This window comes from Pseudomonas urmiensis (assembly GCF_014268815.2).
GTDB lineage: Bacteria > Pseudomonadota > Gammaproteobacteria > Pseudomonadales > Pseudomonadaceae > Aquipseudomonas > Aquipseudomonas urmiensis.
Genome location: NZ_JABWRE020000001.1, coordinates 687,413 through 918,098, shown reverse-complemented (window position 1 = coordinate 918,098; position 230,686 = coordinate 687,413). Strand labels below are relative to the sequence as shown.

205 protein-coding genes, 5 tRNA genes and 1 pseudogene (1 of these 211 only partly in view) are annotated in these 230,686 nt (G+C 61.9%); 78 read left to right on the top strand and 133 right to left on the bottom strand.

The features are described 5' to 3' along the window. Positions 1–104: 104 nt before the first annotated feature. From HU737_RS04190 to flgB, 40 genes are all read right to left on the bottom strand, one after another. A complete protein-coding gene (locus HU737_RS04190; RefSeq protein ID WP_186555980.1) occupies positions 105–1,406 on the bottom strand; it encodes a flagellar hook-length control protein FliK in 1,302 nt (433 codons plus the stop codon). Positions 1,407–1,478: 72 nt separating this feature from the next. Then, complete coding sequence (locus tag HU737_RS04185; RefSeq protein WP_186555979.1) at positions 1,479–1,826, bottom strand: Hpt domain-containing protein; 348 nt, start codon at positions 1,824–1,826, stop codon at positions 1,479–1,481. Positions 1,827–1,884: 58 nt separating this feature from the next. Further along, positions 1,885–3,576, bottom strand: a complete 1,692-nt coding sequence (locus HU737_RS04180) for an ATP-binding SpoIIE family protein phosphatase (protein WP_186555978.1) — start codon at positions 3,574–3,576, stop codon at positions 1,885–1,887. A gap of 8 nt (positions 3,577–3,584) precedes the next feature. Then, positions 3,585–3,890, bottom strand: coding sequence for an STAS domain-containing protein (locus HU737_RS04175; protein ID WP_186555977.1), 306 nt, complete (start codon positions 3,888–3,890; stop codon positions 3,585–3,587). Between the two features lie 360 nt (positions 3,891–4,250). Beyond that, the gene (gene fliJ, locus HU737_RS04170) at positions 4,251–4,703 is read right to left on the bottom strand and encodes a flagellar export protein FliJ (RefSeq protein ID WP_186555976.1); all 453 of its coding nucleotides are present in this window, start codon (positions 4,701–4,703) and stop codon (positions 4,251–4,253) included. Between the two features lie 6 nt (positions 4,704–4,709). After that, the gene (gene fliI / locus HU737_RS04165) at positions 4,710–6,068 is read right to left on the bottom strand and encodes a flagellar protein export ATPase FliI (protein ID WP_186555975.1); all 1,359 of its coding nucleotides are present in this window, start codon (positions 6,066–6,068) and stop codon (positions 4,710–4,712) included. Then, positions 6,058–6,831, bottom strand: a complete 774-nt coding sequence (gene fliH, locus HU737_RS04160) for a flagellar assembly protein FliH (RefSeq protein ID WP_186555974.1) — start codon at positions 6,829–6,831, stop codon at positions 6,058–6,060. The genes fliI and fliH overlap by 11 nt, the downstream gene beginning before the upstream one ends. Before the next feature lie 144 nt (positions 6,832–6,975). Then, a complete protein-coding gene (gene fliG, locus HU737_RS04155) occupies positions 6,976–7,995 on the bottom strand; it encodes a flagellar motor switch protein FliG (protein WP_186555973.1) in 1,020 nt (339 codons plus the stop codon). Continuing rightward, positions 7,988–9,766 (bottom strand): flagellar basal-body MS-ring/collar protein FliF, encoded by a 1,779-nt coding sequence (gene fliF / locus HU737_RS04150; protein WP_186555972.1) that lies wholly within the window; start codon positions 9,764–9,766, stop codon positions 7,988–7,990. The genes fliG and fliF overlap by 8 nt, the downstream gene beginning before the upstream one ends. Before the next feature lie 14 nt (positions 9,767–9,780). Further along, positions 9,781–10,113, bottom strand: a complete 333-nt coding sequence (fliE, locus tag HU737_RS04145; protein WP_186555971.1) for a flagellar hook-basal body complex protein FliE — start codon at positions 10,111–10,113, stop codon at positions 9,781–9,783. 108 nt (positions 10,114–10,221) lie between these two features. After that, positions 10,222–11,598, bottom strand: coding sequence for a sigma-54-dependent transcriptional regulator (locus HU737_RS04140; protein ID WP_186555970.1), 1,377 nt, complete (start codon positions 11,596–11,598; stop codon positions 10,222–10,224). After that, the gene (locus HU737_RS04135) at positions 11,598–12,815 is read right to left on the bottom strand and encodes a sensor histidine kinase (protein ID WP_186555969.1); all 1,218 of its coding nucleotides are present in this window, start codon (positions 12,813–12,815) and stop codon (positions 11,598–11,600) included. The genes HU737_RS04140 and HU737_RS04135 overlap by 1 nt, the downstream gene beginning before the upstream one ends. Positions 12,816–13,018: 203 nt before the next feature. Continuing rightward, positions 13,019–14,494, bottom strand: coding sequence for a transcriptional regulator FleQ (fleQ, locus tag HU737_RS04130; RefSeq protein ID WP_186555968.1), 1,476 nt, complete (start codon positions 14,492–14,494; stop codon positions 13,019–13,021). Positions 14,495–14,660: 166 nt separating this feature from the next. Then, the gene (locus HU737_RS04125) at positions 14,661–14,957 is read right to left on the bottom strand and encodes a flagellar protein FliT (protein ID WP_186555967.1); all 297 of its coding nucleotides are present in this window, start codon (positions 14,955–14,957) and stop codon (positions 14,661–14,663) included. A 15-nt stretch (positions 14,958–14,972) separates the two neighbouring features. Then, positions 14,973–15,368 carry a flagellar export chaperone FliS gene (fliS, locus tag HU737_RS04120; protein WP_186555966.1) on the bottom strand — a complete coding sequence of 132 codons (396 nt, stop codon included), beginning with the start codon at positions 15,366–15,368 and terminating at the stop codon, positions 14,973–14,975. Between the two features lie 133 nt (positions 15,369–15,501). After that, on the bottom strand, positions 15,502–16,902 hold the full coding sequence (gene fliD, locus HU737_RS04115; RefSeq protein WP_186555965.1) for a flagellar filament capping protein FliD: 1,401 nt from the start codon (positions 16,900–16,902) through the stop codon (positions 15,502–15,504). 78 nt (positions 16,903–16,980) lie between these two features. Then, positions 16,981–17,367, bottom strand: coding sequence for a flagellar protein FlaG (locus HU737_RS04110; protein WP_186555964.1), 387 nt, complete (start codon positions 17,365–17,367; stop codon positions 16,981–16,983). A gap of 71 nt (positions 17,368–17,438) precedes the next feature. Beyond that, on the bottom strand, positions 17,439–18,299 hold the full coding sequence (locus HU737_RS04105) for a flagellin domain-containing protein (RefSeq protein ID WP_186555963.1): 861 nt from the start codon (positions 18,297–18,299) through the stop codon (positions 17,439–17,441). Between the two features lie 355 nt (positions 18,300–18,654). Next, positions 18,655–19,590: a ketoacyl-ACP synthase III gene (locus HU737_RS04100; protein WP_186555962.1), complete on the bottom strand. Its 936-nt coding sequence runs from the start codon at positions 19,588–19,590 to the stop codon at positions 18,655–18,657. Positions 19,591–19,808: 218 nt separating this feature from the next. Continuing rightward, entirely contained in the window at positions 19,809–20,954 is a 1,146-nt protein-coding gene (gene rffA / locus HU737_RS04095; protein WP_186555961.1) for a dTDP-4-amino-4,6-dideoxygalactose transaminase, read from the bottom strand. Positions 20,955–21,004: 50 nt separating this feature from the next. Next, the gene (locus HU737_RS04090; protein ID WP_186555960.1) at positions 21,005–21,691 is read right to left on the bottom strand and encodes a metallophosphoesterase family protein; all 687 of its coding nucleotides are present in this window, start codon (positions 21,689–21,691) and stop codon (positions 21,005–21,007) included. Then, positions 21,672–22,649, bottom strand: a complete 978-nt coding sequence (locus HU737_RS04085) for an ATP-grasp domain-containing protein (RefSeq protein ID WP_186555959.1) — start codon at positions 22,647–22,649, stop codon at positions 21,672–21,674. The genes HU737_RS04090 and HU737_RS04085 overlap by 20 nt, the downstream gene beginning before the upstream one ends. Next, a complete protein-coding gene (locus tag HU737_RS04080; protein ID WP_186555958.1) occupies positions 22,646–23,494 on the bottom strand; it encodes an NAD-dependent epimerase/dehydratase family protein in 849 nt (282 codons plus the stop codon). Before HU737_RS04080 ends, HU737_RS04085 begins: the two co-directional genes overlap by 4 nt. Then, positions 23,491–24,219: a class I SAM-dependent methyltransferase gene (locus HU737_RS04075; RefSeq protein WP_186555957.1), complete on the bottom strand. Its 729-nt coding sequence runs from the start codon at positions 24,217–24,219 to the stop codon at positions 23,491–23,493. Before HU737_RS04075 ends, HU737_RS04080 begins: the two co-directional genes overlap by 4 nt. A gap of 59 nt (positions 24,220–24,278) precedes the next feature. Then, positions 24,279–27,824, bottom strand: coding sequence for a glycosyltransferase (locus tag HU737_RS04070; protein WP_186555956.1), 3,546 nt, complete (start codon positions 27,822–27,824; stop codon positions 24,279–24,281). Between the two features lie 55 nt (positions 27,825–27,879). Continuing rightward, entirely contained in the window at positions 27,880–28,581 is a 702-nt protein-coding gene (locus tag HU737_RS04065; protein WP_186555955.1) for a WbqC family protein, read from the bottom strand. A 134-nt stretch (positions 28,582–28,715) separates the two neighbouring features. Then, entirely contained in the window at positions 28,716–31,457 is a 2,742-nt protein-coding gene (locus HU737_RS04060) for a glycosyltransferase (RefSeq protein ID WP_186555954.1), read from the bottom strand. A 54-nt stretch (positions 31,458–31,511) separates the two neighbouring features. Next, a complete protein-coding gene (locus HU737_RS04055; RefSeq protein ID WP_186555953.1) occupies positions 31,512–35,087 on the bottom strand; it encodes a glycosyltransferase in 3,576 nt (1,191 codons plus the stop codon). A 178-nt stretch (positions 35,088–35,265) separates the two neighbouring features. Next, positions 35,266–36,864 (bottom strand): flagellar hook-associated protein 3, encoded by a 1,599-nt coding sequence (locus HU737_RS04050; protein WP_186555952.1) that lies wholly within the window; start codon positions 36,862–36,864, stop codon positions 35,266–35,268. Between the two features lie 13 nt (positions 36,865–36,877). Continuing rightward, positions 36,878–38,911, bottom strand: a complete 2,034-nt coding sequence (flgK, locus tag HU737_RS04045) for a flagellar hook-associated protein FlgK (protein WP_186555951.1) — start codon at positions 38,909–38,911, stop codon at positions 36,878–36,880. A gap of 12 nt (positions 38,912–38,923) precedes the next feature. After that, positions 38,924–40,120, bottom strand: a complete 1,197-nt coding sequence (gene flgJ / locus HU737_RS04040; RefSeq protein ID WP_186555950.1) for a flagellar assembly peptidoglycan hydrolase FlgJ — start codon at positions 40,118–40,120, stop codon at positions 38,924–38,926. A gap of 9 nt (positions 40,121–40,129) precedes the next feature. Beyond that, complete coding sequence (locus HU737_RS04035) at positions 40,130–41,239, bottom strand: flagellar basal body P-ring protein FlgI (RefSeq protein WP_186555949.1); 1,110 nt, start codon at positions 41,237–41,239, stop codon at positions 40,130–40,132. Positions 41,240–41,251: 12 nt separating this feature from the next. Then, positions 41,252–41,947 (bottom strand): flagellar basal body L-ring protein FlgH, encoded by a 696-nt coding sequence (gene flgH / locus HU737_RS04030; RefSeq protein WP_186555948.1) that lies wholly within the window; start codon positions 41,945–41,947, stop codon positions 41,252–41,254. Positions 41,948–41,994: 47 nt separating this feature from the next. After that, the gene (gene flgG, locus HU737_RS04025) at positions 41,995–42,780 is read right to left on the bottom strand and encodes a flagellar basal-body rod protein FlgG (protein WP_186555947.1); all 786 of its coding nucleotides are present in this window, start codon (positions 42,778–42,780) and stop codon (positions 41,995–41,997) included. A gap of 48 nt (positions 42,781–42,828) precedes the next feature. Then, the gene (locus HU737_RS04020; protein WP_186555946.1) at positions 42,829–43,569 is read right to left on the bottom strand and encodes a flagellar basal body rod protein FlgF; all 741 of its coding nucleotides are present in this window, start codon (positions 43,567–43,569) and stop codon (positions 42,829–42,831) included. Between the two features lie 181 nt (positions 43,570–43,750). Beyond that, positions 43,751–43,936 (bottom strand): hypothetical protein, encoded by a 186-nt coding sequence (locus HU737_RS04015; RefSeq protein WP_186555945.1) that lies wholly within the window; start codon positions 43,934–43,936, stop codon positions 43,751–43,753. 61 nt (positions 43,937–43,997) lie between these two features. Further along, positions 43,998–45,365, bottom strand: a complete 1,368-nt coding sequence (flgE, locus tag HU737_RS04010) for a flagellar hook protein FlgE (protein WP_186555944.1) — start codon at positions 45,363–45,365, stop codon at positions 43,998–44,000. A 31-nt stretch (positions 45,366–45,396) separates the two neighbouring features. Then, positions 45,397–46,107 carry a flagellar hook assembly protein FlgD gene (gene flgD, locus HU737_RS04005; protein ID WP_186555943.1) on the bottom strand — a complete coding sequence of 237 codons (711 nt, stop codon included), beginning with the start codon at positions 46,105–46,107 and terminating at the stop codon, positions 45,397–45,399. Positions 46,108–46,122: 15 nt separating this feature from the next. Then, positions 46,123–46,566, bottom strand: coding sequence for a flagellar basal body rod protein FlgC (gene flgC / locus HU737_RS04000; protein ID WP_186555942.1), 444 nt, complete (start codon positions 46,564–46,566; stop codon positions 46,123–46,125). Positions 46,567–46,568: 2 nt separating this feature from the next. Continuing rightward, positions 46,569–46,976, bottom strand: a complete 408-nt coding sequence (gene flgB / locus HU737_RS03995) for a flagellar basal body rod protein FlgB (RefSeq protein ID WP_186555941.1) — start codon at positions 46,974–46,976, stop codon at positions 46,569–46,571. A gap of 361 nt (positions 46,977–47,337) precedes the next feature. On the opposite strand from flgB, the gene HU737_RS03990 reads away from it, so the two are divergent. Beyond that, entirely contained in the window at positions 47,338–49,938 is a 2,601-nt protein-coding gene (locus HU737_RS03990) for an autotransporter family protein (protein ID WP_225915658.1), read from the top strand. A gap of 107 nt (positions 49,939–50,045) precedes the next feature. Here the strand turns inward: HU737_RS03990 and cheR are convergent, their stop codons facing one another. Next, on the bottom strand, positions 50,046–50,873 hold the full coding sequence (gene cheR, locus HU737_RS03985; RefSeq protein WP_186555939.1) for a protein-glutamate O-methyltransferase CheR: 828 nt from the start codon (positions 50,871–50,873) through the stop codon (positions 50,046–50,048). A gap of 50 nt (positions 50,874–50,923) precedes the next feature. Further along, the gene (locus HU737_RS03980) at positions 50,924–51,853 is read right to left on the bottom strand and encodes a chemotaxis protein CheV (protein WP_186555938.1); all 930 of its coding nucleotides are present in this window, start codon (positions 51,851–51,853) and stop codon (positions 50,924–50,926) included. 65 nt (positions 51,854–51,918) lie between these two features. Here HU737_RS03980 and flgA point away from each other — a divergent pair, with 65 nt between their 5' ends. From flgA to HU737_RS03960, 4 genes are all read left to right on the top strand, one after another. Then, the gene (gene flgA, locus HU737_RS03975; RefSeq protein WP_186555937.1) at positions 51,919–52,671 is read left to right on the top strand and encodes a flagellar basal body P-ring formation chaperone FlgA; all 753 of its coding nucleotides are present in this window, start codon (positions 51,919–51,921) and stop codon (positions 52,669–52,671) included. A gap of 152 nt (positions 52,672–52,823) precedes the next feature. Continuing rightward, positions 52,824–53,138 carry a flagellar biosynthesis anti-sigma factor FlgM gene (gene flgM, locus HU737_RS03970; protein ID WP_186555936.1) on the top strand — a complete coding sequence of 105 codons (315 nt, stop codon included), beginning with the start codon at positions 52,824–52,826 and terminating at the stop codon, positions 53,136–53,138. A 47-nt stretch (positions 53,139–53,185) separates the two neighbouring features. Continuing rightward, on the top strand, positions 53,186–53,653 hold the full coding sequence (locus tag HU737_RS03965; RefSeq protein WP_186555935.1) for a flagella synthesis protein FlgN: 468 nt from the start codon (positions 53,186–53,188) through the stop codon (positions 53,651–53,653). An 80-nt stretch (positions 53,654–53,733) separates the two neighbouring features. Further along, positions 53,734–54,477, top strand: a complete 744-nt coding sequence (locus tag HU737_RS03960) for a flagellar brake protein (protein ID WP_186555934.1) — start codon at positions 53,734–53,736, stop codon at positions 54,475–54,477. Positions 54,478–54,537: 60 nt separating this feature from the next. Here HU737_RS03960 and HU737_RS03955 read toward each other — a convergent pair whose 3' ends face one another. The 3 genes from HU737_RS03955 to bkdR all read right to left on the bottom strand — a co-directional run bounded on the left by HU737_RS03955 (position 54,538) and on the right by bkdR (position 57,972). Further along, positions 54,538–55,869, bottom strand: a complete 1,332-nt coding sequence (locus HU737_RS03955) for an MFS transporter (RefSeq protein WP_186555933.1) — start codon at positions 55,867–55,869, stop codon at positions 54,538–54,540. A 128-nt stretch (positions 55,870–55,997) separates the two neighbouring features. Beyond that, positions 55,998–57,239 (bottom strand): glutamine synthetase family protein, encoded by a 1,242-nt coding sequence (locus HU737_RS03950; protein WP_186556047.1) that lies wholly within the window; start codon positions 57,237–57,239, stop codon positions 55,998–56,000. A gap of 247 nt (positions 57,240–57,486) precedes the next feature. Next, a complete protein-coding gene (bkdR, locus tag HU737_RS03945; protein ID WP_027593063.1) occupies positions 57,487–57,972 on the bottom strand; it encodes a Bkd operon transcriptional regulator BkdR in 486 nt (161 codons plus the stop codon). 197 nt (positions 57,973–58,169) lie between these two features. Here bkdR and HU737_RS03940 point away from each other — a divergent pair, with 197 nt between their 5' ends. From HU737_RS03940 to lpdA, 4 genes are read left to right on the top strand one after another with little or no spacing between them, the layout of a single operon-like run. Further along, complete coding sequence (locus HU737_RS03940; protein ID WP_186555932.1) at positions 58,170–59,402, top strand: 3-methyl-2-oxobutanoate dehydrogenase (2-methylpropanoyl-transferring) subunit alpha; 1,233 nt, start codon at positions 58,170–58,172, stop codon at positions 59,400–59,402. A gap of 1 nt (position 59,403) precedes the next feature. Continuing rightward, on the top strand, positions 59,404–60,462 hold the full coding sequence (locus HU737_RS03935) for an alpha-ketoacid dehydrogenase subunit beta (RefSeq protein WP_186555931.1): 1,059 nt from the start codon (positions 59,404–59,406) through the stop codon (positions 60,460–60,462). Then, positions 60,463–61,737: a dihydrolipoamide acetyltransferase family protein gene (locus HU737_RS03930; RefSeq protein WP_186555930.1), complete on the top strand. Its 1,275-nt coding sequence runs from the start codon at positions 60,463–60,465 to the stop codon at positions 61,735–61,737. 2 nt (positions 61,738–61,739) lie between these two features. After that, on the top strand, positions 61,740–63,119 hold the full coding sequence (gene lpdA, locus HU737_RS03925) for a dihydrolipoyl dehydrogenase (RefSeq protein WP_186555929.1): 1,380 nt from the start codon (positions 61,740–61,742) through the stop codon (positions 63,117–63,119). A 58-nt stretch (positions 63,120–63,177) separates the two neighbouring features. On the opposite strand, the gene HU737_RS03920 is transcribed toward lpdA, so the two are convergent. Next, positions 63,178–64,176: a sensor domain-containing diguanylate cyclase gene (locus HU737_RS03920; RefSeq protein WP_186555928.1), complete on the bottom strand. Its 999-nt coding sequence runs from the start codon at positions 64,174–64,176 to the stop codon at positions 63,178–63,180. A gap of 371 nt (positions 64,177–64,547) precedes the next feature. Between HU737_RS03920 and HU737_RS03915 the strand changes: the two genes are divergently transcribed. Next, positions 64,548–65,111 carry a hypothetical protein gene (locus tag HU737_RS03915; RefSeq protein WP_225915575.1) on the top strand — a complete coding sequence of 188 codons (564 nt, stop codon included), beginning with the start codon at positions 64,548–64,550 and terminating at the stop codon, positions 65,109–65,111. Between the two features lie 52 nt (positions 65,112–65,163). Here the strand turns inward: HU737_RS03915 and ppk2 are convergent, their stop codons facing one another. The 6 genes from ppk2 to phnN form a co-directional block, all read right to left on the bottom strand. After that, positions 65,164–65,973, bottom strand: a complete 810-nt coding sequence (ppk2, locus tag HU737_RS03910; protein WP_186555927.1) for a polyphosphate kinase 2 — start codon at positions 65,971–65,973, stop codon at positions 65,164–65,166. Between the two features lie 48 nt (positions 65,974–66,021). Continuing rightward, complete coding sequence (locus HU737_RS03905; RefSeq protein ID WP_186555926.1) at positions 66,022–66,471, bottom strand: YMGG-like glycine zipper-containing protein; 450 nt, start codon at positions 66,469–66,471, stop codon at positions 66,022–66,024. A 121-nt stretch (positions 66,472–66,592) separates the two neighbouring features. Continuing rightward, complete coding sequence (locus HU737_RS03900; protein WP_186555925.1) at positions 66,593–67,552, bottom strand: HlyD family secretion protein; 960 nt, start codon at positions 67,550–67,552, stop codon at positions 66,593–66,595. Positions 67,553–67,555: 3 nt separating this feature from the next. Continuing rightward, a complete protein-coding gene (locus HU737_RS03895) occupies positions 67,556–67,927 on the bottom strand; it encodes a DUF3302 domain-containing protein (RefSeq protein WP_186555924.1) in 372 nt (123 codons plus the stop codon). Between the two features lie 123 nt (positions 67,928–68,050). Then, positions 68,051–68,127: transfer RNA gene (locus tag HU737_RS03890), tRNA-Arg, on the bottom strand. A gap of 113 nt (positions 68,128–68,240) precedes the next feature. Beyond that, a complete protein-coding gene (gene phnN, locus HU737_RS03885; RefSeq protein WP_186555923.1) occupies positions 68,241–68,852 on the bottom strand; it encodes a phosphonate metabolism protein/1,5-bisphosphokinase (PRPP-forming) PhnN in 612 nt (203 codons plus the stop codon). A 344-nt stretch (positions 68,853–69,196) separates the two neighbouring features. On the opposite strand from phnN, the gene HU737_RS03880 reads away from it, so the two are divergent. Beyond that, positions 69,197–69,523, top strand: a complete 327-nt coding sequence (locus HU737_RS03880; protein WP_003254499.1) for an Arc family DNA-binding protein — start codon at positions 69,197–69,199, stop codon at positions 69,521–69,523. 65 nt (positions 69,524–69,588) lie between these two features. Here the strand turns inward: HU737_RS03880 and mgtE are convergent, their stop codons facing one another. From mgtE to acs, 21 genes are all read right to left on the bottom strand, one after another. After that, entirely contained in the window at positions 69,589–71,031 is a 1,443-nt protein-coding gene (gene mgtE, locus HU737_RS03875; RefSeq protein WP_186555922.1) for a magnesium transporter, read from the bottom strand. Positions 71,032–71,441: 410 nt separating this feature from the next. Further along, positions 71,442–71,518, bottom strand: a tRNA-Arg gene (locus HU737_RS03870). 73 nt (positions 71,519–71,591) lie between these two features. After that, a tRNA-Arg gene (locus tag HU737_RS03865) sits at positions 71,592–71,668 on the bottom strand. Between the two features lie 72 nt (positions 71,669–71,740). Next, positions 71,741–71,817: transfer RNA gene (locus HU737_RS03860), tRNA-Arg, on the bottom strand. 107 nt (positions 71,818–71,924) lie between these two features. Further along, positions 71,925–72,015 (bottom strand) — tRNA-Ser (locus HU737_RS03855). A 72-nt stretch (positions 72,016–72,087) separates the two neighbouring features. Beyond that, the gene (gene csrA / locus HU737_RS03850; RefSeq protein ID WP_003254503.1) at positions 72,088–72,276 is read right to left on the bottom strand and encodes a carbon storage regulator CsrA; all 189 of its coding nucleotides are present in this window, start codon (positions 72,274–72,276) and stop codon (positions 72,088–72,090) included. A gap of 170 nt (positions 72,277–72,446) precedes the next feature. Then, positions 72,447–73,682: an aspartate kinase gene (locus tag HU737_RS03845; protein WP_186557431.1), complete on the bottom strand. Its 1,236-nt coding sequence runs from the start codon at positions 73,680–73,682 to the stop codon at positions 72,447–72,449. An 85-nt stretch (positions 73,683–73,767) separates the two neighbouring features. Continuing rightward, positions 73,768–76,392 (bottom strand): alanine--tRNA ligase, encoded by a 2,625-nt coding sequence (alaS, locus tag HU737_RS03840; protein ID WP_186557430.1) that lies wholly within the window; start codon positions 76,390–76,392, stop codon positions 73,768–73,770. A 383-nt stretch (positions 76,393–76,775) separates the two neighbouring features. Next, positions 76,776–77,783, bottom strand: a complete 1,008-nt coding sequence (gene astE, locus HU737_RS03835) for a succinylglutamate desuccinylase (RefSeq protein WP_186557429.1) — start codon at positions 77,781–77,783, stop codon at positions 76,776–76,778. A 10-nt stretch (positions 77,784–77,793) separates the two neighbouring features. Further along, positions 77,794–78,084 carry a topoisomerase II gene (locus tag HU737_RS03830; protein WP_186557428.1) on the bottom strand — a complete coding sequence of 97 codons (291 nt, stop codon included), beginning with the start codon at positions 78,082–78,084 and terminating at the stop codon, positions 77,794–77,796. Between the two features lie 13 nt (positions 78,085–78,097). Next, positions 78,098–79,447 carry an N-succinylarginine dihydrolase gene (gene astB, locus HU737_RS03825; RefSeq protein WP_186557427.1) on the bottom strand — a complete coding sequence of 450 codons (1,350 nt, stop codon included), beginning with the start codon at positions 79,445–79,447 and terminating at the stop codon, positions 78,098–78,100. 23 nt (positions 79,448–79,470) lie between these two features. Then, positions 79,471–80,934: a succinylglutamate-semialdehyde dehydrogenase gene (gene astD, locus HU737_RS03820; RefSeq protein ID WP_186557426.1), complete on the bottom strand. Its 1,464-nt coding sequence runs from the start codon at positions 80,932–80,934 to the stop codon at positions 79,471–79,473. Continuing rightward, positions 80,934–81,962 (bottom strand): arginine N-succinyltransferase, encoded by a 1,029-nt coding sequence (gene astA / locus HU737_RS03815; protein ID WP_186557425.1) that lies wholly within the window; start codon positions 81,960–81,962, stop codon positions 80,934–80,936. Before astA ends, astD begins: the two co-directional genes overlap by 1 nt. A gap of 80 nt (positions 81,963–82,042) precedes the next feature. Then, positions 82,043–83,062, bottom strand: a complete 1,020-nt coding sequence (gene aruF / locus HU737_RS03810) for an arginine/ornithine succinyltransferase subunit alpha (protein ID WP_186557424.1) — start codon at positions 83,060–83,062, stop codon at positions 82,043–82,045. A 141-nt stretch (positions 83,063–83,203) separates the two neighbouring features. Continuing rightward, a complete protein-coding gene (locus tag HU737_RS03805) occupies positions 83,204–84,412 on the bottom strand; it encodes an aspartate aminotransferase family protein (RefSeq protein ID WP_186557423.1) in 1,209 nt (402 codons plus the stop codon). A gap of 351 nt (positions 84,413–84,763) precedes the next feature. After that, positions 84,764–85,744 (bottom strand): transcriptional regulator ArgR, encoded by a 981-nt coding sequence (gene argR, locus HU737_RS03800; protein WP_186557422.1) that lies wholly within the window; start codon positions 85,742–85,744, stop codon positions 84,764–84,766. A gap of 99 nt (positions 85,745–85,843) precedes the next feature. Beyond that, the gene (locus HU737_RS03795; RefSeq protein ID WP_186557421.1) at positions 85,844–86,608 is read right to left on the bottom strand and encodes an ABC transporter ATP-binding protein; all 765 of its coding nucleotides are present in this window, start codon (positions 86,606–86,608) and stop codon (positions 85,844–85,846) included. 22 nt (positions 86,609–86,630) lie between these two features. Continuing rightward, positions 86,631–87,329 (bottom strand): ABC transporter permease, encoded by a 699-nt coding sequence (locus HU737_RS03790; RefSeq protein WP_186557420.1) that lies wholly within the window; start codon positions 87,327–87,329, stop codon positions 86,631–86,633. After that, the gene (locus tag HU737_RS03785; RefSeq protein ID WP_186557419.1) at positions 87,326–88,015 is read right to left on the bottom strand and encodes an ABC transporter permease; all 690 of its coding nucleotides are present in this window, start codon (positions 88,013–88,015) and stop codon (positions 87,326–87,328) included. Before HU737_RS03785 ends, HU737_RS03790 begins: the two co-directional genes overlap by 4 nt. A 92-nt stretch (positions 88,016–88,107) precedes the next feature. Continuing rightward, complete coding sequence (locus tag HU737_RS03780; RefSeq protein ID WP_186557418.1) at positions 88,108–88,893, bottom strand: ABC transporter substrate-binding protein; 786 nt, start codon at positions 88,891–88,893, stop codon at positions 88,108–88,110. A 689-nt stretch (positions 88,894–89,582) separates the two neighbouring features. Next, a complete protein-coding gene (acs, locus tag HU737_RS03775) occupies positions 89,583–91,544 on the bottom strand; it encodes an acetate--CoA ligase (protein WP_186557417.1) in 1,962 nt (653 codons plus the stop codon). 409 nt (positions 91,545–91,953) lie between these two features. Here acs and HU737_RS03770 point away from each other — a divergent pair, with 409 nt between their 5' ends. Then, positions 91,954–92,211 (top strand): DUF2790 domain-containing protein, encoded by a 258-nt coding sequence (locus HU737_RS03770; RefSeq protein WP_186557416.1) that lies wholly within the window; start codon positions 91,954–91,956, stop codon positions 92,209–92,211. A gap of 39 nt (positions 92,212–92,250) precedes the next feature. Here the strand turns inward: HU737_RS03770 and HU737_RS03765 are convergent, their stop codons facing one another. After that, entirely contained in the window at positions 92,251–93,810 is a 1,560-nt protein-coding gene (locus HU737_RS03765) for a sigma-54-dependent transcriptional regulator (protein WP_186557415.1), read from the bottom strand. A 260-nt stretch (positions 93,811–94,070) separates the two neighbouring features. On the opposite strand from HU737_RS03765, the gene phhA reads away from it, so the two are divergent. From phhA to HU737_RS03750, 4 genes are all read left to right on the top strand, one after another. After that, positions 94,071–94,859 (top strand): phenylalanine 4-monooxygenase, encoded by a 789-nt coding sequence (phhA, locus tag HU737_RS03760; protein WP_186557414.1) that lies wholly within the window; start codon positions 94,071–94,073, stop codon positions 94,857–94,859. A 39-nt stretch (positions 94,860–94,898) separates the two neighbouring features. Then, positions 94,899–95,255: a 4a-hydroxytetrahydrobiopterin dehydratase gene (locus HU737_RS03755; RefSeq protein ID WP_186557413.1), complete on the top strand. Its 357-nt coding sequence runs from the start codon at positions 94,899–94,901 to the stop codon at positions 95,253–95,255. 260 nt (positions 95,256–95,515) lie between these two features. Further along, on the top strand, positions 95,516–95,644 hold the full coding sequence (locus tag HU737_RS26335) for a hypothetical protein (RefSeq protein WP_264082843.1): 129 nt from the start codon (positions 95,516–95,518) through the stop codon (positions 95,642–95,644). A 93-nt stretch (positions 95,645–95,737) separates the two neighbouring features. After that, positions 95,738–96,925, top strand: coding sequence for an MFS transporter (locus HU737_RS03750; protein WP_186557412.1), 1,188 nt, complete (start codon positions 95,738–95,740; stop codon positions 96,923–96,925). 71 nt (positions 96,926–96,996) lie between these two features. Here the strand turns inward: HU737_RS03750 and ydiJ are convergent, their stop codons facing one another. Then, the gene (ydiJ, locus tag HU737_RS03745) at positions 96,997–100,017 is read right to left on the bottom strand and encodes a D-2-hydroxyglutarate dehydrogenase YdiJ (protein ID WP_186557411.1); all 3,021 of its coding nucleotides are present in this window, start codon (positions 100,015–100,017) and stop codon (positions 96,997–96,999) included. A 151-nt stretch (positions 100,018–100,168) separates the two neighbouring features. Here ydiJ and HU737_RS03740 point away from each other — a divergent pair, with 151 nt between their 5' ends. Then, positions 100,169–101,053, top strand: coding sequence for a LysR substrate-binding domain-containing protein (locus HU737_RS03740; RefSeq protein WP_186557410.1), 885 nt, complete (start codon positions 100,169–100,171; stop codon positions 101,051–101,053). Positions 101,054–101,249: 196 nt separating this feature from the next. Here HU737_RS03740 and HU737_RS03735 read toward each other — a convergent pair whose 3' ends face one another. From HU737_RS03735 to HU737_RS03710, 6 genes are all read right to left on the bottom strand, one after another. Then, positions 101,250–102,668 carry an amino acid permease gene (locus tag HU737_RS03735; RefSeq protein WP_186557409.1) on the bottom strand — a complete coding sequence of 473 codons (1,419 nt, stop codon included), beginning with the start codon at positions 102,666–102,668 and terminating at the stop codon, positions 101,250–101,252. A gap of 658 nt (positions 102,669–103,326) precedes the next feature. Further along, a complete protein-coding gene (gene rluB / locus HU737_RS03730; protein ID WP_186557408.1) occupies positions 103,327–104,409 on the bottom strand; it encodes a 23S rRNA pseudouridine(2605) synthase RluB in 1,083 nt (360 codons plus the stop codon). A 279-nt stretch (positions 104,410–104,688) separates the two neighbouring features. Further along, the gene (gene scpB, locus HU737_RS03725; RefSeq protein WP_186557407.1) at positions 104,689–105,477 is read right to left on the bottom strand and encodes an SMC-Scp complex subunit ScpB; all 789 of its coding nucleotides are present in this window, start codon (positions 105,475–105,477) and stop codon (positions 104,689–104,691) included. A gap of 21 nt (positions 105,478–105,498) precedes the next feature. Continuing rightward, complete coding sequence (locus HU737_RS03720; protein WP_496198503.1) at positions 105,499–106,317, bottom strand: segregation and condensation protein A; 819 nt, start codon at positions 106,315–106,317, stop codon at positions 105,499–105,501. A gap of 5 nt (positions 106,318–106,322) precedes the next feature. Then, positions 106,323–106,952 carry an L-threonylcarbamoyladenylate synthase gene (locus HU737_RS03715; protein ID WP_217838520.1) on the bottom strand — a complete coding sequence of 210 codons (630 nt, stop codon included), beginning with the start codon at positions 106,950–106,952 and terminating at the stop codon, positions 106,323–106,325. Between the two features lie 13 nt (positions 106,953–106,965). Further along, a complete protein-coding gene (locus HU737_RS03710; RefSeq protein WP_186557405.1) occupies positions 106,966–107,826 on the bottom strand; it encodes a PHP domain-containing protein in 861 nt (286 codons plus the stop codon). A gap of 67 nt (positions 107,827–107,893) precedes the next feature. Between HU737_RS03710 and HU737_RS03705 the strand changes: the two genes are divergently transcribed. The 6 genes from HU737_RS03705 to HU737_RS03680 all read left to right on the top strand — a co-directional run bounded on the left by HU737_RS03705 (position 107,894) and on the right by HU737_RS03680 (position 112,081). Beyond that, positions 107,894–108,490 carry a septation protein A gene (locus HU737_RS03705; protein ID WP_186557404.1) on the top strand — a complete coding sequence of 199 codons (597 nt, stop codon included), beginning with the start codon at positions 107,894–107,896 and terminating at the stop codon, positions 108,488–108,490. A 1-nt stretch (position 108,491) separates the two neighbouring features. Next, positions 108,492–108,791, top strand: coding sequence for a YciI family protein (locus HU737_RS03700; protein ID WP_085618590.1), 300 nt, complete (start codon positions 108,492–108,494; stop codon positions 108,789–108,791). Positions 108,792–109,012: 221 nt separating this feature from the next. Next, entirely contained in the window at positions 109,013–109,399 is a 387-nt protein-coding gene (locus HU737_RS03695) for an SH3 domain-containing protein (protein ID WP_186557403.1), read from the top strand. A gap of 7 nt (positions 109,400–109,406) precedes the next feature. Then, the gene (locus HU737_RS03690; RefSeq protein ID WP_186557402.1) at positions 109,407–110,084 is read left to right on the top strand and encodes a response regulator transcription factor; all 678 of its coding nucleotides are present in this window, start codon (positions 109,407–109,409) and stop codon (positions 110,082–110,084) included. Positions 110,085–110,260: 176 nt separating this feature from the next. After that, the gene (locus tag HU737_RS03685; RefSeq protein ID WP_186557401.1) at positions 110,261–110,677 is read left to right on the top strand and encodes a Spy/CpxP family protein refolding chaperone; all 417 of its coding nucleotides are present in this window, start codon (positions 110,261–110,263) and stop codon (positions 110,675–110,677) included. A gap of 69 nt (positions 110,678–110,746) precedes the next feature. Then, the gene (locus tag HU737_RS03680) at positions 110,747–112,081 is read left to right on the top strand and encodes a sensor histidine kinase (RefSeq protein WP_186557400.1); all 1,335 of its coding nucleotides are present in this window, start codon (positions 110,747–110,749) and stop codon (positions 112,079–112,081) included. Between the two features lie 31 nt (positions 112,082–112,112). Here HU737_RS03680 and HU737_RS03675 read toward each other — a convergent pair whose 3' ends face one another. Next, the gene (locus tag HU737_RS03675) at positions 112,113–112,667 is read right to left on the bottom strand and encodes a nitroreductase family protein (protein ID WP_186557399.1); all 555 of its coding nucleotides are present in this window, start codon (positions 112,665–112,667) and stop codon (positions 112,113–112,115) included. Between the two features lie 184 nt (positions 112,668–112,851). On the opposite strand from HU737_RS03675, the gene HU737_RS03670 reads away from it, so the two are divergent. Continuing rightward, the gene (locus HU737_RS03670; protein ID WP_186557398.1) at positions 112,852–114,306 is read left to right on the top strand and encodes a TrkH family potassium uptake protein; all 1,455 of its coding nucleotides are present in this window, start codon (positions 112,852–112,854) and stop codon (positions 114,304–114,306) included. Here HU737_RS03670 and HU737_RS03665 read toward each other — a convergent pair. Beyond that, on the bottom strand, positions 114,263–115,318 hold the full coding sequence (locus HU737_RS03665) for an AraC family transcriptional regulator (RefSeq protein WP_186557397.1): 1,056 nt from the start codon (positions 115,316–115,318) through the stop codon (positions 114,263–114,265). The genes HU737_RS03670 and HU737_RS03665 overlap by 44 nt on opposite strands. Positions 115,319–115,474: 156 nt before the next feature. Here HU737_RS03665 and HU737_RS03660 point away from each other — a divergent pair, with 156 nt between their 5' ends. Next, a complete protein-coding gene (locus HU737_RS03660) occupies positions 115,475–115,786 on the top strand; it encodes an Mpo1-like protein (protein ID WP_186557396.1) in 312 nt (103 codons plus the stop codon). 56 nt (positions 115,787–115,842) lie between these two features. Here the strand turns inward: HU737_RS03660 and HU737_RS03655 are convergent, their stop codons facing one another. Then, complete coding sequence (locus HU737_RS03655) at positions 115,843–116,655, bottom strand: UDP-2,3-diacylglucosamine diphosphatase (RefSeq protein ID WP_186557395.1); 813 nt, start codon at positions 116,653–116,655, stop codon at positions 115,843–115,845. Positions 116,656–116,806: 151 nt separating this feature from the next. Here HU737_RS03655 and HU737_RS03650 point away from each other — a divergent pair, with 151 nt between their 5' ends. Then, a complete protein-coding gene (locus tag HU737_RS03650) occupies positions 116,807–117,571 on the top strand; it encodes an AraC family transcriptional regulator (protein WP_186557394.1) in 765 nt (254 codons plus the stop codon). A gap of 125 nt (positions 117,572–117,696) precedes the next feature. Then, the gene (locus HU737_RS03645) at positions 117,697–118,587 is read left to right on the top strand and encodes a DMT family transporter (protein WP_186557393.1); all 891 of its coding nucleotides are present in this window, start codon (positions 117,697–117,699) and stop codon (positions 118,585–118,587) included. Here the strand turns inward: HU737_RS03645 and HU737_RS03640 are convergent, their stop codons facing one another. Beyond that, the gene (locus HU737_RS03640) at positions 118,588–118,869 is read right to left on the bottom strand and encodes an Rdx family protein (RefSeq protein WP_186557392.1); all 282 of its coding nucleotides are present in this window, start codon (positions 118,867–118,869) and stop codon (positions 118,588–118,590) included. It abuts the gene before it with no gap. 67 nt (positions 118,870–118,936) lie between these two features. Between HU737_RS03640 and HU737_RS03635 the strand changes: the two genes are divergently transcribed. Continuing rightward, a complete protein-coding gene (locus HU737_RS03635) occupies positions 118,937–121,123 on the top strand; it encodes a patatin-like phospholipase family protein (protein ID WP_186557391.1) in 2,187 nt (728 codons plus the stop codon). A gap of 987 nt (positions 121,124–122,110) precedes the next feature. On the opposite strand, the gene HU737_RS03630 is transcribed toward HU737_RS03635, so the two are convergent. Together HU737_RS03630 and recQ are read right to left on the bottom strand one after the other, a co-directional pair. Continuing rightward, a complete protein-coding gene (locus HU737_RS03630; protein WP_186557505.1) occupies positions 122,111–122,548 on the bottom strand; it encodes a MarR family transcriptional regulator in 438 nt (145 codons plus the stop codon). Between the two features lie 128 nt (positions 122,549–122,676). Next, positions 122,677–124,818, bottom strand: a complete 2,142-nt coding sequence (recQ, locus tag HU737_RS03625) for a DNA helicase RecQ (protein WP_186557504.1) — start codon at positions 124,816–124,818, stop codon at positions 122,677–122,679. 246 nt (positions 124,819–125,064) lie between these two features. Here recQ and HU737_RS03620 point away from each other — a divergent pair, with 246 nt between their 5' ends. Then, complete coding sequence (locus HU737_RS03620; RefSeq protein ID WP_186557503.1) at positions 125,065–125,652, top strand: UPF0149 family protein; 588 nt, start codon at positions 125,065–125,067, stop codon at positions 125,650–125,652. 7 nt (positions 125,653–125,659) lie between these two features. Then, complete coding sequence (locus tag HU737_RS03615; RefSeq protein WP_186557502.1) at positions 125,660–126,022, top strand: YbaN family protein; 363 nt, start codon at positions 125,660–125,662, stop codon at positions 126,020–126,022. Positions 126,023–126,094: 72 nt separating this feature from the next. On the opposite strand, the gene HU737_RS03610 is transcribed toward HU737_RS03615, so the two are convergent. Then, positions 126,095–133,216, bottom strand: a complete 7,122-nt coding sequence (locus HU737_RS03610; RefSeq protein ID WP_186557501.1) for a retention module-containing protein — start codon at positions 133,214–133,216, stop codon at positions 126,095–126,097. Positions 133,217–133,700: 484 nt separating this feature from the next. Here HU737_RS03610 and HU737_RS03605 point away from each other — a divergent pair, with 484 nt between their 5' ends. From HU737_RS03605 to HU737_RS03595, 3 genes are all read left to right on the top strand, one after another. Beyond that, positions 133,701–135,074 carry a TolC family outer membrane protein gene (locus HU737_RS03605; RefSeq protein WP_186557500.1) on the top strand — a complete coding sequence of 458 codons (1,374 nt, stop codon included), beginning with the start codon at positions 133,701–133,703 and terminating at the stop codon, positions 135,072–135,074. Between the two features lie 73 nt (positions 135,075–135,147). After that, positions 135,148–137,283 carry a type I secretion system permease/ATPase gene (locus tag HU737_RS03600; protein WP_186557508.1) on the top strand — a complete coding sequence of 712 codons (2,136 nt, stop codon included), beginning with the start codon at positions 135,148–135,150 and terminating at the stop codon, positions 137,281–137,283. Between the two features lie 21 nt (positions 137,284–137,304). Further along, positions 137,305–138,651: an HlyD family type I secretion periplasmic adaptor subunit gene (locus HU737_RS03595; RefSeq protein WP_186557499.1), complete on the top strand. Its 1,347-nt coding sequence runs from the start codon at positions 137,305–137,307 to the stop codon at positions 138,649–138,651. Between the two features lie 173 nt (positions 138,652–138,824). Here HU737_RS03595 and HU737_RS03590 read toward each other — a convergent pair whose 3' ends face one another. The 3 genes from HU737_RS03590 to HU737_RS03580 all read right to left on the bottom strand — a co-directional run bounded on the left by HU737_RS03590 (position 138,825) and on the right by HU737_RS03580 (position 142,105). After that, positions 138,825–139,427, bottom strand: a complete 603-nt coding sequence (locus HU737_RS03590) for a tRNA-uridine aminocarboxypropyltransferase (RefSeq protein ID WP_186557498.1) — start codon at positions 139,425–139,427, stop codon at positions 138,825–138,827. Positions 139,428–139,506: 79 nt separating this feature from the next. Beyond that, positions 139,507–141,072, bottom strand: a complete 1,566-nt coding sequence (locus HU737_RS03585; RefSeq protein ID WP_186557497.1) for a methyl-accepting chemotaxis protein — start codon at positions 141,070–141,072, stop codon at positions 139,507–139,509. Between the two features lie 139 nt (positions 141,073–141,211). Continuing rightward, complete coding sequence (locus HU737_RS03580; RefSeq protein ID WP_186557496.1) at positions 141,212–142,105, bottom strand: LysR family transcriptional regulator; 894 nt, start codon at positions 142,103–142,105, stop codon at positions 141,212–141,214. A 226-nt stretch (positions 142,106–142,331) separates the two neighbouring features. Between HU737_RS03580 and speB the strand changes: the two genes are divergently transcribed. Further along, positions 142,332–143,282, top strand: coding sequence for an agmatinase (gene speB / locus HU737_RS03575; RefSeq protein ID WP_186557495.1), 951 nt, complete (start codon positions 142,332–142,334; stop codon positions 143,280–143,282). A 212-nt stretch (positions 143,283–143,494) separates the two neighbouring features. After that, positions 143,495–144,874 (top strand): sodium:solute symporter family protein, encoded by a 1,380-nt coding sequence (locus HU737_RS03570; protein ID WP_186557494.1) that lies wholly within the window; start codon positions 143,495–143,497, stop codon positions 144,872–144,874. An 81-nt stretch (positions 144,875–144,955) separates the two neighbouring features. Here HU737_RS03570 and HU737_RS26330 read toward each other — a convergent pair whose 3' ends face one another. Both HU737_RS26330 and ptrR read right to left on the bottom strand, forming a co-directional pair. Beyond that, positions 144,956–145,084 (bottom strand): PA1414 family protein, encoded by a 129-nt coding sequence (locus tag HU737_RS26330; protein WP_256214945.1) that lies wholly within the window; start codon positions 145,082–145,084, stop codon positions 144,956–144,958. 125 nt (positions 145,085–145,209) lie between these two features. After that, the gene (ptrR, locus tag HU737_RS03565) at positions 145,210–146,103 is read right to left on the bottom strand and encodes a putrescine utilization regulator PtrR (protein WP_186557493.1); all 894 of its coding nucleotides are present in this window, start codon (positions 146,101–146,103) and stop codon (positions 145,210–145,212) included. A gap of 106 nt (positions 146,104–146,209) precedes the next feature. Between ptrR and HU737_RS03560 the strand changes: the two genes are divergently transcribed. Beyond that, positions 146,210–147,370 (top strand): MFS transporter, encoded by a 1,161-nt coding sequence (locus HU737_RS03560; protein ID WP_186557492.1) that lies wholly within the window; start codon positions 146,210–146,212, stop codon positions 147,368–147,370. A gap of 114 nt (positions 147,371–147,484) precedes the next feature. Here the strand turns inward: HU737_RS03560 and HU737_RS03555 are convergent, their stop codons facing one another. The 4 genes and pseudogenes from HU737_RS03555 to HU737_RS03540 all read right to left on the bottom strand — a co-directional run bounded on the left by HU737_RS03555 (position 147,485) and on the right by HU737_RS03540 (position 149,501). After that, positions 147,485–148,411 (bottom strand): DMT family transporter, encoded by a 927-nt coding sequence (locus tag HU737_RS03555; protein WP_186557491.1) that lies wholly within the window; start codon positions 148,409–148,411, stop codon positions 147,485–147,487. Positions 148,412–148,508: 97 nt separating this feature from the next. Then, positions 148,509–148,913, bottom strand: a complete 405-nt coding sequence (locus HU737_RS03550; protein WP_186557490.1) for a transcriptional regulator — start codon at positions 148,911–148,913, stop codon at positions 148,509–148,511. Between the two features lie 78 nt (positions 148,914–148,991). After that, positions 148,992–149,246, bottom strand: a complete 255-nt coding sequence (locus tag HU737_RS03545; RefSeq protein WP_186557489.1) for a BrnA antitoxin family protein — start codon at positions 149,244–149,246, stop codon at positions 148,992–148,994. After that, a pseudogene (locus HU737_RS03540) lies at positions 149,224–149,501 on the bottom strand (BrnT family toxin). The gene HU737_RS03545 and the pseudogene HU737_RS03540 overlap by 23 nt, the downstream one beginning before the upstream one ends. 216 nt (positions 149,502–149,717) lie before the next feature. Here HU737_RS03540 and HU737_RS03535 point away from each other — a divergent pair. Next, a complete protein-coding gene (locus HU737_RS03535; RefSeq protein ID WP_186557488.1) occupies positions 149,718–149,990 on the top strand; it encodes a hypothetical protein in 273 nt (90 codons plus the stop codon). A gap of 78 nt (positions 149,991–150,068) precedes the next feature. Here HU737_RS03535 and HU737_RS03530 read toward each other — a convergent pair whose 3' ends face one another. Then, positions 150,069–151,391 (bottom strand): DEAD/DEAH box helicase, encoded by a 1,323-nt coding sequence (locus HU737_RS03530; RefSeq protein ID WP_186557487.1) that lies wholly within the window; start codon positions 151,389–151,391, stop codon positions 150,069–150,071. A 143-nt stretch (positions 151,392–151,534) separates the two neighbouring features. On the opposite strand from HU737_RS03530, the gene HU737_RS03525 reads away from it, so the two are divergent. Continuing rightward, the gene (locus tag HU737_RS03525; protein ID WP_186557486.1) at positions 151,535–152,836 is read left to right on the top strand and encodes a mechanosensitive ion channel family protein; all 1,302 of its coding nucleotides are present in this window, start codon (positions 151,535–151,537) and stop codon (positions 152,834–152,836) included. Positions 152,837–152,884: 48 nt separating this feature from the next. On the opposite strand, the gene HU737_RS03520 is transcribed toward HU737_RS03525, so the two are convergent. From HU737_RS03520 to HU737_RS03510, 3 genes are all read right to left on the bottom strand, one after another. Continuing rightward, the gene (locus tag HU737_RS03520; protein ID WP_186557485.1) at positions 152,885–153,763 is read right to left on the bottom strand and encodes a carboxylate/amino acid/amine transporter; all 879 of its coding nucleotides are present in this window, start codon (positions 153,761–153,763) and stop codon (positions 152,885–152,887) included. A gap of 258 nt (positions 153,764–154,021) precedes the next feature. Then, on the bottom strand, positions 154,022–154,621 hold the full coding sequence (locus HU737_RS03515; RefSeq protein WP_186557484.1) for an FMN-dependent NADH-azoreductase: 600 nt from the start codon (positions 154,619–154,621) through the stop codon (positions 154,022–154,024). A 108-nt stretch (positions 154,622–154,729) separates the two neighbouring features. Continuing rightward, positions 154,730–155,044 (bottom strand): 3-phosphoglycerate kinase, encoded by a 315-nt coding sequence (locus tag HU737_RS03510; protein ID WP_186557483.1) that lies wholly within the window; start codon positions 155,042–155,044, stop codon positions 154,730–154,732. Between the two features lie 48 nt (positions 155,045–155,092). Here HU737_RS03510 and HU737_RS03505 point away from each other — a divergent pair, with 48 nt between their 5' ends. The 4 genes from HU737_RS03505 to HU737_RS03490 all read left to right on the top strand — a co-directional run bounded on the left by HU737_RS03505 (position 155,093) and on the right by HU737_RS03490 (position 159,286). Then, positions 155,093–156,016: a LysR family transcriptional regulator gene (locus HU737_RS03505; RefSeq protein ID WP_186557482.1), complete on the top strand. Its 924-nt coding sequence runs from the start codon at positions 155,093–155,095 to the stop codon at positions 156,014–156,016. An 11-nt stretch (positions 156,017–156,027) separates the two neighbouring features. Continuing rightward, positions 156,028–156,840: an alpha/beta fold hydrolase gene (locus HU737_RS03500; RefSeq protein ID WP_186557481.1), complete on the top strand. Its 813-nt coding sequence runs from the start codon at positions 156,028–156,030 to the stop codon at positions 156,838–156,840. Beyond that, positions 156,834–157,391 (top strand): peptidylprolyl isomerase, encoded by a 558-nt coding sequence (locus HU737_RS03495; protein ID WP_186557480.1) that lies wholly within the window; start codon positions 156,834–156,836, stop codon positions 157,389–157,391. The genes HU737_RS03500 and HU737_RS03495 overlap by 7 nt, the downstream gene beginning before the upstream one ends. A gap of 62 nt (positions 157,392–157,453) precedes the next feature. Continuing rightward, positions 157,454–159,286 carry an ABC transporter ATP-binding protein gene (locus HU737_RS03490; RefSeq protein ID WP_186557479.1) on the top strand — a complete coding sequence of 611 codons (1,833 nt, stop codon included), beginning with the start codon at positions 157,454–157,456 and terminating at the stop codon, positions 159,284–159,286. 154 nt (positions 159,287–159,440) lie between these two features. Here HU737_RS03490 and HU737_RS03485 read toward each other — a convergent pair whose 3' ends face one another. Next, complete coding sequence (locus HU737_RS03485) at positions 159,441–160,568, bottom strand: GNAT family N-acetyltransferase (RefSeq protein ID WP_186557478.1); 1,128 nt, start codon at positions 160,566–160,568, stop codon at positions 159,441–159,443. Positions 160,569–160,820: 252 nt separating this feature from the next. Between HU737_RS03485 and HU737_RS03480 the strand changes: the two genes are divergently transcribed. Continuing rightward, on the top strand, positions 160,821–162,065 hold the full coding sequence (locus HU737_RS03480) for a putative porin (protein ID WP_186557477.1): 1,245 nt from the start codon (positions 160,821–160,823) through the stop codon (positions 162,063–162,065). A gap of 429 nt (positions 162,066–162,494) precedes the next feature. Here HU737_RS03480 and HU737_RS03475 read toward each other — a convergent pair whose 3' ends face one another. From HU737_RS03475 to hrpA, 4 genes are all read right to left on the bottom strand, one after another. Beyond that, positions 162,495–163,310 carry an IS3 family transposase gene (locus HU737_RS03475; protein WP_367616058.1) on the bottom strand — a complete coding sequence of 272 codons (816 nt, stop codon included), beginning with the start codon at positions 163,308–163,310 and terminating at the stop codon, positions 162,495–162,497. Positions 163,311–163,336: 26 nt separating this feature from the next. Beyond that, positions 163,337–163,696: a transposase gene (locus HU737_RS26115; protein WP_225915574.1), complete on the bottom strand. Its 360-nt coding sequence runs from the start codon at positions 163,694–163,696 to the stop codon at positions 163,337–163,339. A gap of 589 nt (positions 163,697–164,285) precedes the next feature. Then, the gene (locus HU737_RS03470) at positions 164,286–165,407 is read right to left on the bottom strand and encodes a beta-ketoacyl-ACP synthase III (RefSeq protein WP_186557727.1); all 1,122 of its coding nucleotides are present in this window, start codon (positions 165,405–165,407) and stop codon (positions 164,286–164,288) included. A 240-nt stretch (positions 165,408–165,647) separates the two neighbouring features. Then, positions 165,648–169,553 carry an ATP-dependent RNA helicase HrpA gene (gene hrpA, locus HU737_RS03465; protein ID WP_186557726.1) on the bottom strand — a complete coding sequence of 1,302 codons (3,906 nt, stop codon included), beginning with the start codon at positions 169,551–169,553 and terminating at the stop codon, positions 165,648–165,650. 506 nt (positions 169,554–170,059) lie between these two features. Here hrpA and HU737_RS03460 point away from each other — a divergent pair. Continuing rightward, positions 170,060–171,424: a glutamine synthetase family protein gene (locus tag HU737_RS03460; RefSeq protein ID WP_186557725.1), complete on the top strand. Its 1,365-nt coding sequence runs from the start codon at positions 170,060–170,062 to the stop codon at positions 171,422–171,424. 30 nt (positions 171,425–171,454) lie between these two features. Continuing rightward, complete coding sequence (locus HU737_RS03455; protein WP_186557724.1) at positions 171,455–172,762, top strand: NAD(P)/FAD-dependent oxidoreductase; 1,308 nt, start codon at positions 171,455–171,457, stop codon at positions 172,760–172,762. Positions 172,763–172,822: 60 nt separating this feature from the next. On the opposite strand, the gene fadD1 is transcribed toward HU737_RS03455, so the two are convergent. Continuing rightward, a complete protein-coding gene (gene fadD1, locus HU737_RS03450; protein WP_186557723.1) occupies positions 172,823–174,520 on the bottom strand; it encodes a long-chain-fatty-acid--CoA ligase FadD1 in 1,698 nt (565 codons plus the stop codon). A gap of 338 nt (positions 174,521–174,858) precedes the next feature. After that, positions 174,859–176,547: a long-chain-fatty-acid--CoA ligase FadD2 gene (fadD2, locus tag HU737_RS03445; RefSeq protein WP_186557722.1), complete on the bottom strand. Its 1,689-nt coding sequence runs from the start codon at positions 176,545–176,547 to the stop codon at positions 174,859–174,861. A 203-nt stretch (positions 176,548–176,750) separates the two neighbouring features. Between fadD2 and HU737_RS03440 the strand changes: the two genes are divergently transcribed. Continuing rightward, the gene (locus tag HU737_RS03440; protein WP_186557721.1) at positions 176,751–177,695 is read left to right on the top strand and encodes an alpha/beta hydrolase; all 945 of its coding nucleotides are present in this window, start codon (positions 176,751–176,753) and stop codon (positions 177,693–177,695) included. Between the two features lie 33 nt (positions 177,696–177,728). Then, positions 177,729–178,199, top strand: a complete 471-nt coding sequence (locus tag HU737_RS03435; protein WP_186557720.1) for a MaoC family dehydratase — start codon at positions 177,729–177,731, stop codon at positions 178,197–178,199. 134 nt (positions 178,200–178,333) lie between these two features. On the opposite strand, the gene HU737_RS03430 is transcribed toward HU737_RS03435, so the two are convergent. The 4 genes from HU737_RS03430 to HU737_RS03415 are packed head-to-tail and all read right to left on the bottom strand — an operon-like array spanning position 178,334 to position 180,900. Next, a complete protein-coding gene (locus HU737_RS03430) occupies positions 178,334–179,572 on the bottom strand; it encodes an RNA polymerase sigma factor (protein ID WP_186557719.1) in 1,239 nt (412 codons plus the stop codon). Further along, complete coding sequence (locus HU737_RS03425; protein ID WP_186557718.1) at positions 179,572–180,054, bottom strand: SRPBCC family protein; 483 nt, start codon at positions 180,052–180,054, stop codon at positions 179,572–179,574. The genes HU737_RS03430 and HU737_RS03425 overlap by 1 nt, the downstream gene beginning before the upstream one ends. Before the next feature lie 18 nt (positions 180,055–180,072). Next, positions 180,073–180,417: a YciI family protein gene (locus tag HU737_RS03420; RefSeq protein WP_186557717.1), complete on the bottom strand. Its 345-nt coding sequence runs from the start codon at positions 180,415–180,417 to the stop codon at positions 180,073–180,075. 57 nt (positions 180,418–180,474) lie between these two features. Continuing rightward, positions 180,475–180,900 (bottom strand): YybH family protein, encoded by a 426-nt coding sequence (locus HU737_RS03415; protein WP_186557716.1) that lies wholly within the window; start codon positions 180,898–180,900, stop codon positions 180,475–180,477. Positions 180,901–182,048: 1,148 nt separating this feature from the next. Between HU737_RS03415 and HU737_RS03410 the strand changes: the two genes are divergently transcribed. Further along, positions 182,049–182,840: a helix-turn-helix domain-containing protein gene (locus HU737_RS03410; protein WP_186557433.1), complete on the top strand. Its 792-nt coding sequence runs from the start codon at positions 182,049–182,051 to the stop codon at positions 182,838–182,840. Here HU737_RS03410 and HU737_RS03405 read toward each other — a convergent pair. Both HU737_RS03405 and HU737_RS03400 read right to left on the bottom strand, forming a co-directional pair. Further along, positions 182,810–183,448, bottom strand: a complete 639-nt coding sequence (locus tag HU737_RS03405; protein ID WP_186557434.1) for a LysE family translocator — start codon at positions 183,446–183,448, stop codon at positions 182,810–182,812. The two genes, HU737_RS03410 and HU737_RS03405, sit on opposite strands and share 31 nt — an antisense overlap. Positions 183,449–183,569: 121 nt before the next feature. Continuing rightward, a complete protein-coding gene (locus tag HU737_RS03400) occupies positions 183,570–184,523 on the bottom strand; it encodes a threonine dehydratase (RefSeq protein ID WP_186557435.1) in 954 nt (317 codons plus the stop codon). Between the two features lie 92 nt (positions 184,524–184,615). Here HU737_RS03400 and HU737_RS03395 point away from each other — a divergent pair, with 92 nt between their 5' ends. After that, positions 184,616–185,962, top strand: a complete 1,347-nt coding sequence (locus HU737_RS03395) for an aminotransferase-like domain-containing protein (RefSeq protein WP_496198506.1) — start codon at positions 184,616–184,618, stop codon at positions 185,960–185,962. Here the strand turns inward: HU737_RS03395 and HU737_RS03390 are convergent, their stop codons facing one another. After that, positions 185,963–186,220 carry a DUF2790 domain-containing protein gene (locus tag HU737_RS03390; protein ID WP_186557437.1) on the bottom strand — a complete coding sequence of 86 codons (258 nt, stop codon included), beginning with the start codon at positions 186,218–186,220 and terminating at the stop codon, positions 185,963–185,965. It abuts the gene before it with no gap. Positions 186,221–186,541: 321 nt separating this feature from the next. Between HU737_RS03390 and HU737_RS03385 the strand changes: the two genes are divergently transcribed. Further along, positions 186,542–186,991, top strand: a complete 450-nt coding sequence (locus HU737_RS03385) for a GNAT family N-acetyltransferase (RefSeq protein WP_225915573.1) — start codon at positions 186,542–186,544, stop codon at positions 186,989–186,991. Here HU737_RS03385 and def read toward each other — a convergent pair. From def to HU737_RS03370, 3 genes are all read right to left on the bottom strand, one after another. After that, positions 186,946–187,482: a peptide deformylase gene (gene def / locus HU737_RS03380; protein WP_186557438.1), complete on the bottom strand. Its 537-nt coding sequence runs from the start codon at positions 187,480–187,482 to the stop codon at positions 186,946–186,948. The genes HU737_RS03385 and def overlap by 46 nt on opposite strands. Then, positions 187,482–188,441, bottom strand: coding sequence for a YihY/virulence factor BrkB family protein (locus HU737_RS03375; RefSeq protein WP_186557439.1), 960 nt, complete (start codon positions 188,439–188,441; stop codon positions 187,482–187,484). Before HU737_RS03375 ends, def begins: the two co-directional genes overlap by 1 nt. A gap of 166 nt (positions 188,442–188,607) precedes the next feature. Further along, positions 188,608–188,787 (bottom strand): CsbD family protein, encoded by a 180-nt coding sequence (locus HU737_RS03370; protein WP_186557440.1) that lies wholly within the window; start codon positions 188,785–188,787, stop codon positions 188,608–188,610. Positions 188,788–189,030: 243 nt separating this feature from the next. Here HU737_RS03370 and HU737_RS03365 point away from each other — a divergent pair, with 243 nt between their 5' ends. Both HU737_RS03365 and HU737_RS03360 read left to right on the top strand, forming a co-directional pair. Continuing rightward, on the top strand, positions 189,031–190,503 hold the full coding sequence (locus HU737_RS03365) for a right-handed parallel beta-helix repeat-containing protein (RefSeq protein ID WP_186557441.1): 1,473 nt from the start codon (positions 189,031–189,033) through the stop codon (positions 190,501–190,503). A 162-nt stretch (positions 190,504–190,665) separates the two neighbouring features. Beyond that, the gene (locus HU737_RS03360) at positions 190,666–191,046 is read left to right on the top strand and encodes a hypothetical protein (protein WP_186557442.1); all 381 of its coding nucleotides are present in this window, start codon (positions 190,666–190,668) and stop codon (positions 191,044–191,046) included. Here HU737_RS03360 and HU737_RS03355 read toward each other — a convergent pair whose 3' ends face one another. From HU737_RS03355 to HU737_RS03345, 3 genes are all read right to left on the bottom strand, one after another. Beyond that, complete coding sequence (locus tag HU737_RS03355; protein ID WP_186557443.1) at positions 191,047–191,883, bottom strand: CvfB family protein; 837 nt, start codon at positions 191,881–191,883, stop codon at positions 191,047–191,049. Positions 191,884–192,009: 126 nt separating this feature from the next. After that, positions 192,010–193,026, bottom strand: coding sequence for a glycosyltransferase family protein (locus tag HU737_RS03350; protein WP_186557444.1), 1,017 nt, complete (start codon positions 193,024–193,026; stop codon positions 192,010–192,012). 125 nt (positions 193,027–193,151) lie between these two features. Then, a complete protein-coding gene (locus HU737_RS03345; RefSeq protein ID WP_186557445.1) occupies positions 193,152–193,301 on the bottom strand; it encodes a hypothetical protein in 150 nt (49 codons plus the stop codon). On the opposite strand from HU737_RS03345, the gene HU737_RS03340 reads away from it, so the two are divergent. Then, positions 193,300–194,169: a DUF6279 family lipoprotein gene (locus HU737_RS03340; protein ID WP_186557446.1), complete on the top strand. Its 870-nt coding sequence runs from the start codon at positions 193,300–193,302 to the stop codon at positions 194,167–194,169. The two genes, HU737_RS03345 and HU737_RS03340, sit on opposite strands and share 2 nt — an antisense overlap. A 15-nt stretch (positions 194,170–194,184) precedes the next feature. On the opposite strand, the gene aceK is transcribed toward HU737_RS03340, so the two are convergent. After that, on the bottom strand, positions 194,185–195,903 hold the full coding sequence (gene aceK, locus HU737_RS03335) for a bifunctional isocitrate dehydrogenase kinase/phosphatase (RefSeq protein ID WP_186557447.1): 1,719 nt from the start codon (positions 195,901–195,903) through the stop codon (positions 194,185–194,187). 286 nt (positions 195,904–196,189) lie between these two features. On the opposite strand from aceK, the gene HU737_RS03330 reads away from it, so the two are divergent. From HU737_RS03330 to HU737_RS03245, 18 genes are all read left to right on the top strand, one after another. Beyond that, positions 196,190–197,074 (top strand): DMT family transporter, encoded by an 885-nt coding sequence (locus tag HU737_RS03330; protein ID WP_186557448.1) that lies wholly within the window; start codon positions 196,190–196,192, stop codon positions 197,072–197,074. 395 nt (positions 197,075–197,469) lie between these two features. After that, positions 197,470–198,306 carry an ABC transporter ATP-binding protein gene (locus HU737_RS03325; RefSeq protein WP_225915656.1) on the top strand — a complete coding sequence of 279 codons (837 nt, stop codon included), beginning with the start codon at positions 197,470–197,472 and terminating at the stop codon, positions 198,304–198,306. A 31-nt stretch (positions 198,307–198,337) separates the two neighbouring features. Further along, the gene (locus tag HU737_RS03320; RefSeq protein ID WP_186557450.1) at positions 198,338–199,339 is read left to right on the top strand and encodes an ABC transporter substrate-binding protein; all 1,002 of its coding nucleotides are present in this window, start codon (positions 198,338–198,340) and stop codon (positions 199,337–199,339) included. 30 nt (positions 199,340–199,369) lie between these two features. Continuing rightward, complete coding sequence (locus HU737_RS03315; protein ID WP_186557451.1) at positions 199,370–200,146, top strand: ABC transporter permease; 777 nt, start codon at positions 199,370–199,372, stop codon at positions 200,144–200,146. Then, a complete protein-coding gene (locus tag HU737_RS03310) occupies positions 200,143–200,910 on the top strand; it encodes an SDR family oxidoreductase (protein WP_186557452.1) in 768 nt (255 codons plus the stop codon). The genes HU737_RS03315 and HU737_RS03310 overlap by 4 nt, the downstream gene beginning before the upstream one ends. A 15-nt stretch (positions 200,911–200,925) precedes the next feature. Next, positions 200,926–201,465 (top strand): cupin domain-containing protein, encoded by a 540-nt coding sequence (locus HU737_RS03305; protein ID WP_186557453.1) that lies wholly within the window; start codon positions 200,926–200,928, stop codon positions 201,463–201,465. A 4-nt stretch (positions 201,466–201,469) separates the two neighbouring features. Then, on the top strand, positions 201,470–202,441 hold the full coding sequence (locus tag HU737_RS03300; RefSeq protein WP_186557454.1) for an alpha/beta fold hydrolase: 972 nt from the start codon (positions 201,470–201,472) through the stop codon (positions 202,439–202,441). Beyond that, positions 202,438–203,265: an IclR family transcriptional regulator gene (locus HU737_RS03295; RefSeq protein ID WP_186557455.1), complete on the top strand. Its 828-nt coding sequence runs from the start codon at positions 202,438–202,440 to the stop codon at positions 203,263–203,265. The genes HU737_RS03300 and HU737_RS03295 overlap by 4 nt, the downstream gene beginning before the upstream one ends. Position 203,266: 1 nt before the next feature. After that, the gene (locus HU737_RS03290; protein WP_186557456.1) at positions 203,267–204,064 is read left to right on the top strand and encodes an SDR family oxidoreductase; all 798 of its coding nucleotides are present in this window, start codon (positions 203,267–203,269) and stop codon (positions 204,062–204,064) included. Further along, a complete protein-coding gene (locus HU737_RS03285; protein ID WP_186557457.1) occupies positions 204,057–205,739 on the top strand; it encodes a thiamine pyrophosphate-binding protein in 1,683 nt (560 codons plus the stop codon). The genes HU737_RS03290 and HU737_RS03285 overlap by 8 nt, the downstream gene beginning before the upstream one ends. Positions 205,740–205,749: 10 nt before the next feature. Then, the gene (locus HU737_RS03280; protein WP_186557458.1) at positions 205,750–206,553 is read left to right on the top strand and encodes an aspartate dehydrogenase; all 804 of its coding nucleotides are present in this window, start codon (positions 205,750–205,752) and stop codon (positions 206,551–206,553) included. A 10-nt stretch (positions 206,554–206,563) separates the two neighbouring features. Beyond that, on the top strand, positions 206,564–208,054 hold the full coding sequence (locus HU737_RS03275; protein ID WP_186557459.1) for an aldehyde dehydrogenase: 1,491 nt from the start codon (positions 206,564–206,566) through the stop codon (positions 208,052–208,054). Continuing rightward, positions 208,051–209,019, top strand: coding sequence for a VOC family protein (locus tag HU737_RS03270; RefSeq protein WP_186557460.1), 969 nt, complete (start codon positions 208,051–208,053; stop codon positions 209,017–209,019). The genes HU737_RS03275 and HU737_RS03270 overlap by 4 nt, the downstream gene beginning before the upstream one ends. A 10-nt stretch (positions 209,020–209,029) precedes the next feature. Further along, positions 209,030–209,257, top strand: coding sequence for a recombinase-like helix-turn-helix domain-containing protein (locus HU737_RS03265; RefSeq protein ID WP_186557461.1), 228 nt, complete (start codon positions 209,030–209,032; stop codon positions 209,255–209,257). Between the two features lie 20 nt (positions 209,258–209,277). Next, entirely contained in the window at positions 209,278–210,312 is a 1,035-nt protein-coding gene (locus HU737_RS03260; RefSeq protein ID WP_186557462.1) for a Rieske 2Fe-2S domain-containing protein, read from the top strand. 22 nt (positions 210,313–210,334) lie between these two features. Then, positions 210,335–211,294: a PDR/VanB family oxidoreductase gene (locus HU737_RS03255; protein WP_186557463.1), complete on the top strand. Its 960-nt coding sequence runs from the start codon at positions 210,335–210,337 to the stop codon at positions 211,292–211,294. A 448-nt stretch (positions 211,295–211,742) separates the two neighbouring features. Then, complete coding sequence (locus HU737_RS03250) at positions 211,743–212,972, top strand: putative porin (protein ID WP_186557464.1); 1,230 nt, start codon at positions 211,743–211,745, stop codon at positions 212,970–212,972. A 148-nt stretch (positions 212,973–213,120) separates the two neighbouring features. Beyond that, positions 213,121–213,591 carry a DUF4265 domain-containing protein gene (locus tag HU737_RS03245; protein ID WP_186557476.1) on the top strand — a complete coding sequence of 157 codons (471 nt, stop codon included), beginning with the start codon at positions 213,121–213,123 and terminating at the stop codon, positions 213,589–213,591. Between the two features lie 36 nt (positions 213,592–213,627). On the opposite strand, the gene HU737_RS03240 is transcribed toward HU737_RS03245, so the two are convergent. The 4 genes from HU737_RS03240 to cysK all read right to left on the bottom strand — a co-directional run bounded on the left by HU737_RS03240 (position 213,628) and on the right by cysK (position 217,078). Continuing rightward, on the bottom strand, positions 213,628–214,521 hold the full coding sequence (locus HU737_RS03240; protein WP_186557465.1) for a DMT family transporter: 894 nt from the start codon (positions 214,519–214,521) through the stop codon (positions 213,628–213,630). Positions 214,522–214,634: 113 nt separating this feature from the next. Next, entirely contained in the window at positions 214,635–214,802 is a 168-nt protein-coding gene (locus HU737_RS26110; protein ID WP_186557466.1) for a hypothetical protein, read from the bottom strand. Between the two features lie 98 nt (positions 214,803–214,900). After that, entirely contained in the window at positions 214,901–215,836 is a 936-nt protein-coding gene (locus HU737_RS03230; RefSeq protein ID WP_186557467.1) for an aspartyl/asparaginyl beta-hydroxylase domain-containing protein, read from the bottom strand. 267 nt (positions 215,837–216,103) lie between these two features. Beyond that, positions 216,104–217,078 (bottom strand): cysteine synthase A, encoded by a 975-nt coding sequence (gene cysK / locus HU737_RS03225; protein WP_186557468.1) that lies wholly within the window; start codon positions 217,076–217,078, stop codon positions 216,104–216,106. A gap of 125 nt (positions 217,079–217,203) precedes the next feature. Here cysK and HU737_RS03220 point away from each other — a divergent pair, with 125 nt between their 5' ends. The 3 genes from HU737_RS03220 (at position 217,204) to HU737_RS03210 (ending at position 220,530) form a co-directional block, all read left to right on the top strand. After that, positions 217,204–218,277, top strand: coding sequence for a DUF748 domain-containing protein (locus HU737_RS03220; protein ID WP_186557469.1), 1,074 nt, complete (start codon positions 217,204–217,206; stop codon positions 218,275–218,277). Between the two features lie 216 nt (positions 218,278–218,493). Further along, the gene (locus tag HU737_RS03215; RefSeq protein WP_186557470.1) at positions 218,494–219,339 is read left to right on the top strand and encodes an AAA family ATPase; all 846 of its coding nucleotides are present in this window, start codon (positions 218,494–218,496) and stop codon (positions 219,337–219,339) included. A gap of 12 nt (positions 219,340–219,351) precedes the next feature. Beyond that, on the top strand, positions 219,352–220,530 hold the full coding sequence (locus HU737_RS03210) for a vWA domain-containing protein (RefSeq protein ID WP_186557471.1): 1,179 nt from the start codon (positions 219,352–219,354) through the stop codon (positions 220,528–220,530). Positions 220,531–220,633: 103 nt separating this feature from the next. Here the strand turns inward: HU737_RS03210 and HU737_RS03205 are convergent, their stop codons facing one another. The 4 genes from HU737_RS03205 to HU737_RS03190 form a co-directional block, all read right to left on the bottom strand. Beyond that, positions 220,634–221,155, bottom strand: coding sequence for a DUF2937 family protein (locus HU737_RS03205; RefSeq protein WP_186557472.1), 522 nt, complete (start codon positions 221,153–221,155; stop codon positions 220,634–220,636). Positions 221,156–221,164: 9 nt separating this feature from the next. Next, positions 221,165–221,938: a class II glutamine amidotransferase gene (locus HU737_RS03200; protein WP_186557473.1), complete on the bottom strand. Its 774-nt coding sequence runs from the start codon at positions 221,936–221,938 to the stop codon at positions 221,165–221,167. Between the two features lie 14 nt (positions 221,939–221,952). Continuing rightward, complete coding sequence (locus tag HU737_RS03195; RefSeq protein ID WP_186557474.1) at positions 221,953–222,447, bottom strand: MFS transporter; 495 nt, start codon at positions 222,445–222,447, stop codon at positions 221,953–221,955. Between the two features lie 129 nt (positions 222,448–222,576). Continuing rightward, entirely contained in the window at positions 222,577–223,533 is a 957-nt protein-coding gene (locus HU737_RS03190) for a transposase (protein ID WP_186557780.1), read from the bottom strand. 264 nt (positions 223,534–223,797) lie between these two features. Here HU737_RS03190 and HU737_RS03185 point away from each other — a divergent pair, with 264 nt between their 5' ends. Together HU737_RS03185 and HU737_RS03180 are read left to right on the top strand one after the other, a co-directional pair. Next, positions 223,798–225,849, top strand: a complete 2,052-nt coding sequence (locus tag HU737_RS03185) for a S9 family peptidase (protein WP_186555286.1) — start codon at positions 223,798–223,800, stop codon at positions 225,847–225,849. A 234-nt stretch (positions 225,850–226,083) separates the two neighbouring features. Then, positions 226,084–226,551: a cyclic nucleotide-binding domain-containing protein gene (locus HU737_RS03180; RefSeq protein WP_186555287.1), complete on the top strand. Its 468-nt coding sequence runs from the start codon at positions 226,084–226,086 to the stop codon at positions 226,549–226,551. Here the strand turns inward: HU737_RS03180 and HU737_RS03175 are convergent. Then, a complete protein-coding gene (locus HU737_RS03175; protein ID WP_186555288.1) occupies positions 226,548–226,826 on the bottom strand; it encodes a hypothetical protein in 279 nt (92 codons plus the stop codon). The two genes, HU737_RS03180 and HU737_RS03175, sit on opposite strands and share 4 nt — an antisense overlap. 132 nt (positions 226,827–226,958) lie before the next feature. Here HU737_RS03175 and HU737_RS03170 point away from each other — a divergent pair, with 132 nt between their 5' ends. Together HU737_RS03170 and HU737_RS03165 are read left to right on the top strand one after the other, a co-directional pair. Next, positions 226,959–227,324, top strand: coding sequence for a YajD family HNH nuclease (locus HU737_RS03170; protein WP_186555289.1), 366 nt, complete (start codon positions 226,959–226,961; stop codon positions 227,322–227,324). A gap of 59 nt (positions 227,325–227,383) precedes the next feature. Beyond that, complete coding sequence (locus HU737_RS03165; RefSeq protein ID WP_186555290.1) at positions 227,384–227,854, top strand: RNA methyltransferase; 471 nt, start codon at positions 227,384–227,386, stop codon at positions 227,852–227,854. 154 nt (positions 227,855–228,008) lie between these two features. Here HU737_RS03165 and HU737_RS03160 read toward each other — a convergent pair whose 3' ends face one another. After that, entirely contained in the window at positions 228,009–228,920 is a 912-nt protein-coding gene (locus HU737_RS03160) for a DMT family transporter (protein ID WP_186555291.1), read from the bottom strand. A 337-nt stretch (positions 228,921–229,257) separates the two neighbouring features. Further along, positions 229,258–230,686: the 3' portion of an aldehyde dehydrogenase gene (locus tag HU737_RS03155; protein ID WP_186555292.1), read on the bottom strand. 62 nt of this gene lie beyond the right edge of the window; the window shows 1,429 of its 1,491 coding nt (coding positions 63–1,491); its start codon lies off the right edge, out of view; it ends in the stop codon at positions 229,258–229,260.

Sequence of the window (230,686 nt, the reverse complement as noted above, 5' to 3'; positions counted from 1 at the left end):
CGCGGGCAAGCACGCTCCCACAGAGTTAGCGTCGTCTCTCTAACGCGTGGCCGGCTCGCCCCCTGCAGGAGCGGGCTTGCCCGCAAACCAGGGCGAAGCCCCGATCAGGCGTAGTAGTCGACCGCACTATCGCCGATCACCACTTGCTGCTCGAGTGGCTGGGCAGCGGCATCTGCCAGCTCGCCTTGCTCGCCGGAGGCCGCTTGTGCACGCCGTGCTGCTACTCCAGATAGCTGCGAGCTATCTTGTTGCGCCTGCTGTTGCTGACCGCGCGACTGATCGGCAACGTTGACATCAGGCTGGGCCAGGCCCTGCTGGGCAAACAGCTCGCGCAGGCGATGCAACTGACTGTCGAGGCTGTCACGCACGCCAGCATGGCCGCTGATGAAGGTGATTTGGGTCGCTTGGTCCGCCGCTACATTGACGCGAATATCCAGACGCCCCAACTCAGCCGGCTCCAGTTGAATCTCGGCAGACTTGAGGTTCTGACTGGAAAGGTACATCACCCGGTTAACCAAGCCCTCGGTCCAGGCGTTCTGATTCATCGACAGCGGCTGATGCAATGGCGCCGGGTTGACCGGCAGCGCATTGGCGGTTTTCGCCGTGGCCGCCTGGGTCAGACTGGCCAGGCGATCGGCAAAGTCGTCGACCCGAGTGTCACTGCTGGCACTCTTGATGTCCTTCAGGCCATCTTCAAGCAAACTGCCAAAGGCTTTATCGCCCGGCTCCGACTGCTCACCCTCGGTTTGCGATTTGCTGATCAGGTTCGCCAAGGTATTGACGGCTGGCTGGCCGTCGTCAGGCTGCGCCTGGGCGCTATCAGCACCATTGGCATGGGCCGAGGTGGTGCCTTTGGCCTGGGCGCTCTGCTCGAGGGCCAAGCGCAGGGTGGGCAAGCCCGCCAGGGGGTCAGCCTCCGGATCGAATGCTTCATTGGCCGCTTCGTCGCCCACAGTTGGCGCCAACGGTGCTGCTGGTTGTTGGGCCACCGCCTGGAGCACCGGCGCCACTGCCTCGGCTTGCGCCTGGATCAATTGGGCACCGGGCTGCGCATCGGTCACCTGACCTGCAACCAGGCTGGCATCCAGTGAACTGGCAGCGTCATCCTGAGCGGCTTCGCCTGCTGCAAGGGCTGCATCGGCCGCTGGCAAATTCTTGCCGTCATCGGCAACCGATGCCTTATCGCCAGCGTCTTTCTTGCCGCTGGCTGCAGCATCCGGTTTGTCTTTGGGCTTGGCCTGGGCAACCTTGTCGTCACGCACAGGGCTGTTATCACGCCCCTGCTTGGCCATGACCTGATCGAACCCTTTACCCTGCTCGGCCACCGCCGACTGGGGCTTGTCGGCCGCGCGCGACTGCTTGGCGATAGCGCTGGCTTGCAACAAAGGATTGGGTGCGACAGGCATTGAAAAGTCTCCGCGCCAGATGGCGTAAAAATCGTCTGGCCAGAAACAGGCAAAAGTCGCGCCAAGTCTTGATCAGCTGCTAGAAACGCGCGCACATTCACCGCGGTAGAAGCACTGAACCTCACGGTACTCCTGGTCGATGCGGTTGATCAGATCTTCGATGCCATACAACGGCGACTGGCGGACTCGCTCTTCAAGCTGCTGGCACAGGGCCGCCAAGCCAACAGCGCCCATGTTGCTACTGCTGCCCTTGAAGCTATGGGCAGCCATGCCGAGCTCAGCCGCATTCTTGGCACCGTGCAGTTGACTCAGGCGTCGTTCTGAATCCTCCAAAAAGGTCTCCAGCAGCTGTTGATAGCCGCTCTCCATGACGTCTTGCAGGTCGCTCAGGACCTGGTGATCGATATGCATGTCCACCACTTGCTCACTCCTTGATCAAGTCCAGTATGACGTATTGGCCGGCTGCCGGGGCCAGCACTCACCAACAGATTTGTATCCGCGCGCAGCGCCCGCCTTCCAGCCATTGCGCGTGCTGGCTCAAGCGCCGCACCAGATTCACTCCACGACCACTGAAGCCTTGCTCATGCGCAGGTCGAGCTAAAACCTGTTCGACATCAAAGCCTGCGCCACTGTCTCGCACCTCAATGGTCAGACGCCCGCCTTGGCCGTGCGGTTCAACCCTTAAATCAAAGCGCACATCGCCATCGACCTGCTGCGCCAGGCGCTCTGCGCGCTGCCGATAGTATTCGGCAAAGCCGCTGGCATCGCGCTTGAGGCCCGAATCCAAGCCCAGCACGCCATGCTCCAAGGCGTTGGAATACAGCTCACTGAGCACACTGTGCAACACCCCGCTGCTTGGCCGCAGCCCATGGACCTCTTGCAGCAACTGCAACAGGTAGGGCACGGGGTTGAAGCGCTTCAAGCTATCGCCCCGCAGCGTGAGCCCCAGCGACCAGTCCAGCGGGCTGGATCGACCACTGTCAGAGTAGAGCATTGCCGCAGGCGCCTCGAATCCCGGTTCAACCATGCGGATGTCGCACAGACTGATATCGTCGCGAGCACGCCCGCCAAAACGCTTCAGCGCCTGCAACACATCATCGAACAAACGCTCTGGGTCAAGGTTCTCGGCCATCACCGCCTGCAAGCGCTCGACACCGAACAAGCGCTCTTGCTCATCACTGGTATCAAGCACCCCGTCCGATAGCAACAGCAGCCGTTCGCCCACGCCCAGCGGCATTACCTCGGTGCTGTCATCGAATCGCTCTGGCGCCAGGATACCCAGCGGCAAATGCTTGGAGGCCAGGGTCGCCAGCAGCTCGCCACTGGCCGACAACCGATAGCCGTCGGGCATGCCGCCATTCCACACTTCCACGCAGGCTCGCTGGAAGCTCAGGTTCAGCAACAGCGCACAGCAGAACATGTCCACCGGCAGGATACGCTTGAGCTTGGCGTTCATCTCGCGCAGGGTTTCGGCCAGGCCATAGCCCTTGGCAGTCATGCCGTAGAACACTTCTGCCAGGGGCATGGCGCCGACCGCCGCAGGCAGGCCATGACCGGTGAAGTCACCCAGCAGCACATGCATGTCACCGCTAGGAGTAAAGGCTGCCAACAACAGATCGCCATTGAACAGCGCATACGGCGACTGCAAGTAACGAATATTCGGTGAGCGCAGGCAACCGCTGTGGGCCACCTTGTCGAACACAGCCTTGGCCACCCGCTGTTCATTGAGCAGGTGATGGTGGTGACGGGTTATCTGGTCGCGCTGCTCCAGCACCGTTGCTTGCAACCTGCGCAAACGGTTCATGGCGTGGATCTTGGCGCCGAGAATTACCGCACTGTAGGGCTTGGCCACGAAGTCGTCGCCGCCCGCTTCAAGGCAACGCACCAGGTCGTCGTCTTCGCTGAGCGAGGTGAGAAAGATGATCGGCACCAGCGCCTGACCGGCCAGCGCCTTGATCTGGCGGGCGGCCTCGAAACCGTCCATCACCGGCATCAGCGCATCGAGCAGAACCAGCTGCGGGCGCTTTTCGGCGAACAGGGCAACGGCTTGCTCGCCGTTTTCGGCGGTGAACACTTCGTGACCTTGGCGACGAACGATTTGCGCAAGCAATAGCCGATCTGCCGCTCCGTCTTCGGCGATCAATACGCGCAGCGCTTGGTCGGCTGGCATTGGGGCTGTCAGCTGATGTCGAAGAGCTTGTCGAAATTGGAAATGGCCAGGATCTTGCGCACGTCGGAGCTGGTGTTGATCACGCTGATGCATGAGTCATCACCGCCTTCGTGATCGCGCAACAACAGCAGCATGCCGAGGGCGGAACTGTCCAGGTAGGTGGCCTCCTTGAGGTCGACTACGACAGTATCGGGGCGTTCAGGTTGGCGCTCATAGGCGCTTCGAAACTCCTGGTGCCTGCCGAAATCGAAGCGGCCCTTGACCTTGATCGTCAGCTTTTTCTCGTCCCGTGAAAAATCAGTTTCGACTGCCATGCTAGCGATTCCTTCGATGATGGCGAATGCGACTTCAGAAGGTTTAGCAGGCCAGCGGCCATGCCGCAAGCGGACAGCGCCGCAGGCAATCTGCGGCGCCCTTTTCGCGGGCAAGCCCGCTCCCACAGGGCTCAGCGTAGGCCGCGCATTAACGCGCCCGCCCGCAGACAAAATGGCACTGACACCACAAGACTACTGCTTAGACGCAAACCCCTGGGGGAGCGGGCTTGCCACAGGGTTCAGCGCAGGCCTCGCATTAACGCGCCCGCCCGCAGACAAAATGGCACTGACACCACAAGACAACTGCTTAGACGCAAAACCCTGTGGGAGCGGGCTTGCCCGCGAAAAGGGCGCCGCGCACTACATGTAGCTCTGCCGAGGCAAGCGCTGGGACAACTCATCCAGCAGCTTCTGCTCGCGCTTGTCCTCAGCCCGGCGCGCCTCATCCAGGTAACGCTGGACCAGCTTGCGCAACCCCTCGACCCGCGCATAAGCCTGCTGCCAGGCATTGCGCGCGTTGTTCAGGTTGGTCTGGTGCCAGGTCAGGCTCTGGCGCTGCTGGGTCATGGCCGTTTCAAGTTGCGCAAGGAAGCGCTGGTAGTTGAGCAACCAGCTGCCGTTGACCCCCTGCCCGCCGCGATTGATCCACTGCGCCTGGTAATCTTCGCGAAAGCGCTCAAGCTCAGCCAACTTGGCCTGCGCCTGAGCCACCTGCTGCTGAAAATGGCCAAGCCGTTGCACGGCCTTGCGCTCGGCCTCCTCGGCCATTTCCACCACCGGCGCCAGGCGCGCGGCTCGACTGGGCATGGCCATGGCCTATCAACCGCCCGCCGGCGCAGCGAATACCGCACCCAGCTGTTCGCGGCTCTGCGCCATGCTGACGTTTTCGTCCAGGCCTTGGCGCAGGAAGCCGACCAGCTTGGCCTGCAGCGCGATGGCCAGGTCCGTCTCCGGATCGCCACCCGCCACGTAGGCACCCACGCTGATCAGGTCGCGGCTTTGTGACAGGCGCGACCACAATTGCTTGAATTTCTGCGCCTGGCGCAAGTGATCGGCATCGACCACCTGGGGCATGACCCGGCTGATCGACGCTTCGATATCGATCGCCGGATAATGCCCTTCTTCAGCCAGGCGCCGCGACAACACGAAGTGACCATCGAGCACACCCCGCGCCGAGTCGGCGATCGGATCCTGCTGGTCGTCACCTTCCGAGAGCACGGTGTAGAAGGCGGTGATCGAGCCGCCCCCAGCCTCGCCATTACCGGCGCGCTCCACCAACTTGGGCAGCTTGGCGAACACTGACGGCGGATAGCCACGGGTCGCTGGCGGCTCGCCGATGGCCAGGGCAATTTCCCGCTGAGCTTGGGCGAAACGGGTGAGCGAATCCATCAACAGCAGGACATTCTTGCCTTTGTCGCGGAAGTATTCGGCGATCCGCGTGCAGTACATGGCCGCGCGCAAGCGCATCAGCGGCGCATCGTCGGCAGGCGAAGCCACCACCACCGAACGCTTGAGGCCCTCTTCGCCAAGGATGTGCTCGATGAACTCCTTGACCTCACGACCCCGCTCGCCGATCAACCCGACCACGATGATTTCGGCTTCGGTGAAGCGGGTCATCATGCCCAGCAGCACCGACTTACCCACACCGGTACCGGCAAACAGGCCCAGGCGCTGGCCGCGACCGACCGTCAACAAACCGTTGATGCTGCGAATACCGACATCCAGCGGCTGGCTGATCGGGTCGCGGTTGAGCGGGTTGATCACCGGGCCGTCCATCGGCACCCAGTCTTCGGCCTTCATCCCGCCCTTGCCGTCCAGCGCACGGCCAGCGCCGTCGAGCACCCGCCCGAGCATGCTCATGCCCATCGGCAGGCGGCCGCTGTCATCCAGTGGCACCACGCGCGCGCCCGGGGCGATGCCGGCGATGCTGCCGACGGGCATGAGGAACACCTTACTGCCGGAAAAGCCCATCACCTCGGCCTCGACCTGGACCGGGTGATAACTGTCGTCATTGATCACCATGCAGCGGCTACCGACGGCGCCGCGCAAGCCTTCGGCCTCCAGGGTCAGGCCGACCATGCGCAGCAGACGCCCCTCCACCACGGGCTGCTCAGGCAACTTGATCGCCTCGGCGTATCCGCCCAAGCGCTTGCCGAAACTGGTGCGATCAAGGCGCATCAGTAGCTCCAGAAGGGGCATTCAGTTCGATGGACAGATCTGCCGCCGCCGGATGCAGGGCCTGGTCATGCAACTGGTCGAACAGTTGCGCCACGGCCTTCTCCATACGGGTTTCCACAGTGGCATCGATGCGGCTGTGGGCCGTCTCGATGCGGCAACCACCTGGCAGCAGCGCCTCGTCTTCAAGCAACTTCCAACTCTCCTCATGCCGTTCGCGCAGGGCCTTGGCCAGCTCGAAGTCTTGCGGATTGAGATGGATGCGAATGTTGTCGGCGCCCATGGGCAGCAGCTTGAGTGCCTCGCGCAACACGTGGGTGATATGGCTGGAGTCGTTGCGCAATTCGCGACCGATCACCTGACGGGTCACATGGGCGACCAGATGCACCAGGGATTTCTCGATCTGGGTATCCTGCTCGGCGATGGGCTCGAGCAAATGCCCCATCAGCTGTTCCAGGCTTTGCAGCTTGGCGGCCAGGGCCACTTCAGCCTCCTGGCGCACCTTCAACTGAGTGCTGTGAAAGCCCTCGCGCTCGCCAGTGGCGAAGCCTTCGTTGTAGGCCTCCTGGCGGATCGCTTCGAGCTCTTCGAGGGTCAGCGGCTGGACTTCCTCCAGCGGCACTTCCTCGACTTCTTCCTCGATCACTTCTGGCTCAGGTTCCGGCTCCGGCTCAGGTGCCGGGTCGAAGCTAGGCAGCGCCCACACATCGACGCCCTCGAGGTCGCGGGCACGGATCAGGTCGCTGGGGTGTTCAGTAGTAGACATGCTTGATGTTCCCGAAACCAATTTCAACCAGAGCAGCGTGGGTGCGGGCTTGCCCCGCGATAGCGATAGCAGTGACAACCTTGCTGCCTGTTCTGATGCTATCGCGGGGCAAGCCCGCGCCTACGCCACCACCCGGTGAATTCGTTAGATCATCTCTTCGGCGCCCTTGCCGCCAAGCACGATCTCGCCGGCATCGGCCATGCGCCGGGCGATGGTGAGGATTTCTTTCTGCGCCGTTTCCACGTCGCTGACCCGCACCGGACCCTTGGCTTCCAGATCGTCGCGCAGCAGCTCCGAGGCACGCTTGGACATGTTCTTGAAGATCTTGTCCTTGACCCGCTCGTCGGCGCCCTTGAGCGACACCACCAGCACGTCCGAGGACACTTCGCGCAGCAGCGCCTGGATGCCGCGGTCGTCGACGTCGGCCAAGTTGTTGAAGACGAACATCAAGTCTTCGATCTGCTCCGACAGGTCGTTGTCGATCTCGCGGATCGAATCCATCAGCTGACCTTCGACCGAGCTGTCGAGGAAGTTCATGATGTCGGCAGCGCGCTTGATACCACCCAAGGTGGTGCGCGCGGCGTTGGAGTTGCCGGAGAACTGCTTCTCGAGAATCTGGTTCAGCTCCTTGAGCGCCGCCGGCTGCACGGTGTTGAGCGAGGACACGCGCAAGATGATGTCCAGACGCACCTTGTGGTCGAAGTTGCCCAGCACCTCACCGGCCTGGTCAGGGTCAAGGTAGGCCACCACAATCGCCTGGATCTGCGGGTGCTCGTAGCGGATGACGTCGGCCACGGCGCGCGGCTCCATCCACTTCAGGCTGTCCAGGCCGCTGGTGTTACCACCCAGCAGGATGCGGTCGATCAGGCCGTTGGCCTTGTCCTCACCCAGCGCCTGGTTGAGCATCTTGCGGATGTAGCCGTCGGAGCCCACGCCCAGGCTGGTCTGGTCGCCGACGATCTCGACGAACTCGCTCATCACCTGCTGAACCTGCTCGCGATGGACGTTGCCCATCTGCGCCATGGCCACACCGACTCGCTGCACTTCCTTGGGGCCCATGTGCCGCAGCACCTGGGCGGCATCGGTCTCGCCCAGCGAGAGCAGGAGGATCGCCGCTTTGTCGGTGCGGCTCAGCTTGGCGGTAACGGCTCGGTTATCACTCATCGGCGTTGATCCACTCTTTCACGACCTGGGCCACGCGACCCGGGTCTTCGGCCACCAGGCCTTTGATTGCGTTCAGCTGTGCCTCGTAACCCTCGCTTGGGCTCGGCAACAGAATGCTTTGCGGGCCACCGAGGCTGACGCGGTCGTTGGCCAGTTCGCCATCCAGACCGATCATCCCGCCCAGTTCCATGTCGCTGTCGCTGGCAGCCTGCTTGCCGCCACCGGTGATGTTGTTGAGCACAGGACGCAGCACACCGAACACCAGCACCAGTATGAACACCACGCCGAGCACTTGCTTGACGATGTCCCAGAACCACGGCTGCGAGTAGAACGGAATGTCAGCGATTTCCGTGCCACGGTCGGCGGCGAACGGCACGTTGATCACCGTCACGCTGTCGCCACGGCTGGCGTCGAAGCCAACGGCGTCCTGTACCAGGCGGGTGAAGCGCGCCAGATCTTCGGCACCCCACGGCGCACGAGTCATTTCGCCCGTGGCGGCATCGAGCTTGGCCTGGTCATCGACTACCACGGCCACCGACAGGCGGCTCAGACGCCCTTGCTGCTGACGGGTGTGGCTGATCGAGCGATCCAACTCGAAGTTCTTGGTCGACTGCTTGCGCTTGTCGGCCGGGTACGGTGCGAGCATCGGCTGGCCGGTGACCGGATCCATGATCTGCGCGCCGTTGGCATCGAGCAGCGGCTGGCCAGGTTGGACTGCCCCGGCAGGCGGCGCGGCGGCAGTCGCGTTTTCCGGCGCGGCGGCACCGGCTGGCGGCTGGTTGCTCAAGGCGCCAGGCACGCCTTGCGGGCCTTGGCTGCTGGTGCGCTGCTCATCGACCGACTGCTCGCTGCGCAGCGCCGGCTGATCAGGGTTGAACTGCTCGGAGGTGGACTCGGTGGCACTGAAGTCGACGTCTGCCGAAACTTCGGCCTTGTAGCGGTCGTTGCCCAGCACCGGCTGCAGGATGTTGTGCACGCGCTGGGTGAGCATGCCTTCCATGCGGCGGCTGTAGTCGAACTGTTTGCCAGCCATGGTCAGGGCAGTGTCTTGCAACTGATCGGAGAGCAGGTTGCCCTTCTGGTCGACCACGGTGACCTGCGACTTGTCCAGCTCCGGCACACTGGTAGCGACCAGGTTGACGATCGCCATCACTTGGCCCGATTCCAGGGCACGGCCCGGATACAACTCGACCAGCACCGAGGCGCTCGGCTTGCGCTCGTCACGCACGAACACCGAGCTCTTCGGAATCGCCAGGTGCACGCGGGCGGCCTTGACGTTGTTCAGGCTGGAGACGGTGCGGGCCAGTTCGCCTTCGAGGCTGCGACGGTAGCGGGTCGCCTCCATGAACTGGCTGGTGCCCAGGCCCTGCTCTTTGTCGAGCAGCTCGAAGCCAACATTGCCGTCGCTCGGCGCCACGCCAGCGGCAGCCAGTTTCAGGCGCGCACGGGAGAGGTCGTCGGCCTTGACCAGCAATGCGCCGGAGTTGGGTTCCACGTTGTAAGGAATGTCAGCCGCGCCGAGCACTTCCATGACTTGCTTGGTATCCATGCCCGCCAGGCTGCCGTACAGCGGCCGGTAGTCCGGCTGTTGCGACCAGAGCACCACGGCAAAGCCGATTGCCACGCTGGCCGACAGACCGACCAGCAGGCCAACCTGACGCAGCATGGGCATCTGCGAGATGTTTTCCAGGAACGCCATGCCAAACAGCGGCGGCTTTGCCGCTGGCGGGCCACTTTTGGCGGGGGCGTTATCGACGACTGCTTCGGCCATGACTCAATCTGTCCTCAAACCGGCATCTGCATGATGTCCTGGTACGACTGAACAACTTTGTTGCGTACCTGGGTCAGCGCCTGGAAGGACACGGTGGCTTTTTGCGAAGCGATCATCACGTCGGTCAGGTCGACGCCGCTCTTGCCGATTTCGAAGGCATTGGCGATCTGCGACGAGGCCTGCTGGGTATTGTGCACGGCACCAATGGCACTGCCGAGCAGATCGGCGAAGCTGCTCTGCCCCGGCGCCAGCTCAGGCGCGGCAGCGACCTTGGGCAGCGACATGGCATCGGCCTGCATGGCACGCATGTCCAACATCAGACGATTGAATTCAACACCTTGGCTCATGAACTTCTCTCTCCGGCGGCCGCATTTTTTTGACACTCATGCAGCGGATAGGCTGGAGCTAGCAACAAGAGTGCCAGCCCAATCCACAATCGCGTTAAAAATCCTCGATCAGCCGAACAGGCTGGCTTCTACATCCAGCCCGGCATCACGCATCTGCGCCAGCTTGTAGCGCAACGTGCGCGGGCTGATGCCCAGGCGATCGGCAGCCTCTTTGCGTCGACCACGTTCGGCGCGCAAGGTGTCGATGATCATCTGGTATTCATGACGGCGCATGTCGTCGCCCAGGCCACTGGCTTGGCCTGCGGCTTCAGGGGATGCCGGCTCGCCACTGACCGCGACGGGTGCCGACAAGGCAATGGCGCCACTCAGACAGAAATCCGCCGCCTCGATCACGCCACCCTGCTGCAGGATCAACGCTCGCTGCAGCGCGTTGTCCAGCTCGCGCACATTGCCCGGCCACAGGTGCCCCTGCAGGCAGGCACGGGCATCAGCAGACAGGCGCACCGGGGCGTGCTTCATCTTCGCCACGTGACGCGCCAGCAGACGCTCGGCCAACGGTAAGATATCGGCACTGCGCTGGCGCAGCGGACTCCAGGCCAAGGGGAACACCGACAAACGGTAGTAGAGGTCTTCACGGAAGCGCCCTGCCGCCACTTCGCCCACCAGATCGCGGTTGGTCGTGGCCAGCACGCGAATATCCAGGGCGATCGGCTTGCGCCCACCCACCCGCTCCACTTCTCTCTCCTGCAGCACGCGCAGCAGCTTGGCCTGCAAGCCCAGCGGCATTTCCGAGATCTCGTCGAGCAACAGAGTGCCACCGTCGGCCTGTTCGAACTTGCCCGGCTGGGCGGCGATGGCGCCGGTAAATGCGCCCTTCTCATGACCGAACAAAGTGGCTTCGAGCATGTTGTCGGGGATCGCCGCGCAGTTGATCGCGACAAACGCCTGGGTCGCGCGCGACGATTGCTGATGAATGTAGCGCGCCAAGACTTCCTTGCCCGTGCCCGACTCACCAGAAATCAGTACGGTCGAATCGCTGCGCGCAACCCGCGCGGCCAGCTCCAGCAGCTGGCGACTGGCAGGCTCGCAGGCTACCGGCCCTTCTTCGTCGACGCCGCCTACCCGCCCACCGGCATGGCGCTCGACCAGGCTGAGCAGCGCCTTGGGCTCGAAAGGCTTGACCAGATAATCGGCAGCGCCCTGGCGCATGGCTTCGACCGCACGCTCGACAGCAGCGTGAGCGGTCATCAACAGCACCGGCAACTGCGGATGATGACAGCGCAACTGGGCCAGCAACTGGTGGCCATCCATGCCCGGCATGTTGACGTCACTGACCACCAGGCTGAACGCTTCGCCTGCCACGGCTTCGAGCGCCTCTTCAGCAGAACCTGCGGCGTGATAGGCAAACCCACCCAGCTCCAGGGTGTCGGCCAGGGCTTGACGCAAGACCCGATCATCTTCGACCAGCAGCACCTTGATGCCCATCACACGCCCCCCGCAGGCAGCTCGCCGATCAGCGGCAGAACAACCTGCACACAGGTGCCACGACCCACTTTCGAGTGCACCTTCAGCGTCCCTTGATGGGCCCGCACCACCGCCTGCACTACCGCCAGGCCCAGACCAGTTCCAGTGGCCTTGGTAGTCAAAAATGGCTCGCCCAGCCGCGCTAACAGCTGCGCATCAATGCCAGTGCCTGCATCACTCACGCACAGGTGCAATGACTGCCCACGGCGGAACAGGTGAACCTTGACCCGCGCCGGGCCCTGGCAGGCCTGCAACGCGTTCTCGATCAGATTGAGCAAGGCCCCCACCAAGGTGTCGCGATTGCACAGCAACTCTCCCAGGTGAATATCGCACTGCCAGCGCACCGCATGGCCCTGCACATGTGACTGCGCCGCTTGCTGCAGCGCCTGGAACAAGGCCTTTGGGCTGATCCGATCAGACACCGGCAGCTCGCCGCGAGCGAATACCAGCATGTCGCGAACCTGATGTTCCAGCTCATGCAGGCGCTCTTTCAAGTTGCCGGCAAAGCGCTGGCGCGTGTCGCGCGGGAGCTCTTGCTCGGCATCGGCCAGGTGACTGGCATAGAGCATGGCCGCCGACAACGGCGTACGGATCTGATGGGCCAGTGACGCGACCATCCGCCCCAGCGACGACAGCCGCTCATGGCGGGCCAACTGATCTTGCAGGCGGCGGGTTTCAGTCAAATCATTGAGCAGCACCAACTGGCCCGGCTCGGCATCCAGCGAACGGGTGGCGATCGACAAGCGCCGACCATCACGCAGCGACACCTCATGCCCATCGTCCTTGCGCGGGGCAAAGCTGCGGGCGATGACCTGCCGCCACAGCTGACCAATCAGCGGCTCACCGAGCAGCTCGCACGCGGCCGGATTGGCTTCGCGCACAAAGCCCTGGGCATCGATCACGATCACCCCGCCGGGCAGCAGGTCGAGCAGGTTTTGCAAACGATTGGCCAGGCGCTCCTTCTCGTCCAGCTCAGCCATGCGCTGGGCACTGACTACCGCCAGCTCGCCCTTGAGCTCACTGACTCGCGCCTCGAGCATGCCGTACGACTCGCTGAGCTGGCTGGAGACCTGGCTGAACAGCGCGAAGGCCTGTTCAAGGCCCAGTCGACTTTCCTGCTCGACCGGGGTACGCCCCTGCGGATCGGGGGCTCGGGAAATCGTGGCGACTTGGGGCATCGTGCTCTCTCGCGTGACTGACCGTCAAAAACGGTGTGTTGCCTGCGATATAGCAATAGCCGTGCCGGAGATTCGAGAGTGCATTGCGAAGAAAACCACAAGTGGGCGTGGAGCCCCTTGAATACGGGGCCTTGCGCCCCTGCAAATGGTGTGGACATTCGCTTCGGCGGGCCGTCCCTTGCCCGGACCGAAGCAAGCAGGCGTCAATCCTCCGCCTGCTCCTCGCCATCACGACGGCTCATACCGTACTTGCGCATCTTCTCGACCAGCGTGGTGCGACGAATACGCAGGCGCTCGGCGGCCCGAGCAACGATGCCATTGGCATCGTCCAGCGCCTGCTGGATCAAACCTTGCTCAAGGCTACCGAGGTAGTCCTTCAGGTCGAGGCCTTCCGGCGGCAGCATGGCGTGGGTGGAGAAGTCTGGCGCGTGGCCATTGATCGCCACCCGCTCTTCAAGGTCGCTGCGCAGGCTGTCGACCAACTGCTCGTCTTCGTCATCGACGTAGCGGAACTTCTTCGGCAGCTCCGACACCCCGATCACCCCATAGGGGTGCATGATCGCCATGCGCTCGACCAGGTTGGCCAGCTCACGCACGTTGCCCGGCCAGCCATGCCGGCACAGCGACATGATCGATGCCGAGTTGAAGCGGATCGAGCCGCGCTTTTCGTGCTCCATGCGCGAGATCAGCTCGTTCATCAGCAGCGGGATATCCTCGACGCGCTCGCGCAGCGGGGCCATCTCGATGGGGAAGACGTTCAAGCGGTAGTACAGGTCTTCGCGGAAGGTGCCGTCCTCGATCATGGTCTCGAGGTTCTTGTGCGTCGCGGCAATGATGCGCACATCGATGCTTTGGGTCTTGTTGCTGCCCACCCGCTCGAAGGTACGCTCCTGTAGCACGCGCAGCAGCTTGACCTGCATCGGCAGCGGCATGTCGCCGATCTCGTCGAGGAACAGGGTGCCGCCGTTGGCCAGCTCGAAACGCCCGGCACGGCTGGTGATCGCCCCGGTGAAGGCGCCCTTCTCGTGACCGAACAGCTCGCTTTCGAGCAACTCGGCCGGGATCGCCCCACAGTTGACCGGCACGAACGGCGCTTCGCGGCGCTTGGAGTGATAGTGCAGGTTGCGCGCCACCACTTCCTTGCCGGTGCCCGACTCACCCAGGATCAGCACGCTGGCGTCGGTATCGGCGACCTGCTGCATCATCTGGCGCACATGCTGGATGGCGCGGCTGGTCCCGACCAGGCTGCGGAACAGGTTCGGCTCGCGCTGACGACCACGCTCACGGGCCTGGTCGTACATCTCGCGATAGACCTGGGCACGGTGCAGCGAGTCGAGCAGCTGGCTGTAGCTGGGCGGCATTTCCAGGTTGGACAAGACGCGGCGGCGCAGATCTTCCGGGAACTCCGCAGAAGAAATTTCACCCAGAAGCAGAACCGGAAGGAACTCATCCCAGGCAGCCACTGTCTTAAGGAGCCCCAGCACACTGGCTGGCGCATTTACGGTTCCGATGAGTACGCAGAGCACTTCACGACTGGAAGTCAACGACTCCACCGCTTGCTGCCAATCCTGGCTGGAGCACGGGAGGTTTTCTTCGCCGAGGAAGTTCAACACCACCGCCAGATCGCGGCGGCGGGCGCTGTCGTCATCGATCAGGAGAATCTTGGTTTCACGCCACATGCAATAGCAACTTCCCTAGTCATATCGGCGCCCGAGGGCGTGCTCGACATCATTCCGACTGAATGGTCAGTGTTCGGACGTCTGAAATTCGAAAACAGCCACTAGTAAAGTCAAAAAACAGCACATAGTCAAATTTATGGCGCGCAGCTTTTTGCATCTTTCAGTGTCAGCTGAACAGATGGTATACCTTAGCCGCGTTTTTCGCCTGACGGATTTGCGTCATCTCGTCGACTATTGATTGACGCTCACCACTTGCAACCTCGATTAGGTGCCGGTAAGTCTCCAGCAATTGCTCAAGACTTGCCCGCACCGCGCCTTCGTTTTGCGATGCCTCTGCCAGCACGTCCTCGACGCACAAGCGGCATTCGAGGTCGAGCTCGCCCACCGCATCCCAATCGCGTCCGGCCAGGGCGGCCAACAACGCCTCACGGGTCTGTTCGATGCGCTCGATAACCTCGCTCATGACACTCTCCTTGAATCAGCCTTCAGGCTGCTGGTCGGCGATTGCATCCCAACCTTCCTTGACCGTGATCAGCAGGCGCGCGACTTCGTCGATGATCGCCGGATCACTGTTGACGTTGGCCTCGACCAGACGGCGGCTCATGTAGGTGTAGAGGTTGTCCAGGTCGGTCAAGCTGTCGGCGTGGTTTTCCAGGTCCAGGCCTTCGCGCAGACCGCCGATGATGTCGATGGCCTTGCCGATCAGAATACCCTTCTGGGCCACGTCCTTGCGCGCAATGGCGCCCTTTGCCTGAGCCAAGCGGTCCAGGCCACCCTGCATGAGCATCTGTACCAGACGGTGCGGGCTGGCCTCGGAGGTCTGCGCCACGCCATTGACTTTCTGGTATTGCCGAAGGGCCAACATCGGGTTCATGGATCTACCTCGTTGCAGCGAAAAAGGTTGCGTATACCCTGTGTATCGCCGTCACGTCAAAAAACTTTAGCGCCAAAGCGAAAAGCCCGGTGCGTCGATATGACGCTACCGGGCTTTGTGCCGCTGCCGCGAATCAGGATTTCTTGGCTTGCGCGTTGATCGCTTCGAAGATCGAGGTGATCTGGTCGGCCTGGGCTTTCATCTTGCCCAGGGCGGTGTCCAGCGCTACGTATTTCTTGGTCAGCGACTCGGTCAGCGACTCGGTGCGACGGTCGAGGGCAGCCTGTTGTTCCGTGAGGTTCTTGGCGACTTGGTCAAGGTTGTTCTTACGCGTGGCCAGGCTGCCGTCGGTGGCGTTGTACGGATCAATAGCCTTGTTCATGCGCTCAAAGATACCGTTGGTGCCGGTGAACAGCTCCTGCACTTCGGCGCCGAGCTTCTTGTCGTTCATCGCCGCGGTGAATTTAGTGCTATTGAACTCCAGAGTGCCATCTTTCTGGGTATTGATACCTAACTGACTCAGGGTCGTCAGGCGATCCCCAGAGCCGACCTCTGCCAGAACACCGCGGATATCCTTGAGCAGCGAACGCGTAGTCGGATCGTTGGTCAGGGACGCCAGGACCATGTTGCCATCAGCATCAGTGGTGGTCTTGGTCAGCGTTGTGATTGCGTTTTGCAGGGTATTGTAGGCATCCACAAAGCCCTGGATGGACGTCTTCAGGCCATCGTTGTTAGCTGCGACAGTCACCGTGGTTGGCGAGCCGACCACGCTTTTGCCAGTCAGCTCCAAGGTCAGGCCGCTGATCGCATCCTTGACTGTGTTCGAGGCACTGGTAACTTCCAGACCATCGACCTTCAGCACGGCATCCTTGGCAACATCATCGATATAGCCCGCGCCTTCGGTGGCCATCGACTTGGTGCCGTCAATATTCAACGCAGTAATGCCACTTACCGAAATATCGCTGCCTTTACCGGTGGTAGACGAACCCAGGACCAGGCGCGCACCATCTTTACCCGTCACGATGTTGGCAGAAATGCCGCTGGCGCTCAGTTCGCTGTTGATTTGATCACGCACCGATTGCAGCGTTGCACCATCACCGACACTGACGGTGTAGTTTTTACCGCCCTGGCTGATGAGCAGGTCGCCTTTAGGGATAGAGGTACTCGCCCCCCCCACAAAGGCCTGGCTCGCCACCTTGGAACCGGTGGCCAGATTCGCCACCTCGATGCTATAGCTGCCTGCCACCGCCGTATTACCAGCAGTGGCTTTGACGATACTGTCGCTCGCCGAGGTTGCCGCATAGGCATTGAACGACGGGGCGTCCTTTTCGTTGAGCTTGCCCATGGCAGTGGTAAATGCAGTAAGGGCACTGCGCAGCGCACCAACCCCGGATATATACGCAGTATTGTTGCTGGTCTGGCGAGTGATCTGCGCCTGCTTGGCGGCAGTATCAGCCTGGACCAGGGCAGTCACGATCTCGGTAATGTTGAGACCAGACCCAACGCCTGTACTGGGAAGAATCGGGCTTGCCATGCTATGTTCCCTCTCGTAAATACGCCAGTGCCACTCCCGTGGACCTGGCCTTCACTGCATCATGATGTTCGCCACCAATCAAACCTTAGCGTCGAACAGAATACTATTGACATCGCTCAGGCTATTGGCAATTCGCAGTGCCTCTTCTGAGGGCAGCTGGCGAATCAACTCACCGGTTTCGCTGGCGATGACTTTGACCACGATCTTGCCGGATTCTTCATCCGTGGAGAATTCCAGGTTGCGTCGAGTCGAACTGAGAAACTTTTCAATCTCGGTAACTGCGTTGCGCACCTTTTCGGCATCATCGACTACCGAAGCTGGGTGCGAACCCTTGCCACCACTGGTGTCCACCGACCGGTTAACCGCCTTTTCGGAGGCCGATTTTTCGGCGACCGATTTTTCGGCGACCTGCTCGACCGGACGTGCGGCCGGGTAGGATAGATTCAGCTTTACGCTCATGTCCATGTCCACCACCTCGCAATGAAAAGGCGGGGAAGCGCCTCAAAGTGCACTCCCCCGCCAGCTATCATCAGCTATTAGCCGAGCAGCTTCAGAACAGCGGATGGCAGCTGGTTGGCCTGAGCCAGAACCGAAGTCGAAGCTTGCTGCAGGGTCTGCTGCTTGGTCAGCTGGGCAGTTTCAGCAGCGAAGTCGGTGTCCTGTACACGGCCACGAGCAGCTTCGGCGTTTTCGTTGATGTTTTGCAGGTTGTTGATGGTGCTGGTCAGACGGTTCTGCGAAGCACCCAGGTCAGCACGCGAGCTGTTGATTGCATTCAGAGCGTCGTCGATGGCGCTGATGGCGGCGCTGAAGTTGTTCTGCGCGGTGGTGCTGTCAGCACCAGCGATGGTCTTACCAGCCAGGCCGGTCAGAGCAGCGTTGGCACCGGTGGTTTTCATCGCGCCGCTCAGGCTGATGGTGATCTGGTTGGCAGTACCGTTGTTGGAGCCGACCTGGAAGGTCATGACGCCAGCGGTGCCGTCCAGCAGGTTTTTGCCGTTGAGCTGGGTGCTGTCGGCGATACGGTCGATTTCCAGCAGCATGGACTGGAATTCTTTGTTCAGAGCGTCACGGTCGGTCGAGCTGTTCGAGTCGTTTCGCGACTGAACGGCCAGCTCACGCATACGCTGCAGAATGTTGGTCTGCTCTTGCATCGCGCCTTCAGCGGTCTGGGCGATGGAGACACCGTCGTTGGCGTTTTTGATAGCCATGGTCTGACCACGGATCTGCGAGGTCATGCGGGTAGCGATCTGCAGGCCAGCAGCGTCGTCTTTGGCGCTGTTGATTTTCAGGCCGGAGGACAGACGGGTCATCGAGGTGCTCAGTGCATCGGAAGCACGGTTCAGGTTTTTCTGAACGCCCAGAGAGGTGGTGTTGGTGTTAACAGTCAAAGCCATGACGAATTCCTCGTTGGATTGGGTACTACGGCTTCCGGCCTTGGCAATTCGCCGGGTGTGGCACAGAGAACCTTCGTAATAGTTATCGTCGTCAGGGCGGGTTGCTTTAGCGGATTTTCGAAAAAATTTACTGGCATCCTGCCAGCCCAATGAAATCAAGGAGTTGACGCCAAGATCCAGGCAACCAAATGTCCCCTTGTATGAGTCTTGTGGTAGAGCCTGAGCTGGCCTTCGGAGGATTTAGCGCAATCGGGGCGTGAGCGGTTTTACTCGCGAAGAGGCCGACAGGAATAACTCAGTAACCAAAACAAAAACGCCGCCCTGGAATCGGCGGCGTTTTTACGGGTGGCAGCTGTCAGTCACGACGCTCGACGATGGCCGAGCCCCACGACAAGCCCACGCCAAAGCCACTCAAGGCAACGCGCTTGTGCTGCGAGCCGAGCACATGCTTCTCAAGCAGGAGCGGGATGCTCGACGACACGGTATTGCCGGTCTCGACCATGTCCTTGACGAACTTCGTCTTGTGTTCACCCTCATCGAAGCGCGCCGAAACCGCATCGACGATCGCCGCGCTACCTTGATGCAGGCAGTACAGATCAATGTCCTCGGCCTGCAGCTGGCTAGCTTCAAGCAGCTGTTGCAAATGCGCCGGCACTTTGACCAGGGCGAAATTGTAGACCTGACGACCATTCATGAAGAACTTGCCATCAGTGGTACGCAGATGTTCAGCGCCCGAACCATCGCTACCGAACAGCGACTTACCAAGCTGCCAAACGGCATCCTCGCACATCCAGGTCGCCGTGGCTGCGTCACCGAACAGCATGGTGGTGTTGCGATCTTCAGGGTCGACGATCTTCGAATATGGGTCAGCGGTGAGCAGCAAGCCATTCTTCAGCCCAGCCGCCTCCATGAAGCCTTTCATGGCATAGATGCCATAGACATAGCCGGAGCAGCCCAGGGAGATATCGAAAGCAGCGATCGCGGTCGGCAGGCCAAGCTTGTGCTGAACGATAGCTGCGGTATGGGGCAGACCTTCGGCATCGCCGTTCTGGGTGACGACGATGACGATGTCGATGGATGCCGGATCAAGCGAGGGATTGGCAGCAAACAGATTTTTAGCAGCTTCGACACACAGGTCGGAGGTTTCCTGGCCATCGTCCTTGCGCGGCAAGAAGGTCGAACCGATCTTGCCGAAGATGAAATCCTGGTCTTTGCCGAATTTCGCGCCCTGGGCGTAGTTGTCCACCCCTTCGGTAGGCACGTAGCTGGCGATGCTTTTAATGCCAATCATATGGCTTCCCAATTCAATTACAGCGAAATACCCACTGCCTGCGCAACGACAAAACGCCAGGCGATACGGCGGCAACCGATCCCTGACAGCGTGTCCAGGTGCGACGCAGCGGCTCCCGGTTTTCGACAATATACAGTGAAGATGCGCGTTCTGACTCTCAAGTCACGCTCTTTTTGTCGAATAGCCGGGCACCGCCTTGCGCCTGTACCAGGTGACGTTCAAAAGCTGCTGAGGGTTTGGCCAAGAACCTGCACTACACGGTCCTGATCGGACGTGGGTAAACCCCACCACAAAGGCAGGCGCAACAGTCGCTCGCAACTGTGCTCGGTCACCTGCATGTTGCCATGGGTACGCCCATAGCGCTCACCTGCCGGCGACGAATGCAGTGGCACGTAGTGGAACACCGCATAGATCTCATGCTGCTTGAGCACATTGAGCACCTGTTGCCGATCGATACCCGGAGCCAGCAATACATAGTACATATGGGCATTGTGTTGGCAGTGGTGCGGGATGATCGGGCGGCGCAGCAGGCCTTGCTGCTCAAGCCCTGCCAAGGCGTCATGATAGTAATCCCAGCTGGCCAGGCGCTTGTCGGTGATGGCTCGTGCTTCTTCGAGCTGAGCCCAGAGAAATGCTGCGATCAGCTCGCCCGGCAAGAACGACGATCCCACTTCCTGCCACGTGTACTTGTCCACTTCACCGCGGAAGAAGCGACTCCGATCAGTACCCTTCTCACGGATGATTTCGGCGCGCTGGACTTGCTGTGGGTCATTGACCAGCAATGCCCCGCCTTCGCCAGAGATGACGTTCTTGGTCTCATGGAAGCTGAATGCCCCCAGATCGCCAATACTGCCCAACGCCCGTCCTTTATAGCTGGACATCACGCCTTGAGCGGCATCTTCGACCACCCGCAGGCCATGCTTGCGGGCAATCGCCATGATGCTGTCCATTTCGCATGCGACCCCAGCGTAGTGCACAGGCACGATAGCCTTGGTCCGAGGCGTGATTGCTGCTTCGATCAGGCGCTCATCGAGATTGAGGGTGTCGGCGCGAATATCGACGAACACCGGCACCGCGCCACGCAGCACAAAGGCGTTAGCGGTGGAGACGAAGGTGTACGAGGGCATGATGACTTCATCGCCCGGCTGGATATCCAGCATCAAGGCAGACATTTCCAGCGCGGCGGTGCACGAATGGGTCAGCAACGCCTTTTGGCACCCAGTCTGCGTCTGCAGCCATTGATGGCAGCGCTTGGTAAAAGGACCATCGCCGGCGAGCATGTTGCCGAATTTGGCTTCGGCAATGTAGAACAGCTCCTTACCGGTCATGTGCGGGCGGTTGAAGAGAATTTTTTCAGTGCTCATTGCTGAATTCCGCAGTTGGCGCCAGAGTGGGTGGGAGCACAGGTTGCTGCTCAGCACACCGGGGATGTACTGATACGTCCACCGATCTGAGTTCCCTGTTCGAGGTTTTCATAAAAGTACGAGGTGAAGCCGGCTGCAGCCATCGCCCGTTGAATCTCGCCGATGTCGTACTCCAGACGGTGCAACTCGAAGGCTTGTCCATCCCAAGTGGCGAAGCCTGCCCGCGGATCACCGTCACGCGGCTGGCCCACCGAACCTGGGTTGCAATAGACCTTGCCCCGGCCCTGCCAGAGGCACTGGACATGGGTATGCCCGGAGACAAAAACGCTGCCGGGCAACGCATCGAAATAGGCCTGGGACGGCTGCAGGTACTCGTCCAGTGGGTCGGCCCAGCCACCGTGCACCAGGCTGATGCCCAGCTGCTTGGCCTGAAGATCAAGGCCTTCGAGCCAGGCCAGGTTTTGCGCGGTGATGACCTGCGCCTGATAATCCAGGCAGCGATTGGCACTGTTGGAGCGCGGGCAGCGCTCACCCCGGGCCAGGTACCAGTCATGATTGCCCATCACTGAAAACACTTGGCGCTCGCGCAGGGCGTCGCAGCATTGATTGACCTGACAGTAGTAACCCGCGGTGTCGCCCAGGCAGATGATCCGTGACACCCCCAGCGCATCGAGCTTTGCGAGTACGGCGCGCAATGCGCTGTAGTTGCCGTGGACGTCAGAAATGATCCCGATCATGAATCACATAATCCTCTATGTAGCGTACGGCGAAGCCCTGACGCAGCGTTGGCGCCTGCGGCGTCTGCCGATCGAGATAGAACTCCAGGCACATCTTCGCCTCGTTGTAACCGAAAGCGCGGCGAATGGAACTGGTCGAGGAGATACGCGGATTGATCTCCAGCAGGTACCAGTTGCCGTCGCTGCCACGGCGAAACTGCAAATTAGTCGGACCTACCGGTTTGAACGCGCGGCACAACCGGGCGACTACCACGTCGAGGCTTGCGTGCTGGCAAACCCGCGCCTTGGCGGTCGAGCCATCGGAGGCCAGACTGCGCTGGAAGGTGATGCTCGGGCCACTGCCGCCCCGGCCATCACCGAACACTGCAACGGTGTACTCCTGAGCAGCGTTGCCGATGATCGGCTGGGCCATCAGCACTTCACCGAGTAGTGGCGCATAGGCACTGAAGTCGCGCTCCTCGCCCACCCAGACCAGGCCTTTGGAGGCATAGCTGCGGCGCGGCTTGAGCAGAAATGGCAGGCCAAAGGCTTCCTTGAGCGAGCGAAAATCGCCCTTGAGCAGGCTGGGAATCCGGCATGCCTCATCCATGCCGAGCAAGGCCTCATGCATCGCCCACTTGTCTTGCGACAGCTCGATCAGTTGCGCGGCGTTGAGCGCCAGCTGGCAGCCGGTCTGGGCGAACGCCTCACGCTGCTGCGACAGCCAGTGCACATCTTGTTCAATGCCCGGAATCAACAAGTCGACGGCATGCCGCTGGAGCACGTCCAGCAGCCATTGCTGATAGTTTTTGTCGGCAGTCAACGGCGCTTGCTCGAACACATCGCACCAGGCTTGGCCGACCGCATCATCGAAGATGTCGGCGCCAATCAGGCGCAACGACGGGTCGGCGGCACGCAGCGACTTGAGCAGGCCATAGCCCATGATCGCGCCAACCCCGGTGACCATCACGGTCCTCATGCGTTGCTCTCCCGATGAATTCGCATCAACTCGAAACCTCGCTGAATATCGATCTGCGGCACGTAGCCGATTTGCTCGAACAGATCCTGCGAGCAAACGAAGGGCGGCAGATCGGGAATATCGTCTTTGTCTGCGAGAAAGCGCACATCGCCAGGCTGGCCAAAAGCCGCGATGGCCGCCAAGGCTATCTCGGAAAGCCGTGGGTCTTGCGGATGAGCGCAGTTGTACAGGCCGCCGATACCCCCACTGGCCACGCGCGCACAAATCTCGGCCAGATCATCCAGGTGCAAGTAACTGCGCCGGGCATCGTTGCCCCCATGGAGGTTGACGGTATTGCCAGCAGCAGCGTTGTCGGCGATGGCATAGAGCAAGGGTTGGTGCGCACGGCACAGGGCCTGACTGTCATACACCTGGCTGAGGCGCAGAATGCATAGGGTTATGCCGCGGGTCGTGCAGTACAAGCTCGCGACCTCCTCTGCATGGCGCTTGGACAGTGCGTAGATACCGAAATATCGATCGCCTGGCTGATAACCGGCCGAGCGTGAGGACAGCAGGATCACCTGCCGTGCACCACAGCGTTCCGCCAGTTGACAGGCAGCCAGGGTGCCGACGCTATTAGCCTGTTCGGCGCGAATCAAGTCCTCTGGTGCATTGCCGCCAAAATCGGCAGCGGCATGCACCACCACGTCAAACGTGTCGCTGATGTCGGCTGGCGCGCCGTGAATTAGGTCGAACGCCACGTCTGCCTGCCGACGCCCAGCCATTTTCACCGGGCCATGCCGTGACAGCGCTTGAGCAATGGCCTTGCCTAGCGTCGAGGTACTGCCGATCACCAAGCTGTTCATTGGTCGGCGAGGGTCGCTTCGAGCATCAGCGCGCAGCTGAGCTCAGGGTAGTCGATAGCCACGGTACACATGGCGGTGGTGATGTTATCGCTGAGGTTCAGGCTCCTCATCTGCGAGGTCATGAATGGCTTGAGGAACAGCCCCTCTTTGCGCACGACGCGCAGCCCTGCTTGCTCCAGCTCCTCGGTCAGGGTCGCCAGCGAGTAGGCACGCAGATGCCCAAGCTGATGATCACCGGCCCCCAGCGTCATCATGTCATCAAGCAACCCGGCAGCGTGACCAAAGCGACGGTGCAGCGATTGCGCATTCGGCACAAGCACGAAGCAGCGCCCACCGGGTGCCAGGTACTGCTTGAATTTGCGCAGCACCTGCTGCGGATCTTGTACATGCTCAAGGACAAAACCCATGACGATGAGGTCAAAACGCTGCTCGGTTTCGAAGGTCTCGAAGTAGCTTTCGATAATGTGCGCCGGACAGTCCGGATACTGTTCCTGGAACTGGGCAATCACCGACGCTGAACCGTCGATCACCGTGTGCGTGCGAAAGTAACTGGAAAACCGCTGGGTCGAGAAGCCATGACCGATACCCAACTCGAGCAGGCTGAGCTGTGGCCCGCACAACTGCATGATGCGCCGCGGATACCAGTTCAGCATGATGTTGTTGTCATAGGCGTAGCCAAAGCTGTCGCTGTATGCCGCGATATAGGTATCAAGCGTGTTGTTCATCTGTGCCTCTGTTCTCGCATGAGTCGGATCGATGTGCGCAATTCAATGACTGGCCTGCCTTATCCGGGCAGCCAAGCTCGCCGCCAGGCTTGCAGTCGCTCACCCTGCAGCAACCAGTTGTGACGCACCTGGTTGCGCAGCTCTTCGCCCAGCGCCGCTGACGCCTGAGGATCCTCAAGGTGCAGACGGATCGCCCGTATCCAATCATTGGCCGTGTTGTCGACGCGGCTCAGCGGCAGTACATCGCTGCCGACCAAACCGGGGCTCCTGCTGCAGATCAGCGGATGACCACAGGCTGCATGTTGAAGCACGCGCAGGTCTGCCGAGCAGTGGTTGCTCAAGCTGTCACTCATCGGCACCAGGGCCAGGTCGAGATCCAGCGCCGCCAATGCAGGCCCCAGGTCGTTCCACTGGGGTGCCGGGTGACGCTCGGCAAGCAATGGCTGCAGTGACGCCGGGCAATCGCCAAGCACTACCCACTGCACCTCATTGGCCAGCGCCGGCAGCACCTCGCTGAGCAAACCGCTGTCCTTGCCACCCAACCAGCCCACGCGGGGCTTGTCGGCCACGCCGCGCTGCGCGCTCAAACGCCCCCAGCTTGTTGGCAGGGCGCTCTGCAACAGGCACACGTCTTCGTGCTGGCCCTGAAGCAGTTCGGCCAGCATTGGGCTTGCGACCATTACCCGGTCGGCCTGGAGCATGCCCTGCTGTAGACGCTCGAGCAGTTGCTCGGCATTCATGCCAATGGCCAGATCCATCGCCGGCAGATAGCCATCAAGGTCATATACCTTGAACGCCGTCGAGAAGGCCCGCAGCCTGCGCAAGGCCAATAGCCCGTCATCGTCGAGCGGCCGCTGCATAACCACCGTTGCCGGCGAAAAGCGCTCGATTTCAACTGCCGACAACCAACCGGTGGTGGCTGCAGCTTCGATCTGCCCGGCCCGCTCAAGGGCCGTTAGCGGCTCTAATAAGCGTGTCGCAGAGCCTGGCTGCTGCTCGCCCAGGCAAGCCAGCACTTTAGGCAAAGCATCAGCTGAGGGCGACCAGCACAGGGCGTTGTCCTGCAGAGCGAATGCCTCGCCATCGCGCAGGGAAAAATTTCGGTTATAGCCAGGATCTCGGGCTAGCAGCGGCAGCCAGCGCGCATACAAGGCATCTTCCTGCTCGGCGCTCGGCCTGCGCTGGCCGCGCGCGTCCTGTAGAAGGCGGGCATGCGGGGTCCACACGTTGACGTAACCGCCCTGGTGCAGGCGCAAGCACAAATCAGCCTCGGCCCATGGCGCCAGCAGCGGATCGACATCCAGCCCTGCCGCCTGCAGGAACAGTTCGCGCCTGATCATCAGGCATTTACCGCCCAGCGCCGCGCAGCGCTGTTCGAGGCCAAGCCGGCCCATGTAGCCGGCATCCTGGGCTGGCATGCCGCGGAACAACTGGCCAATGCTGGCGCTAGCGCCAAGCAGCAACGCGGCCTGCTGGATGCTGCCTTCGCGGTCGAACAACTTGCCACCCACCGCGCCCACTTCGGCGCGCTGGGCGTGGTTGAGCAGCGCTTGCAGCCAGTCGGGCTCAAGCACTGCGCTGGCCGCATCGAGCAACACCAGGTAGTCACCCCGCGCCTCTTGCGCCGCGGCATTGCACATGGCCGCACGCGACTGACCAGGCATGAACTGGAACACCGCAAAGCGCGCCTCATCCATCTGACTGACCATTTGCAGCCAGGCCAGCAAGTCCGGGTCATCGCTGCCAGGATCGATCAGGATCACTTCATAGGCGTTGTGGGTGGTGTGCATCAGCAGGCTTTCCAGACAGCGCTGAAACGCCAGCAAAGATCCTTCCAGGTAGATCAGTACACTGACGGTGGCGTCTTGCTGATGGCCATAATCGATGCGGTAACGACCCGGCGCGCCGGGCAAGTCGATCACCTGAGCCTGCGGATAACCGCTGGTGCGCAGATGGTCGGTGATCACCGCATGCTCATCGGCGCAGATCTGCGCCCGCACCGCGTTGGCCACCAGCAGCGCATCACTGACGTGCTCCACGGCTGCCTGGCCATGTGCTTGGATCAGACGCAGTTGAGCATGCAGCTCGAAGGCGCGCCCACCCTCAGGAGCAAAGCCATGCTGCTGTAACAGGGCCTCGCGTCGGTAGCACCAATGGCGAGACAGACTGGCTGGAAACGCCAGCAGCAAGTCCAGGTCCAGATCCGGGCGCAGGGCAATATCGACCAAACCGCCCTTCACCTGCACGGCTTCATCGGCATACATCGCCAGGCAACTGGGGTCGCCGTCCAGCAGTTTCAGGGCGGCCGCCAGCAGGCCACAGGGGGTGAACGTCTCGCCAGCATCGACAATCATCAACCACTGGCAATCACTGCGTTCGAGCAGACCGTTGATCAATGGCACAGCTTGCTCGACCCCACCCTCCAGCCAATCGACCTGAGCCTGACTTGGCCGCGAGTTGCCCAGCACATGTACCGTATAACGCTGATACAAGCTTTGCTGCAGGCTCTGCAGGGTGCGGGCCAACGCCTGCGGATCTGCCCCGTCGCGCACCACGATGGCAAGAGTCGGTGCCGCTGGACTGGCCAGGCGTTGCTGGATCAGTTGCAGCGGCGTCGGCTGCGGATAGCGCTGGCGCAGCCAGTCGAGCGCACCGCGCCGATTGCCCTGCGTCTCGCGCTCGGCAGCCGCTTGAGTCTTGGCGATGAAAACATCCAATTGCTGCCAGAACCCTGCGGTGCGCTGGACGTATTGCGTCAACGCCTGTGGCAGGGTCGAACGGGCCTGCTCAAGCGCTTGCGGTTGGTCGAGCATGGCGAAGCCGACATTGCCAAAGAACCCCAGGTTGAGGAACTGCTCGTCAATCCCGTGCCCCGGGATGAAGAGCACCGGACACCCGCAGAGCACAGCCATCACGCAGGTCATCGACCACTCATGGCTGTACAGCACCTCGGCCTTGCGCAGCAAACTGGCCAACTCGGACAGGCTCAGTGGATTGGCGACACTGAGCAGGCGAATATCGTCAGGCAATTGCGTGTAGTCGATCTGCTCCAGCGGATGGCGGTTCTGATAGAGGTAACGACCTTCACGCACCGCGCCTGCCGGCGGCGGCGAGAACAGCCCGATGTCGATCGCCGGCAGGCACAACAGGTCGAACTCGCTCAGCCCCAATCGTTCGGCCAGAGGCGCTGCATAAAAGAACAGCAGATCGTCGCTGCGCGCCTGCATGCCGCGACCAGAGATCGCCCCTTCGAAATTGAGCAAAAAGCGCGAAACCACTGCGCACCCCAAAGGATTGCCCTCGACCACTTCAGGGTAAATGGCGATCGGCGTCTTACCTTCGCTCAAATGGCGCACGGCGATAGCTGAGTCCAGCAACGGCGTCTTCAGTTCAGGATTGACTGTCTCGGTCCGGCAGATATAGGCCTCACGGCCGCTGAGGTTGAGCATGTGACAGAGGTAGTGCAGCGCCACGATACCCGAGGACGTCTCACGGTAGGCAGGTGCCATGATGTAGTAGGGATGCTCGGGCTTGGCATACATCAGACGCAGACGCGCCTTGGCCAGTTCCAGGTCCTGCCCATCCAACTGCAAGGGTGTCGACATCGAGCTGAAAACTCCAAGGTAAAGTCGTTAGTACGCCAATCACCGACTGCGGCGATCAGGCAACATGGCGCTCAAGGAAAGCCGGAGCATCGGCGCCAGTGTTGAACAACAGGTCGATCACGCTCACCGCGTGCTGAAATTCGCCAAACACTTGCCGATACTCCGGATAGCCGGCATAGCTCATATAGGAAACCGCAATACCCGATGCGGCGAATGCCGCTTGGTCTAGGTAACAACTGGCAGCTGGGCCTGAGAGATACTCACTGGCACCCAATGCCTGGCACAGGTGCACCAGGCGTTCGTTGCGTCCTTCTACCTGGCCAAGCGCTTCAGAGCGGTACAACGGCGTATGGATACCGAGCAACTGGCACAAACCGGCGATGAACAGGTGGTTGACCTGCGATAACCCGGGCAAGCTGGCCGCCTGTTCGTAGAGGGCGCGAATAGGGCCTTCCATCTGCGCAAAGCAAGGGGCACGCCGGTAGCTCTGCTCGATGGTTTTCCAATGCGCTGCGGCCCAGCCTGCATCGCTGATCTGCACTTCATTGATGAGCTGGCCCAGTCGACCCTTTTTCTGCACCGCGATGCTCAACCAGTGTTCACCCTGGGCGGTCTTGATCTTGTTGCGGTTGCGCCAATCGGAGCGGGTGTACTGCACGTCGTCGTACAGCACGAACGCATCGACACTGCGGATCAGGTCGAAATATCCCTTCCACGGGATGTAGTTCGATTGCACTATCGCCACTTTCTTTTGCATCGCCAACCTCTACCGCAAGCCGGATCTCCACGCGCCCCTGCAAGCACAAAGAGCGCGTTTTGCTACGTCAATATCCTGCCACTCAGACATAAAAAAGTCGGGCACTTGGCCCGACTTTGCAAATCCCGCGCCAGTTAACCTAGCTGGGCCAGCCACTCAGGCGCGTCAGCCACCGGCGCGACGCTGGCAAACCGCGAGCGACCCGTGAATGACCCAGGCCACCGTTGCGCCAACTCCGGCGCTTGCTCGCCCTGCTCTCCTCGCCCACTGCTCACCAGCAGTTGCGAACGCGGCGTGCCGAGCACTATCAGGCCAGCATCGCGCACTTTCAAGCTCAGCTCGATAGCAGCATCCGGCCCAGACTGCAGGCCTTCACACTGCTCGAACAGCTCCTTGCGGATCATCAGGCACTGCGCCGAAACAGCCGCACAACTGCGTACCGACTGTACCCAAGGATTATCTTGCACTTCAGTCCCCAGCAGACCCTGCCATGGGCTGTACACCTGGGCGTGTGCCAACAACTCATAACCGGCATGGACCAATGTGCCGTCCTGCGCCAGCAAGCGCGCACCTACCAGGCCAACCTCAGGACGCTGTGCTTCATTGAGCAGGCCTTCGATCCAGGCCGGAGAAATCACTTGGCTGTGCTCGGACAGCACCACCAGGAATTCGCCCTGGGCATGACTAGCCGCCAGGTTGAGCAACTGCTCGGCAGTGGCTTGCGCCGGGCCGCCCACCACCCGTACACGGTTGCCCGAAGCCTGCACAGACTCCCCACCGGTCTCGCTGGCAACTGCCACGACGACTTCGTAACGTGGATAACGGGTGCGCTGCAGTATGCCCGTCAAGCATGCCTGTAATTGGCTAGAGCCGGGCTGGCTGGCGACCAGAATACTCACCAGGGGCGTCGCCGAATGACGGAAGTCGATGACCAGCCCCGACCCGTCCTGCTCGCTAACCTGGGCACGGTAACCCAAGTTGCCCAGGTGCCGACCGAGGATGCCGCGCGCCTGCGCCGTGAGGGCTTGCGGTGCTTGCGCGGCAATCAGCAGATATTCGTCCATATGGGCCAACACGCCGGTGCCATGCGCCTCGACCAGACGCAGCAACAAGTCGTATTCCAGCGCTTCGCGCTGCTCTTCGCTGTAACCGCCAAGTTCCAGCACTGCTTCGCGGCGCACCAGCCAATGCCGCGACATCAAGCCCGGCTGGCTGCGCAACAGGTCCAGGTCACTACCTGGACGACGAACAGTGAGCAACCGCCCCGGCTCATCACGCTGCACTTCATCGGCAACGATGGCGTGGCAAGCAGGCGCTTCTCCCAGTTCCACCAACAGGCGCAGCAGGCCACCAGCAAGCAACACTTCACCCGCCTGCATCAGAAGCAGCCACTCGCTCGGCAGTTGTCGAACCGCCTGGTTCAGATGAGTCACCCAGTTGCTTTCGCTAACCTGAATGAAATGCAAGGTATCGCGCGCCGTGGTGATCGCTGGCGGCTTGCCTGCCTTGAGCACGACCAGCTTGAAGTTGCGTATACCACTGGCCAACAGACTGTCGAAGGTGGCCTGCAGGGCCGCGTCATCATTTTTCAGATCGACCACGACGAAAGCGATCGTCGCTCCCGGATTGCGCGCAAGGTGCGCCAGAACACGCTGACGGCCTGCTTCGTCCGGAGTGGCCGCGGCAATGGCCGCCAGGGCCTGACCGGAGGCTGTGGCCTGCAACCATTGCTGCGGGTTGACGCCTGGCACCTGTTCAAGACGCCCCAGCCAGTCAGCCATTTCGCGGGCACGGGCGCTGTCAGCGTCGAGCATCGGCTGCAGCAACTGACAGATCTGCGGGTTGAACAGGCCAAGCGCCAGCGCCTGCCAGTAACGCTCTTGCAGACTTTCCGGCGTATCGTTGGGATGCGTTTGCACCAGCTCACGCTGGCGTACCCACACACCTTCCAAGGCTTTGTGCTGCGCCAGGCCGGTCGGCCATGCGTGACACAGGAACTCAATCGCGCTCAGCCGAGTAAACAATGGGGCGTTGTAGTACGGCAGCTCGACGTACTGACGAGGCTCGAAATCGCGCTCGGGATCATCGATCACGCTGGTCCAGCGCGAGGTGAACAAGAGGTCGGCCTCACCTTGATCGTAAGTGCCACGCACGAACTGATTGAGCACGGCAAAGCCGGTATCATCCGCGCACGCAGCCTGCTGCTGCGCATCCCATTGGCGCAGGACGCGAACCGTCTGCGCCAACCGCTCTTCGCGCGCCGCGGCAGTCAGGGTGCAGGGGCTGAACTCACATACTACGTCGGTTTGCTCGAGGTGAGCGACGGCCCCCTGGGCGAGGATCGCGCAGGACAGGGCAACCCGGAAGCCGGCAAAGTCCAGTTCATCCGGGACACTGGCCAATGCCGCCTGCAGTACCGGTACCCGCAGCAGCGCACGCCACGCCTGCTGGCCGGCCTGGGCATACTGCTGCAGACGCGCTCGGGTGCCGCAGACCTGGCCAGCAGCGAACGCCGAACCCCGCCGGTGGTAGGCCACCTGCCCTTTGCCCGCGGCATACACCAGCGCATAGCCCTGGGCCGCTACTGCTTGCGGTTGCGCGCTTAGGGCTTTTGCAGCGCCAGCCAGCGCCGCTGGCAGGATGAAGTCGGCATCGAGCGCCAAGCTGACCAGGGGCGTGTCCAGCTGCGCCACCACCAGTTCCAGGCGCGCCTTGCAGACAGCGCCGGTGCAGGTGCTCAGCAAAGGTTCCAGGGCATGGCAAGCGATACCGGCCTGGGCATAGTAGTGAAGCGCTCGGGCGCGGTGATCTGCCTGGTCATGGCCAAGCAGGACAACGGTCACATCAGCGGGCGACCCGGTTGCGATTTCGATCATAGAGCACCTGTCGAGGTTGTCGTTGCAGCACCCGGCAGCGCCGGGTGCCAAGGTTCAGTCTGCCAGCCAGGCGTTGGCCCAGTGCTGCAGATGGTGTTCATTGAGCACGTAATCGCGCAGCACCGCTTCACGCAGCGCGTCGCCCTGGCGGTAGCTGGCCAGCGGGTCGTTCAAGTGCATGCGGATTGCCTCCAGCCACTGCTCGGTAGTGTTTTCTTGCACCCGCGTGCAGGGCAGATAGCCGGCATAGGCTTTGGTGTCAGTGCAGATTACCGGGAACCCGCAGGCGCCATATTCGAGCAAGCGCAGGTTGCTCTTGCAGTCGTTGAACAGGTTCTGCTCAAGCGGCGCCAGGGCCAGATCCAAGTTGAGGCTGGCCAGCTTTTGCGGATAGCGGGCAAACGACAGGGTGTCGTAGAACTCTTTGATGTAGGGACGCAAGCCCTCCGGGCACATGCCGAAGAATACCCAGTCGACTTCATCAGCGAGGGTCTTGACCACGTCCAGCAGCAGTTCCAGATCGCCGCGATGACTAGTGCCCCCGGCCCAGCCCACCCGTGGCCGCGCGCTACTCTGGCGCTGACTGCTCAGGCCGCTCCACAAGGAAGCGGCAAGCATGTTCGGCACGACGCGAATGTCGTGATGCAGGTGCGACAAAGCATCGGCCAGCGGCTCGGTCGAAACCACCACCCGATCACACAGGGCAATCGCGCCGCTGACCAGCTCGCGCATGTTGCTGGGCATGTTGCGGGCATGGTCGTTCTTCTTCGGTGGCTCGATGATGTAATCGTCCAACTCGTAGATCCGACGCGCACTGGAGAAGCGCTTAAACTGCGCCATGTCCTTGAGATTGGCCGGTGTGTAGCGACACTGCAGGATCACCACATCGGGTTTTTCCCGCTCAAGCTCGATTAGGTCAGAGCTGCTGTAGTCGATCCGCCCCTGAATCCAGCCCGCTCGCTCAAGCTCACTGAACGGCTGCACTACCCGATAGTGGCCGATGGCCGTGGCATTGCTCGGCAGGGCCAGCACCGAGGGCATGGCTCTGGCAATGAAGGGGTTCCAGCCGGTACGAAGGCCTGGCTCGAAGTTGAAGTTGGCAAGTTTCAGACTGAGGTTGCGGTTGTATGCCGGATCAGCGGCGACCCAGGCCAGCCAGCGTTCGTAGAAGGCATCTCGATCCGCTTCCAGGCCCTGCGCACAGAGCGCCAGCGGCTCGGCGGCGGACACTTTGGCGACCTTCGAGAACGGCGTCCACACCACCAGATAGCCTGATGTACGCACCCGTAAGCACAGATCGGCATCGAACAGGCCGTGCTGCAAGGCGTCTGCCTCCAAGCCTTGCAACTCATCGAACAGTGCGCGGCGGATCAACAGGCAATCCAGGGCCAGCGCGTTCCAGTTCTGCACCAGGCGCAGACGGTTCATGTAGCTGTCAGCATTGGCCGCGCAACCGACCTGCGAACTACCAGCTGCCCCGTGCATGCCCAGCACCAACCCGGCGGACACCACCGCGCCATCACCATCGAGCAGTTTAGGTCCGACCACACCGACTTCAGGACGCTGGGCATGCTGCATCAACTCTTGTAGCCATTGCTTATCGAACAGCAGGCAAGCGTCATCGAGCAGCAACAGGTACTCGCCTCGGGCGTGCTGGCTAGCCTGATTGAGACTGGCAGCACGGCCCTGGGCAGCAACTGCGACACAGCGCACTTGCGCGCTGCCAAGCTCAGCCATGGCCCGCAACCAGTCGCGTACATCCGCTGAGGTATCGTCATGTGCAATCAGGATGATCTCGAAATGGCTGTAGGCAGTATGCTCAAGCAGCGATTCCACACAGCGCATCAACCTTTGCACATCGTCCATGGCCAGGATCAGAATCGATACTCCAGCGGCCTGCTCATGCAGGTAAGTCACGCGCGCGGTCATACCACCCTCGCCGCCAGACACTTGAGCACTCACCCCCAGGCGCTGTAAATGCGCCTGCACGACACGCGGTGCGTGTAGTTGGGCGCTGGCTTCAGTCAACCAATCGGCGTAGCTGTGCTGACACTGCACCAGCACTTCGGCGATATGCTCGACCACTTGCAAGCCATGGGCTTCGACCAGACGCCAGAGCAGATCCTGGGGCGCCAAGCTGGCGAACTGGCCATCGAAGCCGCCCAGCGCACGAATGGCGGGTACGTTGAATGCAAGCATTCGCCCCACATAGGGCACGCTGCGCATCAGGTCCAGGTTGAAGTCGGGTTTGAAGATTGGGCTGGAGGGCGCCAGATTGTCATTGGCACCCTCATCGGTGTACAGGCACACGCTGTCAGTGCGCAGCGCCATGCGCTCGGCCATGATCACCAAGGCATGTTCATGCAAGCGATCACCCGCACGCAGCAAGAACATCCAGTCGACCTGATCAGCACCTAGCAGCCAAGGGTTGAGCGTAGCCGCCGTCGCCTGCTCAGCGCTCAGGTACTGGGCCTGGCCGCCTGCCACCGCCTGCAGCGATGCAGGGCCTACCACCAACAGCCGATGCGCGGGGTAGGATTGCCCGGCCAGGCTGTCGAGGGTCAGACGTAACCCAGCCTGGTCGCCCTCCTCACAGAACACCACGGGCACGATCCGTGGCTGACTTGGCCATTGCTCGATGCGCTTGGGCAGAAGGCGCTGCTGGCCCGCTGTGAGGCTGCGGCACTCGAGCCACTCGCCATACAGCTCGGCAAAGCTGAGGCTGTTGGTGCCGACGTATTGATTGAAGTTAGCCATCTGCCCGGCAAAATAACGGCGCAGGTCGAACTCCTCCCAGGCAGGTTGCGCCTCGCCGGCATAATCAGCTAGTGGCTGGTAGCGCACCCAACCATCGGCCGGGGCGGCCTCGGCAGTACTGGCACCGAGCATTTGCGTCAGCCACTCGGTTTCGGCCTGGTAGGCACTGGTCATGCTCGATTGATGGCTCAATCGGCCGGGGTGAACGCGCTCCAGGCTCAGCACCTGATCCAGGCTGCACAAGTGGCCACGGCGCAACACACAGGCATACAAGGCCAGGTCCAGGCGCGCAGCAAAGCCTTGCCCGTCCTGAACCAAGGTCGCCATGTACTGCTCGACCTGAGCACGACGCAGCAAGGCGTGGCTCAGCCCGCCAAACAGATTAGGGGCGCTGTCGGCGATACTGGCCAACAGATCAGTGCCATTGAGCACTGCGCTACGCGTCGAAATGACAAAGTTAAGCGCCCGCGACGGCAACAGCACGTCATCGGCAGCGCACAGCAGGCGCTGGCAGATCACCAGACTGATGTGCGGCCAGTCCTGCATAACCTTTGCCTGGGCACGCACACAGCCACCGAACAGGGTGTCGTCGTCACATAGGAACTTGATCATCTGCCCTGAGGATTGCTCAAGGCACGCCAGCAGGTTACGTGCAAAGCCCAACCGCTCGGAATTGCGCTGATAGCGCACCGGCACTGCCGATCCCTCGCCCAGCTCTCGGCAGATCGCCTCGATCTCAGGCCCTCGACTATCATCGCAGACGACAATCTCAAGGTTGGGGTAGTCCTGATACAGCGCACTGCTCAACGTGCTGCGGAAAAACTCAGGATTGAACGCTGGGATGGCAATACTGACGAGGGGGCTTGCGTTCACGAGGGCTCACTTAAGCGGTTGTTCAATCTGTTCGAAGTGATTGGCACTCCATCGAGGCGGGAGTGATTGCTCCCTAGGCCCCGCATGAGCCGCAATCCTTTGGGTGCGGCCGCCGCCAAACCATTCAGCGGCGGCGAGGAAGGCCCGGCGAGCAGGCCCCTCGCTTACCAGGTTTCGATCAGATGTAGTTGACCAGCGACAGGCCTGCGACCTTGGCGTAGGCCTGCAACGAGGCCTGGAGCATGTTGGTCTGCATTTGCAGGCGCAGCATTACTTCGGCCGGATCGCTTTCGCGGATCGAGCTCTGCGTCTTCAGATTCTCGGTGCTCAAGGCTTCGTTGGTCTCGGCCTGGACGTCAAGCGCCTGGCCGCGACCACCAATGGCACTGATCGACGAGGACACCTGGTTGGTAGCGCTGGCGATGTTGCCGATGGCCGAGTCCAGGGAGGCGAGGAAGTTCTGCCGGGCCGCCGGATCCTTGTCCATCGGTGTCATCAGCGCGGTACGCAGCTGGCCGATGGTATCGAGGACATTCTGGGTCTGGTGGGTATCCGCCTTGATCGCGAACGAGTCGCCGGCATCCGGGGCTGTGGAGAGCTCGAATGTCACGCCTGCCGCAGTCGCGGTGAATGGGTCGGCGGCGGTGCCGGTACCCGCCAGCGTGCCACTGCCGATCGGCCGACTGTTTGCATCCAAGGGGGCGGCATACAAATCGAACTTGGTCGGATCGCTGTCGGAAATCTTCAGGATCGCCCCACCGCCTGGGAATGCGGCCTTGTACAGCGACTCATCGGTAATGCTGGCGCCGGTGACCTGGCTGCCGGAAGCACCGTTGCCTGGGCTGCGGGTGCCGCTGATGGAGTCTGGCTTGGCCCCCAAAGTGAAGGTATGACCCGCCAGGGCGGCATCGTAGTCGACCTCGTCACCGGGCTTGAAGGTGATGTCCAGACGCAGGTCGACTCCACGGAAATTGATCGAGGTGTTCTCGCCATTAGGGTCGAACTTGCCGCCCTGGGTCGCTTCCAGGGTGACGTCGTTGCCGTTGGTGTCGGTGATCTTGAACTGCGTACTGCTGGTGAATTCGATGCTGTAGGGCTCGCCACTGCGGAAGCGATCATTGAACGTCGAGCTACCTGAAACCTGGCCGTTGGACAGGCTGATGCGGCCATCGTCGGTACTTGGCACGGTCAGTTGGGTTTCAGTGCGGCTGGTATTCAGCGCTTGCTCGAAAGCGTCATAGCCGGTCTCGTTGGCGGCCAGGCTGAGCATGTCGCCGACCTGCAGCATCAGGCTGCTCTGATCGCCCTGGTAGCTGTAGGTGCCATCAGCATTGCGAACGTAGGGTGGGGTGTCGCCCTTGGAGCCGGAGAACAGGTACTTGCCGTTTTCGTCCTTGCTGTTCATCAGCGAGAACAGTTGGTCTTCCAGCGAAGACAGCTCATCGGCATTGGCCTTGCGATCGGCATCGGTGAAGCTTGCGTTACCAGAGCTCACTGCCAGTTCATTGACCCGCTGCAGGATGGTACCGATCGAGCTCAAGGTGCTTTCGGCCGTGCCCAACGCATTGCGCACGTTGGTGATGTTGCCCGAATACTGCTTGAGCATGTTCTGCTGCTGCTCAAGCTGCAGCAGGCGCGCAGCGCCAACCGGATCGTCTGCGGCAGTGCGCACGCGGATGCCGTCGCTGGCTTCCTGCTGGGTCTTCACCGTGTTGGCGAAATTGCGCTGATAGTTGGCGCTGTTGGTGTTGTAGAACTGCGAAGTGGAAATGCGCACGGTCTACGGCTCCTTAAAGGCTGTTGATCAAGGTGGCGAAGGTTTCCTGGGCCGCCTTGATGATCTGCGACGACGCGGTGTAGTACTGCTGGAACTTGATCAGGTTGCCGGTTTCTTCGTCGATCGAGACGCCCGACAACGAGTTGCGGCTGTCCAATGCAGAGGTGTGCAGCGCGGTCGTGGCATCACTGTCCATCTTCGCCTGACCGGCCTTGCCACCGACGTTGGACACAAGCTTGGCGTAGGCATCGGTGAAGCTGATGCCTTTGCCGTTGTCCCCGACATCGACGGTCGACTTGGTCTGCAGGTCGATCACCGACTGGGCGTTGCGGTTGTCGGCAGAACCTGCGCCGGTCAGCGATACGGTGTAGTTATCGCCATTCTTAGGCGCACCGGAGACGCTCATCTCGAAGCTGAAGCTTTCGCCCGTCGCGTTGCCGCTGGCGTCGCGCATCGGCACCGACAGCTGCAGCTTGTTTTCCTGGCCTGGGATGATGGTGCCACTGCCGATGGAGTTACCCTGGGCGTCGAACATTGTGTACGACTGCGGCGAGCTGGCGTCGTCACCGAACACCAGCTTGACCGGCGTCGAGTACTTCAAGCCATTCTGCATGGCGCTGAGCTGGGCCGAATCGTAGATGTCCAGTTCAGTGGTCAGGGTCGGCTGGGTGATCACCCCGGTACCTTTGTTGCCCGCGCCACTGGTGGCGGTCAACGGCGAGGCCAAGGCCAGGCGCTTGGGATCGGTCAGCACCGATTCGATGCTCGCTGCAGCATTGCGGGTCGGGGTGATCTTGAAGCTGTCACCGGCCGCCAAGCCGCCGCCATTGAGCGACAGGGTGAAGCCGTCGATCACCGGTGGCGGTGTGGTGGTGAGGTCGAAGCTGCCCATCTCGGTGTTGTCCGGCAGGCGGCGCACGGTGTATTCGGTGGCGCTGGTGAAGGTGACCTGGTAGTCGTTGGTGGTCAGCTTGCCGGTGTCCTTGATGGTCACATCGAGGTTGCCGGAGCCTGTACTGTTGCCCAGCTTGGGCACGCTGCGCTCGCTGATGGCCTTGAGGCTGTTGATGTCACCGAACAGGCTGGCGCCAAAGTTGCCGTTCTTGTCGATGCCCTGGGCCAGCTGGCTGTTGATCGCATCGGCGACGACCAAGGCCACCCGGCCGAGCTCGTTGAGCGCAGGGTCGAGGGTTTCCTTGCGGTAGCGAATCAGCCCGCCCAGCTCGCCACCGGTGGTGCTGTTGGTGATGTCCATCTTGGTCGAGCCGCGATTGAGGATCAGGCTCATGCGGGTCGGATCGGTCGCGCTTGGCTCAACGCCGATGGTCTGGGTGGTACTGCCCAGCACCAGTGCCTGACCGTTCTTCAGGTAGATGTCGTAGTTGCCGTTTTTCTGCTCGACGACATCGGCACCGATCAGTGCGGTCAACTCACGCACTGCGCCGTCACGCTGGTCGAGCAAGTCATTGGGCTGACCGGTAATGGCGCCGACCTTGGAGATCTGCTCGTTGAGATCGGCAATGGTCTTGGTCAGGTTGTTCACCTGAGTGGCGAGCGAGGCCATGTTGCTGTTGAGGTTGCTGTTCTGCTGGTTGAGCTGCGACGACAGGGTGTTGAAGCGCTTGGCCAGGGTCTGGGCACTGGTCAGCAGCAACTGGCGCGACGCATCTTCGGTCGGCTTCGCCGAGGCATCCTGCATGGCGCTGAAGAAGCTCTGCAGGGCGGCGGTAATACCGGTGTCAGCGCTCGACAGGGCGGTATCGAGCGGCGTGATCTGGTTCAGGTAGGAAGTGGCGTCGCTGGACAGCGAAGTGGTGGTACGCAGCTGGTTTTCCAGGTAGGCGTTGTACACCCGGCGCACGTCGGCCAGGGTTGTCCCGGTACCGATGAAGACCTGGCCGGTCTGCTGGCCGCCCTTGGTCTTCTGCACGTTTTGCTGGCGCGAGTAGCTCTCGACATCGGCGTTGGCGATGTTGTTACCCAGGGTATACATCCCGGACTGGGCAGCTCCCAGCCCGGACATGCCAATATTGATCAAACTCGCCATGGATCCCTACCCTTAAAGTTGCGTTGTGGTACCGAGCATTGCGTAGCTCTCGTACGACTTCATCTGTCTTGCGATTTGCGAGATCTTGCTGGCGTAGTTCGGGTCGGTGGCGTACCCGGCCTTTTGCAGTTCTCGCACGAACTGTTCTGGGTTATCGGCTGACTTCACCGCATCTTGATAGCGCGAATTGTTCTGCAGCAGGCTAACCAGGTCGTGGAAGCTGTCCTGGTAGGAGTCGTAGGAACGGAACGCTGCGGTCTCCTTGACGAACTGGCCGTCGCGGAACTCGCTGGTGATCGCCCGCGCCTCACCGCCCTGCCAACTACCGGTGGCCTTGATGCCAAACAGGTTGTGGCTACTGCTGCCATCGGTGTTGCGCATGACCGACTTGCCCCAACCGGTTTCCAGCGCCGCCTGGGCCACCAGGTAGCGCGGATCGATGCCGATTCGCTTGGCGGCTTGCTCGGCCATCGGCAACATGGTGGCGACGAACTCGTCGCTGTTGCCAAAGGCTTTCTTCGGCGCCAGCGGTGGCTGGGCCATGGCCCGCCCGAGGATGCGCGTGCCGCCATCGGCAGCAGCGAAGGCTTGCGCCGGCTCCCAGTCGCCCTTGACCACACCATTGACCAACTGCCCATCGCGGGCAGGAATCGCCGCTGTATTGGTTGCAACCGCAGGGTTGCCCGCCGACGGCACGATACCTGCCAGCAACCGATCGGTAAGCTTGCCCGGCAACGACAGGCGCCGCGAATTGAGCGCCGCCACATCGTTGCGCGCAGCGCTGCCGGAGCTTGCATGGACCGGCTCGGCAACCCTATTGCCCCACAAGGCCGGGCCAGCGCCCTCGCCACGAGGGAACGGGCTGGTACTGGCCACTGGGCTCTTCTGCTTGGACAGCTGGCGCACCAGCACGTCCTGCAAACCAATACCGCCACCTTCGCGGGACATGCTCACCGCCAACTGCTGGTCGTACATGTCGCGGTACTGCTTGACCGTCTCGGTGTTCATCGGGTTGTCTTCGGCCAGCACATCGGTGGCCTTGCGCGAGGCTTTAAGCATCTCGCTGATGAACAGCGACTCGAACTCCTGAGCCACCTTGCGCACGTTGGCCTCGCTGTCGCGATCTCCGTGCTTGAGTGACGTCAGGCGATTGAGGTCGGTGTAGGCACCGCTGTCGGCTGGGCTGGAAACCAGGCTCTTGGAGTTCATGCTCGGTCCTCAGATCACGATCAGGTCAGCTTGCAACGCGCCAGCCTGCTTGAGCGCTTCAAGGATCGCCATCAAGTCGCTGGGTGCCGCGCCGACCTGGTTCACCGCGCGGACGATTTCATCCAGCGTGGTGCCGGGGCCGAACTTGAACATCGGCTTGGCTTCTTGCTCGGCGTTGACCCGCGAACGCGGCACCACGGCAGTCTGGCCATTGGAGAATGGCCCTGGCTGACTGACGATCGGATCTTCGGTAATGGTTACAGTCAGGCTGCCGTGAGTGACCGCCGCTGGCGAAACCTTGACGTTCTGACCGATAACGATGGTGCCGGTGCGCGAGTTGATGATGACCTTGGCCACCGCCTGGCCCGGATCGATCTCAAGGTTCTCCAGGATCGACAGGTAATCGACCCGCTGGCTTGGATCCATCGGCGCAGTCACGCGCACCGAACCACCATCGACCGCCTGGGCGACGCCTGGGCCGAGCAAATCATTGACCTTGTCGACGATGCGCTTGGCGGTGGTGAAGTCAGGGCGATTGAGGTTCAAGGTCAGGCTATTGCCCTGGTTGAAACCGCTCGGCACTGCACGCTCGACACTGGCGCCACCTGGAATCCGACCGGCCGACGGTACGTTGACGGTAATCTTCGAGCCGTCGCGGCCTTCGGCGTCAAAGCCGCCGACCACCAGGTTGCCCTGGGCGATGGCGTAGACGTTGCCGTCGATCCCCTTGAGCGGGGTCATCAACAGGCTGCCACCGCGCAAGCTCTTGGAGTTACCAATCGAGGAGACGGTGATATCCACCACCTGGCCCGGCTTGGCAAACGCTGGCAGGTCGGCATGCACCGACACCGCGGCGACGTTCTTGAGCTGCACGTTACCGGAGCCCGCCGGCACCTTGATGCCGAACTGCGAGAGCATGTTGTTGAACGTCTGCAGGGTGAACGGGGTTTGCGTGGTCTGGTCACCGGTGCCGTTCAAGCCCACCACCAGGCCATAGCCAATCAGCTGGTTGGTACGTACGCCAGAAATGCTGGCGATGTCCTTCAGGCGCTCGGCATGAGCGCCGAACGCTGCGGACAAAAGAACGGTTGCGGCAATCAGCTGCCTGAAGTTGAACATGGGCATCCGCACTCAGAAAGGCCAAAGCGGGCTGATGAAGAAGCGATCCAACCACCCGGGCTGGCTGGCGTCGGCAAACGAACCCGTCCCCGAGTAGGTGATGCGCGCATCGGCGACACGGGTCGAGGGCACGGTGTTGTCAGTGGCAATGTCATCGGCGCGCACCAACCCTGCGATACGCACCAGCTCGTCACCGGTATTGAGCGTCATCCACTTCTCACCGCGCACCGCGACGATACCGTTGGGCAGCACTTCGGCCACGGTCACAGTGATGGAGCCGGTCAGGGTATTGCCCTGGGCTGCCTTGCTGTCACCCTTGGTCGCACGGCTGCCGCTGTAGCCGGCTTCGAGCGACAGGTCGCCGCTGCCGAACGGATTGTTGGTGTTGGGCACGGCGCCGAACAACGAGGTCAGCCCGAGATTGGCGGTGCTGTCCTTGTCGATCTGCGAGTTGGCGCTCTTGCTCGCCGAGGTGCGCTCATTGAGGGTGATGGTGATGATGTCACCGACCCGGAACGCCTTACGGTCGCTGTACAGGTTCTGCTCGAAACCAGCCTGGTAGATCGAACCGTTGTTGGCCGACGCCGGCAACGGGGTGCGCGGCAATACCGGCGCGTAGTACGGGTCGTTGGGCTTGGGCGTCGGCGCGACGCAACCGGCCAACAACACCGCCCCCCCCAGGGCGAATACGGACAACAGACGATTCATGACGCTTACCTCACGGTGGAACAGACGCTGCGACAGCGACCTTAGGGTTAGAGCTGCTGGGTAACGAACGACAGCATCTGATCAGCGGTGGAAATGACCTTGGAGTTCATCTCGTAGGCACGCTGGGTGGTGATCATGTTGACCAGCTCTTCCACGGTGCTGACGTTGGAGTTCTCCAGGGTCTGCTGCAGGGTGGTGCCGAAGCCGTTCAGGCCTGGGGTACCGACCTGCGGCGCGCCACTGGCGGCGGTCTCCAGGAACAGGTTGTTACCAATCGCCTGCAAGCCGGCCGGGTTGATGAAGTCGGCGGTCTGCAGGTTGCCGATGATCTGCGCGGCCGGGTTGCCGGCGGTGGTGATCGACACAGTGCCGTCCTGGCCGACGGTGAAGGTCTGGGCATCGTTGGGCACGACAATCGCAGGCTCCAGGGCGAAGCCATCGGCGTTGACGATCTGGCCGTCGGAGTTCAGGTGGAAGGTACCGTCACGGGTGTACGAAACCGTGCCATCCGGCTGCAGGATCTGGAAGAAACCGCGACCGTTGACTGCCATGTCCAGCGGGTTCTCGGTGGTCTGCAGGCTGCCGGTCTGGAAGTTCTTCTGGGTGCCGACGATGCGCACACCGGTACCGACCTGCAGACCCGACGGCAGCTCGCTGTCCTGGGTCGACTGGGCACCTGGCTGGCGCTTGGTCTGGTACAGCAGGTCCTGGAACTCGGCGCGATCACGTTTGAAGCCGGTGGTCGAGACGTTGGCCAGGTTGTTGGAGATGACCGTGAGGTTGGTGTCCTGGGCGGACAGGCCGGTTTTAGCGACCCAAAGAGCCGGAAGCATTTAGTGTTCTCCTCGTGCGCCTGTTTTACGGCACCCGTTCAAATGTGGTTAGCCGATTTGCAAAACACGCGCCATGGCTTCATCGCCTTCCTTGGCCGTGTTCATCATCTTGACGTGCAGCTCGAACTGACGGGACAGCGCCAGCACCGAGGTCATTTCCTCGACGGCGTTGACGTTGCTCGACTCCAGGAAGCCCGACACAACCTTGACGTTGTTGTCGACATCGGCTGGCTGGCCATTGGTGGTGTGGATCATTCCGTCCAGACCCTTGGTCAGGCCCTTGGTGTCCGGATTGACCAGTTTGATCCGGTCGACCTCGGCCATCACCCGCGGGTCTTCACCCATGGCACGGACACTGATGGTGCCGTCTTCGCCGACCTCAACTTTCTGCTCTGGCGGAATGGCGATCGGGCCGCCGTTGCCGATTACCGGCATGCCGTTGCCGGCACGCAGCACGCCAAGTGCGTCGATGTTCAGGCTGCCAGTGCGCACATAAGCTTCGCTGCCATCTGGCGCCTGGACCGCGATAAATCCGTCACCGCTGACAGCGACATCCAACTCACGGCCGGTTTCGACCATGGCACCAGCACTGAAATCAGTGGCTGGACGCTCGCTCATGGCAAAGGCGCGCGCCGGAAAGCTGTCACCGAACACCGGCATCGAACGCGCCTGCTCCAGGTCACGCTGGAAGCCGTTGGTGGAAATGTTCGCCAGGTTGTTGGCATGGGCCTTCTGCGCCAGCGCGTTCTGGCTGGCGCCGGTCATGGCCACGTAAAGCATCTTGTCCACAGTCATCCTCCGCTGCACTGGCGATTACTTGCCGCTCGCCGTTGCTGTACAGGCAATAAAGCAAGTTCCGAACCAACTTTTCAAAAGCATTAAAAAGCCCGTAAATACGGGCCTTTGCGGTACATCAGGGAAAGGTCGACGCCGGATATCCGGCGCCTGCTTGCCGATGACGGCAAACCGATTACATGTCGCGGCAACCGCCGTTGTTGAACGGGCCGGCAAATTTCTTCCACCCCTCCCCTGGCGACCATTGGGAGCAGACCAAACGACCATCGACCTGGCTTTCCCAGCGCCACCAGGGCGCAGTGGCCGCCTGGGCCTGGAGCAGGAAGAAGGCGGCGGCGCAGGTGATGATCAGTTTTTTCATGGACTATTCCGTACGCTGGGGAAGTGGGGCTGCACAGCAACCCCAACCCCCAAGACAACCATCAGGTCATCTGAATGATGGTCTGCATGATGGTGCTTTCAGTGGAGATGGTCTTGGCGTTGGCCTGGTAGTTGCTCTGCGCCTTGATCAGCTCGACCAGCTCTTGGGTCAGGTTGACGTTGGAGGCTTCCAGCGAGTTGGATTCAACGCTACCCAAGGTGCCGGTCTTCGGCGCATCGATGCCCGGGATACCCGAGGAGAAGGTCTCGGTCCAGCGCGTACCACCAACCTGCTGCAGACCCTGCTCGTTGGCGAAACTGGCAATCGCTACCTGGCCAATGGCGCGAGATTGCTGGTTGCTGAAGCTTGCGAACATCACACCCGTGGAGTCGATGCTCAAGCTCGACAGGATACCGGTGGCATAACCATCCTGGGATTGCGACATACGCGCAGTCTCAGTGTTGTAGGAGGTGGTGCTGTTCATCGACAGACGCATGCCTGCGGCATTGCCTTCAGCACCATTGGCCGCCCAGTTACCCGAGGCATCTTTGGCCGCTGGCACCCAGCCAGTCATGGTGAAGACATTGTTGGTAACGCTGAACGAGGCGCCAGCTGGGTGACCGGTGTTATCTGCGCTCATGGAGCTTACCGAACCGTCGCTGTTGAAGCTGATGGTGCCAGTCAGCGGGACCTCACTGCTTGGGTCGAACGGGTTGCGCCCATCGACCAGGGTGTACATGGTCCACTCGTTGGTACCGGTCTTACGATAGAACTGCTCCATCGTGTGCTCGTTACCCTGGCTGTCGTAGACCTTGGTCGGGAACGACTTGGTATAGGTGGTTTCATCCGACGGGTCGAAGACCTTGTTGGGCACCAGCACCGGCGGCGTGGAGTTGTTGCCGTCATCGACCATCAGCGGAATGGAATCAGCCGAGGAGTTGAGGTTGATGCCTTGGTCGATCAGGGTAGTGGACTTCGGCGCCAGCGCCGAGGTGTCGATCTTCAGGTCGCTCAACACGCCCTTCTGGATCTTGCCGCTCGAGTCGGCGGCGTAGCCTTGCAGGCGCAGGCCGTCCGAGGTGACCACGAAGTTGTCCTTATTGGTCTGGAAGGCGCCAGCACGGGTATACACCCGCGAGCCGTTGTCGGAAAGAACGAAGAAGCCCTGGCCCTGGATACCCATGTCCAACACGTTGCCGGTGTTGTTGATGTCGCCCTGGGAGAACTGCTGGGACACCGCAGCCAGACGCACGCCGTTACCGATCTGGTTCTTGCCCACGCCCAGGCGGTTGGCGCCAGCGTAGACGTCGGCGAACTCGGCGCGCGAGGATTTGAAGCCGGTGGTGTTGACGTTGGCAATGTTGTTGCCGGTAACGTCCAGTTGCTTGTTGGCCGCGTACAGACCGCTAAGACCGATATTGAAAGACATATAGCTACTCCTTTTGCCGTTCTAGTCGGCCTTAAATCCCGATGGTTTGGACGTCGGACAGGGAAACTTTCCCCACCCCTGCAAGGTTGAGCACCATCTCGCCATTGGCACTGAAGCTGACGCTGGTTACCTTGGCCGGCAGCAGGGTGTTCATCTGCACCGACTGGCCTTCCACGGTGGTGGAGGCAGTGAAGGTATAGGTACCCGGATCGACCTTCTCGCCCTTGTCGTTGGTGCCATCCCAGATGAAGTCGGCATAACCGGCTTTCTGCTCGCCCAACTCGATGGTCTTGACGGTGTTGCCGTCCTTGTCCTTGATGGTGATCTTCGCTTCGCTGATGGCCTGCGGCACAACGAACTGGGCATTGAAGCTCTCAGCCGTGTCGACCACCGCCTTGTCGTTCTGCACGATCACCGAGCGACCGACCAGCGAAGATGCCTGCAGGGCCTGGGACGAGCCCAGCGAGTTGGTAATGGTATTGACCGACTCGTTCAACGAGGTGATGCCTTCCAGGCTGCTGAACTGCGCCAGCTGGGCAACGAACTCGCCGTTTTCCTGTGGGTCCAGCGGGTTCTGGTGCTGCATCTGGGTAACCAGCAGCTGCAGGAACGCATCCTTGCCCAAGCTATCGGTACCGGTCTTGGACGCCGTATCGGTCGTGGTCTTTTTAGTGCCGGTGCTGACGCCCGATGCCGAGATCACATCGTTGAGGTTCACACCGTTTGAAGTATCGATTGCCATGGTCCGGATTCCTTATCACTGACCCAGGGTCAGTACTTTCTGCATCATGGTCTTGGCAGTGTTCATCAGCTCGGCGTTGGTCTGGAACGAACGGTTGGCGGAGATCATGTCAGCCATCTCTTCAACCACGTTGACGTTCGGGTAGTAGACGTAGCCGTCCTTGTTCGCCGCCGGATGATTCGGCTCGTAGCGCGCTTCAAGGTTGCTCTGATCTTCCACGATGCCCATGACCTGCACACCCTGACCGGCTTCACCCTGATCCTGGAACAGCGACTGGCCTACGCCACCCTGGGCCTGCTGGAAGGTGGTGGCGAACACTGGGTGACGCGCACGGTAGGTCTGGTCGATGCTCGAGGACACGGTCTCGGCGTTAGCGATGTTCGACGCCACGGTGTTGAGGCGGGTGTTCTGCGCACTCATGCCGCTACCGGCGATATTGAAAACGTTGGCAAGGGACATGGTCACTCTCCGCGCAGGGCCGATACCAGCCCTTTGAATTTACTGTTGAGCATGGTGAAGCTGGCCTGGAAACCGATCGCGTTTTCGGCATAGTTGGCCTGCTCGATCTGGGCATCCACGGTGTTCTGGTCGATCGACGGCTGCATCGGCGTGCGGTATTGCAGGGTGTCGTCGGCCATGGCCAGGCCTTCGGCCTCGATATGCCGGGTGTTGGTCCGGTCCAGGGCAATACGCCCCTTCTGCTGCTTGTCGGCCTCGGCAGCCAGCACCGAGGAGAAATCCAAGTCGCGCGCTTTGAAGTTGGGCGTGTCGGCGTTGGTAATGTTGTTGGCCAGCACTTCAGCGCGCTGGGCGCGGAAGCTCAGAGCCTTTTCGTGAATGCCAAGCGCCTTGTCGAAACTGATGCTCATGTCTGGAAACCTTCGACGGTTGACCGGAGTGTCGTTGGCCAAGCTATAGCAAGGCCTGTGCCAATCTTGGAAAAGCCCGGAAAGCCTGGGCTTGGGCCAACTCGACCAACGCCGTCATGCCAGAAAAGCGGCAAACTGCTTCCGCTCACGCAGCGGCAAGCGGCAATCGATCAGCGGCAAAAGCGGCAAAGCAAAAAATTGACGCCAGGCAAAAGTGTCAATTAGCCATCAATTACGCTAGCATCCGCGACCGCGCTGATATGTGGCATGAGGCCACTATCTTATGGATCGAAGGTCTCACGCCACGCATGGATGCGCGTTGTTTTCCCACTGTTTTCCAAGGAAAGAACCCGTGGCTCCGTTGACCTTCCGCAAAACCTTGCTGGCCCTGGCCATCACCACCAGCGCCCTGCCCGCCTTCGCCGAAACCGTGCAACTGACCAATGCCGGCTACAAGAGCGAACACCAGACCCATAACGGCGACCTCGAATTCACTGGCAGCTATACCGGCGGCAGTGACGAAGACGCTATCGAGCTCAATGGCTCGACCATCACCGGCAACCTGATCCTCAACAGCACCATTAACAGCACCGGTGATTTTGCCGGTGGCGTCGACATGGACAGCTGGGAAGACAACCTGGGCTGGGCACGCAACACCATCGAAGGCGACGTGATCAACAAAGGCAGCATCACCGCCACGGGCGGTGGCGCCAACGCGCTGATGATCGATCCGGCCTACATCGGCGGCAGCGTAATCAACCAAGGCTTGCTGGCAGCGATTGGCGAACCGCTGGATGACGATGGCGAAATCGACGTGGCCCGTGCCCTGGACTTCTCCGGCACCTCGCTGATCGAAGGCGACCTGGTCAATGCCAGCACCGGCCGCATCGTCGCCAAAGGTGAAGACTCGCGCGGGATCAACCTCGAAGGCGGCACCATCAAGGGCAAGCTGATCAACTTCGGCACTATCGAAGTCAGCGGCGATGGCGCCACGGCCATCGACGCCACCACCAGCAAGTACGGCGACATGGTTGACCTGGCGGGCATCGAAAACCACGGCACCATCATCGCCACCGGTGAAGATGCCAACGGCATCATGCTCGATGGCGCCAGCCTGAGCAGCGCCGACGGTGTCCACCTGCTCAACACCGGCAAGATCATTGCCCAAGACGCCGCGATCACCATTGGCAACGTCGATTTCGATGGCCCTGGTCTGCAGCCTTGGTATCAGCAACACGGCGACCTGAACATCTACAACAGCGGCAGCATCATTTCCCAGGATGAAGCCATCGACGCTTCCGAGGCTAACCGCCCGGTCGAGCTGATCCTGCGCAAAGGCAGCGTCATCGTCGGCAACCTGATCGACCTGTCGAACATCGAAGTCGAGGGCGACACCTCGTTCACCGGCACCGACAGCAGCGCCGATGGCGCCAACATTCGCCTGAAGGATAACGGCTGGATCAATGTCGGCTCGGCCAGCGACAACCTGGCCACCACGCTGTCGCTGCAGTCGGCGCACACCAGCATTGCCGGCAACCTGTACGTAGCGGGCAACTCGGCACTGGGCCTGACCCTGGGTGCCGACACCGATCCGTCGCGGGCGGTGGTACAGGTCAGCGGCACTGCCGAATTCGGTCAAGGCGCCCAGTTGAAACTGGCCGCGCGCGGCAACGACTTCAGCGCCAACGGCAGCAGCTACACCTTGATCGAGGCTGGCAAACTGCAAGTGCTCGATGCCAGCGGCGAGAATGTCGACCCACAAGGCACCATCGCCGTCACCAGCACGTCGGCCCTGCTCAATGTCGACAGCAGCGTCATTCGTGACAATCAAGTGGTGGCGGTGGTCACCACCAAGAGCCAGCAAGGCATCGACCAGATCCTTGAGCAGCATGGTGGCTCGGACAACCACAAGCGCTCGCTTGGCGCCCTGGTCCAGGACGGCATCCTGGGCAAGCTGGGCGAAAACGATCCACTGCTGCGCGCCGCGGCAAATGCCAGCGGCGCCGAGCTGGCCAAGCTCGCCGAGCAACTGACCCCGGAAACCAACGGCGGCGCCACCCAGGCTGCCACCACCAGCCAAAGCCTGGTCAGCAGTGTCACCAGTAGCCGCACCAGCGGCCTGCGCGGCGCCTCTTCCGGTGAAGCCTTCAAAGAGACCGGCGTGTGGGTGCAATCGCTGTACAGCGATGCCACTCAAGGTCAGCGTGACGGCATCGCCGGTTACAACGCCTACAGCCGCGGTATCGCCGTCGGCGCCGATGGCAAGCTCAACGACCAGCTCACCCTGGGCCTGGCGTATAGCTTCATCAACACCGACGTCAACGGCAAAGGCGGCAACCAGACTGAAGTCGACAGCCACGCCTTCACCCTGTATGGCGGCTTCGAGCAAGGCAACTACTTCGTCGATGCCAGCTTGACCTATGGCTTGAACGACAACCAAGGCAAACGCGAGATCGCTGGCACCAAGGCCAAGGCTGACTATGACAGCGACCTGCTCGGCCTGAACCTGGTCGGTGGCTACACCTACCGGATCAGCCCGCAGTTGCTGGTCGAGCCACGCTTGGCTGCGCGTTACAGCCGCGTGGAAATCGACGGCTACCGCGAGAAGGGCTCGTCTGCAGCTCTGAAGGTCGAGGACCAGCGTTACGAAGCCATCGAGCTGGGTGCCGGCGTGCGTGTTGCGGGCAGTTACAACCTGGGCGCCGGCACCCTGGAGCCGCAGTTCAAGCTGATGGCCTATCACGACTTTGCCGCCGACGAGGCCAGCAGCACTTCGACCTTCCTGCTTGGCAACACGCCGTTCGTGACCCATGGCGCCAGCGCCGTGCGTGACAGCTATGAAGCGGGTGTGGGCGCGGACTACAAGCTGGGCGCGGTGACCCTGGGCCTGAACTACGACTACATCGGCAAGTCGGGCTTTGATGCCGACGTGTTCTCGGCCAAGGTGCGCTACGACTTCTAAGCCTGCCCTGAGATAGCACTGCGGCTTGTCTGGCGATAAGCCCAGTGCAAGCAACGCAAAACAAAAAGGCCGGTGTCTCGCGACACCGGCCTTTTTACATGGGCCAATCACTTGGCCTGATAGATGATCCCCGGACTGCACTGAACCATCTGGTAGTGATCCGGCAAACCGTTGAGCGCCTCCGAAGCGCCCAGGAACAGATACCCGCCAGGCTTGAGCGTGCTGTGAATACGCAGCAGGATGTCCTTCTTGACCTGAGCCGAGAAGTAGATCAGCACGTTGCGGCAGAACACCACATCGAACTTGCCCAGGCTCGCGTAACTATCGAGCAGGTTGAACGAGCGGAACTCGACCCGGCTGCGAATCGGCGCCTTGACCGCCCAGCGCCCCGGCCCTTTCGGGTCGAAATAACGCTGCAGACGCTCTTGCGAGAGGCCACGGGCAATCGCCAGGCTGTCGTATTCACCACTTTTGCAGTTGGTCAGCATCGCCCCGGATAGGTCGGTGGCGACAATCTGCGCGCCCATTTTCAACTGGCCAAGGTTGCTGCGCTCGAACTCGTCGATGGCCATCGACAGCGAGTACGGCTCCTGCCCGGAGGAGCAAGCCGCCGACCAGATGCGCAGACGCTGCCCAGGGTTACCCTTGAGGAACTCAGGGATGACTTTGTTCTTGAGCACTTCGAATGGATAGGTATCGCGAAACCACAGGGTTTCGTTGGTGGTCATGGCGTCGACCACCTGCTCACGCAGGCCGCTTCGCGGTTGGCTCTGAATGCGCTGCACCAGCTCACCCAGAGACTTGATGCCCTGCTGCTCCATCAGCTTGTTGAGACGGCTGGAGACCAGGTACTGCTTATTCTCGCCCAGCAGGATGCCACAGGCTTTCTCCAGGAAGACCCGGAACTGTTCGAAATCCAAATTACCCGTAGACAATGCTGCCGCCTCTTTTCAATCGCTGGGGCCGGGGACGTGCCCCGGCCGTTTCAATGCGTCGCGTTGATCCGGTCGACCACCCGTTGGGCAAGGTCGTCCGGCTTGAACTTGGCCAGGAAGTCGTCGGCGCCGACTTTCTTGACCATGGCCTGGTTGAACACCCCAGACAGGGAAGTATGCAGGACGATGTGCAATTTTTGCATGCGCGGATCGCTGCGAATCTCTGCGGTAAGGGTGTAGCCATCCATTTCTGGCATTTCAATGTCCGAGATCATCATCAGGAACTCATCTTCCGGACGCTTACCCTCATCGACCAGCTTACGCAGGTAATCCAACGCCTGACGGCCATCATTGAGCGCCACCACCTCGACCCCGACGGTTTGCAGGCAGCGACTGACCTGCTTGCGCGCCACCGACGAATCGTCGACTGTCAGCACTCGCAGCAGTACCGCCTTGTCCTGCACCTCGGCATCGACCACGCCGGCAGACACCGACTCGGACGACGGCGACACTTCGGCCAGCACCTTCTCGACGTCGATGATTTCCACCATGCGGTTGTCGACCCGGGTAACCGCGGTCAGGTAATGGTCGCGACCGGTGCCCTTGGGTGGCGGATGAATCTCTTCCCAGTTCATGTTGACGATGCGTTCGACCGAATGCACCAGAAAGCCCTGGGTCTTGGTGTTGTACTCGGTGATGATCACGAAGCTGTTGCGGGTTTCTTCCTTCAGGCCCGGCAAGCCGGTAGCCATCGACAGGTCAAGAATTGGGATGGTCGCCCCGCGTATGTTGGCAACGCCGCGTACCACCGGATGAGACTTGGGCAACACGGTCAATTCCGGGCACTGCAGCACCTCCCGGACCTTGAACACGTTGATGCCATAAAGCTGATCGCCATTGAGGCGGAACAGCAAGAGTTCCAGGCGATTCTGCCCAACCAGCTGCGTGCGCTGGTTGACCGAATCCATAACACCAGCCATGCCAGACTCCTTTACATTTTTTGCCTGCCTATAAAGTCGGCACGGGCTTTGCTTTTTTGAGCGCTATGTACACGAAAACGACATTTTTCCGACGACTGACGCGCCTGCTGGCCGGCCACTTGGCCGTGTTGTGCCTGCTCGCCCCCAGCACTCGCGCGCTGGCGGACACAGTAACCTTGCCTGAACAGCTTATCGGTGTCACCCAAGGGTTTCTTGAATTCACCGTCGAAGATTACCTGGCCACCACCCAGACCCCGGGGCGTTACGAGATCCAGGTCAACACCCTCGACCCACGGCTGCGCATGCCGCTGTGCAGCCAGGCGCTGGACGCCTCACTGGAAAGCCCAGCGCAGCCGCTGGGTCGGGTCACGGTGCGTGTGCGCTGTGACAGCAGCGCACCGTGGACAGTGTTCGTCCCGGCGCAGGTCAAGCTGTTCCGTGAGGTGGTGGTGATGGTCCGTCCACTCAAGCGCGAGAGTGTGGTGGGCGAAGGCGATGTCGCCTTGCGTGAACGCGACGTCGGCACACTCAACCAAGGTTTTCTCAGTGACCTGGACCAGGCGCTGGGCATGAAGCTGTTGCGCCCGGCCGTGCTTGATCAGGTCTTGACCCCGCAACACCTGGAACAGGCCGAGGTGATCCGTAAGGGCGATCACGTGGTGATCATCGCCCGCAGCGGCAGCCTGAGCGTGCGCATGCCCGGTGAAGCCCTGAGCAAGGGCGGCCTGAGCGAACAGATCCGGGTACGCAATCTGAACTCAAAACGCGTAGTGAAGGCGCGGGTCACCGGACCCGGGCAGGTCGAGGTGGCCATGTAGCAGGGCTGGCGGTAAGGAACCGCTTTACCTAAACTGTGTCAGAAAACGGGTTGCGCGAGCTTGCTGACAAGCGGCTATGCATTTGTGCCTAAAGTTTTTTTCGGGGTGGCCGAAAACAAGGCAAGCGTCCAAATACCCAGAGGTTTCTGATCATGGTCATCGACTTCAGTCGTTTGAATAACTCTCCGTCCGTTACGGGCGGCGTTCGCGGCACTACCGCGACCGGCAACGCCGAGAAAACCGGCGAAGCCAGTGAAGCGCCAGCGCGCTCCAGCGTCAGCGGAGAAGCGGTACACCTCAGTCAAGAGGCCCAGCAGTTGCAGAAGATCAGCGACAAGCTGCGCGATCAGCCGGTGGTCAACAGTGCCCGTGTGGCCGAGTTGAAGCAGGCAATCGCAGATGGCAGCTACCAGGTCGATGCCGGCCGGGTCGCCAGCAAACTGCTAGATTTCGAAGCTCAGCGCTGACCCTTCGTCGCGCTGACTTCTAGGACGCTTTAAGCCAAGAGCCAGCCATGCACGATACTACCCTGCTGCAATTGATCGAAGACGACATCGCCCCTACCCAGGAGCTGCTCGAGCTGCTACAGAGCGAAGCAGTGGCCCTGCATGGCCGGGAAATGGTCGCGCTGGAAGAAATCCTGGCGCGCAAACAGTCGTTGATCATATTGCTCGAACAGCAGGGCCAGCGGCGCAACAACCTGCTCGCAAGCCTTGGCCTGAGTGCCAATCGCGCCGGCGTGCAGGCACTCGCGGCGCAGTCGCCAAATGGCGACTTGATCTTGCAGCAACTCGATGTGCTGACCCAACTGATGGACACCTGCCAGCAGGTCAACGAGACCAATGGCCGGATCATTCAGATGCAGCAGCAAGTCACGGCCAACCAGATCAGAATCCTCAACGGCGGCGATTCTCCGTCGCTGTACGATAGCCGTGGCGCGACCTCGCCACTGGCTAAGCCTCGGGCGCTCAGCCAAGTGTGATTATTTCTATCAAGGCACGGAACATACTGGCAAAATGCCGTTACTTGCGTGTGTTGTTTTTGCCTGGAGATTGATAACCCGTGTTCAATGAATCCGATGCTCCCCAGCCGCCTAAGGTGCTGAGCACTCCGTTGGAGATTGCCGCCAACCTGCGCCAGCTGCTGGATAGCCACGATCCGCTGATCATCACCTTCCATGAGCGCAGCCAGCGATTCCAGAGCTACGTGGTGCATGTGGACCGTGACAGCAACACCTTGGCGCTGGACGAGATGATCCCGCGCGACGGCGAAAAATTCATCGAGAATGGCGAACCCTTCCGCGTCGAAGGCTTCCACGACGGTGTCCGTATAGCCTGGGAATGCAACACCCCGCTGACCATCACCGAAATCGACGGCCACCGCAGCTACCGCGGCCCACTGCCGGAAGAAGTGACCTATCACCAGCGGCGTAATGCCTTCCGCGCTGCGTTGAAGCTGTCGCAGCTGGTCGATGTCACGCTCGATGGCACTCACCTCAAGGGCAATGGCGCGCTGCGCGGCAAGCTGCTGGATATTTCCGCCACCGGCTGCAAGATGCGCTTTGACGGCAACGTCGAGGAGCGCCTGCAACTGGGGCAGGTGTATGAGCGCTTCAAGGCAGCCAACCCGCTGGGGCTGAACGATGTGATGGTGGAGTTGCGTCACCTGCATTACGAAGAGCGGATCAACACGACGTTTGCCGGTGTGCGCTTCCATAACCTCAATGGTCAGGCGCAGCGCAAGATCGAGAGTTTTGTCTACCAGCTGCAGCGTGAGGCGCGGCGGTTCGACAAGGACGATTATTGATTTTGCTGCAGAAATGAAAAAGCCACCCTCGGGTGGCTTCTCTATTTGTGCCAGCAGGATTCAAGCCGGCTTGTCGACTTGCGCCGCAGGCATGTCCTGCTCTTGCTGCTCATCCTCGGTATCTTCCGCCGCAATCGGCGCCTGCATCACGTCTTGCACCGTCTGCTCATCGACCCGTGGGTCGAGGGCTGCCGACAGCGGCGAGCCAGCGGCCGGCATCGCCACGTGGCCCAGCGGTGCGTCCTGCACCTGGTGCAAGCCCGTAACCGCTTTAGGCCGAATGCGCCATACCAGCACCAAGGCGAAGAACAAGAAGAACGCATACAGCATCTGCGGGCCCAGCACCTTCATCAGCACCCCCGCCGCCAACGGCCCGATACAAGCGCCCACGCCATAGGTCACCAGCAGCATGGCGGTCAGCGAGACCCGCCGTTCACTCTCCACGTGGTCGTTGGAAAACGCTACCGCCAATGGATACAGGCAGAACTGCAGCAAGGAAATCACAAAGCCAATGGCAAACAGGACCTCCAGCGGCACACTGGGCAAGATCGCCAGCGGCGCCGCCGCCAATGCCAGCCCCACCGCCGCACTGCGGATCAACACCGCACGGTCGTAGCGATCAGACAGCCAGCCCAGCGGCCACTGCACCACCAGCCCGGCAAAGATGCAGCAGCCCATGAACAGACCGATCTGCTCGGTGCTCAAGCCTTGGCTGGAGGCATACAGCGGCGCCAGGCCATAGAACGAACCGACGATCAGGCCCGAGCCGAGCACCGTACTCAACGACTGCGGGACTCGCTTGATGAAGAACTTCGGCTCCATCGGCGCCGGACGCAGGGGCGCCGGGTGAATCCGCCGGGTCATGGCCACCGGCACCAGGCACAGGGCAAAGCACATGGCGACCAACATCAACAGCTCTGGGCCAAGCTCAGGGTGCACGACCAGGATCAACTGCCCGAGCACCAGGCCCAGGTACGAGGCGATCATGTAGCCACTGAACACCGCACCGCGTTGCTTGGCGTCGGCCTGCTCGTTGAGCCAGCTCTCGATCACCATGTACTGGCACATCATCCCCAGGCCGACGATCATCCGCAGGCCCACCCATACCGGTAGCAAGTCGGTCAGGCCATGGCCCAGCACCGCTGCGCCGACGATGCCGGCGCAGGTGGCATAGGCGCGAATATGACCCACCCGGCCGATCAGCCGGTGACCGATCTTGCCGCCCAGCGCCAGACCGAAGTAGTTGGCCGCCATCAGCGCACCGACCCACAGGCTGTCGACATGGTCGGCAGCCAGGCGCAGGGCCAGGTAGGTACTCAACAGGCCCGAGCCGATCAGCATCATCAGGGCGGCGAAATACAGCGAACGAAAAGACTTCCAGATCTGTCGCATGCGTCCCGAAGGGCTCCCTGGTCAGGTGGAGGGGGTGCTGGCAAGCATAAGGGCAAATCCGTGGCGGCGCAGGCCCCCACCCCGGAAAAAACTCATGCCGGACGTGTCCAGTGTCAGTTGTGTCGCGATCAGGCTTGTGCCGCCAGCACGCGGCGCTCCCACGGGGTGATCTCATCGAAGAAATCGCTCAGCTCCAGGGTCTTGGTCGCGACATAGCCTTCGATGAACTCCTTGCCGAACAGTTCCCGCGCCAGCGTGCTGCGCTTGAGCCGCTCCAGCGCAGCATGCAGGGTGCAGGGCAGGCTCAGGTGCTCCGGCACTTCGAATTCACCCTGGATCGCCGGCGTCGGCTGCAACTGCTGCTCGATGCCATGCAAGCCGGCGCCCAGGCTGGCGGCGATCGCCAGGTAGGGGTTGGCGTCGGCGCCGGGCAAGCGGTTTTCGACCCGACGCGCCAACGGCGAACTGGCCGGGATGCGCAGGCCAGCGGCGCGGTTGTCTTGCGACCAGCAGGCGTTGTTGGGCGAGGCGTAGGGATGGCACAGGCGCTGATAGGAATTGACGTTGGGCGCGAACAACGCGGTGAAGTCCGCCATGCACGCCTGCAGGCCGCCGATGAAGTGATGGAAGGTCTCGGTGGGCTGCCCTGCCGCATCACTGAAGACATTGCGCCCACTGCCGATCTCGACCAGGCTCTGATGGATGTGCATCGAGCTGCCTGGGGTTTTCGCCAATGGCTTGGCCATGCACACCACGGTCAGGCCATGCTTGAGCGCGACTTCCTTGAGCAGGTGCTTGAACAGGAACGTCTGGTCAGCCAACAGCAGCGGGTCGCCGTGCAGCAGATTGATCTCGAACTGGCTGACGCCCATCTCGTGCATGAAGGTGTCGCGCGGCAGGCCGAGTGCGGCCATGCAGCGGTATACCTCATTGAAGAATGGGCGCAAGCCGTTGTTGGAGCTGACGCTGAACGCCGAATGACCCAGTTCGCGGCGACCGTCCGTGCCCAGCGGCGGCTGGAACGGCTGGCCAGGGTCGCCATTAGGGGCGAAGACAAAGAATTCGAGCTCGGTGGCCACCACTGGCGCCAGGCCCAGTGCAGCATAACGGGCAATGACTGCCTTCAACTGGCCACGGGTCGACAACCCGGATGAGGCGCCATCGAGCTCGTTGGCATCGCAGATGGCCAGAGCCCGCGCCTCGTCGCTCCAGGGCAGGCGGTGAACCTGGGCGGGGTCGGCGACCAATGCCAGGTCGCCGTCGTCGCTGCCGTAGAACGTGGCGGCCGGGTAACCACCCATGATGCATTGCAGCAGTACCCCACGGGCCATTTGCAGGCGCCGGCCTTCGAGGAAACCTTCGGCTGTCATCACTTTGCCGCGCGGGACGCCATTGAGGTCAGGGGTTACGCACTCGATTTCAGCAATGCCCATGAGGTGCTCGGCGAAGGCGCGCTGGGCTTCGGTCGTCATGACTCTATCCTTGTTGTTTTTGTATGCCGGGGACGGCGACAAGCACAACATAGGCTGGGGGTGTTTAAAATATCAAGCAGCTGATTGCGGATACATGCGGGTTTAGTGAACAGTCGTGGTTTGGCCGCCCGGACAAAGGTTCAGATCACTCACGCAAGGTCATGCCATTGGCCGGCAACGGCAAGGCGGTCTTGTAGCGCACCTGCTTGAGGGCAAAGCTGGAGCGAATGTTGGCCACCCCCGGCAAACGCGTCAGGTAATCGAGAAACCGCTCCAGCGCCTGAATGCTCGGCAATAGCACCCGCAGCAGATAATCCGGATCGCCCGTCATCAGGTAGCACTCCATTACCTCAGGCCGCTCGGCGATCTCTTCCTCGAAGCGGTGCAGCGACTGTTCGACCTGTTTCTCCAGGCTGACATGGATGAACACATTCACATCCAGCCCCAGCGCCTCGGGCGAGAGCAAGGTCACCTGCTGGCGAATCACCCCCAACTCCTCCATCGCCTTGACCCGATTGAAACACGGCGTCGGTGACAGGTTCACCGAGCGCGCCAGCTCCGCGTTGGTGATCCGGGCGTTTTCCTGCAGGCTGTTGAGAATGCCGATATCCGTGCGATCGAGTTTGCGCATGAGACAAAATCACCTGATTTTTGTGTTTATCCGGAATGTTTATCTTCCCCTCAGGACAAACGCAATGAACTTGAGAGAAAAATTCTCCTGAGCTCCCTCTAACATGTAATTAGCGCTGACCTACCAGTCACGAGCCAGTAGTCAGCGGCGACCGCTTCAAAGCTCACAAAAACAACATCCGAGCGAGCGTAAACAGCATGAACGAGTACGCCCCCCTGCGTTTGCATGTGCCCGAGCCTACCGGCCGGCCAGGCTGCCAGACCGATTTTTCCTACCTGCGTCTGAACGATGCAGGCCTGGTACGTAAACCCCCTATTGATGTCGAGCCTGCCGAAACGGCGGACCTGTCCAAGAGCCTGGTCCGGGTTTTGGATGAAAACGGCAATGCCGTCGGCCCGTGGGCCGAGGACATTGACCCGCAGGTGCTGCGCCAAGGCATGCGCGCCATGCTCAAGACGCGCATCTTCGACAGTCGCATGGTGGTTGCCCAGCGCCAGAAGAAGATGTCCTTCTACATGCAGAGCCTGGGCGAGGAAGCCATTGGCAGCGGTCAGGCACTGGCCTTGAACCGCAGCGACATGTGCTTCCCGACCTACCGCCAGCAGAGCATCCTGATGGCCCGCGAGGTATCGCTGGTGGACATGATCTGCCAGTTGCTGTCGAACACCCGCGACCCGCTCAAGGGCCGCCAGTTGCCGATCATGTATTCGGTCCGCGAGGCCGGCTTCTTCACCATCAGCGGCAACCTGGCCACCCAGTTCGTCCAGGCGGTCGGCTGGGCCATGGCGTCGGCGATCAAGGGTGACACCAAGATCGCCTCGGCCTGGATCGGCGACGGCGCCACGGCCGAGTCGGACTTCCACACCGCCCTGACCTTCGCCCACGTCTACCGCGCGCCGGTGATTCTCAACGTGGTCAACAACCAGTGGGCGATCTCCACCTTCCAGGCCATTGCCGGTGGTGAGTCGACCACCTTCGCCGGGCGTGGCGTAGGTTGTGGCATCGCTTCGCTGCGCGTCGATGGCAACGACTTCATCGCCGTCTACGCCGCCTCGCGCTGGGCCGCTGAACGTGCCCGCCGTGGCCTGGGGCCGACTTTGATCGAGTGGGTCACCTACCGCGCCGGCCCACACTCGACTTCCGACGATCCGTCCAAGTACCGCCCCGCCGATGACTGGAGCCACTTCCCGCTGGGCGACCCGATCGCTCGCCTGAAGCAGCACCTGATCCAGATCGGCCAGTGGTCCGAGGAAGAACATCAAGCGGTGACTGCCGAGTTCGAAGCCGAGATTCTCAAGGCCCAGAAAGACGCCGAACAGTTCGGCACCTTGAGCAATGGCCATATCCCAAGCGCCGCCTCGATGTTCGAGGACGTGTACAAGGAAATGCCCGAACACCTGCGCCGTCAGCGCCAAGAGCTGGGGGTCTGAGATGAACGATCACAACAACAGCATCGACCTGGAAACCGCCATGTCCACCACCACCATGACCATGATCCAGGCCCTGCGCTCGGCCATGGATGTCATGCTTGAGCGCGACGACAATGTGGTGATCTACGGCCAGGACGTCGGCTACTTCGGCGGCGTGTTCCGTTGCACCGAAGGCTTGCAGACCAAGTACGGCAAATCGCGAGTGTTCGACGCGCCGATTTCCGAAAGTGGCATCGTCGGTACCGCCGTGGGCATGGGCGCCTATGGCCTGCGGCCGGTGGTGGAAATCCAGTTCGCCGACTACTTCTACCCGGCCTCCGACCAGATCGTCTCGGAGATGGCCCGCCTGCGCTATCGTTCAGCCGGCGAGTTCATTTCGCCACTGACCCTGCGCATGCCCTGTGGCGGTGGCATTTATGGTGGCCAGACCCACAGCCAGAGCCCAGAGGCGATGTTCACCCAAGTGTGCGGCCTGCGCACCGTGATGCCCTCCAACCCATATGACGCCAAAGGGCTGCTGATCGCCTCGATCGAATGCGACGACCCGGTGATCTTCCTTGAACCCAAACGCCTGTACAACGGCCCGTTCGACGGCCACCACGACCGCCCGGTTACACCGTGGTCCAAGCACGCCCAGAGCGCAGTACCGGATGGTTACTACACGGTGCCACTGGACAAGGCGGCGATCACCCGCCCGGGCAACGACGTTACCGTACTGACCTATGGCACTACCGTGTACGTGTCGCAAGTCGCTGCCGAGGAAACCGGCGTCGACGCGGAAGTCATCGACCTGCGTAGCCTGTGGCCGCTGGACCTGGACACCATTGTCGAGTCGGTGAAAAAGACCGGCCGCTGCGTGGTGGTCCACGAAGCCACCCGCACCTGCGGCTTTGGCGCCGAGCTGGTATCGCTGGTTCAAGAGCACTGCTTCCATCACCTCGAAGCGCCGATCGAGCGCGTCACCGGTTGGGACACCCCCTACCCTCACGCGCAGGAATGGGCTTACTTCCCAGGCCCTTCACGGGTAGGTGCGGCATTGAAACGGGTCATGGAGGTCTGAATGGGCACGCACGTCATCAAGATGCCGGACATCGGTGAAGGCATCGCGCAGGTCGAGTTGGTGGAATGGTTCGTCAAAGTCGGCGATGTGATCGCCGAGGACCAGGTAGTCGCCGATGTCATGACCGACAAGGCCACGGTGGAAATCCCCTCGCCGGTCAGTGGCAAGGTCCTGGCCCTTGGCGGCCAGCCTGGCGAAGTCATGGCGGTGGGCAGCGAGCTGATCCGCATTGAAGTCGAAGGCAGCGGCAACCACGTCGACGCACCGCAGGCCAAGCCTGCGCAACAGCCAGCCCCGGCGCCCGCTGCAAGCACGCCTGAGCTGCGCCCCGAGCCAGTCGCCGTAGCCAGCCAGCCGGCCAGTAGCGCTGCTGCGGCGCCTATCGTGCCGCGCCAGGCCAATGAAAAACCGCTGGCCTCCCCGGCTGTGCGCAAGCGCGCGCTGGATGCCGGTATCGAACTGCGTTATGTACATGGCAGCGGCCCTGCCGGACGCATCCTGCACGAAGACCTCGATGGCTTCATGAGCAAGCCACACAGCAGCGCAGGTCAAGCGCCCAGCGGTTACGCCAAACGCAGCGACAGCGAGCAGGTGCCGGTGATCGGCCTGCGCCGCAAGATCGCCCAGCGCATGCAGGACGCCAAGCGCCGGGTCGCGCATTTCAGCTATGTCGAGGAGATCGACGTCACCGCCCTGGAAGCGCTGCGCCAGCAGCTCAACCAAAAGTACGGCGATAGCCGCGGCAAGCTGACCCTGTTGCCGTTCCTGGTACGCGCCATGGTCGTGGCCCTGCGCGATTTCCCGCAGATCAACGCCACCTACGACGACGAAGCCCAGGTCATCACCCGCCATGGTGCGGTCCACGTCGGTATCGCCACCCAGGGCGATAACGGCCTGATGGTGCCGGTGCTGCGCCACGCCGAGGCGGGCAACCTGTGGGGCAACGCCAGCGAGATCACTCGCCTGGCCCACGCTGCGCGCAACAACAAGGCCAGCCGCGAAGAACTGTCCGGCTCGACCATCACCCTGACCAGCCTGGGCGCCCTGGGCGGCATCGTCAGCACGCCGGTGGTCAACACTCCGGAAGTGGCGATCGTCGGCGTCAACCGCATGGTCGAACGGCCGGTGGTGATCGACGGCCAGATCGTCGTGCGCAAGATGATGAACCTGTCCAGCTCGTTCGACCACCGGGTGGTCGATGGCATGGATGCCGCCCTGTTCATCCAGGCCGTGCGCGGCCTGCTGGAACAGCCCGCCTGCCTGTTCGTGGAGTGAGCATGCAACAGATTATCAACACGACCCTGCTGATCATCGGTGGCGGCCCTGGTGGCTACATCGCCGCCATCCGCGCCGGGCAACTGGGCATCCCTACCGTGCTGGTCGAAGGCCAGGCGTTGGGCGGGACCTGCCTGAACATCGGCTGCATTCCGTCCAAGGCGCTGATCCATGTGGCCGAGCAGTTTCACCAGACCTGCCAGCACACTGAGCAATCGGCGTTGGGCATCAGTGTTTCTGCGCCGCGCCTGGACATCACCCGCAGCGTGGCCTGGAAGGACGGCATTGTCGACCGCCTGACCAGCGGCGTCGCGGCCTTGCTGAAAAAGAATGGCGTGACGGTGATACATGGCTGGGCGAAGATCCTCGACGGCAAGAGTGTCGAAGTCGATGGCCAGCGCATCCAGTGCGATCACTTGCTGCTGGCCACAGGATCGAGCAGCGTCGAATTGCCGATGCTGCCGCTCGGCGGGCCGATCATCTCCTCGACCGAGGCACTGGCACCCAAGGCGCTGCCCAAGCATCTGGTGGTGGTCGGCGGTGGCTATATCGGCCTGGAACTGGGCATCGCCTACCGCAAGCTGGGCGTTCAAGTCAGCGTGGTGGAAGCGCGCGAGCGCATCTTGCCGACTTACGATGCTGAGCTGACTGCCCCAGTGGCCGAGTCGCTGAAGAAGCTGGGCGTCAGCCTGCACCTGGGCCACAGCGTAGAGGGCTATGAAAACGGTTGCCTGCTGGCCCGTGATGGCCAAGGTCAGCAACTGCGGGTCGAAGCTGACCAAGTGCTGGTGGCGGTGGGTCGCAGGCCGCGCACCCAGGGCTTCAACCTGGAAAGCCTGGGGTTGCAGATGAAGGGTGCTGCGCTGGCCGTGGATGAGCGCTGCCAAACCAGCATGCGCAACGTCTGGGCGATTGGCGACTTGGCCGGCGAACCCATGCTTGCCCATCGGGCCATGGCCCAGGGCGAGATGGTCGCCGAGTTGATCGCCGGCCACACGCGACGCTTCGAGCCCACCGCGATTGCCGCAGTATGCTTCACCGATCCGGAACTGGTGGTGGTCGGCAAGACGCCGGAGCAGGCCAGCGAGCAAGGGCTGGACTGCATCGTCGCGCAGTTCCCGTTCGCGGCCAACGGCCGGGCCATGACCCTGGAATCGAAAACGGGCTTCGTGCGCGTGGTGGCTCGGCGCGACAACCACTTGATCCTCGGCTGGCAAGCCGTGGGCGTAGCCGTTTCGGAGCTGTCGACCGCATTTGCCCAATCGCTGGAAATGGGCGCTCGCCTGGAAGACATCGCCGGCACCATCCACGCCCACCCGACCCTGGGTGAAGCGGTCCAGGAAACCGCATTGAGGGCGCTGGGCCAGGCTCTGCACATCTGACACTGAAGCGGCGAAGGCCGATTTGACCCGCTGCGCTAGCTGCGCCGCGGGTCTTTTTTTATTCGCTGATGACGTTCTTGCCTGCTGCCTTGGCGCGGTACAGGGCTTTATCGGCTCGCCCGAGCAGCCCAGCTGGGTCTTCGCCTTGCTGGCACTGCACCACACCGTAACTGAGGGTCAGGCGGCAATCGCCGACCGGCTCGATCTGCTCCAGCGCCCGGCGAATCTTCGCAGCGAGCTCAAGCGCTTCATTCAAGGACGTTTGCGCCAAGACCACGGCAAACTCATCACCGCCCCAACGGGCCAGCAGGTCTTGCTCGCGCAAACACAGGCGAATGCACTCGACCAATTCGATCAATGCCGCATCGCCCCGGGCATGGCCATAGCGATCGTTGATCGGTTTGAAATCATCAACGTCCATCGCGAGCAGGGAAAACGGCTGACGAAAGCGTCGCGCCCGTTCACATTCTTGCTGCAAGGCCTTTTCCAGCCGATAGCGGTTGGCGATTCTGGTCAACGCATCGCGTTCAGCCAGTTCACGGTTTTCATCCAGCTGGCGTTGCAGTTGCTGGTTGACCCAGGACAACTCGCGGGTGCGTTCGGCGACCTGGGCTTCCAGGCTATGGTTTTTTTGTTCGAGTTCGGCCACCAGGCGCTTGCCCGCATCGATGTTGCGATGGGCACCGAGCATGCGCGCCACCGAGCCATCCGGGTTGTGGGCAATGATATGGCCGCTGTCTTCGATCCACAGGTAACTGCCATCCTGGCAGCGGCAGCGGTACTCGATCCGGTAATGTTCATTGCGCTGGTTGATGTAGGCCTCGAAGTGCGCCATCACCCGCGGATAATCTTCAGGGTGGATCACGCTTTCCCAGGTCAGCACGCTGTTATCCAGCGAATGGCTCTGGTAACCCAACATGGCGTACCAACCAGGATTTCGATAGACGTAGCCGCTATTGGCGTCCCAATCCCAGATACCATCGCTGATCAGCTCAAACAGCGTGTGCAACTGCTGTTCACTGAAGCCGGCGGGTACCGGCCTTGATTCCTGACTCATGGACGCTCTCCGTAGTGTCCAGCAACTGCGCCCCTGCGCGGGGCTGCTGAGCAACATTGCTTTTGCCGCTGGCGGCAATCCTGTTCCTGTGCGTGGCAAGCATATTCCTACCGGGGTAGCGGCTGGAATACTCCCGATGGGCTATTTAGCCGTTTTCTAGGGTCTGTATGAAAAGTCTTGAGACGCCGGTCAGGCAAGGCGAAAACAGCCGAGGAACGGTCGGAGTCGCGCTCGACTTTACTGGAGTAAATGAGCATTCCGAGGCTGTTTTCAACGCAGCATGAACAAGTATCAAGGCTTTTCGTACAGAGCCTAAGGCTGGCACAGCTTTTGCCTCTTAAGCCCTGCCTTTGATACTCCAAGGAGGAGTCATGATGATCAGCCTCAATGGGCTAGGCTGGCAGAATGCTGTTCAGCCACAAAGCCGTATCACCAACGAACAGGCGCTGGCCGAGGTCATGCCGGTACGCCAGACCGTCGCAACCAACACCACCCGCCAGCACAACAGCCAAGCCAACACCTCGCAGCAAAACGCTGAAGATGCTCGCGAGGAAGCCTTCGCCAAGCTCAAGGTAGCGCTGCAAAACCCTGATATCAGCGCCCGCCAGCAGGCCAGTATCGGCACGCAGGACGGCAGTAATGCGCTGCAGGAGTTTCGCGACTATATGAGCAAGACTCCGGAGGAGAAGATCCAGGAGAAGATTCTTGCGGAGCTCGGCCTGACCCCTGAGGAGTTCGAAGCCCTGCCGCCCGAGCAAAAGCAGAAGATCGGTGAGCAGATCGCCCAGCGACTGAAAGAGGACATCGAGCTCGAAACGCAGGCCAAGTTGCAAGAGCAGGCCTTGAGCGCGGCAGCAGTCAACCCTGCTGCAGATCCTGCGACCGCGCACAATGCCGAGCAACGCAAGGATCAGCTGCAAGTCATGGCCAGCTGACAGGCTGGCCGGGGCAGCGAAAATGGATACGCTCGCCCCTACTCGTTAGCGCTCAGAATTGTTCTGCTACGCGCTTGAACTGATAATCCGACTCGCGATAGTTCCCGGGTTTCTGCCGCTTGGGCAACTTCACTTTCTCGCGTGGCACGTCCTTGTACGGGATCCGGCTGAGCAGATCGGCAATGATGTTGAGGCGGGCGCGGCGCTTGTCATTTGAGTCAGCGACAAACCAGGGGGCATGGCCGGTGTCAGAAGCTCTGAACATCTCGTCCCGTGCGCGCGAATAGTCATACCAGCGGCTGTAGGACTTAAGGTCCATTGGCGACAGCTTCCATATTTTCCGCCCATCCTCGATGCGCGCCTCAAGGCGTCGGGTCTGCTCCTGCTCGCTGACTTCCAGCCAGTACTTGAGCAGTATCACCCCCGAATCAATAATCGCCCGCTCCACGCTTGGCACGGCATTGAGAAAGCTCTCGGCCTGCTCCTGGGTGCAAAAACCCATGACCCGCTCGACGCCGGCGCGGTTGTACCAACTGCGATCGAAGATCACTACCTCCCCCGCGGCAGGCAGATGCGGCAGATAGCGCTGCAAGTACATCTGGCTTTTTTCCCGGTCGTTCGGTGCTGGCAGGGCCACTACTCGAAACACGCGTGGGCTAACCCGCTCGGTCAGGGCCTTTATGGTCCCGCCCTTGCCCGCACCGTCACGGCCTTCGAAGATGATGCAGACCTTGATGCCCTTGGCTTTGACCCACTCCTGCAACTTGACCAACTCGACATGCAGATGACGCAGGTGTTCGAGGTAGTCCTTGTTCTTCAGTTTCTCGCCCTTCTGCGGTTTGCCTTTCTTGCTCTTGGACATGCCAATACCTCCTGGTGACACGTGGCTGGGTGCTGCGGGTCGCTGCACTCAAGGCGTGACCTGATACCCCTTGCCTTGCAGGCAGCTGGTGTACGCGCTGGCATTGGTTGATTCAGCGTTGTGGCGTTGCTGGCGACGCTCCTGACGCTGCCTGGCACCACCGACCACAGCACCGGCAGCCGCAGTCTCGCGTGCGCGATTTTGTCGGTACTCCTGTTTCACGTCATCGTCGATACGGTCATAGACTTCTTCGTGCTGGTTGCCGCGAACCTGGGCGCCAACTGCCCCGGCCGTGGCGCCGACCGCCGCACCTCTGAGCCGACCACCCGAGGCAGGCGGGGTGCTGCTGGCGCTGTTGGCAATGGAGTGGCATTCACTGATGTCGGCTTGAGTCTGCTGTGAGTTCTGGCCGCGCAAGGGCACCACAGATTCGGCTACCCCTTGGGCACTAGCCAGCAGCAAGGCGATAAAAAGGCTGAGCGACGATGGCCTGAGCATGATGATTTTTGCAACCTGCGCTTGAAAGCGGGTGAGAGGAAACAGCCTGGTTAGTGTAGGTCGCGCCCCCTACCCTGCCTGCATCTACCGCCCAGCGGTGCGCCGAGGGTCAGCGTTGCCATCAATGGAACGGGAAGATGTAGTTCATCCAGGCCGCCATGCGCAAAAGAATCTTGCGCATGGTGCCGATGTGTTCGAAGTGCTTGCTGTAGATCGCCGCCTGGCCATAGGCGCCGCCCGGCATCTGCGCGCTGTACTGGGCAAACGCCGGATCGGTGATCTCGATGATCACCGGCACCCGCCCGGGCGGCGGCGAGCCGGTGTAGCTCACTAGCGTGCCAGAAGGCTGCACCTGGCCTTCGGCAATTACCGTGATGACACTCTTCACCCGCCCTTTGAACACCTTGCCCGGGATGCCATCGAACGCCACTTCCGCTTCATCCCCCGCGACCAGGCGCAGCAGGCTGTTCTGGCGCATCCACGCAGCGAAGTACTGACCCTCCTGCGGGATGAACACCATCGACGGGCGCAGTGGCAAACGCGTCGCCATCATCCCGCGACGCAGTGACACATGGGTGACAAAGCCCTTGCTCGGGGCGCGTACCACGGTGTTGTCCAGCTCGAACTGGGCGTTGTCGATCTGCGCCTGCAGGTCGCCGACCCGGGCCAGCGCTGCTTCTTGCTCACGCCGGGTGCCGAAATTGCGCTTGATCAGCTCGTTGATGCGAAACAGATCGCCCCTTGCCGCCACCTGCTGGGCCTTGAGCGATTGCAGGCGGTACTGAAAAGGCGCGGGATCGATGCGAAACAGTACATCGCCCTCCTGCAAGACCTCGTTGCCCTTGACCGGCACATCAATCACCTTGCCGCTGACCACTGGCACCACCGGCACTGAAACGAAATAAGAACGCGCCACCTCCGAATAAGGGTGGTTGTAGTTCATGGTGAAAATCAGTGCGCCGATCATCACCACACCGCCCAATACGGCGGTGGGCACAGTCCACTTGTTTAGCGGAATGTTGAACAGCTTGAAGATTGCAATGCAGATTGCGGCGTAGGTGAGGATCAGCAGCAGGTCCATGGTCTAGATCCCCCCGCCGGACTCATACTCACTGTCTCGAGGGTTGGCCTGCCTTGCTTCCAGATGCGCCACACGCTGTTGCAGTTCGACGATCTGCTGCTGCAACTCAGCTGCTGGGCTATGGCGATCCAAGCCTGTGCTTGTGCCTATGCCCCAGCCGCGATCCTCGCGGTAGAGCATTGCCCAGATCCACAGGAACGGCCATAACGCGTGCAGGGTGAACAAGCTGACCCAACCGGTGGCGTGGATAGCGTCTTGGTGCGGATGGTTGCGATGAACGGCAATTTCGTAAGGGATGTCGTGCAGCACGATGATGCCGTAGAACAACACCAGACCTGCGAAAATCAACACACCGAGTGCGAAGTAATCAAGCATGGCTGCTCCGTACATCCAAAAGAGAGATGTGGTGGAAGCAGTTTAGTCAAGCTTGGACTAAGTATTAGGCTGAGTCGCTGGAACCCGCGTCAAAGGCAAAAAAGGCTAGCGATATAGATGAAATGGTGTCCCAGGGCAGGTTCGAACTGCCAACCTTCCCCTTAGGAGGGGGATGCTCTATCCAATTGAGCTACTGAGACACAGGTGCCGTCAATGACTGACGAACGGGCGTGACGGCGAGCATGTTAACCAGCAGGCTGGCGTTTGTCATGCTTGATTCGGGCTTTTTGCAGGTAATCCTTTTCTCTGAGTTCTAGCAGGCGTGGCCCTGCTCTGCGGCCTTAAGCAAGCCCTGACGATGCAGCAAGTCAAACAATCCCATGACCGCCTTGTGCAACGTGCTCGAGTTGTCCAGCACCTGCACACTCTGATCATCGTGCTTGGCTAGCTGGGCATTACGTTGCAGACGGTGCTCGATCTCTTCGAGCGTTTCCCGACCGCGCGCCAGCAGCCGTTGTCGTAGCACCTGCGGGGCAACATCCAGGCGAATTGCCAGTAGATTGGGATAGCGCCGACGGGCCTCAGCCAGATAACCACGCGAGCCATTGACCAAAACGTGATGCCCCGCTTCCAACCAACGGTCAATCTGCGCAGGTATGCCGTACGCAAGGCCATTAGCACGCCAATACATGGCAAACTGCCCGGCCTCGCGCATCGCTTCGAATTGCTCCGGGGTCACGCCGTGAGCCGATTCGCCCTTGGCCTCTGCCGAGCGGGTAATGACCCTGCGGGCAACTTCGACGCCGTGCGTAGTCAATTTCGCGCGAGCAGCGTCAATCAGGGAATCTTTTCCCGATCCAGAGGGTCCAATCAGGAATATCAGGCGCCCTGTCTTAGTCGGAACGCCGCTTGCGTCATGTTGCATAGCCACTATGCTCTCTAATAGGGAACCTGCGCATTCTAGGTGTTTTCCCCTGCCTTTGCCGCCCGTTACCAGATTTTGACGACAAAGGTCTGACGTCAAGACCATCCGACAAAAGCAAAACTTTTCAAACCAGTGCTCATTTCTGATAATTGGTACTGGCAAAAAGCCTTTATCCGGATCACTATTTGTCACAGAATTGACGCCAAGGAAACGGCGACATTGAGGCAAGATGAACACCCAAAATTACATGACGGTTGAACATTTTGTCGTCGCCACGGTCGTACTTCCACCGTGCGGCCAATTTGAGAACCGCTTCCCCTGAACCAGTAAACCGGTCAATTTATATGCGCCCAATGAAACAGGCTATCTATTCGAGCCGCACCGCTGACAAGTTTGTCGTCCGCCTGCCTGACGGGATGCGTGAGCGCATTGCCGAGGTAGCCCGCAACCATCACCGCAGCATGAACTCCGAGATCATCGCCCGCCTGGAACAGAGTCTTATCCAGGAAGGCGCACTGGGCGACGAGCTGAGCATGCGTTTGGATAGCCCAGAGCTGAGCCTGCACGAGCGCGAGCTGTTGCAGCGCTTCCGTCAGCTCTCTCACCGCCAGCAAAATGCCCTGGTGGCACTGATCGCCCACGACGTGGAAATGGCCGCTGACGCGTCCTGATCCCTTCCAGCGGTCAAAAAAAGAGCCAGCTAATGCTGGCTTTTTTTCGTCTGTAGTTTGCTCACTTACATGAGGAACAAGGTGGCCAAGCCAAGGAAGATGAAGAAACCACCACTGTCGGTCACTGCAGTGATCATCACGCTCGCGCCCATTGCCGGGTCGCGCCCCAGACGCGCCAGGGTCATTGGAATCAATACGCCCATCAATGCTGCCAACAGCAGGTTCAAGGTCATCGCCCCGGTCATTACCAGCCCAAGTGACCAGCTACCGTAGAGCCAGTACGCCACCGCCCCGATCACCCCACCCCAGATCAGGCCGTTGATCAGAGATACAGCCAGCTCTTTGCGCATTAGCCGCGCGGTGTTGCCCGGGCTGACTTGGTCCAGGGCCATGGCGCGGACGATCATGGTGATGGTCTGGTTGCCCGAGTTGCCGCCAATGCCCGCCACGATCGGCATCAATGCCGCGAGCGCCACCAGCTTCTCGATGGAACCTTCGAACAACCCGATCACCCGCGAAGCGAGAAACGCAGTCACCAGGTTGATCGCCAGCCACGCCCAACGGTTGCGCAGCGAACGCCAGACCGAGGCGAAGATATCTTCCTCTTCACGCAGACCAGCCATGTTGAGGACTTCGCTCTCGCTCTCCTCACGAATCAGGTCGACCATTTCATCGATAGTCAAACGGCCGATCAGGCGGTCGCTCTTGTCTACTACCGGCGCGGAAACCAAGTCGTAACGCTCAAAGGCCTGGGCCGCATCGTAGGCATCTTCGTCCGGATGGAACGACACCGGATCGGTCGCCATTACTTCGGCCACCTGCTTGTCCGGATCGTTGACCAGCAGACGCTTGATCGGCAGCACGCCCTTGAGGATACCGTCGTAGTCGACTACGAACAGTTTGTCGGTGTGGCCAGGCAGCTCTTTGAGACGGCGCAGGTAACGCAATACCACCTCAAGACTGACGTCTTCGCGGATGGTGACCATCTCGAAGTCCATCAGCGCACCCACTTGCTCCTCGTCGTAGCTCAGGGCCGAACGGACGCGTTCGCGCTGCTGGGCATCGAGGGTTTCCATCAGCTCATGAACGACATCACGCGGCAGCTCAGGAGCGAGGTCCGCCAGTTCGTCAGCGTCCATCTCCTTGGCGGCGGCGAGCAGCTCGTGATCGTCCATATCGGCGATCAGGGTCTGACGGACCGCGTCGGACACTTCAAGGAGGATGTCGCCATCGCGCTCGGAGCGAACCAGCTGCCAAACGGTCAGACGGTCGTCGAGCGGCAGGGCCTCGAGAATGTAGGCGATGTCGGCGGGGTGCAGATCGTCGAGCTTGCGTTGCAGCTCAACCAGATTCTGGCGGTGGACAAGATTTTCCACCAGGTCATGGTGATGACCTTCCTGGCGATGAGTCAGGTCTTCAACTACCCGCTGGCGCTGCAATAGATCGATCACCTGAGCCAGGCGATCCTGCAGGCTCTCTTGGGCTTTCTTTACTTCTACTTCGGTCATAGGCGAACTCCACTCCCAGCAGCGGAGCACGCCGGGGGAATCAATCGGTCAGATCTAACTTGGCAAATCGTGTTAGGGAGTAACTACTGGGTAAGTCCATGGTGGTATTCCACAAGCCCCGGCGGGGCTGACGGGCGCAATCATACACTGCAACAGCTGTCAGATCGCTTAAATTTTTGGCAAGAACAATCGTTTGCGCGATAAAGCTATGACAACGCTCGAAGCCATCAGTGCGACGGCGGCTGCCCATAAAAAAGCACAGACAATGTTCAAGCCGTAAGATGATGATCGCTCGCCTAGGCGCTGCAGGCCTAGAGGGCTTATCTGAGAGTCTAGCTGGACATCACTGACAATTCAGTGAATAGCGGAAAACAAAAAGCCCGCTATAAAAGCGGGCTTTTTGCTGTATATGGTGGACTCAGCAGGATTCGAACCTGCGACCGCTCGGTTCGTAGCCGAGTACTCTATCCAGCTGAGCTATGAGTCCAAGTTGGTAGTTTTAGACCAGGTTACCACTGGTTGAAACAAGGCGACCGTGCAAGCACAATCGCCGCGCTATATGGTGGACTCAGCAGGATTCGAACCTGCGACCGCTCGGTTCGTAGCCGAGTACTCTATCCAGCTGAGCTATGAGTCCAAGTTGGTAGTTTTAGACCAGATTACCACTGGTTATACAATCCGACCCTGCAAGCAAAATCGTCATGTTGTATGGTGGACTCAGCAGGATTCGAACCTGCGACCGCTCGGTTCGTAGCCGAGTACTCTATCCAGCTGAGCTATGAGTCCAATTCTTGCCGCGCATTATAGTTCGCTTTACCGTTTTGACAAGTACTTTTTCGTTTAATTTCAACGACTTAGCAACCTTGTCCAGCTGAAGCGCCCTACGCAAATAATGGCGGTGAAGGGGGGATTCGAACCCCCGATACCCTTATGAGGTATACTCCCTTAGCAGGGGAGCGCCTTCGGCCACTCGGCCACCTCACCGCAACACGAGGCGAATATTAAACAGCCTCCTCCTCGTTTGCAACCCTTTTTTTGAAAAAAACTTCAAAAGAATTAAAGGCTTGGCTCCTCATCCTTCTCTTTCTTGATTCGCAGGTAGATTTCCTCGCGGTGAACGGCCACTTCCTTAGGGGCGCTGACGCCAATACGTACCTGGTTGCCTTTGACACCCAGGACCGTAACGGTGATCTCACCGTCACCAATGATCAGGCTCTCGGCGCACCGACGAGTCAGAATCAACATAGCTTTCTCCTTACGCAGTTCAATCAGGGATTACAGTCTGTGATAGCCGGGCCGTGCACCAGGGACGAAGGCAGGGCCCGTGTGGCTGCCATGATGAGTAGGACAGGACTCTCCATGGCATCCAGAAACGCGAAGGGCGCGGCAAGCCGCGCCCTTCCCGAGGCAACGCCTTACTCGCCCTGACGGGCAGGGGCGTCCAGCTCGAACGCGGTGTGCAGGGCACGCACCGCCAGCTCCAGGTACTTCTCTTCGATGACCACCGAGACCTTGATCTCGGAGGTGGAGATCATCTGGATGTTGATGCTCTCCTTGGCCAGCGCTTCGAACATGCGGCTGGCAACACCGGCGTGCGAGCGCATGCCAACACCAACGATGGAAACCTTGGCGATCTTGGTGTCGCCGATCACTTCACGGGCACCGATCTCACGAGCAGTATTCTCAAGTACCTTGAGCGCCGCTTCGTATTCGTTGCGGTGCACAGTGAAGGTGAAGTCGGTGGTGTTATCGTGCGCGACGTTCTGCACGATCATGTCCACTTCGATGTTCGAAGCGCTGATCGGGCCGAGGATCTTGAAGGCAACGCCCGGGGTATCCGGTACGCCACGAATGGTCAGCTTGGCCTCATCACGGTTGAAGGCGATACCGGAAATGATCGGCTGTTCCATGGATTCCTCTTCATCAATGGTAATGAGGGTACCTGGACCCTCCTTGAAGCTGTGCAGCACGCGCAGCGGGACGTTGTACTTGCCGGCGAACTCCACCGAGCGAATCTGCAGCACCTTGGAACCGAGGCTGGCCATTTCCAGCATCTCTTCGAAGGTGATCTTCTCCAGGCGACGGGCCTGGGGCACAACACGCGGGTCGGTGGTGTAGACACCATCGACATCGGTGTAGATCTGGCATTCGTCGGCCTTGAGCGCCGCGGCCAGGGCCACACCGGTGGTGTCCGAGCCGCCACGGCCCAGGGTGGTAATGCTGCCGTGCTCGTCGACACCCTGGAAACCGGCCACCACCACCACGCGACCTGCCTTGAGGTCGGCACGGATCTTCTGGTCGTCGATCTGCAGGATGCGCGCCTTGTTGTGCGCGCTGTCGGTGAGGATGCGCACCTGGTTGCCGGTGTAGGACACCGCATCCACGCCACGCTTGATCAAGGCCATGGCCAGCAGGGCAATTGTCACCTGCTCGCCAGTCGAGACGATCACATCCAGTTCACGCGGAACCGGCTTGTCGCTGATCTGCTTGGCCAGGTCCAGCAGGCGGTTGGTTTCCCCGCTCATGGCCGACAGCACAACCACCAGGTCATCGCCCGCGTCACGGAATTTCTTGACCTTGTCGGCAACCTGCTCGATTCGTTCGATGGAACCGACAGAGGTGCCGCCAAATTTCTGTACGATCAACGCCATTTCAAAGCTGCCTCTGCCCACGATGGGCACCCAATAATCAATCCAACATGAAGCGGCCCGCTACTAGACAGCGGGCCGCTTCATCTCAAAGCCCCTGTTCGGCGAACGGCACAGCCAGGGCCAGGGCATTGTCCAGCGCAGCGACGTCAACGCCGCCACCCTGGGCCATGTCCGGACGACCACCGCCCTTGCCGCCTACCGCTGCAGCGGCCTGCTTCATCAGATCGCCGGCCTTGAGTTGGCCGGAGAGGTCTTTGGTCACGCCAGCCACCAGCACGACCTTGCCCTCATGCTCGCTGCCCAGCAGGATCACTGCATGGCCGAGCTTGTTCTTCAGCTGATCGACCAGGGCCAGCAAGGCCTTGCCATCCTGACCATCCAGGCGTGCGGCGAGAACCTTGGCGCCCTTGACCTCAACAGCCGCGTTGGAGAGATCGTCTCCGGCGGCGCTGGCGGCCTTGGCCTGCAGCTGCTCGAGCTGCTTCTCCAGCTGACGGTTGCGCTCCAGCACAGCCGACAACTTGTCGATCAGATTGTCACGGTTGCCCTTGACCAGTTGCGCGGCTTCCTTGACCTGCTCTTCGGCAGCGTTCAGGTAAGCCAGGGCCGCGGCGCCGGTGATCGCCTCGATACGACGCACACCGGAGGCCACGCCACCTTCGCTGATGATCTTGAACACACTGATATCGCCAGTGCGCTTTGCATGGATGCCGCCGCACAGCTCCACCGAGAAATCGCCGCCCATGCTCAATACGCGCACGGTATCGCCGTACTTCTCGCCGAACAGCGCCATGGCGCCCTTGCGCTTGGCGGTTTCGATATCGGTCAGTTCGGTCAGTACCTCGGTGTTCTTGCGCACTTCGCGGTTGACGATGTCTTCCAGAGCCTTGATCTGCTCTGGCTTGAGCGCCTCGAAGTGACTGAAGTCAAAGCGCAGGCGCTGGCTGTCGACCAACGAGCCCTTCTGTTGGACATGCTCACCCAGCACCTGACGCAGCGCTTCGTGCAACAGGTGAGTGGCCGAGTGGTTCAGCGAGGTAGCGTGTTGCACCTCGGCGTCGACCTTGGCTTCAACCGGCGAGCCGATGACCAGAGCACCGCTGGCGACAACGCCATGGTGCAGGAATGCCCCACCGGTCTTGGTAGTGTCTTGCACGTCGAAGCGCACAGCGCCGGACTGCAGGTAGCCAGAGTCACCGACCTGGCCACCGGATTCGGCGTAGAACGGCGTGCGATCCAGTACGACAACGCCCTGCTCGCCTTCGCCCAGCTGGTCGACCGCCTGGCCATCCTTGTACAGAGCAATGACCTTGCCCTGGCCTTCGGTGGCGTCGTAGCCGAGAAACTCGGTGGCGGTGTCGACCTTGACCAGGCTGTTGTAGTCCATGCCGAAGGCGCTGGCGGAGCGGGCACGCTCACGCTGGGCGTCCATCTCACGCTCGAAGCCAGCCTCGTCGATGCTCAGCTCGCGCTCACGGGCGATGTCAGCGGTCAGGTCCATCGGGAAGCCGTAAGTGTCGTACAGCTTGAACACCACGTCGCCTGGGACGACAGTGCCCTGAAGCTGCGACAGGTCTTGCTCGAGGATACGCAGGCCCTGCTCGAGGGTCTTGGCGAACTGCTCTTCTTCAGCCTTGAGCACGCGCTCGATATGCGCCTGCTGGCTGGTCAGCTCAGGGAAAGCTTCGCCCATCTCGGCCGCCAGTGCCGCAACGATCTGGTAGAAGAAGCTGCCCTTGGCACCCAGCTTGTTGCCGTGACGGCAAGCACGGCGAATGATCCGGCGCAGCACATAGCCGCGGCCTTCATTGGACGGCAGCACGCCGTCGGCGATCAGGAAGCCGCAGGAGCGAATATGGTCGGCGACGACCTTCAGCGAAGCCTGGCCGTCGTTGCTGCAACCGATGGCCTTGGCCGCAGCTGCCAGCAGGTTCTGGAACAGGTCGATCTCGTAGTTCGAGTGCACGTGCTGCATGACCGCACTGATCCGCTCCAGGCCCATGCCGGTGTCGACCGACGGCGCTGGCAGCGGATGCAGGACGCCATCGGCGGTGCGGTTGAACTGCATGAAGACGTTGTTCCAGATCTCGATGTAGCGGTCGCCGTCTTCTTCTGGCGAGCCGGGTGGGCCGCCCCAGATGTCGGCGCCGTGATCGTAGAAGATCTCGGTGCATGGGCCGCACGGGCCGGTGTCGCCCATGGTCCAGAAGTTGTCGGAGGCGTAGGGCGCGCCTTTGTTGTCGCCAATGCGCACCATGCGCTCGGCCGGCACGCCGACTTCCTTGGTCCAGATGTCGTAGGCTTCATCGTCACTGGCGTAGACGGTGACCCAGAGCTTTTCCTTGGGCAGGTTCAGCCACTTGTCGGAGGTCAGGAAGGTCCAGGCAAAGGTGATCGCGTCGCGCTTGAAATAGTCGCCGAAGCTGAAGTTGCCCAGCATTTCGAAGAAGGTGTGGTGACGCGCGGTGTAGCCGACGTTTTCCAGGTCGTTGTGCTTTCCGCCGGCGCGTACGCACTTCTGGCTGCTGGCAGCGCGGGTGTAGGCGCGCTTTTCCTGGCCGAGGAAGCAGTCCTTGAACTGGTTCATACCGGCGTTGGTAAACAGCAGGGTCGGGTCATTGCCCGGAATCAGGGAGCTGGAGGCGACTCGGGTATGCCCCTGCTCCTCGAAGAAGCGGAGGAAGGCTTCACGGATTTCTGCGCTTTTCATAGGTTCTTCCACGGAAACGGCGGCCGTTAAGGCAAACGCGTCGAAACGACGGCAAAGGGCCGCATTATATCGGTCCTGCAATCTCGGTGCAGTGTGTTTATGCGATGGAAACCGTCGATTGGACGGAATTTCAGCTCAACGCGGGCAAAAACATGATCGGGATGCTAAGGCGAGCGTTTGGCCGGTGGCAAGCCAATTACCGCTCAGGGGAAGGGAAAATGGAATAGGTGGTGAATTAAAAGGTTTTCATCGGTGTTTGGATCCAAGGATTTGCTTGGGTGCAGTGGCAGAACGGGGGGCGAATCGCTAACCACTATCGCGGGGCAAGCCCGCTCCCACGCTATTTTGTTCTCTCGTTCTCGCTGTCACGCCAACATGCACGCTCAACCCAGCAGCTGTGCAGAAGTCGGCACGATCAGGATGCCGGCGCGCAAGCCGTTACGCACTTTAGGGTTGGGGAAAATGATCCGCGCGCCCTCCTCCTCGACCACCCAGCGCATCTCGGCCAGGTCTTCGGCCAACAGGTAGCCTTTGGCCAACTCGGAGAAGTTTTCGATATCCGTCGGCAGGTGCAAGTTGAAAGAGTCGCTGTGCTTGATGATCTCGCGCGCCACGCTGAACAGCTGCAAACCATCGAGCGTGTCGTCGGTCGGCGGCTCGTTGCCCTCGATGATCTGGCGCAGGCGGGTCTCGAGCCGGTCGAGATTGACTTGCTCGTTCTGCCCAAATGGCCGCGCCTTGCCCAACTCCAGGGTGAAGGCTTCGGCCTCCAGCTGCTCATAGGTAAAGGCACTGAAAGTGATCGAAGACTTGCTCTGCAGCAGTACCGCCTGCATCCCCGCCGCTGCCAGGCGGGCCAGCTCGCGGCGCGAGTGCTTGCGCCCTTCCTTGTACGGATACAGCGCAAACTGCTCGATCTTCGAGCCGCGGATAGCAGTGTGCAGGTCGTAATGCAGGCGGGTGCGCTCAGGCTTGCTGAAGAACACCCGGGCGAACTGCTCAAGCTCAGCGGCGCGCAACGCTTCGAAACCACTGGAAAGCTCGTGACGGCCGTTGAACAGGCGGTTGATATCCTGCTCGATGAAACGCTCGCCCTTGCGGATCGCAGGCGGGTTGCCGAACAGGAACAGCACCCGCGCGCGCGGCCTGATCTCGCCATTGGCCACACCATGCAGCAACTTCTCGAGCAGCTCGATCGGAGCCGTCTCGTTGCCATGGATGCCGGCTGACAACAGCAGGTCGAGGCCGCAATCCTCGCCTTCAGGCGGGCGTACTTCCAACGCCCCCTCGCCCAGCCAGCGCAAACGCACGCCCCGGGTGGTCACTTGGGTCTTCTCGGCCGGTTCGTGATCGGTCAGGGTCAGCTCAAGCAATTTGCCGAGAGCGAGCATAGGCGTTTCCTTAGTGGTGGTGACCGCAGTCAGGACCGTGGACGTGGTCGTCATCGTCGCCGACTTCTGCCGACTCCATTTCCAGCTCCAGGCTGACCAGGTTGGTGGCCATCGGGCGCAGCAGCAGGTTGGCGTACTCGGTGTCGTCTTCGGCGACATCGACGCCGATCAGCAGCTGGCCGCGGCCGTCCTGCTGGATCCACACTTCTTTACCTTGCCAGACCACGGCAAACCGCGTGCAGGAGGTTTCCAGCTGGGTGCCGTCTTCATCTTCAAGGATCAGGCGCAGGGCGTCGGACATTACAATTCTCTCTTCAAGGTTGGCGTTGGAACGGATAGACCGAACCCAACATGAGGATCTGGGTCAATTCATCCAGGGCCGTACGGCACTCGACCAGCAGTTGCGGATCGGCAAGGTCGGTCTCGCTCATGCGATCGCGGTAGTGCTTGTCTACCCACCGGACCAAGGTGTCGTACAGCGACGGCGACATGATAACGCCTGGATTGACCGCCGCCAGTTCCGATTCCTTCAAGGCCACGCGCAAGCGCAGGCAAGCCGGGCCACCGCCGTTTTGCATACTCTGCTTGAGGTCGAACACCTTGACCTCCTTGACCGGGCCGCCAGTGCTGGTCAGCTGGCCGAGATAACTCCAGACCCGCTCGTTGTTGCGGCACTCCTCCGGCACCACCAACAGCATCGAGCCATCTTCACGCGAGAGCAGCTGGCTGTTGAACAGGTAGGAACGCACCGCGTCCTCTACCGCTACCGCCGCCCGAGGCACCCGGATGGCCTGGAAGTTGGCGCCCTTGCTGGCCAGTTTAGCTTGCAGTTGCGCAAGTACCGCATCGGTCTCGAGGAAGGCGTCTTCGTGGTAGAACAGCACCTCGCCGTTGCCCACCGAGATTACGTCGTTGTGGAACACCCCCTGGTCGATCACTGCCGGGTTCTGTTGAGCGTAGACCACCCCGTCGTCGCTGAGCCCATGCAGCCGAGCCACGGCCTGCGAGGCCTCGAGGGTTTGCCGAGCCGGGTACTTTTGCGGCGCCGGGAAGCGGCTGTCAAAAGCGCTGCGGCCATAGACGAAGAACTCGACCCCTGGCTCGCCATAGCTGCGACAGAAGCGCGTGTGGTTGGCCGCACCTTCGTCGCCGAACTGGGCCACCGCAGGCAGCGCCTGGTGATGAGCGAACACCTGCTCATCGGCAAACATGGCTGCCAACACCCGGCTGGTGGTCGGGTGCTCGATGCTGCGGTGGTACTTGCAGTTGAGGTTGGCAGCGGTGAAATGCACGCGACCATCGGCGGTATCGGCGCTTGGGCTGACCGTGGCGGCATTGGCCACCCACATGCTCGACGCCGAGCAGCTGGCGACCAGCAGCGGCATGGCCTCTTTCGCGGCGCGGCTGATCACCTCGGCATCGCTGCCAGAGAAGCCCAGCCGACGCAGGGCGGCGACATCCGGCCGCTCCTGCGGGGCCAGTACGCCCTGCTTGAAGCCCAGGTCGCTCAGCGCCTTCATCTTGGCCAGGCCCTGGCGCGCCGCTTCACGCGGGTTGGAGCACTGCTGACTATTGCTCTGCGAGGCCACGTTACCGTAAGACAGACCGCCGTAGTTGTGGGTCGGCCCCACCAGGCCATCAAAATTCACTTCGTAGGATTTCATCGGCTAGGCTCCGAGACCGTTTGTTATAGGGTGACGCCCGGCGTCAAAGTCGCCGGCAGGGCGAGGCTGGCGGTCTCCAGCGAAGCCACCGGATAGGCGCAGTAGTCGGCCGCGTAATAGGCACTGGCGCGGTGGTTGCCGCTGGCACCCACACCGCCGAACGGCGCACTGCTGGCCGCCCCCGTCAGCTGTTTGTTCCAGTTGACGATGCCGGCCCGGCTACGCAGCCAGAAGTACTGGTAGCGCGCACGCGAGTCTGACAACAGGCCCGCCGCCAGGCCGTACTGGGTAGCGTTGGCTTCATCGATGGCGGCGTCGAAATCGCTGTAGCGGATCACTTGCAGCAACGGCCCGAAGAATTCCTCGTCCGGGCGCTCAGCCACAGCGGTGACATCCACAATGCCCGGGGTCAACAGCGCGGCGTCAGGCTGCGGCTGGGTCATTTCCAACAGCGCTACAGCGCCATTGCCGAGCAAGGCTTGTTGCGCATCCAGCAATGCCTGGGCGGCCTGCAAGGAAATCACCGAACCCATGAACGGTGCCGGCTGCTGATCGAACGCGCCAACGCTGATCGTGCGGCTCACCTCGACCAGGCGCGCCAGCAGCGCGTCACCCCAGGCACCTTGCGGCACCAGCAGGCGGCGGGCGCAGGTGCAGCGCTGCCCCGCAGAAATGAAGGCCGACTGAATGATGGTGTACACCGCAGCGTCCAGGTCCTTGACCTGATCGACCAGCAGCGGATTATTGCCGCCCATTTCCAGGGCAAGGATCTTGTCCGGGCGTCCTGCGAACTGTTGGTGCAGGAGATTGCCGGTACGGCTGGAGCCGGTGAAGAACAGGCCATCGATACCTGGATTGGCGGCCAGGGCGACACCGGTCTGGCGAGCGCCCTGCAGCAGATTGAGAACACCCGCAGGCAAGCCGGCGGCAATCCAGCATTTGACCGTCAACTCGGCGACCTTGGGGGTCAGCTCACTCGGCTTGAACACCACGCAGTTACCCGCCAACAGCGCCGGCACAATATGGCCGTTAGGCAGGTGGCCGGGGAAGTTATACGGGCCAAACACCGCCACCACGCCATGCGGCTTGTGCCGCAACACCGCCGTAGCGTCCGCCAGTGGACCACTTTTTTCCCCGGTGCGCTCGCGATAGCTCTGCACCGAGATCGCCACTTTGTTGACCATGCTGGTCACTTCGGTGGCCGACTCCCACAAAGGCTTGCCGGTTTCTTCACCGATGCAACGCGCAAGCTCGTCGGCATTGGCCTTGAGCTGATCGGCAAAAGCCTCAAGCACGGCAATACGCGCATCCAGGCTCAGTTGCGCCCAGGCCGGGAAGGCCTGCCGCGCGGCTGTCACTGCCGCGTCGACTTGAGCGGCAGTGGCGCCCTGACCTTTCCAAACGACTGCCTGAGTGACCGGATTGAGCGATTGCAGTGGCTCGCCCTGCCCCGCTTGCCAGTGTCCCGCGATGAAATGAGTCGTCATTACTGAGCCTCCCGCGCGGCCGAAAGTGGCACCGCGCGCACATGATCGCCTGCGCCCAGGCGCAGGCGCTTGGCGGTCTGCGGATCGACCACCAAGGTGCCCGCCGCCAGGCGTGCGGGCGCTGCGGTGATGCGGCAGTCTTCGCGCTTGCGGTTGTGAATCAGATAAGGCGTGGCATCGTCGCCTGGCGTACCCACCGCCAACACCAGGTTCTGGCTCTCGCGCACGGCACGGATCTTGGCGGTCTCGCACTCGATCGCCGGGCCTGCGTCGAAGATGTCGACATAGCCTTGATAGTTGAAGCCTTCGCGCTCAAGCATGGCCAGTGCAGGCTCGGTGTCGGTGTGCACCCGGCCAATGACCTCGCGCGCCGCTTCAGACAAGAAGCAGGTATACAGCGGGAACTTGGGCATCAGTTCGGCGATGAACGACTTGTTACCCACGCCAGTGAGATAGTCCGCCTGGCTGAACTCCATCTTGAAGAAGTGCCGCCCCAGGCATTCCCAGAACGGCGAGCGACCGGCCGCGTCGGAGATACCGCGCATTTCAGCGATCACCTTCTTGCCGAACAGCTCGGGAAACTCGGCGATGAACAGCATCCGCGCCTTGGACAACAGGCGGCCATTGAGGCCATTGCGATAGTCGCTACGCAAGAACAGCGAGCACAACTCGGAATTGCCGGTCAGGTCGTTGGCCAAAAACAGCGTGGGGATTTCACGATAGATGTTCAGCTCCTGCGAAGCGCTGACCGTCAGCCCGACCCGGTAGTTGTACCAAGGCTCACGCAAGCCGACCGCTCCGGCGATGGCGCTGATACCCACTACCAGGCCTTCGTCGTTCTCCAGCACGAACAGGTAATCGGTGTCACCGCGCCCGGCTTCGCCGTTAAAGCTCTTCTCGGCCCAGCGCACCCGCTGGCCGAGGCGCTCCTCGTTGGCCGGCAAGGTGGTCAGCCCGGTCGTGCCGGTGCTACGTGCCAATTCGATCAGCGCGGGTAAATCGCTGCTGCGTACAGGACGAACGATCATGCTATCTCCTTGTGCGGCGGTCTGTGCCTGCCGCGAAACTCTGCTGCCGGTCGCGCCCCGTGGCTATCCGGCCACGGCCATCAAACGGCGACCAGACGCACGCTTGCCCCTTCACCGACACCCAGGGCCTCGGCGGCTTCGCTACTGAGGCTGACCGGCTTGCCCGGCACCCAATCGAGCTCCAGCAACACAGCGCGGTAATCCTGCAACTGGCCGTTGCACACCAGGTACGGGCGGCCACCCTTGGCCGGCGCTTGCTCAAGCTTGACCGGCACCGCGCGACTTTGCGCGATGGTGCGGATCCCTGAAGCCCGCGCATGCAGGGTGGGGCCGCCGTCGAAGATGTCGATGTAGTGCTCGGTCTCGAAGCCTTCGCGCATGAGGATGTCGAAGGTGATCTGCGCACGCGGGTGCACTTGGCCCATGGCCTCTTGGGCCAGGTCCGGCAGCAGCGGCACGTAGATTGGGTAGTGCGGCATCAGCTCGGCGAGGAAGGTGCGGCTCTTCAGGCCACACAGGCGTTCGGCATCGGAATAATTGAGGTCGAAGAAGTTGCGCCCAATGGCATCCCAGAACGGCGACTCGCCGTGCTCGTCGCTGTAGCCAACGATCTCGGTGACCACCGAATCGGCAAAGCGCTCAGGGTGAGCGGCCATGAACAGCAAGCGACCCCGCGAATTGAGCTCGGCCCAGCCAGTGCCGACCAATTCGGGCAGCACATAGAAGCTGGTCAGCAGGCTGTTGCCCGTCAGGTCGTGGCACAGCGACAGCACGTGGATCTTGTTATGGATCTTCAGCTCGCGCGACGCATGCACGAAGGTCTCGTTGCGAAAGCTGTAGAACGGCTCGGAGTAGCCCGCCGAGGCGACGATCGCCGAGCAGCCGGCCAACTTGCCAGTTTCGCTGTCTTCGAGGACGAAGAAGTAGCTCTCCTCGCCGTTGAAGCTGACTTCAGCGGCGAACGAGGTCTCGGACGCGGCGATCTTGTCGCCCAGGCGACCGGCATCATCCGGCAGCGAAGTGACACCAACGGGGCTGTCCGCAGCCATGCGCTGCACTTCATTGAGGTCAGCCATTTGCGCGGGGCGCATTACCAGCATGGTGTCACTCCTTTGGAATACGGGCCGAGTGGCTCGGCACGGAAAAACGGCGGGCGCCGTGATTATTGACTTGGCAGGCACCCGCACTGGAATTCAGCGATCGCCGGCCGGCGTTACGCACCGGGCCGGCGACAAGGGCGATCAGCCCTGGGTCAGCTTGGCGATGGCGCGCTCGAAGCGATCCAGGCCTTCATCGATGTCGGCATCTTCGACCACCAGGCTTGGCGCGAAACGCACCACGTCCGGGCCGGCCTGCAGGACCATCAGGCCTTCCTTCTCGGCCGCGTTGAGCACGTCCTTGGCCTTGCCTTTCCAGGCATCGACCAGGACGCAGCCGATCAGCAGGCCGACGCCGCGCACCTGGCTGAACAGCTCGATTTTCTCCAGGCGCGCCTTGAAGCGCGCGTGCTTGGCGGTGATAGCCGCCAAGGCCTCGGGCGTGTTGACCACATCCAGCACCGCGCAGGCGACGGCGCAGGCCAGCGGGTTGCCGCCGTAGGTGGTGCCGTGGGTGCCAACGGCCAGGTGCTTGGCCAGGTCTGCGGTGGTCAGCATGGCGCCAATCGGGAAACCGCCGCCCAGGCTCTTGGCGCTGGTGAGGATGTCTGGGGTAACGCCGTAGTGCTGGTAGGCGTACAGCGAGCCAGTACGGCCAACGCCGGTTTGCACTTCATCGAAGATCAGCAGGGCATTGTGCTCGTCGCACAGTTTACGCGCGCCTTCCAGGTAGGCCTTGTCGGCTGGCACTACGCCGCTTTCACCCTGGATCGGCTCGATCACTACCGCGCAGGTCTTGTCGGAAATTTGCGCCTTGAGCGCTTCCAGATCGTTGTACGGCACGTGGCTGATGCCGGTGATCTTCGGGCCGAAACCGTCGGAGTACTTCGGCTGGCCACCGACGCTGACGGTGAACAGGGTGCGCCCGTGGAAGCTGTTCAGGGTGGCGATGATCTCGTGCTTTTCAGGGCCGAAACGGTCGTGGGCGACGCGACGGGCCAACTTGAAAGCGGCCTCGTTGGATTCGGCGCCAGAGTTGCAGAAGAACGCTTTGTCGGCAAAGGTTGCATCCACCAGTTTATGCGCCAGGCGCAGGGCCGGCTCGTTGGTGAACACGTTGGAGACGTGCCAGAGGGTATTGGCCTGCTCAGTCAGGGCCTTGACCAGTGCCGGATGGCAATGACCCAAGGCATTTACCGCGATGCCGCCCGCGAAGTCGATCAGCTCGCGACCCGACTGGTCCCAGACTCGGGAACCCTCGCCTCGCACAGGAATGAAGGCCGCCGGGGAGTAGTTGGGAACCATGACCTGGTCAAAATCGGCACGTTGCACCGGGGCTTGCTCAACGGACATCTGAGTCTCCTGAAGAGGAACGCTGGCCTGAAAGTGGCGAGCGATGGGGGGATTGTAAGGACTGATCAGCGCCTGTCCTTGCGGCCAAGCGACAACTTGTTACAGCGCAAAACCCTGTTTTAGCCAGGCTTTCGGCAATGCGACAAACAGTGTCGCAATCGCGCAGTGTAAAGGAGGCAGGGTTTGTCGGGGAGATGGCAGCCGCAAATGGGTGAACGCTTGTTCACAGCCTAGTGCGACAGCTTGGCAGCGAGGGTGACAAGCGAGCGTTTCTCAATTGGGAGCGGTGTAGGCTCTGCTGACGCAATCGCGGGGCAAGCCCGCTCCCACGCAATCTATCCGGGGCAGATTTCAGCCGCGTTCGGCAGGGGCCGAGCTGAGCTCGAACGGGCTGTTGCTACGGCGCTGGTTGCGATCTTCGCGCGGGGTGGCGCCAAAGAAGTTGCGATAGGCGCTGGAGAAATGCGGCCCGGAAGAGAACCCGCACGACAAGCCAATCTGGATGATCGACTTGCTGGTCTGCATCAACATCTGCCGCGCCTTGTTCAAGCGCAGCTCCAGGTAATACTGGCTCGGCACCCGATTAAGGTACTGCTTGAAGATCCGCTCCAGCTGTCGGCGAGATACGCACACATGTTGGGCGATCTCGTCAGTGGTCAGCGGCTCTTCGATGTTGGCCTCCATCAGCAGCACTGCCTGGGTCAGCTTTGGGTGGCTGGAACCCAGGCGGTTTTGCAATGGAATCCGCTGACGCTCGCCACCCTCACGGATGCGCTCGACCACCAACTCTTCCGACACCGCCCCGGCAAGTTCGGCACCATGATCACGGGCCAGCACCGCCAGCAGCAGGTCAGCCACGGCCATGCCGCCACAGGCGGTCAGGCGGTCGCGATCCCAGTCGAACAGATGGCTGGTGGCGATCACCTTGGGGAAGCGCTCGCCGAAATCGTCCTGCCAACGCCAATGCACCGCAGCCCGATAGCCGTCGAGCAAACCCAACAGCGCCAGCGGATACACGCCTGCGGAAAGCCCACCGATCATGCAGCCACTGCGCGCCAGCTGCTTGAGCGCAGTAGACAACGTGGCATTGACCGCCGTGGGCGGCTCATCGGCCAGCAGCAACAGCTTGTGCACACCTTCCAGACGCCCATTCCACGGCTCACCCGGCAGACGCCAGCCTTGCTGCTCGGACGGCTCGGCCTGAAGGAACACCAGCTCGTAGACGACATCTGGATGCACCCGCTGGGCCACCAGCAATGCCTCCTCGGCCAACGCCAAGGTCAACGGCTTGGTGCTGGGCCAGATGAGAAAACCGATTCGCTGGGTGGTCATAGGGCGTGGTCCGAAACCTTGGGAAGTTCGAGTCAGTGGCGCCGGGTCAGGCTGCGCTCGCTGCGCAGCATGCCCTATTATGGTGCAAAGGTGCAGCCTTTACTTCAGGCTGCCAGAGAGAAACTGCTTGAGCCGTTCCGATTGCGGATTGACCAGCACCTCGCGCGGATTGCCCGCCTCCTCCACTACCCCCTTGTGCAGGAACACCAGCTGATTGGACACCTCGCGAGCAAAGCCCATCTCGTGGGTGACCACCACCATGGTCCGGCCTTCCTGGGCCAGCGACTGCATGACCTTGAGTACATCGCCCACCAGCTCTGGGTCTAGCGCCGAGGTCGGCTCGTCGAACAACATCACTTCCGGCTCCATCGCCAGCGCCCGGGCAATCGCCACACGCTGCTGCTCGCCACCGGACATATGCCCTGGGTAGGCGTCCTTGCGGTGCGAAACGCCGACTTTGGCCAGGTAATGCTCGGCTTTTTCCAGCGCGTCTTTCTTGCTCATGCCCAGCACATGCACCGGTGCTTCGATGATGTTTTCCAGCGCCGTCATGTGCGCCCACAAGTTGAAGTGCTGGAATACCATCGACAGGCGCGAGCGCATGCGCTGCAGCTGCTTGGGATCGGCAGCCTTGAGCGCGCCATCCTTGCCAGCGACCAGCTTGAGTTCTTCGTTGTTGAGCAGGATCTTGCCGGCATGCGGCTGCTCGAGCAGGTTGATGCAGCGCAGGAAGGTCGACTTGCCCGAACCGCTGGAGCCGATGATGCTGATCACATCGCCTGCCTTGGCGGCCAGGGACACGCCCTTGAGCACTTCATGGCTGCCATAGCGCTTGTGCAGGTCTTGGACTTCGAGTTTGTACATGCTGTCGGTTCTCACAGAGCGTTCAGTGCTTGCGCGGCGCCAGGTAGCCGAGCCAGCGGCGTTCGGCCATCTTGAACAGGCGCACCAGAATGAAGGTCAGGCACAGGTAGAACACGCCCGCCGTGATATAGGCCTCGAAAGGCAGGTAGTACTGGGCATTGACGGTGCGCGCCGCGCCGGTGATGTCGATCAGGGTGACGATCGAGGCCAGGCTGGTGGTCTGCAGCATCATGATCACTTCGTTGCTGTACTGCGGCAGCGCCCGGCGCATGGCCGACGGCAGCAGGATGCGCCGGTACATCTTGAAGCGTGACATGCCCATGGCCTTGGCCGCTTCGATCTCACCATGCGGGGTGGCCTTGAGGCTACCGGCGATGATTTCTGCAGTGTAGGCACTGGTGTTGACGGCGAAGGCCAGGCAGGCACAGAACGTCGCGCTCGACAGCCACGGCCAGAAGATGCTCTCGCGCACCGCCTCGAACTGGGCCAGCCCATAGTAAATCAGGAACAGCTGCACCAGCATCGGCGTGCCGCGGATCACATAGGTGTACAGCCAGGCGGTGATGTTCACCAGCGGCTGCTTGGAAACGCGCATCAGGCCCAGCGGTACCGCCGCCAGCAGACCGAACAACAGCGACAGCGCCAGCAGCTTGAGGGTGGTCAGCAGGCCGCCAAGATAAAGCGGCAGCGCCTCCCAGATGACGTTGTAGTCGAAGATCATAGTTCTGCCGCCTTAACGCCCACCGAGTAGCGCCTCTCGAGGTACTTCAGCGCCAGCAGCGAGACACTGGTGATCACCAGGTACAGGGCTGCCACCGCCAGGAAGAAGGTGAAGGGTTCGCGGGTGGCATCAGCCGCCTGCTTGGCCTTGAACATCATGTCCTGCAGACCCACCACCGAGATCAGCGCGGTAGCCTTGGTCAATACCAGCCAGTTGTTGGTAAAGCCTGGGATCGCCAGGCGAATCATCTGCGGCACCATGATGCGGAAGAACACCTGGCGGCTGCTCATGCCGTACGCCACGCCTGCCTCGGCCTGCCCCTTGGGAATGCCCAGGAAGGCACCGCGGAAGGTTTCCGACAGGTAAGCACCAAAGATGAAACCCAGGGTGCCGATACCGGCCACCAGCGGGTTGAGATCGATATAGTCTTCGTAGCCGAGCAGCGGCGCCACCCGGTTGAGAATGTCCTGGCCGCCATAGAAGATCAGCAGGATCAGCACCAGATCCGGAATGCCGCGAATGACCGTGGCATACATATCGCCCAGCCAGGCCAGCCAGCGCACTGGCGACAACCTTAGCGCCACGCCGATCAGGCCAAGCACGATGGCCAGGGCCATCGACGACAGGGCGAGCTGCAGCGTCAGCCACGCCCCGTCGAGGATGACTGCCCCGTAGCCTTTCAACATGATTGGGATTCCTCTAGACCCAGGGAATGAAAAATGGTGCAAACCTCAGAGTCTCTGCTGTTTGCACCATTGCACAGGTGAAACTCGATGTCTTACTGAGCGTCAGGCCCGTATATGTCGAAGTTGAAGTACTTGTCCTGGATCGCCTTGTACTTGCCGTTGGCGCGAATGGCATCAATGGCGGCGTTGATCCGCTCAGCGTTGGCCTTGTCGCCTTTGCGCACGGCAATGCCGACGCCGTCGCCGAAGTACTTCACGTCGGTGAACGATGGGCCAACGAACGCGAAGCCTTTGCCGGCGTCGGTCTTGAGGAAACCATCTTCGAGCAGGGTAGCGTCAGCCACGGTGCCGTCGAGGCGACCGGCAGCCACGTCCAGGTAGATTTCGTTCTGGGTGCCGTAAGGCACCACGGTTGCACCTTTAGGCGCCAGGACTTCCTTGGCGAAACGGTCGTGGATCGAGCCGCGCTGCACGCCGATCTTCTTGCCACTGAGCTCAGCCAGGCTGTCACTGACGGTGACGCCCTGCTTCATGACCAGGCGAGCCGGGGTCAGGTAGTAGCGCTTGGTGAAATCGACCGACTTCTTGCGATCGTCAGTGATCGACATCGACGACAGGATGGCGTCGATCTTGCGCACTTTCAGTGCCGGGATCAGGCCGTCGAACTCTTGCTCGACCCAGGTGCACTTGGCCTTCATCTCTTCGCACAGGGCGTTGCCGATGTCGTAGTCGAAGCCGGCGATGCTGCCATCGGGCTGTTTGAAGGCGAAGGGTGGGTAGGCGGCCTCGATACCGATCTTCAACGGTTTCTCATCGGCGTGCGATACCAGGGACAACACGGACAGCGCCAGGGCGCCAAGCAGTGCGAGCTTCTTCATCAGGTAACTCCATCGGTACGGGGCAATACAAGGCAGGGGTAACAGCTGCCCGAATGCGAATGGGTACAACGCGAGCCGCGAGGGGTATCGACCAAGGTCGCAGACCACGAGCGAGTGAGTGGCATTTTAACGACAGCCCGGTAGTCGATATTTCTTCAAAGCGACAACTAGTTACAGAAGCGCTTGAAACCGCGGCGGGCGATATTGACAGCTCTCACTCATTATGCAAGAGCGAAAAGAAAACAACCTGTAAACGAAGCAATAAGTGCGCCTATTATTGGCAAACCCTTGTATTCCGGCAAGTGTAGCGTGCAAACCTGCACGAATTGTCTGCAGGATTGCCCCACAATGGCACAGGAATGTTTCTGACGGCCCCGTTCTCGTGCGACCAAGGTGACAGAAAACGGTTACCGATGAATGTCGAGGTAACAGAATGCAAAAAACCCGCCGTTGCTGGCGTAATGCTGTTCACTTGAGATTTTGGGGCCGCTTTGCGGCCCTTCGCGGGCAAGCCCGCTCCCACAGGGATAGCGCTCAGCTTGAGAACGGCGCTATACCTGTGGGAGCGGGCTTGTCGGGGCGCCGAACCGCCGCGAAGGGCTGCAACGCAGCCCCAAAACAGACGACACACATTTTAAGTGAACTGCATTACGCCGTTGCTGGCGGGGTTCTGTGCAGACTGGCCGCTATCAAGCCGAAGCGCGGCTCATTTCCTTGTGGGTATCGATCAGGTGCTGCACCACACCTGGATCGGCCAAGGTCGAAATATCGCCCAGCGCGTCGTACTCGGCCGTGGCGATCTTGCGCAGGATCCGCCGCATGATCTTGCCCGAGCGGGTCTTGGGCAGGCCTGGCGCCCACTGGATGACATCCGGCGAAGCGATCGGACCAATCTCCTTGCGCACCCAGTTCTTCAGCTCCAGGCGCAATTGCTCGCTCGACTCGACCCCGGCATTGAGGGTCACATACACATAGATGCCCTGCCCTTTGATGTCATGCGGCACGCCGACCACCGCCGCCTCAGCGACTTTCGGGTGGGCCACCATCGCACTTTCGATCTCGGCGGTACCCATGCGGTGACCGGAAACGTTGAGCACGTCATCCACGCGACCGGTGATCCAGTAGTAGCCATCCTCGTCACGGCGCGCACCGTCACCGGTGAAGTACATGCCGCGGAAGGTCTTGAAGTAGGTGTCGACAAAGCGGTCATGGTCGCCATACAGCGAACGCGACTGACCCGGCCAGGAGTCGAGGATCACCAGGTTACCCTCGGCGGCGCCTTCGATCAGGTTACCCAGGTTATCCACCAGGGCCGGCACCACGCCAAAGAACGGACGGGTTGCCGAACCCGGTTTCAAGCCAGTCGCCCCTGGCAGCGGGCTGATCAGGATGCCGCCGGTTTCGGTCTGCCACCAGGTGTCGACGATCGGGCAACGCTCCTTGCCGACAGTCTGGTAGTACCAGTTCCAGGCCTCAGGGTTGATCGGCTCACCCACCGAACCGAGCAGGCGCAGGCTGGAGCCATCTGCGCCGGCAACGGCGGCCTGACCTTCGGCCATCATCGCGCGAATCGCGGTCGGCGCGGTGTAGAGGATATTGACCTTGTGCTTGTCGATGATCTTCGACACGCGGGTGATGTCCGGGTAGTTCGGCACACCTTCGAACAGCACGGTGGTGGCGCCATTGGCCAGCGGGCCATAGACGATGTAGCTGTGGCCGGTGACCCAGCCAACGTCGGCGGTGCACCAGTAGACTTCGCCCGGGCGGTAGTCGAACACCCGCTCATGGGTCAGCGAGGCGTAGACCATGTAGCCACCAGTGGTGTGCAGGACACCCTTGGGCTTGCCAGTCGAGCCAGAGGTATAAAGGATGAACAGCGCTTCTTCGGCGCCCATCTCTTTAGGTGCGCAGTGGCTGGAGGCGACCTTCATCAGGTCTTCGTACCAGATATCGCGGTGCTGGTGCCAGGCGATGTCGCCACCGGTGCGCTTGCACACGATGATCTTCTGCACGCTGCTGGTTTCAGGGTTGGTCAGGGCCAGGTCGACGTTGCCCTTGAGCGGCGTATGCCGACCGCCACGCACGCCTTCGTCGGCAGTGATGACAATCTTCGATTTGCAGTCGATGATTCGACCGGCCAGGGCCTCAGGCGAGAAGCCACCGAACACTACCGAATGGATCGCGCCAATTCGGGCGCAAGCCAGCATGGCCACCACCGCCTCGGGGATCATCGGCATATAGATGGTCACCACGTCGCCGCGGTGCACATCCTGGCCACGTAGGGCGTTGGCGAATTTGCACACCTGCTCGTGCAGCTCGCGGTAGGTAATGTTGCGGCTTTCGGAAGGATCGTCGCCTTCCCAGATGATCGCCACCTGATCGCCGCGCTCTTCGAGGTGACGGTCCAGGCAGTTGTAGGAAACGTTCAGAGTGCCGTCAGCAAACCATTTGATATCGACATGGTGATCGTCGAAGGAGGTCTGCTTGACCTTGGTGAACGGCTTGATCCAGTCCAGGCGCTGGGCCTGTTCGCGCCAGAAACCGTCGGGGTTGATCACCGACTGCTGGTACATGGCCTTGTAGGTGGCCTCGTCGGTCAGGGTAGTAGCCGCAACCTCGGGACGAACGGGATACAGTGGAGCCGCACTCATCTGTGTTACCTCGGTGTAATAGTTGTTTTTGTATGGAACCGTTTGTAACTGTACCAGAGCGGCTAAGGCCATTCGACGTTGGTAGTAGCAAGCCCCTCCTTCGCCGCAGAGGTTTCGCGCAACCGCTCTAGCCCGCACAACACCGGCATTCGACCAGTAATCAAAAGCTGCTTTCCCGGCGATTGTTACAGATTCTGTCAACAGTCTTTATCAAAACCCCCACTGTTTCAGCTGTAGGCCGGGCCATAAAATTCACCTCGCCAGCAACGGCAAGGCGATTAACTTCTGGTAACAGCCCCCACGAAGGCAACGTTAATCCCCTCTTCATCCCGATAGTTAAACACTCGTTGTACTCGCGGCGTCACAAGCGCCGCGTGCCCCCTCACGACCTTAGACAGGTAAATTGAAAATGAAAGCGTTACTGGTATTGGTACTTGGCGGTCTTTGCAGCGCGGCGATGGCCGACGAAGTTGCAAACGATGTCGAGCAGATTCCGGTTGAACAGTACAGTTACTCGCAGCACTTGGACATTGCCCGTGTGCTGTCCATGAGCGAAGTGCCTAACGTCTGTGAAGTAGTGCCCGCCCGCATGACCTACGAGGACTCCAAGGGCCAGAAGCACATTCTCGAATACCGCGTGATGGGTAACGGTTGCTCCAACGGTTGATCCCTGTGAATGGGGCCGCTTAGCGGCCCCTTCAACTGTTTACTCGGACGATTTGCCCAAGGCGTATTCACGCAACTTGTTGGCAATGGTTGTATGCGAAACCCCCAGTCTTTTGCCTAATGCCCGACTACTTGGGTATTCGCCAAGCAAACTTTCCAGCACCGCTTTTTCAAAGCGGCCGACAATCTGCGAAAGTTCCCCTTCCAACGAAAACTCCCCCAACGGTTGGCGCACGCCATAATCCGGCAGACGAATATGTTCGCTCTTCACCAGCCCGCCTTCACATAATGAAACAGCCTGGAATAAAACGTTCTCCAATTGCCGCACATTACCCGGCCAATGGTAGTGGCTGAGTTTTTCCATGGCGGCGGGCGCCAGGCGCGGCATCGGGCAGCCAATCTGCCGGCTGGCTTGATCGAGAAAGTGCTGCACCAGGCCTTCGAGGCCATCCATGCACTCTCGTAGCGGCGGGATATGCAGCGACAGCACATTCAAGCGGTGGTACAGGTCCTGGCGGAATTCGCCCCGCGCGCACAGCTCGGACAGGTCGACCTGGGTGGCGCAAATGACCCGCACATCCAGATACACCTCTTCATCGCTGCCCACCCGGCGAAAGCAACCATCCTGCAAGAAACGCAGCAACTTGACCTGTAGGCGCGGGCTCATTTCGGCCACCCCATCAAGGAACAGCGTGCCTCCTGCGGTCAGTTCCAGCAGCCCCAGCTTGCCCTCCGCGCGCGCGCCCTCGAAAGCGCCCGGACCATAGCCAAACAGCTCGGTTTCGGCCATCGACTCCGGCAACCCCGCGCAGTTGAGCGCCATCAGCGGCGCCTGCCCACGCGGGCTGGCCAAGTGGCAGGCACGCGCCAGCAACTCCTTGCCAGTGCCTGTTTCGCCCTCGATCAACAACGGCGCATCCAACGGCGCCATGCGCCGCGCTTCGCGCACCACGGCGGCCATCACCCGCGAGCTCTGGAAAATACTGTCGAATCCGCGCAGCTCCTGCTTGCGCACGTTATAGATGCGCTCGCCAATGCGGTCGGCGCGATGCAAGGTCAGCACCGCCCCGGCCAACGCCTCGCTTTCGTCATGCTCGGACTGCAACGGGGCGATGTCGGCGAGAAACACATCCCCCTTGACCTTGATGCGCAGGCCATTGATGCGCGACTTGTTCGCCCGCACCAGCTCGGGCAGGTCGAAGTCCTCGACGTAGCGCGCCAGCGGCAGGCCTGGCACCTCATCGACCCGCACCCCAAGCAACTGCGCCGCCGCACGGTTGGCCGCCACGATACTGCCGCCCATGTCGATCGACAGCACCGGGAACTCCAATGCACCCAATAACGCATTGAGCTCCATATGCCGACGCTCGCTGGGCATCAGGCCGACGCGCTTGACGCCGAACACCCCGGCGATCGCTTCGAATTTCGGCCGCAAGGCTTGGAACTGCAGGTTCACCAGGTTCGGACAATGCAGGTAGATGGCATTGCCGTGGTCGCCGCCAACCTCGCCGCGCAGCACGTTGATGCCGTACTCGACCAACAGGTTGAGGATGTCTCGCAAAATGCCGATGCGGTTCTGGCAATGCACTTTGATACGCATGGAAATGTCCCGAAGCCGCCGATTTTTTCATCGGCACGCGTAAAAGTCGTAAAGATAAGCTGACAAATTCAGGTAAAAGGTCAGCCGGATCTCCGTGATTTTCCGGGATAAGCGCTTTTTTGTAAAATTTACGTTACGAAATCACCCGCTTCACCTGATCAGCAAACACCCCACACCCGGTGCAAAGGCTGCGCTGAAGGGCTATTCCTAGGGCATGTCGCATCCATAACAAGAAAGACCGCCCTCACCAGGAGAGCCACATGAAACAGACGCAGTACGTGGCACGCGAGCCCGACGCGCACGGCTTTATCGACTACCCGCAGCAAGAGCATGCGGTATGGAACACCCTGATCACCCGTCAATTGAAGGTGATCGAAGGCCGGGCCTGCCAGGAATACCTGGACGGCATCGAGCAGCTCAAGCTGCCCCATGACCGCATCCCGCAGCTGGGCGAAATCAACAAGGTACTGGGCGCTACCACGGGCTGGCAGGTCGCCCGCGTCCCGGCGCTGATCCCCTTCCAGACCTTCTTCGAACTGCTCGCCAGCAAGCGCTTCCCGGTGGCTACCTTCATCCGCACCCCGGAAGAGCTCGACTACCTGCAAGAGCCGGACATCTTCCACGAGATCTTTGGCCACTGCCCTCTGCTGACCAACCCTTGGTTCGCCGAATTCACCCACACCTATGGCAAGCTCGGCCTGGCCGCGACCAAGGAAGAGCGGGTGTACCTGGCGCGTCTGTACTGGATGACCATCGAGTTCGGCCTGATGGACACCCCGCAAGGTCGCAAGATCTATGGCGGTGGCATCCTCTCCTCGCCCAAGGAGACCGTCTACAGCCTGTCGAACGAGCCGGAACACCAGGCGTTCGACCCAATCGAAGCCATGCGCACGCCGTATCGGATCGACATCCTGCAGCCGCTGTATTTCGTTCTGCCGAACCTCAAGCGCCTGTTCGACCTGGCCCACGAAGACATCATGGGCATGGTCCACCAGGGCATGCAGCTGGGCCTGCACGCGCCGAAGTTTCCACCCAAGGTCGCTGCCTGAGCCGCCTTGACGATAACAACTCAAACCGGAATGACACCCATGAATGCCTTGAACCAAGCCCACTGCGAAGCCTGCCGCGCCGATGCGCCGAAAGTCAGCGATGAAGAATTGGCGCAGCTGATCCGCGAGATCCCGGACTGGAACATCGAAGTGCGTGACGGCCACATGGAGCTTGAGCGGGTTTTCCTGTTCAAGAACTTCAAGCACGCGCTGGCGTTCACCAATGCCGTTGGCGAAATTGCCGAAGCCGAAGGTCACCACCCAGGCCTGCTGACCGAGTGGGGCAAAGTCACCGTGACCTGGTGGAGCCACTCGATCAAGGGCCTGCATCGCAACGACTTCATCATGTGCGCGCGCACTGACAAAGTTGCCGAGACGGCTGAAGGCCGCAAGTAACTCGCTACACCTCTGATCGCGGGGCAAGCCCGCTCCTACGCCCTGCGCAATGAAGCAGGCGCGCGGGAGCGGGCGTGCCCCGCGATTGCATTTAGAAGGGCCAACCGACCCGTTGCCGTCCGGTATCCGCCCGCAAAACCGACAACTGACAGGCAAAAAGTTCAAACTGTCATGCAGACTGCTGTATCCTGCCCCAGCTTTCCAAAGCCATAAACGCGCCTGGCGCAGCCTTTTCACTCACACTTGCGAGGAACGTCGAGATGCATGAAATCCCGAATCTTCCCTTCCCAAGCCTGAACCCCGAAGAGCAAACCGTTGCCGCCCACTCCGAGCCGACGCCTGCCGTCGAGCAGGATGGCGACGATACATCCAGCGCTGATCAGGAATAACCGCGCACGACAGTGTGAAAACGGCTGACCTTCGGGAACTCCCACGTCATCACGTTTTCACACCGTCCAGATCCCCTGCCACGAAGACCCTCCATGCCCGATTCACCGCGCCCCCTTGCGGTCACCCTGCAAGTCGTCTCGATCGTCATCTTCACCTTTATCGGCTACCTGAACATCGGCATCCCCTTGGCCGTACTGCCGGGCTATGTGCATAACGAACTGGGCTTTAGCGCAGTAGTCGCGGGCCTGGTGATCAGCGTGCAGTACCTCGCCACCTTGCTCAGCCGCCCCACGGCCAGCCGCATCATCGACAACCTGGGCAGCAAAAAAGCGGTCATGTATGGCCTGTTCGGCTGCGGCCTGAGCGGCGTGTTCATGCTCGCCTGCAGTTTTCTCAACCACATGCCATGGCTCAGCCTGACCTGCCTGTTGATTGGCCGACTGGTATTGGGCAGCGCAGAAAGCCTGGTCGGCTCCGGCTCGATCGGCTGGGGTATCGGCCGAGTGGGCGCGCACAATACCGCCAAGGTAATCTCCTGGAACGGTATCGCCAGCTACGGCGCGCTGGCCGTCGGCGCCCCGCTGGGAGTGCTGATGGTCAAGCAGTGGGGGCTGTGGAGCATGGGCGTGAGCATCATCCTGCTGGCAGTGACGGGCCTGCTGCTGGCATGGCCCAAGCGCGCCGCGCCCATTGTCAGCGGTGTGCGCCTGCCGTTTTTGCAGGTGCTGGGCAAGGTGTTTCCGCACGGCTCGGGGCTGGCCCTGGGCTCGATCGGTTTTGGCACCATCGCCACCTTCATCACCCTGTACTACGCCAGCCGCGACTGGCCCAATGCCGCATTGACCCTGAGCCTGTTTGGCGCCAGCTTTATCAGTGCTCGACTGTTGTTCGGCAACCTGATCAACCGCATCGGCGGCTTCCGGATGGCAATTGCCTGCCTGTCGGTGGAAACCCTGGGGTTGCTGATGCTGTGGCAGGCGCCGAGTGCCGAGATTGCCTTGGCGGGCGCTGCGTTGAGTGGGTTTGGCTTCTCGCTGGTCTTCCCGGCACTGGGGGTCGAGGCGGTGAATCAGGTATCAGCAGCCAACCGCGGCGCCGCGGTGGGGGCGTATTCGCTGTTCATCGATCTGTCGCTGGGCATTACCGGGCCGCTGGTGGGCGCAGTGGCATCTGGGTTTGGCTTTGCCTCGATGTTTCTGTTTGCCGCAGCGGCCTCGGCTTGCGGGCTGGTGCTGAGCCTGTATCTGTACCGCCAGGCGCGGCGGTTGCGCCAAGCCTGAATGGCCATCGCGGGGCAAGCCCGCTCCCACAGATCTGTAGGAGCGGGCTTGCCCCGCGATGCGCTTGAGGGTCAGCGCAGGGCGTACTGCAACACCACCTCCAGCGGATGGCGCATCTGCTTGTCGGCCATGCGCTTGACCTGGCTACGGCACGAATAGCCAGTCGCCAACGGCTCCCCTTGTTTATCCAGCTTGGTCGCCCACGACTGCTCGAAGATGGTCCGCGACGTCTGCTGATTGCGCGCCTCATGCCCATAAGTGCCGGACATCCCGCAGCAGCCGGTCGCCTCGGTCACCAGCTTCAGCCCCATGCGGGCAAACACCTGCTCCCACTGCTTGGTACTGGCCGGCACGTTGGTCTTCTCGGTGCAATGAGCCATCAAGCGGAAGTGGCCAGCATCCGCCACCGCCTGCTCAGGTAGCACATCGATCAACCACTCCTGCGGTAGCAACACCTTCGGGCAATCTTCCAGGCCAGGCACCTTCTGATACTCCTGGCGATAGACCAGCGTCATCGCCGGATCCAGGCCGACCAAGGGCACGCCGCAGTCGGCCAGCGCCTTCAACTGGCTACCATTGCGGATCGCCGCCTTGGCGAACGCACCGAGAAAGCCCTGCACGTGCAGCGGCTTGCCGTTGGCGCTGTAGGGCGCCAGGAACACACGATGCCCCAGACGATGGGCAAGCTCGATGAACGCGGCCAGCAGCGGCGTCTCGAAGTAACGGGTAAAGGCATCCTGGACCAGCACGATGCTGCGCTCACGCTGGGCCGGGGTCAGCTCGCGCAGCGCTGGCACGCTGGCAACACCGACCCGGCAACGGCTCAGGGTGGCCTGGAAGTTGAAACGGCTGATCAGTGGGCTGTCGACCATGCCGATCTTGTCCGCCAGCAGTTTGCTCACCCACGTCGAGCCCATCACCGCGTTGTACAGGCCCGGCGCATGGGCAAGATAGGGAATGCTGAACTCCAGCGAGCCGATCAGGTAATCGCGCAGCGGGCGCTGGTAGCGGCCGTGGTACAGCTCAAGGAAGCGCGAACGGAAGTCCGGGACATTGACCTTGATCGGGCATTGCCCTGCGCACGACTTACAGGCCAAGCAACCGGCCATGGCCTCGTACACCTCGTGGGAAAAGTCCGCTTGGCCCTGCTTCTGCGCTCGGTTATTGCGCAGGCGGGTCGGCAGCCCTTTGAGCCAGGACACTTTGCTGCGCGCCGCCGCCAGCACATCGATATCCGCCGCACCTTGCAGACGCAGCCACTCCCGGATCAGCGAAGCGCGACCTTTGGGCGAATGTTGCCGTTCACGGGTGGCCTTCCACGACGGGCACATGGCGTCGTTGGGGTCGTAGTTGTAGCAGGCGCCATTTCCGTTGCAGTGCACAGCACTGCCAAAACTCTGCCAGACGCGCTCATCGATGGTTCGATCAAGATCACCGCGCAGGCTCACGCCATCGACCTTGGTCAGGCCTTCGGCGCTGTCCGGTGGCGTGCAGATCTTGCCTGGGTTGAGCTGGTTATACGGGTCGAACGCGCCCTTCAGGCGTTGCAGCGACGGGTACAGCTCGCCGAAGTAATCCGGCACGTATTCCGAACGCAGGCCCTTGCCATGCTCGCCCCACAGCAGACCGCCGTAACGCTGGGTCAGCGCAGCCACCGCATCCGAGATTGGCTTGACCAGCGCCGCCTGGGCCGGGTCTTTCATGTCCAGGGCCGGACGCACGTGCAACACCCCGGCATCGACGTGGCCAAACATGCCATAGGCCAGACCATAGCTGTCGAGCAGCGCACGGAAGTCAGCGATATAGTCAGCCAGCTGCTCAGGCGGCACTGCCGTATCTTCGACAAACGGCTGCGGCCGCACCTCGCCCTCGACGTTGCCCAGCAGGCCCACCGAGCGTTTGCGCATGGTGTAGACCCGCGTCACGGCCTCGGCCCCCTCGGCCAGGGTATGACCCAGGCGCTCGACCCCCTTGTCGCTCTGCAGATGCGCGATGAACGCCTGCACCCGCGCGTTGACCTCGCCCGGCTCGTCGCCGCAGAACTCGATCAGGTTGATACCCAGGGTCGGCCGCTCAGGGTCAGCCGGGAAGTACTCGGCAACGCTGTGCCAGACGATGTCTTTCATCGCCAGCATGAGCACCTTGGAGTCGACGGTTTCGATCGACAGTGGCTTGTGCGCCATCAGCGCATTGGCGTCTCGCAGGGCATCCATGAAGCTGGTGTAGCGCACGTTGACCAGCACTGCGTACTTGGGGATCGGCAGCACATTGAGCTTGGCCTCGACCACGTAGCCCAGCGAGCCCTCGGCGCCGCACAGTACGCTATTGAGGTTGAAGCGGCCCTGCTCGTCGCGCAGGTGCGCCAGGTCGTAGCCGGTCAGGCAGCGATTGAGCTTGGGGAAGGTGCTTTCGATCAGCTCGGCCTGGTTCTGCTGGATGTCGCGGGCAACCCGATAGACCTCGCCAGCACGGCCCGGCGCGGCGCAAGCCTGCTCCAGCGCCGCATCGTCGATCGGCAGGCTATGCAGGCGCTCGCCACCGAGCAACACGCTGTGCAGTTCAAGCACGTGGTCGCGGGTCTTGCCGTAGGTGCAACTACCCTGGCCGCTGGCGTCGGTGTTGATCATGCCGCCCACGGTAGCGCGGTTGGAGGTGGACAGCTCCGGGGCAAAGAACAAGCCGTGTGGCTTGAGCGCCGCATTGAGCTGATCCTTGACCACCCCGGCCTGGACGCGCACCCAGCGCTGCTCGACGTTGATCTCCAGGATCTGGTTCATATGCCGCGACAGGTCGACGACGATGCCGTCAGTCAGCGACTGGCCGTTGGTGCCGGTACCACCGCCACGCGGGGTCAGCTTGATCTGCTGGAAACGCGGCTCGCCCATCAGTGCGGCCACCTTGGCCACATCGTCGGCATCGAGCGGGAACACCGCCGCCTGTGGCAGGCGCTGATAGATCGAGTTATCGGTGGCGAGCACCGTACGGGTGGCGTAGTCGGCACTGATCTGGCCGCGGAAACCGCTGCTGCGCAGGGCTTCGAGAAATTCCGGGTAGTTGACGGCAGGGGCACTGGTCGACAGCTGGGCGATCATCGTTGGATGGCCTCTTGATATGGGCTGATTCACGGTAAACCTGTCTTCCCGGCATAGGTTACACAGCCAGGGATGACGAATATGCCAATGTTCCTGTACTTTCCGGCCAGGGGCAAACGGATATTCCTGCCGCTATTGATGAGCTTTATGAATGAATTACCGCCACCTGACCCCGTCGATGTCGCTGCTGCTGGCGTTCGAGGCCGCCGCTCGGCATGAAAGCTATACTCGCGCTGCCGCCGAACTGTCGCTGACCCAGAGCGCGGTCAGCCGCCAGGTGCAGGCACTGGAGCAGCAGTTAGGCCTGACCTTGTTCCGCCGCGAAGGGCGCCAGGTGCAGTTGACCGACGTCGGGCGCCTGTACCAGCGCGAGCTCAGCGAAGCGCTCGGGCGGATCCGCAGCGCCACCTTGCAGGCACTGGCCTACCAGACAGGCGTCGGCACCTTGCGCCTGGCCACCCTGCCGACGTTCGGCTCGAAATGGCTGCTGCCGCGTCTGCATGCTTTCTACGCGGCCCATCCGGGGATGCTGGTACATATTCATTCACGCATTGAAGCGATCAACTTCGACACCAGTGAGATCGACGCCGCCATCGGCGTGGCCAGCCATGACCTGCCAGGGCTGATCTGCCATCGCCTGCATGCCGAAGAGCTGGTGGTGATCCTGCCGCAGGAGGCTGCCAGTGAGGCGCAGGGTTGGAGCCCGGCGCGCATCAGCGAACAGGTACTGCTGAATGTGGCCAACAACCCGCACGCCTGGGGCGAGTGGTTCTCCCACCATGACCTGCCACACCGAGCGATGCGCCTGGGGCCGAGCTTCGAGCTGACCTCGCACCTGATCCAGGCGGTACGAGCAGGCATTGGCATTGGCCTGGTGCCGCGGGTTCTGGTCGAGGAAGAACTGGCCAAGGGCGAGCTGTTCAGCCCGGGCGTCGCGTTTGCCAGCCAGCGCAGTTACTACCTGATATATCCGCCGCGTAATGAGGCATTGCCGTCGTTGCGGGCATTTCGTGGCTGGCTGCTGGAGCAGATTTAAAGCCCAGCGGGCGCTATCGCGGGGCAAGCCCGCTCCCACGCAGTCATGCCTGGCACGCATGCCTGGCACGCATGCTTGGCACGCGTGCTTGGCGGCCTGCGTGGGAGCGGGCTTGCCCCGCGATAGCACCCGGACAGACAACAAAAAACCCGATGCCAGTCACCTGTCATCGGGTTTCAAGTAACACGCTCAGCGCTTACTTGGCTACAGAGCTTGCCGCCCGGTTAGCCTGCGTCCCACGTCTGCCCTTGAGCATGTAGACCACGAACATCGCGAACAACCATACCGGGATCGCATACACCGATACCTGGATCCCCGGGATCATCAACATGATGCTCAGGATCAGCACCACGAAGGCCAGTACCACATAGTTGCCATAGGGGTACCACAGCGCCTTGAACAATGGCTTCTGCCCGGTACGGTCAAGGTGCTGACGGAATTTCAGGTGCGAGTAGCTGATCATCGCCCAGTTGATCACCAGCGCCGCTACCACCAGCGACATCAGCAGCTCCAGGGCATGCTGCGGCATGAAGTAGTTGAGCAGCACGGCAATCAGGGTGACCACTGCCGAAGCCAGAATCGAGCGCACCGGCACGCCGCGCTTGTCGATCTTGGCCAGCGCAGCAGGGGCATCGCCCTGCTCGGCCATGCCATAGAGCATCCGCGCATTGCAGTAGGTGCCGCTGTTGTACACCGACAGCGCCGCAGTCAACACCACGAAGTTCAGCAAGTGCGCAGCCACATCGCTACCGAGTAGCGAGAACACCTGCACGAACGGGCTGCTGCCATAGCTGCCACCGGAGGCATCGATGCTGGCGACCAGGCTGTCCCATGGGGTCAACGACAGCAGAATCACCAGGGCGCCGATGTAGAAAATCAGGATCCGGTAGATGACCTGGTTGATCGCCTTGGGAATCACGGTCTTCGGCTTGTCGGCCTCGGCTGCGGTGAAACCGAGCATTTCCAGGCCACCGAAGGAGAACATGATGATCGCCAGCGCCATGACCAGGCCGCTGACGCCATTGGGGAAGAAGCCGCCATGCGCCCACAGGTTGGTTACCGAGGCTTCAGGGCCGCCGCTACCGCTGGTCAGCAGGTAGGCGCCCAGGCCGATCATGCCGACGATCGCCGCGACCTTGATGATCGCGAACCAGAATTCGGCCTCGCCGAAGACTTTCACGTTCATCAGGTTGATGGCGTTGATCAGCAGGAAGAACGCCGCGGCGGTGACCCAGGTGGGGATCTCCGGCCACCAGTAATGGACGTACTTGCCGACTGCCGAAAGCTCCGACATGCCGACCAGGATATACAGCACCCAGCAGTTCCAGCCCGACAGGAAGCCGGCGAAACCGCCCCAATATTTGTGCGCGAAATGGCTGAAGGAGCCGGCAACCGGCTCTTCGACGATCATTTCGCCGAGCTGGCGCATGATCATGAAAGCGATGAAGCCGCAGATGGCATAGCCAAGGATCATCGACGGACCGGCAGACTTCATCACACCGGCCGAGCCCAGGAACAATCCGGTACCGATCGCGCCACCCAGAGCGATCAGCTGGATATGGCGGTTTTTCAGGCCCCGCTTGAGCTCGCCTGACTGCATGTTTTGTCCACTCATGAACGAAGTCACCTGCTTGTTTTTATCTGTGACGGAATCGGACCCACCGCGCTCGTGGCGCAGCGGAATGGGCAAGGTGATTACCTTGGATTTTTCTTGGACTCGGGCGACACGACAGGCACTGGGCCAGGACGGTCAACCGGGAGTCAGCAAGAGTGCGCGGTACGCAAAGGGGTCACAGGTAAAACGCGGCGCATTGTATACCCCTGCAAACGCGCAGGCGTCAACGCGTTGCGTCATTTCCTGATGAAAAAACGCAGCGGTCCTGGGGCGAAGGCCTGAAAAGGCGCAGTGATCGGCGTACATGGCGCCTCCATTTGTTGTTTTGATGCCCGGCGCTCCGGCCAGGCTGTGCACACGGCATGGCGCTATATCAGCGTGCTGCGGCGGGTTGGGCAAGAGGGGGTGGGGCTGGGGGGCATGCTCAAACGCGTAGGACTTGGCAAGTTTTATTTACAACGAAGAGGAAGGGCAGTTGAAACGAGCAATAGCGTAAACATTTCCTTACGCAGTGGTTCGAAATATTGCCATTTGGTAAAAAATTCTGATGAATCAGTACGTTGGAACGTCCACATCGTTTGAGGGGGCTAACCCAGCCTCTGTCTAACGGACACAAAAAAGCCAGCCTTCGGGCTGGCTTTCTGAGCTACAGACTTGATCAGCCGCGAGGCTTACCGCGACCGGTGCCAGCAGGCTTGCCACCCGCAGGCTTACCGCCTTCTGGCTTGCTGGTGCGCTTGCGCATATCGCTCGGACGCTCGGCAACGGTACTGCTGCTACGGCCACCCTTGCGCGCAGCACCGTCTTCACGGGCCGCCCGCGCCGGGCGCTCAGCTTGACCTTCCTGCGCCGGACGCAAGGTACGCACGCGCTCGCCCCGGCCCAGCGGACGGGTCGATTTGCGCTGCATACGCTCCATCTTGTCCTTGGCCTTGAGGTTCATGGTCGGCAGCGCTACCGGCTGCAGGCCCACTTCAGCGGCAAGGATGTCGATCTCGCCCTGGCTCATTTCGCGCCAGCGGCCCATCGGCAGGTCGGAGTTGAGGAACACTGGTCCGAAACGCACGCGCTTCAGACGGCTGACGATCACGCCCTGGGATTCCCACAGACGACGAACCTCACGGTTACGCCCTTCCATCACCACGCAGTGGTACCAATGGTTGAAGCCTTCGCCACCAGGCGCTTTCTGGATGTCGGTGAACTTCGCCGGGCCATCTTCGAGGACCACGCCAGCCTTGAGCCGGTCGACCATCTCGTCGTCGACTTCGCCACGCACACGCACGGCGTACTCGCGGTCCATCTCGTAGGACGGGTGCATCAGGCGATTGGCCAGTTCACCATCAGTGGTGAACAGCAGCAGGCCCGTGGTGTTGATGTCCAGACGGCCGATGTTGATCCAGCGGCCTTCTTTCGGACGCGGCAGGCGGTCGAACACAGTCGGGCGCCCTTCTGGGTCGTCACGGGTGCAGATCTCGCCATCAGGCTTGTTGTACATGATCACCCGGCGGGTGGCCTCGGCAGCCTCCACGCGCTTGATCAGCTTGCCATCGACGGCAATTGCGTCGTGCAGGTCAACGCGCTGGCCGAGGGTGGCGGCGACGCCGTTGACCTTGATCCGGCCTTGGCTGATCCAGGCCTCGACGTCACGCCGCGAGCCCACGCCAATGCGCGCGAGAACTTTTTGCAGTTTCTCGCCGGATGGGGGGATGGCTTGGGTTTCTTGCAGGTTTTGCTCACTCATCTGGGCACCTCCCGGTGTAGGAATGAAATTGGCTATTGGCGACGAATGCGCCAAAGGGGCGCGCATCATACGCGGTTCGCAGGGCGAACGCACTGCAGAGTAGCCGGTTTTGTGCAGGGGGCTGGGGTTTGCGCTGAACGGTCGACCTGTGGTGTGCCAATTTCGGCCTCATCGCGGGGCAAGCCCGCTCCCACGCAGCCCGAGCCACCCAGCCAAATGAGCCGCATCAGCGTGGGAGCGGGCTTGCCCCGCGATGAGGCCAGCACTGACACTGCTAAATCAGGACTTCACCTCAGGCTCATCTTCAACCGAGGACGCTGCTTCATCGTCCGGCGACTCATCGCGCAGATCATCGAAATCAGTCTTCAACCCCTCTTCCATGGCATCCAGCTCCACCAGCAAGGTCCGGAAGCTGGTCTCTTCGCGTGGCTCCCCCCCTTCGCCCAGCTCTTCATCGCCAAGACTGGCATCGGCCAGCGCCTGCAAATGCGCCGGCACTGGGGCGTCATCCGGGTCAACCAGCGGCTCCGGTTCCATCTCGCGCAGCTCGGCCAACGCCGGCAATTGATCGAGGCTGTGCAAGTTGAAGTGATCGAGAAACGCCTTGGTGGTGGCAAACATCGCCGGCCGCCCGGGTACTTCGCGGTAGCCAACGATGCGAATCCACTCGCGTTCCATCAAGGTCTTGATGATATTGGTGTTGACCGCCACGCCACGCACATCTTCGATCTCGCCGCGAGTGATCGGTTGGCGATAGGCGATCAATGCCATGGTCTCGAGCAGTGCCCGCGAGTAGCGTTGTGGCCGCTCCTCCCACAGCCGCCCGACCCAGGGCGCGAAGTTTTCGCGGATTTGCAGGCGGTAGCCGCTGGCCACTTCCTTGAGTTCGAAAGCCCGGCCATTACACGACTTGGCCAGCACCTCGAGGGCTTTCTTGAACACGGCAGGCGCCGGCCGCTCGGCTTCTTCGAGCAGCTCATACAGGCGTTCAAGCGATTGCGGTTTGCCCGAGGCCAGCAGAAATGCCTCGATCAGCGACGCCAGGTCGCGCGGTTCATTCAGGTTCATGGGTCTTCAGGTCTGCTTGTTTCACTCGGTCCGGGCACGGACATGGATCGGGGCGAACGGCTCATTCTGCACCAGTTCGATGAGCGATTCCTTCACCAGTTCGAGAATCGCCATGAAGGTGACCACCACACCCAGCTTGCCTTCCTCGGCGCTGAACAGCTCGACGAAGGGCACAAAGGCGCCACCCTTGAGGCGTTCGAGCACTTCGCTCATGCGCTCGCGGGTCGACAGGGTCTCGCGGGTGATCTGGTGGCTTTCGAACAAGTCATTGCGGCGCATGACTTCGGCCATCGACAGCAGGATCTCCTCCAGGCTGACCTGCGGCAACAGCTTGCGCACCTTGGCCTGCGGGGCCTCCAGGCGTGGGATCAGCACATCGCGGCCAACCCGCGGCAGTTCGTCAATGCCCTCGGCGGCCGCCTTGAAGCGCTCGTACTCCTGCAAGCGGCGGATCAACTCGGCACGCGGGTCGCCCTCTTCTTCCTCGACCTCGGTGGAGCGCGGCAGCAGCATGCGCGACTTGATCTCGGCAAGCATCGCGGCCATCACCAGGTATTCCGCCGCCAGCTCCAGGCGCACCGACTTCATCAGCTCGACGTAGGACATGTACTGGCGAGTGATCTCCGCCACCGGGATATCGAGAATGTCGATGTTCTGTTTGCGGATCAGGTACAGCAGCAGGTCGAGCGGCCCCTCGAAGGCTTCGAGGATCACTTCCAAAGCGTCTGGGGGGATGTACAAGTCAAGCGGCAGCTCGGTAACGGCCTCGCCATACACCAGCGCCAGTTGCAACTGCAGGGGGGCGTTGCTGTCGCTCGGCGGCGCTGTTACTTCGATCACCTGATTCACGCAGGGGCCAAGAATGGCGCGGGATCACCACAACCGACGCGGATCACTTCCGGCTCGTCGCCGGCCAGGTTGATCACTGTGGAAGCCTTGAGGTCGCCGAAACCGCCATCGATGATCAGGTCGACGTGATGCTCCAACGCCTGGCGGATCTCGTAGGGGTCGGTCATCGGCTCGTCTTCGCCCGGCATGATCAGGCTGACGCTCATCAGCGGCTCGCCCAGCTCTTCAAGCAAGGCCAGCACGATGGGGTTGGAAGGCACGCGCAGGCCGATGGTGCGGCGTTTTTCATGCAGCAGCAGGCGCGGCACTTCGCGGGTGGCGTTGAGGATGAAGGTATACGGCCCTGGGATATGCGCCTTGAGCAAGCGGAAGGTGGCAGTGTCGATCTTGGCGAACAGCCCCATCTGCGACAGGTCGCAGCACAGCAGGGTGAAGTTGTGATGCTTGTCCAGTTGGCGCAGCCGGCGCACCCGCTCGACAGCGTTCTTGTCGCCGATCTGACAGCCCATCGCGTAGGCCGAATCGGTCGGGTACACCACCACCCCGCCCTTGCGAATGATTTCAACGGCCTGTTTTATCAGGCGCGCCTGCGGGTTTTCCGCATGAATCTGGAAAAATTGGCTCACGAAGTCGTCCTGTTCATATCGCCATAGGCTGTTCATGCTTGAATCGGCGCCACAGAGGTGGCAGGTCCTCGGGTAATGGCCGGTAAGCACCGATTTCGCCCCAGGTGCCAGGGCCGTGGAAATCACTGCCAGCGCTTGCCAGCAGGCCGAACTCACGGGTGAGGATGGACATAGTGCCCACCTGCTCGGCCGGCATCATCCCATTGACCACTTCAAGTGCCTGCCCGCCTGCCTGAATATAGTCGGCAATCAGCCGTCTGCGCTTGCTGCGGGTCAGTTCGTAGTGCATGGGATGGGCCAGGCTCACCCAGGCATTCGACTGGCGCAGGGTCGCGACAGTTTCCTCAAGGGTTGGCCAATGCAGCTTGACGTCGCCCAGCTTGCCCGCCCCCAGCCACTTGCGAAAGGCTTCGCCACGGTCCTTGACGTGCCCGGCGCGCACCAGGTAGTCGGCAAAGTGCGGCCGCGCCGGGGCGTTGCCGCTATCGCCCAGCGCTTGCTGCACCGCACGTGCGCCTTCAAGCGTGCCCGGCATGCCCTTGGCCGCCAGACGGCGGTCGATTTCCTCGGCGCGCAGCCAACGCCCCCGATGCAGGGCCTCGATAGCCTCCAGTAGCGGCGGTGCATCGAGGGGGAAATCGTAACCCAATATGTGAATGGTCGCGCCGCCCCAGGTGCACGAAAGCTCCACCCCGCTGACCCAATGCATACCCTTGGCAAGGCAGGCCTGGCGGGCTTCGGCCAGCCCTTCAAGGGTGTCGTGGTCAGTCAGGGCCAATGTCTGCACACCGTGCTCGTGGGCGCGGGCGACCAATACCGCGGGCGACAGGGCGCCATCGGAGGCCGTGCTGTGACAGTGCAGATCAACATTCATGGAGGAGCGCTACCGCTGGAATCGATGTTTGATATTATGCCGTCACATCCCGCTTCTGGCTGCCATTGTGAAACAATTCATCGATTTCATCCCGCTGCTGCTGTTCTTCATCGTCTACAAGCTCGACCCGCGCCCACTGGAGTTCGCTGGCCACAGCTTCGAACTGGGCGGTATCTACAGTGCAACGGCAGTATTGATCGCAAGCTCGCTGGTGGTCTACGGCGCACTGTTCATCCGTCAACGCAAGCTGGAAAAAGGTCAGTGGCTGACCCTGGTCGCGTGCCTGGTGTTCGGCGGTCTGACCCTGGCGTTCCATAGCGAGACCTTCCTCAAATGGAAGGCACCGGTGGTCAACTGGCTGTTCGCCCTGGCCTTCGCCGGTAGCCATATCATCGGCGACCGGGTGTTGATCAAGCGCATCATGGGCCACGCGCTGAGCTTGCCCGATGCCATCTGGACGCGGTTGAACCTGGCCTGGATCGGCTTCTTCCTGATCTGCGGCGCGGCCAACCTGTTCGTCGCCTTCACCTTCCAGGACTTCTGGGTCGACTTCAAAGTGTTCGGCAGCCTGGGCATGACGGTGTTGTTCCTAGTCGCCCAAGGTGTTTACCTGTCGCGCCACCTGCACGACAGCGACCCTACCACCCCCAAGACCGAGGATTGACATGCTCTACGCCATCATCGCCAGCGACGTCGCCAACTCCCTGGAAAAACGCCTGGCTGCCCGCCCTGCGCACATCGAGCGCCTGCAGCAACTCAAGGCCGAAGGCCGCGTGGTGCTGGCCGGCCCGCACCCGGCCATCGACAGCAACGACCCGGGCGAAGCAGGTTTCAGCGGCAGCCTGATCGTTGCCGAGTTCGACTCGCTAAGCGCCGCGCAAGCCTGGGCCGATGCTGACCCGTACATTGCCGCAGGTGTGTACGACAAAGTGGTTGTGAAGCCGTTCAAGCAAGTCCTGCCTTGATCTGACACCGCGTTGCACGTTTCGCGGGCAAGCCCGCTCCCACAGGGTTTGTGCATACCTCGTTCATGGGGTTGACCCAGCGCTTTGTGGGAGCCTGCGATTGGGCTGCTAAGCAGCCCCAATTACAGGCCCTGGGTCTACTGACTGGCATTGGCCCCCACCCTCATTAATTCCGACCAGCGGCCGACAACCTCCTGAATCGATATCAATCAGGAGTTCCAATGCGCCAAGGTCCGTTGTTCCTGCTGCTTTGCTTGCTGTTGCTGAGCCCATTGGCCAGTGCCGAACAAACCCTGTCGCTGGAAGCCGGTGCCCGGATCACCGAGCTGCAACAGCGCCTTGAAGAGAGTGAAAAGCAGCGTGCAGCCCTCACCGAGCAATTGCACAACGCCGACAGTGAGCGAGAAAGCGCCCAGCTCACACGCCTGCGCCAGGACAACCAGCGCCTGAAGCTGTCGATCAAGCAAATGCAGGCCGATACCGCGCAATCGCCACTGAGCGATCAACAATTATGGTTCCTGATTGGCTCAGGCGTTGCACTGTTCTCGGTACTCTGCGGTATCTTTGCCAGTGGCGGACACAGAAGACGCCGTCAATGGTTGAATTGAGTGAGTCATGAGCGAGCTGTTACTGATTGATGATGACCAGGAACTCTGCGAGCTGCTCGGCAGCTGGCTGACCCAGGAAGGTTTTGAAGTGCGCGCCTGCCACGATGGCATGAGCGCGCGCCAAGCCCTGGCTGCCCACGCCCCGGCAGCCGTGGTGCTGGATGTAATGCTGCCCGACGGCAGCGGTCTGGAGCTGCTCAAGCAGTTGCGCAGCGAGCATGCTGAACTGCCGGTGCTGATGCTCTCCGCGCGCGGCGAGCCGCTGGACCGGATTCTTGGCCTTGAACTGGGCGCCGACGATTACCTGGCCAAACCGTGCGACCCGCGTGAGCTTACCGCCCGCCTGCGCGCGGTGCTGCGCCGCAGCCACCCCGCCGCGACCACCACCCAAGTCGAAATTGGCGACCTGGCGTTCAGCCCGGCCCGCGGCGTGGTCAGCATCGAGGGCCGCGAGATGACCCTGACCCTTTCGGAAAGCCGCATCCTTGAAGCCCTGCTGCGCCAACCTGGCGAGCCGCTGGATAAACAGGAACTGGCGCAGATCGCCCTGGGCCGCAAGCTGACCCTGTACGACCGCAGCCTGGACATGCATGTCAGCAACCTGCGCAAGAAGGTTGGGCCACACCCCGATGGCCGCCCGCGCATCGTCGCCCTGCGCAGCCGCGGCTATTACTACAGCCTCTGAGCAGCGACCAGCCGCAAGCGACAAGAGCATGCAATCGGTGTGTTCTTGACGCTTGAAGCTTACAACTTGCAGCCAAGGTCTTTACCCAGCCTTTACCCTCACCTGACCGCTCTTGACCTTGATCTCCCTAAACTGGGCTCATCCGGTAAACACCGGCCCATGAAAGGAGAGACACCATGCGCAAGACCCTTATCGCCCTGATGTTCGCCGCCGCCCTGCCGACCGTTGCCATGGCCATGCCTGAAGGCGGCCCGCGCCACGACGGCCCGCATCATCGCGGTGACGCGCCTTTCGCCCAACTGGATTTGTCCCGCGACCAGCGCCAGCAGATCGGCAAGCTGATGGGCGAGCAGATGAAACAACGCCGCGATATCACCGAGCGCTACATCGCCAAGCTGCCGGCCGCCGAGCAAAAGGCCATGAAGGACGAGATCAAGGCCAGCCGCGACAAGGCCGATGGCCAAGTGCGCGCCCTGCTCAAGCCTGAGCAGCAGAAGAAGTTCGACGAACTGAAGAAGGAGCGCGAAGCGCGCAAGGCTGAATGGAAGCAGTTCCAAGCCTGGAAAGCTGAAAAAGCCGGCAAGGCCCAGTAAGCTGACCGCCCCATGCCCGGCCCGCTCTTGAGCGGGCCGGGCTTTTCCCGCTTGTAGGAGGTGCGTGTCTTGCGTTCACTGTTCTGGCGCATCCTGGCCAGTTTCTGGCTCGCCATCACCCTGGTCGCCGGCCTGTCGATCTTGCTCGGCCATATGCTCAACCAGGACAACTGGATACTCAGCCGCCACCCGGGCCTGAACACCCTGGCCAGCCGCTGGGCCCAGCATTACGAGCAAGAGGGCATTGGCTCGGCCCAGCGCTTCCTGGAACGACGCAAGCAACGCTTCAAGGTCGATGTGCAGGTGCTCAACGATGCCGGCGATGCCGTGGTGCCAGGCACCTTCCCGCGTCGCGCGGCCGACTTCGAGGCCCGCCAGCGCAATGACCAACGCCGCCTGCCATGGCGCCGGCTGACCGAGGAATACACCAGCCCGACCACTGGCGAGACCTACTTGCTGATCTATCGCATTCCCCATCCCGAGCTCGACGCCTGGCACCGCGAGAGCCTGCTGTGGCCGCTCAGTGCGCTGGGGATTGCCCTGGTCGTGCTGACCCTGTTCAGCCTGTTGGTAACGCTGTCGATCACTCGCCCGCTCAGCCGTTTGCGCGGCGCGGTGCACGACCTCGGCCAGACCAGCTACCAGCAGAACAGCCTGGCCCGCCTGGCGGCGCGGCGTGACGAATTTGGCGTGCTGGCCAACGACTTCAACAAGATGGGCGCGCGCCTGCAAAGCCTGATCGGCAGTCAGCGCCAGCTGTTGCGCGATGTCTCCCACGAACTGCGCTCGCCGCTGGCGCGGCTGCGTATCGCCCTGGCCCTGGCCGAACGTGCCGAGCCCGAGCAGCGCCAGGCGCTGTGGCCGCGCTTGACCCGTGAGTGCGATCGGCTGGAAGACTTGATCAGTGAAATCCTCGCCCTGGCGCGCGTCGACGCCGAGCAGGCGCTGGCCGAGCCAGTCGACCTCAATGCGCTGCTAGGCAGTGTGCGCAAGGATGCCCAGCTCAGCGCCCCGGATCAGGAGATTCGCCTGGAGGCGGCGCCAGGGCTGACCTTGCAAGGCTGGCCGACGCTGGTCGAGCGTGCCGTCGACAATCTGGTGCGCAATGCACTGCGCTTCAATCCGGCAGGGCAACCTATCGAGATCAGTGCCAGCGTTGATCAGGACCGAGTGCTGGTGACTGTGCGCGATCATGGCAAGGGCGTGGCGCCGGAGTACCTCGGCCAGCTGGGCGAGCCGTTCTTCCGCGCACCGGGGCAGGAAGCGGCGGGGCATGGCCTGGGCCTGGCGATCGCCCGGCGGGCGGCGGAGCGCCATGGCGGCAGTTTGAGCCTGGGCAATCATCCGCAGGGGGGATTTGTTGCGCGCTTGGAGTTTCCGGTGACGGCGGTGGTGGGCAGTTGAGCTTAGGGGCCGCGCTGCGGCCCCAAAGCACTTATTCCCAGGCGCTAACGAACTCGGCAGTGGCCAAAATCGGCGCCGTACGCGGCTCATTAACCGGCGTCCCCACATACAGATAGCCGATCAATTCCTCATTGGCCTGCAACCCCAACCCCTGATGCACATGGGCATCGAACGCCATGTCCCCGGTCCGCCACACCGCGCCAATGCCCTGGGCATGGGCAGCGATCAAAATGCCGTGGGCGGCACACCCCGCCGCCAGCCGCTGCTCGGACTTGGGCACCTTGAAGTGATCCTGCAACCGGGCAATCACCACGATCAGCAGCGGCGCACGCAGCGGCATGGCGCGGGCTTTGTCCAGTGCAGCCTGGCTTGCGTCGCCTTTTTTCGCTACAGCGCCTGCAAACAGCTCACCGAGCTTTTCCCGCGCCTGCCCCTCGATGGTCAGGAAGCGCCAGGGGCGCAGCTGACCGTGATCCGGGGCGCGCAACGCCGCCTGGAACAGCGCCTCGCGTTGGGCTGCATTGGGCGCAGGATAAGTCAGGCGAGGTACGGATACACGGTTGAGCAATGCGTCGAGAGCCTCCATCGGCTACCCTCCTGGCAGATAAAATGTGTGCCCATTCTCAAGTTGCCGGCCGCAAGCTGCAAGCGCCAAGAAGTCTCGGGCGCATGCCGAGCCACTGTTTCTTGCAGCTAGGCGCTAGAAGCTTGCAGCTCGCCGCCCCACAGGTAGAATGGCGCCCTTTCCGTTGCGAGTCAGAGCAGATCACATGGCGTTGCCGACCTTAAGGATCATTGGTTTCATCATCGGCATCTTCCTGATCACCCTGGCGGTCAGCATGGTCGTTCCCATGACCACCCTGGTGATCTTCGAACGCACCGGCGACATGCCGTCGTTCCTCTGGTCGAGCCTGATCACCTTTATCGCGGGCCTGGCTTTGGTCGTTCCCGGCCGCCCCGAACACGTGCACCTGCGCCCGCGCGACATGTACCTGCTGACGGTCAGCAGCTGGCTGGTAGTGTGCGAGTTCGCTGCCCTGCCGTTCCTGCTGACCCAGCACATCAGCTACACCGACGCCTTCTTCGAAAGCATGTCGGGCATCACCGCCACCGGCGCCACGGTGCTCAGCGGGCTGGATAACATGTCTCCGGGGATCCTGATGTGGCGCTCGATGCTGCACTGGCTCGGCGGCATCGGCTTCATCGCCATGGCGGTGGCGATCCTGCCGCTGCTGCGCATCGGTGGCATGCGCCTGTTCCAGACCGAATCCTCGGACCGCTCCGAGAAAGTCATGCCGCGCTCGCACATGGTCGCCAAGTCGATCGTGCTGGTGTACATCGGCATTACTTTCATCGGCAGCCTGGCCTTCTGGTGGGCGGGAATGAAGCCGTTCGATGCGGTCAACCATGCCATGTCGGCGATTTCCACCGGCGGTTTCTCCACCTCCGACCAATCGCTGGCCAAGTGGGACATCCCCGCCGTGCACTGGGTCGCGGTGGTGGTGATGATCCTCGGCAGTGTGCCGTTCACCCTGTACGTGGCCACCCTGCGCGGCAACCGCCGTGCGCTGATCAAGGATCAACAGGTGCAAGGCCTGCTCGGCCTGTTGGTGGCCACCTGGCTGGTGCTGGGCACCTGGTATTGGGCCACCACCGATCTGCACTGGTTGGATGCCTTGCGCCACGTCGCACTGAACGTCACCTCGGTGGTCACCACTACCGGCTTCGCCCTGGGTGACTACAGCCTGTGGGGCAACTTCTCGCTGATGCTGTTCTTCTACCTCGGGTTCATTGGGGGCTGCTCGGGCTCCACCGCAGGCGGGATCAAGATCTTCCGCTTCCAGGTCGCCTACATCCTGCTCAAGGCCAGCCTTAACCAGTTGATCCACCCACGCGCGGTGATCAAGCAGAAGTACAACGGCCACCGGCTCGACGAAGAGATCGTGCGCTCGATTCTGACTTTCTCGTTCTTCTTCGCCATCACCATCTGCGTCATCGCCCTGCTGCTGTCGCTGCTCGGCGTGGACTGGATGACCGCGCTGACCGGCGCCGCCGGTACTGTCTCGGGGGTCGGCCCAGGCCTTGGCGAGGTGATCGGCCCGGCGGGTAACTACGCGACCCTGCCGGATGCTGCCAAGTGGATCCTGGCCGGCGGCATGCTGCTCGGCCGGCTGGAGATCATTACGGTGCTGGTGCTGTGTATGCCGGCGTTCTGGCGTCACTGAGCGGCTCGCCACCCAGCCGCGAGCGATATTCGCTGGGCGTGGCATCGAACCAGCGGCGAAACGCCCGGTAGAAGTTGCTGGGGTCGGCGAAGCCCAGCAGGTAGGCGGTTTCCAGCAAGGTCATGCCCGGCTGGGCCAAGTACTGCTCGGCCAGCTCCCGACGGGTATCGTCGAGCAGGGTCTGGAAGCTGGTCCCCTCCTCCTGCAACCGGCGCTGCAAGGTACGCTGCGACAGGTGCAGGGCCTGGGCCACGGTTTCCCGCTTGGGCTCGCCCTGCGGCAGGATGCGGCACAACACCTGGCGCACCCGATGGGTTACCCGGCTTTCGGAGAAACGCGCCAGGTATTCACCGGCAAATCGGTCATGCAGAATCGCCATCGCCTCGTTGGCGGTGGGTAGCGGCGCCTCCATGTCGGCGCGTTCGAATACCAGCGCATCATGCGGTGCGTCAAACACCAGGGGCGAATGGAAAGCCACTTTGTAAGGTTCGACGTTTTTCGGCTGCGGCCCCTGGATCAGCACCCGGCGCGGCTGGATCGGCCGCCCGCTGAGCCAGGTACACAACGACAACGCGCATGCCAGCGACGCCTCGGCGCTATGCCGGGTCGGCGGCAAATGGTCGCCATGCACGGTCAGCACCAGCGCGTAGCCTTCAGGCCCGAGACGAAAACTCAGGTCGGAGCTCTCGGCAATGATCCGTTGATAACGCACCAGGCGCTCGAAGCCCTCGGCCAAGGTGCGGCTGGACATCAGCGCATAGCCCACGACATGAAACGACGCCGGGCGCACCACCCTGGCCATGTTCAGGCCGATCGCCTCGTTGCCCGACAGCTCTACTGCCAGCTGCCACAGCCGGGTCATCGAATCCTGCGGGAAGCGCGCATCGGGGTCATCGAGGGCCGCGAAATCCAGCCCTAGCTGTTTGAACATGGCACGGCAATCGAGCCCTTCCAGCTCGAGTGCCTTGACGATCCCTGATGCCCAGCTCGCTGACGTGGTTCTTTCGCTCATGACAGGCTTCTTGTGCTGACCGCTCCTGCGGTGAATGCCAAGGATACTCAAATGGCGCTTATTGTCACTGGCCCGCTGTGCTAATCACTCTAGACTCGATTCAGGCTCCACGCCGTGTATCCTTCATAAATGACAGGCAGCTCCGGGAGCACAGCCATGAACCGCACAGCGCAGTTTCGTAGTTTTGCCGAGTTCTATCCCTACTATCTCGGGGAGCACAGCAATCCCACCTGCCGGCGCTTGCATTTCGTTGGCACCAGCCTGGTGATTGCCCTGTTGGCTTATACCATTGCCAGTGGCAAGTGGCTGTTGCTATTGGTCGTGCCGTTTGCCGGCTATGGGTTTGCCTGGGTTGGGCACTTTTTCTTCGAGAAAAACCGGCCGGCTACGTTCAAGCACCCTTGGTATAGCCTGATCGGGGATTTTGCGATGTTTCGGGATATCTTGCGGGGCAAGGTCAGCCTGTAGGGTTTGCCGCGTCTGTTCGGTTTTGGGGCCGCTGTACGACCCCAAAAGCCCACGTCCTAGGCGGACTCGTGCAACGCCGCCAAACGCTCACTTTCCCGCGCCTGGGCCTCAGCCAGCCGATACAACTCGATGCTGCCATCCCAATGCTCGATCAACGCGGTGCATGATTCCACCCAATCCCCACAATTGAGGTACTCAACCTCGCCCACCTGACGAATCTCGGCGTGGTGGATGTGCCCGCACACCACCCCATGAAACCCGCGCCGGGTGCATTCGTGGGCAATGGCATCCTCAAAATCGCTGATGAAGTTCACCGCCCCTTTGACCTTGTGCTTGAGATAGGCCGACAACGACCAATAGCCGTACCCATAACGGGCACGCCAGTGGTTGAGCCAGCGATTGAGCACCAGGGTGAACTCATAGGCGCGGTCCCCGAGAAACGCCAGCCAGCGGTGATAGCGGGTAATCACGTCGAACTGGTCGCCATGGATCACCAGCAAGCGCCGACCATCAGCGGTCAGGTGCTCGGCCTCGTCGACCAACTGGATATTGCCCAGGATCAGCTTGGAATAGCGGCGCAGGAACTCGTCGTGATTGCCGGTGACATAAATCACCTCGGTGCCGCGCTTGCTCATGGTCAGCAGGCGGCGAATGACGTTGGTGTGTGCCTGCGGCCAATAGATGCCACCGCGTAGCTTCCAGCCATCGATGATGTCGCCAACCAGGTAGATGCGGTCAGCCTGAAAGCCCTTGAGAAACTGCGACAAGTGCTCAGCCTGGCAATCACGCGTGCCCAGGTGCACGTCGGAAATCCACAGGGTGCGCACGCGCTGCTTGCGTGACGGGCGGGCGAGTTCGGCGTGGGTCATGGGCAGGCTCCGGCGCTGTTTGCTGGAGACTGGCAGTTGCAAGTGACAGGTTGGTGGCAGCGCCGTGACGACTGATCGCAGGGCGATGGAGCGCACAACCGCAGCCAGCAACGATGTGTACAATGCCCCTCTGCCCCGCGAGGAAGCCCCTATGAGCGCCGGCCCCATCCTTTCCCTGCGCCACTACCGCGATGACCTGATCGCCCACAGTCACGACCACCCTCAGTTGGTGTTCGGCCTGCATGGGCGCCTGGATTTTGAAGTGCAAGGCCACGGTGCGCGGGTCGATCGCCAGCAACTGATGGTGGTCCCGGCCGGCGCTCATCACACCTGTGGCAGCGCAGCCGGTAGCCACTGCCTGGTGCTGGACGTCCCCGGCGAACATTGGCTGCGCGAGCAGTTGGGCGAGCACGCCGAGGCCAGCCGTCGCCTGCTTGATCGTCCCGGGGCTGTGGGCCTGGACAGTCGCCAGCAGCAACTGGTCGATTGGCTGGCGGCAAGCCCGGTGGATGATCCGCTGATTGCCCGCCAGGGCGCGAGCCTGTTGCTTGCCAGCCTCAATGCTCAAGCCACACCCCACCAGGCTGACAGGCGCCTGCCCTATTCGGCCTTCGATGCGCACATCGAGCGCTACGCCGCCTACCCGCTGCAGGTGGCCGATCTGGCGCGGCTGGCCGGGCTATCCAGTGCTCGCCTGCATGCACGCTTTGCTGACGAGTGTGGCGTAACGCCGATGGACTATATCCGCCAGCGCCGCTTGCTCAAGGCTCGACAACTGCTCAAGCAGACCTGCCTGCCGATTGGCGAGGTTGCCGCGCAGGTCGGCTACAGTTCGCAGAGCGCCTTTGCGGCGGCGGTGCTGCGCGCCTTCGGGCGCTCACCGATGGCGCTACGACGCGAGTCTGGCGACAACTGACGCGAGTTGGGCGACAGACAGCGGCGGCGCTAGGCCGTACAGTTGCCGTATCGCGCTTTTGGGTCCGCTGCGCGGCCCTTCGCAGCGGACCCAAAGCAGGCAACAGAATTTATCAAGGGACACCCATGAACCACCGCACCGCCCTCGGCGCCCTGCACATCGGCGCGCTGTTCTTCGGCCTGACCGGCGTGTTCGGCAAACTCGCCGCCAGCGCCAGCCCCACCATCATCGTATTCGGCCGCGCTGCCTTCGCCGTGCTTGCCCTGGGCCTGTTCGCCAGCCTCGCCCGCCAAGCCTGGCAGCCGCTCCAAGCAGCAGACCTACGCCGCCTGCTACTGGGCGGGGTGCTGCTGGCCGGGCATTGGGTGAGCTTTTTCGTCGCAGTGAAAGTGGGTGGCGTGGCCATCGCCACCCTGGGCTTTGCCAGTTTCCCAGCGTTCACGGTAATCCTCGAAGGCCTGTTGTTCCGCGAACGCATCCGTCGTAACGAGGCAATCTTGGTGGTGCTGGTCAGCATTGGCCTGATCCTGGTCACCCCCGAATTCGACCTGGCCAGCGAAGCCACCAGCGGGCTGCTCTGGGCACTGCTTTCAGGCCTGCTGTTCTCGCTGCTATCGCTGATCAACCGCGCCGGCTCCGGGCGCCTGCCCGCGGTACAGGCAGCGCTGTGGCAGAACCTGGTGGTCGGCCTGTGCCTGTTGCCATTTGCAGCGCCAGGCCTTAGCGGCGTGACGCCGATGGACTGGCTATGGATTGCCCTGCTCGGCATCTTCTGCACCGGCATCGCACACAGCCTGTTCGTCGCCGCCCTGGCAGTGATCAAGGCGCGCACGGCTGCGGTCGTGTTCGGCATGGAGCCGGTATATGGCATCGCCGTGGCCTGGATGGTGTTCGCCGAAACGCCCACCTTGCGCATGCTCGCCGGCGGCGCACTGATCATCTTTGCCATCGTCTTGTCCAGCCGTTTGGCCGCCGAGCAGCCAGCCAAGCAACGGCCTGTGGCAGAGGGCGCCTGATCAGCGATCGTTGTGGCCCAGGTCGCGCTGCGGGTCGATCTGGTCGCGCAGGCGCTGCTTGAGCACCTTGGCCTCGGGGAAGCCACCATCAGCCTTGCGTTCCCAGATCTGCACGCCATCGCAGGTGATGCGAAAGATCCCGCCGGTGCCCGGCTCCAGGGCGACGCGGCCAAGGTCATCGGAGAAGGTGCTGAGCAGCTCCTGGGCCAGCCAGGCTGCGCGCAGCAGCCACTGACATTGCGTGCAATAGGTGATGACAATTTCCGGCTTGGTGTTGGACATGATCAAGCAACTCCTGGTAGGTGGCCGCTTATACTAGCGGCCTTTCTTCCTGGTTTTGAGACTCACGATGCGCCGCTTGCTGTTCTGCTTGTTGCTGACGCTTACCACCTTTGGCGCGCTTGCCACCGAACACGCTCGGCCCAAAGTCGGCCTGGTATTGTCCGGCGGTGCTGCCCGGGGCCTGGCGCACATTGGCGTGCTCAAGGCGCTTGAAGAACAAGGCGTGCGCATCGACGCCATTGCCGGCACCAGTATGGGCGCGGTGGTCGGCGGCCTGTATGCCTCAGGCTACAGCGTCGAAGAGCTGGAAAAGCTCGCCACCACCCTCGACTGGCAGCAGGCGCTGTCCGATGCCCCGCCACGCAAGGACGTGCCGTTTCGGCGCAAGCAGGATGACCGCGATTTCCTGGTCAAGCAAAAGCTCAGTTTTCGCGACGACGGCAGCCTCGGCTTGCCACTGGGTGTGATCCAAGGGCAGAACCTCGCCTTGCTTTTGGAAAGCAAACTGGCCCACACCGCCGACACCCGCGACTTCGACAAGCTGCCGATCCCCTTCCGCGCCGTGGCCACCGACATCGCCAGCGGTGAAAAAGTGGTGTTCCGCCGCGGCCACCTGCCCCAGGTGATCCGCGCCAGTATGTCGATCCCGGCGGTGTTCGCCCCGGTCGAAGTCGACGGTCGATTACTGGTGGACGGTGGCATGGTCGACAACATTCCGCTGGATGTCGCCCGCGAAATGGGCGTAGACCTGGCCATCGTGGTCGATATCGGCACCCCGTTGCGCGACCGCAAGCAACTGAACACGGTGGTCGATGTGCTCAACCAGTCGATCACCCTGATGACCCGGCGTAACTCCGAAGAGCAGCTGGCCAGCCTGCGCAGCGAAGACGTGCTCATCCAACCGCCGTTGGCCGCCTTTGGCGTCACCGATTTTGGCCGTACCAAAGAGATGATCGAAGCCGGCTACCGCGCTACCCGTGCACTCGACGCGCGCCTTGCCGTCCTGCGCCAGAGCGAAGGTGATGCGGGGCTGGCGGTAGCCCGCTCACCGCGCCAGCGCACCCCGGTTATCACTGCAATCAAGGTCGAGAACGACTCCAAGGTCAGCGACGACGTGATCCGCTATTACATCCGCCAGCCCATCGGCGAGCCGCTGGAGCTGGAGCGCCTGCAAACCGACATGGGCACGTTGTATGGCCTGGACTACTTCGACGGCGTGCAATACCGCGTGGTGCACAAGGGCGACAACAACACCCTGGTAATCAACGCCCGCGGCAAGCGTGGCGGCACCGACTACCTGCGCTTGGGCCTGAACCTGTCGGACGACATGCGCGGCGACAGCGCCTTCAACCTGGGCGCCAGCTACCGAGTCAACGGCATCAACCGCCTGGGTGCGGAGTGGCTCACTCGTGCCCAGATCGGCGATCAGCAGGAGCTGTATAGCGAGTTCTACCAACCCCTGGACGTCGGCTCGCGCTACTTCATCGCGCCCTACCTGGACCTGGGGTCGCAAAACATCGAAGCCACCCTGGACAATGACCCGATCGCCGAGTATCGCCTGGAGCGCTATGGCTTCGGCCTCAACCTGGGTCGCCAGATCGGCACCTACGGTGAAGTACGCGCGGGGGTGGGCAAGGCTTGGGGTGAGGCCGAGGTACGCATCGGCGACCAGGACCTGCCCAAGGTCAGTTTCAACGAGGGTTTCTATGAGCTGAAGTACTCGTTCGACACCTTGGACAACGTCTACTTCCCGCACAGCGGTGAGGATATCGGCCTGACCTTGCGCAAGTACGACGCTTCGCTGGACTCCGACACCGATTACCGGCAATGGGAAGTGAATGTCGACAAGGCGTTCAGCAGCGGGCCGAATACCTGGGTACTGGGGGGGCGTTACGGGCGCACCCTGGATGAGACCGAGGTGGTGACGTCGAGCTTCGTACTGGGTGGGGCGCGGCAGTTGTCAGGGTTCCGCCAGGATTCGGTGTCGGGGCAGAACGTGAGCCTGATGCGGATGGTGTATTACCGGCGCTTGACGCCGCGGGCGTACTTGCCATTGGACTTCCCGCTGTACATCGGTGGGTCGTTGGAGCGTGGGCGGGCTTGGAACAACGATAACGAATTCGACAGTGGCTATATCAATGCGGCGAGTATCTTCCTGGGGCTGGAGACGCCGTTGGGGCCTTTGAATTTGAGTTATGGGGCCAATAGTGAGCATCAGAAGGCGGTGTATCTGAATTTGGGGCACACGTTCTGATTTTTGGGGTTGGGGTTGGGTTTGGGCTTGGGCTTGGGCTTGGGCTTGGGCTTGGGCTTGGGCTTGGGCTTGGGCTTGGGCTTGGGCTTGGGCTTTTAGAGTTTTGAGCATATCCATTGGCGAAGGTGGCGCTGAGTCACCTTTCCGCCCTTACGGCGGGTCACTTTTTGGCAAACGCCCCAAAAAGTAACCAAAAAAGGCTGCGCTCCACCATCCGGCCCTACGCTGCGCTCCGGGTTCCCTCGCTTCGGTGCCTTCCGGGCCCGCGCGGCCTACGATTTGCTGCGCAAATCTACATCTCGCGCCTTCGGCTGCGCCGAAGGGTGCTATCGCACCTGGCCCTACAGACACCTACGCTCGGCCTCCTGAAGTCGCGAAGTTAGTGGCGGCGCCTGGGCTGGCGTTATCTGGCGATAGTGGTAGGTGTGGTGGATAGTTGGACGCCATCGCGGGGCAAGCCCGCTCCCACGAGTCACCGCCAACCAAAAGCGGCGCGGTATCGTGGGAGCGGGCTTGCCCCGCGAAGAGGCCGGAACAAACAACACAAAAGAAAAATTCAGACCTTGGCCTTGGCCTTGGCTTCTGCGAGAGCGTAGCGATTCGCTGCTCTTGATCTTCGTGCGCGCAATTCCAGGCGCCGCAGATTCGCGACTTCAGGAGGCTGAGCAGAGGTGCCTGTAGGGCCAGGTGCGGCAGCACCCTTCGGCGTAGCCGAAGGCGCGAGATGTAGATTTGCGCAGCAAATCGTAGGCCGCGCGGGCCCGGAAGGCGCCGGCGCGAAGGGACCCGAAGCGCAGCGTAGGGCCGGATGGTGGAGCGCAGCCTTTTTTGGTTACTTTTGGCTGGGCCGGCACACCGGGCGTCTGCCAAAAAGTGACCCGCCGTAAGGGCGGAAGGGTGAATCAGCGTCTCCATCGCAAATGGATATACACGCCAATCCCAAAACCATCCCAAAACCACCCCAAAGCCGCAAAAAACTAAGCGCCCTCAGGACTTCTCGAGATTACCCAGAATCCGCGCATGCACCCGCATGCAAATCTCCAGATCCGCCTCATCAACCCCACTAAACAACTCGATCCGCAGCTGGTTGGCAATGGTCTCGATCTGATCGATCAACGGCTTGGCCGGCGGACAGAGCACAATCTTCTTCGCCCGCCGATCCTCCATCACCGCCTGGCGCCGCACCAATCCCTGGCTCTCCAGGCTATCGAGCAAGCGCGCCAGGGTCGGCCCTTCAACGCCGACGCTCTGCGCCAGCTCACGCTGGGTCGGAGCCTCTTCGAAACGGGCCAGGTGCAACAGCACCAGCCAGCGTGCCTGGGATAGATTGAGCCCGGCCAGGCGCCGGTCCAGCTCGGCGCGCCAGCCGCGGGACATCTGGGCCAGCTGCATGCCGAAGCGGTGTTGGTTGTCAGTCAGGGGCATAAACAACTCTATGGATAGAACTAATTATTAGCCAGCTAACCATGCTCCAGCCCTCCAGGCAAGGCTGGCTGAGCCACAAGCGTCCGATAATCGTCATAAAGCATGACAAAGGTCATCAGTACAGCCCGTTACAGCTCAAACTCCGCAGCCAGCGCCGCACGGATGCAATACAGCACCCCTTCCGGCACCCGTTGGCCAAATTGCGGGGCGATGGCCGACACCGGCGGCAGCTCGCCTTCGCCATCGAGGAAGGCATCCTGGACTTCCATCATCAAATCCTCAGGCAGGTCCAGGGCCTGATCCAGGCTCAGTTCCTGACGGCCAATGGCTTCGGCCAGCAGGCTGTAGACGTTCTTTTCACTGCAATTGAGCTGGCCGGCAATCTGCGCAGGCGTCATACCGGCGCGGGCCAGGCTGACCAACTCGTGACGCAAGTCGAGCACCACCTTCGGTGCCTCGGCGCTCTCGCCGCCGTTGAGCACTTCGAGGAACGCCTGGCCATAACGCTCCAGCTTGCGGGCGCCGACGCCGCTGACCTGGGCCATGTCGCTGAGGCTGGTGGGTTGGCTGCGCAGCATTTCCAGCAGGGTCGAATCGGGGAAGATGACGTACGGCGGTACGCTGTGCTCTTCGGCCAATTTGCGCCGCAGGGTGCGCAAGGCCTCCCACAGCTCGCGCTCTTCGGCACGCACCAGCTGGCTGGCTGGGCTACCGCCGCTGCTGGAGGATTTGGCCGTAGTCTGCGGCTTGAGGTCGCGGCGCAACTGCAGGTTCACTTCGCCACGCAGCAGCGGCCGGCAACTGTCGGACAAGCGCAGACCGCCATAGCCCTCCAGGTCGATGTCGACCAGGCCACGGGCAACCAGTTGGCGGAACAACGAGCGCCATTCGTTTTCACCGACGGATTTGCCGACACCGAATACCGAAAGCTTCTCGTGGCCAAAGTTACGCACCTTCTCGGTGTCCTTGCCCACCAGCACATCGACCAGGTGACCCACGCCGTAGCGCTGGCCGGTGCGGAACACCGCCGACAGGGCCTGACGCGCAGGCTCGGTGGCATCCCAGGTCTGCACCTGGTCGACGCAGTTGTCGCAGTGCCCGCATGGTTGCTCGAGCACCTCGTCGAAATAGGCCAGTAGCGACTGACGACGGCAGCGGGTTTCTTCGCACAGCGCCAGCATGGCGTCGAGCTTGTGCTGTTCGATGCGCTTGTGGCGCTCATCGCCTTCGGAGTTCTGCAGCATCTGCTTGAGCATCACCATGTCCTGCAGGCCGTAGGCCATCCAGGCATCCGAAGGCAGGCCATCACGGCCGGCACGACCGGTTTCCTGGTAGTAGGCCTCAAGCGACTTGGGCAGATCCAGGTGGGCGACGAAGCGCACGTTGGGCTTGTCGATGCCCATGCCGAAAGCAATGGTGGCGACCATGATCAGGCCTTCCTCATTGAGGAAGCGATGCTGGTTGCTCGAACGGGTCTCGGCAGGCAGGCCGGCGTGATAGGGCAAGGCCGGGAAGCCCTGCTCGCAGAGGAAGGCGGCGGTCTCGTCGACCTTCTTGCGCGACAGGCAGTACACGATACCGGCGTTTCCCCGGCGCTCGCCGAGAAACGCCATCAGCTGCTTGCGGGGCGATTCCTTGGGCACGATGCGGTAGAAAATGTTCGGCCGGTCGAAGCTCGACAGGAAGCGCTCGGCACCTTGCAGGTGCAGGCGCTGGACGATCTCTTCGCGGGTACGCATGTCGGCCGTGGCGGTCAGGGCAATGCGCGGTACATGCGGGAACAGCTCGGCCAGTTGGCCCAGTTGCAGATACTCAGGACGGAAGTCGTGGCCCCATTGCGAAACGCAGTGGGCCTCATCGATGGCGAACAAGGAAATATCCAGGTCGCGCAAGAAATCCAGCATGCGCGGCTGCACCAGGCGCTCGGGAGCAAGGTAGAGCATCTTCACTTCGCCCCGGCGCAGACGCCCGGCCAGCTCGCGCTGTTGCTCGGCACTGAGCGTCGAGTTCAAGGCAGCCGCTGCCACGCCCAGCTCGTCGAGCGTGGCAACCTGGTCGTCCATCAACGCGATCAGCGGCGAGACCACCACGGTAAGACCTGGTCGCAGCAGCCCGGGGACCTGGAAACACAGCGACTTGCCGCCACCGGTGGGCATCAGTACCAGCGCATCGCCGCCGTTGGCTACACATTCGATGATCGCTGCCTGGCGCCCACGGAAACTGTCGTAGCCGAAGATGTCCTTGAGGACGCGCTGAGCCTGTTCGAGCATTGCTAACTCCGAAATCGCCGTACCATCCTGGACACAGGCTGGACGATAAACCCGCCCTGCACACGTGCGAATGCGTAAGCAGCTTTTGCCAGAGGCCCCGCAAAAGGCTGCTCTGGCTGAAAAATCGCGGATTATACCCCACTGGCTGCTGCGAAAGGACGCTGTGCTGACAGACGTTCCCTTTGCCCCGTCGCGCCAGCAAGGTGCTAGAATTCCATATCGATTATTCCCCAAGGTAGCCCCGTAATGTCCTTCGCCGAGCAACTGACCCGCCTGCAAGCCTTCCTCGACGCCGACGAGCTGCACGAAGAAGCGCTGGACTACGTCGCCGCCCACGGCTACCTGACCGCGCTGTCGATCACTGCCGAAGACGTCCCAGAGCGTGAATGGATCGATGCGCTGTTCGCCGAGGAACCTCATTACACCAGCGATGCCCAGCGCGTCGAAATCGAAGCCACCCTGGTCGCCCTGAAAGCCCATATCGGCCGTCAGCTGGCCAGCGACGATGAATTCGAGCTGCCATGCGATCTGGACCTGACCGAAGAGCCGGACGATTCCGACCTGCGCGGCTGGTGCATCGGCTTTATGGAAGGGGTGTTCCTGCGCGAAGAAGCCTGGTTCGAGAACGCCGAGGAAGAAGTCAGCGAGATGCTGCTGCCGATCATGGTCGGTTCCGGTCTGTTCGACGAGCAGCCAGAGTTCGCCGACATTGCCAGCGATGCCAACCTGCAGGACGACATGATCGTGCAGATTCCTGAGGCACTGACTGCGCTGTTCCTGCTGCTGCACGCTCCGGACGAGAAGCCAGCCCTGCTCAAACCGCGTCATCACTGATACAGCCGTGCGCTACCTGCTGCTGGCCATCGGCTGGCTCAGCGTCGCGCTGGGAGTGCTGGGGATCTTCCTGCCGGTGTTGCCCACCACTCCCTTTCTGTTGCTGGCAGCGGCCTGTTTCGCCCGCAGCTCGCCACGTTTTCATGATTGGTTGATCAACCATCCCACGCTCGGTCCATGGATCCGCGACTACCTCAGCGGTGAAGGGATCCCACTCAAGGGCAAGGTCTACGCCATCGGCCTGATGTGGGCCAGCATCGGCCTGTCGTGCTACCTGGTGCCGTTATTCTGGGCCAGGGCCTTCATGCTCAGCAGTGCGGTGCTGGTGAGCCTGTACATCCTCAAGCAGAAGACCTTGCGCCGGTCCTGATACTCATCCGTTTCAGTACCGGCCTCATCGCTGCGCGTTTGTCCTGCGATGAGGCCAGCCCTGCCAATCCGTCTACACGTTATCCACCTTCAACGAGTGATCATTGAGCATGCCATTAATGATGGTCGCGGTGTCATGCCCCGAGGCGATCAACCCACCCGCCCCCGCCGAGACGCCGTAGTGCTGGGCCAGATCGACCCCGGCCAGGTCGATGGTCTGGGTAGGCGTAGCCCCCGCCACGCTGCTGACCTCGATGGTCGAGACCACGTTGCTACCGGCGCCACTGACCTTGAAGTGCAGGTAATCATCCAGCGATGCCACCGTGGCGTTCTCCCCTTGCAGCAACTGCGACAGGTCCAGGTGATCGCTGCCTGGAGTAAAGTCGGTGACCCGATCATGGCCGCTGTCGCCCTTCTGCCAGACGAAGGTGTCGTTGCCGCTGCCGCCAGTGAGGGTGTCGTCGCCCGGGCCACCAATCAGGATGTCATTGCCCGCCCCACCCTTGAGCACATCATTGCCCAGCCCGCCGCTGAGCAGGTTGTCCGCACCATTGCCGATCAGCGTATCGTGGTAGTCCGAGCCGATCAGGTTTTCGATACTGACCAAGCTATCCAGACCGCCCCCTCCGGTGTTCTGCTGACCCGCGACGTTCAGATCGACAGTCACCGCACTTGCCGCCGAGGCATAACTGGCCGTGTCGTTACCCGCCCCGCCGTTGAGCAGGTCATTGCCGGCCCCGCCAATCAACAGGTCGTCGCCGTCACCGCCGTACAGGCTGTCGTTGCCCGCGCCCCCCACTAGCACATCGTGTCCATCACCCCCGTTGAGGGTGTCATCGCCGGCGCCCGCCAACAGCACATCATCGCCTGCGGTGCCGTTGACGACACTGCCCGCCTGGTAGGTGATATCCAGCGCAGCCGCGGTCGTGCCACCGTGGTTGTCGCTGGCCGTGTAGCTGCCGTGATAGACCTCATTCTGGGCATTGGCGTAGTCGATCACCATGCTCAGTTTGTACAGCTCGGCCGCCTTGCTATTGCCATAGGCGTTCTCGGTATTGACCACGTGGATGCTGTACAGCCCATCGTGGTCGGCGGTGAAGCTACTGCCATTGGCGACGGCCTGATAACTGCCGCCGGCTTCCTTCCACTCCAGCAGCAGGCTGCCTTGCGGCCGATCGTGATCGAGCTTGAGCGTCTCGCCTTTGCGCAGGCTAACGCTGATCACATCCTCATCGTTGGCGTTGCCGTTACTGATCGAGCCGAGGTAGCCAGCAATCACCAGCGCAGCGGTCATCGAAGCCGAGTTGGCGACGAAGGCGCTGCGGTCGAGCGTCTTGAGCTGATTGGCAGACTTGTTGTCGCTTCCGTCGAACTTGATCGGCTGGCCGCTACCACTGGCAGCGAAACCTGCCCCCTTGTCGGCGAAGCCTGTGTTGAAGGTGATCGGCGCGGCGCTCAAGCGGTCATGATCAGGGTCGCTGTCATTGGCCAGCAGGGCCTCGGCTGGAACGCTGAGGCTAGCACCGGCGATATTGGTGATGATGTGATCATCGCCCGCCACGGGGGCATGGTTGCTATTGATCTTGACCACCAGGTTGGCGCTGCTGGTATCGCCATCGTTGTCGCTGACGGTGAAGCCGAACTTCTCGACCTGGCTGCTACCGCTGTCCTTGGGCGGCTTGTAGGTGAACTCGCCAGTGTCCATGTCGACCATTAGCACGCCACCCAGGGCGGTCTTGATACCGAGGGTATGGGTGGCAGGATCGAACGCCGCCTTGTCCACGCCGCCCACGGCGCTATAACCGCCCTGCCCGGCATTGGCTTTCGGGTCGAAGGTGTAGGTCACGCCATCGACCAACAGCGCCTTGATGAAGCCCCCATCGGCACCGAAATGACCGCCACTGAGCAAGCTGCCGGTGATCGGCGAGCCCTGCACTGTACCCGTAAGCACTGCACCGAGCTGACTGAGGTCGGTAACCACCACCGAGTTGGTGTCGGTGTGGCTGGTGCCATCGTAGGCCAGTGGGTTGAGGTTGGTTTCATTGACTCCCGTGCCCATGCCAATGGCGTAGGACTTGATGCCATTGCTATCGAGGAAGTTTTCCCAGCTGGTTTCCCGTACCGGGGTCATCGCATGCCCTGTGGTGGGCTCGCCATCGGAGAAGAAGTAGCTGATGTTCTGCGCACCCAGCAACTTGCCCTCTTTGCCGAACGCCGTCTGCGCGCTGCTGGCGGCGGAGTCGTAATAGGTCGAGCCGTCCGCCTTGAGACCGGCGACGATGGCCTTGGCCTGGTCGATCGAGACCCAGACATCGGACTTGACCGAAGCACCGGTGGCGAAGGTGACGATCTGCACCTTGATATCGCCCATGTCATCGTACTTGTCGAGCAAGGCGTTAATCGCTTCCTTGGCCAGATCCAGACGGCTCAGGCCTGGCACACCGGATCTTAAGGTCATGCTGCCGGACACATCGATCACCAGCAGGATGTTGGAATCCACCTGGCCTGGGGTGATCGAGCGTTCGGCGCAGACGGCCTTGGGCACGTCATCGACGATGTTGATGGCAATGGTGCTGGTGATGCTGTTGCCCAAAGCGTCGGTGGCTTTGTAGGTGAAGGTTTCGCTGATCCGGTTGGCGCCGTCGTCGGCCCCTCCCGGAGTCTTCGGTGCCGAGGTCAGGGTATAGGTGTAGGAGCCATCGGCCTTGAGCAACAATTGCCCGAATTGGCCGACAGCGTCGCCGACCAGGGTGTAGGTCAGCGGACCGACACCGCCGCCGACCGAACCGACCAATGTGCCCGATGCCGTCTCGGCGCTGGACCCTGGATTACTGCCGGTGACGTTGCCGGCCGCCAGGTCGTTGCCGTCCTTGTTCAGGTCCAGGGCTTTCTCGTACACCGTGACGTCGTTGTCGGCACACGCGATCAGTTTGCTGTCATGCACCTTGATGCTGATGGTAGTGGTGCTTTGGTCGCCGTCGGCATCACGAATGGTGTAGACGAAGGTGTCAATGGCCCCCGCGGGTGCCACGCTATTGGGGTTGGCGTGATAGACCGCATTGCCCTTGGTATCCAGGGTCAGGTAGCCATAGTCGCCCTGCACCTGGGTGGCCAGCTGGCCGACCGCCGAGGTCGAAGTGTCGGAGCCGGCACGCACGCCGATCACGTACTTGCCATCCGCCGCAACGTCCGCCCCGATCACATCGTTGTCCAGCACGTTGCCAGTGACCGAACCGCCCTCGATCACGGTAGCCGTATCGCAATGGGCCTTGGGCACATCGTCGACGATGCTGATGACGATGGTGCTGGTGGTGCTGTTGCCGGCCGCGTCTTTCACCTGATAGGTGAAGGTCTCGGTGGTGACATTTGCCCCGTCGTTGGCCGGTACCGGCGACTTGGGCGCCGACGTCAGGGTGTAGGTGTAAGAACCATCGGCGTTGAGCTTGATCTGGCCATACTGGCCTTCGGCATTACCGACCAGGCTGTAGGTCAAAGCACCCACGCCCCCGGAGACGGCGCCGACCAATGTGCCAGTGGCGGTTTCGCCGGTCGATCCAGGCTGGCTGCCGACCACTGTGCCGGGCGCCAGGTCTTGGCCGTCCTGCTTGAGATCGAGGGCTTTTTCGTAGACCTTCACGTCAGTGTCTTCACAGGCAACCAGCTGGCTGTCGTGGACCTTGATGGTGAGGGTGGTGGTGCTTTCATCACCGTCGGCATCGCGGATGGTGTAGACGAAGGTGTCGGTGGCACCGGCCGGCGCCACACTGTTGGGGTTGGCGTGGTAGACCGCATTACCCTTGGCATCCAGGGTCAGGTAGCCATAGTCGCCCTGCACGTTGGTCGCCAGTTGGCCGACTGCCGAGGTCGAGGTATCGGAGCCTGCGCGTACGCCGACCACGTACTTGCCATCGCTCGGTACATCGGCGCCGATCTTGTCGTTGACCAGCACATTGCCTTCGACCACGCCACCCTCGTAGACACTGACGAAATCGCTGTAGGCCTTGGGCACGTCATCGACGATGCTGACGACAATGGTGCTGGTAGTGGTGTTGCCCAGCGAGTCTTTCACCTGGTAGGTAAAGGATTCGCTCAGGGTATTGGGGCCATCGTTGACATGATTGGGCGAGTTGGGCGCCGATGTCAGGGTATAGGTGTACGAGCCATCACCATTGAGCTTGATCTGGCCATACTGGCCTACCGCGCTGCCCACCAAGGTATAGGTCAGAGCGCCGACGCCTCCGGTGACCAGGCCCGCCACCGTGCCAGAGGCGGTTTCCGCCGTGGAGGTGGGGTTGCTGCCTTGGACGTTGCCCGCCGCCAGGTCATTACCATCCTTGCTCAGGTCCAGTGCATTTTCGTACACCGTGACCCCACCCTCACCGCCCACCACCCACGAGCAGTCGTGCACCTTGATGGTGACAGTGGTGGTGCTCACGTCACCGTCCGCATCGCGAATGGTGTAGACGAAGGTGTCGGTCGCACCGGCTGGCGCCACGCTGTTGGGGTTGGCGTGGTAGACCGCATTGCCCTTGGCATCCAAAGTCAGGTAGCCATAGTCGCCCTGCACCTTGGTTTCCAGCTGGCCGATCGCCGAGGTCGAGGTATCGGAACCGGCGCGCACGCCCACCACATACTTGCCCTCGCCTGGCACGTCGGCACCGATCTTGTCGTTGATCAGCACATTGCCTTCGACCGTACCGCCTTCGTAGACACTGGCAAAATCGCTCTGGGCCTTGGGGATGTCATCGACGATGTTCACATCCAGGCTGCCAGTGGCGGTGCTGCCGTCGCTGTCCTTGGCGATCACCGTGAAGCTTTCCTGCAGGCTGTTGGTGCCATCGCCAGGGGCATGGGTTTCGTTATCGAGCAGGGTGTAGCTGTAGCTCACCACCCCGGTGCTGGGGTTGTAGCCGGTAATGGTCAGGGTGTTGCCAAGGGGGGTGGTGAGCGACTGCGGGAAGCTCACCGGCACACCGCCGCTGACCAAGGTGATGCCGCCAACGCTCAACGTCTGCAGGCCGTCCGGCGCGCTCACGGTGAAGCTGCCGCTTTGGGTCAGCGCACCCTGGTTCGGCGCGCTACCGTCGGCCAGGTTCTTCTCGAACACAGTCAGTTCGCCGCCATTGACCTGCAGCCCACCCAAGGTCACCGGGTCGTTGAAGTTGCTGACGTTCAGGGTCAGGGTGGCGCTGCTGGTATCGCCATCGGCGTCTTTGATGGTGTAGGTGAAGGTTTCCACCCCACTGGCGCCACCTTTGAGGCCTTTGAAGTCCGGATCGTTAGTGTTGAGCGTGTAGGTGTAGCTGCCGTCTGCCGCCAGCACCAGGGTGCCGTAGGTGCCGGTGAAGGTGCCGCCGATGACCGGACCACCCGCCACCCGATCAGCGCCTTGTTGGTCATTGACCAGCACATTGCCGGTCAGCTCGGTGTGCTGCTCGGTCGCGGTAACGGCGTTGGTGTCGTGCTCGGCCTTGGGCACGTCATCGACGATGTTCACGTCCAGCTTGCCGGTGGCGCTGCTGCCGTCGCTGTCCTGGGCGGTGACCGTGAAACTCTCATGCAGGCTGTTGTTGCCCTGACCGTTGGCATGGGCCTCGTTGTCGAGCAAGGTGTAGCTGTAGCTGACGACCCCAGTGCTGGGGTTGTAGCCAGTGATGGTCAGGGTGTTGCCCAGCGCCGTGGTGACTGATTGCGGGAAGCCCACTGCGACCCCACCGCTGACCACCGTGATGCCGCCGACACTCAGGTTCTGCAGGCCATCGGGCGCAGTCACGGTAAAGCTGCCGCTCTGGGTCAAGGCGCTCTGATTCGGCGCGCTGCCGTCGCCGAGGTTTTTCTCGAAGACGGTCAGTTCACCGCCCTGCACATCCAGCCCAGCCAAGGTCACTGGGTCGTTGAGGTTGCTGACGTTCAACGTCAGCGTGGCGCTGCTGGTGTCGCCGTCTGCGTCCCTGATGGTGTAGGTGAAGGTTTCCTGGCCATTGCCACCGCCCTTAAGACCTTGGAAGTCCGGGTCATTGGTATTGAGCGTGTAGGTGTAGCTGCCATCTGCTGCCATCACCAGGGTGCCGTAGGTGCCGGTGAAGGTGCCAGCGATTACCGGACCCCCGGCGACACGGTCGGCGCCCTGCTGGTCGTTGGTCAGGACATTGCCGGTCAGCTCAACATGCTGCTCGGTGGCCGCCAGCGCATTGCTGTCGTTGACAGCCTTGGGTACATCGTCACGAATCAGCACATCCAGGCTGCCGCTGGCAACATCTCCATCGGTGTCGCTGACCAGCACCGGGAAGTGCTCACCGAGGCTGTTGTTGCCAGCGCCGTTGGCATGTTGCTCGGCACCGCTGAGGGTGTAGCTGTAGCTCACGACGCCGGTTGCCGGGTTGTAGCCGGTGATAGTCAGGGTATTGCCCAGAGGCGTGGTTATCGATTGACCGACACCCGTGACCGCTCCTGCCGTGACCACGTTGATCCCGCCGACGCTGAGATTGAACACACCGTCAGGCGCCACCACGGTAAAGGTGCCCTGCTGAGTCAGCGCTGCCGGATCGCTGTGCGAGCCCTGGGGCAAGTTGGCTTCATCCAGGATCAGTTCACCGGGGCTGAGGTCCAGCCCTTGCAGATTGACCGGATGATCCGGCTGTTCGACTGGCGGTGTGGGCGGCAGCGGGCGAGCGATCGAGGTATCGATGTCCAGGTCACCCAGCTCACGGCTGGCCAACTGCGGAATGCCATTGAAGCCTGCGGTGGGGAAGCCGATCTGCGGATCGACCTGCCCAGCCACCTCACTGAGCATGACGAAACTGTGCCCGCCACCCAACGCGCCCGGAGCGCCGCCGGGGTTCTGACCTGCCGCTGGCGCTTCGCCTTCTTCAGTCGGGTCGGCACCCGCTGCGATGGCTTGTTGCAAGCGCTCGACATCAGTCAGCTGCGCCTGGCTCGGTGCCGCATCTTGGCTATGCACTTGAGGCGCGTGGTTGGCCAGCAGATCTGCGCTCATCTCAAGGCTGCTGCCACGGCCCAGGGTCAGCTCTGCACCGTTGTGCAAACGCACGGCGACGGCACCGGCACTGCCGGTCTCCAGCTGCTCACCGGCGAACAAGCGGTCGCCCTCCACCAGCAGGCGACGGCTGCCATCACCGTCGACCGCGAATACCTGACCGACCACCTTGCTGACCACACCGATTAATTTAGCCATGCGCGCACGCCTCCCCTGCTGATCGGATTTCGCAGCCAACTGGCGTACTGCAGATCAGGAGAAGCGATGGATGCCGAGCACCCCGTTCGCGTCTGTCTCAACCATGAGATTGGAGCTCTCAGGTGACACGCGAGGCGATAGCAATGATGAAGTTTTGCCATCATTGAGCGACAATTTTTTGTCGCCAAATACCGCCTTGATCTCCTTTTCCGTTTCGCTTAGCTGCAAAAATTCTGGAACCTTTCGCGATGGCCCAAACCTGCTGTTTGCAGCTCGTATTCCGGACCATGTGATAAGAACAATGTCCCGTAATCCTTAGACCGCATAAGTTTTTTTTCGCATATCCATTATGAAAAAATCTTCTTAGCTCGCCCGCTAAATGTTCTTAGCTCTGTTGTAACAAACCTGAGACGGTTTGCTCATTATATTTCGTCATTTTATTGACGAACGCAGGACACATTTAGAGACCAGGGAGATGTACCCCATGCGCGTTCTTACCCCCATCACCAGTGCAATCCTGTTGGCTGCGGCGTGCGCCAACGTTCAGGCGATGTCGCTTAACGAAGCTGTTCAGAACGCCGTGGACCATCACCCGGAAATCAGCTCTTATCGCAACAGTCGGTTGTCGGCCGATGAAGATGTGAAATTTGCCCGTGGGGGGTTTTACCCAAGCGTTGACCTGGTAGCCGGCTACGGCCGCCAGCGCTCCGACAACCTCAACACCCGCGGACTCAACCCAGACGGTACGCGTAACCACAACAAGGAAACGCTGAACTACACCCAGTCGGAGCTGCGCCTGCGCCAGATGATCTTCGACGGCTTCAACACCGCCAACGAAGTTGGACGCACGGAGGCGGTGGCCAATTCGCGCGCCTACTACACCCAGGCAGTCGCCCAGGACATCGCCTTGCGCACCATCGAGGTGTACCTGGAAGTGCTCAAGCGTCGCGAGCTGGTGACGTTGGCCAAGAACAACCTGCAAGCCCACCTACGCGTCAACGACCAGATCGGTCTGCGCAGCGAGCGTGGCGTCGGCAGCACCGCTGACCTTGATCAGTCCCGCGCCCGTCGTGCCCTGGCAGAAAACAACCTGGATACCGCTGAGGTCGATCTGGCCGACGCCGAGGCCAACTTCTACAGCGTGGTCGGCCGCGTTCCCGACGAACTGGAAACGCCCTCCACGATCAAAGTGCAAATGCCTTCCAACCTAGAAGACGCACGCCGCGGCATGCAAGAGAACAACCCCTACCTGCGTTCTGCCCAGGCCGACGTGAATGCTGCCGAGCAACAGTACGAAGTGGCCAAGTCGCCCTTCTACCCACGCCTGGACGCAGTGCTGGCCACCGGCGCCAACAACAACCTGGGCGGGGAGCGCGGCCACAGCAACAATGACTGGCAGGCTGGCGTCGAGCTGAGCTACAACCTGTTCCGTGGCGGCAGCGACAAGGCTCGCCTGCAGTCCGACGCGCACAAGATCAACCAGGCCCTGGACATCCGCAACAATGCCCTGCGCGAGCTGAACGAAAACCTCAGCCTGTCGTGGAACGCCATGAACAATGCACGCAAGCAAACCCCTACCGCCCGCGAATACGCCGAGACCACCCAGCGCGTGCGGGCGGCCTACCAGGACCAATTCGGCCTAGGCCAACGTACCCTGCTCGATGTGCTGGACAGCGAGAACGAGCTGTACAACGCCAACCGGCGCTACACCGAAGTGCGCTACACCGAGGAGTATTCGATGTACCGGGTGCTAGCGACCATGGGTGAACTGCTGAGCAAGCAGCGCATCTCGCTGCCCCCCGAAGCCATTGCCAAGAGCGAAGTACGCAGTGAGGCCAGGTTGCCCGAGATGCGTTAGTCGTTCAGGGAGCTACGTTCGGACGGAGCCGTACCCCCTCCAAATGCGGCAGGAGTAGGCCATCGTGACCAGTATGCAAACACCCCAGCCGCGTCTGGACGTCGATGATCCGTTGCTCGATGGCCTGCTGATCCTGTGCAAACTGCATGGCTGCCCGGCCAGCCGCGCCAGCCTGTGCAGCGGCCTGCCCCTGGCCGAGCAGCGCCTGGGCCAGGAGCTGCTACCACGGGCCGCCGCCCGCGCCGGCTTGCAGGCGCGCGTGCTGACGCGCGAACTGTCGGCGATCTCGGCGCTGAACTTGCCCGTCCTGCTGTTGCTCAACGATGGCCGCAGCGCTGTGCTGCAGCGCTGGGGCGAGGATGGCCGAGCGCTGATCCTGCCCTGTGAAGCTGAAGGCGGCGAGCAATGGGTCGAGCGCCAGGTGCTGGAGCAGGCCTACTGCGGCCAGGCCCTGTTTGCCCGGCCGCGGCATACCTTGGAAAACCTGCGCACGCCGCTGATGCCAAGAGTCGATGCCTGGTTCCGCGATACCTTGCGCCATTCGCGCTGGTTGTACAGTGATGCGTTGCTAGCCAGCCTGCTGATCAACCTGCTGGGCCTGATGGTGCCGCTGTTCGTCATGCAGACGTACGATCGGGTGGTGCCCAACCAGGCTATCTCGACCCTCTGGGTGCTGGTCGCCGGCTTGTTCATCGGCACCGCATTTGAAATGGTCCTGCGCATGGTCCGCGCCCACCTGCTCGACCAGGCCGGCAAGAAGACCGACCTAATCCTCTCCGCCACCCTGTTCGAACGCATCACCGGCATGTCGATGAAAGCCCGCCCAGCGACCATCGGCGGCTTTGCCCAGAGCATTCACGACTTCCAGGGCCTGCGTGAATTCCTCACGGCGGTGACCCTGACCAGCATCATCGACCTGCCGTTCGTGGCGTTGATGCTGGTGGTGATCGGCCTGCTCGGTGGCTGGCTGGTGGTGATTCCGTTGGTGGCGTTTCCGCTGGCAGTGGGCTTTGCCCTGTTCATCCAGATCCGCCTGCGCGACACGGTGGAGAAAAGCCTGAGCCTGGGCGCGGTACGCCAGGCCCTGCTGATCGAGACCCTCGGCGGCCTGGAAACCCTCAAGGCCTGCGGCGCCGAGAGCGAGCGCCAGTATCACTGGGAGCACACCAACGGCGCCATCGCCCGGCTTGATGCACACGCGCGCAACCTGTCTTCGCTGGCCAGTAACGGCACCCTGTTCATCCAGCAGTTCTGCGGCATGGCGACCATCGTCGCGGGGGTCTACAGCATCATTGCCGGCAATCTCAGCGTCGGCGCCCTGGTCGCCAGCTATATGCTCGGCAGCCGGGTGTTGGCGCCGCTGGGGCAGATCGCCGGGCTGATCACTCGCTATCAGCAAGCCCAGCTGACCATGCGCAGCACCGACGCGCTGATGGCCCTGCCGCAGGAACGCCAGCTGGACCAGCAGGCGTTGGAACACACCACGCTCCAGGGCGGCATCGGCGTCAGCCATGTGACCTTCCGCTACCCCGGGCAAACCGCCGCCGCCCTCAACGACGTCAACCTGACCGTGCAACCGGGCGAGCGCATCGGCATCATCGGCCGCAGCGGCTCGGGCAAGAGCACCCTGGGGCGATTGTTGATGGGCTTTCATCACCCGGACGAAGGCCAGGTATTACTGGACAACCTCGACCTGCGTCAGCTGGACATCGCCGACCTGCGCAGCCAGATTGGCTATGTCGCCCACGACCTGCCGCTGCTGGCTGGCAGCCTGCGCGATAACCTGACCCTCGGCGCGCGGCATGTCAGCGACGCGCGCATGCTGGAGGTCGCCGAGCTGACGGGCGTCAGCGAACTGGCCCGGCAACACCCGCAAGGGTTCGACCGGCCAGTGGGTGAGCGCGGCCAACTGCTCTCTGGCGGCCAACGCCAGGCCGTCCTGCTGGCCAGGGCTCTGCTGCTGGAGCCGCCGATCCTGATCCTCGACGAGCCGACCAGCCACATGGACAACAGCGGCGAAGAGCAACTGCGCCAGCGCCTGCTGCAATGGGTGCCGGGCAAAACCGTGCTGCTGGTCACCCACCGCACCTCGATGCTCAGCCTGGTGGACCGGCTACTGGTGTTGGACAACGGCAAGATCGTCGCCGACGGACCGAAGGATGCGGTCATCGACGCACTGCGCAAAGGTCGTATCGGCGCGGCCCTGTAGACGTCTTCGAGGAGTAGGTCCATGTCCATCATGCGCAGTTATTTGCAGGGCACCGGCAAGAGCGCCGAGCGCGACTATATGCCGGAGCTTGCCGGCGCCACCTTGCAGGACGCGCCGCGCCTGTCACGCCTGACCGTATGGCTGGCCGCCGCGCTGCTATTGGTGGCGCTGACCTGGGCCAGCTTCGCCGTGCTCGATGAGGTCACAGTCGGCGAAGGCAAGGCCATTCCCTCGAGCAAGGTGCAGGTGATCCAGAACCTGGAAGGCGGCATCGTCACCGAGATCTTCGTCCGCGAGGGCCAGATGGTCGATAAAGGCGCGACGCTGCTGCGCCTGGACGACACCCGTTTTCGCTCCAACAAGGGTGAAAGCGAGGCCGATCGCTATGCATTGACGGCGCAGGTCGAGCGCTTGTCGGCGGAGGCTGAAGGCCGCCCGTTCGAGCTGTCGGACGAAGTGCGCGCCAAAGCGCCACAAGTCGCCGAGGATGAAACCGCCTTGTATCAATCGCGCCAGCGGCGCCTGGCCAGCGAGAAGCAGACGCTCAATGAGCAACTGCGGCAGAAGACCCAGGAGCTTGCCGAGTTCCGCTCCAAGGTCGACCAGTACCGCTCTGCCCTGGGCTTGCTCCAGCAGGAGCTGAACATGTCCTCGCCGCTGGTGGGCACTGGGGCGATTTCCCCGGTGGAAATCCTGCGCCTGAAACAGCGCACCGTCGAAGCCCGCGGCCAGCTCAATGCCACCAGCTTGGCCATCCCACGTGCCGAGGCGGCGGTGGCGGAGATCAAGAGCAAGATCCAAGAGTCGGATGCGACCTTCCGCTCCGAGGCGGCCAAGGAGCTCAACGATAAACGCACGGAGCTGTCGAAGATTGCCGCGACCAGCATCGCCATCGATGACCGGGTCAACCGCACAACGGTGGTGTCGCCGGTACGCGGGATCGTCAAGCTCCTGAAGGTCAATACCATTGGTGGCGTGGTGCAGCCGGGCAGCGATCTGGTGGAGATCGTGCCGATCGAGGATAACCTGCTGATCGAAGCCAAGGTGCGCCCGCAGGATGTCGCGTTCCTACATCCGGGGCAGACGGCGATGGTCAAGTTCAGTGCCTATGACTACACCATCTATGGCGGTCTGAAGGCCAAGCTTGAGCTGATTGGGGCGGACACGGTTACCGATGACAAGGGCAATGCGTTTTATCTGATCCAGGTGCGTACGGACAAGAATCACCTGGGCGGGGACGACAAGCCGTTGCTGATCATCCCCGGGATGGTGGCGACGGTGGACATCATCACTGGGCAGAAGAGTGTGCTGGATTATCTGTTGAAGCCGGTGCTCAAGGCGCGGACTGAGGCTATGAGGGAGCGTTGAAAGGCTCTGAAGTCGCGACGTGAGTGACGGCGCCTGGGTTGGCTTTATCTGCCGATAGTGGTGTGTTGGATAGTCGGACGCCATCGCGGGGCAAGCCCGCTCCCACGGGTTTCACCGCCAGCCGGAAAGAGGGGTGCGAAGCCAAAAATCAGAAATTCCAGAAACCCAGAACCTCACCGTCCCCCATGATTACGCTCAAACGTCTCCCGCCCCATAGCCCTGATCTGCCCCTCGATCAACGCCTCAAACGGCCGCAACAACTGATCAAAACACCCTGGGGCCTCCAACACATTCAGCCCCTGTACCACCGCCTCCAACGTAGACAGAGCCCCTGCCTCGGGCGCCTTGCGCAAACGATACCGCGAAGGCAAAACCTGCCCCAGCGTCACCCGCGGCAATTCCCCTAACAACGGATTGAGGTACAAAAGCTTACGCGCCTTACGCCACGTCCCATCCGGCACAATCAGCATAAAGGGCAATTCACATCCCTCCTGCGCATACCCCACCAAGGCCTGTGCCTGCTCTCCCGGAAACAACAGCACCGGCCGATACCCGGGCGTCGCCAATAACTGATCAAGATCGGCAAACACTTCGCCCACCCGCAACTCGGCATTGACTAACCCCAGGGTTGCCAAACGGGCGGTATTGAGGGCATGCAAACGCTCACTCGGGTGCTGCAACACCACCACGCGAGTACGGCTCTGAAGATGGGGAATCAACGGGCAAAGACAATGATCTTGCGCACGCAGGCAGCGCTCGCAGCGGGGTCTGGACATCGGGTTCTCCTGGCTCAGGCAATTTTGCCACAGCCACCCGAAAAAAAGCCCACATCCCTGTGGGAGAGACGATCACGCGCTATCGGTTGAAACGTTCAGCCAGGCTGTGCAGGTACTCGGCCATGCGCTCAAGGTCCTGGCTGATTTCAGCCCCCTGCTTGGCCTGCCCCGCACTCTGGTCGCACAAGTGCGCGATGCGGGTTATCTGCTGATTGATGTCCTCGGCCACATGGCTTTGCTGCTCCGAAGCTGTCGCCATCTGCTGGCTCATGCCAGTGATACGGCTGACCGCCTGGGCAATGCCTGACAATGCCTCACGCACCGCCTCGACACTGTGCACGCTGTCGCGCGAGATCTGCTCGCCGCGATTGGCGGTGGACACCGCGCGCTCAGCCCCCGCGCGCAGGCTGGCAATGATGTGGTGGATCTCATCGGTGGAGGCCCGGGTGCGCTGTGCCAACGAGCGCACCTCGTCGGCGACCACGGCAAACCCGCGGCCCTGCTCGCCCGCCCGCGCCGCCTCGATCGCGGCATTGAGTGCCAGCAGGTTGGTCTGCTCGGCAATCGAGGTGATCACATCGACCACGCTGCCAATCGACTGGGTCTGCTCGGCCAAGGCATTCACGGCCTGACCGATGTCGTTGACCGCCTCGCTCATGCTGCCCATCGCCTGCAGGCTCTGCTGCGCCAGGTCGCTGCCTTGCTGGGCCAGCTGATCGGCGTCGCTGGCCGCATGGGCGGTGCTTTGCACGTTGTGAGTGACTTGCTGGATGGTCGCGGCCATTTGCGCAATGGCGGTGGCCGACTGATCGGTCTCGCTGCGCTGGCGATCGAGCATCTGCGCCTGGGCATCCGACAGGTCCGCCGACTGCGCAGCGCGCGACTTGACCCCGACACCGGCATCGACCAGGCGAGTCAGCGCGGTCTGCAAACGCGCTTCTTCGCTGATGATGGCCAGGTCCAACTGGCCATGCAGACCGGGATTATCACTGTAGGTCAAGGCCACGAGAGGGCTGGTGAAGGCTTTGGGATGCTCATCGAGGGTGCGCTGGATGGCCCGATTGTGCCGATGCTCGATCAAATACCAAGCGCACAATTGGCTGGCCATCAGCACCGCCAGCGCGGAATAGGGCTGCAGCCACAGGTAGCCGGCCGCCGACACCAGCCCCGCGCCGATCAGCGGCCAGCCCTGGCCCAGCCCGTGGCCTAATCGCGCCGCCCAGGGGACTGCACTGCGACCGTTACGCAGGCGTGCATAAAGCGCCTCGGCACGGCGGATCTGCTCTCGGCTAGGCACCGAGCGCACCGATTCGTAGCCGCTGATCCGACCATTTTCATAGATCGCCGTGACATAGGCGCTAACCCAATAGAAGTCGCCGTTCTTGGAGCGATTCTTGACCACCCCCATCCACGGTTTGCCCTGTTTGATGGTTTCCCACATATGACCGAAGACAGACGGCGGCATGTCCGGGTGACGCACCAGGTTGTGGGTCTGCCCGACCAATTCGTCGTAGGTGAAACCGCTGATCGCCACGAATGCGTCATTGCAATAGGTAATGCGGCTGTTGAGGTCGGTGGTGGAAATCAGCCGCTGCTCGCTGGAGAAGGTTCTTTCATGCTCGGTGACGGGCAAATTCATGCGCATCGGGGCAGTCCTTGCTTGTGTAGATGATGGGAAATTTCATCAAAGCAAGTAGAGGTTTAGCAGAGCGCCAGCATGAAAGTGGTCAACTTTTTGTAGGAAATTATCCCTGTCAGACGGAATGTCCTAAATGCGGTATTGCCTAGCCTACATTGAGCTGGCTTTTGAGCAGGTCACGGAAGGTCTGGATCAATGGCTCACGGCTGCGACCTCGGCGGATGATCAGCGAGAATGGCGCCTGATAACCGAAGGTAGCCGGCGATAGTACCCGTAGATCCCCTTTATCGACCCAGGCCTGGGCGTAATGCTCAGGCAAATAGCCGATGTAGGCGCCGGAGAGAATCAGGATCAACTGCGCTTCCATGCTTTCCACGGTTGCCGCGCTGTGCTTGAAGCCATGCCGGGCCAGCTCGGCCTGGCTCCAATAACCCCGGCCGACCATGCGCTGCTGGGTCACCACCGGTTCGGGAATGCGCCGTTCGACGAACAATGGGTGCCGGCTGCTGCAATACAGCCAGTGCTGTTCACGATACAACGGCTGATAGACCAGGCCACTCATGCGCGAAGAGAAGGCACCAATGGCCAGGTCCAGACGGTTGTCCTGCACGCCCAGTTGCAGTTCGTAGGGGCTGGAGACCGACAAGTGCAGATGTACCGCCGGATGCTCCTGGCTATAGGCGCCAATCGCCTCGGCCAGGGGCAAGGCGCGATCACCGACAGTCGAGTCGATTACCCCTAGGTTGAGGGTTCCGCGCAGCTCGCCCTTGAGCGCTGCCGCGTATTGCTCGAAACCGTCCATTTCCGCGAGCAGACGCAAGGTCTCCTGATGAAACAGCTCACCCTTGCTGGTCAGGCTGAAGCCTCCGCGCCCGCGGTGGCAAAGGACGATGCCCAAGGAACTCTCGAGCTGACTCATGTAGGTACTGATCGCCGAGGTCGACAGGTTCAGCTCGCGCTGGGCATTGGCGAAACCCTGGTGGCGTACCACGCTGACGAAGATGCGTAGCAGTTTCAGATCGGGCAGGGTCGAGGCCATGGTGCAGCGGTTCCGCAGGCTGGAAATGGCCAAAGTCTAACCCGAGCCAGGGCTATTAGTTCAGAAATTCCTGAACTAAGTATTTGCCGGTAGCGATTCTTTCCGCGCACTACCTTGCGCAGACTTGGCCGAAATGTCCCTGCCCGCCGGCACCCTTGCGCCAGCCAGGCGCGCCACGGAACAGGTTCGAACAAACATAACAATCGACCGACTGATGAGGCCCACCGTGGACAAGACTCTTCACCAACCACTGGGCGGCAACGAAATGCCGCGTTTCGGCGGCATCGCCACCATGCTTCGCCTGCCCCACCTGCAAAGCGCCGAAGGCCTGGATGCCGCGTTCGTCGGCGTGCCCCTGGATATCGGCACCTCGCTGCGTTCGGGCACCCGCTTCGGCCCCCGGCAGATCCGCGCCGAGTCGGTCATGATCCGCCCCTACAACATGGCCACCGGTGCCGCGCCCTTCGACTCGCTGTCGATCGCCGACATTGGCGATGTAGCGATCAATACCTTCAACCTGCTCGACGCCGTGCGCATCATCGAAGAAGCCTACGACAACATTGTCGAGCATAATGTCATCCCGCTGACCCTTGGTGGCGACCACACCATCACCTTGCCGATCCTGCGCGCCCTGCATAAAAAGCACGGCAAGATCGGCCTGGTGCACATCGATGCCCACGCCGACGTCAACGATCACATGTTCGGCGAGAAGATCGCCCACGGCACCACCTTCCGCCGCGCAGTGGAAGAAGGCCTGCTCGATTGCGATCGCGTGGTGCAGATCGGCCTGCGCGCCCAGGGCTATACCGCCGACGACTTCAACTGGAGCCGTCGCCAGGGTTTCCGTGTGGTTCAGGCCGAAGAGTGCTGGCACAAGTCGCTGGAGCCATTGATGGCTGAAGTGCGCGAGAAAGTAGGTGGGGGCCCGGTGTACCTGTCGTTCGACATCGACGGCATCGACCCGGCCTGGGCGCCTGGCACTGGCACCCCGGAAATCGGTGGCCTGACCACCATCCAGGCGATGGAAATCATCCGTGGCTGCCACGGCCTGGACCTGATTGGCTGCGACCTGGTCGAGGTTTCGCCGCCCTATGACACCACCGGCAACACCTCGTTGCTCGGCGCCAACCTGCTGTTCGAGATGCTCTGCGTACTGCCAGGTGTCGTACGTCGCTGACGTGTCAGCGACTGGAGCAAGATGAGCGGTTTACCCGGGAGAGGGCTTGCCCCGCGATCGCTATCGCGAAACAAGCCCGCTTCCGCGTGACCCAGGCAGGAGCCATGAAGAGGGGCCGGTGAGGCCCGCCAATACAAGACAAGACCGCCGGGCACCGTGCACCTGCCCGGACGGTCGATCTCGCCATAATAAAGATAATCGGGAGACCCCCAATGGCCTTGGACATCATCGTAGTACTGATCTATGCCGCCGGCATGCTCGCGCTTGGCTGGTACGGCATGCGGCGGGCAAAAACCCACGAAGACTACCTGGTAGCCGGACGCAACCTCGGCCCGACCCTGTACATGGGCACCATGGCCACCACGGTGCTGGGTGGTGCTTCGACCGTCGGCACCGTGCGCCTGGGCTACGTCCATGGTATCTCCGGTTTCTGGCTGTGCGCGGCACTGGGCCTGGGAATCATCGCGCTGAACCTGTTCCTCGCCAAACCCTTACTGCGCCTGCGTATCTTCACCGTCACCCAGGTGCTTGAGCGGCGCTACAACCCCATGGCGCGCCAAGCCAGTGCGGTCATCATGCTGGCCTACGCGCTGATGATCGGCGTCACCTCGACCCTGGCCATGGGCACGGTATTGCAGGTGCTGCTCGACCTGCCGTTCTGGCTGTCGCTGCTGCTCGGTGGCGGCGTGGTGGTGGTCTACTCGACCATTGGCGGCATGTGGTCGCTGACCCTCACCGATATCGTCCAGTTCGTGATCAAGACCGTCGGACTGATGTTCATCCTGCTGCCGGTGTGCCTGTACAAGGTCGGTGGCTGGGATCAACTGGTCGCGCAGCTGCCGGCGGCCAGCTTCAGCTGGACCACCATCGGCTGGGACACCATCATCACCTACTCCCTGATCTACTTCTTCGGCATCCTCATCGGCCAGGACATCTGGCAGCGGGTGTTCACCGCCCGTGACGAAAAGGTCTGCCAGCGCGCCGGTACCACCGCCGGTATCTACTGCGTGGCGTACGGTTTGGCCTGCGCCCTGATCGGCATGGCCGCCCACGTGCTGATGCCGGACCTGGCCAACCCGAACAACGCCTTCGCGGCGATGATCAAGACCACCCTGCCCGATGGCATCCGTGGCCTGCTGATGGCGGCCGCCCTGGCGGCGATGATGTCGACGGCCAGCGCCGGCTTGCTGGCGGCGTCCACCACCATCACCGAAGACCTGCTGCCCAAGCTGCGCGGCGGCAAGCAGTCGAGCCTGGGTGTGAGCCGTCTGTTCACCTTGCTGACCGGCCTGGTAGTGCTGGGCATTGCCCTGGCAGTGAACGATGTGATCAGCGCGCTGACCTTGGCTTACAACCTGCTGGTCGGCGGGATGCTGGTGCCGCTTATCGGGGCGATCTTCTGGAAGCGTGCGACCACCGCAGGGGCGATCGCCAGCATGTCGCTGGGCTTTGCCACCGCGCTGCTGTTCATGTTCAAGGATGGTCTGGATGCCAATACGCCGATCTACTACAGCCTGGCGATTGGTCTGCTGAGCTTTGTGCTGGTCAGCCTGCTGTCGCGTCGCCCGATGGCGGCGGTGAACCTGGCCTGATCAATACTGGGCTGCCCAGCAGCCCAATCGGCTGAAACGAAAAGGCCGCTGCATCTGATCGATGCGGCGGCCTTTGTCATTTCAACGGCGACGAGGTTGGCGCTTGCGCTGCTCTTCGTCGGTGGGAATCGGCACCGGCTGCAGCGGTGGCGGAATCAGGCCCAAGGCGACAGCCAGGTCATGGAGCCAGTTGAACAGTGGTTTTTTCATAGAGCCCCCTTCACGGGTCAGCCTCACGGCAAAATCGATTCTGCGATGTTTCATACAGATCATAGTCCGATGTCCTGCATTACGCATTCGCCTAATCCTATAGATAGGGACGATTTTGACCCGGATCAAGCGGTCGCGGGGCGTTCCGACGGTCGGTCAACTGTTTCGCCTTGTTGCAGATCGATCCACGCCTGCAAATTTGCCCCACACATGCCCTGGCGCCACATCAACCAGGTGACAGCCTGATCGAACGGTGCTTGCAGCCGGTGGACGCGAATCTGCTCACGTCCTGGCAGGCTGTCGAGCATCGATTGCGCCATCAACGCTACCCCTGCCCCGGCAATGACACAGGCCAGCATGCTCTGGTAAGACTCGATCTCCATGACCCGGCCCATGGGCGTGTGGGCGTGGGCGTACCAGGCTTCCAGACGCATCCGGTAGGAGCAGCCCTGGCGGAAGGTGAACACCGCCCGCCCTGCCACATCCCGGGCACTGTGCACCGGGGGGTGCTCAGGGCTGGTGATCAGTACCAAGACTTCATCGCACAGTGGCACGCCATCGAGCCCTGCAAGGCTTGGCGGCCCATCGACCAAGGCGGCATCCAGGCGGTGGCTCATCAGCCCTTCGAGCAGATCGCCGCTCGGAGCGGCCTGTACCTGCAGGTTCACCGCTGGGTAAGTCTGGTGATAGCGGGCCAGCAACGGCGGCAGATGCGTCGCCGCGGTGCTGTACATCGTGCCCAAGACGAAGTCCCCTGCAGGTTGACCACCCTGCACTGCCGCCACCGCTTGGTCGTGCAGGGTCGACAAGCGGTTGGCGTAGTCGAGCAGCACCTTTCCGGCTGGCGACAGCTGCAAGCGCTGGCGCTCACGCAAGAACAGCTCGACACCCAACTGCTCTTCCAACTGTCGCAGCCGCGTCGACAGGTTCGACGGCACGCGGTGCAAGCGCTCGGCAGCACGGGTAAGCGAACCTTCTTCGGCCACCGCTTGAAAGATGCGCAGTTGACTGAACTCCATGACATTCTCCAAAACAGAACAACTTGATCATCATTATTCAATTTTATTGAAAGTCAATCCGCCCTACCCTGCCACTCATCGACTCACACCTGGCAGGAGCATTCACATGTCGCCGCTCGTACAATTACTGGCCAGTGCCGTGGCCCTGATGATGGCCATGGGCATCGGCCGCTTCGCCCTGACCCCGCAACTGCCCAGCCTGATCGCTGAAGGGCAATTCGACCTGACTGCCGCTGGCCTTGTCGCCGCCGCCAACTACCTGGGCTACTTCCTCGGCGCGGTGGACGCCATGTTCGCTCGCCAGCCTGGCCAAGTACGCCTGCGTCTGCATGCAGGCCTGTGGCTGTGCGTGGTGTTGACCCTCGCCTCGTGGGCAGCCAATGGTTTCTGGAGCCATCTGCTGCTGCGCTTTGGCACTGGCGTTGCCAGCGCCTGGGTGCTGGTGATGATTACCAGCCTCACGCAACAGCTGGCAGCCGCTCATGGCACACCACGACTGGGCGCCCTGGTGTTCGCAGGGCCTGGTGTGGGCATTGCGCTGACCGGGCTACTGGCGCTGGCGGCACATCTGCTGGGGATGGACTCGGCGGCCTTGTGGCTGGTTTATGCAGTGGCCGCGCTGGTCATGTTGCTTACAGTGCGGCCCTGGTTGCCAAGGGCGCTGGCGCCTGCACCAGCAGCAATCGCACGTTCGGCGCCGAGCCCTGGCATCGCCCGTCTGGGGCTGGTGTATGGGCTCTATGGGGTGGGGTATATCTTGCCGGCCACATTTTTATCGCAGATGGCCAACCAGCGTTTTCACGGACATTGGCTGGCCGACCTGTTCTGGCCAGCGTTTGGCCTGGCTGCCGCGTTGGGCGTGGTACTGGTGAGTGTGCGCCGACCTGGGCGGACTACCGGCTGGTTGGCCGCAACCCTTTGGCTGCAAGGCCTGGGCGTGCTGGCCTGCCTGCTGGGTGATGGGTTTGGCCTGGCCCTGGGGGTGGTGCTGTGTGGAGGGCCGTTCCTGGCCTGCATGCAATTGGTCATGCAGCGCTCGCGAGAGCTGGCGCCGCATGCCACGCAGCGCAATGCCGGACTATTGACCGCGTGCTTCGCGCTCGGCCAATTGAGTGGGCCGCTGCTGGCAGCACTGAGCAATCACTACAGCGCTAGCCTGCAACCTGCGCTGGTGTTGGCCGCCAGTGGGCTTGGGCTGGCCGGCGTCCTGGTAGTAACCAGCCGCAGCGCACGGCAGGTTTGTCAGGCGAGCACTAGCACGGCCTGAGAGTGTCAGGGCGTTTTTGCCGGCCTCATCGCGGGGCAAGCCCGCTCCCACGTTGGCCAACACCGGGTTGCGTGGGAGCGGGCTTGCCCCGCGATGAGCAGCTCAGATAACTACCTAGCCAATCACCTTGCGCAACTGCTTACGCACCCAGGGCTCAGCACTGACCAGGATCACCCCGCACAACACCATCACCGCCCCGAGTACAAAGTTCACACTCAGCGGCTCCCCCAACAGCAGCACGCCAAAGGTCACCCCAAACAACGGCGTGATGAAAGAGAACACCGCCAGGTTCGAAGCGAGATACTTGCGCAGCAACCAGAACCAGGTCAGGTAGCTGACGAACGAGACCACAATCCCCTGGAACAACACGCTGCCCATCGCCAGTGGGGTCAACGTAACCCTACCGATCTGCCCGCTCACCAGCGCAATCAGCAACAGCCCGACAAAGCCCACCATCAGCTGATAGAACAAGGTCAAGGTCGCCGGCGCTTCCGACAGCCGCGAACCTCGCACCACCACAGTAGTCGCGCCCCAGGCCAAGCCCGCCAGCACCCCAAAGGCATCGCCTAGAAGCGTGCGAGCATCGATCTGATCGAGCTGCAAGCCGCCAGCGAAGGCCGTGGCGATCCCGGCAAACGACAGCAAGATACCCAACCACTGCAAAAGCCGCAGCCGCTCGCTGGGCAGCATGAAATGCAGGCCGAGTGCGGTGAACACCGGCGCGGTGTAGAGAAACACCGACATGTGCGCCGCCGAGGTCAACTTCAGCCCCTCGGCAATGAACATAAATTCCAGGCCAAACAGTGCGCCAGCCAGCAACCCGGCCCGCCAGGTACTGCCCACCTGGCCCCAGCCCCCACGCCAGCAGATCAAGATACCGACCAACAGCGCAGCGATACCGGAACGAAAAGCCGCCTGCATCACCGGGGCGATATCAACGGCGGCCCATTTGATCATCACCTGCTGGCTGCCCCAGATCAGGCACAGCCCAAGCATCAGTTGCAGGGCGAAAGCGTCGGGATTCTTGCGGGCCGCACTCATGGGCGGGCCCCTTGTAGATTCGATGGCATGGGCAAGGCTCGGCAGAGAAAATGGATCCAGTGCCGATTATCGGGTTCGCGACGCCGCCGTTACCAGCCTAAATTGCGCCGCCCGCAATCTGCGCCTTGGCCGAGACGTGCTCGAAGGTGTTTTCGTCCAGCGGATCTTCCTGCTCATCCAGCACCTGGCGCGGGTGCTCGAAGCCAGGAATGCTGCTGTCGATCAGACTGAGCAAGCGCGAGCCACGCTCGGTGAGCACGAAGTTCTCGCCATTGCCGCCATCCTCTGCCGGCCGAGATTCGATGAAGCCGCGCTCGAAGAGGATCTTCTCGTACTCGCACGCGCGGGTCTTCAGATGATCCAGATCGCCCACCGGCTGGCCTTGGGCGGCGAGTGCCGCGGCATGTTGCTCGGCGTAGGGGCGTGGCGTAAAGCTGTGATCAGCGCCATTTTGCACTTCGTGCAGCAGGCGTTGGATCAGGTCCCAGTCGTAGCTGCTCATGGAGGTTGGCTCCTGCTGTGAACGGATGGGGTACACAGCTTGGGACCGGCATGGGGCTGCAAGCGTTCCGACGGAAATTCAACGATGGCGATGCTGAGCCTGCATATACTGGCGCAACAACTGATTTATACGCGTCTGGTAGCCCGTGCCCTGCTCCTTGAACCAGGCCAATACATCGGCATCAAGACGGATCGTCACGGCCTGTTTGGCTGGAACCCGCAGCTCAGCCTGGCGAAAAAAATCCTCACCTAGCTCGGCAATGTCCGAAGTGTCGATCTGCTGATCGTCTTGTTGAGCCAGGCGGCTCCAATCAGTTTTGGAAGACTTGGTCATAACGTTTTGCCTCTTGTCTGGTCGCCTTTCGCGCAGAGATGATCCGGATTACATCTGCCTGCCGCTCGGTATACACGACCACCCCGACCAGCGCGTGCAGCCAGCCTAAGCCGAACCAGCGCTCCTCACCATAGGCCTGCCGATCATCTCGCAACAGCAGCATGGGGTGCTGGAACATATCGGGCACATCGCTGAAGTCGATACCGTGCTGCGGATGTTTATCTGATTCTTAGCTTCGTCCCACTCAAAACGCATGGGACTGCCTGTATTTACTTTTGTACATACACAATACTCCCTATAAGCCAGCGAGCCTAGAAGAAGCATCAGCAGATCAACAGAGGTTAAGTGCAGCAAACAGGGCATTTAGGAAGCGGATTACAAGCAAAAGAGATTCGACCAGGCACCTTCCCCAGGTGAACTTTCCTCCCCGTCATAGCCTCAACCGATTACTTGCTGACCGAGGCTCATCTTATGAAGACCCTGCACCGAGTCACCCTGCTTGCCAGCCTGTGCTTCGCCCTGCCCAGCTGGGCCTGCACGCTGGAAGAGGCAACCGCAAAACGCGAAGAGCTGGCCAAGTTGGTGTCACAACTGACCGAGCAGAACCCGCAAAAGGCCAAGGAGATCAACGACGAGCTTCAGGGCATGGACCTGGCGACAGAAAGCAAGGATCTGCCTGACAAGTGCCAGTTGATCGACCGCAGGCTACAGGAGCTCAAGGTCGCGGAGAAAAAAGCGGAGTGAGGTGATCGCGGCAAGGGGCAAGGCGCCGGTCCGTCCTAGGCAAAGCCAGGGCAGACCGGTAGTTGCCTGGAGAACGCCTTACTCAGCCTTCGGCGCGCGCTTTTTCAGCGGCGCCATGCCATCGGAGCTGGTCAGCGGTGCGTTTGGCCGTGGCTTGGCGGTAGGCTTGCGCTTGGCGGCGGCCTTCTTGTCGCCGGTTTTCTTGTCGACTTTCTTTTTCTTGACGCCGGCAGCCTTGCCGGAAGCCTTGACCTTCTTCGGCCCGCTGTAGGTGCCTTTGACCTCTTTGATCACTCGGCGCTCGAACTGCTGCTTGAGGTAGCGTTCGATGCTCGACATCAAGTTCCAGTCGTTGTGGGTGATCAGCGAGATCGCCAGACCTTCGCCACCGGCCCGGCCAGTACGGCCAATGCGGTGCACGTATTCGTCGCCGCTGCGCGGCATGTCGAAGTTGATCACCAGGTCCAGGCCGTCGATGTCCAGGCCACGTGCCGCCACGTCAGTGGCGACTAGTACCTTGGAGCCACCCTGCTTGAAGCGCTCGATGGCCAGCTTGCGGTCTTTCTGGTCCTTCTCGCCGTGCAGCACGAAGGCTTTGACATCCTTGGCCACCAGATGACCATAGACGCGGTCAGCCAGGGCGCGGGTATTGGTGAAAATGATCGCCTTCTGGAAGGTCTCGTTGTCCAGCAGCCACTGAACGATCTTCTCTTTGTGCTGGTCGTGGTCGGCGGTGATGATCTGCTGACGAGTGCCTTCGGCCAACTGCGAGACGCTGTTGAGCATCAGGTGCTCAGGGTTTTTCAGCACTTTGCCAATGATGTCGCGCAGCGCTGCGCCGCCGGTGGTGGCGGAGAAGAGCAGGGTCTGCTCGCGGTTCTCGCACTCTTTGCACAGGCGCTCCATGTCTTCGGCAAAGCCCATGTCGAGCATGCGGTCAGCCTCGTCCAGCACCATGACCTGAACGTGGGAGAGGTCGAGGTTGCCGGCGTTCAGATGCTCGAGCAGGCGGCCTGGGGTGCCAATCAGCACGTCCGGCACCTTGCGCAACAGTGCAGCCTGTTCCTTGAAGTCTTCGCCGCCGGTGACCAGGCCAGACTTGATGTAGGTGAACTGGGAGAACAGTTGCACCTGTTTCAAGGTCTGCTGGGCCAGTTCGCGGGTCGGCAGCAGGATCAACGCACGGATTTCAACGCGCGGGCCACCCAGGTCAGCCAGGCGGTTGAGCATCGGCAGGACGAAAGCTGCGGTCTTGCCGCTGCCGGTCTGCGCCGTCACCCGCAGGTCACGCCCTTGCAACGCCAGGGGGATGGCCGCCGCCTGCACCGGAGTCGGCTCGACAAAGTTCAGCTCGGCCACGGCTTTGAGCAGGCGTTCATGCAGGGCGAATTGGGAAAACACGGGGACAACCTCGGGCAAGTACGTAAATTCAGTTGCATAGGGTAACGTTTTCCGCCGCCATAACCGAATTTTCTTTTAGCAACTTTTGGCCGATCCGCGCTCTAATCGTGCCTCGTTCCGCAACATAGACCGCTGTAACGCTCATGGACATTCAACGACTCTGGCACGACACCCTCGACCTCTGGGGCACCCTGGACCAACATCCGCTGCTGCATTCTGCCCTGGGCCTGGCGGTACTGCTGCTGATCTCCCTAGTACTCGGTCGCCTGGCGCGCTTCCTGGTGCTGCACACCAGCCGCCTGCTGGCCCGTCAACAAGCGCTGAAGTGGCTCGACGACCTGCGCCACAACAAGGTGTTTCATCGCCTGGCGCAGACCACCCCTTCGCTGATCATCCAGTTCGGCCTGAAGCTGGTCCCGGAGCTTGGCACCACCGCCCAGCACTTTCTCGGCAATGTTGCCCTGGCGTTCACCCTGCTGTTCATGACCCTGGCGGTTTCCTGCCTGCTCGATGCCCTGCTGGACATCTACGCCCGCACCGAGCATGCCCGCACCCGCTCGATCAAGGGCTATGTGCAGTTGGCCAAGATGGTGCTGTGGGTGCTCAGCGTCATCGTCATCATCGCCACCCTGATCGACCGCTCGCCGCTGTTACTGCTATCGGGCCTGGGCGCCATGTCGGCGGTGCTGCTGTTGGTGTACAAGGACACCTTGCTGTCATTCGTGGCCAGCGTACAGCTGACCAGCAACGACATGCTTCACGTCGGCGACTGGATCGAAATGCCCCAGGTCGGCGCTGATGGCGATGTGGTGGACATCACCCTGCACACGGTCAAGGTGCAGAACTTCGACAAGACCATCGTTTCCATCCCGACCTGGCGCCTGATGAGCGAGTCGTTCCGCAACTGGCGCGGCATGCAGCAGTCTGGTGGGCGACGGATCAAACGCAGCCTGTTCATCGATGCTGCCGGTGTCCGCTTCTTGACCCGCGAGGAAGAACAGCGCCTGACCCAGGTACGCTTGCTCGGTGATTACCTGGCCAGCAAGCGCCAGGAACTGCAGAACTGGAACGAAGCGCTGGGACCCGTAGCCGAGTTGTCGGCTAACCGGCGGCGGCTGACCAACATCGGTACTTTCCGTGCGTTTGCCCTGGCCTATTTGCAGAACCATCCTGACGTGCAGCAAAGCATGACCTGCATGGTGCGGCAGATGCAGACAACCGCTGAGGGGGTGCCCTTGGAGATCTACTGCTTCACCCGCACCACGGCCTGGGCGGATTACGAGCGCATCCAGGGCGATATCTTCGATTATCTGTTGGCCGTGCTGCCGGAGTTTGGCCTGAGTCTGTATCAGCAGCCCAGCGGCAATGACATGCGTGCAGGGCTTGCCGCCCGAGCGCCAATCGAAACGCAGGCGCAGCGCCTTACAGAAACCGCAGAGGCTTGAAGAACCAAAGGCGCCAAACAGGCGCCTTTTTTACATGCAGTGTCTAGATCAGGTGGAGGTCTGCTGCGAGCGAGCAGTCCGACTGCCGCCCAAGCGACTGAGCCACACCGAGGCCAGAATCACCGCGCCGCCAATGAACAATCGCCCCAGCGGCTCGTGCTGATTCCAGATCAGCAAATTGAGCAGCAGCCCGACCGGCACATGCAGGTTGTTCATTACCGCCAAAGTAGCGCCAGAAACCAGGCAGGCGCCCTTGTTCCACCAGTACAAACCCAGCGCAGTCGGACACAAACCCAGGAACAGCAGCACCAGCCACTGGACATCGGTGCTCGGCAGGTGCTGGGCATTGCCAAACAGCAGGAACGCTGGCAACACCACGATCAACGCGCCCAGGTAGAAGTAGCCGAACCGCTTGTAATGCGGCAGATCGCTTGGATTACGGGCGACCAGATGACGGTACAGCACCTGGCCGGCGGCATAAGTGAAGTTGGCCAATTGCAGCAATAGGAAGCCGATGAAGAAGTCGCCGCTGATGCTGTCCATACGGATCACCGCCGCACCCGCGACCGCGACCAGTGCAGCGAGCAGCGCCCAAGGGTTGAAGCGGCGGTTCAGCGCATCTTCGATGAGGGTCACGTGCAGCGGCGTGAGAATGGTGAACAGCAGCACTTCCGGCACGGTCAGCACGCGGAAACTCAAGTACAGGCAGACGTAGGTGATGCCGTACTGCAATGCGCCGATCAGCAGCATCGAGCGCATGAAGCGCGGTTCGACCTGACGCCAGCGGGTGAGCGGCAGGAACACCAGGCCGGCCAACACCACCCGTGCCAAGACCGCGAAATAGCTGTCGACATGCCCGGCCAGGTATTCGCCGATCAGGCTGAAGGAAAACGCCTGGATCAGCGCGACGATAATCAGGTAGCCCATGGTGCTCTCTCGTAAATCAAGGCGGCGACCTTAGCCGGTTGGCAAAAACCGATCAACTTGGCGTAGCGCCCTGATCGCGGGGCAAGCCCGCTCCCACGGGTATGGCGGACGGCGCAATACACGTGGGAGCGGGCTTGCCCCGCGATCAGGCCGGACCAGGCGCTAAAAAACTCCAGGCATAAAAAAGCCCGACCATCATCTGGCCGGGCAGGCACACCCAAGGAGCAACAGGTGTCAGGGTTGGGAATTAGTCGGCACTCAGGCCACCGCAGCCAGTTTGGCCTTGGCCTGGTTCAGCCCCTTCTCGTGGAAGTCGCCGCTCATGTTCAGGCCTTCGGCATGAATGAAAGTCACGTCATGGATACCAATGAAGGCCATGACCTGGCGCAGGTACGGTTCCTGATGGTCGCTGGTGGCGCCGGCATGAATACCACCGCGGGCAGTCAGGACAATGGCACGCTTGCCCGTCAGCAGGCCCTGTGGACCGGTCGGGGTGTACTTGAAGGTGATACCGGCGCGCAGGACATGATCGAGCCAAGCCTTGAGCGTGCTCGGAATGGTGAAGTTGTACATGGGGGCAGCCATCACCAGTACATCGGCGGCCAGCAGTTCATCGGTCAATTCGTTGGAACGCGCCAGGGCTTCGCGCTCGATCTGTGAGCGTTGTTCCTCAGGCTTCATCCAGCCACCCAGCAGGTGGGCGTCCAGGTGCGGCACTGGAGTCACCGCCAAGTCACGCACATTGATGTCGTCGGCCGGATGCGCCGCTTGCCATTGGCCAATGAAATCTCGGGTCAATTGACGCGAAACGGAGTCCTGCTGGCGGGCGCTGCTTTCGATGATCAATACGCGGGACATGGGTGCCTCCATCGGCAAATAGGGTGCGATTCGATGGAGGAAAGATTAAGGGTTGACCTATCGATAAAAAAGCGTAAAAAGTGGGTTCAATCTATCGACTAATCTGTTTTATTCCGGTTTACAGCTCAAACCGATCCGCAGCTTGATGATCTGCCGGTTGAACTTGGCGGTAACGTCCACGCTTTGCTTGGCCGGCACATTGACCCGACGCACCCGTGGCGCTTCCGGGCCGTTGCGGAAAGTGACCTTGCACGACGCCGCAACCTCTCCATAGTTGTTCAGCGAGATGCTGCCGATGTCGTAGGCCGTGTCGTAGGCGGTGTAGTCGACCTTGACCCCGGTCAGCTGCTTGTCGACATCGATGGGGTATGCCATGGCGGTAAGGGGCAGGCACAGCAGTAATGCCACACAACTTTTCTTCATAGAGCGCTCTCCTTGAAAGAGCGCAGCTTAGGACAACAGGAGCTGAAGATGAAAGCGCCGCGCGTAACCCTGGATCAGTGGCGAACCCTGCAGGCAGTGGTCGATCACGGAGGGTTTGCCCAGGCCGCCGAGGCCCTGCACCGCTCACAATCGTCGGTCAGCTACACAGTGGCACGCATGCAGGAGCAACTTGGCGTGCCGTTGCTGCGCATCGACGGGCGCAAAGCCGTGCTGACCGAGGCCGGTAACGTCCTGCTGCGCCGCTCGCGCCACCTGGTCAAGCAGGCCAGCCAGCTCGAAGACCTGGCCCATCACATGGAACAAGGCTGGGAGGCCGAGGTGCGCGTGGTGGTCGATGCCGCCTACCCCAGCGCCCGCCTGGTGCGCGCCTTGAGCGCGTTCATGCCGCAGAGCCGTGGCTGCCGCGTGCGGCTGCGCGAAGAGGTGCTGTCTGGGGTCGAGGAAGTCCTGCATGAAGGCATCGCCGACCTTGCGATCAGCAGCTTCAGCATCGGCGGCTACCTGGGCACCGAACTGAGCTCGGTGGAGTTCGTCGCCGTCGCCCACCCGGAACACAGCCTGCACCGCCTGGGCCGGGAGATTACCTTCCAGGACCTGGAGAGCCAGTTGCAGGTGGTAATCCGTGACTCTGGCCGCGCGCAACCCAAGGATGTCGGCTGGCTGGGCGCTGAACAACGCTGGACGGTCGGTAGCCTGGGCACTGCGGCCACCTTCGTCAGCAGCGGCCTGGGCTTTGCCTGGCTGCCTCGACACATGATCGAGCGCGAGCTGCGCGACGGCGTGCTCAAGCCATTGCCGCTGGACCAGGGTGGCAGTCGCCATCCACTGTTCTACCTTTACTCCAGCAAGGAAAAGACCCTGGGCCCGGCCACGCAGATCCTCATCGACCTGCTGCGCAATTTCGACACTGCGCCCCTGGACGTGCCCTTCGCAGCCCCGCCGCAAGCCTGAGGACCGCGCCCATGGCCTATTTCGAACACGAAGGATGCACGCTGCATTACGAGGAATACGGCCAGGGCGAGCCCCTGGTGCTGTTGCATGGGCTGGGCTCCAGTTGCCAGGACTGGGAGCTGCAGGTGCCCGAGCTGAGCCGGCACTATCGGGTGATCCTGATGGACATCCGCGGCCACGGCCGCTCTGACAAACCCCGCGATGGCTATCAGATCGCCACCTTCAGCGAAGACCTGCTGGCCCTGCTCGAACACCTGCGCACCGGTCCAGTGCACTTCGTTGGCCTGTCGATGGGCGGTATGATCGGCTTTCAGTTTGCCGTCGACCACCCGCAGTGGCTACGCAGCCTGTGCATCGTCAACAGCGCCCCCGAGGTCAAGCGACGCACCCGCAGCGACTGGATCTGGTGGGCAAAACGCTGGGGCCTGGCGCGTCTGCTCAGCGTCGAAGCCGTCGGCAAGGGCCTGGCCGAGCGGCTGTTCCCCAAACCCGAACAAGCCGATCTTCGCCAGAAGATGGCCCAGCGCTGGGCACGCAACGACAAGCGCGCCTACCTCAAGAGCTTCGACGCTATCGTCGACTGGGGCGTGGCGGAACGCATCGGCCAGATCGGCTGTCCCACCCTGGTGATCGCCGCCGACCACGATTACACACCGATACAACTGAAACAGCGCTACGTCGCCTTGATACCCCAGGCTAGACTGGCAGTCATAGAAGATTCCCGGCACGCTACACCCCTCGATCAACCCGAGGTCTTCAACCAGACCCTGCTGCACTTTCTTGCAGCCGCCTCCACCTCTCAAGGATCTTTGAGCCCATGCTGAAAAAACTCCTGCTCGCCGCCTGCTCGGTTGCCTTCGCCACCAGCGTCATGGCCTCGGACAAGACCCCGCACGTTCTGCTCGACACCAGCTTCGGCCAGGTCGAAATCGAGCTGAACGCGGAAAAAGCGCCGATCAGTACCAAGAACTTCCTTGAGTACGTCGACAGTGGTTTCTACAACAACACCATCTTCCACCGCGTGATCCCAGGCTTCATGGTCCAGGGCGGCGGCTTCACCGAGCAGATGGTGCAGAAGAACACCAACGACCCGATCCGCAACGAAGCCAGCAATGGCCTGCATAACGCCCGCGGCACCCTGTCCATGGCCCGCACCTCCAACCCGAACTCGGCCACCAGCCAGTTCTTCATCAACGTTGCCGACAACGCCTTCCTCGACCCAGGTCGCGATGCCGGATATGCCGTGTTCGGCAAGGTCACCAAAGGCATGGACGTGGTTGACCAGATCGTCAATTCGCCGACCACTATCAAAAAGGGCATGCGTGATGTACCGGCCGATCCGGTGTTCATCAAGTCCGCCAAACGCATCGACTGAGTGCAGGCCTCACAGGGATGTGAACCGCCTGCAGGTCGGGTAGAACAGGAGTTGTAACCCCCATGCTGTACCGCCGTTTCGAGCAATTGATCGACATCTTCCGCGAAGCGCCGAGCGAGGCGCCTCCGAGCACGGTGTGGCCGTTCTACCTCTACTACCTGCGTCAGGTGTGGCCAAGCTTCTTGGCCCTGCTGATCGTTGGCCTGGTCGCCTCGTTGATCGAGGTGGCCATGTTCAGCTACCTGAGCCGGATCATCGACCTGGCCCAAGGCACGCCCAACGCCAACTTCTTCAGCGAGCACAGTGGCGAGCTGATCTGGATGCTGGTGGTGGTCCTGCTGCTGCGTCCGGTGTTCTTCGGCCTGCACGACCTGCTGGTGCACCAGACCATCAACCCGGGGATGACCAGCCTGATCCGCTGGCAGAACCACACCTATGTGCTCAAGCAGAGCCTGAACTTCTTCCAGAGCGACTTCGCCGGGCGTATTGCCCAGCGCATCATGCAAACCGGCAACTCCCTGCGCGACTCAGCGGTGCAGGCGGTGGATGCGCTGTGGCACGTGTTGATCTACGCGATCAGCTCGCTGGTGCTGTTCGCCGAGGCTGACTGGCGGCTGATGCTGCCGCTGCTGGTGTGGATCGCCTGCTACATCGCCGCTTTGCTGTACTTCGTGCCGCGGGTCAAGGAGCGCTCGGTGATTTCCTCCGATGCGCGCTCCAAGCTGATGGGGCGCATTGTCGATGGCTACACCAACATCGCCACCCTCAAGCTGTTCGCCCATACCGACTACGAGCAGCAATACGCCCGCGAGGCGATCCGTGAGCAGACCGAGAAAACCCAGCTGGCCGCTCGCGTGGTGACCAGCATGGACGTGGTGATCACCACCCTCAACGGCTTGCTGGTCGTCACCACCACAGGGCTTGCGCTGTGGCTGTGGACCCAGTCGCTGATCACGGTCGGTGCCATCGCACTGGCTACTGGCCTGGTGATTCGTATCGTCAACATGTCCGGCTGGATCATGTGGGTGGTCAACGGCATCTTCGAGAACATCGGCATGGTCCAGGATGGCCTGCAAACCATCGCCCAGCCGGTGACGGTCACCGACAGCCCCAACGCACCGGTGCTCAAGGTCACTCGCGGTGCAGTGCGCTTCGACAACGTGGGTTTCCATTACGGCAAAGGTGGCAAGGTCATCGACGGCCTCAACCTGGACATTCGCCCTGGCGAGAAGATCGGCCTGATCGGCCCCTCTGGGGCAGGCAAATCGACCTTGGTCAATCTGCTGCTACGCCTGTACGACCTGGAAAGCGGGCGCATCCTGATCGATGGCCAGGACATCGCCGAAGTGAACCAGGCCAGCCTGCGCGCGCAGATCGGCATGATCACCCAGGACACCTCGCTGTTGCACCGCTCGATCCGCGACAACCTGCTGTACGGCCGCCCCGATGCCAGCGAACAGGCGTTGTGGGAAGCTGTGCGCGGGGCACGGGCCGACGAGTTCATCCCGCAGCTGTCCGATGCCCAGGGGCGCACTGGCTTCGATGCGCATGTGGGTGAGCGCGGGGTCAAGCTGTCTGGCGGACAGCGTCAGCGTATCGCCATCGCCCGGGTGCTGTTGAAGAACGCACCGATCCTGATCATGGATGAGGCTACCTCGGCGCTGGACTCAGAGGTGGAAGCGGCGATTCAGGAAAGCCTGGAGACCCTGATGCAGGGCAAGACGGTGATTGCCATTGCCCACCGGCTGTCGACCATCGCCCGGATGGACCGGCTGGTGGTGCTGGACAAAGGGCATATCGTCGAAAGCGGAACCCATGCCGAACTGCTCGCGCACCAAGGGCTGTATGCGCGGTTGTGGCATCACCAGACTGGCGGTTTTGTCGGCGTCGATTGAGTTTCAGGCTGGCGCGCCCCCATCGCGGGGCAAGCCCGCTCCCACGCTAACCAGCTATGCAGCTATGCGGCTATGCGGCTATGCAGCTATGCAGCTATGCAGCCATTGCGTGGGAGCGGGCTTGCCCCGCGATGGGGCCACAACAGCCCACCCATCAACCCCGCCGATAAGGCAGCATCCCCCGCGCCTCCTCGGCATAAGCCCTGACCCCCTCGCGCTCCTGCCCAAGAAAATCCTCCACCGCCCGCCTCAACCCCGGATGCAACAGATAGTGCCACGACCGCGTGATCACCGGCTCAAACCCGCGAATCAGCTTGTGTTCGCCCTGTGCCCCCGCATCGAAGCGCTGCAAGCCTTGGGCAATGGCAAAGTCCATCCCCTGGTAGAAGCACGTCTCAAAGTGCAACCGATCGAACTCGGCCAGGCACCCCCAATAGCGCCCATACAAGCTATCGCTGCCCACCAGGCTCAGCGCCATGGCCACATCCCGCCCCGCCTGGCGCGCCACCACGACGCGGATCGCCTCGGGCATGCGCTCGGCCAGCAGGCTGAAAAACGCCCGCGTGAGGTACGGCGTTCGCCTACGTACGGCATAGGTGTTGGCGTAACACAGATACACGAAATCCCACTGCGCTTGGCTCAGCTCATCGCCGCGATACCACTGGAACTCGATACCCTGCCCCAGCACCTGCTCACGCTCCTTGCGCATCTGCTTGCGCTTGCGCGAGCTGAGAGTATCGAGAAAGTCCTGGAAATCCCGATAGCCCTGATTGCGCCAATGAAACTGGCAACCCAGGCGCTCCATCCAGCCCGGCAGACCGGCAATCGACTGGTCCAGGGCGCTGTCGGTGAAATTGATGTGGGCGCCCGACAAGCCACCCTTGCCCAGATACTCAGGCAGCGCCTGCAGCAACAGCAGGCCATCGGCAGGATCCTCGGTTAGCAATCGCGGGCCACTGACCGGGCTGAACGGTACGGCGCCCAGTAACTTGGGGTAGTAGGCAATCCCGGCGCGCTCACAGGCATCGGCCCAGCCGTGATCGAACACGTACTCGCCGAACGAATGCCATTTGCGATAGGCCGGCAGCACCGCGCGCACCTGCCCGTCACGCTCCAGGATCAAGTGCTCGGCAGCCCAGCCGGTGGCGGGCACGACGCTGCCGCTGTCCTCCATCGCGGTCAGAAACGCATGCCGTAGAAACGGCTGGCCGGCGGGCACCAGCGCATCCCAGGTCGCCGCTGGCAGGTCGCGCAAATGGGCAAGGCTGTACAGGCTGATCACGGGTTCACTCTCCAAGAGGCGCCTGCCAGTATCCCGGATGCAGGGCGCGACTGACAAACCTCAAGCGCACTGACAGCGGTTTTCTTAACGGCAGTGCCACTAAATAGACATTATTCTGTCATCCCCCCTCGCAATACTTGCGCCTGTTTTCCGGAACCCCAGCGACCTGTCTATTCAGGCCTTTTCCGAAGACTTGCCAACTCGGGGGCGGGCGCACAAGCCTCCCCATACTTTTCCAACAGGGAGAACCTTATGCGTCTTGTTTCTACACTTACTGGAGTGAGCCTCACCGGCCTGATGCTGGCTCTGAGTACTCCAGCCAGTGCTGCAGTCGACGCCAAGCTGCTCGAAATGCTCCGCGCCAACGGCTCGATCAACCAGGCGCAGTACAACGAACTGCAGGCCGACCTGTCGAAGGAAACCAAGGAAAAGGCAGACATGAAGGCTCAATCCGAGCGGATGAGCTCCTTTGAACAGAAAGTCGCCTGGGCCGCCAAGACCCAGATCAAGGGCGATGTGCGCCTGCGCTACGAAGACGTCAACGTCGACGAACCGAACAGCTCCAGCGGCAACCAGGACCGTCAGCGCGTGCGTGCCCGTGTTGGCTTCTACAGCGAGATCAACCCGCAGGTCGACGCCGGCATCCGTGTCGCCACCGGCAGCAGCGCTGACCGTCGCTCGACCAACCAGAGCCTGGACAACTACTTCGACAAGAAGTCGCTGTGGGTTGACCTGGCCTACCTCGACTGGCACCCAACCGCCCTGCCCGGCCTGCACCTGATCGGCGGCAAGATGGCCCAGCCTTGGGTCAGCATGGGCGACATCATCTGGGACAGCGACATCAACCCGGAAGGTGTGGCTGCTACCTACAAGACCGACCTGGGCGGCGCCGAAGTGTTCGCCAGCGCGGGTCAATACACCCTCAAGGACAACGTCGACGGCGACGGCGTGCAGTACAAGCACGACGCCCAGGTCTACCACGGCCAGCTGGGGGCGAAGTTCGCGCCGATGGATGCCCTCAAGGTCACCGTGGGTGCGAGCATCTATGGCTATGACAACGACAAGGAAGCCACCATCCTGCAGTCGTTCGGCAACACCACCAACGAGTTCAACCTGGTGGAAGGCTTCGGTCAGATCGACCTGACTGGCCTGGCTGTACCGCTGTCGGCCTATGGTCAGTACGTGAAGAACACCGAGAGCACCGATGGCGAAGACCAGGCTTGGCTGGCGGGCCTGAAGACCAAGCTCGGTGCCTGGAGCCTGGACTATAACTACCGCGATGTGCAGCGTAACGCTGTGGTCAGCCTGTTCACCGACTCTGACTTCGGTAACGGCTTCACGGGTTCGCGCGGTCACAAGTTCAAGGTGGGTTACGAGATCGACAAGAACTTCTCGGTGGGTGCTGCTTATCTGATGGCCAAGACCGATCTGTCGCAGCTGCCTAACAGCAATGCTGATGTCGATACGTTGCAGGTGGATCTGGAAGCTAAGTTCTAAGGTGTAGTTGCTCTGCGTTAGTGAAAGCGGGAAGTGCCGAACCCCATCCGGCGCTTTTCGCTTTTTTTCGTTGGGCTTGGGCTTGGGCTTGGGCTTTTAGAGGTTTGAGCATATCCATTGGCTAGGGTGGCGCTGAGTCACCTTTCCGCCCTTACGGCGGGTCACTTTTGGCAGACGCCCCAAAAGTAACCAAAAGGTCTGCGCTCCACCATCCGGCCCTACGCTGCGCTTCGGGTCCCCTCGCTTCGGTGCCTTCCGGGCCCGCGCGGCCTACGATTTGCTACGCAAATCTACATCTCGCGCCTTCGGCTACGCCGAAGGGTGCTGACGCACCTGGCCCTACAGACACCTACGCTCGGCCTCCTGAAGTCGCGAAGTTAGTGGCGGCGACTTGAACTGGTCAACTTATTTTGGACACCAGTTAAGGTTTCATGCCGCATCCTTGAGCTTTTTCTCCATGGCTACCGGGGTTTGATAACCGTTGTAGCTGTGGAGGCGCTTCAGGTTGTAGCGGACCAAATAAGCCTGAACGTCAGCCCGCGCCTGTGCTTCGGTTTCATAACCCCCTGCGGGAATCCACTCTGACTTCAGGGCCCCAAAAAAGCGCTCCATGGCGGCGTTATCCCAGCATTGTCCTCGATGGCTCATGCTCTGATTCATGTCGTACTCTTCAAGTGCAGCCCTGAACTTGTGGCTGGTGTACTGGCATCCCTGGTCGGAATGAAACATCACATCCTTCGGCTTGCCGCGGGATTCGGCCGCCATGCGTAGCGCGCTGCAGGCCAGCCTGGCGTCCGCAATCATTGAAAATGCCCAGCCCACCACCCGTCGTGCGTACAGGTCGAGCACAGCTGCCAAGTACAGCCAGCGCTTGCCAACCTGGATATAGGTCACATCCCCACACCACACTTCGTTGATCGTCGAAACTTTGAAATTCCGCTTCAACTGATTTTCTGCAATCAGCGCTTCCGCGCCTGAAGAACGGTACCGGTGCGGCCGGCGCTGCCTGCATTTCAGGCCAGCTTCACGCATCAGACTACGCACTTTGTAGCGTCCGACTTTATGGCCGTCACGCCGCAGTTCCTCGGTTAGTGTTCGCGATCCAGCCGAACCTCGAGAGACTTTGAAATGGCCCTCTACAGCCGAGCGTAACTGATCCCGCTCTGGATTTTTCCGGGCTTGGCGTTTGCGCCATGCATAGAAACTGCTGCGCTTGACCCCAAGCACGCGACAGCATTCGACGATACCGTATTGCTCACTCAGCTCGTTGATCAGCGAAAACGATCTTTGGAGTCCCGAAGCAGGAGAGCACTGGCCTTTTTTAGGATTTCGATATCTCGGTCTTTCTGCCGAACCAACGCCTCCAACTCTTGGATTCGTTGTTGATCCGGGGTGATAGCCTTGGCTCCAGCCGGTACCTTGCCCTCTCGCTCCTTGCGCACTTGCTCAACCCAGCGACGCAGGGCTGTAGGCCCAATTTCAAGCATTTCACAGACTTCGGGGACTGATTGACCACCGTCGAGCACCATCTCAGCAGCCCGGATTTTCTGTTCTTTCGAGTATGACTTTCGCACTGATTTTGCCTCCAATTGGGCGCCATCATAGCGCCCGTAGAAGGTGTCCAAAATCATTAGGCCAGATCAAGCCCGCTCCCACAGGTTCACCGCCAGCCGGAAGAACCGCGCGGTACCTGTGGGAGCGGGCTTGCCCGCGAAGAGGCCGGAACAAACCACACAAAAGAAAAATTCAAACCTTGGCTTTGGCTTTGGCTTTGGCTTCTGCGAGAGCGTAGCAATTCGCTGCTCTTGATCTTCATGCGCGCAATTCCAGGCGCCGCAGATTCGCGACTTCAGGAGGCTGAGCAGAGGTGCCTGGAGGGCCAGGTGCGCAGCACCCTTCGGCGCAGCCGAAGGCGCGAGATGTAGATTTGCGCAGCAAATCGTAGGCCGCGCGGGCCCGGAAGGCGCCGGCGCGAAGGGATCCGTAGCGCAGCGTAGGGCCGGATGGTGGAGCGCAGACCTTTTTGGTTACTTTTTGGGGCGTTTGCCAAAAAGTGACCCGCCGTAAGGGCGGAAGGGGCCAGTAGCAGCCCCCAAAAAACGGATAAGCTCACATTCAAGAACTCAACTCAAAACCAGCGCTACCCCCGCCAAATGGCCGCAAAGGTGACTAAAAGCCACCCTCGCAACCAGAAAAACCCACCACCAAAAAAAACAAAAATCACCGCTTACGCAAAATCACACTACCAATCGAATACCCAGCGCCAAACGAACTCAGCACCCCCACCGCCCCCACAGGCAAATCATCCTGATACAGGTGCAGGGCAATCACCGACCCCGCCGAACTGGTATTGGCATACCGATCCAGAATCACCGGCGCATCTTCCTCAGCCACATCCCGCCCAACCAGCTTCTTGACGATCAAGTGATTCATGCTCAAGTTGGCCTGATGCAACCAGAAACGCTTCACATCGCTCGGCTGCAGACCATTCTCTTGCAAGTGCTGGCCGATCAGCTCAGCAACCATCGGACACACCTCACGGAACACCTTGCGCCCTTCCTGAACGAACAGTTTGTCCGCTGCCCCCTCGCCCTCCTCCGCCGCACGGTTGAGGAAGCCGAAGTTGTTGCGGATGTTATTGGAGAACTGAGTCAGCAACTTGCTGCTGACGATCTCGAACTGATGCGCCGAAGTCGCCAGGTCAGCACGCTCGAGCAGCACGGCGGTAGCGGCATCGCCAAAGATGAAGTGGCTGTCACGATCGCGGAAGTTCAGGTGAGCGGTACACACCTCAGGGTTGACCACCAGCACCGCACGGACCTGGCCCAGCTGAATGCTGTTGGCGGCGGTCTGGATGCCGAAGGTGGCCGACGAGCAGGCAACGTTCATGTCGAAGCCAAAACCGTTGATGCCCAACGCCTGCTGCACTTCGATGGCGATAGCCGGATACGGGCGCTGCAGGTTGGAGCAAGCGACGATCACCGCATCGACATCGGCGGCAGTGCGACCTGCACGCTCAAGGGCCTGGCGGGCGGCGGTCACGGCCATCTCACAGAGGATCGAGGGCTCGTCATTGGAGCGCTCCGGCAACCGTGGCTTCATGCGCTGCGGATCGAGAATGCCGGCCTTGTCCAACACGAAGCGGCTCTTGATCCCCGACGCCTTCTCGATGAAGGCGGCGTTGGATTCGGCCAGGGCTTGGACTTCGCCACGCGCGATGGCCGCCGCGTTGTCCTGGTTGTACTGCGTGACCCAAGTATTGAACGACTCCACCAGTTCTTCGTTGGAAATGCTCTGGGCCGGGGTATACAGGCCGGTGCCGCTGATTACGACGTTATGCACGGTCGTTCCTCTGGTCAGAGGCCATCGCCGCGCGGCGCTGGCCGAAATAAGGGGCAAGATAATGGCACCTTGGTGCCAATTTACAATTGCAACTTCCCGCTGAAACGGGAGAACCAGCGAGGGCTATGCCCTCGTGCGCGGGTAAACCTGCTCCCAGAGTTCTCGTGGGAGCCAGTCTAGCTCGCGAATGACCGCAAAGCGGCCGCAAAACTCCAGCAAGTTTGCCACATTTGCAGCGGTTTAGCCCTCTACCAGGCTCCACTGTTTGCTCAAGCGTTTGTCGGAAACCGGCACCTTGGTGCCCAGCTGCTGGGCGAACAGCGATACCCGATATTCCTCCAGCAACCAACGGTACATGAGCAACTGCTCGTCGCGCTTGCCCTCCTGGGCATGCTTGTCGGCGCGTGTCTTGTACTGGGTCCAGAGAGTGGCCAGTTCGCCACTCCAGACGCGGTCCTTCTGCACTTGCGAGCCGAGTTTCTCCAGGCGCAATTCGATGGCTTTGAGGTAGCGGGGCAATTCCTTGAACCACACCCCAGGCGTATCGCGCACAAAACCGGGGTAGACCAGGTTGGCCAACTGCAGCTTGATGTCGTTCAAGGCAACCGCCTGGCTCAAGTCGATCTTGCCTTTGAAGCGCTTCTGCAAACCATGCCACAGCTTGAGCACCTCAAGCGTCAGCCTGGCCAAGCGCTCGGCGTGCTCAGCCCAACTGCCGCGCTTGCGCTCGGCCAACGAAGCAAGGCCCGCCCCATCGCGCGGCAGCTGCACTTCACCTTCCAGGATGCAGCTGTCGAGACTGGCCAGCAGGATGTCCTCGACCAACGCCTCGACCCGGCCCATGTCGCGGTACAGCAGCCCCAGCTCGGTCAGCCCGGGCAACTTGCCCCGCAGGAACTTGGCCGGCTCTGCCAGCTGTTGCAAAAGCAAACGTTGCAATGCGCGGCGATGCTGGAACTGGGCCTCGGCGTGGGTCGAGAAACGTCCTTCACGTACGCTGCCGTTCTCTTCGACCAGCGCCGGGTAGACCGTCATCGACAGCCCGGCGATCTTTTGCTGGGCGGTTTCAGCGACGTCGGCGAAGGCCTTGGCCTGCACCGGCTGCTCGGACTTTTCCGTACGCGGCATGGCCAGTGCAGCTTGGCTTGCTGCGACAAATCGGGAAGTCAGCTCGGCCAGATCGCGCCCTTCGCCAAGGAACTTACCCTGGCCGTCGACCACTTCGATGTTCATCCGCAGGTGGCTCTCGACCAGCTCAGCCGCTTGCGCCCAAGCCTCATCGGTGACCCGCGCGCCGGTCATGCGCAGCAGCTCCTTACCCAGCGCCTGGGGCAAACCGCCCTGGCCAAAGGTCATCCGCGCCAGGGCGGCCTTGACGAAGTCCGGCACCGGCACGAAGTTCTTGCGCAAGGCCTTGGGCAGGTTGCGTACCAGGGCAATGCACTTGGCCTCGAGCAAGCCTGGCACCAACCATTCCAGGCGCTCACCCGGCAGGCTCGGCAGCAACGGCGCCGGCACCCGCACAGTGACGCCATCGCGCGGATGGTTCGGCTCGAAATGGTAGCTCAGCGGCAGGCTCAGCTCGCCCACCTTGAGGCTGTCAGGGTATTGCGCGGCGGTCACTTCACTGGCCTCGCGGGCCAGCACATCCTCTTCGCGCATGATCAGCAGATTGGCGTCTTTCTGGCTGGTCATGCGATACCAGGCGTCGAACGTCGCCGTCTGGTGAATCTCGGCAGGCAGGCGCGCTTCATAGAAGGCGTAGAGAGTTTCCTCATCGGCGAGAATGTCGCGTCGGCGCGCCTTGGCCTCGAGCTCGTCGAGCTGTTCGAGCAGGCGTTTGTTAGCCGCCAGGCACTTGGCCCGCGACTGAATCTCACCGCCAACCAAACCCTCGCGGATAAACAGCTCGCGTGATACCACCGGATCGATCGGCCCGTAGTGCACCGGGCGCCGGCCGACCAGGATCAAGCCGTACAGGGTGATCTGTTCATAGGCCACCACTTGCCCGCGCTTTTTCTCCCAGTGCGGCTCGAAGTGGTTTTTCTTGATCAGGTGCCCCGCCAGCGGCTCGATCCAGTCTGGCTCGATCTTGGCCACCATGCGCGCATACAGCTTGGTGGTTTCGACCAGTTCGGCGGCCATCACCCATTGCGGGCGCTTGCGGCCGATGCCGGACGAGGGGTGGATCCAGAAGCGGCGCTGGCGCGCGCCCTGGTAGTCACCCTCTTCGGTCTTGTGGCCGATCTGGCTGAGCAGGCCACTGAGAATGGCCTTGTGCATGCGCTGATAGTCAATGGGTTCTTTATTAACGGTCAGTTGCAGGTCGCGACAGATCAGCGACAACTGGCGATGGGCATCGCGCCATTCGCGCAGGCGCAGGTAATTGAGGAAGTTCTTCCGGCACCAGTTTCGCAGCGGGTTGGCGGTCAGCGCCTGACGCTGCTCTTCGAAACCGCGCCACAGATTGACCAGCGCGGCAAAGTCCGAATCGACGTCTTTCCACTGCGCGTGGGCTTGATCCGCTGCCTGCTGACGCTCCGGCGGACGCTCGCGTGGATCCTGCACCGACAGCGCGCTGGTGACGATCAATACTTCCTGCAGACTGCCCAAGCGGGCGCCTTCGAGCAGCATGCGGCCCAGCCGCGGATCGATAGGCAAACGCGCCAGTTGCCGGCCGAGCGGGGTCAGCTGGTTCTCGCGATTGACCGCCGACAGCTCCTGCAGCAGGTTGAAACCGTCGCTGATGGCCTTGCCATCAGGCGGTTCGATGAAGGGGAAGGCATCAATCGCACCCAGGCGCAGGTGGAGCATCTGCAAGATCACCGCCGCCAGGTTGGTGCGCAGGATCTCCGGATCGGTGAACGCCGGCCGGCCGTTGAAGTCGTCTTCGCTGTACAGGCGCACACAGATGCCCGGCTCGACCCGCCCACAGCGTCCCTTACGCTGGTTGGCACTGGCTTGCGAGACCGCCTCGATAGGCAGGCGCTGAACCTTGGCGCGATAGCTGTAACGGCTGATCCGCGCGGTGCCACTGTCGATCACATAGCGGATGCCGGGCACCGTCAGGGAAGTCTCGGCCACGTTGGTGGCGAGCACCACGCGCCGGCCTGGGTGCGACTGGAAGATCTTCTGCTGCTCGGCCGGCGACAGCCGGGCGTACAGCGGCAAGATCTCGGTGTGACGTAGCTGGGCCTTGCGCAAGATCTCGGCAGCGTCGCGAATCTCACGCTCGCCGGGCAGGAACACCAGCACATCACCCGGCCCCTTGCCGACACTGCGTTCGTGCGCGGCGATTTCATCGAGGGTAGCCAGGATCGCCTGATCAACTGTCAGGTCGTCTTCAACCTGGTTGCCTTCCTCGTCCTGCTCGCTGGTCAGCGGCCGATACCAGGTTTCTACCGGGTAGGTGCGGCCCGAGACTTCAATGATCGGCGCGTTATCGAAATGCTTGGAGAAGCGCTCCAGATCGATGGTCGCTGAAGTGATGATCAGCTTCAGCTCGGGCCGGCGATGCAGCAAGGTCTTCAGATAACCGAGCAAGAAGTCGATGTTCAGACTGCGCTCGTGGGCCTCGTCGACGATGATCGTGTCGTAGCGCTCAAGAAACCGATCATGCTGGGTTTCGGCGAGCAGGATGCCATCGGTCATCAGCTTGACCAGGGTGTTGGAATCGCTCTGATCCTCGAACCGCACCTGGTAGCCGACCAGCGCGCCCAGCGGCGTGCCGAGTTCTTCCGCGACCCGCGCGGCAACGCTGCGTGCGGCGATCCGCCGGGGCTGGGTGTGAGCGATCTGGCCGTGGCTGCCACGGCCCAGTTCCAGGCAGATCTTGGGCAACTGAGTGGTCTTGCCCGAACCGGTTTCGCCGGCGATCACCAGGACCTGGTGTTCACTCAAGGCCTTCTTGATCTCGTCGCGTTTGGCGGCGATCGGCAGATTATCGTCGTAGCGGATACTCGGCACGCTTTGCTGGCGCGCAGTGACCTGGGCGAACGAGGCCTGGACCTTGTCCACCCACTGCGCCAGCTTGGCCTCGTCAGGGCGCTTGCGCAGCTCATGCAATTGCCGACGCAGACGATGGCGGTCGGCGATCATGGCGTGGTCGAGGTTGTTCAGCAGCTGGTCGATGGCGTGGTCTGTCATGGGGCTTTTTAATGATGCAGGTGAGCCTGCTTGTGCATGATCGGCATTCGAAGGGCTGCGATTGTCGCATAACGTAGCGCTTTATGGAGGTTCGCGTGGGAGCGGGCTTGCCCCGCGATAGCCCTTTACCCGCTATCGCGGGGCAAGCCCGCTGCCACGCCAACATCCTACAAGGTGGCTGCATTTGTTTAGCCAAGCGCGAACTGAAGGTAGCCATTCACTGATTTAATCAACCTTACAGCCCATGGGAGTATCGAGCCATGATCCTCCTCCCCAGCATCGCCCAGCCGCCGTCACGCCCTTCCTTCCCGAAGGTCCGGGCCTGCGCTGGCGAAAATCCGCTGGTGCACATCATCCTCGCCTTCTGGGCCTTGTGGCACTGCCGTCACGCGCGCCCACCGGATGCTTTACTCACGCTTGACTGACCCATTCCGGCCCACCGGCCGGCTGACCCAGTATGACCTGGCGCCTGTTGTGCGCAGGTCCTGTGCGCGAGCGAATCCATCATGCACTTTGCTCCTATCGAGCAGGCCGAACGCTTTTTGGCCGACAACCCTGATATCGACCTGATCGAGCTGTTCATCCTCGACGCCAACGGCGTGCCACGCGGCAAGCTGCTGCACCGCGATGAGCTGTTGGCGGTATACGAAAGTGGCCGGCCATTGCCCAGTACCATCCTCGGCCTGACCCTCAATGGCGATGATGTCGAGAACTCCGGGCTGGTCTGGGACGTCGGCGATATCGACTGCCGCGCCTACCCGCTCGACGGTAGCCTGGTCCGTCTGCCGTGGCGGCGTGTGCCTACCGCTGCTGTGCAAGTCAGCATGCACCCCAGCGAAGGCCTACCCGCCAGCGTTGCCGATCCACGCCACGTACTGCTGCGCACCATCGAGGCGCTCAAGGCTGATGGCTTGCATCCGGTGATGGCCTGTGAGCTTGAGTTCTACCTGCTCGACCAGCAGCGCGATGCCCACGGCCGCCCGCAGCCAGCGCTGGACAACGACGGCGGCCGGCCACGCGCCACCCAGGTCTATGGCCTGCGCGAACTGGAGCAGATCGAGCCGTTCCTCGCCGACCTGTACGCGGCTTGCAAAGCCCAGGGCATCCCGGCGCGCACGGCGATTTCCGAATACGCCCCCGGCCAGGTGGAGATCACCCTGGAGCATGGCGACGCCTTGGCGGCGATGGATCAGGCGGTGCGCTACAAACGCCTGGTCAAGGGCATCGCCCATGCCCACGGCATGCAGGCCTGCTTCATGGCCAAACCGTTTTCGGATCTGGCCGGCACCGGCATGCACATGCACCTGAGCCTGGCCGATGAGCAAGGCAACAATCTGTTCGCCAGCAGCGATCCGGCAGGCACCCCGCTGCTGCGCCAGGCAGTCGCTGGCATGCTGTGCCACCTGCACGAATCGCTGTTGCTGTTCTGCCCCAACGCCAACTCGTTCCGGCGCTTCCAGGCCAACAGCTATGCGCCGCTGGCGCCGACCTGGGGCGTCGACAACCGCACCGTCAGCCTGCGCGTGCCGGGCGGCCCGGCCAACAGCCGGCATGTCGAGCACCGCATCTGCGGCGCCGATGCCAACCCCTACCTGGCCGCCGCCGCGATCCTCGCCGCCAGCCACCAAGGCATCCGCCAACAGCTCGACCCCGGCGCGCCCGTGCAAGGCAACGGCTATGCCCAGGCTACCGAGCACCTGCCCACTGACTGGCTGACCGTGCTCGATGCCCTGGAGCAGTCGAGCTGGGCCAAAGAAGCGCTGGGCGAGGCCTTCCTCGGTGTGTACCTGAAGGTCAAGCGTGCCGAGTATCGCCAGTTCATGGCCGAAGTCGGCGAGCAGGACTGGCGCTGGTACCTGCACCAGGCCTGAGCCCTACCCTCTTTCTGTCAAGGAACCACCATGAACGCAGCACTGAACAACGGCGCGGCCCAGCGCGCGCCGTCCTACTACAGCGCCACCCTCAACGATTCGACCCAATACCCGACCCTGCAGGGCACCCATCAGGTCGACGTGGCGATCATCGGCGGTGGCTTCACCGGCGTCGCCACCGCCGTGGAGTTGGCCGAGCGCGGCCTTAAGGTGGCGATCGTCGAAACCCACCGCATTGGTTGGGGCGCCAGCGGGCGCAACGGCGGCCAGGTCACCGGCAGCCTGTCGGGCGATGAAGCGATGCGCACGCAAATGCGCGATCGGCTCGGCGCCGAAGTCGACGACTTCATCTGGCAGCTGCGCTGGCGCGGCCACCAGATCATCGAGCAGCGAGTGCAGCGTTATGGCATCGATTGCGACTTGAAGCGCGGCCATCTGCATGCGGCGATGAAGCCTTCGCACATGGACGAGCTGCGCAGCTTTGAGGCCGAGGCGCAGCGTCGTGGCATGGGCGATCAAGTCGAGTTGCTTGATCGCCAAGCGGTGGCTCGCCAGCTGCAAAGCCCGCTGTACCTGGGCGGCCTGAAGAACCGCCGCAACCTGCACCTGCATCCGCTCAACCTGTGCCTGGGCGAGGCCCGCGCCGCCCACAGCCTGGGCGCGCTGATCTTTGAAAACTCCGAAGTGCTGGAGATCATCCACGGCCCGCGCCCGGCGGTGGTCACTGCCCAGGGCCTGATCGAGGCCCGCCAGGTGATGCTGGCCGGCGATGTCTACCACAAGCTGGAAAAGCGCCAGCTCAAGGGCAAGATCTTCCCGGCCATGGGCGGCATCGTCACCACCGCACCCCTGGGGGAACTGGCCGCGCAGATCAACCCCGAGGACCTGGCGGTGTACGACTGCCGCTTCGTCCTCGACTACTACCGCCTGACAGCCGACAAGCGCTTGCTGTTCGGCGGTGGCGCCAATTATTCAGGCAAGGATTCGCGGGATATCGCCGGCGAGCTGCGACCGTGCATCGAGCGCACCTTCCCCGCGCTCAAGGGCGTGCCGATCGAGTTCCAGTGGAGCTGTGCGATGGGCATCGTGGTCAACCGCATTCCGCAGTTGGGCAAGCTTTCGGAGAATGTCTGGTACTGCCAGGGCTATTCCGGGCACGGCATCGCCACCAGTCACATCATGGGCGAGATCATGGCCGAGGCACTGACGGGGACGCTGGAGAAGTTCGACACCTTTGCGGCGTGCAAGCACATCAAGGTGCCGATGGGGGATCTGTTGGGCAATCCGCTGTTGGCGGCCGGGATGTGGTACTACCAGATGCTGGAAAAACTACGCTAGAGCCCTCATGGGAGCGGGCTTGCCCCGCTCCCATGCCGCCTGTTCGAAGTCGTCTGGACCTCAGGCGATCTTCTTCAAGCCCTGCTTCTTCAGCTCTTCGTCACGCAACTCACGGCGCAGGATCTTGCCGACGTTAGTGGTCGGCAACGCATCGCGGAACTCGATGTAGCGCGGCACCTTGTAGCCCGTGACGTTGGCGCGCATGTGCTCCATCACCTGCTCCTTGGTCAGGGTCATGCCTGGCTTGACCACGATGAACACCTTGATCAGCTCGCCCGACTTCTCGTCCGGCACGCCAATCGCAGCGCACTGCAGCACGCCCGGCAAACCGGCCAGGACGTCTTCGAGCTCGTTGGGGTACACGTTGAAGCCCGAGACCAGGATCATGTCTTTCTTGCGATCGACGATGCGCATGTAGCCATCGAGCTGGATCAGGGCAATGTCGCCGGTCTTCAGCCAGCCGTCGGCGTCGAGGATCTCGGCGGTAGCGTCTTCGCGCTGCCAGTAGCCCTTCATCACCTGCGGGCCCTTCACGCACAGCTCGCCGACTTCACCCAGGCCAAGCTCCTGGCCGTTGTCATCGATGACCTTGCACAGGGTCGAGGGCACCGGAATGCCGATGGTCCCGACCTGGTTGGCCTCGGCCGGGTTGACCGCTGCTACCGGGCTGGTCTCGGTCATGCCGTAGCCTTCACAGATGGCGCAGCCGGTGACGGTCTTCCAGCGCTCGGCCACGCTCAGTTGCAAGGCCATGCCACCAGACAGGGTGATCTTCAGCGCCGAGAAATCCAAAGCACGGAAGGCTTCGTTGTTGCACAGGGCCACGAACAGGGTATTGAGGCCAACGAAACCGCTGAACTTCCACTTGCCCAGTTCCTTGACCATGGCCGGCAAATCGCGCGGGTTGCTGATCAGCACGTTGTGGTTACCGATCAGCATCATGGCCATGCAATGGAAGGTGAACGCATAGATGTGGTACAGCGGCAACGGGGTGATGAGGATCTCGCACCCTTCATGCAGGTTGGCACCCATCAGTGCCCGGCACTGCAGCATGTTGGCCACCAGGTTGCGGTGGGTGAGCATGGCGCCCTTGGCCACACCGGTGGTCCCACCGGTATACTGCAGCACGGCAACATCGTTGGGCTGCGGATTGGCCTCGGTAACCGGCTGGCCATGGCCTTTGGCCAAGGCATCGTTGAAGCGCACGGCGCCTGGCAGGTGGTACGCCGGGACCATCTTCTTCACGTACTTGATGACGCTGTTGATCAGCAGGCGCTTGATCGGCGGCAGCAGGTCGGCCACTTCGGTGACGATGACATGCTTGACCTGGGTCTTGGGCACGACCTTTTCAGCCAGGTGGGCCATGTTGGCCAGGCACACCAAGGCCTTGGCGCCGGAGTCGTTGAACTGGTGCTCCATCTCCCGCGCGGTGTACAGCGGGTTGGTGTTGACCACGATCAGCCCAGCGCGCATGGCGCCGAATACGGCTACAGGGTATTGCAGGACATTAGGCAGCTGTACGGCAATCCGATCACCTGGCTTGAGGTCGGTGTGCTGTTGCAGCCAGGCAGCAAAAGCTCCTGACAAGGCATACAGCTCGCCATAGGTGATGGTTTTGCCCAGGTTGCTAAAGGCCGGTTTGTCGGCAAAGCGTTGGCAGGACTGCTTGAGTACCGCTTGGATATTGGGGAATTCGTCAGGATTGATTTCCGCCGTAATCCCGGCTGGGTACTTATCCTTCCAAAAATTTTCGATCATGGAAGCCCACTCCTTCAGCAACAGCGAATTCATCACGCGTTTATGCGTTTATTATTGATATGAGATGACGGTTCATTGCAAACCGTATCCTCTGAAAGCGGGCCGAGAGTAACAGCTTTACCAGGGGTCGCCTAGAGGCCAAAACAGGCCTGACGGTCACGAAAATGACTCAATGAATTATATGAGTCATTTTTAGAGTATTTAACCAAAATGTCGCAAATCGGGCTGTATTGCGCATTTTAGAGGGGTTTGAACGCCATCGCGGGGCAAGCTCGCTGCCACGTCTGTTTTATACGTGAGAGCCAGCTTGCCCCGCGATGGCGAAGGACAGCAGGTGATCAAGCGATGTCGCGCAACTCCCGGCGTAGGATCTTGCCTACCGGGGTCATCGGCAGCGAATCGCGCAGGACAATGTGCTTGGGCACCTTGTAGCCAGTGAAGTTGGCCTTGCAGTAGGCCTTGAGCTCCTCGACGCTGACCCCGCCCTCACGCGGTACCACGAACAACTTCACCGCCTCGCCCGAGCGCTCGTCCGGCACGCCGATTGCCGCGCAGTTGGCCACCTGTGGATGGCCCATGATCACGTCCTCGATCTCGTTGGGATACACGTTGAAGCCGGAGACGATGATCATGTCTTTCTTGCGGTCGACGATGCGGGTAAAGCCATCGGGGTCGATCACCGCGATATCCCCGGTCTTGAACCAGCCCTCGGCATCCAGCGCCTGGGCGGTCGCCTCGGGCTGCTGCCAGTAGCCCTTCATCACCTGCGGGCCCTTGATGCACAGCTCGCCACGCTCACCCAGCGGCAACTCGTTGCCATCATCGTCGATCACCTTGAAGGCGGTGCCTGCCACCGGAATGCCTACCGTGCCCAGCCGGGCCAACTGGCCATAGGGGTTGGTGCTGGCCACCGGCGAGGTTTCGGTCAGGCCATAGCCTTCGACGATGCGACAGCCGGTGAGGCTCTCCCAGCGCTCGGCGGTGGCCTTGACCAGCGCCGTGCCACCGGAGTTGGTGACCTTCAGCGCAGAGAAATCCAGCGACTTGAAGCCTGGGTGATCCATCAGTGCGACGAACAAGGTATTCAGACCGAGCAGAGCCGAGAAACGCCACTTGCCCAGTTCCTTGATGAAGCCCGGAATATCCCGCGGGTTGGTGATCAGCACGTTGTGATTGCCAGTGACCATCATGCACATGCAGTTCGCCGTGAACGCATAGATGTGGTACAGCGGCAGCGGTGCGATCATTACCTCCTGGCCCTCCTTGATCAGCTTCTGCCCGTCCGGCCCGTGCTGGGAGAAGCAAGCGAGCACCTGGAGCATGTTGGCGACCAGGTTGGCGTGGGTCAGCATCGCGCCCTTGGCCAAGCCCGTGGTGCCACCGGTGTACTGCAGCACGGCGATGTCGTCGAGGGTCAGCGGCACTGGTTTGTGGGTCAGCTCCCTGCCCTGGCGCAGCACCTGCTTGAACGGCACTGCCTGCGGCAGGTTGAAGGCCGGCACCATCTTCTTGACCTTGTCCACCACGGTATTGATCAGCCAGCCCTTGGCCGTGGGCAGCAGGTCGCCCATTTTCGCTTCGATCAGGTACTCGATGCCGGTATCGGGTAGCACCTCCTGTACGCGCTTGCCGAACATGTTCAGGTAGACCAGGGCACGGGCGCCGGAATCCTTGAACTGGTGGCGCATCTCACGCTCGGTGTACAGCGGGTTGGTATTGACCACGATCAGCCCGGCGCGCAAGGCGCCGAACACGGCGATGGGGTACTGCAACACGTTGGGCATCTGCACCGCGATGCGATCCCCAGGGGCCAGATCGGTGTTGTGCTGCAGCCAGGCGGCGAAGGCCGCCGAATGGCGCTCAAGCTCAGCGTAGCTGAGGGTCACGCCCAGGTTGCTGAACGCCGGGCGGTCGGCGAAACGCTTGCAGGAGCGCTCGAACACTTCGACGACGGAGCGGTAAGCATGGATATCAATGGTGGAAGGCACGCCCGCCGGGCGCTTGTCATTCCAGAAATCGGCTTGCATTTATTGTTGTTCCTCTTTGCCTGGACCGTCCCTGACCTGATTGCCTGATGGCAATTAGGCGTTCAGCCGACGTTAGCAGGTAAGCAGGAGGTGGCAAATACGCCAAGTGCTGCCATTAACATTGTGAATCTTATTTGTGCCCTTCCTGCAATTTGGCCGATTGTGCATAAACTGTGCTCGAACCCGCGCGCAAAGGACCCGCCATGCCCCATGACGCCTTCTGGCTGCCTGCCAGCGAGCATTGCAGCCTGTACGTCCATCAGTGGCTGCCAACTACACCGGTCAAGGCCGCTGTGTTGCTGGCCCACGGCATGGCCGAGCACGCTGGGCGCTACCGCCGCCTGGGTCATGCCCTGAGCGAGGCAGGCTTTGCCCTGTTCGCCCCTGACCTGCGCGGCCACGGGCGTACCGCCGAGCTTGGCCACTTGGGCCTGTTTGCCCGCCATCATGGCTGGAATGCCGTGGTCAACGACCTCGGCCTGCTCGCCCAGCACATCGGCCAGACGTATCCGGGGACTCCGCTGTTCCTGTTCGGCCACAGTATGGGCAGCTACATTGCCCAGGCCTACCTGCTGCATCACAGCGCCAGTGTGCAGGGGGCGATCCTCAGCGGTTCGAATTTCCAGCCGCCAGCGCTCTATCGAGCGGCTGCGGCCATTGCCCGCGTCGAAGCCTGGCGCCAAGGTGCCATGGGCAAGAGTGCGCTGATCGAGTGGCTGTCGTTTGGCTCGTTCAATAAGGCCTTCAAGCCTAACCGTACCGCCTTCGACTGGCTCAGCCGCGACCCTGAAGAGGTCGACAAGTACGTCGCCGACCCCTTGTGCGGCTTTCGTTGCAGCAACCAGTTGTGGCTCGATCTACTGCAAGGCCTGGCGCAAATCAGCCAGCCGGGTAACCTGGCGCAGATTGATCCGAACCTGCCGATCCTGGTAATTGGCGGCGAATGTGATCCGGTCAGTGCCGGCAAGCGTCTCAAGGATCTGGCCGCCGCCTTGAGCGCGACCGGCAATCGACATGTGCAGCTGCGCCTGTACCCTCAGGCGCGGCATGAGCTGCTCAATGAAACCAATCGCGACGAGGTCTGCGCCGATATACTCGGCTGGCTCGAACAGGCGCTGGCCCTTGGCCGCCCTGCTCGCAGTGAATGATATGCGCCCTCGTCCGCCTACAAGGAAGCCCTGATGACCCAGGTCACCAACACCCCTTACGAAGCCCTCGAAGTGGGTCAGAAAGCCACCTTTGAGAAGTCCGTCGAAGAACGTGACATTCAGCTGTTCGCCGCGATGTCCGGTGACCACAACCCGGTGCACCTGGATGCCGAGTTCGCGGCCAAGAGCATGTTCCGCGAGCGTATTGCCCACGGCATGTTCAGCGGCGCGCTGATCAGTGCGGCAGTAGCCTGCACCCTGCCTGGCCCGGGCACCATCTACCTGGGTCAGCAGATGAGCTTCCAGAAGCCGGTGAAGATTGGCGACACCCTGACCGTGCGCCTGGAGATTCTGGAAAAGCTGCCCAAGTTCAAGGTGCGCATCGCCACCAATGTGTACAACCAGAACGATGAACTGGTGGTATCGGGCGAGGCCGAGATCCTCGCGCCACGTAAGCAGCAGACCGTCGACCTGGTTTCGCCGCCGAATTTTGTTGCCAGCTGATTGATTGAATTGCGTCATTTGGCGCCTGTGCGGGCGATCATCGCAGGCTGCGCCAGCTCCCACGCCTCCCTGATAGGGCGGACAGGTGGGAGCGGGCTTGTCCCGCGATGAGGCCAGAGCTGACCCCCCTGCGCTCATTCCAGCGCCTTCAACCGCCGCTCTATATACCGCCGCTGCGGCCCCTGCTGGGTAAGCGCCAGGGCCTGCTGCCAGGCAGCACGCGCCTTGCTAACCTGCCCCAACTGAACATGCAGCTCTGCCTTGGCCGCATGCGCCAAGTGATAATCGCGCAGCTCCCCCCGATCCAGAATCGCCTGCACCGCCACCAAGCCCACCTGCGCACCATCGCGTTTGGCCAGTGCCGCTGCGCGGTTGAGCTCGACCACAGCTGACGGCCAATACCGCAGCAGCACGTCATACAAGCCGACGATCTCCTGCCAGTCGGTGTCTTCTGCCCGCTCAGCCTGGGCATGCACTGCGGCGATCGCCGCTTGCAGGCTGTACCCACCAAACTGCCGACTGCGTAAGGCCTGCTCCACCAGCTGGATGCCTTCGGCGATCTGCTGACGGTCCCACAGGCTGCGGTCTTGCTGGTCGAGCAGCACCAGCTCTCCTTGCGCATCGCTGCGCGCACGCTGCCGCGAAGCTTGCAGCAGCATCAGCGCCAGCAGGCCAAGCACCTCGGGGTCGGGCAACAACTGAACCAGCAGGCGCCCCAGGCGAATGGCTTCATCGCACAGCTCGCGCTGCACCAGATCCTCGCCCGAGGAGGCCAGGTAACCTTCGTTGAACACCAGGTAGATGACGCGCAACACGCTTTCCAGACGCTCAGGCAGCTCAGCCATCTCCGGCACCTGATACGGAATGCCTGCGTCGCGAATCTTCGCCTTGGCACGCACGATGCGCTGGGCGATGGTCGCCGGACTCTGCAGAAATGCCCGGGCGATCTGCTCGGTAGTCAGGCCACACACCTCGCGCAGGGTCAACGGCACTTGGGCATCGGCCGCCAGGGCTGGGTGGCAGCAGGTGAAGATCAACCGCAGGCGGTCATCGGCGAGTAACTCCTCCTCACTGGGATCACGCCCCTCACTGTCCAGCAGCATGATCAAATCCGCCTGGGAGCGATCGAAACGCATGCGCCGACGCAAGGCATCGATGGCCTTGAAGCGCCCAGTCGAGACCAGCCAGGCGCGCGGGTTATCCGGCATGCCATCACGCTGCCAGCGCTCGACGGCGATGAAGAAGGCATCGTGCATGGCCTCCTCGGCCAGGTCGAAGTCGCCCAACAGGCGAATCAGGGTCGCCAGGATGCGCCGCGAGTCGCGCCGATAGACCGCCTCGACTTGCTCACGTACGCGCTCTGGGCCAAGCATCAATCAGGCATCCGCTGGGTGACCACCTCCACCAGGCGGTCCAGGCTTTCTCCCCAGCCTTGATGAAAGCCCATTTCTTCATGGGCGCGGCAGTCGGCAGCATTCCAGTGCCAGGCGCGGGCGGTGTAGCGGGTCTTGCCCAGCTCGTCGTCGAACGTCACCACAGCGGTCATGAAAGCCTTCTCCGATGGCACCCAGCCCGGCCCGAAGGCATCGGTGAACACCAGCCGCCGCGGTGCGGCGATCTCCAGGAACACGCCCTGGTTAGGGTACTCAGTACCATCGGGGGCGCGCATCAGGGTGCGGAACAGACCGCCAACCCACAGCTGCATCTCGCATTCGGGGGTGGTCATGCCGTGCGGCCCCCACCACTGCATAAGCCACTCCGGTTCGCTCCAGGCGCGGAACACCTTGGCTGCAGGCGCATCGATCAGGCGGCTGATGGACAGTTCGTGTTGCGGGCCAGGTTGGGCGTCGGTCATTGTTATTGTGCTCCGCTGTCAGGGTTGCAGTTCGCGTACCGGGCGCACCTCGACACTGCCCACGCGTGCGGCAGGAATGCCTTTGGCAATGTTCAACGCCTCATTCAGATCGCGAGCATCGACCAGATAGAAACCGGCCAACTGCTCCTTGGTCTCGGCGAAGGGCCCGTCGGTCAGGCTCATGTGGCCAGCGCGCACGCGTACCGTGGTGGCTGTCTGCACCGACTTGAGCGCCTCGGCCGCAAGCATGCGCCCGGAGCCATGCAATGAGTCCGCGTAGGCTTGGCACTCGGCGTCTTGCGGGCTCTCGGGCAGGCTGTGCAGCAGCCCTTCGTCACAATAGACCAGGCACAGGTATTTCATGGTCGTCTCCAGCGCTTGCGCACAGTGCGTTTGGCGATAAACCCGGGGGTTTTCAGTTCAAGGTTTGAGGTCGAACAGGGCTTTCTGGGTTTCCATGTCGAACGGCGCTGACCAATGCTCGTGGATCACCTGCCATTGCCCACCGCTACGACGATAGCCGACCGTGGCGCGCATGAAGCCGCACTGGCTTTGGTCATCCGACGGGCCGCAGCGATTGAGCCAATGGGCCAAGCCCAGGTCACCGTCGGCATGTATGGTCAGTTGTTCCATCTCGAACACCATCGGGCCGGTGCAGAAGCTCATGCACATTTCCCAGTGGGCGCGGTAGGCGGCCTTACCTTTGAATTGCAGCTCTTTGATGGCGTCGAAGGCGAGGATGTCGTCGGCGTAAGGGGCGGCGATACCGTCTAGGTCGCGGTCGCGGACGGCTTGCATCCAGGTGTCGATCAGTTGGCGGATTTCGGTTTCGGCTGCGCTGTTCATCTGTGGTTTCTCCGATCGGTCATGAGTGCTTGGTGTAGGAGGTTGCTGGGGCTTCATGGTTGGTCGAATGGGCTTGGGAGAAATCGACAGGTTGGTTGGGAATTGTTTTTTCGCGGCTTGGGCTTGGAGGTTCTTGGGCTTGGGCTTGGGCTTGGGCTTGGGCTTGGGCTTGGGCTTGGGCTTGGGCTTGGGCTTGGGCTTTTAGAGTTTTGAGCATATCCATTGGCGAAGGTGGCGCTGAGTCACCTTTCCGCCCTTACGGCGGGTCACTTTTGGTCGTGGCCAAAAGTAACCAAAAGCCGTGCGCTCCACCATCCGGCCCTACGCTGCGCTTCGGGTTCCCTCGCTTCGGTGCCTTCCGGGCCCGCGCGGCCTACGATTTGCTACGCAAATCTACATCTCGCGCCTTCGGCTACGCCGAAGGGTGCTGCGCACCTGGCCCTCCAGACACCTACGCTCGGCCTCCTGAAGTCGCGAAGTTAGTGGCGGCGACTGGGCTGGCGTTATCTGGCGATAGTGCCAGGTGTGGTGGATAGTCGGACGCCATCGCGGGGCAAGCCCGCTCCCACAGGTCCACCGCCAGCCGGAAGAACCGCGCGGTACCTGTGGGAGCGGGCTTGCCCGCGAAGAGGCCGGAACAAACAACACAAAAGAAAAATTCAAACCTTGCCTTTGCCTTTGCCTTTGCCTTTGCCTTTGCCTTTGCCTTTGGCGAGAGCGTAGCGATTCGCTGCTCTTGATTTTCGTGCGCGCAAGTCCAGGCGCCGCAGATTCGCGACTTCAGGAGGCTGAGCAGAGGTGCCTGTAGGGCCAGGTGCGCCAGCACCCTTCGGCGCAGCCGAAGGCGCGAGATGTAGATTTGCGCAGCAAATCGTAGGCCGCGCGGGCCCGGAAGGCGCCGGCGCGAAGGGACCCGTAGCGCAGCGGAGGGCCGGATGGTGGAGCGCAGACCTTTTTGGTTACTTTTTGGGGCGTTTGCCAAAAAGTGACCCGCCGTAAGGGCGGAAGGGGCCATTAGCAGCACCCCAAAAAACGGATAAGCCCCCGACACCAGAACACCAGAACACCAGAACACCAGAACACCAAATCCAGCATTGCCCCCCAACCCCAGCTCCGCTAGCGTTACACCACCCACCAAGGAAGTCCCCATGCCATTGACCTGCGAACCCCTGCACGCCTCCCCGCAGCTCGATCTCTCATGGGTACGAGCCAACGGCAGCGCACACTTCGCAAGGCACACCCATGACGAATACGTACTGGGCGCCAACCTAAGCGGCCACGAACAGATCTGGCTCGACGGCCGCGAACTAGAAGTCCCGCCAGGCCAGGTCACGCTCTACAACCCACTGGCAATACAGGCCTCGGAGTTCGCTGAAGGAGGCGTCGAGTACATCAGCCTGCACCTCAGCACCCAAGCCATGAGCCAGGTCATCGGCGACAACAACCTACGCTCGACCACCCAGCCTCCCAGCTTCGAGCAGGGCATCCTGCACCACCCTGCCCTGTTCAGCGCCTTGCTCGAACTGGCCCAGGCGCCTGATGATCAGCGCGAACAAGCACTGTTACTGGTACTCGCCCAACTGCTGGAGCAACCATCGAAATCACCAGCAGAACACTCTGTTGCCATCGCCAACAGCTTGGCCTTGATGCGCGCGCACCTGGACCTGCGCCTGGAACTCGATCAACTGGCGCAAGCGGCCGGCCTGAGCAAGTACCATTTCGTACGCTGCTTCAAGAAGGCCACCGGCCTGGCGCCTTTGCAGTACCACATGCAACTGCGCCTGATCGAAGCCCGGCGCCGTTTGCGCATCGGCCTACACCCGCGAGACGTCGCGCTGGACCTGGGCTTTTATGACCAAAGCCACTTCATCACCGCCTATCGCCGCGTACACGGCGTTACCCCGCAGTGCTATGCCGCGACCAGGATGAATTCCCGATAACCCGAGACAATCACATACACCGCGAAGTAGCAGAAGATCGCCGCCGACAGCAGGTATGACCAGGTCAGCAAGCGATCCCCCAGCAAACGCCCGCCATGGCTGGCAATGCCGCACAGGCTTACGCACCAGAGCAACCCAGCGGCAAAGAAGCCACTGAGAAACAACCCCGCATCCAGCATGCTGCCGGCCCCTGAACGGGAGATCAGCACCCCACCCACTGCGGCGAACCAGAGAATCGCGCTGGGCGACGACATGGCCAGGAAGATCCCGCGCAAAAACTCGCGCCAGCCCGACTCCACCACCACCTCGGCCCGGCCATCCATGTGCCCACCGCGCCAGGCCGCCAGCAGCATCTTCACGGCAAACCACACCAGCAACACCGAGCCGCCCAGCCACAAGACCCAGCGCACAGTCTCGAACTGCAGCAACACCGTCATCCCCGCCAGCGCTGCAACGGCATAGACCAAATCACCCACGCAGGTGCCCAGCCCCAGCCAGAAACCCTGAACAAAGCCGCGCTGCATGGCCAGGGTGATCATGGCGATATTGGCAATGCCGATGTCCAGGCACAGGGACAGGCTAAGGAGAAAACCATTGGAAAAAGGCATGGGGGCTCGACTACGAAAGGGCAAGCAGCTATCTAACGGAAGATACGGCAAATTGTATTGGAACAAATTGCTGATGCCGAAACCTTCTACACGCTAACGCGCAGCGCCACTCCCTGCCGGCTTAATCCAGCAGCACTTGTGCATAACGCTGGCGATCGATATTCGCCCCACTGAGCACCACCGCCACCCGCTTGCCCTGCTGGCTGTCGCGCTCCTGGAGCAACGCTGCCAGAGCGGCGGCACCTGCGCCTTCAGCGGTGTTATGGGTGGTCTCGTGGTAAATGCGCATGGCCTGGGCAATCTCCTCGTCGCTGACCCGCACGATCCGCGCCGCATGTTCGCGGATCAGAGCGAAGGCATCAGGGTGAGGTACACGGCACGCCATGCCATCGGCAAAGGTATCGGCCGTCGCGGTGGTGACGATCCGGCCCCGCTCGAAACTCTGCGCATAGGCATCGGCAGCGCTGGACACCACGCCAACGATCTGCGTCTTCAACCCCAGCAGATTGCGCGCCTGGATCAGGCCACAGATCCCTGAGCCCATGCCGATCGGTACGTAGACGCAATCGAGATCCGTCACTGCTTCGAACAACTCAAGCGCGTACGTCGCCACGCCGCGCACCAGTTCAGCGTGGAACGACGGCACCATCTCGTAGCCAAGCTCAGCGGCCAGCCTGGCAGCCTCCTCGCGAGCCACGTCAAAGTCCACCCCATGCTCGATCAGCTCGGCGCCCAGCGCGCGCATGGCAGCGTTTTTTTCCCGCGAGTTGCCCTCAGGCACCACGATCACCAATGGGATACCCGCCTGGCGCGCGGCCAGCGCCATGCTCTGGCCATGGTTGCCGCGGGTAGCCGTGACCAGCCCGCGTGGCGGCTTGCCGCTGGCCAGCAGCGAGCGCACATAGACCAACCCGCCACGCACCTTGAATGCACCGGTAGGGGCATGGTTCTCGTGCTTGACCCACACCTTGCAGCCCACCCGCTCGGCCAGCAAAGGCCAAGCGTGCTGAGCGGTGGCGGGAACATGCTGGTGCACGAAAGCGGCGGCTTCACGCAGGGCAGGCAGGTCGAACATGGCGATCATCCTTCATCGGGGCTGAGGTTGATCCGATCCTAGGCGCAGGGCATTGTATGGGTAAATCGATATATTGCATGGGTAGCAATTTCGTGTGGATTCCCAACCTTGCTGAGAATGGCCAGCCGCGCTATCTGGCGCTGGTCGAGGCGATTGCCGAGGCGATCGAGCGCGGCGAATTGAAAGTCGGTGAGCGCCTGCCACCGCAGCGGCGCCTGGCCTGGAAACTGGGGCTCAACCCCAGCACCACCCAGCAAGCCTATCGCGAAGCTGCCGCGCGCCATCTGGTCGCAGGCGCAGTGGGCCGAGGCACCTATGTCCTGGCGGGCAGCAAGGAGGCGACGCTGTTTCGCCTCAAGCGGCATGACGCACAGCAGCAGGTGATCGACCTGTCGACCAATGTGCCGGTGGTCGACCCGCACAGCCACGATCTGCAACACAGTCTGCGCGCCCTGCTCGATCAGGGTGCCAGTGAACTACTCGACCATTACCTGGACGCCGAGCAATTGCTCCTGGGCCGCCTGCACGGCGCGCGCTGGCTGGCCAATCGCGGGCTGACGCTGGCAATCGATGAACTGCTGCTGTGTGGGGGCGCGCAGCAGGCGCTGGGCTGCGTGCTGCAATCGCTGTGTGCCGATGGCGCGCCGGTGATGGTCGAGGCGTTGACCGCCCCCGGCATCAAGGCCGCCTGTCGCCAGTTGCGCCTGCCGGTGCACGGGGTGGCCCTGGATGAGCACGGCCTGCGTCCGGATGAGCTGGACCGCGTGGCGCGCGCCAGTGGGTCGCGGCTATTGGTGATCACCCCGACCCTGCACAATCCCACCGGCAGTTGCATGGACGCCGCCAGGCGCCAGGCCATCGCCGAGGTGGTCAAGCGCCACAAGTTGCTGGTGGTCGAGGATGACGTGTATGGCGCGCTGACCGATCAACCGCCCTTGTACCCCTTGCTCGATGGCCAGGGCATCCTCATCAGCAGCCTGTCGAAAACCGTCGCCGCCGGTCTGCGCCTGGGTTGGATCGTTGCCCGTCCAGCGCTGCTGGCGCAGATCGATCCGCACAGCCAAGCCACCCATTGGCCAGTTTCACCCTTGAATTTGCGCATCGCCGGTCAGTGGCTAGAAGACGGCACTGCAGCACGCCGCCTGGCCTGCAATCGCACAGAAATTCAAGTGCGTTGGCGCTTGGCGCGTAGTCTGCTGGGCGAGGCGCTGGTCAACGGCCTTATCCCTTCACCGCATATTTGGGTCGCCACCGGCGAAAGCGCAGAAGCGGTGGTGCGCAAATGCCGTGAACGCGCCGTAGAGGTGGTGCCAGCGAGTGTCTTCGCAATTGGCGTCGAACAAGTGCAGGCCGTGCGCATCAGTCTGTCGGCGGCTACCAGCCGGGCACAACTCAAACAAGGGCTGGAAGCCGTGCGACAGGCCTTGGGGCTGGGCTGATCAGCCCTGGCTGCAGCCTTCACCCATGGCGCGGTACTGGATGGTGTGGACGTGGCCCTGATGGTCTTCGTAAGTCATGGTGGCAGGCACCACTTCGCAGACATTGGGGATGGTCGACAGGCTGATCACGCGTTTGATGTCGAGGTTGGTTGAGTAATCGTACTGCTCGACGACAGACTGGCTGGAAACAGGCTGGACCTCATCGGCGAGGGCGAACGAGGACATACCGACCAATGCAAGAATCAGTAATGCTTTCATGGAGTGTGGCCTTCAAGGCAATCAAGCTGATCGATTGACTTCAATATGCCGTCAATGGCGCGGAGAAGTTGTCATCAACTGCGAAGATGACACGAAGTACCGATCCCGCTATGTCGTACTGCTGGGGGGATGATTGAATTTTACGCCTGGTCTGCAATAGTTGAACCCCGCAGTCGGACAATCACCCTTGCGCGATTTGCAACAATCTGCGACAAAATACTCCGACCTGATAGGCTGAAAACCGCGTTTTAGAGCAGCTCCAATTGTATTCAATGCCGGCCTCATCCCGCGACCAGGCCAGCACTGACACCCAGGAAAACCATGCCCCCCCTCCAATTCACCCCCTTGACCGGCCTACAGCGACGCTTGCTCGACCACTTCTACAAGCAACACGGCACACGTATGCGCGCAGCCGCCGAGGGCCAGCTGTGGGTAGCGCGAGCGCAGGCAATCATTGCCGGCATGAGCCTGACCCCGGTTGCTCAAGGCCATTGGCTGACCGGGCTGTTGGTCGCCCCGCAATGGCGCGGCCGTGGGGTTGCAGGCCAACTGATCGACGCCGCCCTGGCGCAGACCGGCGGCCCTACCTGGCTGTTCTGTCACCCTGATCTGCTGCCGTTCTACTTGCGCCTGGGCTTCAGCCCTTGCCAGAACCTGCCAGAGGCCCTGGCCATGCGCCTGGCGCGCTACCAGCGCAGCAAGAACCTGCTGGCGATGGTGCGCAATCAGTCGTCGGCGACGTCAAGCCCGGGGAACAGCACCTCGGTATAACCGAACTTGGAAAAATCCTGGATCCGCGACGGATACAGCCGGCCAATCAGGTGGTCGCACTCATGCTGAACCACCCGGGCGTGAAAGCCATCGGCAAAGCGGTCGATCGGATTGCCCTGGGGATCGACCCCTGAATAACTGATGTGCTTGTAGCGCGGCACCACCCCGCGCAGGCCTGGCACCGACAGGCAACCTTCCCAACCCTCTTCAATCTCGGTCCCCAACGGGGTGATCAGCGGGTTGATCAAAATGGTCTGGGGCACCGGTTCGGCATCCGGATAACGCTCGCTGCGCTCAAAGCCAAAGATCACCAGTTGCAGATCAATGCCGATCTGCGGCGCCGCCAGGCCGACACCGCCAACATGGCGCATGGTTTCGAACATGTCGTCGATCAGCAGCTTCAGCTCGGCACTGCCAAGCATGTGCTCAGGCACCGGTGGGGCAATGCGCAGCAGGCGTTCATCGCCCATCTTGAGGATGTCACGGATCATCAGGGGTTCGGCTCACGGGTCTGGTGGGGTTCGGCTGCGGCAGGATGCTCATGGCCGAGCACGGTGATGGTTTCCTGCGGCTTGCTGCCGTCGAAATCCTTCTCGCCAGGATCCTTGCCTTCGGCAGACATGTGCTCGATCACCGCATTCATCTCGGCACCGAGCAAGAGTACGGCGGCAGAAATATAGAAGTACAGCAGCAGCACGATGATCGCCCCGATGCTGCCATACATGGCGTTGTAGTCAGCGAATGTCTTGACGTAGTAGCCAAAGCCCAGAGAGGCGATGATCCACACCACCACGGCCAGCACCGAACCTGGGGTAATGAAGCGGAATTTTTGTTTCACATCCGGCATGACGTAGTAGATCAGCGCCACCGCCACCATCATCAGAACGATGATCGCCGGCCAGCGCAGGATGGTCCACACGGTGACGATGAACTCCTGCATGCCGATCTGCGCGGCGATCCACTCCATTACCTGCGGCCCCAAGACCATCAAGGCGGCGGCGGCCAGGAGCATGCCGGCGATGCCGACGGTATAGAAAATCGACAGCGGAATGCGCTTCCAGACCGGCCGGCCTTCTGGCACGTCGTAGGCGGCGTTCATCGCGCTCATCATCAGCCGCACACCGGCCGAAGCGGTCCACAGGGCAATCACGATACCGACTGAAAGCAGGCCGCCCTTGGACTGCTGCAACTGATCGATCACCGGATTGACTTGCTCCAGCGCCTGCGGCGGCAGCACCAGCTCGGACTGCAAGCGAAGCCAGGAGAAAAAGTCTGGCAGGTGCAGGAAACCGATCAGGGCGATCAGGAACAACAGGAACGGGAACAGCGAAAAAAGCATCTGGTAAGCCAGCGCGGACGCATAGGTGGACATCTCGTCATCGAGAAACTCGCTGACGGTACGCACCAACACACGGTGCAAGGGCAGGCCTTGCAGGGCAGGGAAAATCATAGCGTCTCCTTTCGCCGCTCGATCATCTTGGGGCAGGCCGACTACCCGGGCAGGCCTTGTTGATTGCATGCAAGTCTAATAGACCACGCGCGCGCCGTTGCTGCTCATTGCCGCACAAAAAGAAAACGGCCACCTATAGGCAGCCGTTTTCCTACACGGCAGTCGGTCAAGGCTTCTTCACGGCATCCTTTACTTCGCCAACCTTTTGCTGAATCTCTCCCTTGACCTCTTGGGCCTTGCCTTCGCCCTTGAGCTTTTCGTTACCGGTGACCTTGCCAACGCCCTGCTTGATGTTACCCACCGCTTCGTTGGCCAAACCTTTAGCTTTGTCTTTGGTGCCACTCATGGGGAAATCTCCTTGAGGCAAAGACACGAGAAAACGTGTCGACATAGGATCGACTCATGCCCCTTGGCCAGAGTTTCAATTGATTTGCTGATCGCCCACCCAACGGCAATCAGCGGGCGAATACCGCACCGATTCAGCCGCACTGCCTGCGCAAGCGGGTACAGCTTCCCTAGAATCCCTGCAAACGGCCGCCCACCGCAGGTGGCCCATTGATAACAACAACAGTTTTGGAATCCCGCACCCATGCGCTTAATGCCTGTGCTGGCAGCCTTGCTGCCGCTGCTTCCCCTACCGGCCCTGGCCACGCCCCAGATTACCCCGCAAACCTTGCAGGTCGACCGCTACGCCGATGACGGTGAGCCCGGCAGCTTGCGCTGGGCGATCGAGACCAACAATGAAAACCCTGGCCGCTACCAGATCGACATCGCGGCGGTCGGTCAGCCGCCCTATGTCATCAAGCCCAACCGCGCCCTGCCTGAAATCAAAGGCCCGGTGCGCATCACCGGCCTCTCCTGGGCACGCGACGGCCAGTACATTGCCATCGATGGCTCCGGCTACATCAAGGACCAAGGCGTCCGCACCTGCCCTGGCGCCCTGCCCGGCCAGTTCGGCACCAACGTGCGCACCACCACCCACCCAGGGCTGGTCCTGCGCGACACGCAAGGGGTGCAGATCAGCGGGCTGGAGGTGCGTAACTTTTGCATTGGCATCCTGGTCAACCGCGCCAGCGGCAACGTCATCGAAGACAACCGCATCGTTGCCAACAAAGGCGGCGCCGGGATCATGCTCACCGGCGATGACGGCGCCGGTAACCCCACCGCCACAACCACGAACAACAACAAGGTCTTGCGCAACCAGCTGATCGACAACGGCGACGGCCTCGAGCTGACCCGCGGTGCCGCGTTCAACCTGGTGGCCGACAACCTGTTCCGTTCGACCGCGGCCAATCCTGAACCCTCGCAAGGCATCGAAATCTTGTTGGGTAACGACAACAGCGTGGTGCGCAACCGCTTCGAGAACTACTCCGACGGCCTGCAGATCAATTGGGGCAAGCGCAATTACCTGGGTGCCAACACCTTCAGCGGCAACTCCATCGGCGTCAGCGTGACCGGCGAGGGCAATATCCTCGATGGCAACCTGATCCACGGTAACCGCATCGGCGTGGCCCTGCGCCCGGAACCAGACACTACCCGCACGCGCCTGACCGCCAACCGCATCTGGGCCAACAGCCAGGACATTCGCCGCTGCGAGGCGGGCGGCTCGTGTGTCGCCGATCAGCGCACCGGTGCGATCATCTTCGGTGTGCCGGCCCAGGCCCATGCACTGTATGTCGGTTCGCGCGGCGTCGGGGCGGATTTGCCCAAGGCCGAGCAAGCGATCATCTGTGACGCCAAGGGTGAGCCCAAGCCTTGCCAGCCGCTGCCTAATCACAACCAGCAGCCACCGAGGCTGACCGCCTTGCGTAATGAGGTGGTACGCGGCGAGGTGCAGGGGCCTGCGTCGAGCCTGTTGCGCATCGAGCTGTTCGGCAATGCCACTGCCCACGCCACGGAAGCGGAGCAGTTCCTGGGGGAAGTGCTGGTCAACAGCGATGCACATGGGCGGGCGCAGTTTGCCCAGTTGCTGGAGAATGCCGCGGGGTTGCACAGTTTTACCGCGACTGTGACGACTGCTGATGGGGCCACTTCGGAGTTGAGTCAGCCGTTAAAGCGCTAAGGCGGCTGACGCTATCGCGGGGCAAGCCCGCTCCCACGCCACCCAGAGCTGAAAGGTAGCGCAGGAGCGGGCTTGCCCGCGAAACGGCCGGTATGCCTTGCTCGGTTTCCTGCCACCCCGCACAATGTCAGGTCATCCAAGCGTCAACCCGCAGGAACCTGCATGAAACTCGACAAACCCACCGCCATCGCCCGGCGCAACCAAGCGTTGGCCCGGCCGGTGCTCAACAGCGACAACTCCCTGTTCGCCATTCTCGACACCAAGCGCAACCTGTGGTGGTTCGAGGTGCCGATGGCGCTGCTGCGCAAAGGCCAGCCCGACTGGGTCAACCTGCTGCTGCACACCCCCGAATCCGATGAGCTGCAGCACCTGAAGGTGCCGATCAACTTCCTGCGTGCCCATCAAGAGCAAATGGAAGTGCGCAAGCCCGGCAAGCGTCGCTCGACCATCAGCCTGGCGCTGAGCGCCGACCGCGACTCACTGTTGCGCGACACCCGCCCGGGCGGCGAGCAACTGGACTTCCGCCCGTTCGTGCAGGTCTGATCAGACCCGTTCGATGCGATCGTCATGGATGACGATCCGGCCCGCCTTGAACAACGCGCCAATGGCCTTCTTGAAGTTGCCCTTGCTGACGTTGAACAGCTTGCTGATCAGCTGCGGATCGCTCTTGTCACACACCGCCAGGGTGCCGCCTTCTGCTTCCAGGCGCGCCATGATCTGCTCTTGCAGGGTATCGGCCAGGGCTTGGCCGACCGGCTGCAGGCTCAGGGCGATCTTGCCGTCGTGACGCACTTCCTTGATGAAGCCCTTCTCGTGCATGCCCGAGCGCAGGAACTTGAACACCTCGTTCTTGTGGATCAGGCCCCAATGGCGGTTGTTGATGATCGCCTTGAAGCCCATCGGCGTCTCGCCCGCCACCAGCAGCTCGACCGGCTGGCCCACCGCATACTCGGCCGGGGTGCGGTCCAGGTAACGGTCCAGCCGCGCCGTGGCGGTGATGCGCCGGGTGCGTTTGTCCAGGTAGGCGTGGATCACGCAGTAATCGCCAATTTTCAGCGGCTGCTGCTCTTCGGAATAAGGCATCAGCAGGTCTTTGCTCAGCCCCCAATCGAGGAAGATACCGGCGCCGTTGATGTCCTTGACCTTGAGGCTGGCGAATTCGCCGACCTGCACCTTGGGCTTCTCGGTGGTGGCGATCAACTGGTCTTCGCTGTCCAGGTAGATGAACACGTTGAGCCAGTCGTCGAGCTCGGTCGGCGTATCCTTGGGAATGTAGCGCCGCGGCAGGAGGATCTCGCCATCCGCGCCGCCATCCAGGTAAAGACCGAATTCGACATGTTTGACGATTTGCAGACTGTTGTAGCGCCCAAGTAGAGCCATGTGTGAAAAACCCTCATCACAAGGCACCCAGTCAGTGGACGCCTTGTCGATTGATGCCCGGGCCACGGGGCCAGGGCTGATATGCGTGGTGAAAGGTGCAGGCTGAGCGCGTGTTCGCCAGCGCAGTCAGTCAGCCAGTTTGGCCCGACGCTCGGCAAATGCACGAAAATCCCGGTCCTGCCCCCATAATTTTTCCAACTGAGCCCGCTTCTTTTGACTCGGCTGCTGCTTGTCGAGTGCCGCCAGGGCCTTGCCCCACCACACTTCTCGACAAGCCTTCAGATAAGCGCCAGGGCGAGGCGTGCGGCCCAGCAGGTAATACCTGCCGATCTTGCGCAGGTCTGGGTGCAACCGCCACAGCTTGCACTTGTTGGCTACCCTGTCGACCAGGCCCAGGGGCGGTATATGGCTTGGCACCTCGCCTGACGCTTCCACCAAGGCCTGACTGAAGTGCTCCCCATGCGTCTGGAAAAACAGCTTCAGCATCGCGTGGTGGTAGTCCTTCTGCGAATAGTAGTGGTGCACGCAGTCGCGTGCCTCAGCTACCTGCTTGTCCGCCAGCACGAATGAAACGGCAATCTGTTCCAGCGTATGCAACTGAGTGTGCAGGTGCGCCCACTGGTCGATCAGGCCAATGGCTTGATCCATTTGTGCCACACCCTGCGCGGTCATCCCGCAAATGCCACTGTTATACAACCGCAGGCTGGCGGGCGGAGTACCGCCGCTGGCCGCTAGTTGGCTGACCAGCCCGGTGTAATCCTTGCGCTTGGATGCTTCGCGCCAGAGGAACTCGAACTGATCCATCACACACTGATCATCGCTCACACGCTCGAACAGCGCGGCCGGATCGCGGAGGAAAATGGTGTCGGTATCAACGAAAATAGACTTGCGCGCAAGCTCCAGACCCAGGCGAATGGCACAGGCCTTGCGGCGATGAACATACCCTGCAGTGCCCATCCAGTCGGCGAGCGTCGCCTCATCCAATGCCACCACGCGAACCGGCCAGCCAGCCAATGCCTGTGGCTGATCAGTAAGCACGGTAATGCTGAAGCTCTCGCGATGGGTCTGATGACGTAGGGCGGACAGGATGCTGAACTGCGCTTCTTGCCGGTAAATACTTTTTTTACCGTACAAGAAGTACAACAAGTGATTCGGTTGCATAAAACCCAGGTACCAATGCTTTGCGTTGGCTACACGCCAAACCTCGGCATGATGCCATATCCGGCCCAGAGCCTCCAGACGAGCGCTTGGATAGGGGCCTACGCCGGTCAGAAATCCCTGCACTGATCAATCACTGCGCCAATCACGGTGGCCGGATCTATAGTGACAGCAACGACCACCGGGGATTGATCCAGAGGAACCGCCACGGGCACCGGCGCGTCTACACCCTGGCCAGTCTTCAGCAAGGATTCGCTCATGCTCAAGCGCCTGACCAAAGCCCTGCGCCCTATCTTGATCGGCCTCAGTGTTGTCGTGGCCGTCGTCGCCTGCAGCCGCATCGACCTGGCCTATCGCAACCTCGACACCTTGGTGCCGTGGTCGCTGGGCGACTACCTGGACATGAACCGCGAGCAAAAAACCTGGCTCGACCAGCGCTTGCAGCAGCACCTGGCCTGGCACTGCAAGACCCAACTGCCAGGCTATCTGGACTGGTTGGACAAGATGCGCGAGATGGTCGCCCGTGACCAAGTCACCGATCAAGCCCTGCAGCAGCGCACCGCCGAAGCGCGCCAGGCGATTGCTCGGGTCACCGAGGCGATCACCCCATCGGCCACCGAGCTGCTGCGCGGCATGAACGATGCGCAAGTCGAGGAGATGCGTCAGGCGTTCAGGGAGGATATCCGCGAACGTCAGAGCAAATACGTCGAAACGCCACTACCCAAGCAAATCCAGAACCGCGCCAACCGCATGGAGAAACGCCTGACACCCTGGCTGGGAGAGCTCAACGCGGCCCAACGCCAGCGCGTCATGAGTTGGGCGCAGGCCCTGGGCGACCAGAACCGCCAGTGGATCGCCAACCGCGCCCACTGGCAGCAGCAGTTGGTGCTGGCCATGGAGCAGCGTGCCACGCCCAACTTCGAACCGCGCCTGGCGCAGTTGCTGCAACGTAAGGAAAGTCTGTGGACGCCGGAGTATCGCGCCGCGTTTCAGAACTCCGAGTTGCAAGCGCGTAGCTTGTTGGTCGACTTGATGCGCGAAAGCAGCCCTGCCCAGCGCCAGTACTTACAGGAGCGGTTGGTCAAGGTGCGCACCAGCTTCAGTGAGCTCAAGTGTTTGAAAGGTTAATGGACTGTCAGCTAATTACCTTTGCTTACGCCGATACGGAAACACATCGATCACCTTGCCGCCCTCGATCGCCGCCTGCAGCCCCTTCCAGTAATCGGCGTCATACAACTCGCCATGCAAACGGCTGAACAACCTGCGCTGGCCGATATCGGCAAACAGAAACGGCGGAAACTCTTCAGGAAATACATCGTGGGGGCCAATCGAATACCACGGCTCACCTGACATCTCATCTTCCGGGTAGCGCGGCGGCGGGATATGGCGAAAATTCACTTCGCTCAGATAGCAGATCTCGTCGTAGTCATAGAACACCACACGGCCATGGCGGGTGACGCCAAAGTTCTTCAGAAGCATGTCACCGGGAAAGATATTGGCCGCAGCCAGCTGCTTGATCGCCAACCCATAATCTTCCAGCGCCTCCAGCACCTGGGCTTCGCTGGCCTGCTCCAGATACAGGTTGAGCGGGGTCATGCGCCGTTCGGTCCAGCAGTGGCGGATCAGCACCGTATCGCCTTCCAACACCACGGTGGAGGGCGCCACCTCGAGCAATTCCGCGAGGCACTCAGGCTCGAACTTGCCCTGCGGAAAACGAAAATCGGCGAACTCCTGGGTATCGGCCATGCGTCCGACCCGGTCGACGCTCTTCACCAGGCGATACTTGTCGATCACCGTGGCGCGGTCGACAGTTTTCGACGGCGAGAAGCGGTCCTTGATCAGCTTGAATACCGTATTGAAGCCCGGCAGGGTAAACACCGTCATCACCATGCCACGCACCCCTGGCGCCATGATGAAGCGGTCGTCGGTACTGGCCAGGTGGTTGATCAATGCCCGGTAGAATTCCGACTTGCCATGCTTGTAGAACCCGATCGAGGTATACAGCTCGGCAATGTGCTTACCGGGCAAGATGCGCTTCAAGAAAGTGACGAACTCCGCTGGCACCAGCACATCGACCATGAAGTACGAGCGGGTGAACGAGAAGATGATCGACACCTCGGCTTCATCGGTGATCAAGCCATCGGCCTCGATGCCATGCCCCTCGCGGTGCAACAGCGGGATGACCAGCGGCCACTGCTCATCCTGGGTATACAGGCGTCCGACCAGATAGGCACCTTTGTTGCGATACAACACCGGTGAGAACAGCTCGATGGCCAGCGCCGGGTCTTTGCACACCCAATCCGGCAGACAGTCGCGCAACTGCTCCTCCAGCCGTACCAGATCACCTTCCAGGTCGCCATAGGCAACGCTGAACGGGTAATCCGCGAACAGCGCCCGCAGCAGCCCCTTGAGGCCGCCTTCACCGAGTCGATAGGTTCGGGTTTGCGCCGCACGCTCGTGGCTGCGCATCGCCGGCCGGGTGGTGTGGATGAACATGCAGCCATCGCTGATCTGGTCGTGACTGAACAGGCTGCAGAACAGCGAGTTGTACCAGGTCTCGGACAGCTCATCGTCCAAACGCGGATCGATCAGGCGGATGTAGGCGCTCTTAACCAACGGCCACTGCTCGACGTCCAGCAACACGTCTTCATCGAAGGCATCGCGCAACCAGCCATTGACCTCGCCCACCTTCGACTCATACAGATTGATACGCGCAGCGGCAGCGCGCTGGATCTGCTGCCACTGCGCCTGCTCGAAGCGCTCGCGGGCACCCAGGGTGATGCGGCGAAAGTGCTCGCGGTAGTTGTCGAAGCCATCGAGGATCATCCGGGCGATCTCGCTGGCCGGCCAGTGCTGGGTCATACAAGAGCCTCCGCGCGGGGTTCAAGCGCTGAGCTTAGCCACTCTGCGCCTGTTTGGTGAACTCCAGGCCACTATCGCGGGGCAAGCCCGCTCCCACGTATGCGCTGTGCAGGCTGGGATGTGGCGTGGAAACTGGCACCACGCTCTTCGCCGCGCAGAATGGCGTGGGAGCGGGCTTGCCCCGCGATAGCGCCCTCAAAATCACAGATATACATAGCAAGAAAGCACAAGAACCGCTCAGCCCCGTGCCGTACACTGCCGCCCTGCCCTGTTGCCGGAGACCGTTGTGAGCCCCATCGCCCTTGCCCGCCTGTTGACCCTTGCCGCCGTCTGGGGCGCGAGCTTTCTGTTCATGCGCATCATCGCCCCCGAGCTTGGCACCGTGCCGACCGCGTTCTTTCGGGTGTCGATCGCCTGCCTGGGGCTGATCGCCATCCTCGCCGTGGCGCGGGTGCGCTGGGACTTCAACGGCAAACTCGGCGCCTGCCTGGTGCTGGGGATGATCAACTCGGGGATCCCAGCCACCTTTTATTCAGTAGCAGCACAAGTGCTACCGGCGGGCTATTCGGCAATCTTCAACGCCACCACGCCGCTGATGGGCGTGCTGATTGGCGCCTTGTTCTTCCGCGAACCGATGACCGTGCTCAAGCTGTGCGGGATCTTCCTCGGCCTGTTCGGCGTCGGCATTCTCAGTGGTGCTGGCCCAGTGGCGTTGGATCTGGCCCTGCTGCAAGGGGCGCTGGCCTGCTTGGCGGCGACCACTTGCTACGGCTTTGCCGGGTTCCTCGCCCGCCGCTGGATCAGTGGGCTGGACAGCCGCCTGTCGGCGCTGGGCAGCATGCTCGGCGCCACCTTGATGATGACCCCACTGTTCGCCTGGAGCGCCCTGAGCCAACCGCCGGCCAGCTGGGGTGGCTGGCAGGTGTGGCTGTCGCTGCTGGGCCTGGGCCTGCTGTGCACGGCGTTTGCCTACATTCTGTATTTCCGCTTGCTGGCCGAGATTGGGCCGGTCAAGGCCAGTACCGTGACCTTCCTGATTCCGGTGTTTGGCGTGCTGTGGGGGGCGTGGCTGTTGGACGAATCGCTGTCCATGGGCCACCTGTATGGTGGGGTGTTGATTGGCTTGGCGTTGTGGTTGGTGCTCAAGCCGGCGCGAAAGACGCCGCAGTAATCGTGCCTGGGGCTGCTTCGCAGCCCTTCTCGGGCAAACCCGCTCCCACAGGGCTAGCGCCGCTCTCAAGGTTGACGCTAAAGAGCGAGCTTTGCCCGCGCCTTCCCATCCTGCGTTTCACCCATGAAACCAGCCTTTCTCCTCTCGTTACCGCAAATGCCCAACTGCCTCGCATTGATCAATTCAGATGCGCAGTTGCTGTGCATATTTGTGCCACATAAAAAACCATGTTTCATATATAAAACAATAGCAACTTTGCCAAAAAACACTAACCCATTAATAAATATAGACTTTTAATTAACATTAGAATTTTCCTATAACTGGCATTGTTCATGCACTAAACCGCGTATCACCTATAAAACAGACCAGAGAACTCTCCCATGGCTGTGAAAGAGATGTACGCAATCGCCCCGCAGTGGAATACCCCGCGCTCCAAGGACGATCAGGCGCCGGCGGAAATCGAATTCCGCAACGTTGGCAAGGCTTTCAAGGCCAAGGGCCAGGCCGAGGCGCCGTTTGCCATCCGTGACGTCAACTTCAAGATCCGCCGTGGTGAAGTGGTGTCGATCATCGGCCCGTCCGGCTGTGGCAAGAGCACCATTCTCAATATGGGCTCTGGTCTGTACCGCCCCACCGAAGGGGAGGTTATGGTCAGCGGTGAAGCGGTCAACGGTCCGGTGCCGAAAGTCGCCTTCATGCTGCAAAAAGACCTGCTCATGCCCTGGCGCAGCATTCGTCGCAATGTCGAGCTGGGCCTGGAGATCCAGGGCATGGCCGCCGCCCAGCGCAAGTCGATTGCCGAAGATCTGCTCAATCGCTGCCACCTGCAAGGCTTTGCCGACCATTACCCGTTCCAGCTGTCCGGTGGCATGCGCCAGCGCGCAGCCCTGGCGCGCACCCTGGCCATCGACCCACAGGTGCTGTTTCTCGACGAGCCGTTCTCGGCGCTCGACGCGCAGACCAAGATGATCCTCCAGCAGGACCTGGCGCGGATGCTCTTCGAGGAGAAAAAGACCGCGCTGTTCATCACCCACGACCTGGTCGAGGCCATCGCCCTGTCCGACCGCCTGCTGGTGATGAGCGCCCGCCCCGGCACCATCATCGAAGAAATCGAGATCGACCTGCCGTTTCGCGACAACCCGCTGGAGCGCCGCAAGCTGCCGGAAATCGGCCCGCTGGCTGGCCGCCTGATGGATCTGCTGAAGGTCGGCGAAGACCTCGACCTGCACTGATCGACGCCCCACTCATCACTTGGGAGTTAGCATGTTCACCACCTCTATCAAGCGCGTGGCCCACACCGCCCTGGCCGCCCTCGCCCTGAGCCTGACCGTCCAGGCCCAGGCCGCACCGACCAAGGTCACCTATCTGCTACCCGCGCCGCCGAGCCTGCCGGCCTTCGCCCCGTGGATCATCGCCAAGGAAAAGGGCTACTACCAGGCGCAGGACCTGGACCTGACCTTCATCGCCGCCAAGGGCGGTGTTGATGTCGCCAAGCAGATCGGTGCTGGCAATTCGCTGGTCGGCGGCGCCATCGGTGACACGCCGATCATCGTGCGCCCCAATGGCATCCCGGTGCGCGCCGTGGCTGTGCTCGGCGGCGGCGGGGTGACCATGATCGCCACCAACGCCGACGAGAGGATCCGCTCGATCCGCCAGCTCAAGGGCAAGACCCTGACCGTGATGTCGTACTCCGACACCACCTACTACGCCCTGCTCGCCTCGCTGCGCAAGGCGGGGCTGAACAAGGACGATGTCGATATCCAGGCCGCTGGCCCCTCGGGCGTGTGGCAGCTGTTCTCGGCCAACAAGGCCCAGGCCATGGCCGGCGTGCCGGACTGGGTGATCAACGCCGAGGACGCCGGCCTGAAGTATGAGTTGATCCCGCGCGAGCAAGTGTTCGAGAGCATGGCCCAAGCGATCCTGGCGTCCGACGACGCCATCGAAAACCACCCGCAGATCGTCCGCGGCGTGGTCCAGGCCACCCTGCGCGGCCTGCAGGACATCATCGACGACCCCAAGGCCGCCGCCGCCAGCTTCGCCCGCGCGGTGCCCGCCTACGCCGGCAAAGAAGCCTCGCTGGAGAAAACCCTGCGCCTGTACGTCGAGTACGTCTATGCCGGCCAGCCGGTGCTAGGCCGCATCGACCCGGCGCGGCTGGATGCAGTGCGCAAGTTCTATGTCAGCGAAGGCATCGTGCCGCGCGAGCCCAAGCTCGACGAGCTGTACAGCAACCAGTTCATCGAAACCAGCACTGCGGCCAAGTGACCGCGTGGATAACGACAAGGTAATCGCCCGATGAGAAACCTCAACCCGTCCGTCGCCGGCAGCGTGGCCCTGCTGGTGCTGTTCCTGGTGCTCTGGCAATGGGGCCCGGGGCTGCTCGGCATGCCGGAGTTCGTCATGCCGCAACTAAGCCGCGTGGCCCAGGAAGGCCTGCTGATGTGGCAGTCCGGCAACCTGCTCGAACACACCCTGATCACCGCCTTCGAGATCATCGTCGGCTTCGCCCTGGGCGCCCTGCTGGGGGTGGCCATCGGCGTCTCGCTGGGCTTGTCGCCATCGGCAGAAGCGATGCTCTCGCCATACATCCTGGCGCTGCAGATCGCGCCCAAGGTGGCCTTCGCCCCGCTGTTCGTGATGTGGCTGGGCTACACCATCTACCCGAAGATCCTCATCGCCATCCTGATCGTGTTCTTCCCGGTGATGATCAACGTGCTCTCGGCGATTCGCACGGTCGACCCGGACATGATCAACCTGGTGCGCACCATGAACGCCAGCCGCTGGCAGATCTTCCGCCTGGTCGAGTTCCCTTCGGCGATGGCCGCGCTGTTCTCCGGCTTGCGCATCGCCTCGACCCTGGCGGTGATCGGCGTCACCGTCGGCGAGCTGGTCGGCGGCAACCAGGGCCTGGGCTTCTTGCTGGTCGATGCCGAAGGCCAGGGCAACACCGCTGGGGTGTTCGTCGCCATCGTCATGCTCACCCTGATCGGCGTGCTGGCCTACGGCGCGGTGGTCTGGGCCGAGAAACGCGTTCTGCACTACCTCCCCAAAGCCATGTTGAGTACCCAATGATGAGCTCCTTCAACAACTTGCTCGAAGGCCGCCGCGTATTGGTCACCGGTGGCGCCCGTGGCCTGGGCTATGCCTTCGCCCAAGCGATCGCCCAGGCCGGCGCCCGAGTGGTAATCGCCGACGTGCTCGCCGGGCGTGTGCAACAAGCGGCCTGCGAACTGAGCGAACGGGGCCTGGATGTCAGCGGGGTCACCCTGGACCTGGCCAGCCCAGACTCCATCGACGCCTGCATGGAACGCACCGTCAAGCGCCTGGGCGGCCTCGATGGCCTGGTCAACAACGCCTCGATCACCAACTCCGGCGGCAAGAGCTGTGAACAGCTGGACATCGAAACCTGGGACCAGGTCATGCAGGTCAATGTGCGTGGCACCTGGCTGATGACCCGCGCGGCCCTGCCGGCACTGCGCGAAAGTGGCCGGGGCGCGGTGATCAACCTGGCCTCCGACACGCCGTTGTGGGGCGCGCCGAACCTGCTCGCCTATGTCGCCAGCAAGGGCGCGGTGATCGCCATGACCCGCAGCCTGGCTCGCGAGCTGGGCAACGCCAACATCACCGTCAACGCCATCGCCCCCGGCCTGGTGCTGGTCGAGGCCACCGCCTACGTGCCCGAGGCCCGTCACCGCCTGTACACCGAACAACGCGCGATCCAGCGCCCGCAACTGCCCGATGACGTCAGTGGCGCGGTGCTGTTCGCCCTGTCCGACCTGTCGCGTTTCATCACTGGACAAACCCTGCCGGTCAACGGCGGGTTCGTCATGCCCTGAGCAAGGAGACTGTTCATGACCGACCTTAATCTGCAACACGCCACCCCGAAAACCTGGGAGCGCCCCGCCGGAGCCGACCTGGCCAGCTGGATGCAGACCCGCATCGCCCGCTACCAGACCCGCCGCTACGACTGGGACGCGCTGAAGTTCCAGGCCGACTACGACCCCAAGTTCCGCCGCGCACAGATGCGCTATGTGGGCACTGGCGGCACCGGTGTGAACAGCGACATGAACACCATCCCGTCCGAGCACTTCACCTTCTCCACCATGGTCATCCCGGCGGGCCACGAAGGCCCACCGCACCTGCATACCGACGTGGAAGAGGTGTTCTTCGTCCTGCGCGGCAAGCTCAAGGTGATCATCGAGAAAGACGGCGAGCGCTTCGAGACCATCCTCACCGACCGCGACCTGATTTCGGTGCCGCCAGGGGTGTACCGCGAAGAGATCAACATCGGTGACGAAGACGCGCTGATGTGCGTGATGCTCGGCGCCAAGAAGCCGGTCACCCCCACCTATCCGCCAGCCCACCCGCTGGCCTCGATCAAGCGCGGGTAAGCCGATGACAACGGTCACCGACAACCTCCTGGCGCCGCTGCTCGGCCAACTCGAGCAGCGCTTTTGCGAACGCCTGCTGCGTCTGCACGACGGTCAGCAAGCGCTGCGCGAAGCCGGCAGTGGCGAGGCCGTGGTGCTGCTGCATGGCATCGGCTCGGGCGCCGCCAGTTGGCTGCAGGTGGCCCTGGGTTTGAGCGAGCGGGCGCGGGTGATTGCCTGGGATGCACCCGGCTACGGCCAGTCGGCGCCGTTGCCGATGGCCAAGCCCAGTGCCCAGGACTACGCCGGGCGGCTGTTGCAGATGCTGGATGCCCTGGGTATCGAGCGCTGCCTGCTGGTCGGCCACTCGCTCGGCGCACTGACCGCCGCTGCATTTGCCCAGGCTCATCCGCAACGGGTCAGCCGCCTGGTATTGCTCAGCCCCGCACGCGGTTACGGCGCGCCGGAGCTGGCCGAACAGGGCCGAGTGGTGCGCGACAAGCGCTTGCATAGCCTGGAGCTGCTGGGCATTGCGCAGCTGGCCCGCGAACGCAGCGCGCACTTGCTGTCGCCCAGCGCCAGCGCAATGGCCCTGGCTTGGGTGCAGTGGAACATGGCGCGGCTGTTGCCCCACGGCTATCGCCAGGCCATCGAGCTGCTGTGTGGCGATCACCTGCTGCGCTATGCGCCTGGCAGTGCTGACGCTATCGCGGGACAAACCCGCTCCCACGCAGCCCGCCGTAGCGTTGCGTGGGAGCGGGCTTGCCCCGCGACAGCGCCGGAACGGACAGCAGATACGCCACCCTGCGAAGTGCACTGCGGCAGCGTCGACGGCATCACCCGCCCTGACGACTGCCAGGCCCTGGCGCAAAGCCTGGGCGCCCCTTTCAGCCTGATTGTCGGTGCCGGCCACGCCTGCGCCATCGAACAACCACACACCGTGATCGGGCTACTGGCCCGGGCACTGGACGCCTCTCTCACAGGTAGCGTGCTATGAACGATACGGATTCGTTAAAGGAAAACCAGGACAAGTACATCGTCCCTGGCCTGGAACGCGGCCTGCTCCTGCTGTGCGAATTCAGCCGGCAGAACCGCACCCTGACCGCCCCCGAACTGGCCCGGCGGCTGTCGCTACCGCGCTCGACCATCTTCCGTCTGCTGACCACCCTGGAAACCATGGGCTTCGTCACCCGCAGCGGCAACGAGTACCGCCTGGGCATGTCGGTGCTGCGCCTGGGCTTCGAATACCTGGCCTCGCTGGAGCTGACCGAATTGGGCCAGCCGCTGCTGGCGCGGCTGTGCGATCACCTCAACTACCCAAGCAACCTGGTGGTGCGCGATGGCCGCTCGATCGTCTACGTGGCCAAGGTCTCGCCGCCGTCGGTGTTCTCCAGCGCGGTCACCGTCGGTACTCGCCTGCCGGCCCATGCCACGGTACTGGGGCGCATCCTGCTGGCCGACCTGAGCCTGAACGAGCTGCGCGAGCTGTACCCGGAAGAACATCTGGAACAGTTCTCGCCGTGCACACCAAAGACCGTGCTGGAGCTGTTCGACCTGGTTCAGGCCGACCGCGTGCGCGGTTACGTCAACGGCGAAGGCTTCTTCGAATCGACCATCTCCACGGTCGCCGCGCCGGTGCGCGACGCCAGCGGCCAGGTGGTCGCCGCGCTCGGCCTGACCATCCCCACCGTGCAGATCGGTCACGTCAATTTCGCCAACCTGCTCGGCCAGGTACGCGGCAGCGCCGATGAGTTGTCGCGGCTGCTCAACTACACCCCCAACGCAGGCCACGGCCGCGTCACCGCGCTGATGAGGGACTGAGATGAATCCCTACCAACTTCATGAGCGCACGGCGATCGTCACCGGCGGCTCGTCCGGCATCGGCTACGCCTGCGTCGAACTGCTGCTCGAAGCCGGCGCGCGGGTGGCCTTCTGCGGCCGCAATCAAGACCGCCTGCACAGCGCCGAAGCGCGCCTGCGCCAGCGCTTCCCCCAGGCGCAACTGCTGGCCCAGGTGTGCGACGTACTCGACGCCCAATCCGTGCGGGCTTTTGCCGCCGCCAGCCTGGCCGCGCTCGGCCCGGCCCAGGTGCTGGTCAACAACGCCGGGCAAGGCCGCGTGTCGACCTTTGCCGACACCAGCGACGAGGCCTGGAACGAGGAACTGCAGCTTAAATTCTTCTCGGTGATCAACCCGGTGCGCGCTTTCATGGCTCAGTTGCAGGGCCAGCCGAATGCCTCGGTCGTCTGCGTCAACTCGCTGCTGGCCAGCCAGCCCGAGCCGCACATGGTCGCCACTTCCGCGGCGCGTGCCGGGCTGAAGAACCTGGTGCGCTCGATGGCGTACGAGTTCGCCGAACACGACATCCGGGTCAACGGCATTCTTATCGGCCTGGTCGAATCCGGCCAATGGCGCCGCCGCTTCGAAGCCCGCGAGGAGCGCGAACTGGACTGGTCGCAATGGACCCAGCAGCTCGCCCAACGCAAACACATTCCCCTGGGCCGCCTGGGCCTGCCGAGAGAAGCGGCGCAGGCGATCCTGTTCCTCGCCTCACCGCTGTCGGCCTACACCACTGGCAGTCATATCGATGTATCCGGAGGCCTGTCCCGCCATGCGTAACGAAAACACTGTCACCGTCGGTGCCGTGATCACTGCGTTCCTTGAGCAATGCGAGGTCAAGGCGGCCTTCGGCGTGATCTCGATCCACAACATGCCGATCCTCGATGCCTTCGCCGTACGCGGCAACATCCGCTTCGTCATGGCCCGCGGCGAAGCCGGGGCGACCAACATGGCCGATGCCTATGCGCGCAGCAGCGGCGGCCTGGGCGTGTGCCTGACCTCCACCGGCACCGCCGCCGGCAACGCCGCCGGGGCGATGGTCGAAGCGCTGACCGCCGGCACCCCGCTGCTGCACATCACCGGGCAGATCGAAACGCCGTACCTGGACCAGGAGCTGGCCTACATCCACGAAGCGCGTGATCAACTGACCATGCTCAAGGCGGTGTCCAAGGCGGCATTCCGCGTACGCAGTGTCGAGACCGCCCTGAGTACCCTGAAGCTGGCCGTGCAGACGGCCCTGACCGCGCCGACCGGCCCGGTCAGCGTGGAGATCCCGATCGACATCCAGTCGACCTACATCCCCATGCCCAGCGACCTCTCGCCGCTGCCGATCCCGGTCGCCGCACCTGCCGCAGAAGCGCTCGACCTGGTCGCCGAACGCCTAGCCAGCGCCACCCGCCCGCTGCTTTGGCTGGGCGGCGGCGCGCGCCATGCCGGCGCGCAGGTCAAGCGCCTGCTGGACATGGGCGTCGGCGTGATCACCTCGACCCAGGGCCGTGGCGTGGTCAACGAAGACGATGAGCGCTGCCTGGGCGCGTTCTCCCAGAACAAGCTGGTCGAAGGCTTCATGCAGACCTGCGATGCGCTGGTGGTGGCCGGTTCGCGCCTGCGCAGCAACGAAACCTTCAAGTACGCCCTGAAACTGCCGCGCACCACCCTGCGCATCGACGTCAACCCGGCCATCGAAGGCCGCAGCTACCCCAGCGACCTGTTCATCTGCGGCGATGCGGCGCTGGCCCTGGATGGCCTGGCCGACCGCCTGCAAGGGCGGCTGAACATCGACCCCAACTTCCTCGCTGAACTCAAGGTGGTGCGCGAGCAAGCGCGCAAGCAGCTGGTCGCCGACCTTGGCCCGTACTCGGCGATGGTCGAGCAGTTGCAGGCGCAGACCGGGCGCAACTTCACCTGGGTGCGCGATGTGACCCTGTCCAACAGCATCTGGGGCAACCGCCTGCTCAACCTGTATCACCCGCTGTCTGGCGTACACGCCCTGGGCGGCGGTATCGGCCAAGGCCTGGCGATGGGCATTGGCGCGGCGGTAGCGGCAGCGGAAACCGCGCCGGGGCGCAAGGTATTCGTCCTGGCTGGCGATGGCGGCTTCATCCTCAACCTCGGCGAGCTGGCGACCCTGGTCCAGGAAAAGGCCAACGTGGTCATCCTGCTGATGAACGACCAGCGCTACGGCGTCATCCGCAACATCCAGGACGCCATCTATGGCGCCCGCCACGCCTACGTCGAACTGCACACCCCGGACTACAGCAAGCTGGCCGAATCGCTCGGCCTGCGCCATGGCCTGGTCAGCGACCTGAAGGATTTCGGCAGCGTGCTCGATGGCGCCCTTGGCGAACAAGGCCCGTTCCTGCTGGAAGTCGACATGCTCAGCGTCGGCGGCTTCGCCACCCAGTTCGCAGGCCCGCCCAACAGCGAAACCAAGGCGCAGAAGGCCACCGCCTGAGGAGTCTGTCATGTTGCATATCACCATGATCGGCTGTGGCGCGATTGGCGTCGGCGTACTCGAACTGCTGGAGCAAGACCCGCAGCTGTGCGTCGACGCGGTGATCGCCTCGGCAGGTTCGGCAGAGCTGGTGCGCCAGCGCCTGGCCAGTTTCCGCCAGCCACCCCAGGTGCTCACCGCGCTGCCGGCCGATGCGCGCCCCGACCTGCTGGTCGAGTGCGCCGGCCACAAGGCCATCGAAGAACACGTGCTGCCGGCCCTGGAGCGCGGCATCGCCTGCCTGATCGTCTCGGTCGGTGCGCTGTCCGAGATCGGCCTGGTCGAACGCCTGGAAGCGGCAGCGGCGCGCGGCAACACCCGCATCGAGCTGCTCCCGGGAGCAATCGGCGGCATCGATGCGCTGTCGGCCGCCAAGGTCGGTGGCCTGGACTCGGTCGACTATATCGGGCGCAAGCCAGCACGGGCCTGGAAGAACACCCCGGCCGAGCAGCTGTGCGAGCTGGACAGCCTCAGCGAGCCGACCGTGATCTTCGAAGGCAGCGCCCGTGAAGCGGCGCGGCTGTATCCGAAGAACGCCAACGTCGCCGCGACCCTGTCGCTGGCCGGCCTGGGCCTGGACCGCACCCGGGTGACGCTGATCGCCGACCCGCTGAGCGAGGACAACGTCCATCAGTTTCAAGCCCGTGGCGCCTTCGGCGGCTTCGAGATGAGCCTGCGCGGCAAGCCGCTGCCGGCCAACCCGAAGACTTCGGCGCTGACCGTCTACAGCGTGGTTCGCGCCCTTGGCAACCACGCCCATGCCATTTCCATCTAGGGGACTGTCAATGACACTGGAACAGACCTTACCCATCTGCATCGCCGGCACCTGGCGCCTGGGCGCTGGTGAGCGCTACGCCAGCTGCTATCCGGCCACCGGCGAGCCTGTGGCCTGGCTCAATGCCGCCAGCCTGGACGATGTCGAGGCCGCTGTGCAGGGTGCGCACCAGGCCTACGTGCACAGCGGCTGGGCCCAGCGCAAACCGCACGAACGCGCCGCCGTGCTGTACCGCATCGCCGAGCTGATTCGCCAACGCGCCGAAGAACTGGCCCAGCTGCAACGCCAGGACAACGGCAAGCCGATCAACGAAACCCGCGCCCTGGTCGCCAGTGCCGCCGGCACCTTCCAGTTCTTCGCCGCAGCGTGCGAAACCCTGGAAGAAACCATCACCCCCTCGCGTGGCGACTTCCTCAGCATGAGCGTCTATGAGCCGATGGGCGTGGTCGCGGCGATCACGCCGTGGAACTCGCCCATTGCCAGCGAAGCGCAGAAGGTCGCCCCGGCCCTGGCCGGGGGCAATGCGGTGGTGATCAAACCGGCGGAGATCACCCCGCTGCTGGCCCTGCAACTGGCCCAGATCTGCGAGGACGCCGGCCTGCCCAAGGGGCTGATCAGCGTGCTGCCGGGCAAAGGTTCGCTGCTCGGCGATGCCCTCACCCGCCACCCGCTGGTCAAGCGTGTGTCGTTCACCGGCGGCACCCGCACCGGCAAGCACATCGCCCATATCGCCGCCGACAAGATGATGCCGGTATCGCTGGAGCTGGGCGGCAAGTCGCCGACCATCGTCCTCGACGACGCCGACCTCGACCACGCCGTGGCCGGGGTGCTGTATGGCATTTTCAGCTCCTCGGGCGAGGCGTGCATCGCCGGCTCCCGGCTGTTCGTCGCCCGCGCCCTGTACGAGCCTTTCATGACTCGCCTGAGCGCTGCCGCCGCACAACTGCGCCTGGGTGATCCGGCCGATGAGCGCACGCAGATGGGCCCGCTGATCAGCGCCGCTCACCGCGAGTCGGTCGAGCGCTACGTGGCCCTGGGCCTGGCCGAAGGTGGCCGCCTGCGCCTGGGCGGCGAGCGCCCCAGCGGCGGCGTGTTCGACCAGGGCTACTTCTACCCGCCGACCATTCTCGAAGGCCTGGGCAATCACCAGCAGGTGTGCCAGGAAGAAATCTTCGGCCCGGTGCTGGTGGCCCTGCCCTTCGACAGCGAAGAGCAATTGATCGAGCAGGCCAACGACAGCCTGTATGCCCTCGCCGCTGGCATCTGGAGCCGCGACTACAAGCGCGCCTGGGCCCTGGGGCGCAAGTTGCAGGCCGGCACGGTGTGGATCAACACCTACAAGCAGTTCTCCATCTCGACCCCGTTCGGCGGCTGGCGCGACAGCGGCCTGGGCCGTGAAAAAGGCCGTCTGGGCATCCTGCAATACATGGAACAGAAAAGCCTCTACTGGGGCATGAACCAACAGCCGCTGGCCTGGGCCGGCGTGGAGGCAGGGCAATGAGCGTACTGGGCATCGACGAAGTCACCTATGGTGTGGAAGACCTCGACAGCTGCGTGCGGTTCTTCGCCGACTGGGGCCTGAGCAAGGTCAGCGAGCAACCCGACCAGGTGATCTTCGAAACCCTCAATGGCTGCCGGGTGGTGCTGGCGGCCATCGACAAACCCGGCCTGCCGCCGGCCATCGAGCCCGGTTCGACCGTGCGCGAAGTGGTCTGGGGCGTGGCCAGCCAGGCCGATCTGCAGCTGTACAGCCAGCGTATTGCCAACGACCCAGGCTTTGTCGAAGGTGACGGGCGCATTGGCTGCACCGACCCCAACGGCCTGGCGATCCGCCTGCAGGTCACCCGCAAGCGCGCGCTGGACATCGAATGCAGCGGCCACAACACCTGGCAGAGCAAAGGCCGGATCAACAAGCCGGCGCCAGTCTACGAACGTGCCACTCCCATCGAAGTGGGCCATGTGGTGTTCTTCGTCAAGGACGTCAACGCCTGCGAGGCCTTCTACCACGAGCGCTTCGGCTTCCAGGCCTCGGACCGCTACCCCAACCGCGGCGCCTTCCTGCGCACCGCCGAGGAAGGCGGTCACCACGACCTGTTCATGCTGCAGTTGCCAGCGCCCCGCGCCGGGCTCAATCACGTCGCCTTCACCGTGCGCGACCTGCATGAAGTGTTCGGCGGCGGCATGCACATCTCGCGCTGCGGCTGGGCCACTGAAATCGGCCCGGGCCGCCACCCGGTGTCGTCGGCGTTCTTCTGGTACTTCAAGAACCCAGCCGGCGCCCTGGTCGAGTACTACGCCGATGAAGACCAACTGACCGGCGAATGGCAACCACGCGAATTCGAACCCGGCCCGACCGTGTTCGCCGAGTGGGCGATTGCCGGCGGCATCGATGGCAACACCCGGCGCCAGCAACACGTCGAGGCGCCACAAGGCAAATTCCTCACCGACAAGCCCAAGAACAACTGAGGTCGATCCCATGAGCACACCCGAGGTTTACCTGCAACCGCACCAGGCGCGCAAACGCCCCAACACGCCGTTCGAAGACCTGCTCGGCGACTCCATCGAACGCGCCTTCGGCAATGGCGTGAGCGAGCTGGGCGACTTGCTCGCCCACCTCAACCTGGCCGGCCCGCCCTGCCCGCTGACCAGCGGCGAGTGGACTGCAGAGGCCTACCAAACCCTGATGGCGCGGCTGGGCGCATGACCCACCGGAGGTAAAACAAAATGAATATGCACGTAACCGTCGACCCTGTTGAACAACACCTGGCCAATGGCCTGAAAGACCTTTGGTTCCCGGTCCTGCCGTCGGATCTGCTGAGCGATAAACCGGTGTCGATTCGCCGCCTGGGCTACAAGATCGCCCTGTGGCGCGATAACGACGGCAGCGTCCATGCCCTGGAAGACCACTGCCCGCACCGCGGCGCGCCGCTGTCGCAAGGGCCGGTGCTGGGCGATCGCCTGCAGTGCCCGTACCACGGCGTCGAAGTGCGCTACGACGGCACCGTGACCAAGGTGCCCGGCAGCCCTGGCTGCAAGCTCGAAGGCAGCCGACCGACGCGGATGTTCCATACCCGTGAAGCGGCAGGCGCAATCTTTTTGTTCAACGCCACCGACCCGCACCTGGAGATGCCACCCGAGCTGGTGCTGCCCGAGCAGCTGACTTCGCCCGAGTGGAGCAGCTTCCTTTGCTACACCGAGTGGAAAGGCGACTACCGCTACGTGCTCGACAACGTCATGGACCCGATGCACGGCACCTACCTGCACAAGATGTCGCACTCGATGAGCGAGGGCGAGGCCACCGCCAAGTTCGTCACCCGCGACACCGAGCAGGGTTTCTTCTTCGAAAAAGAAGGCCAGCGCGGCGTCAACTTCGACTGGACTGAGTTCCTCGATAACGGCTGCCATTGGCTGCGCCTGGAAATCCCCTACCCGAAGACCGGCGGCCCAGGCGGCAACTTCACCATCATCGGCAGCTACACCCCAAGCAGCCGCGCCCTGTCGGCGGTATTCCACTGGCGCGCGCGGCCGCTGACCGGCTGGCAGCGTGACACCTGGCGCTTCCTCTACAAGAACCGCCTGGAAGCGCGCCACTGGGCGGTGCTGGAGCAGGACCGGGTGCTGCTGGAGTTCATGGAGTTCGACGCCAACCAGCGCGAGAACCTCTACCAGCATGACTTGGGCGTAGTGCGCCTGCGCCGCTACCTCAAAGGCAAGGCCAAAGAACAACTGGCCCTGATCGACGCAAAGCAACTGCCTTGAGCTATTGAACCTGAGGTGACCGATGTCCAACTCCTCCACCATCAGCGCGCTGGTGCACACCCTGCGCCATGAAGCCGAAGGGATCATCAGCGTCGAGCTGCGTCCCTGGGGCGATACCGTGTTCGCGCCGTTCGAGGCCGGCTCGCACATCGACCTGCATTTGCCCAACGGCTTGGTGCGCAGCTACTCGCTGCTCAACTCGCCGAGCGACCAAGGCCGTTATGTGGTCGGCATCCTGCGTGATCGCAACAGCCGCGGCGGCTCGCGCTTTGTCCACGAACACCTGCGCGTGGGCACAGAGCTGAAGATCTCCCAGCCGCGCAACAACTTCGCCCTCGACAGCCGCGCCAGCCACAGCGTGCTGGTGGCTGGCGGCATCGGCATCACGCCGATCTACTGCATGTTCCGCCAGTTGCTGGCGCTGGGTCGCTCGGCCGAGCTGATCTACTGCGCCCGCTCGCGTCGCGAGGCAGCGTTGCTGGAACAGATCGCCGAGCTCGGGGCCAAGGTGATCTATCACTTCAACGATGAAAAAGATGCCTTGCCGGATCTGCCCGGGTATCTGGCCGGGCGCCCGGCAGACACCCACTTCTATTGCTGCGGGCCGACGCCGATGCTCGATGCGTTCGAGAGCGCCTGTGAGAACTTGGGCTATGCGCATGCGCACATCGAGCGGTTCACTGCCGCCGAGTTACCGCCAGCGGAGGATGCCCAGGACAGCTACAGCGTCGAGCTGAGCAAGTCGGGCAAGACGCTGCATATCGAGCCAGGGTTGAACCTGCTCGATGTGTTGCTCGAGGCCGGTTGCGATATCGAGTACAGCTGCCGTGAAGGGGTGTGCGGGTCTTGCGAGACACGCGTGCTGGAAGGTGATATCGATCATCGCGATGGCGTGCTGACCAAGGCCGAGCGAGCGGCCAATGGCTCGATGATGGTGTGTGTTTCCGGGTGCAAGAGTCGCCGCCTGGTGCTTGATCTGTGAACTGACCCCATTGCTCGCACGCGCAGTTGACCGGCCCTTGGTGGCCGGTTTTTTTTGGCCCGATGAACGGGCCTCATCGCGGGGCAAGCCAGCACCGGGCTTCGTGGGAGCGGGCTTGCCCCGCGATGAGGCCACGCATCGTGCACTTATGCGCAATCTCTGGGCATTTACGTAACTGCTTTCAGGTGCTGTTTCGAGGGCGATACAAATTGCCGCGTTTCAAATATAAATAATTGTTTTAACTGATAATTTAATTAATTAACAACACTGGCACAAAACCTGCTCTAGCCCTTAGGCATTCACACTTGAAACACCGTATCGCCCCTAAAACAATAAAACCAACTCCACCCGTTATCCGCCGGTAAAAACAGGTTGCCTCGCACACATCCCACTGTGGATGACGCCCCCGTTTTGCCCGCAGAAACGCCCCAACCTTGCAGGGCATGGTATGAACAGATATGTGATAAGCCTCGGTCTGATCGTCAGCAGTTGTGCCAGCTTCGCCTCCGAACCCGGCCCAGCTGCCCCCGACCAACCGCCAGCGGTAAAAAAGCCATTCCCGCATATCGCCTGGCGCAGCGATGACGGCCAAAGCAGCCTGGATATCGGCGGCGCCCTGCGTATCAACTACCGCGACGAGCACTGGGACACCACCGAGAACAACGGTCGGTTCCTGTTCGACACTTTCCGCCTGGATGTCCAGGCCAGCCACCGGCAGCTGTTCAGCGATGTCGGCTACTGGTTCCAGGACGACGGCAAGCGTTCCATCGACCGTGGCTACATTGGCTATCGCTTCAACCCCCAGTCCAACCTGCAACTCGGTGCACCGTTCAAGCCGTTCGGCCTTGAGCCCTACCCACAGTTTGGCTGGAGCTACCACATCCCGTTCTTCATGGGTTACGGGGTCAGCGCTGGTACGGGCCTGAAGTACAGCTACAAGGATCAGGACTGGGACCTGCAACTGGGCTATTTCCCCCGCATGCTGCCCTCCAGCCTGCGCTACTCGCCGGAGGTCGGCCGCTATGCCGACCTCAACGACAACGCCGTGCCCTTCACCCAGTCGCGCCAGGACAACGAAAAGCGCAACCAGCTCAACGCCCGCGTTGCCCGAACCTTCACCGGCGAGGGCTGGAAGACCGAGATCGGCGCCTCGCTGGCCGCCGCCCAGCTGTACAACGCCACCACTGACGATGATGGCGACTATTGGGCAGGCGGTGTGCACGCCCTGTTCAATCATGGCCCCTGGACCGTGACCGGCCAGGCGATTCGCTATGAGTATGACCCGAGCAACCCCGCAGGGGTCAGCGACGATGCGGTGCTGATGGGCGGCAACGGCCTGACGCCGGCCTACCTGATCGCCTCGAAAGCAACCATTGCCGCGGTCAACCTGGGTTATGACGTGTACACGCCAAGGCTTGGCCAGCTGAAGAAGATCAAGCTGTACACCGACTACAGCCGGATGATGAAAGACAAAAGCGGCTGGGATGATTCGCAGATGTTCACGGTCGGGGCGCAGTTCCTGGCGATGCCGATCATGGCCTGGATCGACCTGACCTGGGCGCGCAACGCCAACCCATTTGGCGGGGCGGAAAATGGCACCGGCTGGACCAGTACCAGTTCCGTCGGCAGCAATGACTGGTACTACCGGACCAACATCAACATCGGCTACTACTTCTAAGTCGCTATCGCGGGGCAAGCCCGCTCCCATGCAGAACTCTACCTGGTGGTTCTGCATGGGAGCGGGCTTGCCCCGCGATGACGTCGCTACAGACACCCTGGCCAATCCGCCGTACGATGTCCAGCAGTCCACCCCTGCAGCCCCAACCATGACCGTCCAACCCCAGCCCCATTTCAAGAAAATCCTGTTTCGCCTGGAGCAGGACGCCCAAGGCTACCCACCCGCCTCGGTCGAGGGCCTGTGGGCCAAACAGGTCGACGCCGGCTACCTGATCGACAGCATCCCGTTTTATACCTACGGCATTGCACCCGGCGACACCATCAGCGTCACCGACGAGGGTGAGCAAACCTGGTTTGCCGCCCTGCACGGCAATGGCGGTGCATCGGTCTTTCGGATAGTGGTCAAGGCGCCAGGCGCGTTTGAACAGGTCCGCGCGGCCTTAAGCGATTTCGGCTGCCCCAGCGAAGTCGAGCAAGCCGTGAAGATGCTCGCCGTGCACGTGCCCCCAAGCCTGTCGCTCGATACCCTGCTCTACTACCTGTTGACCCAGCGCGAAGCCGGTACCCTGGAGTTCGAGGAAGGCGTGTTGCGCCACACCATCCCCGCAGAGTTTCTGTGATACCAGGCCATCGTCTGCCGATGGCCTGGCCAACCCTTACGCTTCTCGACTGGCCTGTGCCAGGCGCGTCGCAGGCTTCCTGAACACGAACAGCAAGCCGATCACGATCAGCCCCATCCCCAGCAAGCTCAGCGGCGCCAGGCGGTTACCGAAGATCAGCAAGTCCATCACCGCAGTCACAGCCGGCACCAGGTAGAACAGGCTTGTGACATTGACCAGGTTGCCCCGGGCGATCAGCCGGTAGAGCAACAGCGTCGCCAGCAGCGAGACCACCAGGCTCATCCACAACAACGCACCGATGAAGCCTGTGTTGAAATCCACCTCCAGGGTTTGCAACGGCGCGAACAACGCGCACAAAACAACCCCGGCCAGGTACTGCAACGGCAAGGTGCCCATGGGGTTGTCAGTGATGCGCTTTTGCAGGATCGAGCCAATGGTCATGCTCGCCAGCGCCAGCAAGGCGAACAGCATCCCGACCAGGGACACCCCGCCCAGGTTGATGCCCTGGTAGACCACCATGATCAACCCGGCCAAGCCCAAGCCCAGGCCGAACAAGCGGCTCCAGGAGCGCTGACGCTCCATCAGCACCACGGTGAGGATCGGTTGCACGCCCATCACCGTGGCCATCACCCCTGGGGTGACATGGGTACTCAACGCCAGCAGGTAGAAGATCTGGTAGGCGCCGAGCAACACGCAACCGGTGCCCAGGGCCTGCAGGATGGCCCGCAGTGAACGCGGCCAGCGCAGGCCCAGCAGCGGCCCGATCAGCAACAAGCCACACAGCGCCAAGGCTGAGCGCAACAAGAGAAACGCGAACGGGCTGGCATGCGCCAGGCCGAGTTTGGAGACGATCGCCCCGCTGCTCCACAGCAGGACGAACAGGCTGGTAGTGGCCGCCGAGGCCACGGATGCTTTATTGAAGACGAACATATGCCACCTGTATGCAGGCAAATAAGCCAAACGGCGGGCGTGTGCTTCAGCGAGCGAAGGTGCCGACCGTGTTCAGTAGCGTGCGGGTGCGGGAGGGTTCGGCAAGACGCCGATCAGCCCAGCACGACCACACAAGGAGGCGCGGTTACTACGCCCCCGGCAACGCCACTGACAGGTGGTGGTGGGTAGTGACTGAGCATGACCGGCTGCTGGCTACCACGCACGACCATGCCCGCGACAGGCGCGATGGCAAAGGCGTTGCTGACAGGGATGGCGGACATGCACAGGCTCTTGGGTGAGGTGAATGGGTTTGACTATAGCGTTGCGCTCATCGCGGGGCAAGCCCGCTCCCACAGGGCTTGGCCCGGCGATGCTGGGCTCAGAACAACCAGCGATACAGCAGGTAAGCGACCACCACTGCCAACACCGGCCGCAGTACTCGATAAGCCTTGGGATTGGCGCGTTTGAACTGCTTGACCCGGGTGCTGATCTTGTTGCTGAAGCGCTTGCTCCAGGCGTACGCCTGGTTGATGCCGCCAACCCGCTCGTCATCGGTGTTCTGCGGCGCGGTGGCGCGGCCGAGGAAGGCGCTGACCTTACGGTTGATGCGGGTCATCAGCGGGCTGTTGAGCGGGCGCTCGACGTCGCAGAACAGGATCACCCGAGTCACCTCGGTTTCGTTCTTCACCCAGTGCACGAAGGTCTCGTCGAACATCACGTCTTCACCGTCGCGCCAGGCATACGGCTGGCCGTCGACGTAGATGCGGCAGTTGTCCGAGTTAGGCGTGGACAAGCCCAGGTGGTAACGCAGCGAACCGGCGAACGGGTCGCGGTGTGGATTGAGGTGGCTGCCGCCGGGCAGCAGGGCGAACATCGCGCCCTTGACGTTGGGAATGCTGCTGACCAACTCGACGGTCTTGGGGCACAGGGCTTGCGCCGAAGGCAGCGGTTTGTCGTACCACTTCAGGTAAAACCGCTTCCAGCCTTTCTTGAAGAACGAGCCAAAGCCTGCGTCGTTGTCTTTTTCGGCGGCGCGAATGTAACCCTCGTCGAACAGGCGCATGGCCTCTTCGCGGATCACTTGCCAGTTGTCCTTGAGCACATCGAGCTCAGGGAAGCGCTGACGGTCCAGGTAGGGTTTGGACGGCACGCCGGAGAACAGGTACATCAGGCTGTTGTAGGGAGCGAACAACGCCGAATGGTTGACGAATTGGCGTAGCACCGGCAGCCGGGCCTTGCCGCGCAGGTGCACGAACAGCACGCTGCCGAAGAACACCAGCAGAACACCCGCCTTGGCGACAAAGGAAAAGGTCATGCAACACTCCTTGGAATAGGAAATCAGGCCATCGCTTCCAGATAGCCGGACATCATAAACCCATCCGACGCGGGTAAAAACAACTTGGGTCGGATAGCAATGTTGAAGATTTTGTAATAAAGGCCGTGGCTGGCTATTGCGCCGGGTCAGGCAATCGCTCATTGGCGACTGCTATGCAGCCCATCGCAGGCAAGCCAGCTCCTACCGAACTGCGCGGTACGTGTAGGAGCGGGCTTGCCCGCGAAGAGGCTGGCACTGACTGAAGGCTTACTGCTGGTTTTCCTGCTCGGTGAACAGATCGGCGAAGAGCATGCTCGACAAGTAGCGCTCACCCGAATCAGGCAGGATCACCACGATGGTCTTGCCCTGCATCTCCGGCTTCTCGGCCAGGCGCACCGCCGCGGCCATCGCCGCGCCGCAGGAAATCCCGCAGAGGATGCCCTCTTCCTGCATCAGGCGCAGCGCCATGGCCTTGGACTCTTCGTCGCTGACCGTCTCGACCTGGTCGACCAGCGACAGGTCAAGGTTCTTCGGCACGAAGCCTGCGCCGATGCCCTGGATCTTGTGCGGGCTGGGCTTGAGCTCTTCGCCGGCCAGGGTCTGGCTGATCAGCGGCGAGGCGATAGGCTCGACGGCAACCGACAGGATCGGCTTGCCTTGGGTGTTCTTGATATAGCGCGACACGCCGGTGATGGTGCCGCCGGTGCCGACGCCTGCGACCAACACGTCGACCGCGCCATCGGTGTCGTTCCAGATCTCCGGGCCGGTGGTCTTTTCGTGGATCGCCGGGTTGGCCGGGTTGTCGAACTGGCCCGGCTGGTAGTACTTGGCAGGGTCGGAGGCGACGATTTCGTTGGCCTTCTCGATCGCGCCCTTCATGCCTTTGGCAGGCTCGGTCAGCACCAGCTCGGCGCCCAAAGCCTTGAGCACCTTGCGCCGTTCCAGGCTCATCGAGGCGGGCATGGTCAGCAGCAGCTTGTAGCCGCGGGCGGCGGCGACGAAGGCCAGGCCGATACCAGTGTTGCCCGAGGTCGGCTCGACAATGGTCATGCCCGGCTTGAGCTTGCCGCTGGTTTCGGCGTCCCAGACCATGTTGGCGCCGATCCGGCACTTGACCGAGTAGCCAGGGTTGCGCCCTTCGATCTTGGCCAGGATGGTCACCCCGCGCGGGGCGATACGGTTGATCTGCACCAGCGGCGTGTTGCCGATGGAATGGGCGTTGTCTGCGTAGATACGGCTCATGGCAGGGTCCTTAACCGAGCGGGGAAAGCTTCAAGGGTAAGCCTGCCCGGCGGGAGCGTAAAGCCCGTTCGAACTCCCTCGACGGGCCTGCGGTCAACCGGACATCCTCGATTGGAGAGCCTTCGATGAAAGCGCGTTATCGCTGGCCGCTGGTCGGCCTGGCCAGCCTGGTCGTGCTGCTGGTGGCGCTGCATCTGGCGCTGCCCTACCTGGTGCGCGACTACCTCAACGACAAGCTCGCCGACATGGGCGAGTACCGTGGCCAGATCACCGATGTCGACTTGGCCTGGTGGCGAGGGGCCTACCAGATCAATGGGCTGAAGATCGTCAAGACCACCGGCAAAGTGCCAGTGCCGTTTGTCGATGCGCCGTTGATCGACCTGTCGGTGAGTTGGCACGCGTTGTGGTACGACCGGGCCGTGGTGGCCGAAGTGGTGTTCGTCCGCCCAGAGCTGAACTTCGTCGACGGCGGCAACAAGCAGAATTCGCAGACCGGTCGTGGCACCGACTGGCGTCAGCAGCTGGAAAAGCTGCTGCCGATCACCCTCAATGAAGTGCGCATCGACAATGGCACGCTGACCTTTCGCAATTACAACTCCAAGCCGCCCGTCGAGCTCAAGGCCACTCGATTGCAAGCGAGTATCCGCAACCTGACCAATGTGCGCGACGACAAAGGTCGGCGTGATGCCAGCTTCGAAGGTTCTGCGCTATTGCTTGGTGACGCCAAGGTGGAAAGCCGGGCGACCTTCGATCCGTTCAGCGACTTCGACGACTTTGAGTTCCGCCTGCGTGCTACGGGCATCCAGCTGCGTCGACTCAACGATTTCGCCAGCGCCTACGGCAAGTTCGACTTCAACGCCGGCCACGGCGATGTGGTGATCGAGGCCCAGGCCGAGAAGGGTCGGCTCAATGGCTATATCAAGCCGCTGCTGCGCGATGTGGATGTGTTCAATTGGCAGCAGGATGTCGAGAACAAGGACAAGGGTTTCTTCCGTTCGATCTGGGAGGCGCTGGTCGGCGCCTCGGAAACCGTGCTGAAAAACCAGCCGAAAAACCAGTTCGCCACCCGCGTGGAACTCAGCGGCAGTGTCCATCAGCAGGACATCAGCGGGTTTGAGGCCTTTTTGCAGATTCTGCGTAACGGTTTCGTGCAGGCGTCCAATGCACGATATGAGCAACCTGCGCCTGATTCCGACTGAGCCTGCGTGACGGGCCATTCAGGGACTGAATACCCGGTCTGCGTTTGCACGTGCCTAGGGCCGGGGTATAGTCGCTGACACACATAGACAATGTTGTCTGGGCCGCCCCTATCGCAGGGCACGCCCGCTCCCACGCCGCGCTACACACAGAATGCGTGGGAGCGGGCTTGCCCCGCGATGAGGCCGCCACTGACACCCCGCACAGAGGATAGGTTGATGAAGTTCGAAGGCACCCGCGACTACGTCGCCACAGACGACCTGAAACTGGCGGTCAACGCGGCGGTTACCCTGGAACGCCCACTGCTGGTCAAAGGCGAGCCGGGCACCGGCAAGACCATGCTCGCCGAGCAACTGGCGGCATCCTTCGGCGCCAAGCTGATCACCTGGCACATCAAGTCGACCACCAAGGCCCACCAGGGCCTCTACGAGTACGACGCAGTGAGCCGTCTGCGCGACTCGCAGCTGGGCGTGGACAAGGTCCACGATGTGCGCAACTACCTGAAGAAGGGCAAGCTGTGGGAGGCGTTCGAGTCTGAAGAGCGGGTGATCCTGCTGATCGACGAGATCGACAAGGCCGACATCGAGTTCCCCAACGACCTGCTGCAAGAGCTCGACAAGATGGAGTTCTACGTCTACGAAATCGACGAGACCATCAAGGCCAAGCAGCGGCCGATCATCATCATTACCTCGAACAACGAAAAAGAGCTGCCCGACGCGTTCCTGCGCCGCTGCTTCTTCCACTACATCGCCTTCCCCGACCGCGATACCCTGCAGAAGATCGTCGATGTGCACTACCCGAACATCAAGCAGTCGCTGGTCAGCGAGGCGCTGGATGTGTTCTTCGATGTGCGCAAGGTGCCGGGCCTGAAGAAGAAGCCCTCCACCTCCGAGCTGGTCGACTGGCTCAAGCTGCTGATGGCCGACAATATCGGCGAAGCGGTGTTGCGCGAGCGCGATCCGACCAAGGCCATCCCGCCGCTGGCCGGCGCCCTGGTCAAGAACGAGCAGGACGTGCAACTGCTCGAGCGCCTGGCGTTCATGAGCCGACGCGGCAATCGCTGACAGGAGCCGGTCATGCTGCTCAACCTGTTCAACGAAATGCGCGCGGCCAAGGTGCCGGTCTCGGTGCGCGAACTGCTCGACCTGCTCGCGGCCCTGCAGCAGCGAGTGGTGTTCGCCGACATGGACGAGTTCTACTACCTCGCCCGAGCGATTCTGGTCAAGGACGAGCGGCACTTCGACAAGTTCGACCGGGCCTTCGGCGCCTACTTCAAGGGCCTGGAGAACCTCGACCGACACCTGGAAGCGCTGATCCCCGAAGACTGGCTGCGCAAGGAGTTCGAGCGTTCGCTCAGCGATGAGGAGCGCGCGCAGATCCAAACGCTCGGTGGCCTGGACAAGCTGATAGAGGAGTTCAAGAAACGCCTCGAAGAGCAGAAAGAACGCCACGCCGGCGGCAACAAGTGGATCGGCACCGGCGGCACCAGCCCGTTTGGCTCAGGTGGCTTCAACCCTGAAGGCATCCGGGTCGGCGAGGCCGGCAAACGCCAGGGCAAGGCGGTCAAGGTCTGGGACCAGCGCGAGTACAAGAACCTCGACGATCAGGTCGAACTGGGCACGCGCAACATCAAGCTGGCCCTGCGCCGGCTGCGCAAGTTCGCCCGCCAAGGTGCGGCTGAAGAGCTGGACATCGATGGCACCATCGACCACACCGCCCGCGATGCCGGGCTGCTGAACATCCAGATGCGCCCAGAGCGGCGCAACACGGTGAAGTTGCTGCTGCTGTTCGACATCGGCGGCTCGATGGACGCCCATGTGCGGGTTTGCGAAGAGCTGTTCTCGGCCTGCAAGACCGAGTTCAAGCACCTGGAGTACTACTACTTCCACAACTGCGTGTACGAGTCGGTGTGGAAAAACAACCTGCGCCGCACGTCAGAGCGTTTTGCCACCTTCGACCTGCTGCACAAGTACGGCGATGACTACAAGGTGGTGTTCGTTGGCGATGCGGCCATGGCGCCTTACGAGATCACCCAGCCTGGCGGCAGTGTCGAACACTGGAACGAGGAAGCCGGCTATGTGTGGATGCAGCGCTTCAAGGAGAAATTCAAGAAGATCGTCTGGATCAACCCGTACCCCAAGCAGACCTGGGACTACACCGCTTCGACCCACCTGATCCGCGACCTGGTCGAAGACAAGATGTATCCGCTGACCTTGCAGGGGTTGGAGGATGCGATGAAATATCTGTCCAAGTAGATTTGCCGGCCTCATCGCGGGGCAAGCCCGCTCCCACGCGTCTTCTTGCACTGCGTGGGAGCGGGCTTGCCCCGCGATAAAGCTGGCAAAGGCGCCGCCAAACTTAGCGCCAGCTCTCCTTGACCGCCTTGCGCCGCCCGCCAAGAATCACCCAGCCGACCAGCAGCAACACACTCTCGACCACCAAGGCCAGCAAGAACCCCGCCCCCAGGCCCCAGCCAATCGCCTCTGGCACCAGCAGAATCTGGTAGCTGTAGCCTTTGAGGGTTTCATCGCGCAGCTGTGGATCGGCCTGCACCAGCACATGCCAACTACGGCTCAACCACGACCCTTGCAACGCCTGCCACTCGCGTTCGAGCAACTGATTGCGGATCAGCAGGCTCTCGATGCTGTTGGCGTCGCTGAGAAACACTGGATCGTCACTGCTGCGATAGTGGCGCACCAGCGCCTGCAAATCGCCTTTGAAGAAGCGCTCGGCGGTCTCCTGGAAGCCCGACAGCGCCTCGCGCGACTCCAGTACATGCGCCTCGACCCGCTGGCTGTAGTCCTTGACCACGCCCGGGACCTGAATACCGGCCAACAGGCCGAAGGTGAACAGCAGCAACCGCAGGTAACTTCTGAACATGCAGCGTCCTTAGCTTTGCCCGTGGGCGATGCACTCGCCATGGCGCCACAGCGCCCATTGGCCGGGCTCATAACGGTGCCAGGTTTCGTTTTCGGTCAGGGCCTCGGTGGTAATCACCGTGACCACGTCATTGGGAGTGGTTTCTGCCTGGAAGTCGACGATCATGTCGACATCCTTGAGCCTGGCCGGGCCAAACGGTGCGCGACGGGTAATGTGCGCCAGCTTGGTCGAACAGAAGCAGAACAGCCAGTCGCCGTTGCTCAGCAAGCCATTGAACACGCCCTTGCCACGGTACTCGGCGCAGGCCTCGACCAACACGGGCAACAGTTGCTCGACCTTGACCGGCTCCGGGAAGGCGCTACGCACGCGGTTGAGCAGGTCGCAGAAGGCCGCTTCGCTGTCGGTGTCGCCAACGGGCCGATAGAAGGTTTTCTGTCCGCTGAAATCAGCCAGTTGGCCGTTGTGCGCGAAACACCAGTTGTGCCCCCACAGTTCGCGCACGAACGGGTGGGTATTGGACAGGCAGACCTTGCCGACGTTGGCCTGGCGAATATGACCGATGACCACCTCGCTCTTGATCGGATAGCGCTGGACCAGCTTGGCCACTTCCGATTCGCTGCTCGCTGCCGGGTCCTGGAACAGACGCAGGCCGCGCCCTTCATAGAAACCGATGCCCCAGCCATCGCGGTGCGGACCGGTGCGGCCGCCGCGCTGCATCAGCCCGGAGAAGCTGAAGACAATGTCAGTGGGGACGTTGGCACTCATGCCCAGCAGTTCGCACATATGCGCGGCTTCCTTTACAGACGGGGCTCGACCCGGCCGCGGCCAGGGGCCGCTGGCGGCGGGTCGTTGCGATAACGGTCATTGCGATCGGCGGCAACCGACGCCTCGACCAGCACCTGGTCATCTTCGTTGACCTGGCGCTGGGCGGCGGCTTCGGCCTGCTCGCGGCGCTCGCGGGCGCGTTTTTCCAGCGGCCAGCGGATCAGCACGAAGAGCAGATACAGGGCAAAGGCGATCATGCCGTACATGGCCAGGTCCGAGGCGGCGCGCCAAGCGTTGTTACCGACCTTGAAGGCGATATCCAAGGCACTGATGGCGATGGCCGGGGCGAAGCTTTCCTTGACCGGATCGACGATGGTTGGGGTCAGCAGCAGCACCGCGATGATCACCCGCAGCGGTTCGCGCAGCCAACGCCACATCCAGCCGGTGAGTTTGAAGCCCACCAGCAGGCAGCCCAGGGCGGCCACGGCATAGAGGCCCCAGGCGAGGGTATAGTCGTTCTCGGTCATGGTGTTCGTGCAAGCCAGGCAAAGAGACGCCTATGATAAACACATTTGGGCCTAGGCGCCCCTATCGCGCGGCAAGCCCGCTCCCACGTGCTGTTTGATAGAACACTGCCAGCGTGGGAGATTCTATGGTTATGGGCAAGCCAATTTCATAGCTCTGGTGATGTATTCGCCCTGATTTTTCATCAGGGCGAAAGCCACGCGGGCAAGCTTTCGAGCCAAGATGACCAAGGCTTGGGTTGTTGCTTTACCGCTGTTTCGATGCTGCTCATAAAGGTCTCTCCAAGCGGCCGACCTGCTGGCGGACATTGCCGCGTTGTGCAGCAAACGACGGATCTCTGAACATCCCCGCTTTGTCAGGCGACGACGTCCATTCGTCTGCCCAGAGTCATTAACTCGCAGGTCCATTCCAAGGAATGCGATGAAGGAGTCACTGTTTTTAAATTCGCCTCTGACAAAGGCCATGACTAATGCCGCAGCGGTCAGAAAACCAATTCCTTCTACGGCTTGGCAGCGAGCCACTTGTTCTTGTAGTCCGGCTTCTCGGAGCACGTCCTTAAGTTTTTTCTGAATCAGTAAATCGAGGCGGTCTATCGATTTGACGAACACTTCGAAGGCGCTCTTCAAAAGGCTTTCATTGGCCCAGCTCTGAGTCATTGCAGTGCGCGCTGTCACCAAGGCAGCTCTGCGTCGCAGAAGGCTCTGGACCTTGCCGTAGACGGCGGGAGGGGGGCTCCAGGGGCGAAGATCTTCCCCTTCGTTTCTCAAGAACCGGGACAACAATCTCGCATCAGAAGGGTCAGTTTTGACTCGTCCTCCAACACTTTTCCGATAGTTGCTCAGTTGAAAGCCATCAATGACATAAACCTCAAGACCCGCACCATGGGCTAACTCGACCAGGTCCAAGTGATAGACGTTGGTCGCTTCAACTGCGATAGCCGTGTTGAGCGGCTGTTGTTTCAACCATCGCTTGATGTCGGGTTTTGAATTTTTCAGTTTGATTACCTCATCACTAGCGTCGTGATGGATAACCAACTCAGCCTTTGCGACGTCCGTACCCACGATCAGTTTGCCTGCCTGCATTGCGATGGGCGGTTCTCCACGTTAAGGTTTTTCGGCTTGAAGGGGTTTCACCAAGAGGCGCTGGCTTGCTTCTATCGTCGCTTGCAAACGATGCATTCTTTATCGGCGCTTTGGTGGAAGGGGTGGGGCGATGTCTCCCACGGTCTGTACTGCTGCGAACAGTCAGAATCGGGCATTTAGTCCCACCACCCCTTCAAGTCTAACCATACAAGCGGGCTTGCCCGGCGATAGGGCCGGCAAAGCCCGTAACAGCACACCAAGAGATCATTCATGCCAGCCACCGCTACCGCCGCTAAAGCTCCAATAGCCCATCAGGCCCCAGGCGCCGACCCCTACGCCTGGCTGCAAGAGCGCGACACCCCCGAGGTGCTGGCCTACCTGCACGCCGAAAACGCCTACCAGGAAACCTGCCTGGCCGACCAGGCGCCGTTGCGCGAGCAACTGTTCGAAGAGATCAAGGGCCGCATCAAGGAAACCGACCTGTCGTTGCCCTCGCCCTGGGGCCCTTGGCTGTACTACACACGCACCACCGCCGGCGACGAATACCCGCGCCACTACCGCTGCCCGCGTCCGGCCGACGACTCCAACACGGTCGATGAAAGCCGCGAACAATTGCTGCTCGACCCCAACGCCCTGGCCGCTGGCGGCTTCCTGGCGCTGGGCGCGTTCAATGTCAGCCCCGACCACCGCCTGCTGGCCTACAGCCTCGACACCAACGGCGAAGAAACCTACACCCTGTACGTCAAGGACCTGGCCAGCGGCAGCATCACCACCCTGCCCTTCGAAGACTGCGACGGCAGCATGACCTGGGCCAACGACAGCCAGACGCTGTTCTTCGCCGAACTGGACGACACCCATCGCCCTTGGCGCCTGCGCCGCTTTACCTTGGGCGAGGCTGACGCGCAGACCGTGTTCGAGGAAGCCGATGGACGGTTCTTCCTGCACTGCTACCGCGCCAGCTCCGAGCGCCAGCTGATCCTGCTGCTCAACAGCAAGACCACCAGCGAGGCCTGGGTGCTCGACGCCAGCACCCCACAGGCCGACTTCACCTGCCTGGCGCCACGTGAGGAAAATCACGAGTACTACCCCGATCACGGCCAGCTCGATGGCCAGTGGCGCTGGTTCATCCGCAGCAACCAGGACGGGATCAACTTCGCCCTGTTCCACGCCCCTGCCGAGCAGGTGCCGGGCCGCGCGCAGTGGCAGGTGCTGGTGGCGCACCGCGAGACGATCATGCTCGAAGGCCTGAGCCTCAATGCCAGCGCGCTGGCACTGAGCCTGCGCGAAGGTGGCCTGCCGGTCATCGAAGTGCGCCCGCAAGGTTTGCCGACATACCGCGTGGAGCTGCCGGATGCGGCCTACAGCCTGTATGTGCAAGACAGCCTGGAGTTTTCCAGCAGCCGCATTCGCCTGCGTTACGAAGCGCTCAACCGCCCGGCCCAGGTGCGCCAACTGGAGCTGGCCAGCGGTGCTCAGCAGGTGCTCAAAGAGACGCCAGTGCTTGGCGCGTTCGATGCCGACGCCTATGTCAGCCAGCGCCTGTGGGCGACCGCCAAGGATGGCACGCAGGTGCCGATCAGCCTGGTCCGCCGCCGCGAGGATCTGGACAAGACAGTGCCGCTCTATCTGTACGGCTATGGCGCCTATGGCGAAAGCCTCGATCCATGGTTCTCCCACGCCCGGCTGAGCTTGCTCGAACGCGGCGTGGCTTTCGCCATCGCCCATGTGCGTGGCGGCGGCGAGCTGGGCGAGGCCTGGTACCGGGCTGGCAAGCAGCAACACAAGCAGAACAGCTTCGATGACTTCATCGCCTGCGCCGAACACCTGATCGCCGAGGGCGTCACCGGCCGCGAACGCCTGGCGATCAGCGGCGGCAGCGCCGGCGGCCTACTGATTGGCGCGGTACTCAACCAGCGTCCGGATCTCTTCCGTTGCGCGATTGCCGAAGTGCCGTTCGTCGACGTGCTCAACACCATGCTCGACCCCGAGCTGCCGCTGACCGTGACCGAGTACGACGAGTGGGGCAACCCCGAGGAGCCGGAGGTTTACGCACGGATCAAGGCTTATGCGCCATACGAGAACGTCAAGGCCCAGGCCTACCCTGCCATGCTGGTAGTGGCCGGTTACAACGACAGCCGCGTGCAGTACTGGGAAGCAGCCAAGTGGGTCGCGCGCCTGCGCACGCGCAAGACCGACGACAACCTGCTGCTACTCAAGACCGAGATGGGCGCGGGTCACGGCGGCATGAGCGGCCGGTACCAAGGCCTCAAGGACGTGGCGTTGGAGTATGCGTTCGTCTTCAATGAACTGGGCGTGGTGTAAATCGGTTTTTTTGTTGTCTTAGGGTGGATTTGTCCGCGGGCTTTGCCTCGCCAGTGCTGGCCTCTTCGCGGGCAAGCCCGCTCCCACATGGGCCGAGTCGATCACACAATTGATAGGGGTCTGCACGATCCCTGTGGGAGCGGGCTTGCCCGCGAAGAGGCCAGCACTGGCGACAAAAACTGCGCTTGAAAGACGCCAGCCAACGATCCACCGTCCAAGACAGAAGAACAACACATGCCAGACGCCTCCCAGCTCAACGCCGAAATCCGCGACATGCTCATGGACTGCGGCCTGTTCGACGCCCTGCAACCGACCGACTTCCACGCCGTGGCCGGCTACTTCAGCCTGGCCCATATGACTGCCGGCGAGACGATTTTCCAGGAAGGCGACGCCGGTACCTTCATGTGTATCCTGCACCGCGGCCAAGTCTCGGTGCGCAAGACCGATGGCAGCGGCCAGGCGGTGGAAATCGCCGTGCTGCGCCGCGGCGCGTTTGGCGAAATGGCCGTGCTCGACGGTGAGCGCCGCTCGGCCAGTTGCGTGGCGGCCAGCGACTGCCAACTGCTGACCCTGGGCAAGGACTCGCTGGAAAAGATGCTCAACGAAGCGCCACGCATCGCTGCGCGGATCATCCGCGCACTGGCTGTGGCGCTATCGAAGCGCTTGCGCATGCAAGACGGTCAGCGCCTGGCCCAGGTCTAATCGTCCTTGGCCGGTGGTCGCGGCGGCTCTTGCGAAAGGCCCGGCAGCGGCTGATCGCGGGGCGGCCCAGGCACGGGCATCGGCGGCAACAGCGGTGCACCGGGCTGGCGGTCGTAGGCCTTGGGCGGTGCGCTCGGGGTGATCTGTGGATAGGGCGTGGGCGTGGCGGTGCCCGGTGCGCCAGGCACCGGCGTGGTGATCCGGGGCTGCTGGCCAGCGGCGTGCGCCAAGGGCGCGGCAACCACGATCAATGCGGCGAGGATCGCATGCAACATCTGCAACCTCCTGTCGGGAATCTTTCTACAGGCTACGCCCATCTGCAGGTTTTTGCCTGTCCGCGTGGCCTGCAGGCGCGCTAGACTCAAGGCTATAACCGTCATTCGCCTGAATACAATAAAGGTAACACCATGAGTTCCACCCTATCGGCCACCGCCCGCCTCGACCGCATCCTTGCCGACGCCAAGCGCGACAAGGAAATGGGCTACCGCGACAAGGCCCTGAAGATGTATCCCCATGTCTGCGGCCGCTGCGCCCGTGAGTTCTCCGGCAAACGCCTGTCGGAGCTGACCGTGCACCATCGTGACCATAACCACGACAACAACCCCCAGGATGGCTCGAACTGGGAGCTGTTGTGCCTGTATTGCCACGACAACGAGCACTCGCGCTATACCGACCAGCAGTACTTCAGCGAAGGCTCGACCAGCACGCCGAGCATCGCCAAGGCCACTCACAATCCGTTCGCCGGGTTGGCCGGTTTGCTGAAGAAAGACTGATCCCCATCACTGCCGGCAAGCCCGTATAATCGCGTTTTTTTTGCGAAGGGCCCCGGCACGTGGCAAACAAACGGTACAGCTGCATCGGCCTGTTCAATCCCAAGTCCCCGGAGAACGTCGGCTCGGTGATGCGCGCAGCGGGTTGCTACGGCGTCAACTCAGTGTTCTACACCGGCAAGCGCTATGAGCGCGCGCGCGATTTCGTCACCGATACCAAGCGGGTGCACTACGACATTCCGCTGATCGGAATCGATGACCTGCAGCGCATCATTCCCCTGGGCTGCACGCCGGTGGCGGTGGAGCTGGTCGAAGGTGCTCGGCCGCTGCCTGAGTACACCCACCCGGATCGCGCCATCTACATCTTCGGGCCTGAAGACGGCACGCTCGACGAGAGCGTGCGGGCGTGGTGTGAAGAGACCATCTATATCCCAACCGAGGGCTGCATGAACTTGGCGGCGACGGTCAATGTGGTGCTGTATGACCGCTTGGCCAAGGGGCTCAATACGCGCTCCGGGCCCAAATTCAAGTAGGCAGGGCTGGCCTCATCGCGGGGCAAGCCCGCTCCCACGCAGTGGACTGCCGCCTGAAAGCTGGATGGGTTGGGGGCAGTCCACCCATGGGCAATTGTGCCCCTCGTGGGAGCTGGCGACAGCCTGCGATGGGCCGCGAAGCGGCCGCAAAATCTCAAGCCAGACGCTCACTGGCAGGTTTGCTCCAGGCCGACAGCACCGTCGCCACGATCACCAGCGCCGCCCCCGCCAGCATCCGCAGCGACGGCTGCTCGGCGAACAGCACCCAGGCACAGGCAATTGCATACACCGGCTCCAGGGCAATGATCATCCCCGCGCTACGCGCCTGCAGCCCTTCCAGGCTCTTGACGAACAAGAACTGCGACAATCCCGTGCAAAACACCCCGAGCAGCGCCAGGTAGACCCAATCCGCGACCTGCAAGCCCTGCACCATCAACTGGTTCAGCGCAAACGGCGCTACCAGCACGGCCACCGTCAGGTTCTGCCAGAACGCCACCTGCAGCGCATCCATGCCCCGCGCGGCACGCCGATTGGCGATTGCCAGCAAGGCGAACGACAGACCCGAGGCCAAGCCCCAGAGCAGCCCCAGCGTGCCCTGGTCCAGCAGGTCGAACGACGGCACCACCAGCACCAACCCCAGCGTCACCAAGCCCAGCAACAGCGCTTCACGCAGGTGCAGACGCTCGCGAAACACCAGCAGGTCGAGCAGCGCGATAAACGCCGGGAAGCTGGCAAAGCCCAGGGTCGCCACCGCTACCCCGCCGACCTTGATGGCAATGAAGAATGTCACCCAGTGCGCTGCCAACATGGCTCCGGTGAACAGCATCACGGCGAACTTGCGCCCACTTAGGCCATGGAACAGGGCCTTGCGCTGCACCAGCGCCACCAACCCCAGGGCCAGCACGGCGAACACCGCGCGGCCGGCGGTAATAACCGTGGCGTCAGCATGGATCAGGGCGCCGAGAATGCCGGTCAGACCGAACAGCACGGCGGCGATATGGGCAACGATCAGGGCGTTGCGATGGGATAGCGCAGGCGCAAGCGCGCTGGCTTGGGAAACGATCATGGCAGTCGACTCACAAAAGATTTTAGGTGCGCACGCAGCCACTCCCCAGTGGACCTGTGCACGGGTTTTTCTTGGTTTCAGGGAATGTGTGGCCACCGGTGTCCCGGTGGCCGTCAGCGCCGCAGCCTTGTCTAGCTCATTGCCGAGCCGTGCTGCTTATTCGCTGTGAAGCGGGATGTGTCTGTAGGTTGTGTGTCTAGGTTGTGTCTGATCCGGCCTCTTCGCGGGCAAGCCCGCTCCCACAGGGATAGCGCTCATCTTCAGAACGGCGCTGTACCTGTGGGAGCGGGCTTGTCGGGGCGCCGAACCGCCGCAAAGCGGCCCCAAAATGCTCGGTTTACGCCGCGTTGATCCAGATGGTCTTGAGCTCGGTGTACTGGTCATGCGCCCAGATCGACTTGTCGCGCCCACCAAAGCCGGACTCCTTGTAACCACCGAACGGCGTCGACGCATCGCCTTCGCCGAAGCAGTTGACCGTGACCACGCCCGCGCGAATCTCCCGCGACAGGCGCAGGGCATTGCGCAGGCTGCCGGTGTAGGCCGAAGCCGCCAGGCCGTAGATGGTGTCGTTAGCCAGCTCGATGGCCTGCTCGATGGTCTCGAACGAGGTAACGCTCAGCACGGGCCCGAAGATCTCCTCGACGAACAGGCGGCTATCGCGCGCCACGCCATCGACGATGGTCGGCTGCACGAACACACCCTGCTCGGTCTGGCCACCCTGCACCACGTTGAGCTTGTGCTCGGCGGCGTACTCCAGGTAGGACTTGACCTTGTCGAAGTGCGACTTGCTGACCATCGCCCCGAGGCGGTTGTCCGGGTCGAGGGGATCGCCGAGTTTCCATTCCTTCAGGTGCTTGGCAATCAAGCTCAGCAGTTGATCCTTGACGTCCTTGTGCACGATCAGCCGCGACGACGCCGAGCAGTTCTCGCCCATGTTCCAGAACGCACCGGCGGTGACGAACTGGGCCACTTCATCCAAGTCTTCGCAGTCGTTCATCACCACAGCCGGGTTCTTGCCACCCAGCTCGAGGACGATGCGCTTGAGGTTGGACTCGGCCGCGTACTTGAGGAACAAGCGGCCGGTGTCGGTGGAGCCGGTGAAGCTGACCATGGGGATGTCCATGTGCCGGCCAATGGCCTCGCCTACTTCACGGCCACCCCCAGGCACCAGGTTGAACACCCCGGCCGGGACACCCGCCTGATGGGCGAGCTCGGCCACCCGCAGGGCGCTGAGGGTGGTTTCCTTGGCCGGCTTGACCACGATCGAACAACCGGCGGCCAGTGACGGGGCGATCTTCCAGGCCAGCATCAGCAGCGGGAAGTTCCACGGCAGCACCAGGCCGACCACGCCAATCGCCTCGCGCACCACCATGGTCACGGCGGCGTTGCCGGTCGGCGCGGTGTTGTCGTAGATCTTGTCGATCAGCTCGGCGTGCCAACGGATGGTGTGGATGGTTTCTGGAACATCGACGTTCTGGCACTCGCTGACCGGCTTGCCGCTGTCCAGCGCTTCCAGTACCGCCAGCTCGTGACTGTGGTCTTCTAGCAGCTGGGCGAACTTGAGCAGGATGTGCTTGCGCTCACCCGGTTGCAGCTTGGACCAAGAACCGTCTTCGAACACGCGCTTGGCGGCCGCCACGGCGACAACCACGTCCTGCACGTCGCAGGCGGCGACTTCGGCCAGCTGCTTGCCGGTGGCCGGGTTGGTGGTGACGAAGGTGCGGCCCGAGATGGCATCACGGAACTCACCGTCGATGAACGCCTGG

Bases quoted from the DNA above. Each gene is read 5' to 3' on its own strand.
- HU737_RS04180 (WP_186555978.1), bottom strand. From the start codon at position 3,576: ATGCCAGCCGACCAAGCGCTGCGCGTATTGATCGCCGAAGACGGAGCG.
- hrpA (WP_186557726.1), bottom strand. From the start codon at position 169,553: ATGACAGACCACGCCATCGACCAGCTGCTGAACAACCTCGACCACGCC.
- HU737_RS03390 (WP_186557437.1), bottom strand. From the start codon at position 186,220: ATGAAAGCATTACTGATTCTTGCATTGGTCGGTATGTCCTCGTTCGCC.
- HU737_RS03660 (WP_186557396.1), top strand. From the start codon at position 115,475: ATGAACCGCACAGCGCAGTTTCGTAGTTTTGCCGAGTTCTATCCCTAC.
- HU737_RS03785 (WP_186557419.1), bottom strand. From the start codon at position 88,015: ATGTTGAAAGGCTACGGGGCAGTCATCCTCGACGGGGCGTGGCTGACG.
- HU737_RS26115 (WP_225915574.1), bottom strand. From the start codon at position 163,696: ATGATTTTGGACACCTTCTACGGGCGCTATGATGGCGCCCAATTGGAG.
- HU737_RS03515 (WP_186557484.1), bottom strand. From the start codon at position 154,621: ATGTCCCGCGTATTGATCATCGAAAGCAGCGCCCGCCAGCAGGACTCC.
- flgK (WP_186555951.1), bottom strand. From the start codon at position 38,911: ATGGCGAGTTTGATCAATATTGGCATGTCCGGGCTGGGAGCTGCCCAG.
- HU737_RS03460 (WP_186557725.1), top strand. From the start codon at position 170,060: ATGCACTTTGCTCCTATCGAGCAGGCCGAACGCTTTTTGGCCGACAAC.
- HU737_RS03255 (WP_186557463.1), top strand. From the start codon at position 210,335: ATGTCCAACTCCTCCACCATCAGCGCGCTGGTGCACACCCTGCGCCAT.
- HU737_RS03340 (WP_186557446.1), top strand. From the start codon at position 193,300: ATGCTCAAGCGCCTGACCAAAGCCCTGCGCCCTATCTTGATCGGCCTC.
- HU737_RS03185 (WP_186555286.1), top strand. From the start codon at position 223,798: ATGCCAGCCACCGCTACCGCCGCTAAAGCTCCAATAGCCCATCAGGCC.
- flgC (WP_186555942.1), bottom strand. From the start codon at position 46,566: ATGTCCCTTGCCAACGTTTTCAATATCGCCGGTAGCGGCATGAGTGCG.
- HU737_RS03490 (WP_186557479.1), top strand. From the start codon at position 157,454: ATGCTGTACCGCCGTTTCGAGCAATTGATCGACATCTTCCGCGAAGCG.
- HU737_RS04110 (WP_186555964.1), bottom strand. From the start codon at position 17,367: ATGGACATGAGCGTAAAGCTGAATCTATCCTACCCGGCCGCACGTCCG.
- HU737_RS03200 (WP_186557473.1), bottom strand. From the start codon at position 221,938: ATGTGCGAACTGCTGGGCATGAGTGCCAACGTCCCCACTGACATTGTC.
- HU737_RS03280 (WP_186557458.1), top strand. From the start codon at position 205,750: ATGTTGCATATCACCATGATCGGCTGTGGCGCGATTGGCGTCGGCGTA.
- HU737_RS03300 (WP_186557454.1), top strand. From the start codon at position 201,470: ATGACAACGGTCACCGACAACCTCCTGGCGCCGCTGCTCGGCCAACTC.
- HU737_RS03315 (WP_186557451.1), top strand. From the start codon at position 199,370: ATGAGAAACCTCAACCCGTCCGTCGCCGGCAGCGTGGCCCTGCTGGTG.
- flgJ (WP_186555950.1), bottom strand. From the start codon at position 40,120: ATGAACTCCAAGAGCCTGGTTTCCAGCCCAGCCGACAGCGGTGCCTAC.
- HU737_RS03345 (WP_186557445.1), bottom strand. From the start codon at position 193,301: ATGAGCGAATCCTTGCTGAAGACTGGCCAGGGTGTAGACGCGCCGGTG.
- rffA (WP_186555961.1), bottom strand. From the start codon at position 20,954: ATGAGCACTGAAAAAATTCTCTTCAACCGCCCGCACATGACCGGTAAG.
- argR (WP_186557422.1), bottom strand. From the start codon at position 85,744: ATGACCACCCAGCGAATCGGTTTTCTCATCTGGCCCAGCACCAAGCCG.
- HU737_RS04135 (WP_186555969.1), bottom strand. From the start codon at position 12,815: ATGCCCCAAGTCGCCACGATTTCCCGAGCCCCCGATCCGCAGGGGCGT.
- fliH (WP_186555974.1), bottom strand. From the start codon at position 6,831: ATGTCTACTACTGAACACCCCAGCGACCTGATCCGTGCCCGCGACCTC.
- HU737_RS03195 (WP_186557474.1), bottom strand. From the start codon at position 222,447: ATGACCGAGAACGACTATACCCTCGCCTGGGGCCTCTATGCCGTGGCC.
- HU737_RS03440 (WP_186557721.1), top strand. From the start codon at position 176,751: ATGCCCCATGACGCCTTCTGGCTGCCTGCCAGCGAGCATTGCAGCCTG.
- HU737_RS03795 (WP_186557421.1), bottom strand. From the start codon at position 86,608: ATGTACAAACTCGAAGTCCAAGACCTGCACAAGCGCTATGGCAGCCAT.
- HU737_RS03735 (WP_186557409.1), bottom strand. From the start codon at position 102,668: ATGAGTGGACAAAACATGCAGTCAGGCGAGCTCAAGCGGGGCCTGAAA.
- flgB (WP_186555941.1), bottom strand. From the start codon at position 46,976: ATGAGCATCAGTTTCGACAAGGCGCTTGGCATTCACGAAAAGGCTCTG.
- HU737_RS03295 (WP_186557455.1), top strand. From the start codon at position 202,438: ATGAACGATACGGATTCGTTAAAGGAAAACCAGGACAAGTACATCGTC.
- HU737_RS03550 (WP_186557490.1), bottom strand. From the start codon at position 148,913: ATGAGCAGCTACGACTGGGACCTGATCCAACGCCTGCTGCACGAAGTG.
- HU737_RS04105 (WP_186555963.1), bottom strand. From the start codon at position 18,299: ATGGCTTTGACTGTTAACACCAACACCACCTCTCTGGGCGTTCAGAAA.
- HU737_RS03375 (WP_186557439.1), bottom strand. From the start codon at position 188,441: ATGATTTTCCCTGCCCTGCAAGGCCTGCCCTTGCACCGTGTGTTGGTG.
- HU737_RS03950 (WP_186556047.1), bottom strand. From the start codon at position 57,239: ATGACAGCCGAAGGTTTCCTCGAAGGCCGGCGCCTGCAAATGGCCCGT.
- HU737_RS03240 (WP_186557465.1), bottom strand. From the start codon at position 214,521: ATGTTCGTCTTCAATAAAGCATCCGTGGCCTCGGCGGCCACTACCAGC.
- acs (WP_186557417.1), bottom strand. From the start codon at position 91,544: ATGAGTGCGGCTCCACTGTATCCCGTTCGTCCCGAGGTTGCGGCTACT.
- HU737_RS03360 (WP_186557442.1), top strand. From the start codon at position 190,666: ATGAAACTCGACAAACCCACCGCCATCGCCCGGCGCAACCAAGCGTTG.
- HU737_RS03250 (WP_186557464.1), top strand. From the start codon at position 211,743: ATGAACAGATATGTGATAAGCCTCGGTCTGATCGTCAGCAGTTGTGCC.
- HU737_RS03320 (WP_186557450.1), top strand. From the start codon at position 198,338: ATGTTCACCACCTCTATCAAGCGCGTGGCCCACACCGCCCTGGCCGCC.
- HU737_RS03270 (WP_186557460.1), top strand. From the start codon at position 208,051: ATGAGCGTACTGGGCATCGACGAAGTCACCTATGGTGTGGAAGACCTC.
- HU737_RS03805 (WP_186557423.1), bottom strand. From the start codon at position 84,412: ATGTCCGTTGAGCAAGCCCCGGTGCAACGTGCCGATTTTGACCAGGTC.
- fliJ (WP_186555976.1), bottom strand. From the start codon at position 4,703: ATGGCCATGCCCAGTCGAGCCGCGCGCCTGGCGCCGGTGGTGGAAATG.
- HU737_RS03755 (WP_186557413.1), top strand. From the start codon at position 94,899: ATGAATGCCTTGAACCAAGCCCACTGCGAAGCCTGCCGCGCCGATGCG.
- phhA (WP_186557414.1), top strand. From the start codon at position 94,071: ATGAAACAGACGCAGTACGTGGCACGCGAGCCCGACGCGCACGGCTTT.
- HU737_RS03675 (WP_186557399.1), bottom strand. From the start codon at position 112,667: ATGGAGGCTCTCGACGCATTGCTCAACCGTGTATCCGTACCTCGCCTG.
- recQ (WP_186557504.1), bottom strand. From the start codon at position 124,818: ATGCTCGAACAGGCTCAGCGCGTCCTCAAGGACATCTTCGGCTACGAC.
- HU737_RS03495 (WP_186557480.1), top strand. From the start codon at position 156,834: ATGCTGAAAAAACTCCTGCTCGCCGCCTGCTCGGTTGCCTTCGCCACC.
- HU737_RS03665 (WP_186557397.1), bottom strand. From the start codon at position 115,318: ATGAGCGAAAGAACCACGTCAGCGAGCTGGGCATCAGGGATCGTCAAG.
- HU737_RS03780 (WP_186557418.1), bottom strand. From the start codon at position 88,893: ATGAAGAAGCTCGCACTGCTTGGCGCCCTGGCGCTGTCCGTGTTGTCC.
- fadD1 (WP_186557723.1), bottom strand. From the start codon at position 174,520: ATGATCGAAAATTTTTGGAAGGATAAGTACCCAGCCGGGATTACGGCG.
- ydiJ (WP_186557411.1), bottom strand. From the start codon at position 100,017: ATGATCGCCCAGCTGTCGACCAGTGCCCCTGCCGTCAACTACCCGGAA.
- HU737_RS03580 (WP_186557496.1), bottom strand. From the start codon at position 142,105: ATGGCCTCGACCCTGCCCGATCTGAAACTGCTACGCATCTTCGTCAGC.
- HU737_RS04090 (WP_186555960.1), bottom strand. From the start codon at position 21,691: ATGATCGGGATCATTTCTGACGTCCACGGCAACTACAGCGCATTGCGC.
- HU737_RS03430 (WP_186557719.1), bottom strand. From the start codon at position 179,572: ATGCTTGGCCCAGAGCGCGTACGTGAGCAAGTCGAGGCGGTCTATCGG.
- HU737_RS03435 (WP_186557720.1), top strand. From the start codon at position 177,729: ATGACCCAGGTCACCAACACCCCTTACGAAGCCCTCGAAGTGGGTCAG.
- fliE (WP_186555971.1), bottom strand. From the start codon at position 10,113: ATGAGCCAAGGTGTTGAATTCAATCGTCTGATGTTGGACATGCGTGCC.
- fadD2 (WP_186557722.1), bottom strand. From the start codon at position 176,547: ATGCAAGCCGATTTCTGGAATGACAAGCGCCCGGCGGGCGTGCCTTCC.
- HU737_RS03415 (WP_186557716.1), bottom strand. From the start codon at position 180,900: ATGAACAGCGCAGCCGAAACCGAAATCCGCCAACTGATCGACACCTGG.
- HU737_RS03915 (WP_225915575.1), top strand. From the start codon at position 64,548: ATGATGATCAGCCTCAATGGGCTAGGCTGGCAGAATGCTGTTCAGCCA.
- scpB (WP_186557407.1), bottom strand. From the start codon at position 105,477: ATGAACCTGAATGAACCGCGCGACCTGGCGTCGCTGATCGAGGCATTT.
- mgtE (WP_186555922.1), bottom strand. From the start codon at position 71,031: ATGACCGAAGTAGAAGTAAAGAAAGCCCAAGAGAGCCTGCAGGATCGC.
- HU737_RS03275 (WP_186557459.1), top strand. From the start codon at position 206,564: ATGACACTGGAACAGACCTTACCCATCTGCATCGCCGGCACCTGGCGC.
- HU737_RS04085 (WP_186555959.1), bottom strand. From the start codon at position 22,649: ATGAGGACCGTGATGGTCACCGGGGTTGGCGCGATCATGGGCTATGGC.
- flgM (WP_186555936.1), top strand. From the start codon at position 52,824: ATGGTCATCGACTTCAGTCGTTTGAATAACTCTCCGTCCGTTACGGGC.
- astA (WP_186557425.1), bottom strand. From the start codon at position 81,962: ATGATCGTTCGTCCTGTACGCAGCAGCGATTTACCCGCGCTGATCGAA.
- HU737_RS03770 (WP_186557416.1), top strand. From the start codon at position 91,954: ATGAAAGCGTTACTGGTATTGGTACTTGGCGGTCTTTGCAGCGCGGCG.
- flgH (WP_186555948.1), bottom strand. From the start codon at position 41,947: ATGAATCGTCTGTTGTCCGTATTCGCCCTGGGGGGGGCGGTGTTGTTG.
- HU737_RS03260 (WP_186557462.1), top strand. From the start codon at position 209,278: ATGAATATGCACGTAACCGTCGACCCTGTTGAACAACACCTGGCCAAT.
- HU737_RS03220 (WP_186557469.1), top strand. From the start codon at position 217,204: ATGAAAGCGCGTTATCGCTGGCCGCTGGTCGGCCTGGCCAGCCTGGTC.
- HU737_RS03600 (WP_186557508.1), top strand. From the start codon at position 135,148: ATGCAAACACCCCAGCCGCGTCTGGACGTCGATGATCCGTTGCTCGAT.
- HU737_RS03500 (WP_186557481.1), top strand. From the start codon at position 156,028: ATGGCCTATTTCGAACACGAAGGATGCACGCTGCATTACGAGGAATAC.
- HU737_RS03880 (WP_003254499.1), top strand. From the start codon at position 69,197: ATGCGCCCAATGAAACAGGCTATCTATTCGAGCCGCACCGCTGACAAG.
- HU737_RS03290 (WP_186557456.1), top strand. From the start codon at position 203,267: ATGAATCCCTACCAACTTCATGAGCGCACGGCGATCGTCACCGGCGGC.
- alaS (WP_186557430.1), bottom strand. From the start codon at position 76,392: ATGAAAAGCGCAGAAATCCGTGAAGCCTTCCTCCGCTTCTTCGAGGAG.
- HU737_RS03510 (WP_186557483.1), bottom strand. From the start codon at position 155,044: ATGAAGAAAAGTTGTGTGGCATTACTGCTGTGCCTGCCCCTTACCGCC.
- HU737_RS03505 (WP_186557482.1), top strand. From the start codon at position 155,093: ATGAAAGCGCCGCGCGTAACCCTGGATCAGTGGCGAACCCTGCAGGCA.
- HU737_RS03980 (WP_186555938.1), bottom strand. From the start codon at position 51,853: ATGGCTGGTGTTATGGATTCGGTCAACCAGCGCACGCAGCTGGTTGGG.
- HU737_RS04075 (WP_186555957.1), bottom strand. From the start codon at position 24,219: ATGAACAACACGCTTGATACCTATATCGCGGCATACAGCGACAGCTTT.
- HU737_RS03405 (WP_186557434.1), bottom strand. From the start codon at position 183,448: ATGCCTTTTTCCAATGGTTTTCTCCTTAGCCTGTCCCTGTGCCTGGAC.
- HU737_RS04065 (WP_186555955.1), bottom strand. From the start codon at position 28,581: ATGCAAAAGAAAGTGGCGATAGTGCAATCGAACTACATCCCGTGGAAG.
- HU737_RS03965 (WP_186555935.1), top strand. From the start codon at position 53,186: ATGCACGATACTACCCTGCTGCAATTGATCGAAGACGACATCGCCCCT.
- HU737_RS04015 (WP_186555945.1), bottom strand. From the start codon at position 43,936: ATGAAAAAACTGATCATCACCTGCGCCGCCGCCTTCTTCCTGCTCCAG.
- ptrR (WP_186557493.1), bottom strand. From the start codon at position 146,103: ATGGAGTTCAGTCAACTGCGCATCTTTCAAGCGGTGGCCGAAGAAGGT.
- HU737_RS03305 (WP_186557453.1), top strand. From the start codon at position 200,926: ATGACCGACCTTAATCTGCAACACGCCACCCCGAAAACCTGGGAGCGC.
- flgE (WP_186555944.1), bottom strand. From the start codon at position 45,365: ATGTCTTTCAATATCGGTCTTAGCGGTCTGTACGCGGCCAACAAGCAA.
- HU737_RS03955 (WP_186555933.1), bottom strand. From the start codon at position 55,869: ATGCGACAGATCTGGAAGTCTTTTCGTTCGCTGTATTTCGCCGCCCTG.
- HU737_RS03355 (WP_186557443.1), bottom strand. From the start codon at position 191,883: ATGGCTCTACTTGGGCGCTACAACAGTCTGCAAATCGTCAAACATGTC.
- bkdR (WP_027593063.1), bottom strand. From the start codon at position 57,972: ATGCGCAAACTCGATCGCACGGATATCGGCATTCTCAACAGCCTGCAG.
- HU737_RS03610 (WP_186557501.1), bottom strand. From the start codon at position 133,216: ATGGCTAAATTAATCGGTGTGGTCAGCAAGGTGGTCGGTCAGGTATTC.
- HU737_RS03635 (WP_186557391.1), top strand. From the start codon at position 118,937: ATGCGCCGCTTGCTGTTCTGCTTGTTGCTGACGCTTACCACCTTTGGC.
- HU737_RS03590 (WP_186557498.1), bottom strand. From the start codon at position 139,427: ATGTCCAGACCCCGCTGCGAGCGCTGCCTGCGTGCGCAAGATCATTGT.
- HU737_RS03685 (WP_186557401.1), top strand. From the start codon at position 110,261: ATGCGCAAGACCCTTATCGCCCTGATGTTCGCCGCCGCCCTGCCGACC.
- ppk2 (WP_186555927.1), bottom strand. From the start codon at position 65,973: ATGTCCAAGAGCAAGAAAGGCAAACCGCAGAAGGGCGAGAAACTGAAG.
- HU737_RS03170 (WP_186555289.1), top strand. From the start codon at position 226,959: ATGAGTTCCACCCTATCGGCCACCGCCCGCCTCGACCGCATCCTTGCC.
- HU737_RS03830 (WP_186557428.1), bottom strand. From the start codon at position 78,084: ATGTCCGACGCCCTGCGCCTGATCCTTGAAGATGAAGACGGCACCCAG.
- HU737_RS03160 (WP_186555291.1), bottom strand. From the start codon at position 228,920: ATGATCGTTTCCCAAGCCAGCGCGCTTGCGCCTGCGCTATCCCATCGC.
- HU737_RS03710 (WP_186557405.1), bottom strand. From the start codon at position 107,826: ATGAATGTTGATCTGCACTGTCACAGCACGGCCTCCGATGGCGCCCTG.
- HU737_RS03480 (WP_186557477.1), top strand. From the start codon at position 160,821: ATGCGTCTTGTTTCTACACTTACTGGAGTGAGCCTCACCGGCCTGATG.
- astB (WP_186557427.1), bottom strand. From the start codon at position 79,447: ATGAAATCCTACGAAGTGAATTTTGATGGCCTGGTGGGGCCGACCCAC.
- HU737_RS03740 (WP_186557410.1), top strand. From the start codon at position 100,169: ATGAATTACCGCCACCTGACCCCGTCGATGTCGCTGCTGCTGGCGTTC.
- def (WP_186557438.1), bottom strand. From the start codon at position 187,482: ATGATCCGTGACATCCTCAAGATGGGCGATGAACGCCTGCTGCGCATT.
- phnN (WP_186555923.1), bottom strand. From the start codon at position 68,852: ATGCAACATGACGCAAGCGGCGTTCCGACTAAGACAGGGCGCCTGATA.
- HU737_RS03670 (WP_186557398.1), top strand. From the start codon at position 112,852: ATGGCGTTGCCGACCTTAAGGATCATTGGTTTCATCATCGGCATCTTC.
- HU737_RS03525 (WP_186557486.1), top strand. From the start codon at position 151,535: ATGGACATTCAACGACTCTGGCACGACACCCTCGACCTCTGGGGCACC.
- HU737_RS03545 (WP_186557489.1), bottom strand. From the start codon at position 149,246: ATGACCAAGTCTTCCAAAACTGATTGGAGCCGCCTGGCTCAACAAGAC.
- HU737_RS03455 (WP_186557724.1), top strand. From the start codon at position 171,455: ATGAACGCAGCACTGAACAACGGCGCGGCCCAGCGCGCGCCGTCCTAC.
- HU737_RS04100 (WP_186555962.1), bottom strand. From the start codon at position 19,590: ATGATTGGCATTAAAAGCATCGCCAGCTACGTGCCTACCGAAGGGGTG.
- fleQ (WP_186555968.1), bottom strand. From the start codon at position 14,494: ATGTGGCGTGAAACCAAGATTCTCCTGATCGATGACGACAGCGCCCGC.
- HU737_RS03630 (WP_186557505.1), bottom strand. From the start codon at position 122,548: ATGCCCCTGACTGACAACCAACACCGCTTCGGCATGCAGCTGGCCCAG.
- flgG (WP_186555947.1), bottom strand. From the start codon at position 42,780: ATGCTTCCGGCTCTTTGGGTCGCTAAAACCGGCCTGTCCGCCCAGGAC.
- HU737_RS03370 (WP_186557440.1), bottom strand. From the start codon at position 188,787: ATGAGTGGCACCAAAGACAAAGCTAAAGGTTTGGCCAACGAAGCGGTG.
- HU737_RS03920 (WP_186555928.1), bottom strand. From the start codon at position 64,176: ATGAGTCAGGAATCAAGGCCGGTACCCGCCGGCTTCAGTGAACAGCAG.
- HU737_RS03895 (WP_186555924.1), bottom strand. From the start codon at position 67,927: ATGCTTGATTACTTCGCACTCGGTGTGTTGATTTTCGCAGGTCTGGTG.
- HU737_RS03690 (WP_186557402.1), top strand. From the start codon at position 109,407: ATGAGCGAGCTGTTACTGATTGATGATGACCAGGAACTCTGCGAGCTG.
- HU737_RS03765 (WP_186557415.1), bottom strand. From the start codon at position 93,810: ATGCGTATCAAAGTGCATTGCCAGAACCGCATCGGCATTTTGCGAGAC.
- astE (WP_186557429.1), bottom strand. From the start codon at position 77,783: ATGCTCGCTCTCGGCAAATTGCTTGAGCTGACCCTGACCGATCACGAA.
- HU737_RS03900 (WP_186555925.1), bottom strand. From the start codon at position 67,552: ATGGACCTGCTGCTGATCCTCACCTACGCCGCAATCTGCATTGCAATC.
- HU737_RS03210 (WP_186557471.1), top strand. From the start codon at position 219,352: ATGCTGCTCAACCTGTTCAACGAAATGCGCGCGGCCAAGGTGCCGGTC.
- HU737_RS03205 (WP_186557472.1), bottom strand. From the start codon at position 221,155: ATGTTCAGAAGTTACCTGCGGTTGCTGCTGTTCACCTTCGGCCTGTTG.
- cysK (WP_186557468.1), bottom strand. From the start codon at position 217,078: ATGAGCCGTATCTACGCAGACAACGCCCATTCCATCGGCAACACGCCG.
- fliG (WP_186555973.1), bottom strand. From the start codon at position 7,995: ATGAGTGATAACCGAGCCGTTACCGCCAAGCTGAGCCGCACCGACAAA.
- HU737_RS03640 (WP_186557392.1), bottom strand. From the start codon at position 118,869: ATGTCCAACACCAAGCCGGAAATTGTCATCACCTATTGCACGCAATGT.
- HU737_RS03700 (WP_085618590.1), top strand. From the start codon at position 108,492: ATGCTCTACGCCATCATCGCCAGCGACGTCGCCAACTCCCTGGAAAAA.
- csrA (WP_003254503.1), bottom strand. From the start codon at position 72,276: ATGTTGATTCTGACTCGTCGGTGCGCCGAGAGCCTGATCATTGGTGAC.
- HU737_RS03560 (WP_186557492.1), top strand. From the start codon at position 146,210: ATGTCGCCGCTCGTACAATTACTGGCCAGTGCCGTGGCCCTGATGATG.
- HU737_RS03265 (WP_186557461.1), top strand. From the start codon at position 209,030: ATGAGCACACCCGAGGTTTACCTGCAACCGCACCAGGCGCGCAAACGC.
- HU737_RS03570 (WP_186557494.1), top strand. From the start codon at position 143,495: ATGGCCTTGGACATCATCGTAGTACTGATCTATGCCGCCGGCATGCTC.
- HU737_RS03180 (WP_186555287.1), top strand. From the start codon at position 226,084: ATGCCAGACGCCTCCCAGCTCAACGCCGAAATCCGCGACATGCTCATG.
- HU737_RS03325 (WP_225915656.1), top strand. From the start codon at position 197,470: ATGTACGCAATCGCCCCGCAGTGGAATACCCCGCGCTCCAAGGACGAT.
- HU737_RS03585 (WP_186557497.1), bottom strand. From the start codon at position 141,072: ATGCGCATGAATTTGCCCGTCACCGAGCATGAAAGAACCTTCTCCAGC.
- HU737_RS03650 (WP_186557394.1), top strand. From the start codon at position 116,807: ATGAGCGCCGGCCCCATCCTTTCCCTGCGCCACTACCGCGATGACCTG.
- HU737_RS04125 (WP_186555967.1), bottom strand. From the start codon at position 14,957: ATGAGCGAGGTTATCGAGCGCATCGAACAGACCCGTGAGGCGTTGTTG.
- HU737_RS03695 (WP_186557403.1), top strand. From the start codon at position 109,013: ATGCGCCAAGGTCCGTTGTTCCTGCTGCTTTGCTTGCTGTTGCTGAGC.
- HU737_RS03245 (WP_186557476.1), top strand. From the start codon at position 213,121: ATGACCGTCCAACCCCAGCCCCATTTCAAGAAAATCCTGTTTCGCCTG.
- HU737_RS03400 (WP_186557435.1), bottom strand. From the start codon at position 184,523: ATGTTCGACCTGCCTGCCCTGCGTGAAGCCGCCGCTTTCGTGCACCAG.
- HU737_RS03940 (WP_186555932.1), top strand. From the start codon at position 58,170: ATGAACGAGTACGCCCCCCTGCGTTTGCATGTGCCCGAGCCTACCGGC.
- HU737_RS04140 (WP_186555970.1), bottom strand. From the start codon at position 11,598: ATGGGCATCAAGGTGCTGCTGGTCGAAGATGATCGGGTCTTGCGTCAA.
- HU737_RS03215 (WP_186557470.1), top strand. From the start codon at position 218,494: ATGAAGTTCGAAGGCACCCGCGACTACGTCGCCACAGACGACCTGAAA.
- HU737_RS03175 (WP_186555288.1), bottom strand. From the start codon at position 226,826: ATGTTGCATGCGATCCTCGCCGCATTGATCGTGGTTGCCGCGCCCTTG.
- fliS (WP_186555966.1), bottom strand. From the start codon at position 15,368: ATGAACCCGATGTTGGCCCTTCGGCAATACCAGAAAGTCAATGGCGTG.
- HU737_RS03935 (WP_186555931.1), top strand. From the start codon at position 59,404: ATGAACGATCACAACAACAGCATCGACCTGGAAACCGCCATGTCCACC.
- HU737_RS03520 (WP_186557485.1), bottom strand. From the start codon at position 153,763: ATGGGCTACCTGATTATCGTCGCGCTGATCCAGGCGTTTTCCTTCAGC.
- HU737_RS03230 (WP_186557467.1), bottom strand. From the start codon at position 215,836: ATGACCTTTTCCTTTGTCGCCAAGGCGGGTGTTCTGCTGGTGTTCTTC.
- HU737_RS04175 (WP_186555977.1), bottom strand. From the start codon at position 3,890: ATGGCAGTCGAAACTGATTTTTCACGGGACGAGAAAAAGCTGACGATC.
- HU737_RS03930 (WP_186555930.1), top strand. From the start codon at position 60,463: ATGGGCACGCACGTCATCAAGATGCCGGACATCGGTGAAGGCATCGCG.
- HU737_RS03595 (WP_186557499.1), top strand. From the start codon at position 137,305: ATGTCCATCATGCGCAGTTATTTGCAGGGCACCGGCAAGAGCGCCGAG.
- fliF (WP_186555972.1), bottom strand. From the start codon at position 9,766: ATGGCCGAAGCAGTCGTCGATAACGCCCCCGCCAAAAGTGGCCCGCCA.
- HU737_RS04190 (WP_186555980.1), bottom strand. From the start codon at position 1,406: ATGCCTGTCGCACCCAATCCTTTGTTGCAAGCCAGCGCTATCGCCAAG.
- HU737_RS03535 (WP_186557488.1), top strand. From the start codon at position 149,718: ATGAAGACCCTGCACCGAGTCACCCTGCTTGCCAGCCTGTGCTTCGCC.
- HU737_RS03310 (WP_186557452.1), top strand. From the start codon at position 200,143: ATGATGAGCTCCTTCAACAACTTGCTCGAAGGCCGCCGCGTATTGGTC.
- HU737_RS03790 (WP_186557420.1), bottom strand. From the start codon at position 87,329: ATGATCTTCGACTACAACGTCATCTGGGAGGCGCTGCCGCTTTATCTT.
- HU737_RS03555 (WP_186557491.1), bottom strand. From the start codon at position 148,411: ATGAGTGCGGCCCGCAAGAATCCCGACGCTTTCGCCCTGCAACTGATG.
- HU737_RS03845 (WP_186557431.1), bottom strand. From the start codon at position 73,682: ATGGCGTTGATCGTACAGAAATTTGGCGGCACCTCTGTCGGTTCCATC.
- HU737_RS03410 (WP_186557433.1), top strand. From the start codon at position 182,049: ATGCCATTGACCTGCGAACCCCTGCACGCCTCCCCGCAGCTCGATCTC.
- HU737_RS03645 (WP_186557393.1), top strand. From the start codon at position 117,697: ATGAACCACCGCACCGCCCTCGGCGCCCTGCACATCGGCGCGCTGTTC.
- fliI (WP_186555975.1), bottom strand. From the start codon at position 6,068: ATGCGCCTTGATCGCACCAGTTTCGGCAAGCGCTTGGGCGGATACGCC.
- HU737_RS04070 (WP_186555956.1), bottom strand. From the start codon at position 27,824: ATGTCGACACCCTTGCAGTTGGATGGGCAGGACCTGGAACTGGCCAAG.
- HU737_RS26330 (WP_256214945.1), bottom strand. From the start codon at position 145,084: ATGAAAAAACCACTGTTCAACTGGCTCCATGACCTGGCTGTCGCCTTG.
- fliD (WP_186555965.1), bottom strand. From the start codon at position 16,902: ATGGCAAGCCCGATTCTTCCCAGTACAGGCGTTGGGTCTGGTCTCAAC.
- HU737_RS26110 (WP_186557466.1), bottom strand. From the start codon at position 214,802: ATGTCCGCCATCCCTGTCAGCAACGCCTTTGCCATCGCGCCTGTCGCG.
- lpdA (WP_186555929.1), top strand. From the start codon at position 61,740: ATGCAACAGATTATCAACACGACCCTGCTGATCATCGGTGGCGGCCCT.
- astD (WP_186557426.1), bottom strand. From the start codon at position 80,934: ATGACGACTCATTTCATCGCGGGACACTGGCAAGCGGGGCAGGGCGAG.
- HU737_RS03385 (WP_225915573.1), top strand. From the start codon at position 186,542: ATGCCCCCCCTCCAATTCACCCCCTTGACCGGCCTACAGCGACGCTTG.
- HU737_RS03905 (WP_186555926.1), bottom strand. From the start codon at position 66,471: ATGCTCAGGCCATCGTCGCTCAGCCTTTTTATCGCCTTGCTGCTGGCT.
- HU737_RS04060 (WP_186555954.1), bottom strand. From the start codon at position 31,457: ATGATCGAAATCGCAACCGGGTCGCCCGCTGATGTGACCGTTGTCCTG.
- HU737_RS03285 (WP_186557457.1), top strand. From the start codon at position 204,057: ATGCGTAACGAAAACACTGTCACCGTCGGTGCCGTGATCACTGCGTTC.
- HU737_RS03420 (WP_186557717.1), bottom strand. From the start codon at position 180,417: ATGAAATACCTGTGCCTGGTCTATTGTGACGAAGGGCTGCTGCACAGC.
- HU737_RS03620 (WP_186557503.1), top strand. From the start codon at position 125,065: ATGTCCTTCGCCGAGCAACTGACCCGCCTGCAAGCCTTCCTCGACGCC.
- flgA (WP_186555937.1), top strand. From the start codon at position 51,919: ATGTACACGAAAACGACATTTTTCCGACGACTGACGCGCCTGCTGGCC.
- HU737_RS03365 (WP_186557441.1), top strand. From the start codon at position 189,031: ATGCGCTTAATGCCTGTGCTGGCAGCCTTGCTGCCGCTGCTTCCCCTA.
- aruF (WP_186557424.1), bottom strand. From the start codon at position 83,062: ATGCTGGTAATGCGCCCCGCGCAAATGGCTGACCTCAATGAAGTGCAG.
- HU737_RS04080 (WP_186555958.1), bottom strand. From the start codon at position 23,494: ATGAACAGCTTGGTGATCGGCAGTACCTCGACGCTAGGCAAGGCCATT.
- aceK (WP_186557447.1), bottom strand. From the start codon at position 195,903: ATGACCCAGCACTGGCCGGCCAGCGAGATCGCCCGGATGATCCTCGAT.
- rluB (WP_186557408.1), bottom strand. From the start codon at position 104,409: ATGAGTGAGCAAAACCTGCAAGAAACCCAAGCCATCCCCCCATCCGGC.
- HU737_RS26335 (WP_264082843.1), top strand. From the start codon at position 95,516: ATGCATGAAATCCCGAATCTTCCCTTCCCAAGCCTGAACCCCGAAGAG.
- HU737_RS03750 (WP_186557412.1), top strand. From the start codon at position 95,738: ATGCCCGATTCACCGCGCCCCCTTGCGGTCACCCTGCAAGTCGTCTCG.
- HU737_RS04035 (WP_186555949.1), bottom strand. From the start codon at position 41,239: ATGTTCAACTTCAGGCAGCTGATTGCCGCAACCGTTCTTTTGTCCGCA.
- HU737_RS03655 (WP_186557395.1), bottom strand. From the start codon at position 116,655: ATGACCCACGCCGAACTCGCCCGCCCGTCACGCAAGCAGCGCGTGCGC.
- HU737_RS03605 (WP_186557500.1), top strand. From the start codon at position 133,701: ATGCGCGTTCTTACCCCCATCACCAGTGCAATCCTGTTGGCTGCGGCG.
- flgD (WP_186555943.1), bottom strand. From the start codon at position 46,107: ATGGCAATCGATACTTCAAACGGTGTGAACCTCAACGATGTGATCTCG.
- HU737_RS03425 (WP_186557718.1), bottom strand. From the start codon at position 180,054: ATGACCGACGCCCAACCTGGCCCGCAACACGAACTGTCCATCAGCCGC.